The sequence below is a fragment of the Bacillus cereus group sp. MYBK14-1 genome, from assembly GCF_051916885.1.
In the GTDB taxonomy this organism is placed as follows: domain Bacteria; phylum Bacillota; class Bacilli; order Bacillales; family Bacillaceae_G; genus Bacillus_A; species Bacillus_A cereus.
Genome location: NZ_JBQAHM010000012.1, coordinates 1 through 172,698, shown reverse-complemented (window position 1 = coordinate 172,698; position 172,698 = coordinate 1). Strand labels below are relative to the sequence as shown.

Below are 172,698 nucleotides of genomic sequence, written 5' to 3'. Positions count from 1 at the left end.
CTCCCACTCATCGCTGGGTCATCTATTCAATCTAAAAAAGAAGGTTTTTTCTAACAACATTACCTTCTTCAAAAACAAAAACAGCCTTCCTCTCTTTTCCTATCTAGGGTCTTAATACACCATTCGAGCACCAATTAGGCACTGACCGCTCCCACTCATGGATGGGTCATCTATTCAAGCTAAAAAAAGAAAGGCTCTTCAGCCCTTCTTCCTCTCTACGCGTTATTCTTAATTGTCTCTAACGTCGTTTTATCTGTTGTTCTTACAAGCTTCGTAATTAATTCTTTCGCCGCTGCATAATCATCAACATGTAAAATTGAAGCATGTGTATGAATGTAGCGTGCACAAACACCAATTACTGCTGATGGGATACCAGAGTTACTTGTATGTACACGACCAGCATCTGTACCACCTTGTGAAATAAAGTATTGGTACGGAATGTTGTTTGTTTCTGCTGTATCTAAAATGAATTCGCGCATTCCTCTATGTGTTACCATCGTGCGATCGTAAATACGAAGAAGGGCACCTTTTCCTAATTGACCGAACTGCGTTTTGTCACCAGATGCATCGTTTGCTGGACTTGCATCAAGCGCATAGAAAATGTCTGGTTGAATCATATTTGCAGCGGTTTGCGCTCCGCGAAGACCTACTTCTTCTTGTACAGTAGCACCAGAATATAATGTATTTGGTAATGTTTCGTCTTTTAATTCTTTTAACAATTCGATTGCAAGACCACATCCATAACGGTTGTCCCAAGCTTTCGCCATAATTTTCTTCTCATTTGCCATCGGTGTGAATGGGCAAATCGGCACGATTTGTTGTCCTGGTTTTACACCAATTTCAATCGCATCTTCATAACTATCTGCACCTATATCAATTAACATATTTTTTATATCCATCGGTTTTGCACGTTGCGCGTCACTTAATAAATGAGGAGGAATAGAACCAACAACCCCAATAACAGGACCATTCTTCGTCATAACTTGTACACGCTGTGCTAATAAAACTTGGCTCCACCAGCCGCCTAACGTTTGAAAACGAAGCATTCCGTTTTTCGTAATTTGCGTAACCATGAAACCTACTTCATCCATATGACCTGCTACAAGAACACGCGGGCCAGTTTCGTCCCCTTTTTTCAGACCAAATACGCTACCTAAACCGTCTTGTACAATTTCATCCGCATATTTGCTTAATTCTTGTTTCATAAAACGGCGTACATCATGTTCGAAACCTGATGCACCTTGTAATTCTGTTAACGTACGAAATAATTGCAATGTCTCTTTATTCACGAAGTCCCCTTCTTTCAAACCTTAGTAGAATACCTCTTTTATTGTAACGAAATTTTCGAAATGTTTCTAGTTTCTTCTTTTTTAGCTGTATTTGCTTTATAATTATTATTGGTACACTATTTTTATTTTATAGAATTGAGGTGAATATATGAGCTGGAAAGGTTTAGTAGCAGGTCTTGGCGTTGGGTTCGCAGCTGGTTATCTCGTTGCAAACAAAGTACAAGAACAATCCCATATTTCTTCAGAAAAAGCATTGAAAATGGTGAAACAAGCATTAAGTCATAAAGGTGAAATTACTGGCTCTTGGGTACATATGGTTCCAGAGACATTTGAAAAATATGATGTCGCATATGAAGTTTATCGCGGCGGTCTTACAACAATGTTAGATGATATACAAGAACGATTTGAATTTTTAGTTGATGCTAAAACAGGTACTGTTTTAGAGGTTATAGCAGCATAAAACGGAGGGTTCCCATTAGGTGAACCTCTTATTTTTTTGAAATTGCGGGTATTGATTAAAATTATATCAGCGATTTTTTAAATATATCGACTTACCGACAAAACCCGACAATAAAAAAGAAGCTGCTCCAATAAATATGATGGAACAACCTCCTATTTTTATGCTTCTATACTCGTTTTCCGTTCTATTTTTTCTACGATATGACCTTCCTCATTCCACTTCACAGCTCGATAATATGCGTCATGGTAAAACGTAAACCATGCCTCTTTTTCAGCACCATACTTCATCCACTTTTGCTTATTTTCAATCGAGGTCATCGGATAATCATCGTATGACATTACCCATAATACATTTTGATGCGCGTGCGTCGGCAATAGGTCAGCTAAATGAAGCATCGTTTCTCCTTGGCTTTCTAAAGCAATAACTGCATGTCCATCACTATGCCCACCCGTATGTGCCATCTTGATTTCATCTGTAATTTCTATTTCTTGCTGGAACGTAACAACTTGATCTACAATTGGCTCCCAATTTTCCTTCCAATATGTATTACGTGATCTAATGTTTGGATTCCTCATTTCATTCCATTCTGTTTCACTTACGTAAACTTTCGCATTTGGAAATGCCGGTACAAGGTGATCATCTTCCCATTTTGTTAGACCAGATGCATGATCAAAATGAAGATGTGTCATCAAGACGTAGTCGATATCTTCAGGCTTTAATCCTAATTTTTCTAATGATTCATAAACCGATGATTCTTCTGTTACACCTTGATTGCGTTTCATCTTCTCATTCAACTTACCGTTTCCTATCCCGGAATCAATGAGCATATTTCCATCTTTTGTTTGCAAAAGTAACGGATCTGTTCGTAAATAAATATGATTTGTATCATTATGTTTATATTTACGTGACCAAAGTACTTTCGGCACGACTCCAAACATTGCTCCTCCATCTAAATGTGTATTCCCGCCTTTTAACCACGTTACTTTTATATCTCCAATTTGTAACTGTTCCATTACACATCCCCCTTTTTAATTAATCTTAACATAAAATTCTGATTATTTTAGGTGTAAAAAAACCTACGCATTACTGCATAGGCTCTGTACGATATTTTGCTTCAACTCGGTAAATACGATGACCTTTACTAGAGAATTTCTCTTCGTATTCAGTCATGATGTTACCTTCAAAGTCGCTGTTATGAAGATCTAAGCTTAAGTACGTTAGTAACATACCATACTCAGCCATACTCATAAGAGAATATTCAAATAAACCTTGGTTATCTGTTTTGAAATGAATTTCTCCGCCTTCTACTAACACTTCTTCGTAATTACGTAAAAATGTTTTATACGTTAAACGACGCTTCGTATGACGTTTCTTTGGCCATGGATCTGAGAAGTTTAAATAAACGCGATCAATTTCACCTTTCGCAAAGAAAACTGTTAAATCTTCAGCATCTTTATTAATTAACTTTAAGTTTGGTAATTCTTCTTCAATTAATTTATCAAGTGCATCTACAACAACACTTGTGAATTTTTCAATTCCAATATAATTAATATGTGGATTCGCTTTCGCCATATCATACATGAAGCGGCCACGACCTGTACCTACTTCAATGTGAATTGGTTGTTCGTTTCCAAATACTTCTTTCCAGCTACCAGCGCGCTCCTCTGGGTTTCCGATTACGATATGTGAATATTCATTAATTCGATCCATTGCATACGGTTTATGTCTTAAACGCATAGATGTTTCCCTCTCTTTACATAGCTATTTTAAAGGAATAATTCCTTCTTTCTTTTTTAATCAATCTACCAAACAAAAAACCAAGTACGTACGAGCACTCGGTCCGTTTCTTTCAAGTATAAGATGTACCATTTTGATAAAAACTACATACAGCATTAAACATTCCATGACGAAACAGCTTTTTCTCTTACATTTGAAGAGAAAAACAATCGAAAGGATGATCCGTTCATGCCAATTAATCAACAACATCAATTAGAAGTGCTGAAAGATATTTTAGTCAACCACCAAAGTGATTGCTGCGGGACAGTTTCAGAATGCGAGCAATTAGAGCGCCTCATTCAATCGTTACTCGCAAACGATAATATAAGTAGTGACGCTAAAACAATGCTAAACGATGTATATTCTTATAGTCAATCGGGTAAATCTTCCTCTAATTTGGACAACCATATTTCCAATAATCAAGAACAACTTACTCAGTGGATTGCTGGAATGGACAATTTTTCTTAAGTATCATTCTGAAGCAAGTAGTTGCTGTAAATATTGATGCCAATATTCAGCTTCTGCTTGCTGTTTTTTTGTTGTATGCCATTGAATAGACAAAATCGTTTGTGCTATCACATACCATCTCATACGCCTAAGCAGCGATTCATCCATTTCAATATCATAGTAACCGAGCCACTCACTCCATTCCTGGCGCGGAATGTACCAATATAATAACATACCGAGGTCTAGAGCTGGGTCAGCAATTACAGCTCCATCCCAATCAATTAAAAACAATTCATCTTCATCCGACAATAGCCAGTTGTTATGATTTACATCACAATGGCATACAACGAATTCATTGTATTCAATAGCTTTTAATGAATCCATTAAATATTGAAGGCCTTGCTGAATTGTTTCATCATCCCTTATATCTCCTCTTAAAACGAGTTGCAGTTGTTGTAATAACTCTTGTGCGTGAAGCGGCTGCTTCCCAAGTCTTTGAATCATCTGTACAAGCGCTTTAGAGGAGTGTATTTTCTTCAAAAGTTTCGCAACACGTTCTAGTTTCATATCCTCTGGCTCTAGCTTCTGTCCCGGAAGCCATTTTTGAGCAGAAATTACATCACCATTCGTTACCCTTCTTGTCCAAAGTAATTTTGGAACAATTCCTTCTGCTGACAATACCGCTAAAAAGGGCGATGTATTCCGCTTTAAAAATAACTTCTGTTGTCCGTTTTGCGCAATATATGCATCGCCCGTTACTCCACCAGCCGGTACAAGACTCCACTCTTTTCCTAATAATTGTTCCAACCATTCCATATTCATTACCCGTTAACAAATCCTTATCTTTTATAGTTATGAAAAGAAAAACCGCAACATTTCTACACATGTTGTGGATTCATATATTTTACTGTAAATGAAAAGAAAAATTAGCCTAAGCCAAAAATCCTCTATTTTATTTTACAAAACCTGTCATAGAATGACAACTTATCAAAATCGTCACCTTTGTCAATTCTACATTTATTACATTCTCATCGTCAAGTAGCGATTTGTCACATTATCGTCAATATATACGTGCTAATTGGAGCGAGCTTAAGTTCCTTTCCTCTAAATGAAGAAATTGGCTCTATTTTCGCTTCGTTTTCGTTTACTAACACATGCCACGTTGCTTCATTCGGAAGTTGCACAGTTTTAGCTTCTAAACCGCTATTAAATAAGACGATAATCTCTTTCCATGGCCCAAACGTTTCTGCATGCTCTAGGTGATATGCAAGTACTTCTGTAGATGTTTGTAAAAAAGTCATATGTTTTTTTATAAGATCTGCGCTTTGTAATCGGAATGCCCCATGCTCTTTACGAATCGCAATTAAACCTTTTATATAGTTAACGGTCTCTATCTCTTTCTCTTTTTGATCCCAATCTAATTGATTGATCTCATCATTTGCATTATAACTATTTTCATTTCCTTTCTTCGTACGATAAAACTCTTGCCCTGCGTGTAAGAAAGGGATGCCTTGTGAAAGAATAACCATTGCGCTCGCTAACAGGTGACGTTTTTTCAAAATCGTTTCTGATTCTTCATTACTGCGCACTAGTTTATCCCACATCGTCATATTATCATGACATTCTACATAGTTAATGCTTTGCGCTGGCTCTAGAAACAGCCCTGTTTCTTTCATACTTAAAAGACTTCCTGCTGCAATATACTGCAAATGATTACAGTCTACATGCCCACCAAATGCAAAACCACGCTTATTTATATGAAATGTACTCCCTTTTATCCCATCACGAAATTGATCATTAAACTGCGCGATATGTGGCATTTTCTTCGCATTATTTAACGTTGCTTTTTCCTCACGAGGAAGCGGTGTTTGCAAATCCCATCCTTCTCCTAATAACAAAGCATCTCGTTTTATGTTTCGCACTTCTTTTTCTATCATATTCATCGTATCAACATCTAAAATTCCCATTAAGTCGAATCGGAATCCATCGACATTGTATTCAGTAAGCCAATATAAAATAGACTCTACAATGAATTTCCTCATCATTTTCCGTTCAGACGCTATATCATTTCCGACTCCCGTCCCATTAGAAGGCATACCATCTTCACCATGACGAAAATAGTATCCTGGAACAAGCTTTTCAAATGATGATAGCTCTCTTTCATAAACATGATTATAGACAACATCTATAATCACCCTAATACCTTGTTCATGAAATGTTTCAATTAGTTGTTTGCACTCAACTATCCTGTTATACGGATCAGAGGGGTTTGTAGCATAATATCCTGTTGGTGCATTGTAATATAATGGATTATATCCCCAATTATAGGCGGACGAAGGATTCGCCTCATCTACACCACCGAAACAATATAAAGGTAATAGTTCAACATGTGTAACACCTAAATCTTTTATATGAGACAACCCTGTTAATGTCCCATTCCGTCCTGTTGTTCCCTCTTCCATCAATCCTTTATATGTTCCCTTTTGAATTACTCCACTATTTGGATGTATAGTCGCATCACGAATATGCAGTTCATACAATATGGCATCTGTCATTGATTGTAATGTTGGTAATCCCTCTCGTCTTGTTACATTCGTTTTTTCTAAATTGATAACAACACCATGTTTTCCATTTACCGTCACCGACTTTGCATAAGGATCCACAGCTTCGTTCCATATTAAATTAATACAAACAAGAAATGTATAGCGTGCTCCGTCTAAATCACCTTGTAATGTTTGAATCCAAACTCCGTTTTCTCCCCTGTACATTTCATGATCGGTATATTCTTTATCGCTCTTATAAATTCTTACTTTCGCAAGCCTTGCAGTTGGGGCCCATACTTTAAATGTCGTTTCTTCTTTTTGATAAACAGCACCTAAATCTGTACCTTCGTAATAATACTTTTCATCGAAACTTTTTGTTCGAATAACAGCACCTATTTGTAAATCAGTTTCTTCATTCCGTTCATCTCGTACTGTATAATACTTCCCCACATCTAGCGGCTCTTCTATAAAGCACTCATACTTCGTTGCATCTGGAAGCGCAATAGTATGAGCAATCGGTAAATCTTTCACATTACTTCCTTCTTGCAAACGAAATGTCCGACTTGTTCCATACGCATGTGGGAGCAAAATTGTAATTTTATTCATTTCATCTAAATAGGCATCAAATGGACGTTTTACTTTCAACATAAAAAAATCACCATCATTCTCAAAGTTAAAATAAAGTGAAACTTTAATGAGCGAGAAAATTTCTCCATCCTCACTTATTATTAGCCTTCACCAATTAGGCGAGATAAAATGAGCTGCAAATGATAAGGCTTTTCTTATCAACAAGACTCTATACAGTAACTCCATTCTTCTCTATAGTATATTCACCTGCATAAAAAACGTTTTCAACATTCTATTTTTGTAATTTTATTTCAGCAATCGATTTATACTTCGGGGTTTCTTTCACGTGGGATTCGTATAAAGTAATTGTATCTGCTTGAAATGATATTTCAGGCACTTCTTTTATACTTTCTAAACGAAACTTTTCTTCTCCTATCCATTTACGAGCAACGGTAATATGCGGGTGATATGGGCGTGTTTCTAGAGAAAATCCATTTTCTTCACAAATGGCATGTATTTGCTTTTGCAACTGAAACAAATCGTGATTCTCACTTACCTTCGCCCAAAAAATACGAGGCTGATCTTCCCTACCAAACGTTGAAAAACCTTGTAATGTGAACGATAGTTCTTTTGTTTCTGCAATTGTTTTTAATCCATTCTTTATTCCCTCTAATTGTTCCCCCGTTGCACTCCCTAAAAATGAAAGGGTAATATGATAGTCTTCTTTATGTACCCATGAACGAAATTGTAATTCCTCTTGCATATCCTCTTTATAGTTAGACAGCATTTCTTTTATATGATTCGGTAACGTAATTGCGACAAAATAATGCAGTTCCATGTACATCTTCTCCTTCTTTTCTATTGTTGCTTTTCTTTCTTATCTCATTCAGGTAAAAAGAAGCCGCTCTCCAAAATAGAGAGCGGACATTATTTATATATCCATTACTTCGCTAATTCATGAATTGCTTGCGCGTAAATTGCTGTTGCTTTCAATAAGTCTTCAATTTCGATATACTCATCTTTTTGATGCGCAAGTTCTTCTTTTCCAGGGAATAGCGGGCCAAATGCCACACCAGCTTTTAATGAACGAGCATAAGTACCGCCGCCGATTGCTAATAGTTCTGCTTTTTCACCTGTTTGTTCTTCATACACACGTTGTAACGTACGGATTAATACGTGATCTTTATCGACGTGATGTGGGCGAGAATTAGAATAGTCAGCCACTTCAAAACCATGCGTACCAACATATTCTTTCAACTTCACAATTGTTTCTTCAAAGTTAGTTGTAACTGGGTAACGTACGTTTAGCCCTAAGTTACCACCGTTTTCTTTCGTATAAGAAATGCGACCGACATTCACTGTTAACGGACCGCTAATTTCATCTTTGTAAGCAATAGTAGCTTTTTCACCAAAAATATCACCAGTAAATGTTTCTGTTGCAAATGTCGCAAATGCAGTTGCTTTTCCATCAAGTGAAACTGTAGTTAAGAAGTTTGCTAATAATAAACCTGCATTTTCTCCTTTTTCAGGAGTAGATCCGTGCGCTGAAATTCCTTCTATTTGCAACGTCACTGTATTTCCTTCTATAGTCGATTTCCCTATTTTTTTAGCAGTTTGTAAATACTCTTCATATGCTACTGTAAGTGCATTTACATCTTCTCCTGTGATAACTGCTTCTGCAAAATCAGGAACCATATTTAAACGGCGCCCTGAATCAAATGAAACAAGTTCATATGTACCTTTTTTCTCTTCACTACCATTTTGCACAACTTGTATATCAGAAATTCCTTTTTCTGCATTAATAATTGGAAAGTCTGCATCCGGTGCAAAACCAATTGTTGGCATTTCTTCATTTTTAAAGTAGTGATCTACACATTTCCAATTGCTTTCCTCATCTGTTCCTATAATCATACGAACACGTTTTGAAAGAGGTAAGCCTAATTCTTTCACAATTTTCATTGCATAATATGCTGCCATCGTTGGGCCTTTATCGTCAATTGCACCACGTGCAAAAATCTTTCCATCGCGAATATTCGCACTATATGCGGGAGTCGTCCAGCCATCTCCTTCTGGTACAACGTCAACGTGACAAAGAATACCTACTAATTCTTCTCCTTGTCCCATTTCAAGATGACCTGCATATCCTTCTAAATTTTTAGAAGCAAAACCTTCAGCTTCTCCTTTATGTAACATGAAAGATAGAGCTTTTTCTACACCTTCACCGAATGGTGCGCCCTCTTTCGCAGATTCTTCTTCCCATACACTTTTAATTTGTAAAAATTGTTGTGTATCACGAATTAAATCATCTTTTCGTTTTGCAACTTCTTCTGTCCAATTAATCGCTGACATCACGCATCCATCCTTCACTATATTGTTTCTTTCATCATAACAAACAGAAATCTCTTATGCCATACACGAAAACTAAATACCGAACAATTGTAATATTTCAGATATTTCTTATTAGTTTTTCTTTTGTTTTTCCAAAAAAATTTGCAGGAATTTGGCGTTTTACGTAGAATTTTATGTGTTAGTTGACTGACCATATATACAATGTCAACTACCAATATTTTTCTATATGAATATTTGTTAAATTTCTGTAAAATTTAAGTAGATTAAAGCATGAATTTTATCATGTAGAGTACAATGGTAGTAACGACCTTCTTTCCTGAATGGGGTCAAAAAAACTAGTAGAGGAGTGGTTTTCTCTTGAAACCTACAACTACTCGTATGCTAACACGCATTAAATCAATTTATATGTACATCAATGAAAACGGAACGGTAACGACGAAAGACCTTGTAGATGAGTTCGGGATCACACCGCGAACGATACAACGTGATCTAAATGTGTTGCAGTTTAATGAACTCGTGTATAGCCCTTGCCGCGGTAAGTGGACAACAACAGGAAAGAAAGTGAGAATGACCTCATAACGAAAAATAATTGTATGGTAAATAAATACATACCCCTTTCTAATAATTAGAAAGGGGTCTTTTCTGCGCCTATAAAGGTACTACTTTTCAGTATCTACTTGATATGTTTTTAACATTTCTACTTCTTCATCTGTTAGCTCTCGGTATTGTCCAAGTTCTAGTTCTTCATCTAATACTAACGGACCCATCTCTGTTCTCTTTAGGTAGACTACTTTTTTTCCTACCGCTTCAAACATACGCTTCACTTGATGGAATTTCCCTTCCGTAATCACAAGCTCAATTTCAGAAATATCATCGCTTTTCAATATTGTAAGTGCACCTGGCTTTGTTTCATAGCCATCGTCTAAAATAACACCTTTAGCAAATTCTTTTACATCCTCTTCTGTTACTACTCCTGCAACGTGTGCATAATATTTTTTCGGCACATGCTTTTTCGGAGATAATAATTGATGTGATAACTTCCCATCATTTGTTATCAATAAGAAGCCTTCCGTATCGATATCAAGTCGTCCAACTGGGAACGGATCAAAGATTGCATCTTCTAATTCTAATAAATCTATTACTGTTTCATGATTATCATCTTCCGTCGCTGAAATAACACCTTGTGGTTTATGCATCATTAAGTAAACAAATTCTTTGTATTCCACAACTTCACCGTGAATCATAACTTCTTGCTCTTCTACATTTACATGAACTTTCGCATCTTTTACTGGCGTTCCATCAATTTTCACAACGCCATCTTTCAATAATTTCTTTACTTCTTTTCTACTTCCATATCCCATATTTGCTAATAATTTATCTAATCTCACGTTTTTCACCTTCTTTATTTATCATAGAAAAGGGGACGTAATTACGCCCCTCTTGATTTCAACTTTATTTTAAATCTACTACCAAGTTTACGTTGAATTTTATCTAATGCTTCTCCACCAAATACTCTTTCAAGTACTCCTGTGCGAATTGCTAACAATCCGTAAACAAGACCGCCAATACCTGCACAAATCGCAACTGTTATAAGAGCACCAATACGGCCATCAGGCGAAATCATGAAGGATAGAATCCATTGTGATAGTTTTACAGCAACGACCATTATAAGTGTCAGTACTGCAATTTGGAATGTTCTTTTATATACAACACCGAATGAATAGTGTGCGTATTTTTTAATTTGTTGATTTGTGTACCAAACAGAAGCTAAGAAACCAACTGCTGTCGCTAGAATTGCTCCTACTGTACCGAAATAACGAATAAAGATTACGTTACATACAAATTTCAAAATAACGCCCATTATAAGCGCAATAATCGCATGCTTCTGCTGGTTAATACCTTGCAGGATTGCTGCTGTTACTGTAAATAAAGCGAATAACAACGCAACTGGTGCATACCACATTAATACTTGTCCACCTAGTGGATCTGAATCGTAAAACGCAGTATAAATTGGATATGCAAGTGAAGAAATACCGACAACTGCTGGCAATGTTAAAAACATATTTGCCTGGAATGTTTGTGTAATTTGTAATTTCAAATAGCGGTATTGTTTTTCAGTAAATGATTTTGTGATTGCTGGTACAAGCGTTAAACTAAACGCTGTTGCAAGTGATACAGGAATCATAATTAACTTATGCGTCCACATTGTGAAAATACCGAGAGCTCGCTCTGCGATATCACCTTGACCAATCGCCTGCATAATTGAGTTAAATGTCAATGTATCAATTTGTTGATATAAAGGAATTGTTAACCCAATTACAACGTAAGGAATCGCATATGCAAATAACTCTTTAAACAATTGAACGGTGCTTACTGTTGATTCTGGTACAGTTTGTTCAATTAAATATTGATCCAAATATTTTTTACGTTTTAGCCAGTACCAAATTAACACACCGAGTGCTCCAACCGCTGAAACGAACGCAGCAAATGTCGCTACTCCAACTGCTGTTGCAACTGTACCGCCAAGTACTTTAATAACGATAAAACTACCTGCTAATAAAAAGACGATACGAATAATTTGTTCAATAATTTGTGAAACGGTAGTTGGTCCCATAGACTGGTGACCTTGGAAATAACCACGAATTAAACTCGCTGCTGGTACAACAATAAGCGCGAAGCTTACAAGACGAATGATCGTCGTAACTTCTCCTACATTATTGTGTATACTTTGTTTACCAAGCATCGCTTCTGCAAACAATGGCGCCGTCATGTACAGTACTAGGAACGAAAGAACTCCTGTTACTATCATCATAACCATTCCCGAGCGGAACATTCTCCGGCTCGTTTTATAATCGCCAAGCGCATTATATTTGGAAACAAATTTTGAAACAGCAAGTGGCACACCTGCCGTTGCGATACTTAAAAAGATCGTATATGGAATGTATCCATATGTATAGAGCGTTCCGCCTTCTGTTCCTACTAATGCATGAAACGGAAAGACGTAAATCATGCCTAAGAACTTTACTAAAAATGTCCCTAGCGTAACAATAAGCGTTCCGCGCAGAAATTTCGAATCGGACATACAAAAATCCTCCTACATCTACATAAAGTGAAACTATAATTAGTTGGAGACTTCTCTCCTACTCCTTATTAGTTGAACCATTCGAGCATTTACAGGCTAACAGACTCCCTATTTACTTCTCCTAAATCTTGAGGTTTTAGTCTTATCGCCTACAAATGGCAGGATAGTGCTGAACTCTAACTTTTGTATTGTACCACAATTCTCTCATTAAGCAGTACTTCACTCTATTTTTCTTTTAAGGGAAAACATGCTATTCTTTTAGGCAGGAAATGTAGAAAATGAGGTCGATATATTATGCATTATGATGTTATTGTCATCGGCGGCGGTCCTTCTGGGCTAATGGCTGCAATTGGTGCTGCAGAAGAAGGCGCAAATGTCTTACTTCTTGATAAAGGAAATAAACTTGGGCGTAAACTTGCAATTTCTGGTGGCGGACGCTGTAACGTAACGAACCGTCTACCACTTGATGAAATTGTTAAACATATACCAGGAAACGGTCGCTTCTTATACAGCGCTTTTTCTATTTTTAATAATGAAGATATTATTACATTCTTCGAAAATCTCGGTGTTAAATTGAAAGAAGAAGACCACGGTCGCATGTTCCCTGTGTCAAACAAAGCACAATCTGTTGTAGACGCACTTTTAACACGATTAAAAGACTTAGGTGTAAAAATTCGTACAAATACGCCTGTTGAAACGATTGAATATGAAAATGGTCAAACAAAAGCAGTTATACTGCAAACAGGCGAAGTGTTAGAAACAAATCACGTCGTTATCGCTGTTGGCGGAAAATCAGTTCCTCAAACTGGATCTACTGGAGACGGATATGCTTGGGCTGAAAAAGCGGGTCATACAATCACAGAATTATTCCCAACAGAAGTACCTATCCTTTCAAACGAGCCGTTTATACGTGACCGCTCATTACAAGGTCTTGCTTTACGTGATATAAACTTAAGTGTATTAAATCCGAAAGGGAAAGCTATCATTTCTCACAAAATGGACATGCTCTTCACTCATTTCGGCCTATCTGGACCTGCTGCTCTTCGCTGTAGCCAATTCGTCGTGAAAGCACTGAAAAAGTTTAAAACGAATACAATACAAATGAGTATTGATGCATTGCCAGAGGAAAATAGTGAACAACTATTTCAGCGCATGCTGAAACAAATGAAAGAAGATCCGAAAAAAGGAATTAAAAACGTTTTAAAAGGTTATGTTCCTGAACGTTACTTCCTATTCTTATTAGAAAAAAATGAAATTGACGGCAGCGAACAAGCTGGACAAGTTTCTCACGAAAAGATTCGTGCACTTGTGAAAGACTTTAAAGAGTTTACTGTGAATGTAAATGGTACGCAGTCAATTGAAAAAGCATTCGTTACTGGCGGAGGTGTATCCGTGAAAGAAATTAATCCGAAAGAAATGTCTTCTAAATTTACGAACGGCTTATATTTCTGCGGAGAAGTTCTTGATATTCATGGTTATACTGGTGGCTATAATATTACATCAGCCCTTGTTACTGGTAGAATTGCTGGAACGACTGCTGGAGAAAACGCGAAAATGCAATATTAAAAAAAGAAACAGGGATTCCTGTTTCTTTTTTAATATTGCCATGAAATCATTATCGGCGATTTCTCAAATATATCGACTTACCGACAAGAAGCGACAAACATCTGCTCCATGTAACTTTCCATTGCTTTTTTGTTGCTTTATATACCTTAGTACCTTTATATTTTATATTGTTGAATATTTAAAAAGGGTAAGGGGAAAACAAATGAGAAAAAAAGTCATGATGTCTTTAATGTTAATGACGTTTCTTTCTGCGGTAGAAGGAACGATTGTTAGTACAGCAATCCCTCGTATAACGAGTGATTTGTCAGGCGTCGAACTTGTTAGTTGGGTATATGCAATTTATATGCTTGCAACAGCTGTTTCGACTCCAATATACGGAAAGCTCGCTGATTTATTTGGCCGTAAAAAAGTTTTACTGATCGGAGCTACAATCTTTTTAGTCGGTTCTGCACTTTGCGGAGTCGTTACATCGATGGAACAATTAATCTTCTTCCGCGCGCTTCAAGGTATCGGTGCTGGTGCTGTTATGCCAATCACAATGACGATTATTGGAGACTTATATAGCGAAGCGAAAGACCGCGCGAAAGCACAAGGTTGGATGAGTGCCGTTTGGGGTGTATCCGGTGTTATCGGACCGTTAGTAGGTGGATTTTTAGTTGATTCCCTTTCTTGGCGTTATATTTTCTTCCTAAACGTTCCATTCGGAATTATCGCTTGCTTAATGATTGCAATTTACTACAAAGAATCTATTAAACCTGCTAAGCATCATATCGATTATCTTGGTGCAACAGTCTTCTCATTAAGTACAATCGCTCTACTATATGCATTATTAACAGGTAGCAGTAAGCAAAACTGGGGAGACATGACAATTATCGGCCTATTAATCTTTGCCGCTATTTCATTTATTATTTTCTTATTCATCGAGAAGAAATCTCCGGAACCATTAATTCCGCTAGCACTTTTCTCTAACCGTACATTATCTACGATAAATATATTAACTCTTATTGCTGGCGCAATGATTATTAGTATTACAATGTACCTTCCAATTTGGAGCCAAGGTGTATTAGGGAAAAACGCTACAGAAGCTGGACTTATTTTAATGCCAATTCCTGTTATGTGGACATTTGGCGCTATTTTCTCTGGTAACTTAGTAGGCAAATTAAAAACGAAACAAATCATTTTACTTGGAGCTAGCATTTTATCAGTCGCTACGTTCTTATTATTTACACTATCAACAAATTCACCATCGTTCCTTATTTATGTAGCAGTCGGATTATTCGGCTTAGGAATGGGGCTTGTGACACCGATTTACATGGTAACAATTCAAGCAGCCGTACCAGCTCATACACGCGGAACAGCTGTTGGTTTAAACACATTTATTAATACATTTAGTCAAACGTTAGGTGCTGCAATATTCGGTACAATCTTCAATACGATGATTCACGCACGTGGTATTAAAAATCTTGATCTTGTATCTGGTGGACATGGCGGTACTACAGCAAACGTAGTAACCGAATCGCAATCTGCATTAGCATCAAGCGTACACGTCATTTATATGAGCACTTTCGTATTAGCAGTATTTACATTAATTATCGCTTGGCTCTTATTAAAGCCAGCTACACAAACAAGTGAGCAACAATAAAAAGGATGACCATTTTGGTCATCCTTTTTATTCTTCATTCTCCACAATATGTTTCAGCATGGATAATTTATTATCCCAAAAACGTTCATAATACGAGAGCCATTGTTGTAATTCTTCTAATGGTTCTGGATGCAAACGATATATCTTCTCTCTTCCGCTTTTTCTTCCACTTACTAAATTCGCTTCCGAAAGAATATGAAGGTGCTTTACAACCGCAGTACGACTCATCGGAAAATGATCCGTTATTTTGGAAATCGGTAACTCTTTGTCACTTAATAACCGTATTACTTCTCGGCGGGTTGGATCAGCAATTGCTTGAAATACATCATATTTCGCTGCTGACGAGGACACTTAGCCTTCGACAACCTTTTTCAGTTTTTCATTTACAATCGCTACCCAACCACCGCTCATTCTATCGCGAATAATAGAGCTCTTCGCATTTGCTTTCGGAAGAATTTCATCAGGATGTTTCCAGCCGCCGTGAATTAACGTAAATTCTGTTTTGTTATCTCCTAAGTCTTTCAAATCAAATGAAACAACCCAGCCATCTGTATCCCATGAGAAAGATAAATGGTTTGGTTCATCAATTTCTAATACTTTACATGGTGATGGCCCAAATGGTGATTGCACATGAAATTCATGTCCTACCTCTAATACAAAATCATTTGGCATAAACCATGACGCAATCCCTTCTGCAGTTGATACTACACTCCATACCTTTTGAATAGACGCGTTAAAAACGATTGTTTGTTTAATATCATTTAATGTATTTTGTTGTTCCATTTTCATTCTCCTTTACTCGGCGTTACAACATAACACCTTTTGGTTATACTTCGATAATATAACACCTTTTAGTTTCATGTCAACGCTAATTCTTTTACTGTTGAGAAATTCTCAACATTTTTTCAACAGGACAAACACCCTCTTAGCATTTCCTCATAATATACTCACAAAGGCAATACAAAATAAAAACTTCTTTCAACATGAAACTCCATCATTCATCTTGAAAGAAGCGCCTTACTTATATCATGCGTACTTCGTCTCTCCTCCTTCCCTCAAGGGACAATACGCGAGATATGACAAAGTCAGAAGGAATATGCCCACCATTTGAGTAGGTAGTTATTTCTCTTCTCCTCAACATTTCCTCAGGAGCGAAATGACTACCGACTCACTTTTTTCAAACAAAAATAAAAAGGGGATGAAAGCTATGTTCTATTGTATTAACTGCTCTGATATTCACCATGAAAAACATCCAAATGATAAAGTATTCAAAAACGGTTTTTATATTGATCCATTTTTAGGTGATCGTTATCACCTTGGTATGTGTAAAGATGCCCAAAACCATGAAACAGGGGAGCCTCTTTTAACGACAAAGAAATTAGGCACAACCCAATCTATTATGAACGTATTACCGACACATGTTGTCCCAACATAAAACATAAAAAAGAGCTGGGTGAGCCAGCTCTTTTTTATGCTTTATAAACGATCATTGCTGAAAAACAATAAATTTGGTTTTCATCGTCGTTAATAGAAACACCAACTTGATACTTAATATCTACAAAGTTGCTATCATCAATCTTTTTCAAAAACACATTCACAGCGTCTTCTAAGTCTTTTTCGTGACTTTCATCAAATACTTTCACACGAATCATGTTAACACCGTCCTAGATCGCAGCCCTCGGCCGCTTGATTATTGCCACGGTGCGTATCTATGATGCGATAAAACTTTCCATTCTCATATATATATCCGTCTTCTAACACATATTCTTTATCTTCAGTATAGACATAAAACTTACCTATCATAAATTTACTCGTATATAATTCCAAATAATTTTGTCTAAATTTAGCTACAACTTTATTTGTAATATCAATTTTTATTGTGCGCCCCACCTTCTCTCCCTCCTTTGCAAAGAACGGATTTAGGTATATTGTATTAGCGCTTTTACATTTTATGCTTAAAAATAAGTGGATATGCCTTCTTTCTTCACCTGTACTATTTTTCTAAAAAAATCACGATAAATAAGGTCCCCAAAAAAAAACATAAAAAAGCACTTTATCTTATTGACTCGAATATAAATATTATGTTATTATATAAAATTTGACATTTTTACATACGTATGCTATCATTAAAAGTGGTTACCACATATGGAGGTGGATGATTTGTTTCAAATTGGTGATAAAATCGTTTATCCAATGCACGGTGCAGGAATCATCGAAGCAATTGAAGAGAAAGAAATATTAGGTACTTCACGTCAATATTGTGTGATACGCATCATTAGTAAAGATATGCAAGTAATGCTTCCGATGGATCAATTAAAAAAATCAGGTATTCGTTATATCGTTGATCGAGGTACGTTAGATGATATACTTCTTGAATTTCAAAACGGGGAGTCAGACCCATCACTCTCATGGAAACAAAGATATACAATGAATATGGAAAAAATGAAAAACGGCAATTTACAAGATAGCGCAGAAGTTGTTCGGGATTTACTTCGCCGCAATAAAGAGAGAACTTTAAATGCGAGTGAAAAACAAATGCTAGATAACGCCCGAAAAATGATGATCAGTGAAGTTGCACTCGTACAAAATGTTTCTGAACATCAAGCAACAGAATTTCTTCAAGATACAATTAATCACTAAATTTAAAATAGCTGGCCGCTATTTTTTTTTGTAAAAAAAGGACGAAGAGTTTTATCTCTTCGTCCTTTTTTATTACCCACGCCCAGCTTGAAACGATGGATATAACGTCATTCCACCATCTGCAAATAGCGTAATGCCCGTTACATAACTCGCCTCTGAAGAAGCGAGCCAAGTTGCTACTGCTGCAATTTCTTCAGGGTTTCCAATATAGCCCATCGGTATCATACTTTCTACGTCAGCACGTTTTTTAGGATCAGCAAACTTTTCTGCATTAATCGGCGTATTAATTGCACCTGGTCCAATATTATTTACTCGAATACCTTTTGGCGCATATTCTAGCGCTAACGTTTCTGTCATCAGTTTAATACCACCCTTACTCGCTGCATAGTGCACAAATAGTGGCCACGGAATTTTCTCATGAACACTAGACATATTAATGACAGAACCTTTAATATCATGTTCTACAAAATATTTAATCGCTTCACGACTTCCTAAAAAAGCACCTGTTAAATTTGTATTAATTACCCTATTCCAATCTTCAAGCGGCATTTCATGCGACGGTACCGCGTTTTCTATCCCTGCATTATTAATCATAACGTCAAGCGTACCAAACTCTTTCACAGCAGATTGAATGAGATTCACAACATCTGATTCGACGGTTACATCACCTTTTACAGCAATCGCTTCGCCGCCTACCTTTTTAATTTCTTCTAACACATCATTCGCTTCTGATTCTCGTGAGCGATAATTAATAACCACTTTCGCTTTTTCCTTAGCAAACCTCACTCCCATCGCTCTTCCAAGACCAGTTGCTGATCCTGTAATAACGACAACTTTCCCTGCTAAATCACTATACATTTCCATACCTCCTTTAACTTTTGGCTATACCTAACATAATTCCGGCTGCGATAATAAAAACGATACCGACAACGATACCCGTTAATTGACGTTTCGTTTTCTTTTCCCCTAATATAAGGATCCCACCAAGCGTGGAAATAATAATTCCCATTTGCGATAGCGAGAAACTTGTTGCGACTCCAACACGCGGCTGCGAAATGAATAAAAACATATTTCCAGCTGCCCAAATTAATCCTGGAATAATATTTCGGATTGCATATTTATTAAATGGATGATGTTTAAAGGTAAGCAAAATCCCACCTAACACCATACCAACTGCTTGTGGCAACAAAGCTGACCAACCATCTACGTTAAATAGTCTAATCACTACTACGTAAACTAAATAGCCGACTGTTGAAATTAATAAAATTACGATACCTCTTTTAAAGTTTGCTGCTTGCTCTGCATTCTTTTCTTCTTCACTTTGAAGCGATGTTAAAATAACACCGATAATAATACAAACGAGCGCTAAAATCCCAAGGACGACCGATATTGTCGTGGACCATTCATGAAATACGATAACGCCAAATAAAGTCGTCGCGACTAATTGAAGTCCTGTTGAAATTGGCATCGTCCTCGAAACACCCATTAAATCAATACTTTTCAATTGATTTGCCTGACCAAGCGCCCAAAATAAACCTGACACAACTCCAACTCCGATAACGGTAGGTGTTAATACTGGCTTCATAAAAATATAAACAACAATTGAGAAAATAAGTGCTCCAAACGTTGTTCCGAGCGTTTGACTATACGGTCCCCCGCCCAGTTTTACGTTAAATAGCACAATACTTCCCCAAAATATAGCTGGTAAAATCGCTAAAAATATATCCATCACTCATTACCTTTCTTTACTAAATGCATAGGTTATCACTCTAAGTCATTAGAGTGAGCTTTTATTTTTTCTTTTTCCCGTTCACAAACTTTTTCTGCAATAGCGTCAGAAACATTCTTTTCTCGCTCCACTTTCTTTATCTTTACGTGATCTAAATGGTCTTCCAAAGTAAGCGTAACTTTATCGTTCGGGGGATTATGCGCTCCTTGAAATGTAAGAAATTGTAGCTTCACTTCATACCTAGGAACAAATTCATCTTTCTTGCCGAGACGCTTTATATTTATAACTGAAGCACATTCATATTGATCTTCTGTCACTTGTCTAATAACTGAATAGTACCTATTTGATAATGCACTCTCTAAAAGCTGTTCTCTTGATTCTTTCGCGAAAGAATCACTTGGAGAAGAGAAAAAAGACGCACATAGCATTGTCATAACTACACATATTTTTTTCATAATTCCCTCCTTGTTCTATAGATTAGTGTTCTCAAAACTGCCATAAAAAAACGACTTTCCCTATATAGGAAAGTCGTTTTAATGAATCCAATATTAACCACCGCTCACTGGTGGGATTAGTGCAACAACATCACCAGATTGGACCCTGTCATCTTCATTTGCATATTCTTCATTAATCGCAACCATAATTGGCTCTGAAACTGGTACATTATATTCGTTCGCAACAACATCTTTTAACTGTGCAACCGTAATATTTTCTTTCTCTATTTGTAATTCACTTGTCCCTGCTTCTTCTTGCAAGTGCGCAAATAACAATACTCGAATCATACTTATAGCTCCTTCCCAGGCTCTCCCGCCGGATATGGTGTTTTTTCTAATTGATCACCAATCCATGAGTCACCATCTTCCCAAAACTCCTTTTTCCAAATCGGAACAATTTGTTTTATGCGTTCCATAATATATTCGTTCGCTTCATAAGCCGCTTTACGGTGTGGTGTTGAAACAGCAACAACAACCGCTATATCAGAAATTTGCAACGTACCGATGCGATGTGTAATCGCAACGTGTGTACCTGGCCATTTCTCTTTCACTTCTAATCCGATTTTCTCTAGCATCTTTTCTGCCATCGTTTTATAAGCGACATATTCTAAGTATAATGTACGACGCCCTTTCGTAAACTCTCTAACCGTTCCAATAAATGTTGTAACAGCACCGCATTCACGTCGAATTACTTTCTTCGTTACCTCTTCAATCGAGATTTCTGTATCAATTACTTCATAATATGTATTTGTCATTTCGCACTCCTAACCGTTTGTAAAAACCAGTCTATGTACAACTCTTCTTCTGTTATATGAAATACTTTATATTCTTCTCGTATATTTACTGGGACATCATACCACGTAATAACCGCCACTATATTTTCTACTTTATGTAAAAGCTCAGCATCTTCCGCAGAACGAAGTAACACTACTTTCGGGTAGTTCTCTTTTTTATAGCCCTCTATTAAAATTGTATCCACTTTAAAAAACTCATATAAGCGAATAATTTCTTGCAAGGACCATTTCTTTCTTAGTGAAGAAAGTGAAAGTAATCCAGCACCTTCTACACTACTTACGACAGCACCAGCTTTACGGTGTCTTTCGCTATCTTTTTGCGCTACTTCTGGAAAACCTCCGTGCCCGTGATGTTTAATTGTAGCAACTTTCATTTCGCTTTCGGCTAATGCATGCACAATTTTCTCTACAAGTGTCGTTTTTCCGCTATTTTGATACCCTACTATTTGTAAGATTGAAGGGGCTTCGCCCATGGCCACTCACATCCCTCAGAGTGCTCTAACAATAATACGGATACTTTCATTCCGGTCTCAAATCCTCTCGTTCCTCCGGGTAACACGATAAAAGCATTCGCATCTGCAAGTGAAGATACCGCACTCGATTTATCTAAACCAACCGGCATCGCTTGTAACGCCCCATCCACAATTGTTACGTTCGCTCTTACGAAACGAGTAAATGGATTTGGCTTCGGAAAATCTTTTTGTAAAATAGCATCCGCTCTATATACGTGAGGTTCCTTCGCATACAAATACGTTTTTATAATTGGATGCACAAATAATTCAAAGCCTACATAACAAGCAGACGGATTTCCTGATAAACCAAAGAGTAACTTTCCATCAACTTCAGCTACTGTCGTTACACTTCCGGGCCTCATGGCTATCTTATTAAAGAGTACATTTGCCTGTAATCTTTCATAAATAGCTGGTAAGTAGTCATAATCTCCTACTGATACACCGCCTGTTGTAATTAAAATGTCGACCTCATCCATCGCTGATTGAACAGCTGTAAAACATGCATCTAACTCATCCGCGAGTTGACCATAATAACGAACTTTCCCGCCAGCTTTCATAATTTGAGCTGCGATCATATACGAGTTACTATTTCTAATTTTCCCCGGTTCTAACGGCTCATGTACTTCTAATAATTCACTTCCTGTCGTTACAATACCGACAACAGGCTGTTTTACAACTTTCACCGTGCTATATCCAAACGTTGCTAGTAAGGCCGCAACACCTGGATTAATTGCAACACCTTTCTTAACGAGAACTTGATTTTGTTTTATATCTTCTCCTTTAAACGACACATTGTCACCGTTATTAAAAGGGCGTTTTAACTTCATATATGTTTTCCCGTTCTTCTCAAACCCTTCTGTCAGCTCTAGCATTACGACTGCATTGCAATCTTCTGGAATAGCTGCTCCTGTCATAATGCGAATTGCTTCAAAAGCTCCTACTTCCTCTAAAAAAACGGAACCCGCCCCGATTTCTCCTATTACTTCAAATTCAACTGGATTCTCTTGAGTTGCTTCTTTCGTATCTTCTGCTCGAATGGCGAAACCATCGTAAGGGGAACGATCAAAATGAGGAACGTCATGATCTGAGACAACATCTTCCCCGAGAATTCTCCCGTAACTTTCCGTAATAGAAATTTCTTCTACTTCACCATGCTTCGCATATTTCATTACCCGTTCTACTGCCTCAGCAACTTGAATTGGAATTCGTTTTTCTACCATCGTTTCTCACCTCATATTTGCAATTTTTTTTATCTCGATTAAACTTTATATATTCAATAGAAATTACTTCAAGGAGGAATTCCATGTCTTCATTTACACATTTCAATGACCAAGGACGCGCAAAAATGGTTGATATAAGCGACAAAAAAGCAACCGTTCGAACAGCAATTGCGTGCTCTAGTATTGTCGTTACGAAAGAAATTTACGATAAAATCTCTCACAATGAAATTGGGAAAGGTGACGTATTAGCAGTTGCGCAAATCGCAGGCATTATGGCTGCGAAACGTACTTCTGATATTATCCCAATGTGCCACCCTTTATTATTAAAAGGTGTTGACGTTTCTTTCGATTGGAAACAATCAGAAGAACAATATCGTTTACTCATTGAAGTAAAAGTTAAAACAGAAGGTAGCACCGGTGTTGAAATGGAAGCTTTAACAGCTGCTTCCGCTACCGCTCTTACTGTGTATGATATGTGTAAAGCTGTCGATAAAGGTATGATTATCGGTGAAACGTACTTACTTGAAAAAACAGGTGGAAAAAGTGGAGATTATACGAGAAATTCATAATCCTCTCTCCGTTGAGCCTAAAGGGTTTCCTTTAGGTTCAACCTATATATCTTGCATATAAACTTTTCGCTACATTCATATCATTCGTCCCATGAATGAACGCCCTGCCATCTGTAAATAAAACAAAACGATATTCTTCTACCGGAAATGATAATAAATAAGGTGTCGCCTTTATCTCTACGCTTCTTTGTAAGCGTTTTTTAATTTCTTCTAAATTAAAATTCTTCCGCACACCCGGGCGAATTTGTACTGTATTCCGCCCACATAACACTTCTGTTTTCGTTTGTCCTTCAAATGTTAAACTCGGATATGTACGTAACCTTCCGCAAGATAAACAAGTATCTTTTTTCTGCCTATTCACTTTAAATGCCATCTGTTGATTATTCCAAAGATCAAACGATAACATCGTTTCACGAAGCGCACCAAAGTCTTCTACTAATATTTTCAGCGCTTCCGTAATTTGATACGCAACTACTAATTGTACTGCCGGTTGTATAATACCAGCTGTGTCACATGTTGCACCGCTCGCTGGATGCTCCATTAAACAGCGAAAACACGGTGTTTTCCCTGGTAAAATTGTATACGTTACTCCGTAGCTTCCGACACACCCACCATATATCCACGGAATATTATACTTTTGTGAAATATCATTAATAAGAAGACGCGTTTCAAAATTATCTGTCGCATCTAATATTAAATCTACATCATTCACTAATTCTTCCATTTCTTGCACCGTTACATCCGTCACAACCGGATTTATTTCCACCTCAGAATTAATCGCTTTTAAATGTTCTGCAGCCGCTATCGCCTTCGGTTTATACTGCTTTGCATCTTCTTCTGTATATAGTTGTTGTCTTTGTAAATTACTCCATTCTACATAATCACGGTCAGCAATCGTTACTTTTCCAACACCTGCTCTAACAATCGCTTCTGCATTTGCCGCACCGAGAGCACCAGCACCAATAATAAGCACATGCTTCTCTCTTATTTTTCTCTGTCCTTCTTCTCCAACACCAGAAAATAATATTTGTCTTGAATATCGCTCCTGCATGCGATAGCCCCCTTTCTTATCCTCCTATATAAGACATTTCGATTTTCGGACGATTTTTTGCACTTTCTTCTGTTCGTTCATCCGAATACCTATCTTTTCTATTCATCCATACATCTTGTATAACACTTAATAACTCCTCATCCGAAAGATTTCCTCTAAGAAGTTCTCTTACATCCAAACCCTCTGTCGCAAATAAGCACGTATAAAACTTTCCATCTGCCGAAATTCTCGCCCTCGTACAAGAGACACAAAATGACTCAGAAACAGATGTAATAAAACCAACTTCAACATTTGTTCCAACGTACCGATATCGCTTCGCAACTTCACCAAAGTAATGCGCTTCAGCTGGCTCAAGTGGATCCATCTTATGAATCATCTCAATCAATTCTCGTTTTGTAACGACTTGATCAAAATTCCACCCATTTGTACTACCAACATCCATAAACTCAATAAACCGAAGCGTGATTCCTTGCTCTTTAAAATACGCAGCCATCGGAAGTACTTGATGATCGTTCATCCCTTTTTTCACAACCATATTTACCTTTACTTCCAGCCCCGCCTCTTTAGCTGCTATAATTCCCTTAATTACCGGTTTCGTATTAATATTTCGACCATTAATATTCTTAAATATGTCGTCATCTATTGCATCTAAACTAACATTCACTCTATGTAATCCAGCTTCTTTTAATGCCTTCGCTTGTTTCGTTAAATGTACGGCATTTGTCGTTAACCCTATATCTATTAGCCCATCAATTTTCACAAGACGTGCAATAAGTTTTGTTAAATCTTTACGAAGTAGTGGCTCACCGCCAGTAATTCTAATTTTTCGTACACCAATGTTAACAAATAATTTTGCCAAACGCTCAATTTCATCAAAAGTTAGTAAAAACTCATCTTTCAAAAAAGCATAATCTGACCCAAATATTTCCGCTGGCATACAATATGTACATCTAAAATTGCAACGATCAATGACAGATATACGTAAATCTTGAAGTGGGCGTCCAAAAAAATCTTTAACCATCTCCTGCATCGCCACCCTCCCTTTCTGCCAAATTTCTTTCTTTTCATTCTATTATAATATATTTTCGAACTGCGATGTTTTTGCTCAAGAGAATAATGTGAAACTTTAAATAATTAGAGGGGATCCACTCCCCTGGTTAACGAGGTTTACTTACAAATACAAAGATAAAAAAACCTTGAAACATAAAAGTTTCAAGGTTTTCTGCTTATTAACTTAATCTAATAATAGTTAGGGTAGCCCCTGGCGTTGCTGTAGATAATGTAGCTACTGCAACTACTCCAAATAACTGTAAGCTAACAGCGGCTCCAGCAGGCAAGTTAGCGATTATTGTTGCACTAAATGAACCAGTAGCCACTGTCGGGGCATTTATCGTTCCCGCAAGCGGACTGCCATTTACAGTTATACGAGAACTTACAAGTAAACCTGCCGTTAAATTAATTGTATAGGCTATATAATAGTTTCCTGCATTCGCAACTGTAAATACAGTATTTCCACCACTAACGGTTATTCCTGGGCCAATATTTTGATTGTTCGGTAACGGTACGTTCGTACCCCCTAATAAAACGGAAATAGCGGTTCCTGATGTATTATTCGCAAACGCATACGTTGCAGTTGTACTAACTCCAGTCGCCCCGGTCGCCCCGGTCGCTCCAGTGGCTCCAGCTCCGGTTGGACCTGTATCTCCAGTTGGACCTTGTGAACCGGTTGCTCCTGTAGCCCCCGTTGGACCTTGGATTCCTTGCGGGCCTTGAATTCCTTGGGGACCTTGAATCCCTTGTGGACCTGTCGCTCCGGTTGCTCCTGTAGCTCCCGTTGGACCTTGAATTCCTTGCGGGCCTTGAATTCCTTGTGGGCCTTGAATTCCTTGGGGACCTGTCGCTCCGGTTGCTCCTGTAACTCCCGTTGGACCTTGTATTCCTTGCGGGCCTTGAATTCCTTGGGGACCTTGAATCCCTTGTGGACCTGTCGCTCCAGTTGCTCCTGTAGCTCCCGTTGGACCTTGAATTCCTTGCGGGCCTTGAATTCCTTGTGGGCCTTGTGGGCCGGTCGGACCTATCTCTCCTTGCGGACCTTGGATTCCCTGTGGGCCTTGTGCCCCGGTTGCCCCTGTCGCTCCTTGGATTCCTTGAGGACCTTGTGGACCTTGAATTCCTTGGGAGCCGGTTGGACCTATGTCGCCTTGTGGGCCTTGAATTCCTTGGGGACCTTGTGCTCCGGTTGCCCCCGTTACTCCTTGGATTCCTTGGGGACCTTGAATACCCTGTGGACCGGTTGGACCTATCTCTCCTTGAACACCTTGGATTCCTTGCGGGCCCTGTAAACCCGTCACTCCGGTTGCTCCCGTTGCTCCTGTTGCTCCTGTCACTCCAGTTGAGCCTGTCGCCCCGGTATCTCCTGTTACTCCTGTCGCACCTGTTGCTCCTGTCGGGCCAGGTGGTCCACCTGATGGACCTGTCACTCCTGCCGGACCTGATGGCCCCGTTGGGCCGGTCGGTCCTGCTGGTCCTCCTGACGGGCCAGTCACCCCTGTTGGACCGGTTACTCCTGTTGGACCGGTAGTTCCTTCTCCCGTCGCTCCGGTTGCCCCCGTATCTCCTGTTGCTCCCGTCGGACCTTGCACTCCTTGAATTCCTTGTGGTCCTTGCACTCCTTGTGCACCTGTTGCTCCTTGAATCCCTTGTATTCCCTGCACTCCTTGTGCGCCCATCGGACCTGTTGGACCAATCGCCCCTTGTATTCCTTGCACTCCTTGGGGCCCCTCTGGACCGGTTGCTCCTATTTCCCCTTGTATCCCTTGAATTCCAGTTGCTCCTTGTGCTCCAGTTGCTCCCGTTATCCCTTGCACACCTTGTATTCCCTGTATTCCTTGTGGACCTTGTGGGCCGGTTGCTCCTTGCACTCCTTGAATGCCTTGTATTCCCTGAGGACCCTCTGGACCCGTTGCTCCAACTGGCCCTTGAACACCTTGTATTCCTTGCGGGCCCTGCAGTCCCTCTGGGCCTTCTGGGCCGGTTGGACCTATCTCTCCTTGTATCCCTTGGATTCCAGTTGGACCTTGTGACCCAGTCGGACCTATGTCACCTTGCGGACCTTGGATTCCCTGTGGGCCTTGTGCTCCTGTTCCCCCTGTCGCTCCTTGGATTCCTTGAGAACCTTGTGGGCCTTGAATTCCTTGTGGGCCAGTTGGACCTATGTCGCCTTGTGGGCCTTGAATCCCTTGCGGACCTTGATCTCCTGTGGCCCCCGTTACTCCTTGAATTCCTTGGGGACCTTGAACACCTTGTGGCCCTGTTGGACCTATCTCTCCCTGCACACCTTGGATTCCTTGCGGACCCTGTAAACCCGTCACTCCGGTTGCTCCCGTTTCTCCTGTCGCTCCTGTCACTCCAGTTGAGCCTGTCGCCCCAGTATCTCCTGTTACTCCTGTCGCCCCGGTTGCTCCTGTCGGGCCAGGTGGTCCACCAGATGGACCAGTTACTCCCGCCGGACCTGATGGCCCCGTTGGGCCGGTCGGTCCTGCTGGTCCTCCAGACGGGCCTGTTACCCCTGTTGGACCAGTTACTCCTGTTGGGCCTGTAGTGCCTTCCCCTGTCGCCCCAGTTGCTCCCATATCTCCTGTTGCCCCCGTCGGACCTTGGATTCCTTGAATTCCTTGTGGACCTTGCACTCCTTGTGCACCCGTCGCTCCTTGAATTCCTTGTACTCCTTGCACTCCTTGTGGCCCCATCGGACCGGTTGGACCAATCGCCCCTTGAGCACCTTGCACTCCTTGTGGCCCCTCTGGACCCGTTGCTCCTATTTCCCCTTGTATCCCTTGAATTCCAGTTGCTCCTTGTACTCCTGTTGCTCCCGTTATCCCTTGCACACCTTGTATTCCCTGAATTCCTTGTGGGCCTTGTGGGCCTGTTGCTCCTACCGGTCCTTGAATGCCTTGTATCCCCTGTGGACCCTCTGGACCCGTCGCTCCAACTGGCCCTGGCACACCTTGTATTCCTTGCGGGCCCTGCAGTCCCTCTGGGCCTTCTGGACCTGTTGGTCCTATATCACCCATCGGACCTTGTATCCCTTGAACTCCCTGTGGCCCTGTTTCTCCTGATGGCCCTGGTACTCCTTGTATACCTTGTGGACCTTGATCTCCTGTGGCCCCTGTTACCCCTTGTGGCCCTATAACCCCCTGTATACCTTGTGGACCTTGATCTCCTGTTGCTCCCGTTGCCCCTTGAATACCTTGAACTCCTTGTATTCCTTGTTCACCAGTTACTCCCGTCGGACCAGGAATACCTTGAATACCCTGCGAACCTTCTGGACCTGTTGGCCCAATTGGTCCTTGAATCCCTTGGATTCCTTGCAAGCCCTGTGCTCCCGTACTTCCAGTCGGACCTGTACTTCCCGTTGCTCCTGTTACCCCTGTACTTCCTGTAGCCCCAGTATTCCCCGTTGCTCCAGTCGCACCTGTACTTCCACTCGGTCCACCACCTGGACCTGTCGCACCAGTCGGCCCCGTCGGACCAGGAGGTCCTCCAGATGGTCCAGTTATTCCAGTTGGACCTGTTATTCCAGTCGGGCCTGTTATCCCCTGACCAGTTGCTCCAGTCGCTCCGGTTGCACCTGTATTTCCACTCGGTCCTGGTGTTCCTTGTATCCCTTGTGCTCCTTGTATTCCTTGTGGACCAGTTGCACCCGGTAACCCTTGGACGCCTTGAATTCCTTGAGATCCCTCAGGTCCCGTCGCTCCAATTGGCCCCTGTAATCCCTGTATCCCTTGTATACCTTGTGCCCCAGTCGCTCCCGTTGGACCAATCGGACCTTGTAGCCCTTGCACACCCCCCGGTCCTGTCGCTCCAGTTTCTCCTTGTGGTCCTCTCAATCCTTGTGGCCCCTGCTGTCCTTCTGGTCCAGTTGCACCTATTGGACCAACTGATCCTTGTATCCCTTGCACACCTTGAGGTCCTGTCGGGCCCATCTCCCCCATCGGACCTTGTAATCCTCTTGGTCCTTGAGGTCCTGTTGGGCCTTGTGGACCGGTTGGACCAGTAATCCCTATACCTGTAAATCCAGTTGGAACAGGGGGGAAAGTAGGCCCAATAAGTTCTGGTGGAATTCTAAAATTAGAGCTTAACGAATTTTGCTTCCGATTATTATCACGATTCTTCACACTTTCACCACCTACAAACCGTCTTTTTCATAATAAATAAGCCTCTTCTTAATCTATTTACAAAAATAATTTCCAAGACTATTTTTATTTTAAATAATAAAAACTCCCTTAATTCCTTAAGGGAGTCCTGCAATTGAATCCATATTATCTGTATTAGGGACAGCTTGTGCTATACCCGATGTATTTACACTTTGCCCCATATTTGTTCCTGTTACAGTACCAGCAGGAGTGCCTCTTGTATATGTTGTCGTCACCGAATCACCTGGCTGTAAACAAAGCTTCGTCTCCGTCCCTATTACTGTAACAACATCAACCCAAGTGCACCCCATTGAACCACTATATGATTTCGAAGCAGTAAATGAAGTATCACTCAAATTATCACCGGTAAATATATTCCCAGTGTTATTCACAATAACAAATTCTTTTATATGAGCAGGCATAATTACACTCTACCTTTCCTCTATGAACCTAATGTACGTGTACTTGTTGCTAACGGCGGAAGAAACACTGATGTTCTAATGACTGCTTCTGGCTGTCTTTTCCCATTTAAAAAAACAGCCGCACTCGACCCTCCAGCACCTGCATATACTTTTGCTACAGCTAAAGGCGAGATATCATAACAGTCGCCGACATTAACAGCTCCTGTATTATTCATAATTTTTACTTTACGCAAATTAATCCCCATTTACCCCTCCTCCTTTTTATACTGTATGCAAAAGAAAAAAACTTGAAACAGACTCGTTTCAAGTTTTTAACTATTAACTATTTCGTTTCACCTTCATATTGAAGCATACCGCCAACCATATTCACTGTTTTAAATCCTTGCTCATTTAAATAATGACATACATTTTCACTGCGCATTCCTGAACGACAAATAAAGATATATTCATTCTCTTTATTAAAGAAATCTACTTTATGTGGGATATCGCCCATTTTAATATGTACAGCTTCTGGAATCTTTCCTGCCGCTACTTCTTCATCTTCTCTTACGTCTACTAAAAATAACGTTTCTCCATTTTCTAAACGCTCTTGTACCTCTTCTGTAGTAATTGTTTTAACTTCTGTCATATGTAGTTCCTCCTTATATACAATAAAACCTTTAGTTTCTTTTTCACAAACATTCTCTACCAATTTTAGCACGCAAAAGAAAGAACGCAAAGAATCGAAAAACTATTTCTCAATTTTCTCGCAAAACTTATTCTTTACAAACATAACTCTTGCATTGTATCCTCAATATACTTGTCTTATGAAAGGAGCCAATGAAAATGACACTTTCCCTTTTCATAATGGGCATCATTTTCTTAATCGCTGCAATTATTACTCTTAGTATGAAAAATACTAAAAAAATAAAATCCCCCCAAGAAATGTCATTCTTATTTCTATTGCTTAGTATCGCATTCTTCGGTATAGCAATTGCCACATATATTTTCCGTCTACAAATCATGTAAAAAAAGGTGCTTACTACAAACATTGCACCTTTTCCCCATCATTTGTCTTCTAAACAAAACTAGATACTTTCCGATTTAAAAATTCATAAACTTTCTTTTCAAATAAATGAATATCAAATGCTCCCGCCATATGCCCATTTATACTTTCTATCTCATACACTTCCGCATACTTCCCTTGTTTTTGCAAAACATCTACCATTTTATAGTTGTAACGAGACGGCTGAAGCAAATCTTGTTTACATGGAATCATAAGTACATTCGCTTCTATGTTAGAAAGAGATTCTTCTAATGAAGAAAAACCATGTGCAATATCATGCAATAAAACTGCCTTTGCAGTATACATCCATGAATTTGCATCTACTAACTCTATACTTCTATATGTCGCTTTATTTATCTCTTTTTCAAATGATGTTAGTGTAGAAAACTTTTCATAAGGTTCTATCTCTATACTATTACGAGGAAATGCCATTTCATAAAAATGCTCATCAAACGCGTTCATAAACATCATTCTATTTGCTAAATGAAGCCCCTTTATCGGCTGCTCTTCTCCATATTTTCCACCTTTCCAACTTGGATCCAGTTGAATTGCTTCAATCGCATTTTGCGCTACGTTTACTGACGTAATAATTGGATTTTGTGGGTTCGTAATAACGCCAATCATCCGCTCTACCATATGTGGATAGTGAACCGCCCATTGTTGTGCAATCATTCCCCCTGCCGACGGTCCAATTACAGCGTGTAACCTTGAAATTCCCATACCTTTTATTAACTCATATTGCATACGAGCTACATCAAGAAATGTAAAAACCGGAAAATCCATAGCATATTCTTCTCCAGTTTCTGGATTAATCGATTTCGGTCCTGTTGTAATCACATATGGATTTCTCACCTGCACATTACAAAGATTATCTGTACATATAACAAAATACTTATTTGTATCAATTGCTTTTCCAGGTCCAATGAGCCCATCCCACCAACCAGACTCCTCATCATGCACTGTATATTTTCCTGCCGCATGACTTGTTGCACTAAAATAATGACAAACCAAAATCACATTTGACCTTTCTCTATTTACCGTACCATATGTCTCGTATCCCATTTGAACAGGAATTTCCCTGCCATTTTCAAACGTAAACCCTTTTAAAACAAACTTCTCCTTTTTTACAATTTGCACAGATTCTCCCTCTTCCCGTTATAGTATGAACTGCTTACTAAAGATTTTTTTCCATGCAAACTAATCTCCTTCTTCTTTTCATAAATAAATGAATAATATACAAAATTAGCCACAAAATAGCACTATATTACAAGATTAAAGAGGGTATACACATGATTTGGAATTGGTTACGTAAGAAAAAAAAATCAAATAAACCAGAAGCAAACGAAACAGATAATCAGGAGCAGCATTCTAACAATGAAGAGGATGATAACAAAGAACAGACTAGAAGTATGAAACATAATAAAGGTAAAAATCACGAACAAAAAGATTCTTCTCAGGATAAGCAACAAAGTCCTAAACAAAAAAATTCTTCTCAGGATAAGCAACAAAGTCCTAAACAAGAGGATTCCTCTCAGGATAAGCAACAAAGTCCTAAACAAGAGGATTCCTCTCAGGATAAGCAACAAAGCGCTAAACAAGATGAACCTTCTCAGGATAAGCAACAAAACTCTAAACAGGAGGATTCCTCTCAAGATAAGCAGCAAAGTGCTAAACAAGATGACTCTTCTCAGGATAAGCAGCAAAATGCTAAACAAGATGACTCTTCTCAGGATAAGCAGCAAAGTGCTAAACAAGATGACTCTTCTCAGGATAAGCAACAAAACTCTAAACAGGAGGATTCCTCTCAGGATAAGCAACAAAGCTCTAAACAAGATGACTCTTCTCAGGATAAGCAACAAAACTCTAAACAAGATGACTCTTCTCAGGATAAGCAACAAAACTCTAAACAGGAGGATTCCTCTCAAGATAAGCAACAAAGTACTAAACAAGAGGATTCCTCTCAAGATAAACAACAAGGTGCTAAACAAGGTGATTCGTCTCAAGATAAACAACAAAACGCTAAGCAAGATGAACCTTCTCAAAGTAAGCAACAACACTCTAAAGGTAATAGTATTTATGATTTTACGAAACCAGAAAAAGACCGTATCCATTCTTTACAAAATTTAATAGAGAAGCTGAAAAAATCTAGTGATTTTGTGAATTATCATACATCCGACGATGAAACGATGCCTTATTGGATTTCTTACTATCGTCCTTCGCTTGATGGAGAGAAATTACAAAAATATTTAATGCCTACTCTTTTGGAACGACCTAATGCTTCACTAGAAGAGCTGAAAGAACATATTCCAATGAGCGGCATTACAATTACGAACGACTTACAAAAAATTGAGGATATGGTTTTAAAGGGGCATGCGATTATTCAATTGAATCAGCAAGCTCAAAAATGTATGCTTGCAAACATTGCAATTGATAATTATCGTGCACCAACCCCTCCTTTAAACGAATCAACTGTTATTGGTCCGCAAGAAGGTTTCGTAGAAGATATTGATACAAACATTAATTTAGTTCGAAAACGTCTTCCTGTTTTAGATTTACAAACAAAAGAAATGATTATCGGCGAGTTTTCCAAAACAAAAGTTGTCATGATGTATTTAGACAATCTCGCTGAAAAAGATAATGTAGATTTTCTCGAGGAATCATTACGCGCTCTTGAATATGATCAAATTAATGATAGTGCTTATATACAAGAATTGATGGGTGAAAAATCGATTTTCCCTCTCTATATCAATACAGAACGCACTGATAGAGTTACAAAAGCACTAATTGATGGAAAAATCGCTATTTTCGTTGATGGTTCTCCAAGTGTTTTACTAACACCTGTATCCTATTTCGATTTTTTCATTTCACCAGAAGACTATAACGTCTCCTGGATGTACGCTACATTTTCAAGGATTTTAAGATTAATTGCCGTTCTATTTTCAATTTGCGCTACACCGTTATACGTTGCAGTTTTAAATTATCATTATGAACTTATTCCAAGTGATTTACTTGAAACTTTAATTTTATCAAGGGCACAAGTACCATTCCCACCTTTAATTGAAGCGCTCTTTTTAGAACTTGCAATTGATTTATTAAGAGAAGCCGGCGCAAGGTTACCGATGAAAGTCGGGCAAACACTCGGTATTGTAGGCGGTATCGTAATCGGGCAAGCATCTGTACAAGCTGGGTTAACGAGTAACATTTTATTAATTATCGTTGCACTATCAGCACTCGCTTCCTTTATTACACCTATTTATAAAATGGGTAATGCCGTTCGATTACTACGCTTCCCGTTTCTCATATTTGCAGAAATAGGTGGATTGTTCGGTATTTCTCTTGGATTTATCTTTTTATTTACTCATCTATTTAGACTTACTTCCTTACGTAAGCCGTACGCTTTGTTTTACCCGACAAGGCAACAATCAGTTAAAGATTCTTGGATCCGTTTTCCATTAACAATGATTGATACAAGAGATGTGCAAGCAAGACCACAACATGTAAAAAAAGCTGCGAAAGGAATTTCAACAAAACATAGATCGGATTTTGATGATTAAGAAACGAGGTGCATTGATGAGTAAAGTTCAAGAAAAATATCAAATATCTCCTATCTTTGTTTTCTTCTTAATTCACGGTGCACAGTTTGGTGCTGGAGTTCTTGGATTCGCTCGAATTATCGCAAAAGCTGCTGGATACGACGGCTGGATGGGGGTTATAATCACAGGAATTTTCATCCATATTCTTATATGGATGATGTATGTCTTATTAAAAGAAACAAATGGGAATTTAGTTGATTTACATCGGCAAACATTTGGAAAATGGCTAGGAAATGGCATTAGCATCATCTTTATGGCTTATTTTTTAATCGTCAGTATTTCGGTCATTCGAACATACGTTGAAATTATTCAAGTATGGATGTTTCCTACCGCTTCCACCTTTATGTTAACACTCTTTTTATGCTTAGTTAGTTATTACATTATTTCTTCTGGATTTCGTGTAATTACCGGTATTTGCGTCATCTCTGTTGGTGGTACATTAGGATATTTATTTCTAAGCTTATTCGTTTTGAAATATTCACATTGGGATAATTTACTACCTATATTCACACATTCTTTTTCAGACATTTTAAAATCCGCTCAACTGTCAATCTACAGTATGACCGGTTTTGAGATTTACCTCATGGTGTATCCATTTGTGAAAAAACCTATGCAATCTCATAAATTTGCTCAATACGGGGCACTATTTTCAAATCTTCTATATTTATTTAGCACCCTTTTAGCCTTTGCATTTTTTAGTGAAAAACAATTGTTAAAAACGATATGGGCCCAACTTTCTATGACCCAAGTCATTCAATTACCATTTATAGAAAGACTCGAATATATTGCAATTTCAGGCTATGCACTCGTTATTATTTCAAGTTTCATCCTCCCTTTATGGGCGTCAATGAGAGGAACACATGAAATATTCCGTGTAAAACAAAGGGGTATTTTAATTGCTTTTATCTTTATCACTCTCATTGTTTCGCAACTTTTAACCAACAGACACGATATTAATAACTTTATTAGTAATGTATCAAAAGTTAGTTTTTGGCTCATTTATGTATACATCCCAATCCTATTTATTATTGTGTGGGTGAAAAGAAAATGGAAAAAATCAAAAGCACAAGCAAATTAATACTTATTTCTTGTATAACATTCTTCAGTCTAATTGGATGTTTACAAAAAAATATTATCGATGATGTACAACTTATTCAAGGAAGCGTTTTTGATGTCGCAAAAGATAATAAAGTAAAAGTGACATTCGTTTGTCCCATTCAGAAAAAAGGAAATAAAGTTCAAGTTTTTGAAGGCAGTGCAAATGCAGTAAAACAAGTAAAAGCAGACACATCTTTAGAGTCTTCTCAACCATTTGCTAGCGGACAAATGCGTGTCGCTCTATATACAATAAGACTTGCCAAAACAGGAATGTCTACTTCATTCGATACATTACTTCGAGATGTGAATATAGGGAACGCTTTATATGCTGCTTTATTAGATGGGAATGGTACTGAACTTTTAAAAGGCAAATATTCGACTTCATACAACGTTGCAATTTATATAAAAAAATTGCTAGAACATAACATGGAGACCGGACCTTTACCAGCGGATAATCTACATATAGGAGCATTTCGCTATTATCAAGAAGGAAAAGACTACTATATTCCCATTCTAAAGAAGCATGGTGATAAAATAAAAATTACCGGAATTGGCCTTTTTAAAAAAGATAAATATATCGGTAAAATTGCGGAAAAAGATATGTTCATATTTAAAGGACTATTAGAGAAACATAAATTAGATTCACATGAATTTAAAACAGATTCTGCGTACGTAATGATTAATAATATCCGTTCTGTTCCAACTTACGATATAAAAATTAAAAACGGAAAGCCTTCTTTTTTCATTAACATTCGTCTTGATGCACGTATTCAAGAACTATCAAAACAAATTAACTTAGAAAATAACAAGAACACAAAAAACATTGAAAAAGATGTCCAAAAACAATTAGATAAACAAGCTGCTAAGTTAATTAAGCAACTTAAATCTTTAGGCGTCGACCCTCTCGGGCTAGGTGCAAAGTATAAGCAACATTATCGCCCATTCAAATTAGAAGAATGGAGACAAATGTATAAAGATGTTCCGGTTCATATAAAATACACCGTAAATATTACAAATTCTGGTGTCATTGAATGAGAAATGATTGAACTCCTCTCTCCAGCATGATACAACGGAGAGAGGAGTGTTTTTATTATCAAATAGAGAGAGAAGATATTTATGGGGGAGCTTATGTCTAAAAAATTAGTAAAGCCTATTTTAAATGGTATTTTATTTCTCGGCGTCTTTTTATTTGCTCATACATACTTAAAAAATGTTTCCTTCACACGTTACTTGCTTGTCGTTATACCAATGTTACTGGTCGGTATTTTTGGCATCGATCTTATTTCATCCCTTTTAATAAAAAAAGAAGAATAACGAGCGAACATCTTATTTCGATAAGATGTTCTTTTCATTTCATAATCACCTTATGTTACAATAAACTTCGGCATAACGTAAGAAAGGATGAAACAACATGACAAACGAAAAAGGTTTAGATAAAGGGTACGAACTTGTCGCGAAAATGCATGAAGTATTCGGACATCCTGTGACAAATACTCCAACAAAATTAACAGAAGAACGTGCAAAAATCCGTGCGAGTTTTATGCAAGAAGAGCTAGAAGAATTTCTAGAAGCAACGACTGTTGAAGATCAATATGATGCACTGATTGACCTTATTTACTTTGCATTCGGCACGTTTGCCGAAATGGGCGTACGTCCTGATAAAGGATTCGAAATTGTAAATAACGCAAACATGGCAAAACTATTCCCTGACGGGAAACCTCGATTCCGCGAAGGTGACGGTAAAATTCTAAAACCTGAAGGCTGGCAAGCACCGGAACCACAACTTCGTGCTGAAATTGAACGTCAGCGTCAAGAAGCTGAAAAAAACTGCTAGGATTTCCTAGCAGTTTTTTATTATGTCTTTTTTTCTGGCAATCATTAATGACCCACGTGTCCCGCATGTCCTGCAGCTCCACTAATGCTAGCCGCTCCTGCTGCTGCCCCCGCTCCTCCTGCTCCAATTCCACCTGTCCAAGGAGAAGATTGTTGTTGTTGATACTGTTGGTATTGTTGGTGTTGTTGGTGTTGTTGGCCTTGGTAACCTTGATGACCATGTTGACCTTGGTGACCGTGGTGGCCTTGATGGCCGTGGTGATGTACTTGTTGTTGATGATGTCCATGATGACCGTGGTGACCTTGGTGGTGATGGTGGCCATGATGACCATGTTGACCTTGGTGGCCGTGGTGGCCATGGTGACCATGGTGATCTTGATGAATTTGATAAAGAACAGCCTGCGGATGTATATGATGGTGGCCGTGGTGATGTACTTGTTGTTGATGATGTCCATGATGACCGTGGTGACCTTGGTGGTGATGGTGGCCATGATGGCCATGGTGACCTTGGTGGTGATGATGTCCATGATGGCCATGGTGACCTTGATGATGGTGTCCATGATGACCGTCGTGGTGGCCATGTTGACCGTAAAAACCTTGTGGATAACCACCTACTCCTCCAACGAAAGATGGGAATGTAGTTGGTACGCCTACTGGTACTCCTCCCGCTGCTCCGCCTACAAATGTTGGGATTCCTGTTTGCACTCCAGCTACTGATGATGGAAATCCTCCTGTTAATGTTGGAATTCCAGTTTGCGCTCCAGCTACTGATGTGGAAAATCCTCCAGGTGTTCCACCCATCCAGCTCGGAATTCCGCCATATCCTTGTTGTCCGCCTCCCATTAACATCATTTGTTCATAACTATCCGATCCACCTCCGAAAAAGCCATGTGGTGCATTATTGTCCATCCCTTTCATTCCTTTCACCTCTTCTACTCAATTTAGCCTACCTTTTTTATCATATTTCCTATAGAAAAATAGGTGTTTGTCTGTATTGGAATTCCGCTCTTTTATTTGTACGTATTGGAATAATTGAAAACTTAGACTAGGGTGATCCAGAGATTATTTTCTACACAAAAAAGCTCAGAGTATACATACTCTGAGCTTTTATTTAGAATAAATTAATTTGCAACAACATTAACAAGTTTTCCAGGAACAACAATTACTTTACGAACTGTTTTCCCTTCAATTTGGTCTTGAATTGCTTCAAGTGCAAGTTGTTCCATTTCTTCTTTTGATGCGTCTTTACTCATTGTTAGTTTTGCACGAACTTTACCCATAACTTGAACAACAATTTCAACTTCATCTTCTACAAGTTTAGACTCATCAAATGTTGGCCAGCTTGCATATGTGATTGTTTCATTGTATCCAAGTTTGCTCCATAGCTCTTCCCCGATATGAGGTGCAACTGGTGCAATCATTTTTACGAAACCTTCTACATATTCTCTCGGAAGTGTTTCAGCTTTGTATGCATCGTTGATGAATACCATCATTTGAGAAATCGCTGTGTTGAAGCGAAGCTCTGCATAGTCTTCTGTTACTTTCTTCACTGTTTGATGGTAAGCTTTTTCAAGCTCTTTATTTGGTGCGTCAGTAATTTTCTCACTTAATTCACCGTTATCTTGAACGAATAGACGCCATACGCGGTCTAGGAAACGACGAGCTCCGTCAAGACCATTTTCAGACCAAGCAATTGAAGCATCTAATGGTCCCATGAACATTTCGTATAGACGAAGTGTATCTGCACCGTGGCTTGCTACGATATCATCAGGATTTACAACGTTACCTTTTGATTTACTCATTTTCTCGTTGTTTTCACCTAGAATCATACCTTGGTTGAATAATTGTTGGAATGGCTCTTTCGTTGGAACTACACCGATATCGTATAATACTTTATGCCAGAAACGAGCATATAGTAAGTGAAGTACGGCATGTTCTGCACCACCGATATAAATATCAACTGGAAGCCATTGTTTTACTTTTTCAGGATCTACAAGTGCTTCGCTATTGCTTGGATCGATGTAACGTAGGTAGTACCAGCAGCTACCAGCCCATTGCGGCATTGTGTTCGTTTCACGACGACCTTTTTTACCAGTCTCAGGATCAACAACATTTACCCACTCGTCAATGTTAGCAAGTGGTGATTCACCTGTACCTGAAGGACGGATGTTTTCTGTTTTCGGAAGAACTAATGGTAATTCCTCTTCTTTCACAGCTGTCATTGTACCATCTTCCCAGTGAATTACTGGAATTGGTTCACCCCAGTAACGTTGACGGCTGAATAACCAGTCACGTAGACGGTACGTTACTTTTTGATTTCCTGCGCTCGTTGCTTCAAGCCATTCAATCATTTTTGCGATTGCTTCTTCTTTATTTAATCCATCAAGGAATGCTGAGTTTACGTGTGCACCATCACCTGTGTACACTTCTTTCGTAATATCTCCGCCTTTTACAACTTCCTTCATTGGAAGATTAAATACTGATGCGAATTCATAGTCACGCTCATCGTGAGCTGGAACTGCCATTACAGCACCTGTTCCGTAAGTTGCAAGAACATAGTCAGCGATCCAGATTGGTAATTTCTCACCGTTTACTGGGTTAACTGCGTAAGCACCAGTGAATACACCAGTTTTCTCTTTCGCAAGTTCTGTACGCTCTAGGTCACTCTTCATTTTTACAGCGTTAATGTAAGCTTCTACCGCTTCTTTTTGTTCTGCTGTTGTAATTTCTGCAACAAGTGCATGTTCTGGAGCTAGTACACAGTATGTTGCACCAAATAATGTATCAGGGCGCGTTGTGAAAACTGTGAATTTCTCGTCTGTACCATCGATGTTGAAGTGTACTTCTGCACCTTCAGAACGACCGATCCAGTTACGTTGCATATCTTTTAAGCTTTCAGGCCAATCAAGCTCATCTAGATCTTCTAATAGACGATCTCCGTAAGCTGTAATTTTTAACATCCACTGTCTCATCGGACGACGCTCAACTGGATGTCCACCACGCTCACTCTTACCGTCAATGATTTCTTCGTTTGCAAGTACTGTACCAAGTGCTGGGCACCAGTTTACAGGTACTTCATCAACGTAAGCTAAGCCTTTTTCAAATAGTTTTAGGAAGATCCATTGCGTCCACTTATAGTAGTTTGGATCTGTTGTATTTACTTCACGGTCCCAATCGTAAGAGAAACCTAATGATTTAATTTGGTTACGGAACGTATTAATATTATGCTCTGTAAATTCAGCTGGGCTGTTTCCAGTATCAAGTGCATATTGCTCTGCTGGAAGACCAAATGCATCCCATCCCATTGGATGCAGAACGTTATATCCTTGCATACGCTTCATACGAGATAAAATATCTGTCGCTGTATAACCTTCTGGATGTCCTACGTGTAAGCCTGCACCTGATGGATATGGGAACATATCTAGTGCATAAAATTTTGGTTTTTCTGTCTCATCTGGCGTACGGAATGTTTTATTCTCTTCCCAGTACCCTTGCCACTTCTTCTCAATTTCTTGATGATTAAAGCTCATGAGATACCCTCCTTGAAATTCTATTTATTTTCACCGCCCAAAATACAAAAAACCTCTCATCCCTAGAAAGGGACGAGAGGTTATAGATTCCCGCGGTACCACCCTAAATTAATGTACAAATATACATTCGCTTAGATCCGTAACGTGGATTAACGGCAATTGCTACTATTAGTTTCACAACTGCAACTCAAAGGCGAGTTCATAACGAAACGTGGATTGACTTGCACCGACCGTCAACTCTCTAAACCAGCTTCTATTACTACTACTCCTTCTCACTGTTATTACACATATAAGTTAAGTGAACTATCCTTCACCTAGTATCTCTTAAGAGCTTACTTAAAGCGAGGACTTCTCGGTTAATCGTTACTCTTAATAACTAACGAATTCATCTTAAGACAGCCGAGCTATCTCCCTTGTTCTAAAGGTTGTTTTATTTAAATATATTCTAAAACATGTTACATGTTCCGTCAAACTAAACTGCAATTTTTTCTTCAACTGTTTCTTCTACTTTTACTCGTTTATCATAAATGCTCGTTGCTATAAGTGCTACTACAAGCATTACCATGATTGCTATAAACAATACTTCCATATTGTATAAATCCACAATTGCTCCGCCAACGACCGGTCCGAACATTTTCCCTACAGTCGCCGCACTATTTACGACACCTTGATAAAATCCTAATTTATCTTTTGGTGCAAGTATATTTGCAATCGTTGGAACCGCAGGCCATACAAATAACTCACCAATTGTTAATGTTACCATCGCAACGAGGAACATCGTAAATTGCTGCGCTTGACTTAACACAATGAATGACGCCGCAAAAATGAAGATTCCAATCATAATTTGCTGTTTTAAAGAACGCTTCATCCAACGAATTAGCATACTAACAAGTGGTTGCGCACAAACAATCATCGCTCCGTTTATCGTCCATAGTAAACTATAGTGACGAAGGCTAATATTCAATTCTTGCATATGTGTTGCAATCGCTCCTTGCCACTGTACGTATGTAACCCAGCATAAAGCATATGCTACACACACGATAAGAAGTGCTTTAAATCCAGGTGTAAGTGACCACCCTTTTTTCGTTTCGACTTCTTTTTGCACTCCTGGCTCTTTCTTGTCTTCCATACCGCGGAATCCAATAAAAGCAATTAAAAAGAAAACAAAGTATAAAATAAAATTCGCTAAGAAAATATAATCAAAACGATACGATGCAACTAATCCACCACATGCTGTTCCGATCGCAATACCAACATTTTGTCCAACGTACATCGCATTAAATGCCCGTCTTCCGCCTTCTGGCCAAACCGTACCAACCATCGCATACATCGATGGGAAGACCATTCCAGAACCGAAGCCGATTAACGCTAGCCATACAACATATAACGGCCAACCGTGGAAGAACACAAGACCTAAAATCGATACAAGTGTAATCACAATCCCTACTAAAGTTGATTTATAACCGCCCCATTTATCAAATAAAACACCGCCGAGCAAGTTTCCGATTACACCAGTAAGCGAATTGATCATTAATACCATTCCGGCCACAGATAAAGATTTTCCTAGGTGATCATGCAAATAAATTGTATTAAAAGGCCATAAAAAAGAAGCACCCGTGACATTAATAATCATCCCAGCTACTAATAGCCATACTTTCCTTGGCATAGTTTCCCCTCCTATTCTATTTTTTTCGTTCATATATATAACAGTAAAATTGTAGTCGTTTTTAAATAGGAAGGCAACTGATTAATAGTTGATGAAATTCAGATAATGGTTCGACGGTAAATGAAATTATACTGATTGCTTCTTGGATTATATCAGCGATTATTAAAATATATCGACTTACCGACAAAAAATGACAACAGTAACAATGTATAAAGAGGCTGCATGAACTTCATGCAGCCTCTTTATACTATCCAACTTCCTTTTCTCGCTTCGCACTTTCTTTAGCGCTCCATTTAAATATTTTATCTAATAAGGAATATATTCTCCCAGATTCTTTCGTTAACAAAGGTCCTAACGATGCTAATATTAAAACATACAAAGCTGAGAATGGTTTAATAGTTGCCATTAAGCCGCCCGCAATTCCAATATTCGCGACGATAATGGAAAATTCTCCGCGTGATACAAGTGTTAAACCGATATTCGTAGAAGCCTTATGCGATAACCCAGCTTTACGCCCCGCAACCATTCCAGCAGTAAAATTACCGATAAGAGTAATGAAAACTGCTCCTAATGCCAACCACACTGCTCCTCCAAGTGAAAATGGGTCTATACTTAAACCGAAGCTGAAAAAGAATATAGCTCCAAAGAAATCACGAAACGGAACAACGAGCTGTTCAATTCGATCACTATGCTCTGTTTCAGAAAAGACGAGCCCCAATAATAATGCTCCAATCGCCTCCGCGACATGAATCGTTTCTGAAAATCCTGCTACAAAGAACAAAATAGCGAATATTACGATAATAAAAATTTCATTGGACGAAATATCTAACATTTTATTTAAAAATCGTGTAGCTTTTCTAGCAACTACAAAGAATAGTAGCATATACCCTACTGCGATTAAAATAGATGTAAGAGCCCCTACAAGTGACGTTGCCCCTCCGAGTACTAATCCTGAAACGACTGATAAATATACGGCTAAAAAGATATCATCAAACATAATGATTCCTAAAATTAGCTCCGTCTCTTTATTACCAGATCTTCTTAAATCAACAATTACTTTCGCAACAATTGCACTCGATGAAATTGTTATGATCCCAGCAATAATTAATGTTTCTAATAAGGGGAAACCCATTATATATCCGTAAAGTAAACCTAATATAAAATTAAGCGATATATGAACAGTTCCCCCAAAAGCAATTGACTTTCCTGATTTAATTAATTTTTTAATTGAGAATTCTAAGCCTAAATAGAATAAGAGGAATATAACGCCAACACGGCCGAGGAAGGAAATAACTTCTCCGCTTTCAATAAATCTTAAATCGATAAGCCCTAAATCTGGGGCATGGGGCCCCACTAGCATACCGAGTATAATGAGAAACGGAATAATCGAGAACTTTAACTTTGCAGCGAGAATAGCTGCAAAAGCGACTAATACTAACGCAGTCCCAACTTCAAAGATTAAAGTATCCATCGATTATGAATCCCCTCCTACTGAAAGCAACTCATTAATAATTCTTTTTACTTCATGTCTTTCACCTGATAGTACGAGCATATCGCCAGCTTCAATGATAGAATCTGGGCCTGGATTAAAGAACTTCTTCATATTCTTTTTCAAAATGGCAATAATCGTTACGTTATATGTGTTTCGGACATGTAAACTACCAATTGTTTTTTGTACGACTGGTGCATTATTTTCCACCTTAAACCACTCAATTGATAATCCTTCAAAGGCCATTTCAATCGTATCTAAAGCTTGTGGTCTATATACCATTCCGCCCAATATAGCTGCAATTTGTCTCGCTTCGGAATCACGAAGAGAGACGCTTGAAATACTCTCCTCATGATCAGCATCAAAATGGTACATTTCTCTTCGGCCATCATCATGAATAACGATAACCATCTTTTCATTACCTTTTGTAATCACTTCAAACTTACATCCAATACCCGGCAGTTCACTCTCTCTAATATTCATATTTTCCGCCTCCTAATTCTTTTAGTTACGGCTTTTATAAATCGACATCAATCTCCGTTTTAAAGGTCTCATCCTTTGAAATACCTAAATACTTTAGCGTCTCTGATGGAGTCGCGTGATGAAAATGTTTTTGCAACAGCGCAATCGCTATCCCTCTTTTGTACGCATGAAATCCGAATGTTTTTCGCATTGAATTCGTTCCGATCTTACCAACAACTCCAACTGCTTCTGCAGCATTATGAATTACACGATACGCTTGTTGGCGCGTAATTGAATTTGGCGTTTTATTAGATTGAAATACGTAATTTTCTCTTTTAACGCCAATAGATTGTACGTAATCTAAAAGCGCTTCTTTTACTTTTGTATTTAAATAAATATCTTGTTTGAATTTTTCATCTTTCACAGGAAGAGTATAAAACTCTTTAACAGTCCCATCTTCATTTAATACATCTTCAAATTTCATGCTAAGTAATTCTGTAATTTTTAATCCTGTGTTAATTCCAATAACAAATAAAAGATAATCTCGCTGGGAGTGCTCTTTTAAATATTTTTTCATAGCCTCAATTTGGCTTATATCTTTTAATGCCTCTACAACTTCCATACATGTATTCTCCTCATCTTATGAACGGTAATTTTCTCATTATGTTGTCCATTTTACCTTATCATGCTATGAGATTTCCATGTGTTATCCATTATTTTCACAATATACTCAGGTGGTTCTGAAAACTTTCAATGTGGAAACTTACGATTGTATAAATACGTTGCGGTAAAAAATGTGGGGATAAAAGTTCAGCTTCTTTCTACAGATTGGATTCCTCCTTTCCTTATACAGCTACTTCTACTTTTATATTACGTTACTTACTTGCATTATATTATATATATCAGTAACATTAAAGTGTTTTTTCTGAAAATAATAAAAACCGAGCGTTTTTGCTCGGTTTTTATTATTAATCTTCTTTCGGAAGAACAATTCCTTTATACAATTGAACTGTAATGAAGTAATAAATCGCATAAATAACTACGAAAATTACGATTGGTACCCAAATACGGAAGTACGGATCGATTAAAATAAATCCGAAAATATTCATACCAACTAATACGTGAGCGATACCCACAATTGCTGGGAATAAGAATACTAAGAATAACTCTTTATAAATCGATTTCGTTAATAACTCACGGCGCACACCGATTTTACGGAGCATTTGATAACGCGTAATATCTTTTGATGCACCAGAAAGAATTTTAAACATAAGACAGCTTGCCATCATTGCTAAGAACGCAATTCCAAGGAAGAATCCCATAAACACTGTTCCGCTCGCAAAGCCGTAGAACATGTCATACATTTGATGTTTACTATTCATTTGTTCAGCTTTTACATTTTTATATTTATCTAGTTGCAACTCGTCAATTTTTTTCCATTCTTTTTCATATGTTAAGAAATCATCTACTTTTCCGATAAATGCTATACCTTCTTTACCATTTATCTCATCGTACATTTTTTGATTTACAATTTTAATTGCATGATCCTGATGTACATAGAATGGTTGGATTGTTCTGAAAGCCTCGTCCCATTCTTGTGGAAGTTCTTTCGCATTCGCATCTTTTTCATTCATTTCTCTAGCAACTGCACCTACTGGTAGTTCCTCTGAGACTTTTTTCGTTTTCACGCCATCCTTCATCGACTTCATATTTTCCATATCTCTTATTACAGGACGATTTTTCTCTAAATCCTCTTTTACATAGTAAACGTATTTATCATCGATTTTGTAACGATATTCATTTTTCTCTTTAAATGTAATACCATTTAAAATTTTCTTTTCTTCAGCCGTTGGATTATGAACTACTGAATCATAAATTTCAAATCCATCAACCATTTTTATAACGTTATTTTTAAACGCCATACCGCCTGAAATTGCACCAGCTCCGAGCGCAACTAACATTGCTACCGTCGCAAGCACCTTCGTTAAACTATTAATACGGAAATTTAATTGTGCAAATGTAAAAGCGTTAAGTCCTTTTTCACTACGCTTTTTATTACTCTTTAACTTTTTAATAAAGACCGGGAGAAGTGATCCAAACAGCATGTAAGTACCAGCTGTCGTTGTAATTAATGCAATAATGATTCCCATTTCTCTTAGTTTTTCCATGTAAATCATTGATGCATAGCCCATTCCTAATAAAATAACCGCAAGGAATGCAACTACACCTGTCATTTTTCCTTTTACTGCAACACGTTCTGTTTGTGCGTCTGCATGTACAAGTTGCAGGACAGAAATACGTGATAATTTAATACTGTTCATAATTGCCGATAATACAAATAGTGCAAAGAAGAAGATGCACGTAACAGTCATAGATGGCAGATAAAATGCTTTATAGCCTTCACCAGCAAATTCTAATTGTTTCATTAATAATTGACCGATACCTTCTGCAAGTCCTACACCAACTGCAATTCCAATTGCAAGAGACGCGGCGCCTAATACAATTGTCTCAATAAACATAAGTAATGTAACTTTATGCTTTTTTGCTCCTAACATCATATACATACCAAACTCTTTTTGACGAAGAGATAGTAAGAAAGAGTTCGCATACAAAATATAGAAGAACGTTATAATAGCTAGTAAAAATGAACCTGCTTGGAATACAAATCCAATTTGACCAATAGTAGAATTTTCCTTAAGGAAGGCCTCGTTTAACGCTAATGTTTGAAACATATAAAAAATTGAAATGGACATGACAAGACCAACAAGTAAGACGATATAATCTTTCAGCTTACTTTTTAGCCCTGACATGGAAAGTTTAAATAACATGCTCTAGAACCTCCCTTCTTACGCTTTTTGTGTGCCTAAGTCCGCAAGCACATCTAAAATTTCTTTATAAAACTCTTCACGTGTACCGCCGCGGTGAATTTCTTTATATAGCTCACCATCTTGAATGAATAAAATACGCTGACAGTAACTTGCACTGTACGGATCATGTGTAACCATCATAATAGATACGCCTTGATCTTTATTTAAGTTTGTCATCGCATCAAGTAAACTCGTTGCATTTTTAGAATCAAGCGCTCCTGTTGGCTCGTCCCCTAAAATAATTGCCGGCTCATGCACTAAAGCACGCGCTGCTGCCGAACGTTGCTTTTGCCCACCAGATACTTCAGATGGGTACTTTTGAAGTATTTCTGTAATCCCTAACATATCCGCTACTTTCTCGACTTTTGGTCCAATGTTACGTGATGGAACACCTTGCAAGGAAAGTGGAAGTGCAATGTTTTCATAAATAGATAAGTTTTCTAACAAATTAAAATCTTGGAAGATGAATCCTAATTTTTGTGAACGGAAATCAGAAAGCTCACCTTGCTTCATTTTTGTAATATCCGTACCCGCAATTTCAACAACGCCGCCCGTTGCTTTATCTAATGTTGAAATTACATTTAATAATGTCGTTTTACCAGAACCAGATGGTCCCATAATTCCAACAAACTCACCCTCTTGAATTGAGAATGACACACCTTTTAACGCGTGTGATTGGTTCTCACCTTTTTTACCGTACACTTTTTGAACGTTTTTCACGTCTACAACTGGTTTCGTCATATATATCCTCCTACGCTTGTTTTTCCATTACCTATTTTGCGCCTTTTGGAGGTGAACTGCTATTTGTTAACATTACATTTACCTTACACTTTTGTAATATAAAGAAGGTGGGCGTGTAAGTTTGGCTTTTACTACTTTGAATATTAGTGACATATCGAATCGGTAAATGAAATTATATCGGCGATTTTTCAAATATATCGGCGCAACTACAAAAGCTGAAAATAAAAATAGGCTGCTCCACAAAAGGAACAGCCCACTTCTCTCTCTATTTCTTTAAAGGTGTTACCGTCCAGTACGTAATAACACGCCAAATCCATTCTAATGGACCCATTTTAAAGATTTTCATCCAAATTACGCTAAATACAATTTGAATTGCATAAATTGCAATACATACATATAAAGTCTGCATGTAAGTTAAGTTACCTGCAAAGTTAAATACACTACCGGCAATTAAAATCATTGCCGTTTGTCCGATATAATTTGTTAAAGCCATACGACCATAGTATTTCAATGGTGCTAATAATGTTTGAACTGGTTTTAACTGAAGTAATAAAATTAATGCTCCTACATAGAAAGCTGAAATAATTGGTCCAACAGTAATACCAATTTTTAGAAACTGGCTTGCAGCATCCATTGTTCCGTCTTCATTCATCAATATCATATTTACAAATGGGCCAGCAGGCACGTGTCCATATTGATACCATACAGCTATGACACTTAAAACAAACATAATGCCTGTAAAAATAGCGACTTTCTTTATATTTTGCGAAAGATTTTCAAATACACGATATTGTCCTGCAGCAAGACCTAATAAAATTAAACCAAGTGGTAATAGTTCTTTAACACCCATTACACTAAAGGCTATTGTCAAAATAAGACCAATTACTAAGTTCACTTGTTTTTTCGCTTTATAAAACGGTAAAACGATTAATCCGCAAATTGCATATAACGTTAACGCTTCTCCAGGCTGAAACATGTAATGAATCAAACCAAAAATAAATAATGCAACTACGCGGCGGAAAAATAAAACATATCCATTTTTCCCTTTCGCAATCGCTCTTGTAATGAAGATATAGAATCCCACTCCAAATAAGAATGAGAAAATCGAGAAGAAACGACCTTCTACAAATAAGTATAGAAACCTTTGATAGCTAGCATCTACTGTATTAGGATCTGGGGTTTTAATATTAAGTAGTGCTAAAATATTTACTAAAATAATCCCTAGTAGTGCAAAGCCACGAATGTAATCTAACTCATCAATTCGCTTGTTTATAATATTGTTCCCCATAAAGCAACTCCTTGTATAAAACTTAATCCTTTCTTACTCTACTGGAGAAAGCTGCTCACAACTATCGACAAACCTTACAGGAATCTTACATTATTGTCATATAGCAAAATAAAACCAGGTCATATTGCGACCTGGTCTACTCTGATTGTTTCGATTTTTGAGGTTGTCCTTTTTTACTATTACGCTGTTTTACTTGAACAATCGGATCAAGTTCATTCGAAAACTCAGCGTTATGTCCATTTTGCGTTTTTTGTTCTGGGTTATTTTGATCTGAACGTTTCGCCATTACATTCACTCCTTATTAGTGCGGTGTAATAATCATTTGATGTTGCAATTGGCGAATTGCCATACGTGCTCTATTTAATTGCTCACGTTGCTCATCATTTGCATGTTGTTGCATCGTTTGTAAATCGTTATACGCTTGTTCTAATTGTAACTGCGCATCTGAATACTCCATCGTATTATAATGCTCTTGTCTCATACCAAGATCTAATTGTTCTTTCGCATATTCCACCGCTTGTTCCGCTTGTGTAATATAAGATTCAAGTGATTGACGCTCTGCCATAATTGTCCCTCCTTGCTTCAATTCCCCTTTAGTGTGTCCCTTCCATCTGAACCTTATGAGTATGTTATAATGGATTTTGTTTCATTTTGACTCGGCTTAGGAGGGAAAGTAATGAAGGTTCAAAACCCTTTTCCATATACAAACGACAATAAACGTTATCATACATGGAATTATCATTTACGAAATGAATTTGGTGAAAAAATCTTTAAAGTTTCATTAGATGCTGGCTTCGATTGCCCGAACCGTGACGGTACAGTTGCTTATGGCGGTTGTACATTTTGCAGTGCTGCTGGATCTGGTGACTTCGCTGGCGATCGCCGCGATGATGTTATAACGCAATATCATGAAATGAAAGAAAAAATGCGCTCAAAGTGGAAAGATGGAAAATGTATCGCTTATTTCCAGGCGTACACAAATACACATGCACCACTTGAAGTGTTAAAAGAAAAATTCGAACCGCTTCTAGCAGAAAAAGACGTTGTCGGTCTTTCTATTGCGACTCGTCCAGATTGTTTACCGGACGATGTCGTTGAATATTTAGCGGACTTAAATAAACGCACTTACCTTTGGGTTGAACTCGGACTACAAACCGTCCATGAACGTACTGCAAATCTTATTAATCGTGCTCACGATTATCCTTCTTACGTTGAAGGTGTAAATAAATTACGTAAGCACGGCATTAAAGTTTGTTCTCATATTATTAACGGCCTTCCACTTGAAGATTACGACATGATGATGGAAACAGCTCGTGAAGTAGCGAAGCTTGATGTACAAGGAATTAAAATCCACTTACTTCACTTATTAAAAGGAACGCCAATGGTGAAGCAATATGAAAAAGGACAACTCGAGTTCCTTTCTCTTGAGGATTACGTAAGTCTCGTTGTTGACCAACTTGAAATTATTCCAGAAGACGTAATTGTGCACCGCATCACAGGTGACGGTCCGCCTGATTTAATGATTGGTCCAATGTGGAGCTTAAATAAATGGGAAGTATTAAATTCCATTGATGCAGAATTTGTACGCCGCGGAAGCTGGCAAGGAAAATATGCAAATGAGGAGAAACAAAAATGAAATTAGAACGTGTATTACCGTTTGCTCGCACTCTCTTGCAAACAGCAGTAAAAGAAGGCGATTACGCTGTAGATGCAACTTTAGGAAACGGCCATGACACTTGCTTCCTAGCTGAAATCGTTGGAGATAACGGAAAAGTATTTGGATTTGATATTCAAAAAGAGGCAATCGAAAGCTCAACAACTCGTCTAAAAGAAAAAGAACTTTTCGAACGTACTGTTTTAGTTCACGATAGTCACGATACACTTCTATCCATATTACCAGAAGATGCAAAAGGAAAAGTAACAGGCGCGATTTTCAACTTAGGTTACCTTCCAGGCGGAGACAAGCATATCGTCACAAAACCGAACTCAACAATCTCGGCGATTGAGCAATTATTAGACGTAATGGCGCCTGAAGGTATCATCGTCCTTGTTATTTACCACGGACACCCAGAAGGACAAGTAGAACGCGACGCTGTACTTACATTTGCCGAAGAACTAGACCAAAAACAAGCACACGTACTGCGATATGGCTTCATTAATCAACAAAATAACCCGCCATTTATTGTGGCGATTGAGAAGCGATAAAGTGAAACTTTAATCAGTGGGGGCATCCCCACTGATTATTAGTTGAACCAATCGGGCATTTATGGGCAGTTTATCTCCCACCTAACCTCTTTGCTCCAGGCGAATTTTAAGGTGGGAGTTTTACTGCCCGTTAATGCGGGGTAATATATCAACGATTTTTCAATTATATCTATCGTAACTCGGGATATATCAACGATTTTTTCGATATATCTATCATAACTTACAATATATCAACGATTTCTCGGCTATATTGATTGTTCGACAAAACATAACAAAAAAAGACGTGCATTCATTGCACGTCTTTTTGTTATTCTCCTATATAATGGATGTAAACATTCTTAAAGGAGACGAAACAATGATCGGAATACTAGCAGGAATGGGACCAAAATCAACTGGGCCATTCGTCGATACAGTTGTAGCAAGGTGCCAAACAATATACGGAGCAAAGTATGATATGGACTTTCCTCATATGATGATCTATTCGTGCCCAACACCGTTTTACATGGATCGCCCTATTGATCACGAAGCGATGAAAAAAGCAATTATTGAAGGAGCACAAAAACTTGAAAGTACTGGCGCAAGCTTTATCGCTATGCCGTGCAATACGGCGCATCTTTATTTTGAAGAATTACAGCGTTCGCTTTCTATCCCGATGTTAAATATAGTCGATGAAACGTTACAAGCAATTCCTGAAAATACAAAAAGAGTCGCTCTTCTCGCAACGGAAGCAACTGTTCAAGCTGGGATTTACCAAGATGGGATTGCAAAACGGAATATAGAATACATTCATTATGAAAAATGGCAAACGATGATTAATCAAATTATTACGTATATTAAAAGCGGGGAAGTTGAAAAAGCTCGCAAATTATGGAGCGCGCTCGTTGTGCAGTTGAAGGATGAAGTAGATACCGTAATTATCGCATGCACCGATTTGAATGTGGTGGCGAGTGAGGATTTTGTTGATTCCTCTCAATGTCTTGCTAATGCGGTTGTTAGGATGTATCTATCAAATACAAAGAAATCTTCATAAACATAGAAAACATCCCTTTTGAAATGTGTTTTATGTTTTATGAAAATCATCCTAAAAACTTTTAACTTTCTTCACAATTCTTTCAAAGTAATCACACTTAATCTCGCTATATTAAATAAGTAGTTATTCATATAGGGAAGGTTAGGGGAACTGAAAGTATGAAAGTAAATCGTTCGCTTCATTACATTTTTTGGCGTTGGCATTTTTATGCTGGGCTTTTTATTACGCCGCTTCTTATTACTTTGTCACTGAGCGGAATTGGGTATTTATTTCGGGAGGAAGTTGAAGATTTCATCTATAAAGATTTATATTTTGGGAAGAGTGCTCAAACAGAATCTATTTCGATGTCTGATTCTATTTCCTTAACAGAGAAAAAATATCCACATTATAGCGTGGCGAAAATTAGTGAGTTTAATGGGGATTATAATACGAGACTTACAATTGCAAATGAGTATACTGGGCAACAAAAATATGTGTATTTAGATAGCAATAATCAAATTGTTGGGGATCAAAACGCAAGTGAAACATTTGCCAATATAATGAGGGAATTACATAGTTCTCTTTTAGTTGGTGGCACTGTCGTAAACTATACTGTAGAACTCGCGGCATGCTGGACAATCTTTTTAATCGTAACCGGATTGTACATGAGTATACGACAATTCAAAAACACACTATCATCCAATAAGCGAGAAAAAGCAAAAAGACGTCATTCTATTATCGGTATTATATTTACAATTCCTCTCTTTCTGCTAGTCGCATCTGGATTGCCATGGTCAGGATTTATGGGGAACCAAATTTATAAAATTGCATCGTCAAATGAATCACTCGGATATCCAAAATTGTACATGGCTCCGCCTGAATCAAAGGTAAAAGAATTGCCGTGGGCAACAAGAAAAGAAGCTCCGCCTGAATCAAATTCAAATGAACCGAAAGCAATTTCTGTCGATGAATTACAAAAAGGAATTGAAATAAAGAAGCCATATGTTATTTCACTACCAGCTGATCCGAAAGGTGTATTCACTGTTTCGAAATCGAGCGGTTCTGGTATTACAGGTATGCATGTTGCACCAAATGAAGAGATAACAGCTTACTTTGACCAATATAGCGGGGAGCTCATTTCAAAAACGGACTATCGTGATTATGGATTACTTGCACAATGGTTCACCTACGGTATCCCGCTTCATGAAGGACATTTATTCGGATGGCCAAATAAAATATTATGCTTACTAACGACATTATCTCTACTACTTCTCATTTATTACGGAATAAAAATGTGGTTAGCAAGAAAGCCGAAAGGAAAATTAGCAGCACCTCCAAAACAAAGAGATAAGAAAAGTATATTCGTTTTCTTTATCATGATGGTAATACTAGGCGCTGTCATGCCTTTATTTGGACTATCTGTTTTAGTTATTTTAGCGATTGAACTTCTTATATATGTATTTTCAAAAATACGATCATAATGAAAAAGCATTTGTACCATCGTGTACAAATGCTTTTTATTTACTGTTCTCTTTTTTTCTACCACTTATTAAAAAAACAATATCTACTATAATAATCAATGCAATGATAATTTGAGCTACATAATCCATCGTTGTAGGACCGCCGGTTTTATTCATCATCATATAACAAATGAAATGGAAAGTAGCACAAGTAATGTTACTTCAATATTGTCATATAGCTTTTGAAACAATCGCTTCATTTCCACCACCATCTTTACCATATTATAACAAAAAAACCACTCTATATGAGTGGTTTTCTTCATCACTGCGCTGTTTTCTTTCGGTACATCTTCCCGTTCCAATAGAAGAATCGTGAAGTGAGGCCTCCGTACTTTACAATGCGCCGTGCCATTTTGTGCATATTCTTTTGTGCTGATACTTTTTGATCTGATAAATAAATACCAAGTAATCCTCGGCTTATAAGGCGATGAAACTTCGCATGAGGCAAATCACCAATGCTCTTCTCTGCTTCTTCTACAAAGTGTTTCATCCGATCTAATATTGCTTGCTCGTTTTCATAATAACTACAGAAATTCAAATCTCCGCCTATACGGTCTTCTTCTTGATCAATGAAATAATCAAGTAAGATATGAAGTCCTTGTACGTAAGGGAAGTACCCTTGTCTAATTTTCGCAATATCTTCATCATGTAATTCATCATGAAATGCATATGCTACAAGACAGAAAATTCCAAGTGTAGAACCGGCACATGCTGAAAATTCAAACCAACTCATCTCAGGTAAGTTTTCTTTATGTGCTTCAAACCAAGTTTTCAGGCGCGGCTCTCTTTCTTCTAACTTCACGTGTTTATGAATTTGCAAATCACAATAATAACAAGCCAGTTCATGAAGAACAGGAGCAATTTTGTCATAGTGCTTCGTTTTCTTTAAAACATCTTGGCATGTTTCAACAAGTTCATCTAAATAACCACCATCATCTTGATCATCACGATAACGATAATAATTACCGCCGCCTTCTACTTCAGGTGATAATGCCATTAACATCGATTCATGCAGTGCGGCAAAATCATTTGGATCAAGTGATGTACTGCGATCACATAAATTATCTAAATAGTCGCTGATCGTTTGATACGCTACGATAAAACGAATACATTCTTCTCGGTGTTCATTTGCTAATAGCGCTAAAATGCCACCGCCCTCACAATGAAACGTTTTATGCTCAATACTTGCGATTGCCTGACTATGAAGCTCATCATTCGGAATATGGTAGGCACGCTCTTTCCACATCGCTAGCTCATGGTGTACAACCGGAAACACATCACGGTATACTTTCGCCATGAGCGTTATGGGATTACTCGGTACGTTCACTTCTTCCTTCATCTCCTCTATTAAATGTACAAATAATGATTTATTTGTTTGTTTTTACTATATTATTGACATGCATTTCAGTAAATGACTGAATATAACTCAAAATTTCATCACGCTCATACTCATTTAATAACTCGTGATAACAATTCGGCCATTCTTTAAAAGCCTTATCACTTATTTTAACATTATCAAACCAAGTGCGGACACGTGTTTTATCTACAAGTTTATCCTCACAAGCTTGCATTAGCAAGAGCGGAACATCTGGAAAATCATCTATTTTTTTATGAGCAATTTCGATAGACTTAATCAACTCACTATACCAACGTACTGATACTTTGCGCAAGAACAAAGAATCATTCTCCATTGCATCTCTCACCTCGTGGTTACGTGTTGACATTTCCACCGTAAGATTCGTTGCAAATTGCAATTTTGGAGCCACAACATTTAATATTTTTGAAGCAAATTGAAGCGGAGCAGAGGGTCCAGTCACTACCCCTAAACAAGGCGAACTCAAAATAATACCCTCTACATCTTCTCTCTTCGTTTCTTGCATCATACGAATGACAATAAGACCACCCATACTATGACCGAATAGAAAAATAGGTAACCTATACTTTCTTGCTTCTTTCACCCATAGTTTAACTTCCTCTATGTATTCATCAAATGAATCAATATGTCCTCTATTTCTTGAAGTCGTTCCATGTGACGGAAGATCCCCCATCACGACGTGGTAGCCGATATGATTCCACATTTCCGCAACGGCTTCGTAACGTCCGTGATATTCCATTGCGCCGTGCACAATAACAATGACAGCCTTTGCTTCCTCCGCTTCCTCCGCTTCATAATTCCACATACGGCTCTCCTCCATTTCACTCTTTCTCATAATTTGATACACTAAAACTAGTCTCTAGGAAAGGAAGACTTTACATGATATATCCTTACAAAGAAAAAAAACCGAAAATTGCGAGTAGTGCTTTTATCGCTGACTATGTTACGATTACAGGCGATGTTTACGTTGGCGAGGAATCAAGTATTTGGTTTAATACAGTCATCCGTGGTGATGTGTCACCAACGATCATTGGAGACCGAGTAAATGTACAAGACCAATGTACACTCCACCAAAGCCCTCAGTATCCTCTTATCTTAGAAGATGATGCTACAGTTGGGCATCAAGTTATTTTACATAGTTGTCATATTAAAAAAGATGCTTTAATTGGAATGGGATCCATTATATTAGATGGTGCTGAAATTGGCGAAGGAGCTTTTATCGGCGCTGGAAGCCTCGTTTCACAAGGAAAGAAAATTCCACCAAACACGTTAGCTTTCGGTCGTCCCGCGAAAGTCATTCGTGAATTAACAGCAGAAGACCGTAAAGATATGGAGCGTATTCGCACGCAATACGTTGAAAAAGGTCAATATTATAAATCATTACAGAAGTAAATTTCCGCTGCCATAAGATTGGCAGCTTTTTTTATATAAAAACTAACTTTTTCTTTACAAAACATTATTACTCCCTCAACAAAATCTTATTAAAATAAAAGCTAATATCTCCATATATATGTAAACGAGGGAGGAGAATTTTCATGAAGGTCAGTGGATTATATAAAATAGAATGTTACATTTTCAAAGGAATTAATCGCTACTTTGATCAAAAAACATTAAATATCTTTTTCAGCAATATTACTCATATCGGTGGCGCGACTTTCTCCATCGCACTCACACTTTTCTTTTTAATTTTTGCAAAAGGTACTTTACATCAGGCAGCAATTGCAACTGCTATTTCTTTAGCAATTAGCCATATTCCTGTACAAATATTAAAAAGATGGTATCCACGAAAACGTCCTTATTTAACAATTCAGGATGCAAAATATCCAGTCCATCCATTAAAAGACCACTCTTTCCCGTCTGGTCATACAACAGCCGTTTTCTCTGTCTTCATTCCATTTATTTGCTATAATCCAAGCTTACTTGCTTTCCTATTACCGTTAGCATTATGCGTCGGTATTTCACGTATTTATTTAGGACTTCACTATCCGTCAGATGTATTCGTCGGTATGTGCCTTGGCACTTGCTCTGGCATCATCTCTTTTTATCAATTCATCCCACTTTTCACATAAAGGAGTGATATGATGAGAGTCGCCATTTTTACCGATACTTTTACGCCACAAGTTAACGGGGTTGCGAAAACGTTAGAGCGATTAACACGATATTTTCAGAAAGAACAGATCGCCTATTCTGTTTTCGCCCCTCAGCATACAGCTGAAGATAATTTTGTAGCGAATGTGAATAAGATGAGAAGTATCCCGTTAACAATATTATATCCAGAATGTCGTTTTTCTTTTCCTACTCCGCGTATTAAACGGGAACTACTTTCCTTTAAACCTGACATTATTCACATTGCCACACCTTTCAACATGGGACTTTGTGGATTGTATTATGCAAAAAAGTTAAACATCCCAGTTGTCGGTTCTTATCATACTGATTTCGATGCCTATTTACGTTATTACAAAATCGAATTCCTCTCCAATATGCTTTGGAACTATTTAAAATGGTTTCATAGTCATATGCAAAAAAATTTTGTACCTTCCTTTGAAACATTACATCAATTAAAAAATAAAGGCTTCCAGACCCTCTCTATATGGGGACGTGGTGTAGATTGCACACTCTTTCATCCAGCTTACAATACAGACCTATTCCGAAAAAAATATAATATTACAGCGAAGTATGTCCTTTCCTATGTTGGACGAATTGCTCCTGAAAAAGATATTGATACGCTGCAACACCTTATCGTTAAAACAGCACATACTCGAAACGATATTCATTGGCTCATCGCAGGAGACGGTCCTCTAGCAACAAGTTTACGTGAAGCTGTTCCGAAAACAAATATCACTTTTACTGGCTATTTACAAGGCGGGGATTTAGCTGAAGCATATGCTTGTTCTAACATAATGGTGTTTCCATCAGCTACTGAAACATTCGGAAATGTCGTACTTGAATCACTCGCATGCGGTACACCTGTTATTGGTGCAAATAGTGGCGGGGTTAAAAATATTATTACAGATGGAAAAACGGGAGTTCTTTGTCCGCCTAAAAATGAAGATGCATTTCTATCATCCATTTATTTTTTATTACAAAATGAAGAAAAACTTGAGCAGATGGGAATAGAATCTTCCTCTTTTGCGAAATCAAAGAGCTGGGATGAGGTCTTTCGTGGCTTGCTTAACCAATATGAAGAAGTCCTTCAGCATAACGCATCAGAGTTGCTTGCTTAAATAGAAAAACTCCCTTCAAAAAACGAAGGGAGTTTATTACATGGTCATAAATTTTAGTTTAATAAATGATACATAAGGTTAAGCATTGTTTTATTTCTATATTAATTATATCAAAAATAAACATAACTAAACAGACTTGTAATAAAAACCCATAAAAATTAATATATGGTTATACAGTGTTTTAACTGTATAATGATTTTAAGAATTCCCCTTAAAATCAACTCACTCACATACCTTTATACAGCAATTGTTCCCCAATTCTGTATATCAAAAAAACCTTTCATTCATTTGAAAGGTCTTTTTGAGCCTGCACATATTCTTCTTTCGTATTTACATTTATAAACCAATCCGCATTCGCTTGTACATCTTCTCCAGAAACATACTTCACATTACATTGTGATAAAAGCTGCCCCATACTTCTTTTTTCTTCCTGAAGTAAAGCATAAATCTTTTCTTTCACGCGGTTATGATACGCCGCAAGTAGCGGTTGTTTTCTTCCATTAATAATAGGTACAACCGCATCATATTCATTGTTCGTTTGCTCTAGTAAAATGGTAAACCATTCATGCGACACGTTTGGTGCATCGCAAGGCATAATAGCGTACCAATCTGCTTCTATGTATTCCATTCCTGATACAATGCCGGCCAGCGGTCCATTCCCTTTATAGTGCGGAATGTCTTCTATAACAGGTACTTGTACGAATTGCTCTACTCGCTCTTTTATATCAGTATGGCTAATTACTACAATGTCTTGCAAAGTATTTCCCATCACTTTCACAATATGCTCAACAAAAGTAGTTTCCTTCCAAATTGCTAACGCTTTCGGCTCACCGAATCTACTCGACATACCACCTGCTAATACAATTCCAGCATACTTACTCATTAGCGATGCAGCTCAAATGTAATATGACCTAATTCCGGTAAAATTAATTTATTCATCGCAAGGCGAACCGCTCCGCTAGACCCTGGCATCGAGAAGACTACTTTGCGCCCAATTGTACCACCAATCGCTCTACTTAACATTGCGCTGCTTCCGATATCTTCTAAATAACTAATCATACGGAACAGCTCACCAAATCCAACAATTTCTTTATCTAATAACGCTGATACTGCTTCAATTGTGACATCGCGTTTCGTAATACCAGTACCGCCATTTGTTAATACAACATCTACATCTTCCTTATGATAACCAGCTAACACTGCTTGCTGAATACTTTCTTTATCATCTTTTACAATTTCATAAGAAGTTACTTTATGTCCCGCTTCTTTTAACAATTCATGTAATAGTTGTCCGCTCTTATCTGTTTCTTCCGTACGTGTATCGGAAATCGTCACGATCTTGCAACGCACTTCTTTTGGAGCTTGTTTTTTATGTTCAGTTACACTCATTTTTTATCTTTCCTTTCTTAAAGACTTTTCTTCATTTTATCATACATACCTTTACACAATTATGTATGAAGCCAATCATGCGCCATGATACAATATAAGTATACTAACCCACAAAAAGGAAAGTGCCCTTTCTTATACTCCTAGACTACACATCTTTAGCTACTCTTTATATTTTCTACATAATAGAATTCAATTTTAAAACTTGTACTAAAAAATAAATTGGAGGTCTACATAGTATGGAACTTTATAAAAAATTAACAACAACATTTATCCTCTTATTCATCGCTTCAATCACTGTCGGCTTTTCCTTAAAAGGCGCAATTCCATACGCTACATTAGTAAGCATTATATTCGCGACACTATTTTTACTAAGTAGTGCCTTTTGCGCAGGTAAAGCACGTCAAATGAAAGGTTGATTACATATGTTCCAGAAGAAATCAATCCTTTGTAAATCATGTGAAAAGGAAATACAAAAGGAGGACTTACATTGTTTGAATCAAACCGTATCCAGTTACGAAAGTTTTCCGAAGATGATATTCTAACATATTATAAATGGCATAATGATATAGACGTTATGAGTTCAACCACTCTCACTCTTGATAAATATTCCCTTCAAGACACAGAAAAACTTTGCCAGCAATTTATTCATTCTTCGGACTCTAAGAGCTATATCATTGAAGAAAAATCTACGCATCTTTCAATTGGTATTACTTCTTTAATTCATATTGATTCGTATAACCGAAACGCTGAATGTATTATTGATATTGGTAACAAGGGTTACTGGGGGCAAGGTTATGGGAAGGAAGCTTTCACCTTATTATTGGATTATGCATTTTTAGAATTAAATTTACATCGCCTTTCTTTACGAGTATTTTCTTTTAACGATAGAGCAATTAAATTATATAAATCACTCGGTTTTCAACATGAAGGAACTTGTAAAGAAGCTATATTCCGCAATGGCAATTGGCATGACATTGAACTCTTCGCTTTATTCCAACGTAATTATAAATAAAAAAAGCTTTGCGCTCACCGCGCAAAGCTTTTTTTCATATATTATAGACCAGCTTGCTCTTTTAAAGCTGCTGCTTTGTCTGTACGTTCCCATGATAGATCTACATCAGTACGTCCGAAGTGGCCGTAAGCTGCTGTTTGTTTGTAAATTGGGCGACGTAAGTCTAGCATTTTAATAATACCAGCTGGGCGAAGATCGAAGTTGTTACGAACTAGCTCTACTAGTACGTCTTCAGATACTTTACCAGTGCCGAATGTATCAACTGAAATTGATACTGGTTGTGCTACACCGATTGCGTATGCAAGTTGTACTTCTGCTTTTTCAGCAAGACCAGCTGCTACGATGTTTTTCGCAACATAACGAGCTGCATATGCTGCAGAACGGTCAACTTTCGTTGCATCTTTACCAGAGAATGCACCGCCACCGTGGCGAGCGTATCCACCGTAAGTATCAACGATGATTTTACGTCCTGTTAAACCAGCATCACCTTGTGGTCCACCAATTACGAAGCGGCCAGTTGGATTAATGAAGAATTTTGTTTCTCCATCCATTAATTCTGCTGGTACTACAGCTTTAATTACGTGCTCTTTTAAGTCGCGATCGATTTCTTCCCATGTAACATCTGGGTGATGTTGTGTAGAAATTACGATAGTATCAACACGTACTGGTTTACCATTTTCATCATACTCAACTGTAACTTGCGTTTTTCCATCCGGACGTAAGTATGATAATGTATCATCTTTACGTACTTCAGTTAAACGGCGAGCTAATTTGTGAGCAAGCGAGATTGGAAGTGGCATTAACTCTTGTGTTTCATTACATGCGAAACCAAACATTAAACCTTGGTCTCCTGCACCAATTGCCTCAATCTCAGCGTCAGTCATTTGACCTTCGCGTGCTTCTAGCGCTTGGTCAACACCCATAGCGATGTCAGCAGATTGCTCATCGATAGATGTTAAAACTGCACAAGTTTCTGCATCGAATCCGTATTTTGCGCGTGTGTAACCAATGCCTTGAATTGTTTCACGAACGATTTTTGGAATATCTACGTAAGTAGAAGTCGTAATTTCCCCCGCTACCAATACTAAACCAGTTGTTACAGTTGTTTCACAAGCTACACGTGCATTTGCGTCTTTTGATAAGATCGCATCTAAAATTGAATCAGAAATTTGGTCACAAATTTTATCTGGATGTCCTTCAGTTACAGACTCAGATGTGAACAGATGACGTTTTTTTGTCATGTGGTAAACCTCCCTACAGTAATTGTATATATTGTACGGAACTCATCCTTAATTTGCCACAAACTGCGACATACATTTATTCTCCCACACAAGCATACAGAAAAACCTTTCCTACTTTACATAGAGGAAAGGTTTAATTTGCTACTTGCATACTGCTTTTTGCCCTTCGCTCTTATCGTTCGAGACCTGTAGCCTCGCACAGGTTTTAGCACCTATTCACCTGTATTTACCACTACAAGTGAGGTTGCTGGGCTTCATCGGGCCTGTCCCTCCGCCAGCTCGGGATAAGAGAGTATCCGTCCCAACCTATACTAAAGAAATGATATTCATTTGTCAATTAATATTCACATTTTCCTGAAAGTTTTTCTCAATACGCCTGAAATGAAATATTAATAGGGAAATAATGCATTCACACAAACAAAAAGAAATAAATAGTATACATTATTTATATAATTGTGTTATACTATTGTTGGGGATTACGAGAAATATTTCATTAAATGAAAAGGATGGTATATAAATATGAGTACTGTGAATGTCCAAATTGGTTTACACGAATTATTGAACGGAAGCAATGCACAGATTCAACTAAGTGTTCCGCAATTAGTGGAAAAAGTATTAATGCGAAATGAAGGGAAATTAACTTCGACTGGTGCCGTTTCTGCTTCAACTGGAAAATATACAGGACGTTCTCCTAAAGATAAATTTATTGTGAAAGAAGCATCGGTTGCTGACAAAATTGCTTGGGGAGCTGTGAACCAACCGATTTCTGAAGAACATTTTAATAAATTATATACTAAAGTTTTAGAATACTTAAAAGAAAAAGAAGAGTTATTCGTCTTCAAAGGATTTGCAGGCGCTGACCGCAATTACCGCCTACCAATTCAAGTTATTAACGAATATGCATGGCACAATTTATTTGTACATCAATTATTCATTCGTCCAACTGAAGAAGAATTAACAACTCATGAATCAGAGTTCACAATTGTTTCTGCACCGAATTTCAAAGCTGATCCAGCTGTTGACGGTACAAACTCTGAAGCATTCATTATGGTTTCATTCGAAAAACGTATCGTACTAATTGGTGGTACAGAATACGCTGGAGAAATGAAAAAATCAATCTTCTCTATTATGAACTTCTTATTACCTGAACAAGATATTCTTTCTATGCATTGCTCTGCAAACGTAGGTGAAGAAGGCGACGTAGCACTATTCTTCGGTTTATCTGGAACAGGTAAAACAACATTATCTGCTGATCCAAACCGTAAACTAATCGGTGATGATGAGCACGGTTGGTCTGATAACGGTGTATTCAATATTGAAGGCGGTTGCTACGCGAAATGTGTAAACCTTTCTCACGAGAAAGAACCACAAATTTTCGATGCAATCACATTTGGATCTGTTTTAGAAAACGTTATCATTAATGACCAAACACGTATCGCCGACTACAACGATACTACTTTAACAGAAAATACTCGTGCTGCATACCCTATGCATGCGATCGACAATATCGTACTGCCAAGTGTTGCTGGACACCCAAATACAATTATTTTCTTAACTGCTGATGCATCTGGCGTATTGCCTCCAATCAGTAAGTTATCAAAAGAGCAAGCTATGTATCATTTCTTAAGTGGTTACACTAGTAAACTAGCAGGAACAGAGCGCGGCGTTACATCTCCGCAAGCAACATTCTCAACTTGCTTCGGTTCACCATTCTTACCACTTGATGCATCTCGCTATGCTGAAATGCTTGGTGAAAAAATCGAGAAACACGATGCGAAAGTATTCTTAGTAAACACTGGCTGGACTGGTGGCGAATACGGCGTTGGTAAACGTATGAACTTAGGTTACACTCGTGCAATGATTCAAGCAGCATTAAACGGTGAACTTGCGAAAACTGAAACAGCTAAACATGACATCTTCGGTCTTGAAGTTCCACTTCACGTACCAGGTGTACCTGACGAAGTGTTAATGCCTGAACAAACTTGGGCTGATAAAGCTGCTTACAAAGCAAAAGCAATCGAACTTGCAAATGAATTCAAAGCTAACTTCAAAAAGTTCGACAGCGTATCTGAAGACATTATTAACTTAGGCGGTCCAATCGCTTAAATTAAAACTTTCTGTTGGAATAACCCTTTACTCATATGAATAAGTGTCGTGTAACCGTAAAGTTTCGCGTACTCACCGACAAAACCCAATGCGGCTTAACGGTTACACACACTTACATAAAAAAGAAGCTTCCGTGAAAACGTAAGCTTCTTTCTATATCTTATATAAAGTGAAACGCTAATCTCTTCATCTGTGACCTAGATTATAAAATTACAGCTTCGAATATATACATTATATCCCTACTCACTACATCTCTCGGGTTTCACATCGTATGGGGCTAAAAAAGGCCCTGACCGCTTCTATTCGTGACTGGATCATCTATTCCATCTAAAAAGAAGTCTTTTATCTTTTTAGCTCTTTGTTAGTTCTTTCTCATCTTTCATGCTATAGTAACCTAAATTCACAACGATTAAGAAATACCCACCCATAATCCCTACTGCAAACGCCCACATAACCATGTGGTGCTCAATTTCGTACATAATAATAGCACCCAAAATGGCAGCTGCAAAACGGTTAAACATACCGAGTGTCGGTGCTTTCGTCTTCTTTACAATACTATCTCCAAGCTTCTCAATTCTTCTGCCTAAAAGCCAAACGCAATACATACTTACAATAAGCCCAATTCCAGCGCCTAAAAAGTGTGCTGAAAACGGTGTTAACATCCAACCTAGTAACAAAATACCTAGTATATAATACGATTGGATTTTAAATGATCTTAGTGACATACTAATCATGCTGTACCTCTCTTCATTCGTTCTTATCTATCCAACAAAAAATTTCTTTCAAATTCATATTCCTTACATTCATTTCATTCAAATTAAAAACAACATAAACAGTATGTTTATGTTGTTTAAATGTTTTTAGAAAATAATATTATACAAGATTTCAAACATCATATTCTCATATTTTGTGACGGTTTTTCAAACTTTTTCCGTCCATTTATGAAAAAAATGATATCAATCTATGAACATACGGATATGATGTAATAAGCACACAAATAAAGGGGGCGTCTAATGATTTATTTTTTAATGGCTCTCATTCACCTCATTATCCCTGCACTTATTGGACTTTCATTGTATTGGTACACGAAAAATCATAGCATTTTTTACGCTGTCCTCGGTGTTCTTCTTCCAGGTATTATTCTTATTACACTCTTCCGTATTCCATTTTTAAACTTAATTCCACTTATTACTGCTATCTTGTTTCTCATCTTCTTACCAAAAATAAAAAAATAGGAAAGCAGATCATAGGTGATCTGTTTTCCTATTTTGATATAGGTTCCTCTGCAATAGAATGAACTTTTACTTTCTCCGATTTCACAAACCATAGACCGACAAAAATGATAATTCCACCGATGATTTGTTGAAACGATACATATTCATTTGCCCAGACAGCTGCAAATAGAACCGCTACAAGCGGCGTTATATACATATATACCATCGTATGTGACGCCCCAATTTTTTGAACACCAACATACCACATTACTAGACCAAATACTGTTACAAAGAAAATAGAATATAGTAAAGCAAATAGTGTCATTCCGTGAGTAATGTGAAATGGCATGACAAACACATGTGGACCACTTAACAATAATAGCGGAATCGCACCCACTAATGCAGACCATGCAATAACACGTAATGCTGAATATTTTTTAATTAATGGTCCTGCTAAAACAGGATAAAGCCCCCAGCATATTGATGTAATAAGTCCAATTCCATTGCCATAAAAAGAACTAGTAAGTGAATGTCCTGCTACTAAAACTAAGGCTGCACCAACAAAGGCAGTCATAGAACCGATTAACTTTCGAGAAGAAAACTTTTCTTGTTTCAAGAAAATCGCAAATGCAGTTGTAAAAATAGGTGAAATAGAAATGAGTAAAGAGGCATTTGTAGCGGATGTATATTTGACAGTTTCCATAAATAACGTTTGATACAGTACAATACCTACAACGCTAACGATAATTAATCTAGGTATATCCGTTCGCTCCATATAAACCGACTTTTCAATACAAAAGGTAAGGAGTAACAGAAGCGGTGCCGCCGCCATCATACGAAGTGCAGTAAACTCAATTGCTGTAAATTCTAAAAGTCCATACTTCGCAATTGTATAGTTAATCCCCCAAATAATAACAACACTTAAAATTAATAACTCAATTCCCCATCTTCTCATGCGTATCCCCTCCGCAAAGAAGATTATACAGAAAATTCAATCACATGTACATTTCATTATGTGAAAAAATCTTTTTATTATATGAAACGTTTTGGTAAATGAAATTATATGGGCGATTTTTTCAATATATCGACTTATCGACAATAATAGCGACTTATAAAATAAAAAAAGTGAGTCCAAAATACATTTTGGACTCACCTTTACTATACTCGAACGTGTAATTTCATATTTGGATTATAAAACTGGCTTGGGCTCTTCAACTGAAAAGTTCCTCCACCTTCATGCCAATCAACCGTTAACTTATCGTCCATAAATACAAGCTTTGTACGATCAGCGATAAAATTCATTGTGCTTGATTCAATATCCACATCGCGCTCATCTTTCTCTGCTACAGCTACTAAATCGATGATTCCGCTCATAACACAACCGCAACCTTCATTATCATAAAATAACTTTATATATTTCGCTTCACTTGGAATCGTATCCATAATCTTTTTATATGCTGCTTCTGTTACAGTAACGTACATATGTTAATCTTCATCCTCTCTTCTCTTATCATTCATATATTGTATCACCATTTTTCTTAAAAGTTATATACAGAAAATTAAGACTAATATACAATGTATGTGATAAAGTTTCAGCAATCGAGCTTTTATGAGTAGTTCATGCAGGAGAAAGGATGTTTACTATCTGTGTTCAAACTACAACGATATCCCATGTTATTAGGTGTATTTAGTAGTTTCTTCATTTCTAGCGGAATGCTATTACAGCATGTACTTCCCTATTCTCCTTCTATTAGCTGGATTCTAGGTTTTATTTGTTTCCTATCCGCTTCTTATTTTGCTACGAAGAATACAAACAACTCATAAAGCAAGAATCATCTTAAGGAGGATTATCAAACATGCCAGCCTTAAAAAAAATAGAGCAATCACTCGATCACTTATTCCAAATTGAAAAATACGGAAAAGATAGTGCCTTTAGTCGATTTATCCCAGCCGTATATGATCCTATCAAATTTCCTTGGCAACAATTTTTCGAAGCAAATTTTGTAGATTTATTTAACGGCCTTATGATGCACGGATCTGAAAATGTAAACAAAGTATTTTTAGCTGTATTCCCTACAGATGACGTTCTTGAAACATTCATTTCACAATCCACACCCGGTGATTTACTCTTTATGCACCATCCCCTTGTAATGGAGTGCGGTGATCCGCTTGGAAGATCAGGCCGCGGTTTCATACCAATTCCTGAAAAATATTTGCAAGGAATAAAAGAAAAACAACTTTCTATATATACATGTCACGTACCAATGGATTTTCATCAAACACATGGAACGAGTATTTCAATTGCAAAAGCATTAAACGCTACTGTAGTGGACGACTTTGCATATGGAGGTCCAGAACAAGAACCAGTTGGCCTTATTTGTGAAATAGATGAAACATCAACAGAAGCACTCCAAAAACATCTAAAACAACTCTTCCAGATTCCTTACACAGACTTCGAAGGTAAACGACATGATTCCATCAAAAAAATCGCAATTATCGCTGGATGTGGCGATGTCGTATCTTTAATGAAGGAAGCAGAAGAAAAAGGTGCTGAAGCATATATTACAGGAGAAATCCATTGCCATATCGATAATGATTACGGCAGACATAAATACTCGCTCATTATGGATTATGTAAAAGAAACGAATATGTCTCTGATTGGTGTGTCACACTCTGCCTCTGAATATTTAGTGAAAGAGACATTGATGTATGATTGGTTTAAAGAGAATTTTGATGTGGATGTTATTTTACTTCCTCAGGAAAAATGGTGGCTCTAACACTACTTAATTCTCCTCCCGCTATCTTTTGAAATCTAGACACAAAAGACGATCTGCCACACAAAATTATAGAATTCATAATATATATATATTAGTTCTATTTTAAAAACTAGATTTTGAAAATATAGAAAGGAGAACATATATGTACCCACGTAATTTTTTTAGTTGCGATGGCAGACGCAACAGCGGTTCTAACGGAAATACTGGACCCACGGGGAACACCGGACCCACGGGGAACACCGGACCCACGGGGAACACCGGACCCACGGGGAACACCGGACCCACGGGGAACACCGGACCCACGGGGAACACCGGACCTACGGGTAATGCTGGACCTTCCGGAGCTGGTTTCCAAAGTACTACCACCTTTAGTCTAGCAGCGGCTCCCAACTATAAAAAAGGACAAGTTGTCACTTATACGGGCAGTGGCTATGTTGTAAAAAAAGATGCACCTCAAGGGTTTCCTAATATATCTCCAGATTATATCGTATTAGTAGAAAGTGGACCTACCGGTAGTACCGGGCCTACCGGCATCACTGGGACTACGGGGAACACCGGGCCTACCGGCATCACTGGGCCTACGGGGAACACTGGATCTACTGGCATCACTGGGACTACGGGGAACACTGGACCTACGGGGAACACTGGACCTACGGGCATTACTGGACCTACGGGATCTGCCGATAGTGCTTCAGCAAAAAGTATTGTTTTTCAAGGAACAAATGCTGGTTTTCAACGTATAGCGGGTTCTCCTGGAATTGACTCCAATGTTATTCCATATGTCACTGCTGGAGCCGGTAGTATTGTCGGCTTTTCTGCGTCTATAAATATAAATAATTTACCTGCTGCTATTTATACGATTAATATTTGCAGAAATGTCCCAACAAACCTCACAACCCCTTCTTCTAGCTACATCCTATCTACTATTACCTTAACTACTACTGACAAAATTACCGGAACTATGGTATTTTCCATTAAACCAACGGATAGCGGAGCAGGACAAATTCAAGTATTTAATCCTACTCCGGCAGTAGGTCCCGCTACTGTAACTTGGACTAGTATTACAACTGGAAACCCAGTTGCAAGAGGAGATGCTATATCCCTTTATATTACCCCTGGAATTACTGCAAGTGCTGTATATTCTATTTTTCTAATTACCGATATATAGCAATTCATTTCATAAAAAAAGACCCGAGATTCGGGTCAACAAATAGAAATATAAATGAACTACAACAAATAACAGACAAAGCCATTATATATTTTTCATAGTAAAACATCCATTATTTTCTTTTTACACTATCAATATATTATTTTTCGTTATCGTCCTCTTTTTTAGAACGTCTACCTAAGAAGAACACAAAAACATCACTTCCAAATAAGTGATGTTTTTTGTAGTTAATGCAGTGGTAACATAACTTCAACCGTCGTTCCAACCCCAACTTCACTTTCAAAACTCATTTTACCGTTGTGGTCTTTAATAATTTTTTCTGTAACTACTAAACCTAGACCAGTTCCTGTTTCTTTCGTTGTATAAAAGGCTTCATTTAACTTTGGAATTTTATCTTTCGGAATGCCGCATCCCTCATCTTTCACTTGAACGATGATTCCATCTTTTACAGTAACTTTAATCGTAATTGTTCCGCCAACTGACATTGCTTCAATTGCATTTTTGATTAAATTAAAAAAGACCTGTTTTAATCGTTTTTCATCACATGTAATTGATGGTAAGTCTTTACTGTAAATACCTTGTATGTAAACTCCTTGTTTTAAAGCTGGCTTTTCCATAACTCGAATAACATAAGAAATAATTTCTTGTATGTTATGAGTTTCTGATTCTAGTGATTTAGATTTCTCAAATCCACTAAGTTCTGTAGCAATTATATGAATCCGATCTACTTCTTGTTTCATAATATCACTATAAATTTTATCCTCTGGATGCTTGTCTGCTTGTTTATTCACAAGTTTTTTTAAGTTTGCTAAAGGTCTTCTAATCTTATAACCAATAACCGTTGCCATCTTTCCAACAGCTGCTAGTTTTTCTGTCTGTTTTATTTCTTTGTCCATCATCTCAAGCGTACGAACGTAAGACTGAACCCTTAAAAATATAATCCAACATATGATAGTAAATACGCTATATAATGCCATTGGGATTAAAACGAGAGAAGATTGAATAATGATTCCTGTAAGAGCATACTTTCCGATAAGTATCGCTGGAACTAACCAGAAATATCTTTTATTCACAAAGATTGGTGCAAACAAAATAAAAAATCCTTCTACTATATTTCCACCGTCAAATTCTGCATCGCTACCATAATAAATCATAATGTTATGGATACAATCTAATACATTATAGCCAATTAGAATAATATACTTTACCGCAAAAGCATTCTTCCATTTCATAAAGTATATTCCAATGCAAAACAATACCACCATCAAAAAGTAAAGCCATAAACCTAAACCATCTTCAAACTCTCCTACACCTTCTTGCTCTCCACCGATTAACGGTACGATAAATTCATAGGCAAGATCATATACGAAAAATATAATAAAAAATAAACTTAAAAATGCTTTCAGCGCCTTTATTTCTTCATTTTTAAATATATAGCCTTTATTCATATGGTAACTCCTAGCTTTTCTTCCACTTGGATTTCAGTATTTCCACACTTCCTTGGGAGAATGATGTCTATTCTCGTTCCAGTATCTTTTTCACTTGAAATATGCAACTCACCAAGGTGCTCGGCGACAATTCGATTCGCTACCGTCAGTCCCAGACCAATTTTATCTTGTTTCGTTGTATAAAAGGCCTCTGTAACACGGGGTAAGTTTTCTTGCTTAATACCATGACCATTATCGATCACACTGATCATTACATATTCTTTCCCTTTATTTTCTAATTGTAAATGTAATATACCACCTTGTCCCATTGCCTCTAAAGCATTTTTTATCGTATATAAAAAGACTCCTCTTATTTTTCGTTCATCACATTCAACTTCTATTGTTTTTTCTTCCACATTAGAAATAAACTGAATGTTTAATTCATCTATTTTTTCACGAAGACTTGTTATTACTTGTAATACAATTTTTCCTACATCATGTTTCTTATAAATAGAAGGTTTGCATGTAGCAACTTCCATTAACTCACTTATCATATTATTCATATTTTCTATTTCAAAAATCATACGTTTATAAATAGGATCCTCTTCATGCTTCTCTCGTTGTAATTGCGTAAATCCTTTTAATGAAGCAAGTGGATTTTTAATTTCATGTCCAACCGTCGCTGCCATTTTTCCGATTACTGCTAATTTCTGTGATTCACTAGCAATCGCAATACTTTCCTTTACAGCTGAAAGATATTGTAAAAATCGGTTTAAAATGATATATGCAGCTATTAACATAAGTGTATACATAATAAGGAACATAAATGCTTTTACTTCCTCTAATACAAATAAATAAATTAAATATTTTCCTACAATAGAGGAAAGTAAAAACACATAGAATTTTTTATTTAAAAATATAGGTACAAAGAAAATGAGAATAATTTCTATTATATTTGTCGCATCAAACGCCGCCTTATTATAAAAAACATACGAAAATATATTAGCGAGTTCTATCCCTATGTATGCAAATATCCATGCATATTTAACAAGGTTTGCCTTCTCTTTTTTCATTAAATATATATTCACGCACAGTATTGCTACTCCGCAAATAACTTGCCATATTATGTTGTATCCCTTATCCATTATTGATTTATCTTCTAATACGATTGCATAGAAAATTTGATATACAATAACAATGACATATAACACCCATAAAAGGATTTTTGCATTTCTTTCTTCTTCTTTATATGATAGAAAACTTTCTTTCACTTCAACACCCCTTCAAAATAATATCTCGAAGAATACCATTTATTATAATAAATGATTTTCATAGACAAACAAAGATAAATCGAACATTTGAGGAAAATCATGCCAACTATGCAATATCTTCATGCTATATACAAGCATAAAAAACATAAACAATAATACGTATATTATGGGAGGTGTTTTTTATGGATGGCAAAAAAAATAAAAAGACCGAACAACTCCAATCTTTTACGCACGAAAATGAAGGAAAGGAGATGACAACAAATACAGGTGTTAAAATTTCAAGCAATGAAAACTCTTTAACTGCCAGTGATCGTTTCAGAACGATTAGGTAGTGCAGGGACAGTGGGAAGTAAATGATACTTTCTTAACAGGCTCACCACTCCTTTATGATGGATTACTTCTTATCGGCGGAGAGATGGATGATCATTTTCTTAACAAAGCAAGTTCATTTGTCGTAGAATCATATAATCACTTTAAGCCGATTGGCTCCTTCCAAAACGGCTCTTCTATTATTCAATCTTTAAATATCGAAGGAAAGCCTGGTGTTCTAATAGAACAAGACCCTACGAGGCTAGCAAATGAATTTATTAAAGCTATGACAAAACAACGCTTTTGGGATAGAGCATATTCATAAAATAGGGGGACATTTATGTTTGTTACTGTCGAGAAAGATGTGCATATTTTTGTGCAAGACGTTAATCCTGGTCCAGGTAGTAAGACTGTTTTCTTCGTTCACGGATGGCCTTTAAATCATCAAATGTACCAATATCAACTCAATGTTTTACCTGAGCATGGCTTTCGCTGTATCGCCATGGATATACGAGGGAATGGACAATCTGATAAGCCATGGACTGGTTACACGTATGATCGATTAGCCGATGATATCGCAATTGTTCTGGAAGCACTTCAAGTAGAGAACGCTACATTAGTCGGTTTCTCAGTTGGTGGTGCTCTTTCTATTCGCTATATGTCTCGCTATAATGGGCGCCGCATTTCTAAGCTCGCATTAATTGACGCTGTCTCCCCCTCTTTCGTTAAAAATCAAGAGTCCCCTTACGGTGTACCGAAAGAACAAGCAGATGCTCTCATTAATCAAATGTATGCTAATTTACCAAAATTTTTAAATGATGTATCTTTATCCTTTTTTAATAGAAACTTAGGGGCTGCAACCCTTGAATGGTTTTCTTATCTCGGTATGCAGTCCGCTTCTTATGCCCTTATAAAAATTTTACAAGCAGCTGCAAATGAAGATGTAACGAAAGATTTAAATAAAATTAACGTCCCAACAAAAATCTTCCACGGCGTTCACGACCAACTAATTCCTTACAAAAGTGCTGAGCTTACGCAACAACGAATTAAAAATTCTCAGTTACATGCTCTTACAAATAGTGGTCATGGTTCACCAATCGATCAAGCGGATGAATTAAATAAAGAACTGATAAAATTTTTACATGCATAACAACTGCAATACAAGAACGAAAGTTAATATAATCGATTTTTCACAAAACATAAAATTCACATATTTCTCACAAATACACAAATAAAACGATTACATTTTCATATATACTAAATGTACAGGTAATACTCCCTAAACCCAGCTTGTCTGGTTACCCCGTTAAATACTATGAAAAAAGAACTTGTATCGTTATACAAGTTCTTTTTGTTTCTTTTATTTAAAGAGGATATCTTTACTATATTGATTTCCGACGAGTAAATCATATTGGAGCATTTTATATTGCTCTAACATTTCTTTTTGTTTCTTTGTTAAATCATTGATTACTTCTCCATTTTTATCAACTTTTAATTCATCTCTAAGTACTGGTATTTCCTTGTAAAGTTCCGATAAAAATTGATAAAATAAGGATTTATTTAATCCTGCATAATCAAAAATAAGATTAGAAAAATGAATTGGGCTTACTAAACCTAAATTATCATTTGGCATATCAAAGTTTGCATACATTAATAGCGGCGTTTGCGCCATCGCTAAACGTTCATTCGATGTTTTTTCATTCGTTATATACTCATTTTCTTTATAAAAAGATTTATTTGTTCCTAATGATGGAAGATGATCTCCAAAGAATACTAATAATGTAGGTCTATCAAAATTATCTAGTTGCTCTATTAAATATTGAAGAGCCTCATCTGAACGTCTTAATCCTTCTGTATACGTCTCTAATTCTCCCTTTGATTCTTCATTTTCTAGACCGCTAATTTCGATTAGGTTTTCACCAAATCGGCCCTCTGTAAATGGAAAATGATTTTGCATCGTAACTGCATGAATAAATGTAGGTTGTTTTTGTTTCTCTAACTCAGCAATTATCTCTTTACTCATCGCTAAATCACTAATATAATCTCCATCAATATCCACATTTTCCATCGTGTCCTCTGCATTAAACTTATCAAACCCTAACACCTTATATACATCATCACGTTTAAAGAATGTGCGACCAAATGAATGAATTGCACTTGTATAATAACCTTCTTTTTTCAACGCTGTAGGGATTGATGGAATTTCTTTCTTATTTGTAATAACCTGCTGATATGGTATAGAACCTGGCTTTAACAAACTCATTGAATAACTTGTTAATGCCTCAAATTCAACGTTCGCCGTATTCCCCCCAAATGTAGGAGAAATAGTTTGTCCACCAGGAAAGTTTTCTATATAATGATGTAAATTTGGCACAGGATCTTCACTAAAAGAAAGGTTGGTTACTTTCGTCGGATCCCAAAACGATTCACTCATTACAAAAATAATATTCGGTTTCTCTTTTTTCTTTTGGCTCCCTATATTTCCACTATATTGTTTGTTTATATCGTTTGCTATTTGAAGCATATTTTCTTTAGAATAATTTTTTGGTTTTTCCATAACTGTTGTATCTAAATTGCTAATAAACCCAAGTACAAAACCATTTGAAGCATAGTTCTCATTTTGATTCCACAAAACAAAATCTACACCTGATTTTTGAAATACTTTATTCATAAATGTATTCGCAAAATTACCATACGCATATAGAACAAAAATAGACCCTACTACTAATAAGGCTCTTATTCCTAGATGAATCTTTACATTTTGAATATACCTTCTCATATATATCCCTGCTACAATACAAGCTACGATACTTAAGATAATGACAAAAATATAACTCCAACTAAAATAGTCCATCACCATCGGTATAACAGATTGCATATGCGTAATTTGTGTAAAATCAGAAGGATATAACGGATCACCTCTGAAAATAAGCTTCAAATAATTCACAATACATAAAATGACTAACGTACAGCTCGTTAAAACTATACTTAGAAAAACCTTACCTATTAAATTATATACAAGAATATATATTGCATAAATTACTACAAAACTTAATATAAACTGCATATTATAAAAGTAAATCCAATTCATTGCCTCTATGAAACTCATATTAACTTGCATGACAATATAAAATAACACTACTGTATGAGCCAACAAAAATAATATAAAATGCACTCGTAGGAATGCTCTAAGTATAGGCATCTCTTTTTTATTGAAATGCGTAATATAAAACGTTATGCCCCATATGAAAATCATCATAACACTTAAAACAAGCTTTTGATTTAAATGATCTTTCATCATGTCTAAATTGAAAACCTTTAAAATCATAAACAGCATAGTTATTACTAATAAAGTCACCATACTACTTATAATGCTAGAAATTAATATATTTCTTTTTGGAAGATGAAAAAGTGTAGAACCATACTTCAATTCATTCCCTCGTTTCTATGTCTTAATTTCCCCCGCATCGAAAGAACTATTTCTATTAAAATAACATATATTACATATTTCGTCTGCATACTTGTTTCTATCATAAATGTATTGTCTTAATATTCCCTTAATCAACAGTTAAATTGTGGCATACAAATTACTCATTCTTGAAAAACTTAATTTCAGCATTCCACTTTATGATATAATAACTATGTTTTGGAAATCCTTAATACTATTAAAGATTTCACATAAAAATACGAAAGAATTAATAAAAAAGGAGTTGCTCATTTTTGCTTACTAAGTTTAAGAGTTTGCCTAAAGCGGTATATGTAATTTTGGCGCTTTCTTTCCTGTTGCACGTTTTTTGTTTAGTAAAACAGCCAGGATTAGATGGAGAGTTAGTCAAAGTAACATATGGTGCAAATGATGCCTTTAACTATTCGTTAACAGCTGAACAACTATTAAAACATGGTGTATTTGGTTATGTGTATTTAGAACCTAGTGAAGTTCCAGGAAAAAATGCATATATTACACCAGGTCAGCCATTACTATTAGCTGGCGCTATGATTATTTCTGATATTACATCAATTCCTTACTATTACGTAGCAACTGTTATTAACATGATCATGAACCTTTGCACAGTGCTATTAGTATTCTTAATAGGAAAAGAATTGTTCGAAAAAAACATTTATGGAATTGTTGCAAGTATTTTATATGCTATTTATCCAAGTAACTATACATACTTCCGTACATTGCTAACAGAAGTTCCATCCATATTCTTATTGGCGTTATGTGTATATGTATTTGTTCTCGCATGGAAATACAATAAAGTGAAATTCCATATATGGTTTGGAATTGTCGTTTCAATTTTACTTATGTTCCGTCCAAATCCAGCTCCAATGATGCTCATTCCTGTTCTTGTTGTGTTATTTACATATGGATTTAAAGACTCCATTCGAATCGGATTGTTATGGTTTATCGGACCTTTCTTTATTATTGGCGCATGGGTTGTTCGTAACTACTTAGCACTCAACCAATTTATTTTATTCTCAACCCAAGGTGCAGATCCACTAATTGCCGGTGCAGATCCATTTAATAAAATTGGATATGAAAATATAGTAAATGAAATGAGAGCTAAAGGCTTAGATGACAAAGGTGCATACGCAAAAGAATTAATCAAGAACGGATTTAAGACGGACTTCACTTATTGGTTCTCTTGGTTCACTGTCGGTAAAACAATTGAATTATTCAAAACAGCTCCTGCTGTAGACCAATACCGTATTCACAACTTTATGCAACTATGTCATAGAGTGTTTATCATCGGTACATTCTTGAGCAGCTTCTGCTTCATGCTAAATTCATTTAAACATAAACGCGTTATGATGCTAGTAGCAAGTTCTATTATTTACATTATCTTCTCAAACTTATTCTTAGCAATTAATCGCTATGGATTTTTCATTAATCCTCTTATGTGCTTAATTCTTGCATACGGATTAATTCACATTGTGCAGAAACTTCCATTCTTTCGCACTAACCAAGCATAATAAGAAAGAGGTCGTCCACCGTTGGACGACCTCTTTCTTATTCCCTACACTTTACACACGGCCAATTTGTCCATTCTGTAATTACACTTTAATTCCGTATGTATGTGTTTCTGTATTTGTCAAAATATCTTTCACAACACTACTCACTGTTTTATGTATAAATGCAAGTTTTTTACAACTATTACTATAACGAAAAGAACCCGCCACAAGACAGGTTCTTTTCGTTATTTTATGATAAAAGAGAAGATGATTAGCATGTGTATTATATAAAAGGAAGCAGCCATATTTTCCATACGATACATACGAGTACTGTAACTACAAAATCAAAAAAAATCTAATCTCGGGCCTTTTTTCATATTCATATGTAGCCACATATGAAACCATTTTATTTTTGTATATTTATGGATGTTTTTCTTTGCAAATTGGTAAATAAGCATTTGCATGATAAAAAATCCGGCCACAAAAATAAATAATAAGATGAGAAATCCAATCACAAAATTCCTCCTATTTTTGTAGCGTTTTTTCTACTATCCGATTTTTCAAAACCCACTCTTCAAACTGGGCACTTCCAAATTCCCAGCTAAGATCGCGAGCATGTACAGAAAAAACGTAATGACCAGCATATTCGTCCATAAATCTCCCTAACTCTACATCGTCTTTCTGAATACCGTATACTCCAAAATTAAAATACACATCCCATACGTCTTCATTCTTTCTCTTATAAGCAATCGATTCCATATCACATTCTGTCCCGAAATAATCAAGATGTAAATGTACGCTATCATCGTATTCGTACTCCATTTTATCACCCCTTATATTTGTACTTCTTTACCACCAAAAAAATTCCTGCTATCTACACTCACATATGGGCGATTACCTACATATCATGCTTGTAGAGTGACTTCTAGGAGGTGTTATATAGTGAAAAAATTAATCGCGATTTTTTGCATCATGTTACTAGCTGTTTTTACTTTTGCTGCTTGTAGTAGTAAAAAAGAAAGTACGAAAGAACAAACTCAAAACATTCGCGTCGGCGAAGTTACCCATTCTCTCTTCTATGCCCCATTATATGTTGGGGTTGAAAAAGGATTTTTTAAAGATGAAGGACTAAATATTGACCTACAAACAACAGCTGGTGGCGATAAAACGATGACCGCCCTATTATCTGGCGGAATTGATATTGCTCTCGTCGGTTCTGAAACGTCTATTTACGTTCATCAACAAGGAGCGAAAGACCCTGTCATTAACTTTGCACAGCTTACACAAACAGATGGGACATTTTTAGTTTCACGTAAAAAACTAGACTCTTTTAATTGGAATGACGTAAAAGGTGTTACATTTTTAGGACAGCGTAAAGGCGGCATGCCGCAAATGGTTGGGGAATACGTTTTAAAGAAAAATGGCATTGATCCTCGTAAAGATACGAACTTAATTCAAAATATCGAGTTTGCTAATATTGCAAATGCCTTCGCATCTGGTACTGGAGAGTTTGTCCAGCTCTTTGAACCGACTGCAAGCATATTCGAAAAAGAAGGTAAAGGTTATATCGTCGCTTCATTCGGAAATGAATCTGGTACTGTTCCTTATACAACATTCATGGCAAAAGAAAGTTTCTTAAAGAAAGATAAAGCTGCTGCTGAAAAGTTCACACGTGCGCTCTATAAAGCACAGCAATGGGTTGATACACATAGTCCAGAAGAGATTGCTGATACTGTTTCCCCGCTATTTAAAGACACTTCAAAAGACATTACAGTAAAAGTAATTGAACGGTATAAAAAGCAACATTCTTATGCGACAAATCCACTATTAGATGCAGAAGAATGGAAACAGCTCCAAACGATTATGAAAGACGCTGGTGAATTACAAAAAGAAGTCCCACATGAAGCGCTCGTCAATACAAAAATTGCCGAAAGCGTTATTAAGAAATAGAGGCGAAGTGTATGAGTTTTTTGCAAATACGTAACGTTTCTCACTGTTTTTTTGCAAAAGAGAATGCCAAACTTATTCTTGAAGATATGAGCTTACAAGTGGAAGAAGGCGAATTTATTTCTATACTCGGTCCAAGTGGTTGCGGTAAAACAACGCTCCTCTCAATCATTGCTGGACTACTTGATCCAATTGACGGTATCGTCTTTTTAGATGGTGAACCGATTACAACGAAAACATCATCTATGGGATATATGTTGCAGCAAGATTACTTATTCCCGTGGAAAACGATTGAAGAAAATATTATGCTTGGACTTCATATTCGAAGGATTTATGATGAACAAATGAAAGAACATACTTTAAACCTTTTAAAGCAAGTCGGTCTACATGGGGTAGAAGGACAATATCCTCGTGAACTATCCGGCGGTATGCGTCAACGTGCCGCTCTCGTTCGAACGTTAGCAACTGATCCGAAAATTTTATTACTAGATGAACCATTCTCCGCACTCGATTATCAAACGAAATTAAAACTAGAAGAACTCGTTTTCAACTTACTAAATAAATATAAGAAAACATCACTACTTGTTACTCACGATATTGAAGAGGCGATTGCGATGAGTGATCGTATTTATTTACTGCAAGCGAATCCTGGAAAAATCGCGAAAATCTTTATCGTCCCGGAAAGTATCCGTTCTTTATCACCGTTAGAAGCACGCCATCACTACGATTTCCCAGCCCTCTTTCAAGATATATGGAAGGAGCTGGAACGACTTGGATAATATAAAACAACTACATGAACAATTTCGAAAGAAAGAACGCAGGCGTGCTTGGATTGCTCGCTCATTACAGCTTTTACTACTTATTCTTTTCTTTGCACTATGGGAAATAGCTAGCAAAAAAGAATGGATTGATCCTTTACTCTTTAGCTCTCCTTCGAGTATTTGGGATCTCTTCTTAACGAAATGGATCGACGGTTCACTTTGGGTCCACATATGGACGACATTGCTGGAAACAGGAGTAGGCTTCATTCTCGGAACGGTACTCGGTGCTATTATTGCCACGTTTCTTTGGTGGATGCCACTTCTAGCCCGCGTACTTGATCCTTACCTCGTCGTCCTAAATGCAATGCCAAAAGTTGCACTCGGTCCAATCATCATCGTTATTTTCGGTCCAAACATTTCATCTTCTATCGCAATGGGAGTAATCATTTCCATCATCATTACCATTCTCGTTATTTACAGTGCATTTCAAGAAGTCGATTCTAACTATATAAAAGTGATGGACACATTTGGCGCAAATAAATGGCAATGTTATAAGCAAGTCGTTCTCCCTGCATCCTTTCCAGCAATTATCTCAACGTTAAAAGTAAATGTTGGTTTATCCTGGGTTGGTGTTATTTTCGGAGAACTTCTCGTTTCCAAACAAGGACTTGGCTACTTAATTAGCTACGGATTCCAAGTCTTTAACTTCACACTCGTCTTACTTAGCGTACTACTCACATGTGTTCTTGCAACTCTTATGTATGTATTTGTTGAGGCATTTGAAAAAATTCTAATTGGAAAAAGAAAAAGAAGCTGACTCAAAACAGTGCGCTATAGTCAGCTTCTTTCTTTTACCTTTTATCACACATTTTCGTTTCATTTGTAATGTTTCCATCCGCAACCGTAACTGTATGGAAACAGTCTTTCACACGTACTGTAACGACATTATCTTTTCGATCTATCACATGATAATCATTAAACTTTTCATTCAAAGCACTACGAATTTGCTCCCCTTCAAAAATCGGAAAACCGTGAGACATTACCCAAATGAGACCAGCAACAGCAAGAATCGTTTTCATACGTTTCATTACCTCCTCGAGAGTAAACTTATAGTCCCTACAACACGCGCATTATAATTGTGTCTAAATTGTGACATTTTTATACTAATTCTCTTTTGTGCCTCCAGTTCCTTCTTCTTTTTGATAAAAATACAGAATTTTCAATTTTATCAACATAAAAAAACGCAAAGAATTAAAAATTCTTCACGCTTTTCTTTAACGAAACTATATCGAAAGCATAACTCACATTAGTCTCCACTTTGTTGTTCTATCGTTTTTGAAACATCATATAATCCCGACAGCACTTCCGCTCTCATTTTTACAAGCTCAGGGAACTGATAGAAGAAAGCAATTTTCTTATATTTTAACTCTGTTCCTTCTTTCACTTTTTTTGAATCTTGTAAAATGAACGCTGTAAATGTATCTGCGATATCTTCCGTTACATTTGTTGTTCCATATAGCGATACAAAATCATCATGCTTTTCTTTATAAAATTCAATTTGTGCCTCTTCACTTTCTTCTACTTTCTTTTCTGTCCACTCTTGCTCAATTGGTTTCCAAAATTCATTATAAAATTGGTTAATATACGAAGTTTTTCTCGCACATCCATTTTTCACGAACACCGTTTTACATTTATTTCGATACGATGAAATGTCTTTCTCTTCATCAAACGCCTCTAAATACTTTCTATCCACTGGTACTTGTTTATGTCCAATCGTTAATACGTGAGCCGTTTCATGAATTAATGTTTTCATCACTTCATCTATATTCACCCCAGAATCGAGCACGTCTAAACTAAGCAACCAATCTCTCGGGTCATCTATACTTGGCATGACATGGGCAACAACGCCATCATAACCATCCGTTATTAGACCAAATTCTGTTATATTCTCACGATATTTCACTGGGACGAGAGTGCGATACATGTCCCATAAGGTTTCATGATACTCTCTATCTTGTCGCTGACTTAACAAATCATCTTTTGCTACTTCGTCATCTGCAAAAACTTTATTCAATCTCTTACGATCCAATTTCTCAAAATAAGGATCTACAATTTCATCACCATCGATATAATAAGAAGCTAAAAAGAAATAATTGTCATCCTCTTCTTTTTTCTGTTCCGCCTCTTTCATATTCACACTTTCATACTCTTCTATGTCATAATCTTCTACTTTTTCAAGTTCTGAAAGTCCCTCTATCTTTTTATATACTTTTTGTAATGTTTTATCTCCTATTTGCGTACACTCTTCTTCTGTTTTACAAATTTCTTTTTCTTTCGTAACCTCGATAGCACTATCGCATCCTGCAACTAAACTGCTTGCTATAATACAACACACTAACTTGCCATACAATTTCTTCATACAATCCCCCATTATTCCATTCTACAAAATATCATAATCATTTTTTTACGAATATGCGATAATTAATTATAAAAACTGCAAGGAGGCTTCCCATGATTCGTGCAATCTTATTCGACTTAGATGGAACACTATTAGATCGGCGCCAATCTTTAGAACAATTTATTTGTGAGCAATATAATCGCTTCGCCTCACATTTGAAGAGTATAGAGAAATCAAAGTATTGTTCTCGATTTCTTGAACTCGATAATAATGGCTATACGTGGAAGGATAAAGTATATGCTACTCTCCTTTCCGAATACAACATTACTACTTTAACGCAAGAACAACTACTACACGACTATATTACAAACTTCCAACATCATTGTATTCCTTTCAAAAACACGCATGAACTACTTCAACAATTAAAACAGCGAAACATTAAAATTGGTATTATTACAAATGGTTTTACTGAATTTCAGATGAGCAACCTTCGAGCACTACATATACATACGTATACAAACACCATTCTCGTTTCAGAAGCTGAAGGAATTAAAAAACCTCATCCTGAAATTTTCGAACGTGCTTTGCAAAGACTAGATGTGAAGGCAGAAGAATGTCTTTATGTTGGAGATCATCCAGAAAACGATGTGCTTGGTTCTGAACAAGTAGGGATTCTTGGTGTTTGGAAAAAAGATTCGTTTTGGGGTGATTTTAAGCATTCACGTATCGTAGATGATTTGTTGGAGGTGCTTTCGTTTTTAGAGGTGGAGATAAAAATACAATAATAGTAATTAAATTATATCAACAATTTTCACAATATATTGATTTACCGACAAAAAATAATAAGAGGAGGCAGTTGTTCAAAAACGCCTCCTCTTATTATTCATATACTGTAAACTGCGGTTTACTCGGATGATCTTTTACTAGCGCATCATCTGGAAACTTTGAAACTTTTTGATATACGGCAATGTCGCCGATACACCCTGCTGTTAGTAGAATTCCTAAAAATGAGAGTGGCTCCAGATTCATAGCTAATCCCAATACAATTGGCAAAATTCCAGTTGGTAAAAACGGAAGCATTAACACTTTCTTCATTTGCTTTACTGTAACCGCCTGTTTAGAATGAGCATATGCAACACCTAATTTCCAATTAACGCCCCATTTTAGTTCACTCCACGGAACACCTCCGATATAACGAAAGCCAATTAAATGTATCGCTTCATGAATACAAACGAGAACAATCATTGCGATAATAAAAAGAAACATCGTTAATAATGTAACTTCGACTTGAACCCCACCTGAAAGAAATATATGCAAATAACCAATTCCAAACGACAAAGCAATTATTATAAAAAATAAAGAAAAGTTTAATTTAACCATCGAAACAGTAACAGTCGTTTCTTTTCTTTTATCCATCTTCCCCCTCCCAAAATGTAAATATATCTTTACAAAATTGTATAATATCCCCAAAATAATGTAAAGATATGTTTACATTTATTCTTACATACAAAAAAAGAAACCGGCTACTTTACTTCGTAAAACAGCCGATTTCTTCTATATGTTTCATCGTACGCGCTAATACGTCATCGCGCATTATAAAGCTAAATTTTCTATTCGTTTTAATGTTGTCAGGAATGTCTTTTAATAAAACAGACCCTTTCGTTTCTTCGTAATGCGTATGTTCTTCTACCGCACTAATTGTTGCAAAATAAATGTTTTTAATGATTATTTTGTCTTTTCCAGATACTTTGTATTGTCCTAAGTAAGTTAAATCAGAAACTATGCCGCCGGTTTCTTCATGAACCTCTCGAACTGCCGCTTCTTCCGGTGTTTCCCCTAGTTCTACTTTACCACCTGGAAATTCAAGACCGCGACGTAAATGATGCGTTAATAACCATTGATCCCCGTACCGGCATACAACCCAAACATGCTTTGGCTCAGGAGAAAATGGATAACGTTCAAACGATAATTGTACAGTGTTGTGGTAATAATCTTTAAATTTGTACATGCCATTACTCCCCTATTGATGGTTACAAGTTTTTCCTACCACAAATTGTAGCATATTCTCGCTTTTCTGCATAATATTATCCAATTACAATCCATTGATTATTCCCATTTGTGCGACTAATTCTTTCGTCTCATGATTTCCTAAATCGTAAATCATTTTATATGCTTTTTGTAGTTGTTCATCATATCGGTCATTATTTGAATCGTGATGATACTCAACAAATGGAACGTGGGAGCGTACAAATGACCCTAAATCTTCTACATATGCTTGATCAAAGTGCTCTCTTAATTCCGTAATTTCCTCATCATTTGCGGAAATCTCAAAATTATACGTATCCGCCGTCTTCACTTGTGAAATTTGACCGTTTCCTATTGATATATAATATGTTTTTTTCGTCTCCATGTAACACCCTTCTTTCATCCTTTTATTTTCTATTGTTTTCATCAATTACAAAATTATGTAAAATAAAGAAAAGGAGGGATTTTATGTTCAAAATATTAATTATCGGTATTATCATCGTCCTAATCATCCTCGTACTCTCCGTCATGACAATTAATAAAGGCTATGCTTATAAACATTCCGTCGATAAACTAGAAGACAATCCTTATACAAAAAAGAATAAGGAGAATTCCTAATATGCTTCGTATACTTCGCATCATAGTAGCACTCACTGTGATCGTTATGTCGGCAATTGGATTATATACAGGTCAAAATAATTCTTTACCTCTTTCACAATTTCTATTAGGGGCTTTAATGTTTCTCATCGCATTTGAACAAATAAAGAAAAGGGAATCAGCAACTGGACTTATTTGTATTATTGCCGGTGCTTTCATTTGGATTGTTCTCATTATTACCTACATAAAATAGAGGAGGTCTTTTATGCTAAAAGGGGGACGGATTACTTTATCACTTATTGCCTTATCTATAGCAATCTATGGATTTTTTACTGGTAATAGAGAAATAATCCCTTATATGTTCATCTTTTTAGGAGGTATGGCCCTCACCATAAGTTTAGAGGAAATATTAAAACAGCAAACAGGAGGTAGTGTGCTCGCTCTACTAGCAGGAGCCGCTGCTTTATTTATTGGTTTCACAGAAATATTCTAGTAAATGGTCTAAAGGGGGCTATACAATGCTAACTCTAACTATATTACGGATTTTTTTAGCATTTTTCATGCTTCTCTTACTCACTCTAAGCACTTATGTCCATTTTACCGATAATTTTTCACTTCTCCCATACGTACAATTTATTCTCAGTTGTTCCTTTATTCTTCTAGGAATTAATGAGTATCCCGTATTTTTTCGTTTCTAGTCTCATATTCTTCTTTTTAATATCAAACTCTTTCGCTACATGTAGAATAAAATTTCGATCAATTTAGCATTTATAATTATTTTCTCTCAGTAACTATTTCTTTCTACTTAAGGGGGATTCCATGTTAAAAAACATTCAAATTATAATCGCCACTATCGCTCTTTCTCTCGCCCTATTTAGCTTCTTTGCAAACTTCACTATTCTTTTACCTTACGTGTTTATCCTTTTAAGTATTATGTTTATCCTTTTTGGAATTGATGAAATGAAGAAACGGGAAAAAGCAAAAGCATTTGTTTATTTTCTCGGTTCTGCCTTTGTTTTATATGTTGGAGTATCTAATATATTTTCATAAAAAAGAAGAGTATGTTCGCTCTTAGTACAATAAAAAAACTGCCCTTTCACAGGCAGTTTTCCTTTTTATCCAAACACTTTCTCAAGTTCATCTTTATCTTGGCTTAACCAGAAGTTCATTAAGCGTTGTGCTCCTTCTAAATCGTGAAGCTTCGCTTGACCACATTGTGTTTCATTTGCAGCTGGAATTTCTGTAATTTGAACCGCATCTTTTAATGTTAGTTCTAATAAATCAATAATTTCTCGTACTGTCGGTGTTCCGCTTACTACAAGATAATATCCTGTTTGGCAGCCCATCGGTGAAATATCGATAATATCAAAGTGCGGATAACGATCAATATATTTACGTAAATTAAATGCTAATAAATGTTCTAACGTATGAATAACATCTGGTTTCATTGCTTGTTTATTCGGTTGGCAGAAACGAATATCGAATTTATTTACAATACCGTCACTACCTACATTGTGAACTCCGCAATGTCTTACATAAGGTGCCTTTACAATCGTATGATCTAATTCAAAGCTTTCTACTGATGGCATACAACATCTCTCCCGCTTTTAATTTAATTCCGTTATATCCAATATGATATAACGGAAATGCACATTAGTAAAGTATTATGTACAGTCGTGCTATAATACTTTAAGAATATGCTGAAAAGGAGACCGTTATGAAACAGATTTTTATTGGGATTATACGCTTTTATCAAAAATTCATTTCTCCGATGACACCACCAACATGCCGTTTTTATCCGACTTGTTCTCATTACGGATTAGAGGCGTTTCAAAAACATGGTGCATTCAAAGGCTTTTGGCTTACTTGTAAGCGTATATTAAAATGTCACCCTTTCCACCCGGGAGGATTTGATCCTGTCCCAGATAAAAAGGATGACAAAGTAAATTCTTAATTGTCGTAACCATTTACAACTAAATCTAATTTTCCTGTATCAGGATCTATAACAAGACCGTGAACAGGTACTTCTTCCGGAAGTAATGGGTGGTTGCGAAGTACTGATACGCTATGTTCTACACTTTCTTCCACACTAGAGAAACCGCGCAAGAATTGTTCTAAATCGATTCCAGAATAACGAAGCATATCTAATTTCTCTTCTGTTATACCGCGTTCTTTCATTTTCTCAATCGTACTGCTTGCTTGAATTTTTGCCATACCACAATCATGGTGACCAACTACACAAACTTCATCAGCGCCAAGTTCGTATACAGCGACTAAAATACTACGCATAATACTTCCAAATGGATGTGAAATAACAGCGCCTGCTACCTTAATAATTTTCACATCACCGTTACGCATATTCATCGCTTTCGGTAATAGTTCAACAAGTCGTGTATCCATACAAGAAATAATTACCATCTTTTTGTTTGGAAATTTCCCCGCTACAAACTCTTCATATTTTTTCTCTTCAACAAATTTCTCATTGTACTGCAAAATCTCTTCTAATGACTTCATAGTAAGGAACCCTCTTTTCTCTCATTTACACTACATAAATAGTGTACCAAAATATGAAAAACTCAAAAAGGATATCGCTTTATAGTAAAAATAAGATATTTTCAGATAATCGACATAATTCTTTCAAAATATACACACAGCTTTGTAACAAGTTTCACATACTTTAAACGTATTTTCACTATAAACTGATTGTAGATAATGTAAAAAAGGAGTGAATATTTATTATGTCCGACGTTCTGTTACTGAGTCGTTTTCAATTTGCAATTACTATTTTTTATCACTTTTTATTTGTACCTTTGACAATCGGACTTGTTATTTTGGTGGCATGTATGGAAACTCAATACGCCCGCACATTGAATCCAACATACCGCAAAATGGCAAATTTCTGGGGTAAATTATTTACAATTAACTTCGTAATGGGGATTATAACCGGGATTACAATGGAATTCCAATTTGGAACAAACTGGTCTGAGTACTCCAAATATATGGGAGACATTTTCGGATCACCTCTCGCAATCGAAGCACTTGTTGCCTTCTTCTTAGAATCTACTTTCATGGGAATATGGTTATTCGGTAAAGACAAAATTTCACCAAAGTTCCGTGCCTTCTGCATGTGGATGGTTGCACTTGGAACAAATATTTCCGCCCTTTGGATTATTACAGCAAACGGCTTTATGCAAAACCCTGTTGGCTACGTAGTACGTAACGGCCGCGCTGAATTAAATGATTTCTGGGCACTCGTTACGAATCCATATGCTTGGAATATGTTCTTCCATACTGTAGTTGGTTGTTATATTGTTGGTGCTTTCTTCGTTATGGCAATTAGTGCCTATCACTTATTACGTAAAAATGAAGTTGAATTCTTCAAAAAATCATTTAAGTTCGGCTTAATGTTAGGCTTATTCGCCGCAACAATTACACCGTTTATGGGACATCAATCTGGTGTATCAGCAGCTAAATATCAACCCGCAAAAGGAGCTGCGATGGAAGCAGTTTGGGAAACTGGAAAAGGACAAGGCTTCTCAATTGTTCAAATTCCTGATGTAAAAAATGAGAAGAACTTTGAATTCCTTACGATTCCAAAACTCGGAAGCTTCTTCTACACAAATTCATTTGATGGCGAAATTGTTGGTTTAAAAGATATTCCGAAAGATGAACGTCCAAATGTTAACCGCGTGTATTATAGCTTCCGCTTAATGGTTGCACTCGGTATGTTCTTTATGGCATTAACTTGGTATGGCTTCTATTTAAACCGAAAAGGAAAACTAGAAAACTCAAAACGTTATTTAAAAATTACAATATGGTCTGTCTTACTTCCTTATATTGCGATTAACGCAGGATGGATTGTCGCTGAAGTAGGTCGCCAACCATGGACAGTATATAAACTAATGCGTACAGCAGAATCTGTATCGCCTATATCTGTTCCACAAATTTGGTTCTCATTAATTAGTTTAATTTTATTCTACACTTTACTTTTAATCGCAGACGTATACTTAATGCTGAAGTTCGCGAAAAAAGGACCTGCCGCATTAGAAGAACCTGCTACTGAGGGAGGTGTGGCTCATGTCTCATGATATGCTTGCAATCATCTGGTTCGGTTTATGGGGCGTGATTTGGACAGTTTACTTCATTCTTGACGGGTATGCACTTGGTAACGGAATGATTTTTCCCTTCGTTACGAAAGACCGACAAGAACGAAATCAATTACAAGAAGCAATTGGCCCGTTCTGGGGCGGTAATGAAGTATGGTTAATTACAGCTGGTGGCGCAACATTTGCTGCCTTCCCAGTCACATATGCTAATATGTTTAGTTATTTATATACACCGTTATTCTTAGTATTACTTGCACTATTTGCTCGTGCCGCTGGACTGGAATTCATGCATAAAGATGATTCACCAATTTGGCAAAAAACTTGTAAATGGGCATTTGCAATTGGCAGTTTCTTAATCGCCTTTTTATTCGGTGTTACATTTGCTAACTTGTATTACGGACTACAAATCGGAAAAAATGGCTATGAAGGAAATTTACTTAGCTTACTAAACCATTACGGTATATTAGGTGGTCTTTTCTTCACTGCTATATTTGTCGTATCCGGTGCCCTTTGGGTCATGATTAAAACGACTGGTGAAGTATCTGATCGTGCTTATAAAATCGCAAGACCGTTTTCAATGGCTGCTGCTATCATTTTAGCTATTTTCTATGTAGCGACTGCTAATCGAACAAACTTATTCCAAAACTTTACGGAATATCCGGTACTATTCATTCTTCCAGTACTTGCAATGCTAATGAGTGTACTCGCACTAATTATGGTGTACAAACATAAAATTGGCCTTGCATTCACATTCGTTTGCCTAACAATCGCAATGTTTATGACAACTGGCTTTGCAGGTATGTTCCCAAGAATGTTACCATCTCGTATTAACGATGCATACAGTACAACGTTATACAACGCAGCCGGTAGTCAATTAAACTTAAAAATTATGTTCTTCGTTGCAATGGTCATGGTACCAATCGTTATTGGATATCAGCTTTGGAGCTACAGTATATTTAAAAATAAAATTCATAAAGACTCTACTAAAGGGTATCACTAAGGTAAAAAAAGACACTTCATTTGAAGTGTCTTTTTTATACGTATGATTTTCGATAAGATGTTATATTTCTAATCTAACAACTATACTACAGAAGAATCATTAACAGCTCACAGCTAGATTGTATCATAGGGCAACTTCATCATTTTATGCAATTTTACATACTGTACTATAAAGTAAACTGTATCCCCTGATCATTCGCATCATTATCCCATACATCAGCTGTACTAATCCCACTAAACGTTTGTACTTTCATTCCTGTATTTGATGATCCCGATCCATTATAAGCCTTCGTCTTTTCAATCGGCTGTACGTTATATTTGTCACCTACATTAATTGTTCCATTGCAGTTTTCAATAATAACACCTTCCACAACTGCCGGCATTTTGTCACCCACTTTCATTTCTTTACTTTTATTTTATGAAAATCGCCTAGAAAAATAGCATGTTTCAATAAGAAAAAGCACTCAATTTGAGTGCTTTTTCTTTAAGCATAAAGACAAGTTTGGAGACAGTTGACTTCTTCAAAATTTTATTAGGGGTAATATTTTGAAAAAGAAAGCCTTTCATATGTAGGGTAACACCACTGGAATATATAGTAAATTGATAATATTTATACGGAAGATTGCTAATGTTTAGTATAGATAGTTTACACTATGTTAACAGTGTAAACTATCTATACTAATAAAAAAAGGTGCCTTCAAAAAAGACACCTTTCAAAAACAGACACTATAAAACAGAATTATTTATTGTTATACGATTGTTAGATACAAAAAGTAGAGGGAAATGTTTGTATGAAATTCTGCTTTATAAAGTCTGTCTACAACTTATATTGTAATCCTCTTCATTTGAAAAAAATATAATATGCACAATTGCATACAAAAAGAAAAAGCACTCTACTGAGTGCCTTTTCAACCATTTTACTTTTAATATATCGCTTTGAATATATTGTAACATACGTATCTATATATTTTATTGAGAAAATTCAAAATCCTTTTTCTTTCATTTTCACTTATAAAATCATGTAATATAAAAGGTATGTCAAATTCTTATACAAGTTGAGGTGTACTATATTTATGATGTATTTCGGAATTATTCCTCTTATATTATTTATTATTTTTCTTATCTCATATTTAAAAGATCCGCGAAAAATAATAAACGGCTTTTTATTTAATGCCTTTATCTGTTTTTTCCTTCTTTTTTGTGTGATTGTATCATTGAACTCAGATAGTGATGTCCTACGCTACATTATATTTTTACCTTTTTTAGCACTTCTCATTATGCTTCCTTTCGGTATTGTTGCTTTAATGTTTGGGCTATTTCTTAATGCTAGAATTTTAATGAAGCGAGAAGGACGACGGTTCACTAACTGTTTAACACTCCTTGCTGCTTTAGGGATGTTATTCTTTATGTTACTCCCTATTATAAATCCAGCAAGTTTGGTTTCATCGCATTTAGAGCCTATTTTTGCAGCTATTTCTCTTATAAGCATATATTTCTTTATACACTTATCTAACTTCTTAAGTGCATATTTTTTATACCAATTCAACAGACCAAGACGTAATCAAGATTTCATCATCGTTCTTGGTAGCGGCTTAATTAATGATAAAGTACCACCTTTACTTGCAAGCCGCATTAATAAAGCGATTGACTTCTATTGGAAACAAGCCGCTGTTAATACACCACCAACAATTATTTTTTCTGGTGGACAAGGTCCAGATGAAGGTCTTCCAGAAGCGGAAGCGATGCAAAGTTACGCTGTTGAAAAAGGAATTCCTCTTGAACATACAGTCCAGGAAAATCGCTCTGTAAACACATATCAAAATATGCTGTTCTCTAAAGAAATTATGGATTCTTTAAAACCAGAAGGTAAATATAAAAGTATTTTTACAACGAATAATTTCCACCTTTTCCGTGCTGGTATATATGCAAGACAAGCCGGTCTTAATAGCCAAGGTATTGGATCAAAAACTGCATTTTATTACTGGCCTAACGCAATGATCCGTGAATATGTTGCGATTGTCGTAATGGGACGCAAGCGCCATATGAAAATATGTGGAACTATTTTAGGTTTCGCTTTATTCGTATCAGTACTTAGTTTTATATTTTCTTAATAGCATCCCATCCTTTGAAAGGATGGGATTTCTTATACTGATTTCAAAAATATTTTAAAGATAATATGGTGATAATATTCCCTGCATACATCCATTAAAGGAGAATTTTTTCAAATTAAATGTTAAAATAAAATTTAGGTGTGAATTACGTAACAAATAAGAAACTAGTTTGAAACGAGGAAATTACATGGAGAAAATTATCAAAAACAAGCCCAATAAGCTAAGAATTGCTTCAAAAGCTTTGATGATTATTATTGGGGCATTTATCACAGCGTACGGATTAGAAGCAGTATTAATTCCAAATAACGTATCAGACGGTGGTGTAACTGGTTTAAGTATCGTTAGTTCAAGATTATTTGGATTGCCATTAGGAGCTCTAATCGCAGTTATTAACATTCCTTTCGTTTGGTTAGGGTATAAGCAAATCGGTAAAAGCTTTGCGATTTATTCTATTATCGGAATTGCTTCATTAGCAGTAGGTACCGTTGTCATGCACGGAATACCAGCTATTATTGAAGGCGATACATTATTAGTTACAGTTGTTGGTGGTATTATCATCGGTTTTGGTATGGGACTAGCATTACGTAACGGTGGGGCATTAGATGGAATCGATATGCTTGCTGTATTGCTTTCTCGTAAGTTACCATTTGGAACGAGTGACCTTATTTTATTCTTAAACATGTTCGTATTTATTTTCGTATCAACGGTATTCGGCCTGCAAGGAGCTATCCTTTCGGCAATTGCTTACTTTATCGCTTCGAAAGTGATTCATATCGTTGAAGTTGGTTTAAGTGGTTCAAAAGCATTTAAAATTATTACAAAAGAGCCTGAATTAATGGTAGAAACAATTCGCGATCGTTTAGGCCGAAGTGCAACATATAACGAAGTATACGGTGGTTATTCAAGAGAGAAGTTTAAAGAAATTTCATGTGTAATTAACCGTTTAGAAGAAAGTAAAATGAAAGAACTTATTAATGAAATCGATCCACACGCCTTTATTACAGTTTATGACGTAGCAGAAGTAAAAGGCGGTAACTTTAAGAAACGTGATATTCATTAATCGTTATGAAAAAGAGGGTGTGCCAAAATTTTGGCACACCCTCTTTTTATTATTAAGTTGCTATCGTTGTCAGTTTTTGTCGGTAAGTCGATATATTTCAATAATCGCTGATATATTTTTACTTCCTCCCTTATGCCTAAATCGTACCACATGAGAGGAATTAATTCCCATAACAAAAAAAGACCAAAAAGCAAATTCCACTTTTCGGTCTCTACACTATCTTCTCTTCGTAATTTTTCCTGAACCACCGACCCTCGTTTTCGGAGGAGATGTATTCCTTGGCGGCGTTTTAATAGATGATTTTGGCTTCACATCTGATCCGCTTGAACCGCCTGGTGTTTTTGTAATTTTACCCTTGCTTCCAGTAGAAGGTGGGGGCGTCGTATTACTTCCTTTTTCAGTAATACTTCCCTTATCACCTACTGATGGTTTCGAATCTACATTATCGCCTCGCTTAATGATAGACCCTTTCCCTTCCTTCGTAATTGGAGGTGGGGTTTTCTTTTCTTCTTTTGTAGGTGGTCTCTCTGGAATAACTGGTTTATGATTTTGTCTATCGTTATATCCTCGATAATCACCGTATGATGATTTTCGTGAACCGAATATATCGTTTAATATGCTACCCATAATATATCCTTGCAAGAAGGACGGTTGGTAATTTTGACGGACAAATTCTTTATTACTTATTTCAATTAACGTATCAGATGGTTTCTCTTTATCCTTTTGCAGGTTATAAATCTTATCAGAATAAACGAGGAACATTTGATTTTCGTCTTCTTTAGATGCTTGCTGCGGTTCTCTTTCATTAATGAGTTCCTTTGCGACTTCAGGAACTGACCGATTGGCGGCCCTATACACGTAAGATTCTTGTTTACCTTCCTTGGCAACAGATTCAAGTGGATAACGGTCTTGAATCGACTTTGTCTGCCCGCCTTGACAACCTGATAAGGCATAACCAGCAACAACAAGTAATATAACGATAGCAAGTATAGGGATCACAAACGATTTAATCATGGTAAACAATCGGTTTGACATGATTACGCCCCCTTACGTTGCTCTTATAATTTGTACATCAGCAGGAATGATTGCTTCTCCCTCATACATCATTGTGCGACCATTTTGCCATTCAATACGCAATAATTTCCGATTATCTGATTGGAATTCCCATATATACTGTTCTTCTGAAGCTGAGAATGGAGTTTTTCCCATCACAACAACACGTCCGTTATATTGTTCTTCCATATGATACTCGGTATCATCCATTTCAATTGTCGTCGGAATTTCATCAATTGAATCTAAGCGACCATCAATTGGAGTATATAATTTGTAATACGTATTTTCTCGGTCTTCAATTTTTAAATAACGAATATCTTTTCCATCTTGCAATGTCAAAACAATTTCCTTACGCGAATGCATACTCGTTTTCCCAATTAATTCATACATAACTAATGAAACTTCAATCATATCGCCAGGAGCTAACGTTAAAAGACTCTTTTCCGGCTTCGGTGGCTCTGGGCTTTTCATTATATTTTTAATTCGTTTAAATAAACTCATGATCTACCCCTCCTTTTCTCTTTATAAACAAGCACCTAAAATTAGTGCACCAACAATATGTAATGATCCGGCTAACATCGCATGTGCAACGCTACCTTCTTTCGTACCTTCTTCTAAATCAAGACCAGACATTTTCTTTAATACGAATTCGATAAACATTTCTACCACTAATAAAATAACGAAAGAAACTGCTGATGCAAGAAGTGCTTGCCATAAATCATTTGCTTTCGTTATCGATTGAGATAAAATGTACCCTTGTGCAAATAATTTCATAATAAAACGAGTTGTTACAGCTGTATTTCCATTTTTGATTTCTTTTAAATCATTGTATTTTGTAAAAATTGAATCAACCCACATAATTGCAAATAAAAGTACTGCACTCGCTCCAGTCCATACAAGCATGGCAACTACATTCATCCATGTCATTGCAAAACCTCCTCTAAAATATAATAGAAAACCGACATGAATATATTTAGACATGTCGGTTCATTTGTCTTTATTCTATATTATTTCTCATACTGCTTCATAATACGAGCTAATTCATCGTCAACAGCAGAATTTTTGCTTAAGCTTGCGAATTCATCATCTAATGACTTTTCTTTCTTATAAACTTCACCGCTTGCTTCCGCTTCAGCCTCTAATTGAAGAGCTTTCTCTTCCATACGGCTTAAACCAGCTTTTGCTGAGTTTGAATCAAATCCAGACATCGCCTGATTAATATTCTTTTGTGCTTTCGCCGCATTTACACGCGCTACAAGTGTTTCACGTTTATTTTTCAGTTCATTTAATTGCTTACGCATTTCTTCTAGCTTTAGGCGCAGGTTATCAGCAGCAGCTTTATTTTGCTCGTAGCTTGCTTTATACTCATTCATTTTTTGCTCTGCATTTTGTTTTTCTTCTAATGCACGACGCGCAAGATCTAAGTTATTAGCTTGAACAGCCGTATGAGCCTGCTCTTCACGTTTTTTCACAAGTGCTTCTTGCTCTTCAAATAATATTTTGAATTTCTTCTCAAGTGCGATTTGAGCTGCTACACTTTTCTCAGCCTCTTGTACATCGGCTTGCATATCGCGTAAATATTGATCAGTCATCTTAACTGGATCTTCCGCTTTTTCAATTAACGAATACACATTTGACATTGTTAAATCTCTTAATCGTTTAAATACAGACATCTAAATTCCTCCTATGATATACCTCATACTTCAAATTCACTACTTGGAAAACTGAAAAATCTCCCTTTACAGTAAAGAATATTCATTTTACAGCCTATGTGTTTATTATAACAAAACTAATATGTCCTTACATGTTATTTCCAAAATACATCCATTATAATATGACATTCTATATACAATATTGTATTTCTAATATATTCTCATTATCCCTCTTTGGAATTAACTTACTTTTGTGCAATTTCACTAAATTACATAAGTGTAATGTTACTGTAAGCTAACTCGATAGTTGCATTCCGATATTTCTTATACACTAATACCAGAAGCAACAAACAAGCTTCTTCACATGTAAGCACTAATACAAAAATTGTATTTACTATAAAACATATAAAAGGAGAAATCATCATGAAAAAATTAGTAGGAATCGGATTAGCAGCAGCAATTTCACTTGGAGCATTATCAGGTTGTTCTTTATTAGGAGAGAAAGCGAACGGCTTTGTACTGTACGGATCAGAAGAACAAGTTCAGCAAATTACAGATAAAAACAAAAAAGAAGTGAAAGAAAAAGACTTCTATAAAATGAAAATGACAACATTAGATGGTAAAAAAGTTCTTGTAATGGATAAGAAAACTGGTGAAGAACTAGTGAAAAAAGAGTTACTTAGCAAAGTTGATGAAAAAGACAACACGAAACCACTTGATAAATTACCAGCTGTAACAACAGAACAAGGTGTATTATTTGCAAAAGAAAAAGTAGAAAATGCTGCACTTGATGGGGCAAAATTAAAATATGAAGGCAACACAATTATCGGAAGTGGTCGTGCATATACAGATATGTATGCGATTGTCGATGACGCAACTTACAGCAATGTAAAAGGTGATGAAAAATCTGTAGGTGTATTAAAATTTGATAAAGACCCAAGTAAAGAATTTCCTGGTTACAAAGGCGTAGAAGCTTCTCAACTTGTAAAAATTAAAAAGTAAAACAAAAAAGCTTTGCGAAATTCGCAAAGCTTTTTTCTATTTATTATGAGCAATTTGCTCCATATCCGGGCTACAAGTTTGCGACTGACATGACTTATTTAAAGAACATGCCGCGCATTTTCCTTTTTTACTTCTCTTTACAAAATTAACTAACGTATATGCTGCATAACCAAAAATGATAGCTCCAATTATAATATTGACCATCATCACAATACATCTCCTTCTAGAATCCGAGTAAGGATCCAACTTGGTATATAATGAGCGTTAATACATAAGCAACTACGAGTGGATAAACGACTGAGAAAATCGTCCACTTCGCTGATCCTGTTTCACGTTTAATAACAGCTACCGTCGCTAAACACGGAACATATAATAAAATAAAGAACATAAATGCATAAGCTGATAATGCTGTATAATGTGCTCCCATTACATTTCCAAGCACATCTTCTTTAACTGCATAAATAATTGCCATTGTAGAAACGACAACTTCCTTCGCTAAAAATCCTGTTAAAAGGGATGCTGCAGCTTGCCACGTTCCGAAGCCGAGTGGTGCAAATAATGGTGCGATAAATCCACCAATCATCGCTAAGTAGCTATCTCCCATATCAACGCCGAATCCTGATGGACCTGCATAGTTTAATAACCAAATAACAACCGAACCACCAAAGATGAATGTACCAGCTTTACGAACAAATCCCTTTCCTTTCTCCCACGTGCTTAGCCATAATGTTTTTGCTTGTGGCACACGGTAAGGCGGTAATTCAATTACGAAAATAGACTTTTCCGCTTTCAAAATTGTAAGAGACATAATTTTTGTAACTAATAACGCAAGAACAATCCCTGCAACATATAAAGAAAATACAACAGTCGCCTGACTATGCGGGAAAAATACGCCCGCAAATAATGCATATACAGGTAATCGTGCTGAACAAGACATAAATGGTGTTACTAAAATGGTAAGTAAACGTTCTTTTTCCTGTTCAATCGTTCTCGCAGCCATGATACCTGGAACGTTACATCCAAAACCGATAATCATCGGAATAAAAGCTTTTCCGTTTAAGCCGAAAAACTCCATAATTCTATCCATAACAACTGCAATTCGCGCCATATACCCTGAGTCTTCTAATAATGAAATAAAAAAGAATAGTGCAAAGATTTGTGGTACGAATACTAATACAGCACCAACACCGGCAATAATACCTTCTGTAACTAGTGCTTGAATAAAATCAGAAGCTCCAATACTTGTAAGTCCAGCCGTCACCCAATCCGTAAGCTGGCCACCAAAAAACTCATCTAACATATCCGATAAAGGTGTACCAATCCACGTAAACGTAACCTGAAAAATAAAAAACATAACTGCTAAAAAGATTGGAAGTCCTAAAATTTTATGTGTAATTAATCTATCAATTTTTTCTGAAAAAGGAATTTTTCCTTCTTTCTCATGCTTCATAACATTTGTTTTTAACTTTTCAATATACGCTTCACGAGTTTTGTAAATGTGCTCTTCTAACGTACAATCAAGTCTTCCTTCTAAGCGAGATCGAATGGCTATGAGTTCCTTATAAATTGGTAATGCTTTCATTTCTTTTTCTACTACTTCGTTATTGCTTAAAAATTGAAGTGCTAACCATCTCGGATGCTCGTAATTCGCTGTCTCTAAAAGAGCAATTACTTCTCCAATTCCTTCATCCATTTGTACACCATATGAAATAAGGAATGGCTTTTTCTCTTTTTTGTCATTTTCTTTAAGAGTCGTAAGCAGTTCTTCACAGCCTTTTCCACTTCTTGCAACAACAGGAACGACTGTTACACCTAATAGCTCTGATAATTGTTTTACATCAATGACAATTCCTCTTTGCTTCGCCACATCAACCATGTTTAAACCAATTGAGACTGGCTTACCAAATTCAAGTAACTGCAACGTTAAATGCATATTTCTTTCAAACTGCGAGGAATCTACGATATTTAACATATGATTAAATTCTTCTGTTAATAGAAAGTTTGTTACAACACCTTCATCACGTGAAACTGGATTTAAATCATACACACCTGGCAAATCAATTAATGTTCCTTGTCTATCTTTTAATTTACCAATCTTCTTTTCTACTGTTACACCGCTCCAGTTTCCTACGTATTCATAAGAACCAGTAAGTGCATTAAATAATGATGTCTTCCCTGTATTCGGATTCCCTAGCAAAGCTACCTTATTCACGCTAATTCCACCTTTATCATTTTCGCGTCACAATGACGAATACTAATTAACTGTCCACGACACTCCAATGTACAAGGACCTTTGAACATCGCTTTCTGTTTCAGGCGAAGTTCGCTTCCTTCAGCAAGACCGAAAGCAGCTAGTCTACGCTTTAATAGCTGATCTAAAGACTGAATACTTTTTACTAACACTTTCTCTCCAATTTTAATATCTACTAAGCTCATAACCTTCCCCCTCAGAAGAGAATGATAATTATTTTCAAAAAAATTATACCACACCCAATTTCTCTTGTACTATACCCTTTTGCTTCATATTTATTAACATTTCGCTACAATTCTATTTCAATTATTGTCATACTGTATTCGTTTGCCATTCTCATCCATTTCGCTTACAATAAACAATAACAAATAAAGAATTTCGTTATCACTGGGGGAGCCATGCCGCTGAGAGGGAACACTTCGTTCCGACCCTTCGAACCTGTTAGTTAATGCTAACGCAGGGATTGTGCAAACGTCCGAAATACATACCTCATTTTTATTTACGTATTTCGTATCCTCCTATGATATCTATTCTTTTTTGTACAACTTGGATTTAGGGGGAGACAACATGCGTAACACCAATTTACAAGCGATGATCGAATCTGCTATTCTTGCAGCCTTCGCCATGATTATCGATATTTTACCATTATCACTTAAACTTCCAACAGGCGGTTCTATCTCATTCGCTATGATTCCTATTTTTATTATTGCTTACCGCTGGGGCTTTAAATCAGCTTTCTTAGGCGGTTTAGTTTGGGGACTATTACAAATTGTCGTGGGAGATGCTTATATTTTAACACCTGTTCAAGCATTCATTGAGTACTTCATTGCCTTTGCTTTTATCGGATTTGCTGGCTTATTCTATCGTCCAATTCAAAAAGCACTTTTAACATCCAATGAAAATAGCTTAGAACAATCAAATTTAGGTAACCGTAAAGACAAACCTTCATCAAAACAAAATCAGGGTAAGAAAGTCCTTGCTTATATTATCCTTGCTACATTTATCGGTAGCTTTGCTCGCTATTTCTGCCACTTTATTGCCGGCATTATTTTCTGGGGACAATATGCGCCGAAAGGTCAATCAGCTGTGTTATATTCATTAATCGTAAATGGAAGTACAATGCTTGGTTCTTTTATTTTATGTACCGTTTTACTTATATTTTTATTTATCACTTCACCACGCTTATTCAAGAGCATCAGTGCTTATCAAATGAATACACAAAAAAAGGGCGCTTAATGAGCGCTCTTTTTTCATATCGTAATATCAATTAAAAATACAATAAATGCGCAAAAGAAAATAAATACCATTATACTTAGCCAATTGCTATGCACGGTTCATCGACTCCTTACATAACCTCATATTCTAAACAAATTATACTGATTAAAAATAAAGATTAGGTAAAGATAATATGAAAATAATTAAAAAAAACGTAGATCATATTTTCTACGCTTTTTTCGGTAAATAGAAATAAAATAACACACCATCTTCTGTATTTCCTGCCCCATATTCAGTATCATGTAGTTCTAAAATATTCTTTGAAATAGCAAGCCCAAGCCCCGTCCCACCTTGTGAACGCTGACGAGCTGTATCCACGCGATAAAAACGATCCCAAATTTTATCTAATTGCTCTTCTTCAATATGAGTACCTTTATTTTCAATGCACACTTTTATACGATTCTTCTCATCTATTGTAGAAATAATAATATCCTCTTTATTTGGTGTATATCGTATAGCATTCGTAATGAAGTTCACGATGACTTGTTCAATCCGGCCTTGATTTGCAATCACTTCAAATGAACTTATATTTTTATGAATATGAAGTTCTTTTTTCTCTATTTCCACAGATAGATGTTCACATATACCTTCAATTACTGTATCAATATAAAACGAAGCTTTTTTCATTTTATATGTACCAGATTCAAATTTAGCTAACTCAAGCATATCCAAAATTAACGTATCCATTTTGTCTACTTCTCTCTCCATTGCCTGAAAATAATACTCTTTTTTATGTTCAGCTACCCCGTCTTTTAAAATAGAAATACAGCTTTTCATAATACTTAGCGGTGTTTTTAATTCATGTGAAACACCAGAAATGAATTCTTTTCGCGTCTTTTCTAACTTTCTTTCCTTTTCAATATCTTCTTCTAACTGTCCAATATGCGAATGGAGTTTATTTGATAGCACATTAATATTTTTCGATAAATCTCCAATTTCATCTTTCGAAGTAATCGGTATTTTTTCTGTGAAGTCTAAATGCGCTATTTTCTTTGTTGTATCATTTATTTTCAATAATGGCTTTGCAATTTGTTTTGAGTAATAGAACGAAGCTAAAAAAATAAGAACGACTACAAATGCAATGATATAGATATAATAATCTTGCACCATTTGTACAGCTTCATCTACCGGCTGTAAAGAAGCCATCGCATAAATATATGTTACCGATCCGTCTTTTTCTTTTATTGGTTTCATTAATAATTTATATTTTATATCATTCTTTTCGTAGTCCATTGTCTTTGTTGAATACTCTATTTGATTACTCTCTTTTAGTAATACATCCGTTTGAAATTCTTTTATACTATCCAAAAATAAAGTATTTTTATAAATTGGATTTACGGGGCCTTTTACATCTGGAAACTGTACTTTCGTAACACGCCCTCCTATGTAAACATCTGGTTCTGGGGCAGCTTGCTCCTGAACGGCTGGCCTCTTTTCCTTAACAACTTGTTCCCCGGTTGCTTTCTTTTTCTCCTCATATAATTTTCTCATTTTCTCATTAAATGCTTTTTCTAGCGGTTTATTAGATCCGCTTAAATTCTGTTTAGATAAAGAAAAAGAGAATGGAATAAAACTATCTTCTTTTCTCACTCCAGAAAAATAAATTTCTTGCCCTAAAAAATGCTCTGATAATTTATTATCAATCTCCTCTATATTGACGAGATTACCTAAGGGAATTTTGAATATTTGTTGTCCAAAGCTCTTTTGTTGCCTACGATCTATCGTTACTTCAAAATAAAAATCATCTGCATGTTTTAAATTCCCGTTCTTATCTAATGTCGTAATCCACGTATTATTTTCTCTTAAAAAGTCTTGCTCTAGTTTCTGAATTTCTTCTGCATTTCCTGCATGATTTAAATAGTTCTTCCCAAAGGAATTTAAATTCACTTTAATATCTTCCACTTTTCGATTCGCATAATATTGTTTAAAAAATATCGTTTGTCCAATAAATATCGTCGCTAAAATCAACATGCACAATGCTGTTGTAAGAGTAAATAATTTTAGTACAATTCCATTCCTCATACATTGCCCTCAAATTTATAACCTGTGCGTACTACAGTTGTAATGTACTTTGCTTTCTCTCCTAATTTATTTCTTAAATTACGAATATGACTATTAACCGTTCGATCATCACCAGCAAATTCATATCCCCAAATTCTTGAAATGAGTTGCTCTCGCGTTAAAACGATTCCTTGATTTTTCATGAAATACACCAATATTTCAAACTCCGTATGCGTTAAACTAACATCTGCCTCATCAACAGTAACAGTACGCGACGGAAAATGGACATGGATGCCATGAATCGATAACGTATCATCTTCGTTCTCTAAAGGTTTCTTCGATGCTTTTCTACTTTCTAATAATCGTTTCGCTCTTGCTAATAAAATTGGCGGACTATACGGCTTCGTCACATAGTCATCTGCCCCAAGTTCAAAACCGAGTAACGTATCGTCTTCATCTACGCGCGCCGTCAGCATAATAATAGGCACCTCGGACGTCTTTCGAATTCTTCGGCAAACAGACCATCCATCGAGTTCTGGCAACATAATATCTAAAATAACTAAATCAACCTCTTCTTCTTCAAATACAACTAAAGCCTCTTTCCCGTCCCTCGCTTCAAACACTACATATTGCTCACTTAAAAAATAATCTTTTAATATTTCACGTAATATGTCTTCATCTTCAACAATTAAAATATTTTTTGACATAATTTATATATCCCCCTCCCGCTTTCAGAAACTATAATTTCACTTTGAATAACTGCCAGTTAACTTCGCCTCGATAATATATCTATCTGGTGCATTCCCTATATAATTAAATGGGTAACAAGTTGTCAGTGTTAATATCGGTTCTTCTTTTTTTATAATAACAGTACGATCATCCGCATGAGTAATCCATGTCTTTTGAATTTCATATGTGTACGTTTTATTATCATACTCTAAAACAAGGGTATCCTTTTCTTTCAACTCTCCTAAATCTGTAAATACAGTATCTCGATGTCCACTTAGTACAGTATGTCCCCCTCCAGATGGAGTTGTCGTTAAATCACTAACGAACATACCCACTCCTTTTTTCAAAGTCGTATCATCCGCTCCCCAATATATAGAAAACTTCTTCTTTATTTTTGGTATGTTTAACATCGCTACCTTTTCTCCTTCTTTATGTTCTGTTTGAGAAGAAGGCACTTGAGAAGTTACAGGTGTTTCACGAGAAAGTTGAGTATCTTGTATATTTTTAAGACTCTTTATTTCTTCTGCAGTTAATTGCCCGGCAGAGCTTCTTCCTTTATACCATTCCACAGCATAATAGGATCCCATGAATAGCCCTATAGCCATCAATATGATACCGATATAATTGAGTAACTTCATTCTTCATTCCTCCATGCCAAAAATGGTAGGAGTAACCTACCATTTTTAATATATGAAATTATCCCATTCTTTATAGGAAAATATTTTATTTACGCTTTAATCTTATTGCGACGATTCAAACCAAATAATGTACCTACCGCTACAAGACATGCACTTAATCCCATCATTGCTACATTATTTGATGCTGTATTTGGTAATTTTTCACCTTGTACAACTGGCTTTACTACTTCTTTTTTAGCTACTTCATTCTTTTGCTCGACTTTTATCGCTGCTTCTTTTTTTGTCATATCATTTTTTAACTGTTCTTGCGCTATTCTCTTTTTCTCTTCTTCACTCTTTTTCTCAGCTTTTATTGCTTCCTCTTTTTTAGCCATATCATTTTTTTCTTGTACTTGGGCCGCTTGTTTTTTCTCTACTTCATTTTTTTGCTGTTCCTTAATTGCTTCTTCTTTTTTAGCTTTATCTTGTTGCACTTGCGCTTCTTCTTCCTTTGTTACTGTTCCAGTATCCGCACTCGCTACTGAAGAATATCCTACTGTTAAAAATGCCATTGCACAAATTGGTAATAGTCTCTTTTTCATCTTCATTCTCTCCTTATATTTTATTCACATCAACTCGCACCGGATGTATTACTAGAATAAGCAAGAGATATAAATATAAGATGCAGATGAAATATATTTCATTTAAAGATTTCATTGTAGAAAAAGAAAAAAACATCGTAATATGTACGATGTTTTTTCGGGTCTGTGTCTCAATATTTACATGTTACTTTCGCGTGATTTGGAAGTAGAACGGGCCGGAGCGATAACTAATTGTCTCGGCTCAGTTTTCTTGAAGTGATTTTTGACGTTACACTTACGACGTTGAACAACCCACGCTTTAATAGGGTTTGTTAAAATAATCTTTTGCTCTTCGTTAGGGGCCTCTTCTTCAAACCTACAACTCTCGCTCCATTTATTCCATTTCATTGTAAATTTAGAAGAAGAATGATCATCTTCACGATCAAACAAGTGCAAAAAATCCATTTTTCCATCTAGCATTACGGTGTTACTAGTCGCTAAAAAAGAAAAGGTCGTCCAACGTTTCTCCATGCCCTCCTACTCCTTTTTCACATATAGAGTGCCTAAAACTTAATTTACCTAAAATATGCTTGCCTTTTACCTTACACCCATAGTTTATCCAAAATGCTATTATGCAACTATCGATTTGCCTTACAACTACCTTACATTTTTGTAAGAAACAAAAAAACCTTCACTCTATATAATGAAGGTTTCTTACTTTTTATCTATATGATCTCTCATATCATCAAGTCCAGCTTCTTTTAGCTGCGACATCATACCGTGCGAAATTGCTCCTAACACTAAAGTCATTCCAATTAATGAAATACGAATCGCAGGTACATCAATTACGTAAGCCAACAGGCCAAGAACAATTGTTAAAAGTAATGCTTTTATAAATGTTACACTTGTGTACTGTTTCTTCTTCATCATATTCACCCTTTATGGAAGCGTTTTCTTAATATACTTAGTATATCATATCATCAGATGATTTTGTCGTTATCTTTGTAAAAAATTACTATCTCCTTTGACTTTTTCTATTCTATCCTTTACAGTCGAAATGTTCGCAAGTTTTACACTGTAGGAGGATTACAATGAATATTGAAATAAAAGACACTTTAATTTCTGAAGAACAATTACAAGCAAAAGTTAAAGAATTAGCACTTCAAATCGAACGTGACTTTGAAGGAGAAGAAATCGTAGTTATCGCAGTATTAAAAGGTTCATTCGTATTTGCTGCTGATTTAATTCGTCACATCAAAAACGATGTAACAATTGACTTCATTTCTGCATCTAGTTACGGAAATCAAACAGAAACGACAGGAAAAGTGAAACTACTAAAAGATATCGACGTAAACATTACTGGAAAAAACGTAATTGTTGTAGAAGATATTATCGATTCTGGTTTAACACTTCATTTCTTAAAAGACCACTTCTTTATGCATAAACCAAAGGCACTTAAGTTCTGTACATTACTTGATAAACCAGAACGCCGTAAAGTGGACTTAACAGCTGAATATGTTGGCTTCCAAATTCCAGACGAATTCATCGTTGGATACGGTATCGACTGTGCTGAGAAATATCGTAACTTACCATTTATCGCTTCAGTTGTAACGGAGTAATATAATAAAATAAGCTTCCATTAATTACTGATGGAAGTTTATTTTCTATCACGATTCGTAAAAGACAAAGGGAGAGAATAAAAATGACAAAGACAAAATTTGAAAAAGTACTCCTCATCGTAAATCCGAAAGCTGGTCAAGGTGACTTACATACAAATTTAACAAAAATCGTACCACCTCTTGCCGCAGCTTTTCCTGATCTACATATCCTTCATACGAAAAAACAAGGTGATGCAACAAAATATTGCCAAGAGTTTGCTAGTAAAGTAGATTTAATTATCGTCTTTGGTGGTGATGGAACAGTATTTGAATGCACAAATGGCTTAGCACCTCTCGAAACTAGACCTACACTTGCAATCATTCCAGGTGGAACTTGCAATGACTTCTCTCGCACACTTGGTGTTCCGCAAAACATTGCAGAAGCAGCAAAACTTATCACAAAGGAACACGTAAAACCAGTTGACGTTGCAAAAGCAAATGAACAACATTTCTTAAACTTCTGGGGGATTGGTCTCGTATCTGAAGTATCAAACAATATCGATGCAGAAGAAAAAGCAAAGCTTGGTAAAATCGGTTACTATTTAAGCACAATTCGAACTGTAAAAAATGCTGAAACATTCCCGGTAAAAATTACTTATGACGGACAAGTATATGAAGACGAAGCTGTCCTTGTCATGGTTGGAAATGGTGAATATCTTGGTGGTATTCCATCCTTTATTCCGAACGTAAAATGTGATGACGGAACACTTGATATTTTCGTAGTCAAATCAACAGGTATTCAAGCATTTAAAGATTACATCGGAAAGAAACTATTCGAGGATTCAAATGAAAATGACATCTTCCACGTAAAAGCAAAATCCATTCATATTGAAACGAAAGAAGAAAAAGAAGTAGATACAGATGGAGAAAGTTCGCTTCATACACCTTGTCACATTGAATTATTACCAGGACACTTTACGATGATTTATAATCCTGCGGTTGTGTAAAGAAAAAAACGAGTGCTAGCACTCGTTTTTTCTCTTCTAATCTAGCTATGTCTTTGAATCATTTCTTGTATTTCTTTAACTCTCTCTAAAGTAATTCCATTTCTTTGTTCGATTGCTAAAGGATGCTCGGTTGGCTCTAATTCAACATACGGTGCCGTTCCAACTTCTCTTATATGTACATTTGTTTTTAAATTTAATGTTTCTGGATAAACTGGTATTTCTACAGATAACCAACCAAAATAAGGATCACTATTTTCTCGGCCTCTCTCATCCCACTTTTCTAATACTTCATCATAACTTTCTTTACTAAGTGATACCCACACAGTCCATATGAAATTTTCGTGGTAATCAATGATAGGAATCTCTAAACAACCTCTAATAAAGTAATGCTCATCGTTCATTACGCAAAGTTCTGATGTTAAATGGAAGCGTTCCTCTCTTTCATGGGGCGCTACCTCGTAATAATAATATGGTGCTTCACTTCCGTAGCATAGAGGTAGTGCAAAACGATGCATTTGTACTTTTTCTCCGGATTTTCTTCTTCTTTTCATTTATTATTCTTTCTCCTATCCTTTTCAGTCACAATCAAACGCTACCCAATTTCTCCAATGCGTGTTAGAATCCTTCTTCACAATAATACGTGGATCTTTCTTCTCTATTGCAGCGGCTACTGATTGGAAGAATTCATTTTCACTTACTTTTTCGTCTTCAACATGTTTCCATTCTTCCGTTTCATACGCTAGTTCCCAATTACCTTCTAAACCGAACTCTTCTAAAATCTCTTCTTTACTCCACCATAATAATGTTCTAACTTCTTCATTAGTAGCAAGCATACGCATAAAGTATGTTGGATAATGCTCTGTCGTTTGTACTTCTATTCCATTATTTATATAATCCTCTTCTGTAAATTCATATTCAAAATGCTGCTCACGAATTTTTAAACTGCCGTTATAAATATTCGGTATAAATTCACCTTCATCATCAAACAACTCATAATCGCCATTATTTAATTGTAAAATGCAATCATCACCCATTGAATGAGTAATTCTATCGCCATATACTTGAATATCATTACATACACCTAATGAACCTACACCCACAATTTGAAACACCATTAGCCAATCCTTAGTATCTTTCAAGAAAAGAGAGAATTTCACTTGTGAAATATCCATATATTCATTATCAAAGGCAGGAAATTCATAGTTACTTTGCTTTTTATCTAATAGTTTTAAAATATCTTTTTGCATATGTATCATCTTCACCCCGATATAAACAAAAATATTTTTTTAATTTCACTAGAGTATAACATAACCATACTTACCTGTGACATTCTAATAAAACTACTAAAAAATAGAAGAATGGCTTGTTTGCATACTCTAGTTCTTTTTATGTACAATGAAGGAAAGAAGTACCTTCATATAAGGGAGAGGACAAACTTTGTTCAACCAACAGTTAGTTAATTTACGCATTGATTTTGCATTTAAACAATTGTTTGGTACGAATGGTAGCGAAGATATTCTAATTGCATTTTTAAATGCTATGTTACAAGAGTCTTTAGAGTCGCCCATTGCTTCTCTACAACTAGAAGATCCACATTTACACAGGGAATATGAAGAGGATAAGTTATCTATTTTAGACATTTCAGCGACATTAGACACAGGAACAAAAGTTAATGTAGAAATACAACTCAATAATAATCACGATATGGTTAAACGCAGTTTATATTATTGGGGAAGGCTATACACATCTCAACTACAAAAAGGGATGCCCTACAGTGCACTTCACAAAACCATCACCATAAACTTACTAAACTTCGCAATGTTTTCGGAACACCCAGCCTTCCATACAACGAGCGTATTATGGAATACACAACAAAAAAAAATCCTGAGTGAAGACATAGAAATCCACATTATAGAAATTCCAAAGTTAACTGAACAATGGCATGAAGAAAAAGTAAATCCGTGGAAAGATCCATTTGTTCGTTGGCTTTTATTGCTTTCAGCAAATGAGGATGAGCACTTAACTAAACTATTGGAGGATATTGCTATGAACCAAGACCCTATTTTACAAAAAGCAATAAATAAATGGGAACGTATGAGTCAGGATTCTTCTTTCCGACAAGCCTATGACGCAAGGGAGAAAGTTTTAATGGATGAAGCAGCAAAATTCGCCCATGCAGAGACAGAAGGAATAAAAAGAGGAATGGAACAAGGAATTAAAAAAGGACTTGAAAAAGGACTTGAAAAAGGCATTGAACAAGGTCGAAAAGAAGGAGTTCAACAGGGAAAAATTCAAATGATTAAAAATATGTATGATCTTGGTATACCACTTGAAACGATTGCTAAGGCAAGTAAATTAAGTTTGCATGAGATTGAGTATATTTTAGGACATAAATAGTGATAAAAAAAGAGCTTGAATAGTTTCAAGCTCCTTTTTATCAACTCTCCTCAATATCATCCAATTGAGTCTTATAACATTCATCACACTCTGGTCTCGTAGGAAGAATCCCTCTTTCATCAGGTAATAAAACCCTCAAAACTTCTCGATCCATCTCTACGAAAGACTTCATAATAATGGGATATCCTTCAATAATATTTGTATACTCAATCCCTTGTTCAAACTTTTTTCCGCTCTTTATTTCTTCTATTATGGAACAAAAAACACTATGCGCGACTTCAGGATCCATATTTAATGTTATTTGTAAATCTTGATGATTAAGGTTCTCTCTTAGACCATTCGTATGATAATTAGCATGGATGCCATCAATATCTTCTGCTAATATGCTATGCATGTACCATCCATACTCTTGTAGCATATTTTCTTCCCATTCATCTGCATCCTCTTCTAAATCTTCATCAAACAAATCCGAATCATACCACACGTCCTCGTAATCTCCAGCAATTAAAAATCTCCAACCAGGTGGTAACCCTAAATACTTCTTTATTTCAGGTGCCCATTCATCAATATGTTGAACGTGTAAAGGAAGAAAGAAATCTTCCTCTGTCCCCATTTCTTCACCAGCCCAAATGTACCAACCTGTCGTTCCGTTTTCTATAGGCATTCGTAACCCATTAATCGGAAAAATACCATCTTTCACATTTTGCGCTATTCCTAATTTCAAGTCATTCGGAGATTCTACATACTCCGCTTTATATTTATCACATATACTCTTCTGTTCTTTTATGTATTTTTCCATCCTTTTAGCACACTCCCCAATTTTTGAAAGATAGATTTCTTTGCCGAAGCACTCTCTAACTTCCATACCCCACACGGATTATAAAATGGATCCTCTTGTTCATAACGTTTATCTATATAATGAGATAAACGATACACTGGAGCATCTTCTGTGAAACTAATTGTATCTCCATCTTTCAAATTAGGTTTTTCCAATATATTATGTAGGTTAAAATCATTTAATAAATCTACAGCTACTTCCGGATCTATCCCTCCGTCTAAAACAACGTCTGGTAGATTAAATGCTTGCATTCCACATGAATAGTAACCGTCCTCTTCATCTCCAACTAAAGTTACAAGGTGCGAATACATCGGGAATATTTCCTTATTCTCTGCAAGCTCTTGCCATTCTTCTTTCGAATAAGCCACACCTGCTGTTTCAACTTTTAAAGCAAGTCCACCTGCATTTAAAAGTTCCATTCCTACATCAATTACTTCTTGTAATCTCTCTGTATCGTCAACTTTTGCAATAACATACACTGTATAAGTATGCTTCTCCAACTCCTGAAGCAATTCTTCATCAAAACGCTCCCCACCTGCATAGAAGAAAGCCTCTCTCAAAGAAGGGTCTTGTTCATATATATCAATTTCAAAGCCAATCTCTTTCTCCTTATGGTGCATAACATTTCCCGCTAATATATAGCTACTTTTACTCACAACTTCTTGTATTAATTCTGTTCTATCTTTCCATAAACCAGGTACTCCAATAACGATTTGTGTCTCCATCATATTCACTCCAATTCTCACCTATTTCCAATCTATTCTTTCAATCTTCCAAACTAAATTAGCTGGGATATCTTTCTCTAAAAAGGTTAACACCCATACAGTTTTCCCTTTATTATTTATCAACATCACTTTATGGTTTAACTTCCAAGCCACTTCACTAACATAATCAAACATCTTATACATATCTTCTTCTCTAATAAGCTTTTCCTTTTTGATTAACCGCCTCGTTCTATACTCTCTTATTTCTAAGTACACGTCAGCATAAACCACTTCATGCTGACATGTTATACTACATACGTATTTTTTATTCGGACTACTCTTTTTTATATATACGAACTCGTTTCTATAATTCAATTCTAGTATCTTATTCTTCACTTTTTCTAACTCTTCTATATCCCAATCATATTTCACAGCTAAATGCTTCATTTCCACATGAACGATTTGAAGGGCTAATTCTTTTTTCTCTCTATCTGATAAATATGGAAAAGCCTTCACACTCTCATACTCCACAAAAACATTCATATATTCAGGGAAAATTCTATATTTCTTCTCCCACTCATCGAGTAATGAAATATCATCCACACAATGAATCAAAATCCCTTTCTCATAATCCATTCTTAACTTTGGCATATGTCGACAATATAAAGAAGTAATACTGCTCGTCTCTTTACCAAAAGAGATGTCTTCATCGTAGTTGCTTGTAGATGTTAACTGTAATGCCTCTATGTTTCTGGTATGCTCTTTTACTTTTAGAAAACTCAATTGTATATCTCTTATAACCGGCATTTGCTCTCTCCTCTTCGCAATACAACTATGAAATATCTTTGTTAATACGCCTTAATCAATTTCAAGCCAACCCATTCCCATAGAAAGAAATAACAACAGTCCGATTACAAAAAAGAGACCTCCAGTTAAAAAATAGAACGGCACTCCATGCAATGGATCACTAAATAACTCTATCAAATTTCCAGCTACTACTTTCCATTTCTCTTTCTTTGAATTTTTTTCTTTTAATTCTTTTATAAATCGATAATTACTTATACTAATCAAAATAATTCCTATTAATAGGCATCCTACTATGATTAAAATCTCCAAATATAGCACTCCATATGTACATCTATATTTATTTTCGTTTACATACTATTGTTATTCATATTCCATTTTAGCTAATAAACAAACGAAAGAGAACTAGGTGGATTAATGTTTACTTAAAAAGAAAAAGTCCGAAACCATATAAAGTGATTTCGGACTTTTTCTTTTTAAAATATTAAATTACATTTCGAACAAAAAGGAGCTGAATTTCCTCTTCTAATTTTCGTATCACATTTTGGACAATATACATATCGTTCCTCTACCTTTTGTCGTTCTATCATGTGTAAGGATACTATTTTCATACTGCACATAATTCCAATTAAGATAAGGCTAAAAATGAGTAGCACAACGCTCTTCCTTCCTTAACTACTTACCTATATTTTACCATTAAATAAAGATAATTTTATACTTATAATCCTATCTTACCCTTCATACCGGCAGGAACTTTCTTTACTTCTATTTACTCATCAGTGTGATTCTTTTTTGTCTATATAAATAAAGAATACCTGTAACTATAAAAACAATCACGCCAAAATACACGCCATATTCTATCGCGATCGCTACAATCCTTTCAATATGTTGTCCAAATAAAGAACCGAGCACAAAATAAACGAGTGTCCAAACAAATCCTGTCGTATAGGAATACAAAGCATATATCCGAAATGACATGTTATTCATCCCAACTAAATACGGTACGATATGTCTTACAACTGGTATGAAATAGCTTGTAACTAACGCGTACTGTCCGTATTTATCAACCATTTCTTGTGATTTCATCAAATACTTCGCTTTTTTCTTTTTCATTAATTTATGGAGTACCTTCGTTCCAAAAACCTTCCCTAATATATATCCTAAAGAAAGCCCTGATACAACACCTAAATATGTTAATACGAATGAAGGAAAAACACTTAATATACCTACTGAAGATACGAAACCACCACTCATAACAATCATTTCATCTGGAATTGGCATACCGATAATCCCTAACCATAAACAGAAAAATAAAGCCCAATAACCGTATTGTTCAATATAAGATAATAATTCATGTAATTCCATTATGCATATGCTCTCCTTAGTTCTTTTTTGCAACTAAAGACGTAGGCTGGCGGGAAATTGAGCCATACTTTTTCTAGTGTAATTTCAGGGAAGAAATGCTGTATAAACCCTTTTTTCACAAGTGAATATTGAAATGTAATGAACTCACCATTCTCATGTATCGCTTCCATCGCATTATTTAAAATGCGCTTTGAAACTTCTTCTGGTAAAGAAGTGAAAGGCAACCCTGATAAAACGTAATCAATGCATTCTATATTGAGCTCCTCCATATACTTCTTTATATTTTCAGCTGAACCGTGTACAACAATGACATTCTGCTCATCTTTAAACTTTCTTTTTAATTCTTTGAAAAATACTTCATTAATTTCAATAAGAAGAAATATCGTTTCCTTCTTTTTTCTCTTCATAATCTCTTTCGTAAAAACCCCTGTGCCAGGCCCTAACTCTACAATACATTTCGCTTTATTAAAATCAATTACATCGACCATTTTCTTTGCTAATATTTTTGAACTTGGCGCAATTGCACCAGTATGTTTTGGATGCTTTATAAATTCATGTAAAAATGTAATGAGCTGCATGTAAACCTCTCCTCATTCGTTCGATAGTTTTTAACTTGTGTCTAAGTATAACTATCGTTTCTTAATAAAAATTGAGGAAGTTTCTTAAGATTTTATGAAGAATAAAAAAAACAGCTATCGCGTGTAGCGATAGCTGCCCCTTATTACTTCGCACTCACGATCTTATAATAAGAACGAACCGTTAAGAAGTAATATCCAATATAGATGACACCGTATACTCCAATACTAATGAGAAGCGGAATCATAATTTCAAATGGTAATATGTTCCCTAAACCTTTTAATGCAAACAAGCTGTGCAGGATTCCGATTACTAACGGAATCGCAAAGATAAAGCTTACTTGTTTTGCAATAGCTTTTTTCATTTCTTGTTTTGTGACCCCTATTTTGTGAAGTACAACATAACGCTCACGATCAGCATTTGCTTCTGTTAATTGTTTAAAGTAAATGATAGAACCTGTTGCTAGTAAGAATACAAGTCCTAAGAACATTCCGATGAACATCATTAATCCTGTTCCTTCAAGCCCCATATGGAAACCAGTGTAGAAATCTCTAAATGATGGCACCATTTCTGATTCACCAGCTGGCATCACTTTTGTTAATTTTTCTGTTAACACTTTACTATCTTTTTCATCTTTTACATCAATATTTTTTACAACGCGTGTTCCAAATGCTTGCTTCGCTTGTTCATACATTTCATCTGAAACGACAACAACTAATTCACCTAAATTTGTAATCGCAATGTCATTTGCACCTTGGATTTTTAATTGCTTCGTTTCGTTTCCAATTTGGAATACTGCTTTGTTTCCTTTATATTGTGGACTAAACTCATGCCCTTCCATATACGAACTATCATATATAAATGCTTCATCAGCAGCTACATTCACTGTTTCTGCGTCAATTTTCTTAGCAAGTTTATTGAATTCCGACTGAGACATTAACTGATATTTCTCTGAAATCGTGTAATTCATATTCAGAATGAACTCAACTTTGTCTCCTTCAAACTTCCCTTTTACAGGAACTGTCTCAATTTCAAATTGATCTTTGATCGGGTGATCTTTCTTCTCTTCTGCAAAAATTGTATTTACTTTCTTATCAAGCGCTGCATCTTTTTTCTCGTAAGAATAACTGTATGGCATAGATGCTTTTGATTGCGTAAATGTGTTGTAATACATCGTAACAGACGTACCAACCGCCGTTAATGTTACCGCGCTTAAAATAGAAATTGTCGCAAGTGATTTTGCATTTCCTTTAATACGATATAGTAGCTGTGACGTCGTTACCATATTCATACCGTTATAAAACGATGATTTATTCGTTCTTGCACGTTTCAATACGAATACTGTAAAGAACATAAATAGTAAGTACGTACCTAATACTGTCGCTAGTAAAATATAAAGTGCAACTGCCATAAAGTCTGCATATTTAACTGCCTTCATGAACATTAATGCTAAGAAATAACCTGAACCGATTAAGACAACTGAAATTAATGCCATAATGACAGACCCTTTTGGCATTGTTTCTCCTTCACGTTCTGCGCGGAAAAGTTCAATTAACTTAAAGCGATAAATTAAACGATATCCTTGAAGTGATGTATATAAAATAATCACAAAGAAAATAATTGCTGTATCAATAATAGCAGCCATCGGTACTTCAAAATGAACATTTAAATTTAATCCCATCATATTTACTAATAACTCAAGGAATAATTTCGAAAGGACACTACCAATCGCAATCCCGATTACTAATGACATTAATCCCATTAACATATTTTCATAAAAGAGCATTTTACCAATTTGTCTTTTACGAATACCTAATAACGAATATAAGCCAACTTCTTTTTTACGTTTACGTGTAAAGAATCCGTTCGAATATATAATGAACACTGCTACGAAAATGATAAGCATCACACTGGAAACTTGGAACGCTCCGCTAATCTTTTTAGAAGCTTCTGCTGCTTTTTCCATTTGTGAATTATATTGCAGTGCTTTAAATGTAAAATAAATAACGATACTAAAAATCATAGATGCGAAATATACAAAGTAGTCTTTAAAGTTCCGCTGTATGTTGCGGAGGGCAATGCTAGATAAGGTCATCAGCCATACCTCCAGAAATAGAAGACATTACGTCAACAATTTTTTGGAAGAACTGTTTACGCGTCGATTCACCGCGGTGCAATTCTTTATATAGTTCACCATCTTTAATGAAAATAACTCGTTTACAATAACTTGCTGCAAATGCATCATGCGTTACCATTAAAATTGTTGAGTTATCATATTCATTTAATGACTTCATACTTTCAAGTAAATCTGTTGCAGATTTAGAATCAAGCGCTCCAGTTGGCTCATCCCCGAAAATCATACTTGGATTCGTAACGATTGCACGTGATGCTGCGCAGCGCTGCTTCTGTCCACCAGATACTTGATATGGGAACTGACTTAAAATATGATCAATGCCAAATTTCTTTGAGATTTCAAGAACGCGGCGATCAATCTCACTCGCTTTCACCTTTGATAACGCAAGTGGTAAAGCAATATTCTCTTTCACTGTTAACGTATCTAATAAGTTATAATCTTGGAAAATGAAGCCTAAATGATCGCGGCGGAATAATGCTAACTTATCATCATTCATTTTCACAATATCTTTTCCATCAATTAAAATTTCACCGTTCGTCGCATTATCAATTGTAGAAAGAACATTTAGTAAAGTCGTCTTACCAGAACCAGAAGGTCCCATAATTCCAACGAACTCACCTTCTTTTACTTGTAAGTTAATACCTTTTAACGCTGCAAATTTATTACCACCCGTGTCATATACTTTTTCAATATTTTTTGCTTCTAATACTGTTTTCATCTCGACATCCCTCATTTCTTCTATTCTCTATTTTCAACTATATACACTCTCTACTCTTGCCACTATCGATGTTTCTTACACAAACATGACAGTTATGTAAGGCACATAAGTAAAGAAATCAAAAAGTTAACGTAATGAATTAAAGTACTTTGTTACTATAACATTGGGATATCATACCATCCATTCATTCTCCTTACAGGAACATTACAATTTTGTAAGGTAAAAAATGCACCTACAAAGTTGTGCACGAAATGTCGGATGGAGCTATTTCGTTCCTGCTATTCTATGTATAGAGGAGGTCATAATATGGATTCACTTAAAAATATGAATGCTGCAATGCGCTATATTGAAGATAACCTTACGAATGAAATTGATTTTAAAGAAGTTGCGAGGCTAGCTCTTTGTTCTGAGTATCACTTTAAAAGAATGTTTTCGTTTTTAGCAGGTATATCACTATCTGATTATATTCGCTGTAGACGTCTTACTCTCGCTGCCTTTGAACTAAAAAACAGCAATGTAAAAGTCATTGATATCGCTATAAAATATGGATACAACTCACCAGATTCATTCGCTCGTGCATTTCAAAACTTGCACGGTATAACACCTTCAGAAGCCCGAAATAGTAGCCATTCTTTGAAGGCTTATTCACCAATGACCTTCCAATTATCCATTCAAGGAGGAAATGAAATGAATTATCGAATTGAAGAAAAAGAGCCATTTCGAATTATAGGTATTACAAAACGAGTACCAATCGTTTTTAATGGTGTAAATGAAGAAATTGCTTCTATGTGGAAAAGTTTAAATCCAGAGTCCATTGAAATGTTAAAGTCACTTTCAAACATGGAACCGAATGGAATTATTAGTGCTTCTACTAACTTTTCTGAAGGAAGAATGGAGGAAAAAGGCGAACTCGATCACTACATTGGAGTAGCCACAACAAAGGATTGTCCAGAGCAATTCGCGCAACTTGAAGTCGCAGCTTCAACATGGGCTATATTTGAAGCTGTCGGTCTATTTCCTGATGCATTACAAAATGTGTGGGGGCGTATTTATTCTGAATGGTTCCCTTCTTCGAACTATGAACTAGCGGAAGGACCGGAAGTATTGTGGAATGAACAGAAAGACATATCTTCTCCAAACTTTAAAAGTGAAATTTGGATACCGGTTTTGAAGAAGTGATAAAAAAACAAAGCTGCTCTTCCCTAAAAGGAAAAGCAGCTTTATTTACATTTTCAACTCTTCTTTATAAATACTATATGACTTTATTGTTGATACGATAATACATATTAATATGATTCCAATCCCCATAAAAATATTAAATGGATCTGGAAGCAAAGCCCCGGCATATATACAAAGTGAACCTATTACAAATACCCTCGAAGCAAATCTATGTGTTTTTCTCCAAACTACAGGATTTTCTAATGTCCAGTCCATTCGAATGCCTACTAACCCGTTCGGCTTCGTTTGTTGCATGTAATTACCTAGTACAAGAAACAATGTTCCAAGTCCAAAATTAAATGCAATTGAGCCCGATGCAATATAATTAGACGCTGCTAATAGTGCAAATATGTTACATCCAAATCCGATAAAGAGAATGGCATAATTAATCGCTGAAAGAACTTTGGATTGCTGTGTAGACTTATCTTTTATGAATCCAAAAACTAGCCATATCATATAGAGCACTACCATACTACCTATCGAGAATGAACTTGCTTCTATTTTAGAAAAATATCCATCTACTACTCCTGCTGCATTATAATGGCGTGGAATTTGTTCTGGTAAATATGGCCATACAATATACCATCCAATTGCAATGCCAATAATTAAACTCCATGGTACTACGTGTCTTTTCATCCTCTCTCCCCCATAATTTTTTATTAGGCCCCTATTTCTTTTTTATAAGCAATATATGAATATCCCATCGTTAATCCTACTGCACCAATAATAATTCCAACCATTACGAAAGATTTCCACGCCACTGGTGCAAAAACACTTAAAATCATAATGATCCCCAATGCAACAAACACCTTTCCGCTAAAACGGTGCGTTTTTCTCCATACTTCTTCGTTACTTAATGTCCACGGTGTTTTTATACCTACAAAGTAGTTTGGTTTACATTGTGGTAAATAGTTTCCGATGACTATAAATAAAATACCCACTAATAATTCCGGCACGCGATTAATGAATAAATTGTATCCTAATCCACTTGTAATAATATCTATATTCCCTACAAATAGTAGCAGTAGTATCCCGTTATTCATCATCATAAAAGCTTTAGAAAACTTCTCGTAGTTCGCTTTCTTTGGATCAATCTTTGGTAACACGTTTAGAAAAATATATAAAACAATCATAATTCCAACCATAGAAAGCATTCCATACAATTTAGAAGAATATCCATCTACTTTACCGCCGCTCCAATGCGTTGCAATTGTATCCGGTAAATGTGGCCAAGCAAACGCCCAAGCTAAACAAGTTATAACAATTAATAAGATTGCAAAAAGATGCTTTTTCATTTCCCCTCTTCCCCCTTATTCGTAAATGTAAACACCCAAGTCAATAAATCTTGAAAGACCGTTGTGTTTAAAGAGTACATAACGAATTGCCCTTTCTTTTCATCTTGAATAAGTTCAGCATTTTTAAGTGCATTTAAGTGGTGTGAAATACTTGGTTTTGTCATATTGAAATGTTCAGCAATCTCACCAGCGGTTAGATCGCCTTCTTTTAATAAGTCTAAAATTTTTCGCCTTGTTGGATCTGCTAATGCTTTGAATGCTTGATTCAATGTCTTTCTTCCTTTCGATAATTAGACATTTAGATATTTATCTAAATATTAAACCAATTACCGTTATTTGTCAATTTCATCCAGCGCCCTTTTTACTTTTCTCACTTTTAACCTATACTGTTTACTAGCTTATCTTTCAACATAATGAAAAGACTTGAAACACATGATACACTATAGCTACAATTGTTTTTTTGAGGAGGAATATACATATGTATAAAATTTTAATCGTTGAAGACGATCCAAATATTTCATCATTACTGCAATCTCACATTCAGAAGTACGGTTATGAGGCTGTGGTAGCGGAGAATTTCGATGATATTATGGAATCGTTTAACGCAGTGAAACCACATCTTGTTTTACTTGATGTAAACTTACCGAAATTCGATGGTTTCTACTGGTGCCGTCAAATTCGTCATGAATCTACTTGTCCAATTATTTTCATTTCAGCGCGTGCTGGTGAGATGGAACAAATTATGGCAATTGAAAGCGGTGCGGATGATTACATTACAAAACCATTCCACTACGACGTTGTAATGGCAAAAATTAAAGGACAATTACGCCGTATTTACGGTGATTATGCACCAAATATTTCTGAACGTATCGTTGAAGTAGAAGGTTTAAAACTATTCCCTGAACGTCCAGAAATTCATTTTGGATCTGAACAAGTTCTTTTAACGAAGAAAGAGGCAATTTTAGCAGAAATGTTATTATCTAAATTCCCTCGTACAGCGAGCCGTGAAGATTTATTAGCTGCGCTTTGGGATGACGAAAGTTTCGTTGAGGAAAATACATTAAACGTAAACATTACACGTCTTCGTAAAAAGTTTAATGAGCTTGGCATTGAGAACTCTATTGAAACAGTACGTGGACTTGGATATCGCTTTAACGCAACTTGGAGTGAATAAGCATGAAGCTATTTTTACGTGATCATTTTGCATTTTTTCTACTGTACGTATTAAACTTCGGTATCATTTTCGTTCTTTATGATGCAGTAGACGGATTTCAAAATAATAAATTTTACTTCGTCGTTTTAAGCCTATACTTATTTATTTGTTTCCTCGCTTATCGTTACGTTCGCAATCGTAGAATGTACCATAGATTAAGTGAGCAACCAGAAAAAATGGAAGATGCGTTTATTGAAAGAGCAACTGCTCCGATGCCTCACGGTGTCAATGAACTCGTACGTACGCAGTACCGTTTATTCCAAAAAGAACTACAATCGTATGAAGTAAAACAACAAGAACATCAATTATTCATTAACCATTGGGTACATCAAATGAAGACACCTGTTTCTGTTATGCAGCTTATGGTGCTAGAAATGGAAGACGAGCATTTAATTCCAAAGTTTAAAAAAGAATTAGAGCGTCTAAACCAAGGGCTTGATATGGCTTTATACATGGCTAGGTTAAATAACTTCCATGAAGATTTCCATGTCGAGACGATTTCATTAAAAGATACGGTAACAAAAAATATTAACGGATTAAAAGAACTATTCATTCGTAATGGTGTCTTCCCTGTTTTAGAAGTCCATTCTGATTTAAAAGTTGCTTCTGATGCGAAATGGCTAAAATTTATCATCTATCAGTTAATGACAAATGCTGTTCGTTACTCTGGGGAACGCGGAAAGAAAGTATTCTTATCTGCTTACCGAAACGGAAAAGATATTATTTTAGAAGTTCGCGATGAAGGTGTTGGTATTCCGCAAGAAGATATTCGAAGAGTATTTGAACCATTTTACACTGGGAAAAACGGTCGCGCGTTCGGAGAATCTACTGGTATGGGACTTTATATTGTAAGTAAAATTTGTGATTATTTAGGTCACTCTGTCAAACTAGATTCTGAAGTTGGTAAAGGAACGACGATTAAAATCATCTTCCACAACGCTGCAAATAATCAAGCAGAACATACAGAGAAGGTGACCGAAGCATGATCGTAACATATGCAAGCAAAATGTATGAGAACTCACTCTCATACATTTTTTGCAATACAACTACTTCTATATCTTCTAGCCGGAGGTATAATCTATGACATTTTGGCAATTTGCATTTAAAAACGTCACGCGCAACTCAAGAGCTTATTTTGCTTACTTTGTAAGTAGCTCCTTTTCCATTGCTGTGTTCTTTTCGTTTGCTGTTTACTTATTCCATCCGAAATTACAAAACTTTGACATGACCTCTGAAATTTCAGGATTAATGATATTTTCAGAAGTAGTAATTGTATTTTTCTCTTTCTTCTTTTTACTATATTCCATTGGTACTTTTTTAAAAGTTAGAAAAAAACAATTTGGTATTTTGACCATTTTAGGAATATCGAGAAAACAATTACATCGTCTTATTTTTATGGAGAATATGTTAATCGGGATTTTATCTATCTTTTTCGGCATGCAGTTTGGAGTTGTTTTTTCTCAATTTTTCTTATTAGTAACAGCCAAACTTACCCATGTTCCAGGAATATATTTATACGGGCCTACTAACGCGTTTATTTTAACAACCATTGTTTTCCTTAGTCTTTTTATCATTGTATCTGCATTCACACCAATGCTTATTCGTACAAAAAAAGTAGTACACCTTTTAAAAACAAATGGTGGAAAACAAAAAGAAAGAAAACCATCCATACTTGTTTCATTATTTGGTGCGATTTGTTTATTTGGTGGTTATGCGTTAGCTGGAAATCCTAAATATTTCGTATCAGTAAGCCCGCAAATCGGTGTTATATATATGGTTTCAATTATTTTCGTTATCCCAACGCTTGTTACAATTGGAACATATTTCTTCTTTTCACAAATTAGTTTCTTACTTATTTATATTTTAAAGAAAAGAAGGAAGTTTTATATGAAACGGATTAATATGCTTTGGATTTCGGATTTAGCGAGCCGTATTCGAACGAATATTAATATGCTGTTTATTGTAGCGATGCTATCTACAATTGCTTTCACAATGATTACGTTTCTATATGGATTCGGGAAATTTATTAAGCTAGAGGTGAATAGAACTTCTCCTTTTCCAATTTCTTATTTTTCTTATGATGCGAACCCTTTTGTTACAGAGCATTTAAATTGGCTTGAGCAACAATTACAAAAAGAGCATTTCCCCTATCAAAAAATAAAAGCTGATATATATGAAACACCACTAAAAGAAGATAAAGATATAGCTATTTATAATGACGTATACGCAATTAAGCAAAGTGACTATAACAAACTTGCAGATTCTTTACGAATGAAACAACTATTTATGGATGATAACGAAGCATATGTGCTAACAGGGACATCTTATAACACCATATTCAACGAATTTGAGCAAAGCTACAAAAGAGATTACATTACACTCTCTAGTACAAATACGAAATTACGAGTGAAAGGCTATGAGCATGTGAATGCAATTCCATCTGGCTTTTCATATCAAACGATAGTTTTGCCTGATGTTATCGTAAATAACTTACCTAGCACCGTAAAGCATATATCAGCATACAATTACAAAATTCAAAACTGGGAACAGACATATGAAATTGCTGATAATTTTATAGAAAAAGTGCAAAAAGATCGAAATAAATCCCAGTATGAAGGACCTCTTATTCGTTCCTTTGAATCAGCAGGATCATTATACAAAATAACATCAGGCAGTGCTGCATTTTTCCTAATTGGGACCTTTTTAGGAGTTATTTTCTTCATTGGAGCTGGTAGCGTTCTTTACTTTAGAATGTATACGGATTTGACGAACGAACAAGAGAAATATATAACGATTTCTAAAATCGGTGTAACAGATACAGAGATGAAACGATCTGCAACCATTCAACTTAGTATTCTATTTTTCATTCCGTACATTATGGCATCCATTCATACAATGTTTGCAACAAAAATGCTACAAGATGTAATTGGTTTATCTCTGTTCAAAGAGGTTTCAGCCGTTCTTATTATTTTTGGATTCGTTGAAATCGTATTTTTCATATTCATTCGTTCACTTTATATGCAAAAATTATCACAATACACGAGTGGACAAAATATTTAAAACAAACTTGATGAAAAGAGCATTTCTTATGCTCTTCTCATCTTCACCCTATCAGGAGGTTCAGGTGAATGACATTTTGGCAGTTTGCATTTAAAAACGTGACGCGGAACGCCAGAGCTTATTTCGCCTATTTTGTAAGCAGTGCGTTCTCCATCGCAATCTTTTTCTCATTTGCAGTTTATTTATTTCATCCTAAATTGCATATGACAGACGTGAATTATTCTCTGAACATATTAATGACAATTTCAGAAGTTGTCATTGTGTTCTTTTCATTTTTCTTTTTACTGTATTCAATCGGGACCTTTTTAAAAGTACGAAAAAAACAGTTCGGGATTTTAACAGTACTTGGCATATCTCAAAAACAATTAAAGCGACTCATATTTATAGAAAATATGTTAATTGGTGCTCTTTCTATATTTTTTGGCATTCAACTTGGAGTTGTCTTTTCACAGTTCTTTTTATTAGTTACCGCCAAAATTACACACGTACCTGGTTTATATTTATATCCGCCTACAAGTGCTATCGTTTTAACTATCATCATCTTTCTTGGGCTCTTCATTCTCGTATCATCTTTTACACCGATGCTCATTCGTACGAGAAAAGCCGTACGTCTTTTAAAAGAAGGAACACAACAAAAAGAAAGAAAAGCATCCGTGCTCATCTCTCTATTTGGTGCGACGTGTTTAATATGTGGATATGCGTTAGCCGCAAATCCGTTGTATTTTATGTCGCTAGGTGACATCATTGGGCTTTTATACGCCGTCTCTAGTATATTTGTCATCCCATCGCTTATTGCAGCTGGAACATACTTTTTCTTTTCACAAATTAGTTTTTTACTTATTCGTATTTTAAAAACGCGAAGAACGTTTTATATGAAACGAATTAATATGCTTTGGATTTCGGATTTAGCAGCGCGCATTCGGACAAACATTAACATGCTCTTTATTGTAGCGATGCTATCAACACTCGCTTTTACAATGATTACATTCTTATACGGTTTTGGGAAATTTACAAAGTTTGATGCAATTAGACAAAACCCTTTCCCGTTTACGTATTTATCGCATACTGAAAATACATTAGCTGATGAACATTTAAACTGGTTAGAGCAGAAATTTAATGAAGGGCACTTTACTTATACAAAATTTAAAACGGATATATATGAGGTATCTTCAGCTGAAGATAACACGCAGCTCTATTACGCAATTAAACAAAGTGACTATAATGTACTTGCTAAAGCATTAAATTTGGAAAAACTTACGGTAAATAAGAATGAATCTTATATTCTTATGAAAGACTTAGATGATCAAGTTATTGGAACACTTCACAATGAAGAAAAGAAAAATACTCTTACACTTACTCAAAACAATTTACAACTACAAGTGAAAGAATATAAAAGTTATAGCCCATTCCCAAACAGCTTAATATACCAATTACTCATACTATCTGATGAAACTGTAGAAGCCTTATCCACAGTTTCCAAACAAATGAGTGTATATAACTTCAAAGTTACAGATTGGGAAAAAGCACATAATATCGGTTCATCGTTTATAACAAAAATCCATAACGATAATGTAGCAATTCAAGCAGAGCACCCACCTTTCCATGCAAGTGAAGCGAGCGATTCTCTATATAAGAAAAAACTAAATGTTGCCTCATTCTTCTTAATTGGTACTTTCTTAGGTGTTATTTTCTTTATCGGTGCTGGTAGTGTTCTTTACTTCCGAATGTATACAGATTTAACAAATGAGCAAGAAAAATATATAACGATTACGAAAATTGGCTTAACTGAGACTGAAATGAAACGTTCAGCGACAATTCAGCTTGCGATTCTTTTCTTCGTGCCTTACATTATGGCATCAATCCATACGATGTTTGCGACAAAGATGCTACAAGAAATATTACATCTCTCGTTCTTCGCTGAAATTACAGTCGTACTGTTGATTTTTGGAACAGTTGAAATTTTATTTTTCCTTTTAATTCGTTCCTTTTATATGCAAAAATTATCACAACACATTAAGTTTTAAAAAGTAGAAAGGTGATTACTATGGAAGAAGTATTACACATAAAAAACGTCTCAAAAGTATATGAGGGAAAAGTCCCTCATACTGCTTTAAAAAATATAAATTTACACGTGGATAAAGGGGAATTCGTTGCCATTATGGGACCATCTGGTAGCGGAAAATCTACATTTTTAAACGTTATCTCTACAATCGATTCTCCGACTTCAGGTGATGTCGTGATTAACGGAAAAAAACCGCACACATTTCGTAGAGAGAAGTTAGCTATTTTCCGTCGCCAAGAGTTAGGATTTGTTTTCCAAAACTTTAACTTACTAGATACACTAACAATCGGTGAAAATATCGTACTACCTTTAACATTAGATAATGTTCCATTAAAAGAAATGGATGAAAAGCTTGATAACATTTCAAAAAAGCTTGGAATTGATCATATTTTGGACAAGCGTATTTTTGAAGTTTCTGGGGGACAAGCACAGCGTACCGCAGTAGCACGTGCTGTTATTCATCATCCTTCACTTCTACTTGCCGATGAACCGACAGGAAACTTAGATTCAAAAGCGGCAATTGACGTAATGGAGCTATTTACGAAATTAAATAAAGAAGAAGATGCAACGATTTTAATGGTTACGCACGATCCGTTTGCAGCAAGTTATTGTAACCGTGTTATTTTCATTAAAGATGGAGAGCTTTACAATGAACTACACCGCGGATTGTACCGTGAGAAATTTTATCAAGAAATATTAGATGTTTTAGCATTATTAGGAGGAAGACGTGGATGACATTTTGGCAATTCGCATTTAAAAATGTCTCACGTAATTCGAAAGCATATTTCGCCTACTTTGTAAGTAGTGCGTTTTCTATCATGGTTTTCTTTTCATTTACTGTATACGCGTATCACCCGCGGTTACAAAGTGTACAAAGTGTACAAAGTTTCCAAGAACGTGATCCTCTAATGAACTTAGCTAGTACAGCACAGCTTGTGATTGTTATGTTCTCGTTCTTCTTTCTCTTATATTCAATTGGAACATTTTTAAATGTACGGAAGCAGCAATTCGGGATACTCACCATTCTCGGTATCTCACAGAGACAATTAAAGAGACTGTTATTTACTGAAAATATGATAATCGGGATATTGTCTATCTTTATCGGCATTCAAGGTGGACTTGTATTTTCTAACTTTTTCTTATTAGTCACTTCGAAATTAACAAACGCGAAAGGTCTCTATTTATATTGGCCAATAGAAGCGATTATCGTTACAACCGTAACGTTTATCATCTTATTTTTAATCGTTTCTACATTTACACCAATGTTTATTCGTACTCGAAAAACAACGAAGCTTATTAAGGGCGTTAACAAAGAGAAGAGCGAAAAAAAACCATCTATACTGATTTCACTATTTGCTTTAACTTGTTTAGGACTATGCTATTATATTGCTGGTTATCCGCAAGGCTACATAACGGAAAAAAATGCACAAAATGGATCTGTATTCTTAATTATGCTATCTATTTTACCGCTTGTAGTAGTTGGGACGTATTTATTTTTTTCACAAACATTTCTTCTCTTTATCTATATTTTAAAGAAACGAAGAAAGTTTTATTTAAAACAAATAAATATGTTATGGATTTCAGATTTAGTTTCTCGTACACGCAGTAATATTAATGTACTCTTTATTGTTTCTATGCTATCTGCACTTGCATTTACAATTATTATCGGGTTATTTGCTGCAAACAATAATACGAAAGCACCCATACTAGAACGATATCCAATACCATTCACCTATACATCAGAAGGTGTTAATGCATTTGAACAAAAGCATATTACTACGATTGAAACTGAACTTACAAATGCTAATTTTCAATATGACAAATATAAATTTACCGTTTTAAAAGATACAGCTTCAAAAGAATCAATTGCCATTATGAAAATGAGTGATTATAACGCAATAGCACAGCAATTAAACAGATCAAAAATCACTCTCGATTCTTCACAAGTTTATAATATTTCTCGCTATTCACCAGTGTTATTAAATCTCGTGTCTAACCCATTTGCGAAGCAGAACACGATTACACTTGGCTCTAATAAAAAGGAATTTCAAATTAAAGGTTTTATTAATAGAGGAATTGAGCCTCCCTTTGCATTACCTCACTTAATTGTGATGCAAGATGAAGTAATTGAAAATATGATTCCTCATATTGAAACAATTACAGTCTATAACTACTTCGTGGAAAATTGGGAAAATGCAATTGTCCCAACAAAAAATATATTAAAAAGCTTAAATCATGATGCAGAAACCTTGTATGAAGCACATAAAAATGAAGAAGATTTCATTAAACCATTTTATATTTATACAGCTACGGATGAACTCGTTCATAGTAAAGGAAATGCAGTCGCTCAATTCTTTATTTGGGCATTTCTCGGCTTTATTTTCTTTATCGGAGCAGCTAGTGTTTTATATTTCCGTATGTATAATGACTTAACAACTGAAAGACAAAAATATATTACGATTACAAAGCTTGGCTTAACTGAATCAGAAATGTTTCGCTCTGCAACGATTCAATTAGGAATTTTATTTTTCGTTCCTTATATCGTTGCTGGTGTTCACACATTATTTGCGGTTAAGTTTTTACAAAGCATGTTTTCTTTCTCCTTATTAAAAGAGACATGTATCGTACTCACCTTTTTCGGGATTATCGAGATCATTTTCTTCTTCTTAATCCGTTCTCTTTACATTAATAAATTATCACAGCATATAAAAATATGAATAAAATAGCCTTGTGCAATATGCACAAGGCTATTTTCAATAGTTTTTAATAATTAGCAGCAATATCCGCCGTAGCCGCCAGCATAACCGCCATAACCACCATAGCCACAACCGCCGCCTCCGCCGAAGCAGCTAGCACCGATGATAATTAATAAAATAAACAATACAATTAGAAGCGCAAAACCGCCTCCGCAACCATGTCTGCGGTTACAATCATCATGTCTGTGTTCACACTTTTCGCTCATTACCCTATTCCTCCTTTAGTATCATTCATAACAAGTTCACCTTGCTCTAAATGAGGGGATTCCATTTATATTATGTTTTCAGGGCGAATAGGAAGCTTGGCTTACCTAAAAACGGGCTTGTTTTAGGAATTGGGCTTTATTAAAAAGCGAATGAGCCTTATCCAGATGTAAGCATAAAACATTTGACATACTCTTAATTTCTTACTAATATTTAATTGAACGACCAATCAATTTTTTGATTATACATTCAAATTATATAAATTAGGAGTTGAATAGCGTGACTGATTCTTTTATTGCAGAGGCTAGGCGTGAACAAATTATTCTTGCATGTATTGATACATTAGAAGAGGTTGGATATAACAACTTAAGCTTAACGAAGGTGGCAAAAAAGGCTAAGATTAGTACCGGACTTATTTCTTATCATTTTAATGATAAGCTTTACCTTATGAATCGCACATTACAATTTTTAGTTGCCAAGCAACATGAATTTATTAGTAATCGAGTGCTATTAGCTCAATCTGAAATAAATAAACTAGAGGCTTTTATTGAAGCGCATTTGGCTTATCAAGAAACTCATTACAAAAATAATATTGCCTTAATTGAGATTGTCTTTAATGCAAGAAATGAAGAGAACGTTCCTTATTACAGAATCGAAGACGACGAAGAGGAGGATGCCCTTAGAACGATGTTATTAGATATTTTGAAGACTGGTCAACAAAATGGCGTGTTTTCCGATTCTTTCCAAACCGACACATTAGCTTCATTTATTTTAGGAGCAATCGAAGAAAGAATGCTGAAGGCAAATTCATCTATATCCATAGAAAATTACTCAGATGAGCTCATAAAAATGGTGAAGAAACTCACTGTTTAAAACATGCCTTGATTAAAAAAATATATATGAAAGGATGAACTACACATGAAAAAGGCATCTGTCATTGGATTAGGTTTTTTAGAAAAATTACTTGCTATAGTAAGTCCAATCCTTTTAGGCGTTATTGGATATTTTTCACCTAAATTAATAGAGATTATAAAAAAGATTCCTCTCTTTTCTGATTCAAAAATTATAGAACTTTTAAATTTTATTAATCCCTTCTGGCTTCCTATTATCCTCATGCTAATTGGTGTTATTGCAGGAATTTTATTTTCTTTAATTATTTATAGTGAAGCTTTAAAAATGAACATTACTTCGGAAAGCATTCACGTGAATAAGGACGATCAAAAGAAACAAATCACCAGATTAAATGTAAAAGCCGTTTTTGTAGATAAGCGTCAAGTGGTTATCATTGATCAAGAAGACCGAGAATGGTTACGTGAAACATCTGACATTACCCCAAGCAAAATTAAAGATACTTTCTTAATGCACGGCTTCCCCTGGGTGGAACAAGATCCTTATAAACATGAGTATAGCTTATGGAAATTAGAGGATGAGCGATTTAATAAAAGCATAAATACTATTTTGTATGAAAGACGCAATGCCCTTCGAGAAGGAAACTCTAAAAAAAAGAAGCATTTACGCAAAGATTTGAATGAGCTAGGAGTCTTTGTCAAAGACGATGGAGAAGATCAGTATGTCCGTTCCATTAAGTAATAGAAAGCACAAAAAACGAATAAAACCTACAGAGAAATTACATTTCCTCTGTAGGTTTTATTCGTTTAAATCTGATCTCCTCTCCTAAAGAAACATATTCAACAAAAGAGCAAAACCAAATGCAATAAATGATAACAATGTCTCGAGTACCGTCCACGTTTTAAACGTTTCCTTCACCGTCAAACCTAAATACTCTTTTACAAGCCAGAACCCTGCATCATTTACGTGAGAAAACATTAATGAACCTGCACCGGTTGCAATAACGAGAAGCTCTAAATTCACACCAGACATGTGCTGAATAACTGGTGAAACAATCCCTGCTGCTGTCGTTAATGCTACTGTAGCTGAACCTGTTGCAATTCGAATTAAACCAGCTACCATGAAAGCTAATACGATTGGTGATAACGAAATATGTTCTGCCATTTGTGCAATAGCTGTTCCAACGCCGCTTTCAATTAATATTTGTTTAAATCCACCGCCTGCACCAATTATTAAAATAATAGAACCGACAGGCAATAAACTTTCATCTGTTAATTTTTTAATCATCTTTTTATTAATACCTTGTTTGATACCAAGTAAATAAAATGCTGCGAAACATGAAATAAGTAAGGCGATTACTGGACTTCCTATAAACACGAAAAATTCAGTCAATTTTTTCGGTAATGAAATATATGGTGCAACTACTGATAAAATCATCAATACAACTGGTAGTAAAATAATAAAGAATGAAACTTTACGACTTGGCAAATCAGTTGAGACAGTCGTAACCCGAATAAGCTCTGGTTCATTTTCAGGTATCACCCTTTTATGTACCCACTTTGCAAATATCGGTCCTGCGATAATGGCTGTTGGTAACGCGATAATTAATGAATATAAAAGTACCTTTCCTAAGTTCGCGTTATAAATACCGATTGCTGTCATCGCCCCTGGATGCGGAGGCACGAGCCCGTGAACAATAGATAATCCTGCAATGACAGGTAACGCAATTAATAATATATTTTGCTTCGTCGTTTTTCGAATGGAAATAACAAGTGGTAATAAAATGACGATCCCCACTTCAAAAAACACTGGAATCCCTATAACAAATCCTGCAAATAACATAGCCCAAGGTAGTTTCTTTACACCGAAAAATCGAATAAAGAAATCTGCCACTTGCATGCCGGCCCCTGAATCGGACATCATTTTCCCTAAAATTGTTCCGAGAGCTAAAATACCAACTAAATGCCCTAGTACACTACCAACACCAGTTTCATAGGCAGTCACTATTTTCGTTAAGTTCAGTCCAGACATGATAGCTAAAAACAAACTCGCAACTGTTAAACTAATAAATGCATGCCATTTCCACCATGATACCCCTAAAATAACAATCGCAATTGCAAGTAACGTGACGATTAATAAGTATATATCCATCTCCCATTCTCCTTACTTTATAAAAAAAGAGGGAAAATCCCCTCTTTTTTATACGTCATAATTCACTACATAATGCTGCATTTCTGTATTGTAGTAGCCTTCGCTATATTCAATTACTTCGCCAACTTCATCGTAAGAATAACGCATGCGTTTTAATAGCGCTGTCCCCTCTTTTTCACCTAGCGCTTCTGCAACGAAACTAGGCGCGAGTCCAACAGCGAATTCATCTCTGAAGTTTTCTAAATGAATACCTCGGTCTTCAACTAAATCATAAAGCGATTGCAAGTCAAAATCCGATAAATCTGAACTTGCCATTCCTGCTGAGAAATAGTGCGTATAATGAATGTACGGTGCATCATTTAACGTATATAAACGTTCAATACGAAAACTCTCCTTACCGAATAATCGAAATGGCACTGTTCCTTCTTCATTCTGCACAATTTCTGCTTTTAGCAATTTCTTCTGTACTTTATATCCTTCTTCCACTAACACTTCAGTAAATTTCTTACCCTTTGACAGTTTTGTCGCAGAAGTATTGCGGATGACTTTCGTTCCTTTACCGCTTTTCTTTTCCAAATATCCTTCTTGAGCGAGTTCTTTAATCGCATTTCGCACTGTAATTTTACTCACTTTGAACTCTTCTTCTAACTGCGGTTCGGAAGGGATATTCGTATGAATTGCATATACACCATGCAATATTCGATCACGAATAATATTTTTTATTTGCAAATATAATGGTCCTTTTTTTCTCGTTACGTTCACCGTTACACCCACTACCTTTCTACATCACCTACTGATGCCGTCATTGCCCGAAGTATATCCTTCTCTGATGACATTGGCGTATCACCGACGATTGTATGTGCTAGCATTCCAGCTGCTGACGCAAATGAAACAGCTTTCTCTGGTGCGAACTCCTTTATCTCGCCATGAATAATTCCGCTCGTATAAGCATCTCCAGCACCTATTCTATCATATACAGAAAACGTAAGTGTTTTTGCAAAAGTGAACGTTCCATCTTTACATATAAACCCGCGAAGCGAATGTGTATTATCACTGTTAATAGAGCGATGAGTACCAGCGATTGTAGCGATATGATACATTTCAGCTACCTTTGGAATAAGATCAACAAGTTGCGCCTCTCGCTCTGTCTCTTCTGTTTTCATTCCAAGAACAAACATTCCATCTTTTTCATTCATCATAACGATATCAGCAAGTCCTAGCATTTCTTCATAATGCGGTTTTGCCTGTTCATATCCGTCTTCTCCCCAAAGTGATGGACGATAATTACAATCAAAAACGACGGTTCCTCCGTTTTCTTTAACTGCTCTCGCTAAAGACTTCATATGATGGCGCACCGTATCATTCATCGCAAGTGTAATACCGCAAAAATGAACGATATCAATTTCCTTAGCAATTTCTTCAAATTGGTATATCTCTTCAGACGCCGTATTGAAGCTACTTTCTAGTCGATTCGAATACGTAACGCGGCTTGCACGTGCACCGAATCCATTTTCTAAAAAATACATACCTACATATTTACCACCTCTTGAAACAAGAGAAGTTTGAATTCCTAACTTTTGAATGTAAGATACAGCTGCATCTCCAACCGAATTTTCCGGTAAAGTTGAAATAAGAAGCCCTTCATGCCCTAAGTGAGAAAGTGCCGCTACAACGTTCACACCTGTACCTGAAAATGAGTAATTTAACGTGTTAGCTTGCGACAACAATTCATATCCAGGTACTTGCAGGCGCATCATTACTTCGCCGAACGCTGCAATTTTCTTACGCATATTGATCAACTAGCTTCTTCACGACTGCTAATAATTCACGCACATCTTCTACTTTCGTGTTACCAGTTTCTTTATCAATAATAGAAGAGTACACGTGCGGGATAACTTGCTCTACATTTGCCTCAAGCGCAATACGTACAATTGTTTCGAAGTTTTCTTTATCAATTCCGCCTGTTGGCTCTAATGCGAATCCTTCTTCCGCACAAGCTTTCGCAACTGCGCGATATTCTTCTTCATGGGCTAGCCCTTTCATCGGGAAGTACTTCAATGAATTTCCGCCCATATCACGTACAAGTGCAATCGCTGTTTTAATTGGAACGATTGCTTTTTCTTCTCCAGCCGCACTAATTGGGCCAGTAGAAATATTTACGTAACCTACTTTTCCTGTTGGCGATACTAAACTATTAATCCAGCTATCTTTTTCGCCAAGATTTGCACGTGTCGCTCCAACTGAAGGAAACACTTGGTTAATATGGCTACCAGGATAATGCTTCGCAATTTCAGCCACAACTGCCGCTTGCCGATTATCTCCTGCGCCTAGTCCGATTGATACAGCGTCATCAATTTCTTTTCCATATGCTTTCATAGCTGTAACAGCTTCTTCTACTATTGGATAGTCTTTTGATAACACTCCCACTACTACATAACCTTCTGCTGCTTCAAAAATATCTTTCGCATTTTCTATATTGTTTGCCAATACATTTAATGCTACGCGGCCTTTATAAAAACGTTTTTGAATGTTTGTCATTTTAGTTTCCCCCTACAATTTCTCTCATTTTTTCTTCAATTACATGTATGTCATCACCTTGAAGTGGACGTGGATCGATATCAAAGAACCCTTGTCTTACTCCGTAATCACGTGTGTAAATTGCAATTTCCCCGTCGCGTAATGCAGCCACAACGTCTTTTGCCGATTTATTTAACTCTTTTTCGTTAATATGAATACGTGCTCTAAAGATTGCTCTTCCAGCTTCATCTTGAACGATCGTTACATTTACACCATTTAATTCTTTTAGCGGCATAAGTACTTGTAGCAATTCTTTTTCTTGCTCGCTCTTATCTTCTTTTACTCCGTACTCATCAAGTGCTTGAAGTAAACCAAAAGTTGTTTCTTTCCCAACTTTCATGCTTCTTCCGATACAATGTAATTGCACTTTCAGCCATTCAATATACTTTCTTTTACCGCCCACAATACCAGAAGTAGGTCCTTCAATTGCCTTTGAACCGCTATAAATAGCAAGATCTGAATACTTCACATATTTTTGAATGTCTTCTTCAGCTGCTGCATCCACGATAAGCGGTACTTTATTTCGCTGCGCAACTTCCCATGCTTCTTCAACAGAAATCATATTTTTTTGCACTGCATGATGTGATTTCACATACAGAATCGCTGCTGTATTTTCACCAATTGCATCTTCAATATGTTCTGCTTTCCCTTCATTTGCATAGCCAACTTCTACAAGTTTACCGCCGCCTAAGTAAATCATCGTTTCAACAGGAGCACCGTATTGAACGTTATGACCTTTTAACATAATCACTTCGTTTTTCGCGATTACTTCTTGATGAAGTCTTTCACTTTTACGGCGATTTCCTTCTGTAACGATACCAGCGATAGAAAGCGCAATTCCGCTCGATGCTGAATTCACAACGACCGCTGCCTCTGAATCTAGAATTCTCGCAATATGGTCTCCTGCTTTATCTACTAAATCAGCAATTTCCACATAATTTTGTCCACCATGTTTCATCGCATCCATTACCGTATCTGTAGGAGCAGATACACCTAAAATACTCATTCTACCGCTCGCATTAATTACTCTTTTTAATCCGTACTTAGCATTCAATGAATGACCCATTAATTACAACCCCTTTCGTATCAATCCTTCTTTCAGCAATGCGCTGATCCCCTTCTGAATCAATTAACGTAACCTTCTCATCTTTAACCGTAAATAAAGTTAAGTTTGCAATATCTCCTTCTTGAATACGGCCAAGCTCTGGTTTCTTAAGCCACTCTGCCGCATTTTTCGTAACCGCATCAATCACTTCTTCTAGCGGATAACCTAAGTAAAGGAATTTCGAAAGAACATGAGCCATACTATACACTGGACCGTGTATACGGTTCTTTCGGTAAATATCTGTACTAATTGTATGAAAGGCAATACCATGACGCTTCGCTGCTTCTGCTACTTTAAAAGAAAAACTAGCATTACCGTGACCAACATCTAAATGTACGCCGCGATTCACTGCATCTAGTAACACAGGTAGCGGTTTGCCTTCTTCATCAAATAAATTATTTTCTTTCCCGTTTAAGTAATGTGTAATAACATCATCTTTTTCTAAAAGAGGTACAACTTCCTCAATGCGAGGAGGCGCTGAACCGATATGTACCATAATCGGTAATGATGTTTCACGGGATAAAGAGCGCGCTACATGCAGCGGTTCAATTCCACTATCACAAACGACGCTTTTACTCATTCTCGCCTTTAACCCAACGATTACATCTTTATACTTTTCTACTGCTTCTATCACTTTCTCTTTATCTATCCATTCCATATTGGATAATTCATCAATTCGTTTCAAACCGATGCGAGAAATATTTAAAAAGGCAAATAAATTTGTCTTTGCCTGTTCTCTACTTTTTACTAAATCTGCAATGCGATCAGCTCCGCAGCTACCCGCATCAACAATTGTCGTTACCCCTTGCTTAACGCCAATTTCATCCACTTCATCGCCATACGGATCAAACTCTGGAAAAGCATGAACGTGTAAATCAATCCAGCCACTCGATACGTAAGTACCAGAGCAATCAAGAACCTTTCCACCCTCACCAGCACCAGCTTTCGTCACCTGTGCGATTTTATTATTTTCAATTACAATGTCAATCTCTTCCCCGTTCACACGTTTCACATTACGTAGTACGAATCGTTCTGTCATTGTACTTCCACCCTTTTCTATAAGAAGCCATAAGAATACGCTTACATTAAAGTTTCATTTTTATATCTCTTTCACACGTTTAGCGTAACACAAAAAAAGGGAGAAGTAAATATAACGTTATAATGTTTAAGCGCCGATAATGGAGGCCATTAGCATTTCGTAAATTTTATATGTTAAGACATTTCTCCGTCATAAATAAAAAACCAAAAAGCACTTAAATTGATAGGCTTTTTGGTGATAGATAAATTTATAAAATGAAACTTTAATCAGTGTGGATTAGCCTTCACCAACTTTTGAGGTGGAAGCCTTACTGCCCGCCAATAGCGGGCTAGAACTAAACAATTGAATTATTAATTAACCAATCAGTAAATAATTTATTTCCTTCACACTCATCTAGATCTTTTGTACGAACATGGAGAATTTCATATCCATATTTATCATAGAATGGATACTTAGAAAATTGATGAATTGATAAATCATCATAGAAAGAAATATCAAAATATACTACCCATAAATTTTCATTACATACTTTATAAGCTACAGCCTCATATGTAAAAACCTCTTCTATATCCCTGTAATAAAATAAATGCATATGAATCGAATCTTCAAAGTTATATTTTTTCATAGATATAAGCTCCTTAGACATTATCTAAAATATTTATGTGCACCGACATTAGGAGGACTATGATAATGTAAAATAGGACCTTTTCCATCAATATAATGATAATCTATGGCAAAAACTCGGTTACCAGTAGCTTTAGAACGTACTTGTATTATCATTCCACCCTTAGCTGCTTCTAAAATATATTGCTTCGGAGAATTGAGTGCCTTTTGTACATATGGACGCGCAACCGTCCAGGCTTTATCCGCAGCAGTTCTACCTACTTTTGAAACTAATACTCTTAATGCACCAAGAACAATAGCCGGCAATATTTCCTGCTTAACAACCAATTCGCCAGTAAAAGGATTTTTTTCAACAACAGATTCAACCCTTAGTTTACTTACTTCCTCCTCTAGTTGTAAAAAAACAGGGTCATTTACTAAAAAATCATACTCTTTTTCAAAATTTTCAAAATCGAAGTCAGAAGTATCAACCTTTGATAAATCAATGCCTAGATTAATTTCAGGGATATACTCCGTTACAATACCATCATCTTCCGTTTCAATACTTGCATCAGCAATTGATGGTAAAGTAAAGCTCAGCAATAATGCAGCAGAAATCATCCCCTTGATAAATTTCTTTTTCATCTACCATTCTCCCTCCTAAATATATAACAGCAGAAAACAATAAAAATACACTTTTATTATCTCGCAATTCAAATAGTAAAACATTCAGAAGAATTAAACTAGTCTATTAATAACCATCAATATTTGTTACTATTAATTTGCATAAAATAATTATTTAATGACATTTAAAATAAATCTCATAACTAATTCATTCGGTGCAAATATAGAGCAATTTATATAATTAATAATTCCTTTTCGTTCCTATTTCAAGCAAACGCCTTTATCAACTGCTTAAAAAGAATGTTCTTAAATCTCATCGATATAAGAAGGTGACCATTTTTATAATCCGATATTGTGTATAAAACAACGATAAAGCATAGACAAGTACCTAATAAAAAAATCGCACTTTAATAAACTTTTTTAGCACTCCTACTTTTACTTGCTAGTTTAAAAACAACTATATTTCGTATCCATTGATTTATTTCGCTAGCTTGATAGGCATATGACCGGGGCCAATCATGAAAAAAAGCTATCTACTTCAGATAGCTTTTTCTCTATTCCTGAACCGTCACAATAACCCCATCCATATTGTTCCCGGAAATTTCATACTGCTTGTTTGCTGGAACGTTCACTTTCATATTCTCAGAAACTTTATAATAAGAAACAGTATATTTCTTACCTTCGACTTCAGTTGAAATCTCTTTTTCCTCTTTTAAAAACCCTAAATATTCCTCTAGTGTGAAATTCTTTTTTTGCATAATTGCGCTATGAGGTAAGCCTACATAACGTATATGCCATGGCTCATATTGAATGCCTGTAATGTTACTTTTATTTTTCGGATAACGTAATACAAAGCCATGCTTCCATACGTTCTCTTCAATCCATTTTCCTTCAGGCGCTTTCTCCATTTTCTTTTGAGTAGACCCAATGTCCAGTGATAATCCTAAGTTATGTTCACTGTATCCTGCTGGAAGTGCATAATCAGATCCCATTTTTTCATATAGCTGTTTTTGCTCTTGGAAATCTCTATAGCCACTACTAATCAAAAAATGGTTAACACTTTCTTTTCCAGCCGCATCGACAACGTTCAAAAACTTTTTCACAACATCCTTTGATAAACGAAGATTTCTATCAAATATTACATAGCCTCTCACTAATTCACTATTATGATTTACATTTATAATATCAGACCTAATACTATCTTTTTTTACTGGGTAATCCCTGTTAACTAATAATAAATCGCCCTTATAAATTTGTTCCTTCGTAATCTCTTTCCCATCGGTGTTTGCCGCCTTTACTAGCTCATCTTTCCCGACAATTTTAACGTCGATTTCCTTTTGAAATAACGGTGATATATAAACGCCTACACATACTGTGCATACTATAAAAAAAGAAATAAATACCCACTTTTTCATTTCTAGTTCCTCCTTAACGTAACTTACGTATAGAATAGAAAAAACTATTAAAATAAAAAGTGGGGTAAAGTTTAAATTTTTATTAAATTGTTACATTCTCGTCTTTTGGCAATCGTACTTCAAATATCGTTCTAACTACATTGCTCTCAGCAGAAATCGTACCGTTATGTTGCTCGACAATATTTTTCGCAATAAATAGTCCAAGGCCTGTCCCGCCACGGTTCTCAGTTCTTGCTTTATCACCTGTATAGAACATATCAAAAAGATACGGTAAATCTTCTTCCGGGATGCTATCTCCGTAATTCGTAATTTGTACGACAACTTCTCCATTATCAACATACCCATTCATATCAACAAATTGTCCATCATAGCCGTAACGAACGGCATTTGTTAACAAGTTTTCAAATACTCTAGCTAACAATTTTCCATCACCGTGCATCGGTAAATGAGGAGCCACATTCAATCTAGCTTCTAAATGATGTTTTTCTAATAACGGATACAATTCCTCCTCTAACTGTATAAGCAACTCACTTATATCAATCGGCTTTTTATCCAGCTTTAGCATGCCATAATTCATACGTGTAATTTCAAATAGCTCATCAATTAAACTTTCCAGTCTTTGCGATTTTGTATATGCAATTGTGGAGAAATGTTTAATTTGTTCTTTTGTTAAATTTTCATCTTTAAGAATTAAATCTAAATATCCTAACACGGATGTTAATGGTGTTCTTAAATCATGAGCTAAATTCACAACAAGCTGATCTTTACTACTTTCAGCAAAGTCTCCTCTTTCAACAGCTTCTTTTAACTTTTCACTTGCAACATTTATTTCACGCGCGATATTTCCAAACTCATCATTTGATGAAACTTGAACTTTATTCGTAAAGTTACCGTTCGCAAGATGATGAATCCCATTAGAAATTTCATCAAAGTATTTTAAATACGGTTTTGTCAAAAAGAAGAAAAAGATAATAGATAACGGAATAAAGAAAATTAAAAAGAAATTAATGTCTCCAAATTCCCTTACCATTGACCTAAATTGTGCTAAAGGCTCTTCGTAGCGAACCATCGTTTTATAATACAGCTGCAATCCTTTATAAATTATATAAGTTACAGTTGCTGCAAGTACCATACTTAACGCAAATAAGGCAATCATTTTAAATCGAAAACTTTTCATCATATTAGCCATTAAAAGTATAACCTACTCCCCACACTGTTTTTATTAATTTATCCTTTCTTTTATCTTCTCCAAGTTTCTTCCGCAACGTACGAATATGTACCATTACTGTATTTCCACCTTCATAATAATCGTCTGCCCATACGTGCTGAAAAATATTTTCTACATTGTACACTTTCTTCGGATGACTCGCTAATAAATATAAAATATCAAACTCTTTCGGCGTTAATTCAATTTGCTCACCATATACATCAACCGTCCTACGCTCGGGATTAATTACGACTCCGCCTATTTCTAAAGCAGATTTACTCTCCGCTACTTTCGGTTGATTTAACGTAAAAAACCTACGCAGTTGTGCATTTACACGTGCAACTAATTCAATCGGTGTGAAAGGCTTCGTCATATAATCATCCGCGCCTAGTACAAGACCTGTCACCTTATCAAAGTCCGAAGTTTTCGCGCTTAAAAAAATAATCGGCATATGATGTTTCGTGCGAATTTGACGCGTCACCTCATACCCATCCATTTTCGGCATCATAATATCTAAAATTACCAAGTCGATTGGCTGCGTTTCAATAATATGAATTGCCTCTTCTCCATCAGCTGCTTTCACGACGTGGTACCCTTCTTTTTCTAAATGTATCTCAATTAAATCAGCAATTTCTGCCTCATCATCCGCTATTAAAATTGAAATGCGCTTCATTTTACTCCCCCTTTTTCATTCCATTTTTATACGCTCGATTGTAAACTAGTCTATCCAATTTGTACAATACAAAAAGGCTACTCGTTAGAGTAACCTTGGTAAATAAAATTATATCAGCGATTTTCCAATTATATCGACCGTAACTCAAATTATATCAGCAATTATTGAAATATATCGACTTACCGACAATGAACGACAAAATCCTCTCGCTATTTGCGGGCATCCTAATGAAACTTCCATTTACCGCTCAAACACAATCCGCTGCTTCGTAATTTCTTCCAATCTTCCGCGATCTACTTCATACTCAGCATCAACGCTTTGCGGCACCATCACTTTCCCGCCCTCAAGCATCACTTCCGGCCAAATAATATCCTGCTCCCAATGTCTACTAGAAGCAGATATATCTCCTGGAATCGTAAAGTTAGGCAATGACGCAAGAGCAACATTTTGCGCTCGTGAAATCCCCATCTCTACCATACCACCGCACCAAACGGGTACGTTATGTTCCATACAATAATTATGGATTTGGATTGATTCTGTTAATCCGCCCACTCGCCCTGGTTTAATGTTCACAATTTGGCAGCTGCCAAGCGTAATCGCAACGCGTGCATCTTCTAAACTATGAATACTTTCATCTAAACAAATCGGCGTTTCAATTTTCTTTTGCAATTCCGCGTGATCAAGAAAATCGTAATCCGCTAACGGTTGTTCAATCATCATTAATTGGAATTCATCTAGTCGTTTCAGCCTCTCCGTATCCCCTAATGTATATGCTGAGTTTGCATCAGCCATTAACGGGATACCTGGGAACTCTTTACGAATCTCTTTCAATAATTCGTAATCATGCTCTGGCTTTATTTTCACTTTAAAGCGCTCGTATCCTTCTTCTGCGTACTTCTCGATTTGTTTTAACATAACCGGAATTGTATTGATCCCAATTACAACGCCGACTTCAATTTCAGACTTCGTTCCGCCAAGCAATGTCGCTAACGATTTCTTTTGACGCTTCGCATATAAATCCCAAACAGCCCCCTCTATTCCGGCTTTTGCCATTCGGTTTCTTTTTATATGTTGAAATAGACCCGGTACCTCATTCGGATGAGAAATTTCAGCCTTTAATAAATCAGGTATTAAAAAGTCTTGCAGTACATGCAGCGCTGTCTTCACCGTTTCTTCCGTATACCACGGTTCAGAGAATGCAACGACTTCCCCAAATCCGATGTACCCGTCCTTATCCTCTAATTCAATAACGATACTCTCACGCTTTTCGTAAGTCCCGTAGCTTGCAGCAAACGGGATTACGAGTGGCATTTCCGTTATATACAGTGTCGCTTTTTTTATTTCCACCTACATCTCCTCCACTAATTGTCTTAACTCTCGTCTTAACAATTTTTTCGAAGCGTTACGTGGTAATTCCTTTAAGAAACATGCTTTCTTCGGCACTTTATATTTCGCTAACTTCTCCTCGCAAAAATGAAGAATTTCTTCTTCTGTTACCGCCCCGCTTTTCACAACAAAAGCAGCTGGTACTTGTCCCCATTTATCGTCAGCCATGCCGACAACGCCAGCTTCCGCTACTGCCGGATGGGAGAGTAACACTTCTTCAATTTGAGCTGGATATATATTCTCTCCGCCAGAAATAATTAAATCACTGCGGCGATCTAATACGTATAAAAACCCTTCTTCGTCTAAATAACCGAGGTCGCCAGTATGAAGCCATCCGTTTTGAATAGTCTCTCGCGTCGCATCTTCACGGTTAAAGTAACCGCCTGTTACGTTCGGTCCTTTTACTACAATCTCACCTTCCGCAAATGGTGGCACTACTACGCCATCTTTTTCAATACGAAGTTGGCACTGAAATAGTGGTTTTCCAGCTGATCCTACTTTCGTTAACATATAATCTGCGGATAACGTACAAATTTGCGAAGATGTTTCTGTCATACCGTACGTTTGATATACAGGAATTCCTTTTTCTACACATGCTTCTAATAGTGGTTTTGGCGCTGGTCCTCCGCCAAGTAATATGCATCGTAAAGAAGATGGATATGTCTCTGCCCCAAGTCGCTCTAATAAATCAGTTAACATTTTAGAAACGACAGAAATAATTGTTACTCCTCTCGTTTGAAGTGCTTTATGAATAAAATCAGCATCATATTTCGGAACAAGTAAAATACGCATGCCATACATAATGTTTTTCATTAAAAGAGATAGCCCGCCAACATGGAACATCGGCATGCAGGCTAACCAACAATCATCATCACGAAGTCCTAAATTAAGCGACGAACCGACTGCGCTTGCCCAATGATTGCCGTACGTTAAAATAACGCCTTTCGGTTTGCCTGTCGTCCCAGACGTATAAATAATTGTCATCGCTTCTTCTAAAGAAAACTCTTCTTGTATAGAGGCTTCCTCTTTTGGTCCATTCATCACTTCGGCTAATGAATAAACAGGAACATCTTTAGCATCAAAATCTTGATCCGTTACTAAACAAACAACTTCAGCATCATCCATTTGCCAAAGTAGCTCTTCTCTTGAAAGACGCGTATTTAAAAGCACAGCTACTGCACCTACATAAGATAGGGCGTGAATAACTGTAATCATCTCCATACCATTTTTCATCAGAACAGCCACCTTTTGCCCTCGCTCCACTCCAACATGCGTGAGGTGTTCACAAACAGATACTACTTTTTCATGCAGCTCCATAAAAGTAACTTTCTCTTCCTCTATTTCAATTGCAGTGCGATCTGGTGTTAAAAATGCACGTTGCATTAACCAATTTGGCATCGTCTCCATCATTCATTCTCCTTTCATGAAAGAAAGAGACTTGATATGATATCAAGTCTCTTAGTTGTTTTGTTTCCGGTTTGGTCTTATCCAGCTACAGCGGCTAGAACAGTCGGTCGTTTCACGCCTTCCTACGCCCTCTTGTTCTAAGCAAGCCGCTTCCGCTTTTGGTTTGATCAAGGGAAACGAGGGAATTGACCGAAGTCCGGACTGCGTTTTTCTTTGAATGCGTCACGACCTTCTTTTGCTTCGTCAGTTGTGTAGTACAATAACGTTGCATCTCCAGCTAGTTGTTGAATACCAGCTAGACCGTCTGTGTCTGCGTTGAATGCAGCTTTTAGGAAACGAAGTGCCATTGGGCTGTTTGCTAAAATTTCTTGTGCCCATTGTACTGTTTCTGCTTCAAGCTCTTCTAATGGTACTACAGTGTTTACTAAGCCCATATCAAGTGCTTCTTGAGCGTTGTATTGACGGCATAGGTACCAAATTTCGCGAGCTTTCTTGTGGCCTACCATACGAGCTAAGTAACCAGCTCCGTATCCACCGTCAAAGCTTCCTACTTTAGGACCTGTTTGTCCGAATACAGCGTTGTCTGCAGCGATTGTTAAGTCACATACGATATGAAGTACGTGTCCACCACCGATTGCATAACCTGCTACCATTGCGATAACTGGTTTAGGAATTGCGCGAATTAGACGTTGTAAGTCTAATACGTTTAAACGAGGGATTTGGTCGTCACCTACATATCCACCATGACCGCGAACTTTTTGGTCGCCGCCAGAACAGAATGCACGTCCACCTTCACCTGTTAAAATGATAACGCCAACATTTGCATCATCACGAGCTTGTGCAAAAGCGTCGATTAACTCCATTACCGTTTTAGGACGGAATGCGTTATGTACTTCAGGGCGGTTAATCGAAATCTTTGCGATACCATTGTATGTTGAATAAATAATATCTTCGTAATTGCCTTCTTTTACCCATTCAATAGCCATTACAACTACCTCCTTGTATATTTCTGATCTCCTCTATAAGTGTAACTTCATTCTTAACTGAAAAAAGCATCACTGCATAGTTTTTAGAAATCCCTTTACTATTGTATCAAACTTTTCCGGTTGTTCCACATGAATTGCATGGCCAGCACCATCAATTTTGACAAATTTCGCGTCAGAGATGCATTTTTCAATATTTTTTAATATACGAAAGAACTTTTCATCATACTCTCCGTTCATTAAAAGAACAGGTATTTTTAAGTTTTTCAGCTCATCCCACCATGAAGGCTGAGCCCCCGTTCCCATGCCGCGCAAGCTATTTGCAAGTCCTTTTGGATTGTTAGCAAGTCGTTCTTTTCGCACCGCTTCTTGTACGTTTTTTGCTAAACGTTTTTGCGTTTCAAAAAGCGGAATATTTTCCCACATAGATACAAAACTTTCTATGTCTTCTCGCTCAATTTTATCGGCAAGTCGATCATCTTTTTCACGACGTTCTTTTCTATCTGCTTCGTTTTCGAGCCCAGCTGTACAATTTTCTAATAAAAGAGAGTGTACATAATCTGGATATAGACATGCCATCGTAATCGCCAGTCTTCCTCCCATTGAGTAGCCAAGTATATGTGCTTTTTCAATATGAAGGTAATCTAGTAGTTCTTTCATTTGCAATGCCACATTTCGGATGTCATAATGCACAACATTTTCAGGACTCTCAGTCTTTCCGTGTCCAACAAGATCCACTACAATAACTTGAAACTGCTCACTCCATGAAGAGATAAAAGAACGCCACGTTTCCATGCTTCCCGTAAAACCATGAAGAAGTAGAAGTGGTTCCCCGCTTCCGACTACTTCATATTCATACGATACACCTTGCAGCGTTACGTTCATTTTGATTCACCTTGCAACGATGTAGTAATTACGTCCTGTGTTTTTGCCCATAACGTACGGTGCAATGTTAAGTTTTCATCACGATTCGTACAAATTTCCACAACGTGTAAACCTTCTGTCGTCGTTCCTTTTCGAACTTCTTCTCGGAATTGCTCCCAACCATTTACACGGCTAAATGAACCGCCGTACATTTTGACAACATGCTCATAATCAAGTCCAATTGGTGTTCCAAATAATGATTCAAAATGTTCCTTTTTCTCATACTGTGGTAAGAATGAGAAAATACCCCCACCATCATTATTTACAACGACAATTGTTATATTTAATTCATGTAATTTCGCTGCTAACAGTCCATTTAAATCGTGATAAAATGATAAATCACCAATTACTAATACAAGTGGGTCGCAAATAACGCTTGCTCCTAGAGCTGTCGAAATGATTCCATCAATACCATTTACACCACGGTTTGCCATCACATGGATGTTTTTATCCGATGTGAAGAAGAATGAGTCTGTATCACGAATTGGCATACTATTGCTCGCAAATAACGTTGCGTCTTCTGGTAATACGCGCACAATATCTGTAATAACCTTTCCTTCAAATGCAGTTTCATATGTTTCCATTTCACGAAGTGTTTCCTTCGTTTTTTCGTTTATATGTTGCCACATTAGGGACCAATCATTCTTTTTCATAACTGGCATTTTTTCTATTAATGTCTTGCAGAATTCAATGTCACTTGCTTGCACAACTTCTGTCGCAACAAGAGCTGGATCTCTCCATTGTCCTGATTCATCGACAACGATATGAACTGCTTTCGTTTGTTTTTTTATGAACTGCGTTAATGATTTAGAAACAGGCATACCACCAAAGCGAATTAAAACGTCCGGTTTCCATGTTTCTTTTAACTGTTCATTTCGTAAAAATGTATCATAACAGTCAATTACCATCGTTTTATCGTGGTGTCCGCTACGAATATTAGAAAGTGGGTCTGCTAATATAGGATAGCCAGTTTTTTCAGCTAGTTGCGTTGCAAACATTGCAATTTCTGCATGACTATCATCTCCACAAATAATAAGCCCCTTTTCCATATGTGAAAGGCGCCCTACAAGAGAATCTACATATTCACTCGGCATCGTCACGTTTCCTTGCTGAACTACTCCTGTATATTCACTACGTCCTTTATCCCATAAGCTTTCTAGTGAGAAATCAGGGATAAGTGGCTCGCGAACTGGAAAATTAAGATGAACAGGACCCTGCGGCGCTAAACAAGCATTTGCTACTATACGCTGCGTCGTCATACGAGCGTAATGATACATCGCTTCACTTGCTTCTGGCAGTGCCATCTCTGTAAATTGTTTCACAAAAGTACCGTATAAATTAAATTGATTCATTGCTTGTGGTGCACCCACATCTCTTAATTCATGCGGTCTATCCGCTGTTAAGACGATAAGTGGGACCCTTGAATGAAAAGCTTCACATACAGCTGGATAATAGTTCGCTGCTGCTGTTCCTGACGTACATAATAATGCTACTGGGCGTTTTTTTGCTTTCGCAATACCGAGCGCGAAAAATCCTGCTGATCTTTCATCCACATGTAAATATGTGTTCATTCCTTCGTGTTGTTCCATTAGTAAAGCAATCGGCGTTGACCGTGAGCCTGGACTAATGACAACATCACATACATCTAGACGCGTCAGTTCATCCACGAACGCGCCTAAATAATATGATAATGCTTCTATATGATTGTTCATTTCATTAATTCCTCCAAAGCACCAAGCATCGGTCTAAACTTCAAACTTGTTTCTTCATATTCAAGCTGCGGGATTGAATCAATTACAATACCACAACCGGCAAATAAGGATGCTTTCTCGCCGTTTAATAATCCGCAGCGCAGCGCAACCGCAAATTCACCATTTCCTTCATCATCTATCCAGCCAATCGGTGCACCATACAACCCTCTGTCTAACAATTCAACATCACGGATCAGTTTCATCGCTTCCAAACGAGGTGTCCCGCCAAGAGCTGGTGTTGGATGTAATTCTTCTACCATTGTTAAAAGGCTCGCATCGCCTTTTGCTTCTACAGGCGTATATAAGTGAATTAAGTTTTTCGTTGTTAATAAACCTGGGCTTTCCGGAATATTAACGTATTCGCAATGTTCATTTAGTACCAAGCGGATCATGTTAACAACATACCCATGTTCAGCTAAATTCTTTTCATCATGAAGAAGCGCATTACTATTTCGCTTACTTTCTTCTATAGAATGACCATGACCGATTGAACCCGCAAGACACATCGATGTAAATCTCTCATCTTCTTTGCGAATTAATCTCTCAGGCGTCGCTCCTAAGAAGCATGCTCCTTTATAATCAAAAGAAAATACGTAACAATCCGGTTGACCAATGCGAAGTGCTTCTAAAACAAGAGCAGAATCAATCGAATGATTCATCTCTACTTTTAGTTCCCTCGCCAATACAACCTTCTGCACGTTACCCTGCTTCATCTCATCTTGTACTTTTTCAATTGCTTTCATCCAGCCTTTCGGATCCACTTCTACTTTAGAAATAACAGTCAATTTCGATCCGTTTAGCGCACATTTACTCTCTCTCAAAATTTTCTCTTCTAAAGAAATCATTTCGTTATAAAGATTTTCTGCACAATCTGTTGCTGAAACAAATGTATTCATCGTTAACCATGCTTTTTCATTTTTTACAGTTAATAAAAATGCTGGTAGTGAAAATGTCGTATCTTTAAACTCTTTCCATAGGTCCGTTTTCTCTTTTTCTGGATCAAAGGAAAAACCACCAAATAAAAGCGGACCCGTTCCAAATTCATATTCATCTCTTTGGACAAATGCATTCTCTTTTACTTTCTCCCACTCGTCGCGAGCGGTTTGAAAGCGCTTATGAGAAGAATTTGCTATAGTGAAAACAGAGCCAATTCCTGCAAATATTACATGCTGAGCCGGGTCTGCAAAATAACATCTATTTTCGAATGAAATCCTTTTTCCTGCTGCATAGAACAGAAGCGGATCCACCCAGTCTATTTGTTTTACAAAACTAACCAATGTTTTTTCGTTAGTTGCACGCTTGATAGCTGCAATAAGAACTTCTTGCAAGCCTTTTTGTTTCGTTTGAATCACAATTGTCTCCCCCTATGGGCGAAAAATAGTCATAATTACGCTTGATTTTAAGATACACCTCAAACGAAAGGCCTGTCAACGTTTAGCATTTCTGAGAAATTCACCTTCTCTTCCTAGAAAATAAACGTTGACACTAAATGATGCTTTTTCTACACTTAGTTGTGTACAATATGTGACCAAAGGAGGATTCAACATGGAAATGAACGTCAAAACGAATTCCTCTCCTACGGCGCCAAAGCCAAGTAAGCAAACAGGCTGGCGCATCTGGTGGAGTTTACTACGTCCCCATACATTAACAGCCGCTTTCGTACCTGTTTTCATCGGAACAGCATATTCGATGCAGGTCGGAGGTATAAATCAAATACATCTTCCTCTTTTCCTTATGATGCTTCTTGCTTGTCTTCTCATTCAAGCAGCAACAAACATGTTTAATGAATACTTTGATTATAAAAGAGGACTCGATCACGAAGGTTCAGTTGGTATCGGCGGCGCTATCGTTCGCGATGGCATTCAGCCAAAAACAGTGCTTAACTTAGCATTTGGATTTTTCGGCATCGCAATACTATTAGGTGTTTATATTTGTATAAATTCTAGCTGGTGGCTTGCTGCAATCGGTCTTGTTTGTATGGCCGTTGCTTACCTTTATACAGGTGGCCCACTTCCAATTGCATATACACCATTTGGAGAGTTGACAGCCGGATTATTTATGGGTGTCATTATTATTGGGATTTCATTCTTTATTCAAACTGGAACGGTAACATCAGAAGTCATTTTACTATCTATTCCAAGCTCCATTTTAATTGGTGCCATTTTACTAGCCAATAATATTCGTGACTTGGATGGCGATAAAGAAAACGGTCGTAAAACGTTAGCAATTCTCGTTGGACGCGAGCGAGCGGTTGGTGTACTTGCTTCGATGTTCATCGTTTCCTACATTTGGACAATTGCTTTAATTATCGTGGGCATCGTATCACCATGGATGCTTATCGTATTTTTAAGTGCGCCGAAAGCATTTAAAGCGACGAAAGGCTTTATCGGCAAAAGCATTCCGATGGAAATGGTACCTGCGATGATTGCAACAGCAAAAACAAATACAATCTTCGGTTTCCTAATGGGAATCGGATTATTACTTGGATACTTTCTATAAAAGGAGCTGCTTATGCGGCTCCTTTTTCATATCTAAAATTCATCTCATAATTCCTACTCTCAACGCTCATACTATGTAAAGAAACTGAATTGTAGGAAGGTGGACGACTATGTTAACTCCACAACAAGTAGGTCAATTTAAATCCATTTTAGAAAAACAAAAACAAGAACTAGAGCAAACGATACAAACTCATGAAAATACAGATCGTGCTTCTGAACGTGACTCAGTAGGAGAACTGTCTAGCTATGACAACCATCCAGGTGATATGGCTACAGAGCTATATGAACGGGAAAAAGACTTCGGGCTTATTGAACTTTGGCATAAACAGCTTGAGGACACGAAACATGCCTTGCAAAAAATAGAAGCGGGTACGTACGGCATTTGCGAAGTGTCTGGCGAAGAGATTCCATTTGAAAGATTGGAAGCAATGCCGACTGCTACAACATGCATCCAGCACGCGACAAATAAGTTAAATATGAATACACGACCAGTTGAAGAAGAAGTGTTGTCTCCTTCTTTCCACAAGCATGATGAGGACAATTCTGTTGAGTACGATGCGGAAGATGCGTGGCAAGATGTCGCAAATTACGGAACATCTGAAACGCCGTCTGATTTAGAAAGACAAGATTCAAAAAACTATAATGGCATGTATGTAAATAGTGAAGAAAACGTAGGCTATGTGGAGGATTTTGAAAACTTTATCGGTACGGATATGTACGGGAAAAACCCACAGGTTTTCGCTACAGAAGAGCATGAAGAATATGAACAAATGCTTGATGATTTTGAAGAACGTACCTTCAAAGGTGAATTATCTTCAAATGAATCTAGTTCCAAAGAATAAAAAAAAGCATTCCGAAAATCGGAATGCTTTTTATCGCTAGCTAATTAGTTTTTTGTAACGTTAGCAGCTTGTGGTCCACGGTTACCTTCAACGATTTCGAAAGAAACTTCTTGACCTTCTTCTAAAGTTTTGAATCCGTCACCTTGGATAGCTGAGAAGTGAACGAATACATCGTCTCCACCTTCAACTTCGATGAAACCGAAACCTTTTTCGCTGTTGAACCATTTAACTTTACCTGTTTGCATGTCATGTACCTCCTAAATAAAAATGAAACTATGAATCCACATGAAAAGGTGGATATAAAGGACATGAATGTATAACAAGCTTACAGCCTTTAATTCAACGTGCTTTATTTCCGTACCACATTATGTAGCTCAATAGTGATTTCACTATATCACGCTATATCCAAAACGTCAAATGAGAACACTTTCATTCCACCATTTTTTTATAATTTTAATATAATGTTGAATTTCCATATTCATATATTATCCAGCCATTTGCGGACAGCTTGATTAGCGGGAGCTGATAATCAGTTTTGGTTGGTTCCACTTTATTTGAAAATTAACAAAACTAAAGTATTCTAATCCTACTAAATTCTGTACAATATAAGTATCTATTACATACGAGGTGAAAAAAATGAGAGCACATGAAATTGAGTATAAGTTATATGGCGATGATATGCAGTTTGTTGAAATTGAGTTAGATCCAGAAGAAAGCGTGATCGCAGAAGCTGGTGCAATGATGATGATGGAAGATTACATAGAAATGGAAACAATCTTTGGTGATGGTTCTGGCCCATCTGGAGGTTTATTCGGAAAATTAATGGGCGCTGGTAAACGTCTCGTTACAGGCGAAAGTATGTTTATGACTGTATTTACAAATACAGGTCACGGCAAACGCCACGTCTCATTTGCTGCTCCTTATCCTGGTAAAATTATTCCTGTAGATTTAACAGAATATCAAGGAAAAGTAGTTTGTCAAAAAGATGCCTTTCTTTGTGCCGCAAAAGGTGTTTCTATCGGAATTGAATTTACGAAAAAAATAGGAACTGGTTTCTTCGGTGGTGAAGGTTTCATCATGCAGAAACTTGAAGGTGACGGCCTTGCTTTCATGCACGCAGGTGGAACTGTATATAAACGTGAATTAAAACCTGGTGAGAAACTTCGCATTGATACAGGTTGTCTCGTTGCCATGACAAAAGATATTAACTATGATATCGAATTCGTTGGTAAAGTAAAAACAGCTCTATTTGGCGGCGAGGGTTTATTCTTCGCAACATTAGAAGGTCCTGGAACAGTTTGGATTCAGTCCTTAACACTTAGCCGATTAGCAGCACGCCTTACAAGCCCAGCAGCGCAAAGTACTGGCGAAGGTAGTGTATTAGGTGGACTTGGTCGTTTATTAGATGGGAAAGAGTAAAAAGGGCCCTTATGTAGGCATGGCCATCAACTAATAAAATAATAAACTTAAAACACCCTTGCTTGCAGTAATGCAGTGAAAGGGTGTTTTAAGTTACGTCTACAAACGAGAAAAAGCAGTTAAAATAAAGTAATAGGGTTTACTTCAGGAAAATAAGGTATATTATATTTGTTGAATAGATTCTCTTTAGAGACAAGAAAAGTAGGTGAACAAAGTGGGAAAATATCAATTGGATTCCAAAAGTCAGGTAGCTGTGGCAAAGTTCCATGAAAAACAGAAACCTGCCAAATTTGATAAAAAGCAGAAACTTGAACAATTACGTGCGGAGTATTTGAAAAAAAAGCAAAAACAAACAGATAAATAATATGTTTCGTTTCCCGAAATTTTCGGTATATAGTGCGAACAAACACAAGTAAATAGGTAATCATCGTTCAAATATATACAGGCTATTTTTTCAAACCTCTTACAAGCCCAGCATTATAAAGTACTGGTGAAAGTAGTATATTAGGTGGCCTTGTTCACCTTTTAGATGGAAAAGAGTAAAAAATGCCTCCAATGCAAAAAAACATCGGAGGCATTTCTCTAAAGTTTATGACTATGGCACTTTATTTTTACTGCGGAGGGCTATACATACCATTTCGAATCATATAATACTCCATCGCTTCATTAAGCCATGTCTCTTCTTCTTCCTTGTAAGGAGATGGCATCATATTATTATATTGTTCTTCTACATTCTCTAATTTACCTAAAGAATACATTGTCTCTTCACCAACATACTTAAGAGTCGCCTTCATATGTTCATCAACCAATTTTTGCACTTCTGAATCCTCAATTTGTCTTCCAAATAACCTTTTCACTTCTTTTGCTAAACGCACAAACTCTTTATCAAGTGCTATGCGCTCTTCTTCCGACTTATTATATAATCCATCAGCCAAGTCTTTTGATACATATCCTTCAAGCCATAAACGTTGTTCGTTTTCTTTTTGAATGCTGTTAATTAGACTCATTAATATGTCACTATCCAACTCTTCATCTTCCTCAAGACATACCATTGTTCGTTCAAGCGCCTTTATCGAAACTTCAATGTGTCTTCTCTTTTCTTCAAAGGCTTTTCTTTGTTGTTCCAACGTTTCTTTTAAATTTACATTCAAACTTGGCATTTTCAGCATAACGCGTATTTCTTCTAAACTATATCCTAATACTTTAAGACTCACTATTTTCTGTAGCTCTAATATATCTTTTCCTTTGTACAAACGGTGACCAGAGCTAACATTCTTTTCAGGTTTAAGTAGTCCAATTTCATCGTAATATTGTAGTGTCCGTATTGATGTGCCTGTTCTCTTTGAAAACTCACCAATTGAACAGCCTTCCTTTTTGCTCATCTTACACTCCTCCTAACAATATGTTTACAAAAATCATACTCCCTCACGTAGCTGTAGGTTCAAGCACTTTTTCCAAAAGAATGAATCAAGTTCCTCACTGCATATATTAAACTATACTTTTTCTTAAGGAGGGCTTCCTTAATGCGTACTCCTTTATCCTTTGATAAAGACACTGCCATACTGTTAGCTTCTTGTTGTGAGTTAACGTATGAACAATATAAACAAAATGGCATTTTCGAAATACCAGATGGTTTTCAATATGTACAAGGGTTTCAAGGAAAGGCCATTCAAACAACAGAATGGTTCGGATTTATATTAGAATCTGAGGATACAATTATTGTTGCCTTCAGAGGCACTCAAACAGACCCCGATTGGATTATTGATTCTCTCGTCAATCAAAAACCTTATCCTTATGCTTTAAATGGTGGAAATGTCCATAACGGCTTTCTCTCTATTTATGAGTCTTGTCGTGATTCTATTATGGATATGCTCGTATCATTGCCAGCACATAAAAAACTGCTAGCTACTGGGCATAGTCTAGGTGGTGCGCTTGCCACATTACACATATTAGATGCACGTATAAATACCGCCTTCGCACAGTATGGACTTTATACATTCGCTTCTCCAAAAGTAGGAGATATCGCTTTTCGAAATTATTATAAACTACAAGTAGCTAGTAGCTTTCGTTTCGTCAACTTGTTCGATGTCGTTCCACTTCTCCCTCCCCGAAACATAAATTTTAATGATCATGATTGGGAGTATGCACACGTCCATCACAATATGACATTTACAAAAAACACAAAATCCATTACAAATAATCATTCCATTACAACATACAAAACATGTCTGACTTCTCATTTTTAACCAGTAAACAATTGGAAATAAAATATTCGTATACTATAATAATGTATGAAGTTATTTTTGGATGAGGGGACCTTACATGTTAAAATTTATCTTCGCACTTTTTCTTATTGTAATTTTTACGGTTACAGGTTTCTTTACATTTTCATACTTTGCGACAGGAGAGTATGATGGGGCAGGTATCATATATACCACTGTTCCATTTCTTTCTTAAGCAAAATAAATAAAACGAGCTTAATTTTATTAAGCTCGTTTTATTTATTAATATCCATTTCGGTTGGTAAATCGATAATATATCTCCCAATATAGCAACCTCTTTAAAACTGTTTAACTGCATTACCGATACCCCAAATTTCATTACTGTACTGCAAAATCGTTCGATCGCTCGCAAAATGACCAGACTGTGCAATATTTAAAATCGACATTTCTAGCCACTTCGTTCGGTTCTCATAAGCTCTACCGACAGCCTCTTGTCTTTCAGCATATGGACCAAAATCTCGCAGAACGAAATATTCATCGTTTTGAATAACGAGAGAATCGTAAATCGCTTCAAATTCAGCTCCCGATTGTGCAAAGAAACCATTTGTTAATTGATCAACTACTTTTTTAATGTGCCTATTGTGGTGATAATAATCACTTGCACGATACCCACCATTTTGATAGTAATGAAGAACCTCTTCGGCTGTTAAACCGAAAATAAAACAGTTATCCTCACCGACCCGGTCTTTTATTTCAACGTTAGCACCGTCTAGCGTTCCGAGTGTAATCGCACCATTCATCATAAATTTCATATTACCTGTTCCCGATGCTTCTTTACTCGCCGTTGAAATTTGTTCACTTACATCCGCTGCTGGGAATATATCTTCAGCTAAAGAAACTCGATAGTTTTCTAGAAAGATAACTTTCATATATTGACTGACATACGGGTCATTATTTACTTTTCTTGCGAGTTCATTTATTAATTTAATAATTTTTTTCGCGTAATAATAGCCAGGTGATGCTTTCGCTCCAAAAATAAAAGTACGCGGATAAAATGTAAAACTAGCATCCTCTTTCAAACGGTTATACAAATATAAAATATGAAGAACATTTAATAATTGTCGTTTATAAGCATGTAATCTTTTCACTTGCACATCAAAAATAGAATTTGGATCAATGGTAATCCCCATTGTATTATGAATACGCTCCGCTAAAATCTCTTTACGCTCTTGTTTTACCTCTGCAAATTTCTCTTGGAAACTCGCATCATATTGAACTAATTGTAGCTCTTGAAGCTTAATCGGTTCTTTCTTCCACTCCGTTCCAATCGCCTCTGAAATGAGATTTGTTAACTGTGGATTTGCTTTCATAAGCCAGCGCCTATGAGCAATTCCATTCGTCTTATTATTAAACTTATCTGGATAAAATTCATAAAACAATCGCATTTCCCGCTGCTTTAATATTTCCGTATGAATTTTTGCTACACCGTTTACGCTATGGCTACCGACAATCGCTAAATGAGCCATTTTCACAAGGTCATGTGCAATAATCGCCATTGCTTCAATACGATCCCACTCATACGGATACTGTTCCCACAGTTCATGACAGAAACGTTCATTAATCTCTTCAATAATCATATAAATTCTCGGTAATAACGGTTTAAAAATGTGAATTGGCCACTTTTCGAGCGCTTCTGATAACGTCGTATGATTCGTATAAGAAATCGTCTGCGTCGTTATGTGCCAAGCTTCTTCCCATGCTAACTTTTCTTCGTCTAGTAAAATACGCATCAGTTCCGGAATTGCTAAAACCGGATGTGTATCGTTAATGTGGATCGCAATTTTTTCATGTAGTTGACGAAGGTCACCATATCTTTCTCTATGCATTCGAACAATATTTTGCAAACTTGCTGATACGAGGAAATACTGTTGTTTTAAACGAAGTATTTTTCCCTCATCATGCGTATCATCTGGATATAAAAACTCCGATACAGCCTCTGTTTCACGCTTATATTTCAAAATATCTTTGCAGTTTTGCGGGAAAGGAACTGGTTCAGCATTCCAAAGTCTAAGTGTATTTACAGTACTCGTCTCATAGCCAACTACCGGCACATCATATGGCACGGCCATAATGACTTCTGCATTTGTATGCCTAAACTCTAAACGCCCGTCAATTTCTAGCGGTTCAACACTGCCGAAATAACTTACTTCTACAGCTTGATCATGCCTTCTTACTTCCCATACGTTTTCATGAAGAAGCCACTGTTCTGGAAATTCAACTTGATAACCATCAACAATTTTCTGATCAAACAAACCATGTTTATAACGAATTCCACAGCCGTGTCCTGGCAAGTTTAAAGATGCAAGTGAATCGAGAAAACAGGCTGCTAAGCGTCCAAGCCCACCATTACCAAGGCCTGCATCTGCTTCCACTTCTTCTAACTCTTGTAACGAAATCCCTAGTTCAGATAACCCCTGCTCGCATACATCTCGAATACCTAAATTCAAGATGTTACTTCCAAGCAAACGTCCAAGCAAAAACTCAATAGACAAGTAATACATTTGCTTTTGCTCTCCGGATCGATAACTCTCGTTCGTTGCAATCCATTGACTATTCATATACTCACGTACCATATGGCCGAGTGTATTATATTGATCACGAGTTGTAGAATCTTTAAAACTTTTACCATACATCGTCTCTAACTTTTCTAGAAAAGTTGATTTAAAACTTTCAACATGAGTAAACATTTTTTCACCACCTACATGTTATTCCATGAGACTTTTATACAATTCCTTATAAGCAAGAGCCGATTGCTCCCAGCTATAATCTTCAGTCATCGCTTGTTTTACAAGCTGCTCCCACACTGGTTTATCATGATAGAATTCAATTGCACGATGAATCGTATGCAGCATGTCATGTGCATTAAAATTCGTGAAACTGAAACCATTTCCTTCGCCTGTTTCTTCATCATAAGAATGTACCGTGTCGTTTAACCCACCTGTTTCTCTTACAATTGGAATTGTACCGTATGCTAATGCGATAAGTTGTCCAAGTCCACACGGTTCAAACAGCGATGGCATTAAAAACAAATCGCTTCCCGCATACACTTGGTGAGCTAATTCTTCATTAAATCCGATATAAACTTTTACCTTCTCCGGATACTCATATGCCATCCACTCAAAGAATTGCTCATATTCCGAATCACCTGAACCTAAAATAATACATTGTACATCTTCTTCCATTATTTCGCGGAATACAGTACGTACTAAATCAAGACCTTTTTGCTTCGTTAATCTCGTTACCATTGAAATAATTGGTGTATCCTCTTTTTCTGGCAAACCAAAATAACGCTGCAAGGCGCGTTTATTTTCACTCTTTTCATATAATGACTCTGCATCATACTGGGCCTTAATATAGGAATCCGTTTCTGGATTATATACGCTCGTATCAATACCATTTACAATGCCGCTAAGCTTATCATTATATTTTCGCAGTAATCCATCTAACTTCTCACCGAAAAATTCATATTGAATTTCTTCTTTATACGTCGGGCTCACCGCTGTAATTTGATCCGAAGCAATAATACCGCCTTTCATAAAGTTTACGTTTCCATAAAACTCTAGCTGCTCACTATGAAAATATTCATCACCAAGCTCTAACAAGTCGTACATCACTTCAGGAGGAAATACACCTTGGAACTGCAAGTTATGAATCGTATATACCGTTTTAATACGCTCATATAACGGGTTATCTTGATACTTTTCACGAAGTAAGAAATTAACCATAGCCGTATGCCAATCATGGCTATGAAGAACATCCACTTCAAAATCAAGGTGCGGAATACACTCTAACACCGCTTTTGAGAAATAAGAAAAACGCTCTCCGTCATCATAATGACCATACAGAGAATCTCTCTTAAAATAATATTCATTATCTATTAAGTAATACGTAATTCCGTCTTGCTCACCTTTTAAAATTCCACAATATTGATTTCTCCACCCAAGAGGGACGTTAATTACTTTATGTAACGTACATCCATCTCTTAACTTTTGCGGAATGAGACTATAATTCGGAAGTATAATACGAACGTCCACTCCTAATTTTTTTAGCTCTTTTGGGAGCGCACCCGCTACATCAGCTAATCCTCCCGATTTCACAAACGGTACACATTCTGATACTGCAAATAAAATATTCACTTGTTGTCCCACTGCGCGAAAAGTTTTTATTACTCCTCTTGCAGCTTCCTCCCTTCGAGTTTTCATTTAAATTAAAACTTTAATCAGTGGAGGAAAAAGCCCCCACTGATTCTTTAGGAATAACTATTAATCGTACTGTTTTGTACGCTTCCTTTTTCTACAACATACGGCTCATCGGCGCTTCCTTTTAATACGACACCGTCGCCAATTTTCACGTCTTTATCAATAATAACACCGTCTATTATACAGTTATCTCCAATTTGGCTCTTTTGCATAATAATACTGTTACGAATAATTGAACCTTTTCCAATTTTAACCGAACGGGAAACAACACTGTTTTCGACTTCCCCTTCAATAATACTGCCATTTGCAATCATTGTATTTTTCACGACTGCACCCTTTAAATAACGAGTTGGTGGCTCATCTTTTACTTTCGTAAAGATCGGTGCTTCTTTCTTAAATAATTGCTTCCAAATAGCAGGTTGCAAAATTTCTAAGCTATGTTTATAGTAACTTTCAATCGAGTCAATAATTGCTACATATCCAGTATGTTCATATGTAGCAATGTGTAATGATTTCCCGCGCTTTTCTCTCACTACATCAAATAAACTGTATTGTTCCACACCTTTATATGACTCAAATAAGTCTAACAATAATTGTTTCTTTAACACGTATGTTTGAAGCGAAACCCCTTCATGGCAAACTTCTGTAATATCAGCTGCCGTATGTATATGTCGCTCTAACACCGCTTGAAAATTTAATGCTGTTACGAGATGGCTATTCGTAATAACAACGTACTCTTCTCTGCTTCTTAGAAAATAATCAATATGTCTTCTAAAGTGTGCAAAAGACCCAAATTCATCTTGGTCACATTGGCAGTTTGGCGGGAATAAAAATAGTCCGTCTCGTTTTCTATCTAAATCCCACTGTTTTCCTGAACCAACATGGTCCATTAACGAACGATTTTTATGGCTTGTAAAAACTGCCACACTATGAATACTAGAATTCACCATATTTGAAAGCATGAAATCAATGAGTCGGTAACGGCCCCCAAACGGTAACGCCGCTAGTGAACGATGCCCTGTTACTTTCTTTAAGGAAGGAAAACTTCCCGTTGCATTAATAATTCCTAACATTTTTTCTCCCATTCATTTCATCCCCCTTTTCTATTTCCCTTCAGCAATTAATACTACATCGTCAACATTCTTTTCTGGACGAATGATTGTTCCATCTTCGATAACCATTTCTGATCCAACAATCGCTCTTTCAATCACAACATTTTTACCAATCTTAGCCCCTGGCATAACGACAGAATCAATCACCATACTTCCTTCTTCCACCGTCACTCCTTGGAATAACACAGAATGCTTCACGTCCCCTTCAATGACGCATCCTTCGTTAATAAGCGATTCTTCTACTTTCGCCTTTTCAGCAATATATTGAGGCGGTTCGTTTGGATTGACAGAGTAAATACGCCAATTACGATCGTTTAAATTCAGTGATGTTTCATCGCGAAGCAAATCCATATTCGCTTCCCATAAGCTCTTCACCGTTCCAACATCTTTCCAATATCCTTCAAACGGATACGCCATTAACTTCTTCCCTTCATCCAATAAAAGCGGAAGTACGTCTTTTCCGAAATCGTTACTAGATTCAGGGTTTCTTGCATCCATCTCTAAATACTCTTTCAAAATTGACCAATTAAAAATATAGATTCCCATTGATGCAAGATTACTTCTTGGAAATTGTGGTTTCTCTTCAAACTCAACAATCTCCATTTCTTCATTTGTATTCATAATGCCAAAGCGACTCGCTTCATCCCAAGGTACTTCAATAACAGAAATGGATACGTCCGATTCTTTCTCAATATGGTAATCTAGCATCTTACTGTAATCCATTTTATAAATATGGTCGCCTGATAAAATAAGAACATACTCTGGTTCATATTGACTTAAATAGTTTAAGTTTTGATAAATGGCACTTGCCGTACCTGTGTACCACTTCACACCTGAAGACTCCGCATAAGGAGGTAATACTGTGACTCCACCGCTTACTCGGTCTAAATCCCATGCATTGCCGATTCCGATATAATTATGAAGTTCTAGTGGTTGATATTGCGTTAAAATCCCAACCGTTTCAATACCAGAATTTGCGCAGTTACTTAGCGTAAAATCAATAATGCGATATTTACCACCAAATGGAACAGCTGGCTTGGCTAAATTTTTTGTTAATGCACTTAATCGACTACCTTTTCCCCCTGCTAGTAACATTGCTACGCACTTTTGTTTTTGAGCCATCTTGTTTTTTGCTCCCCTTTCTCGTCTTCACTGGTCGTAATATGGATACGCCAAATGGTGGAATTGTAATCTCTACATGTGCTGCTTGATTATGGTACGGTTCTAGAATCGTCTTAAGACGTTTCTTATTCACTTGCCCCGAACCGCCATATTGCTGTGCATCACTGTTTAAAATCTCGTTATAATACTCGAAATCTGGTACACCTACTTTATAGTTTTCATATGTAGCTTTCGTAAAATTACATACGATAACTAACGCATCCTCTTGTTTATCCCCTTGGCGGATAAACGAGAAAATACTTTGCTCGTTATTATTAGCATCAATCCACTGAAAACCTTCAGGCGAATGATCAAGCTGCCAAAGTGGTTTTGAGCGCTTATACAATGCTATGAGCTCTTTAAAGTAATCATGCATATAACGATGCATTTCAAAATCATGTAAATTCCAATCTAAATCTTCAAGGTCTTTCCACTCATCAAACTGTCCGAATTCCCCTCCCATGAAAAGTAATTTCTTTCCTGGGTGAGTAAAGAAATATCCATATAATAAACGAAGCTGAGCAAACTTATCCCAGTAATCACCTGGCATTTTATTTAATAACGACTTTTTCCCATGAACGACTTCATCATGAGAAAGCGGTAATATGAAGTTTTCAGAGTACGCATATAGCAAAGAAAACGTCATTTTCTCATGAATGTGTTTCCTATATTCAGGCGCACACTCCATATATTTCAGCACGTCATTCATCCAGCCCATGTTCCATTTGTAATTGAATCCAAGCCCACCTTCATACGTTGGAGTTGTTACAAGTGGCCAAGCTGTTGAATCTTCTGCCGTCATAAGAAAATCTTCATCCTCTGCAAACACTGCTTCATTTAACTCTCTTAAAAATGAAACAGCATGCTCATTACTTTGCTCTTGTCCTTCTTTATTCCAGTACAACATGTTCGCAACTGCATCTACTCTGAAACCATCAATATGGAAATATCTCATCCAAAATAACGCATTTGAAATTAAGAAATTACGTACCTCTCTCTTTCCTAAATCAAAATTGACAGTTCCCCATACTGGATTTTCTTGTACATCTTTATCTTTATATTCATAGGTCGGTGTGCCATCAAACAAATATAAACCGTGAGCATCTTTACAAAAATGCCCCGGCACCCAATCTAAAATGACACCGATTCCATATTTATGACATTCGTCGACAAAATACATTAAATCATGCGGTGTACCAAATCTACTCGTCGCTGCATAATATCCCGTTCCTTGATATCCCCAAGAACGATCATATGGATGCTCAACAAGCGGCATAATTTCAATATGTGTAAATTGATGTTCCACCACATATGGAATGAGTTCTTCTACCATTTCCCTGTAAGAATACAGTGTTCCATCTTCTTTCTTTTTCCAAGAACCAAAATGCAATTCATAAACTGTCATCGCTTCTTTATAAATCGATTTTTTCTTTTTCTTACGAGTCCAGTTTTTATCATTCCATTCATATCCCTTTATATCAAAAACTACAGATGCCGTATTCGGTCTTACTTCTGCATATACAGCATACGGATCTGCCTTTAAAATGACGTCACCAGCCAACGTTTCAATCGCATATTTATATATTTCTCCTTCTTCAATATGCGGTATAAACAAGGACCAAATGCCTTCTTCTGTCACTTGTAGCATTTTATGTTGCTCATAATCCCACTCATTAAAATCTCCAACAACACTCATTGCTTTCGCATGAGGAGCCCACACTGTAAATCGTACCCCTTGAATCTCACCTTCCGTCACAACATGTGCGCCAAAGATGTTATAACTTTCATAGTACTTTTCTGTATGAAACTCATCTCGTTTCACTTCTTCACAATTTATTACACTCAATATGCTCACCTCACTTAGATGACAGAATTTTTTATACTTTAACTATTTCTGCGAAAAACTGCAATATCCTTGTTAATTTATAAAAAACATTCGTTTTTTTCTTAAAAATGTTAGTTTTCCTTCACATTTCCGTGTAAAATATCGAATTTTGACGAATATTCATTGAAAACGCTTTATTATTTTTCTATATTTTTACCAATTATTTTTTCTCAACCTTTATTTTATTATGTTTATCCTATTTTTCATGCTATTTTCCACTTAAAATCAAAACAAAATAATCTGTCATAAAAAAATGTTTCTCAATATTTTTTGTCACAATTTTATTGAAATGCGAAATTCATAAGCATATACTTGTTTTCAATAAAGAACATCGATCTTTCGTAACTACAATTCATAGCGGACTACTATGTTTACTTGTTTATCCTTGTTGCGAACGGTTGCTATACAAATTTAACTAGGAGGCTTTCTTATGTCATTAAAACAAAAAGTAGGAATGGGAATTATCACCGCTTCACTTGGCTTATCCCTTACATTCGGCGGTGTATTCGCCTATTTCAGTGATTCAGAAACATCAAGTAACTCATTTCAAGCTGGAACACTAGATCTTTCTATTAATCCAAGTGTAATCGTTAATGTGAAAGATTTAAAACCAGGTGATTTTATTGAAAGGAACTTCAAGCTTGAAAATAAAGGTACATTGGATATCGCAAAAGTAGCACTTGAAACATCATATGAAGTTACAGATGCAAAGCAAAATAATGACGGTGAAGATTTAGGTGATCACATTATCGTCAAGTTTCTAGTAAATGATGGACAGCCATCTAATTCAAACGATGATCATGAGATTTTGTGGGAAACAAAACTATCACAATTAAAAACTATGAAACCTGAAGATGTCGCTACGTCTCTAGAACGTCATAACTTAATAGATGGTATTAAATCTGGTGAAACAGATTACTTACACGTCCTCTTCTCATTTGAAGATAACGACCGAGATCAAAATAAATTTCAAGGTGATTCCCTGCAGCTAAACTGGACATTCCATACTGAGCAAACAGCTGGCGTGGAGAAATAATTTTTAAAAATATAAATTACCGGAGGCCTATAAATGAAAAAGAAAAATCGTTTTGTTACCGGAATTGTAACAGCTGGCGTTTTGTTTTCAACTGCTATTCCGTTCAATGTACTTGCTGAAAGTCCTATTAACCAAATTGAAGCTTCAAATGCTCATTCTATATTATCTAAGCTTTCTAAAGAACAACGCCTAGCATTACAAACGGTAGATGCCAACCCTGGTTTTACAATTTCACCAGATATTAATACGAGTAGTTCTGAGCCTGTAAATATCATCGTAGAATTTCAAACTGCTCCAGTAAAGATTAATGAATTAAAACAAAAAGAAAAAGGATTACAGTCTGCTCCTGAAAATATAAAAGCACGTATTGATCAAGAACATGAAGAATTCGAAAAAGGACTAAAACGTCTTTATCAATTCAGCCCATCAGTAAAATCAGGAAACTTCCAGTCTGTACAAATTAAACGTTCTTATAAGCATGCGATAAATGGTGTTGCGATGACATTACCAGCAAATACAGTTGAAGAGTTGTTACGGATTGGCGTTGTAAAACGCATTTGGAAAGATTACGAAGTGAAATTAAATTTACCAAAACAAGCTGAGCAAAAAGCGCCTCAAAAACTAACAGATAGCATCCCGCAAATTGGAGTAGATAAGTTACATAGTGAGGGCATTACCGGAAAAGGAATTAAAGTTGGTGTATTAGATACAGGTATTGATTACAATCATCCTGACTTAAAAGACGTATATAAAGGCTATCGCGCGAAACCTGGTGAGGACTCTAGCAAAGTAGCCCCAAACTCAGTAAAGGGTTGGGACTTTATTAATAACGATGCAGATCCAATGGAAACTACTTATTCAGAATGGCAACAATCTGGTGCTCCTGAATTTGATAGCCGTGGTTCTTCCTTCTACACAGCCCACGGCACTCACGTAGCAGGTATCGTTTCTGCACAAAAGAAGAACCAATCTGATTCAGCAGTAAAAGGTGTTGCACCTGGCATTGAACTGTATAACTATCGTGTACTCGGCCCATACGGAAGTGGAGATAGTTCAGGTATTATCGCTGCAATTGATAAATCTATTTCTGACGGTATGAATGTTATTAACTTATCGTTAGGTGATGATAGCAACAATCCACTCGATCCAACATCTATCGCTGTTAATAATGCAATGCTTTCAGGCGTTGTTACAGTCGTTGCTGCTGGTAACTCTGGACCAAATCCATCAACACTCGGATCACCAGGTGCTTCGCCATTTGCAATTACGGTTGGAGCAAGTGATAGCTCTATTTCCTTACCGAAACTATCAGGTCATGCGGGACAATTACAATTCCCTAACTTAATTTTGTTCGGCAAAAACTTCACTGATAAAATAGAAGATTTCAAGGGACAAACTTTACCTATTGAATCTGTAGGAATTGGTACGCCTGACGAGTTTAGTAAAAAAGATGTAAAAGGGAAAATCGCTCTCGTTGCACGCGGTACATTGTCATTTGATGAAAAGATTGCTAACGCAAAACAAGCAGGTGCAAAGGCCGTTATTATTTATAACAATGTGGATGGAGAGATTCCTTTCTACGTTGGTGAAAGTACAAAATACATTCCAGCATTCCGCCTAACGAAAGAAGATGGTGAAAAACTAAAAGCTCAAATTGAACAAGGTAGCACCTCCTTAACTCTCGATGAAATTAATTACATTCAAACAGAAGGCGATCATCTTGCAGACTTTAGCTCACGCGGTCCTGTTACAGCAAATGATGATATTAAACCTGATATTACAGCGCCTGGTGTCGCTATCCTTTCAACAGTTCCTGAATATATTAACGACCCGCAAGAGGGTGAAAACTACGCTGTTTCCTATGAGCGTATGCAAGGAACATCTATGGCTTCTCCTCATATCGCTGGCGTTGCTGCTCTAATTTTACAAGAACACCCAGACTACTCTCCGTTCGATGTAAAAGCGTCTCTTATGAACACAGCTAATGATTTAAAAGAAAAATATTCCGTATATGAAGTTGGAGCTGGGCGAGTAGATGCTTACAACGCCGTTCGTACAGAAATAAGCTTTAAAGTATTAGATACGACACAAACTGTTGTAAATGATGAAGTAATTGAAGTACCCGAAGAAACTGGATCTATTGCATTCGGTAAGTTTTATCAAAAAGACGGTGAAGCTCTTGAACAAAAACGAAATATAAAAGTAACTAATCATAATAAACAAGAGAAAAAAGAATTTAAAACAGAAATTTCTTATACACCAGCATCATCTACTATTAACGATGCTGTCGCAAACGGTGTAAAAATCTCTGCTCCAGAAACAATTACTCTTGATGCTGGCAAAACAGGTGAAATTGAAGCAAAAATTAATGTTCCAGCCGGTGTAAAACAAGGCCGATATGAAGGATATATTCATATTACAAATACGAAAAATAAAGAAGAAACGTATCAAATTCCGTTCTCTATTCGTGTATCAGAGCCTGGTATTGAAAATGCAATACTATCAAGAAAAGCAATTTCAACTGATACATCTAAATTCAATCCATACGGTGAATCGTATGTTCACGGAGCATTCCAATTAAACAGCGAACTTGAAACGTTAGATCTTATCGTAAAAGATTCCAAAACAAATAAAGCTCTTGGCTTCATTGGAACATTAAACACGAGTGGCCTAAAAACTGATTTGTATTACTACTTAGATTCATTCTTTAATGGAAAAGTGTATCCTTTTACAAATGATCCTGCAAAACCAATCGGTGATGAGAAAATCAACTTACCAGAAGGAGACTATACAATTGAGTTTGTCGGTTATGATAAGGCTGGGAAAGCACGTGTAAAAGGTGATTATGTTGTAATTGATAATACACCACCAGAAGTGAAATTAACTGGATTAAAACCTGGTATTTACGAGTTAAATGAAGAAAATTATACAGTAGAAGATGGCAAAAAAGCACTATGGATTAAAGGAAATGTATACGATTCAAACGTTGATTACTTAAAAGGAAAAGGATTAAACATTACGCAAGAAGCGAATGGCGTTATGTACTATGACTATTCTCCATACTTGCATAAGTTTTTACCGATTAATGCAAATGGCGACTTTAAAGTTGGCATTACACCTGACTCCTTCAGAACGGAAGGTCCAATGAACACAGGCGTATATATTTTCGATTATGCAACTGCAGGTCCTGACTATCCAAACGGTGTAAATAACTACTGGTTTATCCCGCAAGGTGCTCAATATGCAAAAACTAGTTACGATAAAAAAGAATTATATAAAAATGACGAGTTCACAGTAACACTAAACGCGAAACACGTAAAACAATTTGTTGCTGGGCAATTTAATGTAAACTTCCTAGAGAAGAACTTCAAATTTGCAAATGCGAAATTGAATCCTGCTTTTGAAAAGCTACTTTCCCAAAAAGGGGTAACCGCAAAAGTAAATGAACCGAAACTAGAGGCAGGCTCTGTTACAGTTGGCGGAGCTATCGATGACAAAAATTTTGCTGGATTAGATGGTGATTTCCCGTTCATTGATGTAACTTTCAAAGTAGAAAATGATGAGTTTTATGAAGCAAACGCTCAATTAGAATCACCAATTTTTGTTTACTGGAAACAAGGTGAATCAGAACCAAATAGAATGCGTGTACTTCAAGATCAAACATTCTCAGTTATGTCCTTAAACTCATTAGTAGAAGGAAATATTAAACCTGGTGCATTCTTAAATGAACGTGGATATTTAGATGAAAAGTTAGATTATACAAAGCTTGGCGTAAAAGTATATGCGACTGATTCTTACCGTCATAAGTTTGAAGGCTCACTAGATAAATACGGATACTTCAAATTAAATGGACTTCCTGTTAATAAACGCGACTACAACTTATATGTAGAAGTACCAGGGCATTTAACAAGCCGCCTAACTACGAAACTAGGTACTGAAAAAGACGGCAAGCTACTTGGCCAATATTATTATGCACGCCTTGATGAAAACCTTGCAGGTGATGTAAATGGCGATAAAGTAATTGATATAAAAGATGCTGAAATTATCGCTAGCAACTATAGTAAAAAAGGACTATCTGTGAAAGACGGCGACCTTAACAAAGATGGTATTGTCGACGAAAAAGATATTCGCTTCGTTGAAAAGAACTTCTTGAAAAAAGGTCCAGATGCATCTAAATCACAAACACCTGTTGAAAAATCAAAAAGCGGTACACTGGCAGATATTTTAAAGAAATTAGGATTAACGCCTAAAAAATAATAATAAAGAGCACTCTACTTAAAGTAGGGTGCTCTTTTCTATAAACGACCCTGATCCAGCAAAAGGGGTATATTGGGGATATACAAGGGAAACCGGAAAAGGAATTTATATTAAATTATATGAATTCAGAGGTAGGAAGCAGTGTCCCGCCCCTGAATGATTTAGCAATTATTATAGTACTGGTGCCATTGTTTCTTTTAATACTTTTACAGAATGAGCGAACTTCGCTTTTTCTTCTTCATTTAACTCAAGCTCTACGATTTCACGTACACCTTCGCGGTTAATTACAGCTGGAACACCTACGTAAGCATCTTTCTCACCGTATTGGCCTTCAAGGTATGCAGATACAGTTAATACGCTGTTCTCGTTGTTTAAGATTGCTTTAGTTACACGAAGTAGTGACATACCGATTCCGTAGTAAGTTGCACCTTTACGCTCGATGATATGGTAAGCTGCATCACGTACATTTTCGAAGATTTTATCTAAGTCTTCTTGTTTGTACTGTTCGTTGTTAGCTAAGATTGTTTCTAGTTTTTGTACACCGATAGTAGCGTGGCTCCATACTGGAAGTTCAGTATCACCGTGTTCACCAACGATGTAAGCATGAACGTTACGTGGATCTACATCTAAGTAGTCACCTAACATGTAACGGAAACGAGCAGAGTCTAAAGTAGTACCAGAACCAATTACGCGCTCTTTTGGTAAACCAGATTCTTTCCAAGTTACGTAAGTTAAAATGTCAACTGGGTTAGTTGCGATTAAGAAGATTCCATCGAATCCGCTATCCATAATACCGCGAACGATTTGTTTAAAGATCTTTGTATTTTTCTCAACTAAGTCTAAACGAGTTTCACCTGGCTTTTGTGGTAATCCAGCAGTGATAACTACTAAATCTGCATCTTTACAATCTGCATAGCTACCGCTCCAAACTTTTGTTGGTGATGGAGAGAATGGTACCGCATGGCTTAAGTCCATTGCTTCCCCTTCTGCTTTTGCTTCATTAACATCTACTAATACGAATTCTTCAGCTACACCTTGGTTGATCATTGAGTAAGCGTAACTACAACCTACAGCTCCTGTTCCTACTAATACTACACGATTGATACCTTTTTTCATGGTAATTTCCCCTCTCTATTGTTCACATATATTTTTTTATGATTGTTTAAGTAATTAATTAAAATACTAATTTAATGTTGTTTAACTTCTTTACATTCATATTGTAGCACGTATTATTGTGAAAAAGTTCACAAATTATGACCTATTTGTGAACTTTTTCACATAGAGTGTAAAGTTATTGGAATAGGTGTGGAATCCATTTCAATGGAGGCGTTTTCTTTAGATTGTGAAAGGGATTTTCTTGTGGTTTTTGTCGGTAAGTGAAATTATATCAGCGATTTTTGCAATATATCGACTTACCGACAATACTGACAACATAAAAAAGCTGTCTTCAGTAGATCACAGCTATTGAGAGAAAGCAGCTTCTTCTATATATTATTTATTTTCCACAGTAGCTCCCAGATGCATTTTCATCGGTTTCTCCAAGTGTAGGAGGCTACAGCCATACAGCTGGGGTAAAAGTTCAAGTTGAAGTTAATTCCTTCATATTCATACAGGTCCAAATAATTAACATGATTGTATTTACGGCTCTCTATGTACCCAACTGCAACAGCGAATACTTCATATTTCTTCTATTGCATAAAAAAGCAGACTATCCAAAGTCCATTTTTATACAACAAAAAAGAGATAGCAGATTATGCTATCTCTTTTAGTATGACCCGTACGGGATTCGAACCCGTGTTACCGCCGTGAAAGGGCGGTGTCTTAACCACTTGACCAACGGGCCAGTTCTGGCAGAGAAGAAGGGATTCGAACCCTCGCACCGCGTTCGCGATCTACTCCCTTAGCAGGGGAGCCCCTTGAGCCACTTGGGTACTTCTCTATAAATATGGCTCCGCAGGTAGGACTCGAACCTACGACCGATCGGTTAACAGCCGATAGCTCTACCACTGAGCTACTGCGGAACAATTATGGTGGGCCTAAATGGACTCGAACCATCGACCTCACGCTTATCAGGCGTGCGCTCTAACCAGCTGAGCTATAGGCCCATAATTGAAAAGCGGGTGAAGAGAATCGAACTCTCGACCAGAGCTTGGAAGGCTCTTGTTTTACCACTAAACTACACCCGCATTAAATTGTAAATGGTGAGCCATGAAGGACTCGAACCTTCGACCCTCTGATTAAAAGTCAGATGCTCTACCAACTGAGCTAATGGCTCATTTTGAAAGTGGTGCCGACTAGAGGACTTGAACCCCCAACCTACTGATTACAAGTCAGTTGCTCTACCAATTGAGCTAAGTCGGCTTGCGACTTCAAAATGGTGGCTCGGGACGGAATCGAACCGCCGACACGAGGATTTTCAGTCCTCTGCTCTACCGACTGAGCTACCGAGCCTTTATGTAAAAATGGCGGTCCCGACCGGGGTCGAACCGGCGATCTCCTGCGTGACAGGCAGGCATGTTAACCACTACACCACGGGACCATTTGGTTGCGGGGACAGGATTTGAACCTGCGACCTTCGGGTTATGAGCCCGACGAGCTACCGTGCTGCTCCACCCCGCGATGATAAAATATTTACCTTAGAAAAAATGGAGGAGGTAGAGGGATTCGAACCCCCGCGCGACTCTCGCCGCCTGTCGGTTTTCAAGACCGATCCCTTCAGCCGAACTTGGGTATACCTCCGAGATATATACGTCTAATGGTGGACCTTGTAGGACTCGAACCTACGACCGGACGGTTATGAGCCGTCTGCTCTAACCAGCTGAGCTAAAGGTCCTTTATGGTAGCGGCGGAGGGGATCGAACCCCCGACCTCACGGGTATGAACCGTACGCTCTAGCCAGCTGAGCTACACCGCCATAAATGATATTAATATAAGTGGAGCCTAGCGGGATCGAACCGCTGACCTCCTGCGTGCAAGGCAGGCGCTCTCCCAGCTGAGCTAAGGCCCCATGTTTTTTAGGAATATCGGGAAGACAGGATTTGAACCTGCGACCCCCTGGTCCCAAACCAGGTGCTCTACCAAGCTGAGCCACTTCCCGTTAATAAAAGCGCGCCCGAGAGGAGTCGAACCCCTAACCTCTTGATCCGTAGTCAAACGCTCTATCCAATTGAGCTACGGGCGCATATGGTGCCGAGGGCGGGGGTCGAACCCGCACGGTGGTCACCCACCGCAGGATTTTAAGTCCTGTGCGTCTGCCTGTTCCGCCACCCCGGCATGTCATATTGAAAATTGGAGCGGAAGACGGGATTCGAACCCGCGACCCCAACCTTGGCAAGGTTGTATTCTACCACTGAACTACTTCCGCAAGACATGTATGAGTTATTTAATTAAAAGTGCGGGTGAAGGGAGTCGAACCCCCACGCCAAAGGCGCCAGATCCTAAGTCTGGTGCGTCTGCCAATTCCGCCACACCCGCATATTAATTTATTTAAGAAAAATGGGGCGACTGATGGGAATCGAACCCACGAATGCCGGAGCCACAATCCGGTGCGTTAACCACTTCGCCACAACCGCCATGATTTCTGGTGCCGACTAGAGGACTTGAACCCCCAACCTACTGATTACAAGTCAGTTGCTCTACCAATTGAGCTAAGTCGGCTAAATGGTGGAGGATGACGGGATCGAACCGCCGACCCCCTGCTTGTAAGGCAGGTGCTCTCCCAGCTGAGCTAATCCTCCGGATTGCCTGGCAACGTCCTACTCTCACAGGGACAAGGTCCCAACTACCATCGGCGCTAGAGAGCTTAACTTCCGTGTTCGGTATGGGAACGGGTGTGGCCTCTCTGCCATCATTACCAGACTGTATTCATTTAAGACAAGAATCATTGTAACTCATTTAACTTTTAAAGTCAACAAGTTTTTTATATTCTTTCAAAACTAGATAACATTGCTACATATTATATGGTTAAGTCCTCGATCTATTAGTATTCGTCAGCTCCACATGTCACCATGCTTCCACCTCGAACCTATCAACCTGATCAT

General features: G+C 36.7%; 175 protein-coding genes, 22 tRNA genes, 1 rRNA gene, 5 pseudogenes, 2 riboswitches and 1 other annotated feature. Of the genes and pseudogenes, 66 read left to right on the top strand and 137 right to left on the bottom strand.

Features of this window, described 5'->3' with window-relative positions; all coding sequences use genetic code 11:
• Positions 1 to 215 precede the first annotated feature (215 nt).
• Positions 216 to 1,289, bottom strand: a complete 1,074-nt coding sequence (locus tag ACTFR3_RS24700; protein WP_001031517.1) for a M42 family metallopeptidase — start codon at positions 1,287 to 1,289, stop codon at positions 216 to 218.
• Between the two features lie 148 nt (positions 1,290 to 1,437).
• Between ACTFR3_RS24700 and ACTFR3_RS24695 the strand changes: the two genes are divergently transcribed.
• Positions 1,438 to 1,749, top strand: a complete 312-nt coding sequence (locus tag ACTFR3_RS24695) for a PepSY domain-containing protein (RefSeq protein WP_000118541.1) — start codon at positions 1,438 to 1,440, stop codon at positions 1,747 to 1,749.
• 158 nt (positions 1,750 to 1,907) lie between these two features.
• On the opposite strand, the gene ACTFR3_RS24690 is transcribed toward ACTFR3_RS24695, so the two are convergent.
• Positions 1,908 to 2,762, bottom strand: coding sequence for a YtnP family quorum-quenching lactonase (locus tag ACTFR3_RS24690; protein WP_000436848.1), 855 nt, complete (start codon positions 2,760 to 2,762; stop codon positions 1,908 to 1,910).
• Positions 2,763 to 2,832: 70 nt separating this feature from the next.
• The gene (trmB, locus tag ACTFR3_RS24685) at positions 2,833 to 3,486 is read right to left on the bottom strand and encodes a tRNA (guanosine(46)-N7)-methyltransferase TrmB (protein ID WP_001239385.1); all 654 of its coding nucleotides are present in this window, start codon (positions 3,484 to 3,486) and stop codon (positions 2,833 to 2,835) included.
• A 228-nt stretch (positions 3,487 to 3,714) separates the two neighbouring features.
• Between trmB and ACTFR3_RS24680 the strand changes: the two genes are divergently transcribed.
• On the top strand, positions 3,715 to 3,993 hold the full coding sequence (locus ACTFR3_RS24680) for a YtzH-like family protein (protein ID WP_001122235.1): 279 nt from the start codon (positions 3,715 to 3,717) through the stop codon (positions 3,991 to 3,993).
• Positions 3,994 to 3,996: 3 nt separating this feature from the next.
• Here the strand turns inward: ACTFR3_RS24680 and ACTFR3_RS24675 are convergent, their stop codons facing one another.
• The 4 genes from ACTFR3_RS24675 to pepV form a co-directional block, all read right to left on the bottom strand.
• The gene (locus tag ACTFR3_RS24675) at positions 3,997 to 4,794 is read right to left on the bottom strand and encodes a phosphotransferase family protein (RefSeq protein ID WP_001986674.1); all 798 of its coding nucleotides are present in this window, start codon (positions 4,792 to 4,794) and stop codon (positions 3,997 to 3,999) included.
• 227 nt (positions 4,795 to 5,021) lie between these two features.
• Complete coding sequence (gene pulA, locus ACTFR3_RS24670; RefSeq protein WP_074553501.1) at positions 5,022 to 7,163, bottom strand: type I pullulanase; 2,142 nt, start codon at positions 7,161 to 7,163, stop codon at positions 5,022 to 5,024.
• A 211-nt stretch (positions 7,164 to 7,374) separates the two neighbouring features.
• Positions 7,375 to 7,920 carry an RNA 2',3'-cyclic phosphodiesterase gene (thpR, locus tag ACTFR3_RS24665; RefSeq protein WP_000418986.1) on the bottom strand — a complete coding sequence of 182 codons (546 nt, stop codon included), beginning with the start codon at positions 7,918 to 7,920 and terminating at the stop codon, positions 7,375 to 7,377.
• Between the two features lie 104 nt (positions 7,921 to 8,024).
• A complete protein-coding gene (pepV, locus tag ACTFR3_RS24660) occupies positions 8,025 to 9,431 on the bottom strand; it encodes a dipeptidase PepV (RefSeq protein WP_017656274.1) in 1,407 nt (468 codons plus the stop codon).
• Between the two features lie 357 nt (positions 9,432 to 9,788).
• Here pepV and ACTFR3_RS24655 point away from each other — a divergent pair, with 357 nt between their 5' ends.
• Positions 9,789 to 10,010: a DeoR family transcriptional regulator gene (locus ACTFR3_RS24655; protein WP_000805512.1), complete on the top strand. Its 222-nt coding sequence runs from the start codon at positions 9,789 to 9,791 to the stop codon at positions 10,008 to 10,010.
• Positions 10,011 to 10,090: 80 nt separating this feature from the next.
• Here the strand turns inward: ACTFR3_RS24655 and ACTFR3_RS24650 are convergent, their stop codons facing one another.
• Together ACTFR3_RS24650 and ACTFR3_RS24645 are read right to left on the bottom strand one after the other, a co-directional pair.
• Positions 10,091 to 10,819, bottom strand: a complete 729-nt coding sequence (locus ACTFR3_RS24650; protein ID WP_001234947.1) for a pseudouridine synthase — start codon at positions 10,817 to 10,819, stop codon at positions 10,091 to 10,093.
• A 41-nt stretch (positions 10,820 to 10,860) separates the two neighbouring features.
• Positions 10,861 to 12,513, bottom strand: a complete 1,653-nt coding sequence (locus ACTFR3_RS24645) for a putative polysaccharide biosynthesis protein (RefSeq protein ID WP_001284028.1) — start codon at positions 12,511 to 12,513, stop codon at positions 10,861 to 10,863.
• Positions 12,514 to 12,807: 294 nt separating this feature from the next.
• Here ACTFR3_RS24645 and ACTFR3_RS24640 point away from each other — a divergent pair, with 294 nt between their 5' ends.
• Positions 12,808 to 14,079, top strand: coding sequence for an NAD(P)/FAD-dependent oxidoreductase (locus ACTFR3_RS24640; RefSeq protein ID WP_000558859.1), 1,272 nt, complete (start codon positions 12,808 to 12,810; stop codon positions 14,077 to 14,079).
• Positions 14,080 to 14,281: 202 nt separating this feature from the next.
• The gene (locus ACTFR3_RS24635; protein ID WP_001228021.1) at positions 14,282 to 15,721 is read left to right on the top strand and encodes an MDR family MFS transporter; all 1,440 of its coding nucleotides are present in this window, start codon (positions 14,282 to 14,284) and stop codon (positions 15,719 to 15,721) included.
• Positions 15,722 to 15,748: 27 nt separating this feature from the next.
• Here the strand turns inward: ACTFR3_RS24635 and ACTFR3_RS24630 are convergent, their stop codons facing one another.
• Complete coding sequence (locus ACTFR3_RS24630; RefSeq protein WP_000098837.1) at positions 15,749 to 16,072, bottom strand: ArsR/SmtB family transcription factor; 324 nt, start codon at positions 16,070 to 16,072, stop codon at positions 15,749 to 15,751.
• On the bottom strand, positions 16,073 to 16,504 hold the full coding sequence (locus tag ACTFR3_RS24625) for an SRPBCC family protein (RefSeq protein WP_000437765.1): 432 nt from the start codon (positions 16,502 to 16,504) through the stop codon (positions 16,073 to 16,075).
• A 424-nt stretch (positions 16,505 to 16,928) separates the two neighbouring features.
• Here ACTFR3_RS24625 and ACTFR3_RS24620 point away from each other — a divergent pair, with 424 nt between their 5' ends.
• Entirely contained in the window at positions 16,929 to 17,156 is a 228-nt protein-coding gene (locus ACTFR3_RS24620; RefSeq protein ID WP_000498989.1) for a DUF3973 domain-containing protein, read from the top strand.
• A gap of 34 nt (positions 17,157 to 17,190) precedes the next feature.
• Here ACTFR3_RS24620 and ACTFR3_RS24615 read toward each other — a convergent pair whose 3' ends face one another.
• Both ACTFR3_RS24615 and ACTFR3_RS24610 read right to left on the bottom strand, forming a co-directional pair.
• Positions 17,191 to 17,373, bottom strand: coding sequence for a sporulation protein Cse60 (locus ACTFR3_RS24615; RefSeq protein ID WP_000621751.1), 183 nt, complete (start codon positions 17,371 to 17,373; stop codon positions 17,191 to 17,193).
• 1 nt (position 17,374) lies between these two features.
• Positions 17,375 to 17,611 (bottom strand): DUF2553 family protein, encoded by a 237-nt coding sequence (locus ACTFR3_RS24610; RefSeq protein WP_000533806.1) that lies wholly within the window; start codon positions 17,609 to 17,611, stop codon positions 17,375 to 17,377.
• Positions 17,612 to 17,866: 255 nt separating this feature from the next.
• On the opposite strand from ACTFR3_RS24610, the gene ACTFR3_RS24605 reads away from it, so the two are divergent.
• On the top strand, positions 17,867 to 18,361 hold the full coding sequence (locus tag ACTFR3_RS24605; protein WP_000451443.1) for a CarD family transcriptional regulator: 495 nt from the start codon (positions 17,867 to 17,869) through the stop codon (positions 18,359 to 18,361).
• Between the two features lie 72 nt (positions 18,362 to 18,433).
• Here ACTFR3_RS24605 and ACTFR3_RS24600 read toward each other — a convergent pair whose 3' ends face one another.
• From ACTFR3_RS24600 to moeA, 7 genes are all read right to left on the bottom strand, one after another.
• Positions 18,434 to 19,219, bottom strand: coding sequence for a glucose 1-dehydrogenase (locus ACTFR3_RS24600; RefSeq protein WP_000286674.1), 786 nt, complete (start codon positions 19,217 to 19,219; stop codon positions 18,434 to 18,436).
• A gap of 13 nt (positions 19,220 to 19,232) precedes the next feature.
• On the bottom strand, positions 19,233 to 20,090 hold the full coding sequence (gene glcU, locus ACTFR3_RS24595; RefSeq protein WP_000350861.1) for a glucose uptake protein GlcU: 858 nt from the start codon (positions 20,088 to 20,090) through the stop codon (positions 19,233 to 19,235).
• A 35-nt stretch (positions 20,091 to 20,125) separates the two neighbouring features.
• A complete protein-coding gene (locus ACTFR3_RS24590) occupies positions 20,126 to 20,545 on the bottom strand; it encodes a DUF3888 domain-containing protein (protein ID WP_000717684.1) in 420 nt (139 codons plus the stop codon).
• 93 nt (positions 20,546 to 20,638) lie between these two features.
• Positions 20,639 to 20,872 (bottom strand): molybdopterin converting factor subunit 1, encoded by a 234-nt coding sequence (gene moaD / locus ACTFR3_RS24585; protein ID WP_000621778.1) that lies wholly within the window; start codon positions 20,870 to 20,872, stop codon positions 20,639 to 20,641.
• Between the two features lie 2 nt (positions 20,873 to 20,874).
• Positions 20,875 to 21,339, bottom strand: a complete 465-nt coding sequence (gene moaE, locus ACTFR3_RS24580; protein ID WP_000185942.1) for a molybdopterin synthase catalytic subunit MoaE — start codon at positions 21,337 to 21,339, stop codon at positions 20,875 to 20,877.
• Positions 21,336 to 21,851 carry a molybdopterin-guanine dinucleotide biosynthesis protein B gene (gene mobB, locus ACTFR3_RS24575; protein ID WP_000503325.1) on the bottom strand — a complete coding sequence of 172 codons (516 nt, stop codon included), beginning with the start codon at positions 21,849 to 21,851 and terminating at the stop codon, positions 21,336 to 21,338. The genes moaE and mobB overlap by 4 nt, the downstream gene beginning before the upstream one ends.
• Positions 21,821 to 23,110, bottom strand: a complete 1,290-nt coding sequence (moeA, locus tag ACTFR3_RS24570; RefSeq protein ID WP_000229690.1) for a molybdopterin molybdotransferase MoeA — start codon at positions 23,108 to 23,110, stop codon at positions 21,821 to 21,823. Before moeA ends, mobB begins: the two co-directional genes overlap by 31 nt.
• Positions 23,111 to 23,193: 83 nt before the next feature.
• On the opposite strand from moeA, the gene moaC reads away from it, so the two are divergent.
• Entirely contained in the window at positions 23,194 to 23,679 is a 486-nt protein-coding gene (gene moaC, locus ACTFR3_RS24565) for a cyclic pyranopterin monophosphate synthase MoaC (RefSeq protein ID WP_000094146.1), read from the top strand.
• Between the two features lie 37 nt (positions 23,680 to 23,716).
• On the opposite strand, the gene ACTFR3_RS24560 is transcribed toward moaC, so the two are convergent.
• The 6 genes from ACTFR3_RS24560 to ACTFR3_RS24535 all read right to left on the bottom strand — a co-directional run bounded on the left by ACTFR3_RS24560 (position 23,717) and on the right by ACTFR3_RS24535 (position 30,975).
• The gene (locus ACTFR3_RS24560) at positions 23,717 to 24,730 is read right to left on the bottom strand and encodes a molybdopterin-synthase adenylyltransferase MoeB (protein ID WP_440044881.1); all 1,014 of its coding nucleotides are present in this window, start codon (positions 24,728 to 24,730) and stop codon (positions 23,717 to 23,719) included.
• A 16-nt stretch (positions 24,731 to 24,746) separates the two neighbouring features.
• Positions 24,747 to 25,760, bottom strand: coding sequence for a GTP 3',8-cyclase MoaA (gene moaA / locus ACTFR3_RS24555; RefSeq protein ID WP_001157119.1), 1,014 nt, complete (start codon positions 25,758 to 25,760; stop codon positions 24,747 to 24,749).
• 199 nt (positions 25,761 to 25,959) lie between these two features.
• A complete protein-coding gene (locus ACTFR3_RS24550; RefSeq protein WP_440044879.1) occupies positions 25,960 to 29,907 on the bottom strand; it encodes a BclA-related collagen-like exosporium protein in 3,948 nt (1,315 codons plus the stop codon).
• A 116-nt stretch (positions 29,908 to 30,023) separates the two neighbouring features.
• Positions 30,024 to 30,347: a hypothetical protein gene (locus ACTFR3_RS24545; protein ID WP_001110858.1), complete on the bottom strand. Its 324-nt coding sequence runs from the start codon at positions 30,345 to 30,347 to the stop codon at positions 30,024 to 30,026.
• 20 nt (positions 30,348 to 30,367) lie between these two features.
• Entirely contained in the window at positions 30,368 to 30,592 is a 225-nt protein-coding gene (locus tag ACTFR3_RS24540; RefSeq protein WP_000512470.1) for a spore germination protein, read from the bottom strand.
• A 77-nt stretch (positions 30,593 to 30,669) separates the two neighbouring features.
• The gene (locus tag ACTFR3_RS24535; RefSeq protein WP_000141207.1) at positions 30,670 to 30,975 is read right to left on the bottom strand and encodes a rhodanese-like domain-containing protein; all 306 of its coding nucleotides are present in this window, start codon (positions 30,973 to 30,975) and stop codon (positions 30,670 to 30,672) included.
• 197 nt (positions 30,976 to 31,172) lie between these two features.
• Here ACTFR3_RS24535 and ACTFR3_RS24530 point away from each other — a divergent pair, with 197 nt between their 5' ends.
• Positions 31,173 to 31,355 (top strand): hypothetical protein, encoded by a 183-nt coding sequence (locus ACTFR3_RS24530; protein WP_000175905.1) that lies wholly within the window; start codon positions 31,173 to 31,175, stop codon positions 31,353 to 31,355.
• Between the two features lie 49 nt (positions 31,356 to 31,404).
• On the opposite strand, the gene ACTFR3_RS24525 is transcribed toward ACTFR3_RS24530, so the two are convergent.
• Complete coding sequence (locus tag ACTFR3_RS24525) at positions 31,405 to 32,529, bottom strand: alpha/beta fold hydrolase (protein ID WP_440044878.1); 1,125 nt, start codon at positions 32,527 to 32,529, stop codon at positions 31,405 to 31,407.
• A gap of 152 nt (positions 32,530 to 32,681) precedes the next feature.
• Between ACTFR3_RS24525 and ACTFR3_RS24520 the strand changes: the two genes are divergently transcribed.
• The 5 genes from ACTFR3_RS24520 to ACTFR3_RS24500 all read left to right on the top strand — a co-directional run bounded on the left by ACTFR3_RS24520 (position 32,682) and on the right by ACTFR3_RS24500 (position 37,917).
• Complete coding sequence (locus ACTFR3_RS24520) at positions 32,682 to 34,946, top strand: spore germination protein (protein ID WP_440044876.1); 2,265 nt, start codon at positions 32,682 to 32,684, stop codon at positions 34,944 to 34,946.
• A 16-nt stretch (positions 34,947 to 34,962) separates the two neighbouring features.
• Positions 34,963 to 36,063, top strand: coding sequence for a spore germination protein (locus tag ACTFR3_RS24515; protein WP_000049051.1), 1,101 nt, complete (start codon positions 34,963 to 34,965; stop codon positions 36,061 to 36,063).
• Positions 36,033 to 37,118, top strand: a complete 1,086-nt coding sequence (gene gerHC, locus ACTFR3_RS24510) for a spore germination protein GerHC (RefSeq protein ID WP_000411388.1) — start codon at positions 36,033 to 36,035, stop codon at positions 37,116 to 37,118. Before ACTFR3_RS24515 ends, gerHC begins: the two co-directional genes overlap by 31 nt.
• Positions 37,119 to 37,211: 93 nt before the next feature.
• Positions 37,212 to 37,397, top strand: coding sequence for a hypothetical protein (locus tag ACTFR3_RS24505; RefSeq protein WP_000038781.1), 186 nt, complete (start codon positions 37,212 to 37,214; stop codon positions 37,395 to 37,397).
• Between the two features lie 97 nt (positions 37,398 to 37,494).
• Entirely contained in the window at positions 37,495 to 37,917 is a 423-nt protein-coding gene (locus tag ACTFR3_RS24500) for a hypothetical protein (RefSeq protein WP_000180554.1), read from the top strand.
• Between the two features lie 44 nt (positions 37,918 to 37,961).
• Here the strand turns inward: ACTFR3_RS24500 and ACTFR3_RS24495 are convergent, their stop codons facing one another.
• The 11 genes from ACTFR3_RS24495 to ACTFR3_RS24445 all read right to left on the bottom strand — a co-directional run bounded on the left by ACTFR3_RS24495 (position 37,962) and on the right by ACTFR3_RS24445 (position 50,524).
• Positions 37,962 to 38,834 (bottom strand): hypothetical protein, encoded by an 873-nt coding sequence (locus tag ACTFR3_RS24495; protein ID WP_440044875.1) that lies wholly within the window; start codon positions 38,832 to 38,834, stop codon positions 37,962 to 37,964.
• Positions 38,835 to 39,037: 203 nt separating this feature from the next.
• A complete protein-coding gene (gene leuS, locus ACTFR3_RS24490) occupies positions 39,038 to 41,446 on the bottom strand; it encodes a leucine--tRNA ligase (protein WP_440044874.1) in 2,409 nt (802 codons plus the stop codon).
• 65 nt (positions 41,447 to 41,511) lie between these two features.
• Positions 41,512 to 41,731, bottom strand: a binding site (T-box leader).
• Positions 41,732 to 41,918: 187 nt separating this feature from the next.
• On the bottom strand, positions 41,919 to 43,112 hold the full coding sequence (locus tag ACTFR3_RS24485) for an MDR family MFS transporter (protein ID WP_001137561.1): 1,194 nt from the start codon (positions 43,110 to 43,112) through the stop codon (positions 41,919 to 41,921).
• A 247-nt stretch (positions 43,113 to 43,359) separates the two neighbouring features.
• A complete protein-coding gene (locus ACTFR3_RS24480) occupies positions 43,360 to 44,583 on the bottom strand; it encodes a cation:proton antiporter (RefSeq protein ID WP_000380179.1) in 1,224 nt (407 codons plus the stop codon).
• A gap of 3 nt (positions 44,584 to 44,586) precedes the next feature.
• On the bottom strand, positions 44,587 to 45,084 hold the full coding sequence (locus ACTFR3_RS24475; protein WP_001026053.1) for a cation:proton antiporter regulatory subunit: 498 nt from the start codon (positions 45,082 to 45,084) through the stop codon (positions 44,587 to 44,589).
• Positions 45,085 to 45,118: 34 nt separating this feature from the next.
• Positions 45,119 to 45,685: a tyrosine-type recombinase/integrase gene (locus ACTFR3_RS24470; RefSeq protein ID WP_000454210.1), complete on the bottom strand. Its 567-nt coding sequence runs from the start codon at positions 45,683 to 45,685 to the stop codon at positions 45,119 to 45,121.
• A gap of 346 nt (positions 45,686 to 46,031) precedes the next feature.
• Positions 46,032 to 47,891 (bottom strand): FtsX-like permease family protein, encoded by a 1,860-nt coding sequence (locus tag ACTFR3_RS24465; protein ID WP_000897745.1) that lies wholly within the window; start codon positions 47,889 to 47,891, stop codon positions 46,032 to 46,034.
• Positions 47,892 to 47,909: 18 nt separating this feature from the next.
• Positions 47,910 to 48,671, bottom strand: coding sequence for an ABC transporter ATP-binding protein (locus ACTFR3_RS24460; protein WP_000165844.1), 762 nt, complete (start codon positions 48,669 to 48,671; stop codon positions 47,910 to 47,912).
• Between the two features lie 265 nt (positions 48,672 to 48,936).
• A complete protein-coding gene (locus ACTFR3_RS24455) occupies positions 48,937 to 49,959 on the bottom strand; it encodes a DUF418 domain-containing protein (protein ID WP_000527695.1) in 1,023 nt (340 codons plus the stop codon).
• 136 nt (positions 49,960 to 50,095) lie between these two features.
• Positions 50,096 to 50,245, bottom strand: coding sequence for a hypothetical protein (locus ACTFR3_RS24450; RefSeq protein ID WP_001129340.1), 150 nt, complete (start codon positions 50,243 to 50,245; stop codon positions 50,096 to 50,098).
• A gap of 15 nt (positions 50,246 to 50,260) precedes the next feature.
• Complete coding sequence (locus ACTFR3_RS24445) at positions 50,261 to 50,524, bottom strand: YtzC family protein (protein WP_000840865.1); 264 nt, start codon at positions 50,522 to 50,524, stop codon at positions 50,261 to 50,263.
• Between the two features lie 111 nt (positions 50,525 to 50,635).
• Between ACTFR3_RS24445 and ACTFR3_RS24440 the strand changes: the two genes are divergently transcribed.
• From ACTFR3_RS24440 to ACTFR3_RS24425, 4 genes are all read left to right on the top strand, one after another.
• The gene (locus ACTFR3_RS24440; protein WP_000868029.1) at positions 50,636 to 51,595 is read left to right on the top strand and encodes a TIGR01212 family radical SAM protein; all 960 of its coding nucleotides are present in this window, start codon (positions 50,636 to 50,638) and stop codon (positions 51,593 to 51,595) included.
• Positions 51,592 to 52,164, top strand: coding sequence for a class I SAM-dependent methyltransferase (locus ACTFR3_RS24435; RefSeq protein ID WP_440044873.1), 573 nt, complete (start codon positions 51,592 to 51,594; stop codon positions 52,162 to 52,164). Before ACTFR3_RS24440 ends, ACTFR3_RS24435 begins: the two co-directional genes overlap by 4 nt.
• Positions 52,165 to 52,519: 355 nt before the next feature.
• Positions 52,520 to 53,194 carry an aspartate/glutamate racemase family protein gene (locus tag ACTFR3_RS24430; RefSeq protein ID WP_440044872.1) on the top strand — a complete coding sequence of 225 codons (675 nt, stop codon included), beginning with the start codon at positions 52,520 to 52,522 and terminating at the stop codon, positions 53,192 to 53,194.
• Between the two features lie 158 nt (positions 53,195 to 53,352).
• Positions 53,353 to 54,654 (top strand): PepSY-associated TM helix domain-containing protein, encoded by a 1,302-nt coding sequence (locus ACTFR3_RS24425; protein ID WP_000867829.1) that lies wholly within the window; start codon positions 53,353 to 53,355, stop codon positions 54,652 to 54,654.
• A 36-nt stretch (positions 54,655 to 54,690) separates the two neighbouring features.
• On the opposite strand, the pseudogene ACTFR3_RS24420 reads toward ACTFR3_RS24425, so the two are convergent.
• From ACTFR3_RS24420 to ACTFR3_RS24410, 3 genes and pseudogenes are all read right to left on the bottom strand, one after another.
• Positions 54,691 to 54,893 (bottom strand): annotated as a pseudogene (locus ACTFR3_RS24420) (hypothetical protein).
• Between the two features lie 62 nt (positions 54,894 to 54,955).
• Positions 54,956 to 56,020, bottom strand: coding sequence for a tetraprenyl-beta-curcumene synthase family protein (locus ACTFR3_RS24415; RefSeq protein WP_001102464.1), 1,065 nt, complete (start codon positions 56,018 to 56,020; stop codon positions 54,956 to 54,958).
• 40 nt (positions 56,021 to 56,060) lie between these two features.
• Positions 56,061 to 56,873, bottom strand: a complete 813-nt coding sequence (locus ACTFR3_RS24410; protein WP_000267402.1) for an alpha/beta hydrolase — start codon at positions 56,871 to 56,873, stop codon at positions 56,061 to 56,063.
• A 74-nt stretch (positions 56,874 to 56,947) separates the two neighbouring features.
• Here ACTFR3_RS24410 and ACTFR3_RS24405 point away from each other — a divergent pair, with 74 nt between their 5' ends.
• The 3 genes from ACTFR3_RS24405 (at position 56,948) to ACTFR3_RS24395 (ending at position 59,292) form a co-directional block, all read left to right on the top strand.
• Entirely contained in the window at positions 56,948 to 57,460 is a 513-nt protein-coding gene (locus ACTFR3_RS24405; RefSeq protein WP_440044871.1) for a gamma carbonic anhydrase, read from the top strand.
• Between the two features lie 143 nt (positions 57,461 to 57,603).
• The gene (locus ACTFR3_RS24400) at positions 57,604 to 58,137 is read left to right on the top strand and encodes a phosphatase PAP2 family protein (RefSeq protein ID WP_000868582.1); all 534 of its coding nucleotides are present in this window, start codon (positions 57,604 to 57,606) and stop codon (positions 58,135 to 58,137) included.
• A 12-nt stretch (positions 58,138 to 58,149) separates the two neighbouring features.
• Positions 58,150 to 59,292 carry a glycosyltransferase family 4 protein gene (locus tag ACTFR3_RS24395; protein ID WP_001261642.1) on the top strand — a complete coding sequence of 381 codons (1,143 nt, stop codon included), beginning with the start codon at positions 58,150 to 58,152 and terminating at the stop codon, positions 59,290 to 59,292.
• A gap of 280 nt (positions 59,293 to 59,572) precedes the next feature.
• Here the strand turns inward: ACTFR3_RS24395 and ACTFR3_RS24390 are convergent, their stop codons facing one another.
• Positions 59,573 to 60,175, bottom strand: coding sequence for a molybdenum cofactor guanylyltransferase (locus ACTFR3_RS24390; RefSeq protein WP_000049593.1), 603 nt, complete (start codon positions 60,173 to 60,175; stop codon positions 59,573 to 59,575).
• A complete protein-coding gene (locus tag ACTFR3_RS24385; protein WP_017656641.1) occupies positions 60,175 to 60,681 on the bottom strand; it encodes a MogA/MoaB family molybdenum cofactor biosynthesis protein in 507 nt (168 codons plus the stop codon). The genes ACTFR3_RS24390 and ACTFR3_RS24385 overlap by 1 nt, the downstream gene beginning before the upstream one ends.
• 236 nt (positions 60,682 to 60,917) lie before the next feature.
• Between ACTFR3_RS24385 and ACTFR3_RS24380 the strand changes: the two genes are divergently transcribed.
• Both ACTFR3_RS24380 and ACTFR3_RS24375 read left to right on the top strand, forming a co-directional pair.
• Positions 60,918 to 61,097, top strand: coding sequence for a hypothetical protein (locus ACTFR3_RS24380; protein ID WP_000424797.1), 180 nt, complete (start codon positions 60,918 to 60,920; stop codon positions 61,095 to 61,097).
• 71 nt (positions 61,098 to 61,168) lie between these two features.
• Positions 61,169 to 61,693 carry a GNAT family N-acetyltransferase gene (locus ACTFR3_RS24375; protein WP_017656642.1) on the top strand — a complete coding sequence of 175 codons (525 nt, stop codon included), beginning with the start codon at positions 61,169 to 61,171 and terminating at the stop codon, positions 61,691 to 61,693.
• 41 nt (positions 61,694 to 61,734) lie between these two features.
• Here the strand turns inward: ACTFR3_RS24375 and metK are convergent, their stop codons facing one another.
• Positions 61,735 to 62,934 (bottom strand): methionine adenosyltransferase, encoded by a 1,200-nt coding sequence (metK, locus tag ACTFR3_RS24370; protein ID WP_000163123.1) that lies wholly within the window; start codon positions 62,932 to 62,934, stop codon positions 61,735 to 61,737.
• A gap of 169 nt (positions 62,935 to 63,103) precedes the next feature.
• Positions 63,104 to 63,225, bottom strand: a riboswitch (SAM riboswitch).
• A 228-nt stretch (positions 63,226 to 63,453) separates the two neighbouring features.
• On the opposite strand from metK, the gene pckA reads away from it, so the two are divergent.
• A complete protein-coding gene (gene pckA, locus ACTFR3_RS24365; protein WP_000108802.1) occupies positions 63,454 to 65,040 on the top strand; it encodes a phosphoenolpyruvate carboxykinase (ATP) in 1,587 nt (528 codons plus the stop codon).
• A 350-nt stretch (positions 65,041 to 65,390) separates the two neighbouring features.
• Here pckA and ACTFR3_RS24360 read toward each other — a convergent pair whose 3' ends face one another.
• Positions 65,391 to 65,774: an ATP synthase subunit I gene (locus ACTFR3_RS24360; RefSeq protein ID WP_000624926.1), complete on the bottom strand. Its 384-nt coding sequence runs from the start codon at positions 65,772 to 65,774 to the stop codon at positions 65,391 to 65,393.
• Between the two features lie 279 nt (positions 65,775 to 66,053).
• On the opposite strand from ACTFR3_RS24360, the gene ACTFR3_RS24355 reads away from it, so the two are divergent.
• A complete protein-coding gene (locus ACTFR3_RS24355; protein WP_000639042.1) occupies positions 66,054 to 66,275 on the top strand; it encodes a hypothetical protein in 222 nt (73 codons plus the stop codon).
• A gap of 28 nt (positions 66,276 to 66,303) precedes the next feature.
• Here ACTFR3_RS24355 and ACTFR3_RS24350 read toward each other — a convergent pair whose 3' ends face one another.
• On the bottom strand, positions 66,304 to 67,209 hold the full coding sequence (locus ACTFR3_RS24350) for a DMT family transporter (protein ID WP_078385775.1): 906 nt from the start codon (positions 67,207 to 67,209) through the stop codon (positions 66,304 to 66,306).
• A 203-nt stretch (positions 67,210 to 67,412) separates the two neighbouring features.
• Positions 67,413 to 67,736, bottom strand: coding sequence for an iron-sulfur cluster biosynthesis family protein (locus ACTFR3_RS24345; protein ID WP_000289570.1), 324 nt, complete (start codon positions 67,734 to 67,736; stop codon positions 67,413 to 67,415).
• A gap of 374 nt (positions 67,737 to 68,110) precedes the next feature.
• On the opposite strand from ACTFR3_RS24345, the gene ACTFR3_RS24340 reads away from it, so the two are divergent.
• Both ACTFR3_RS24340 and ACTFR3_RS24335 read left to right on the top strand, forming a co-directional pair.
• A complete protein-coding gene (locus tag ACTFR3_RS24340; RefSeq protein ID WP_001111122.1) occupies positions 68,111 to 69,031 on the top strand; it encodes a Nif3-like dinuclear metal center hexameric protein in 921 nt (306 codons plus the stop codon).
• Positions 69,032 to 69,173: 142 nt separating this feature from the next.
• Entirely contained in the window at positions 69,174 to 70,199 is a 1,026-nt protein-coding gene (locus ACTFR3_RS24335; protein ID WP_440044870.1) for a collagen-like triple helix repeat-containing protein, read from the top strand.
• 227 nt (positions 70,200 to 70,426) lie between these two features.
• On the opposite strand, the gene ACTFR3_RS24330 is transcribed toward ACTFR3_RS24335, so the two are convergent.
• On the bottom strand, positions 70,427 to 71,647 hold the full coding sequence (locus ACTFR3_RS24330; protein WP_001032629.1) for an ATP-binding protein: 1,221 nt from the start codon (positions 71,645 to 71,647) through the stop codon (positions 70,427 to 70,429).
• Positions 71,644 to 72,897 carry an ATP-binding protein gene (locus tag ACTFR3_RS24325; protein WP_000664890.1) on the bottom strand — a complete coding sequence of 418 codons (1,254 nt, stop codon included), beginning with the start codon at positions 72,895 to 72,897 and terminating at the stop codon, positions 71,644 to 71,646. The genes ACTFR3_RS24330 and ACTFR3_RS24325 overlap by 4 nt, the downstream gene beginning before the upstream one ends.
• Before the next feature lie 303 nt (positions 72,898 to 73,200).
• Here ACTFR3_RS24325 and ACTFR3_RS24320 point away from each other — a divergent pair.
• Positions 73,201 to 73,531: pseudogene (locus tag ACTFR3_RS24320) on the top strand (catalase); the annotation flags it as partial.
• Positions 73,532 to 73,546: 15 nt separating this feature from the next.
• Positions 73,547 to 74,356 (top strand): alpha/beta fold hydrolase, encoded by an 810-nt coding sequence (locus ACTFR3_RS24315; RefSeq protein WP_000498278.1) that lies wholly within the window; start codon positions 73,547 to 73,549, stop codon positions 74,354 to 74,356.
• Between the two features lie 210 nt (positions 74,357 to 74,566).
• Here the strand turns inward: ACTFR3_RS24315 and ACTFR3_RS24310 are convergent, their stop codons facing one another.
• The gene (locus ACTFR3_RS24310; RefSeq protein WP_211477847.1) at positions 74,567 to 76,636 is read right to left on the bottom strand and encodes an LTA synthase family protein; all 2,070 of its coding nucleotides are present in this window, start codon (positions 76,634 to 76,636) and stop codon (positions 74,567 to 74,569) included.
• Between the two features lie 290 nt (positions 76,637 to 76,926).
• Between ACTFR3_RS24310 and ACTFR3_RS24305 the strand changes: the two genes are divergently transcribed.
• A complete protein-coding gene (locus ACTFR3_RS24305; RefSeq protein ID WP_000956221.1) occupies positions 76,927 to 78,180 on the top strand; it encodes a glycosyltransferase family 39 protein in 1,254 nt (417 codons plus the stop codon).
• A gap of 81 nt (positions 78,181 to 78,261) precedes the next feature.
• Here ACTFR3_RS24305 and ACTFR3_RS24300 read toward each other — a convergent pair.
• From ACTFR3_RS24300 to ACTFR3_RS24290, 3 genes and pseudogenes are all read right to left on the bottom strand, one after another.
• Positions 78,262 to 78,333: pseudogene (locus ACTFR3_RS24300) on the bottom strand (DUF2196 domain-containing protein); the annotation flags it as partial.
• Positions 78,334 to 78,442: 109 nt separating this feature from the next.
• A pseudogene (locus ACTFR3_RS24295) lies at positions 78,443 to 78,674 on the bottom strand (hypothetical protein).
• 10 nt (positions 78,675 to 78,684) lie between these two features.
• Positions 78,685 to 78,981, bottom strand: coding sequence for a DUF3986 family protein (locus tag ACTFR3_RS24290; protein ID WP_000455579.1), 297 nt, complete (start codon positions 78,979 to 78,981; stop codon positions 78,685 to 78,687).
• A gap of 120 nt (positions 78,982 to 79,101) precedes the next feature.
• Between ACTFR3_RS24290 and ACTFR3_RS24285 the strand changes: the two genes are divergently transcribed.
• Genes ACTFR3_RS24285 through ACTFR3_RS24275 form a run of 3 tightly spaced genes read left to right on the top strand, consistent with a single transcriptional unit; the run spans position 79,102 to position 81,684 of the window.
• On the top strand, positions 79,102 to 80,109 hold the full coding sequence (locus tag ACTFR3_RS24285) for an ABC transporter substrate-binding protein (RefSeq protein ID WP_440044869.1): 1,008 nt from the start codon (positions 79,102 to 79,104) through the stop codon (positions 80,107 to 80,109).
• 11 nt (positions 80,110 to 80,120) lie between these two features.
• The gene (locus ACTFR3_RS24280) at positions 80,121 to 80,885 is read left to right on the top strand and encodes an ABC transporter ATP-binding protein (protein ID WP_000009033.1); all 765 of its coding nucleotides are present in this window, start codon (positions 80,121 to 80,123) and stop codon (positions 80,883 to 80,885) included.
• Positions 80,878 to 81,684: an ABC transporter permease gene (locus ACTFR3_RS24275; RefSeq protein ID WP_000368771.1), complete on the top strand. Its 807-nt coding sequence runs from the start codon at positions 80,878 to 80,880 to the stop codon at positions 81,682 to 81,684. The genes ACTFR3_RS24280 and ACTFR3_RS24275 overlap by 8 nt, the downstream gene beginning before the upstream one ends.
• Before the next feature lie 34 nt (positions 81,685 to 81,718).
• On the opposite strand, the gene ACTFR3_RS24270 is transcribed toward ACTFR3_RS24275, so the two are convergent.
• Positions 81,719 to 81,946, bottom strand: a complete 228-nt coding sequence (locus ACTFR3_RS24270; protein WP_000849112.1) for a hypothetical protein — start codon at positions 81,944 to 81,946, stop codon at positions 81,719 to 81,721.
• 227 nt (positions 81,947 to 82,173) lie between these two features.
• On the bottom strand, positions 82,174 to 83,286 hold the full coding sequence (locus ACTFR3_RS24265; protein WP_440044868.1) for a recombinase family protein: 1,113 nt from the start codon (positions 83,284 to 83,286) through the stop codon (positions 82,174 to 82,176).
• 92 nt (positions 83,287 to 83,378) lie between these two features.
• Between ACTFR3_RS24265 and ACTFR3_RS24260 the strand changes: the two genes are divergently transcribed.
• The gene (locus tag ACTFR3_RS24260) at positions 83,379 to 84,050 is read left to right on the top strand and encodes an HAD family hydrolase (RefSeq protein WP_000617252.1); all 672 of its coding nucleotides are present in this window, start codon (positions 83,379 to 83,381) and stop codon (positions 84,048 to 84,050) included.
• A gap of 94 nt (positions 84,051 to 84,144) precedes the next feature.
• Here ACTFR3_RS24260 and ACTFR3_RS24255 read toward each other — a convergent pair whose 3' ends face one another.
• The 3 genes from ACTFR3_RS24255 to ACTFR3_RS24245 form a co-directional block, all read right to left on the bottom strand.
• Complete coding sequence (locus tag ACTFR3_RS24255) at positions 84,145 to 84,681, bottom strand: DUF3267 domain-containing protein (RefSeq protein WP_000361288.1); 537 nt, start codon at positions 84,679 to 84,681, stop codon at positions 84,145 to 84,147.
• Between the two features lie 112 nt (positions 84,682 to 84,793).
• Positions 84,794 to 85,273, bottom strand: a complete 480-nt coding sequence (mutTA, locus tag ACTFR3_RS24250; protein ID WP_000276385.1) for an antimutator 8-oxo-(dGTP/GTP)ase — start codon at positions 85,271 to 85,273, stop codon at positions 84,794 to 84,796.
• An 84-nt stretch (positions 85,274 to 85,357) separates the two neighbouring features.
• A complete protein-coding gene (locus tag ACTFR3_RS24245) occupies positions 85,358 to 85,675 on the bottom strand; it encodes a hypothetical protein (protein ID WP_000448409.1) in 318 nt (105 codons plus the stop codon).
• Between the two features lie 83 nt (positions 85,676 to 85,758).
• On the opposite strand from ACTFR3_RS24245, the gene ytzI reads away from it, so the two are divergent.
• The 4 genes from ytzI to ACTFR3_RS24225 all read left to right on the top strand — a co-directional run bounded on the left by ytzI (position 85,759) and on the right by ACTFR3_RS24225 (position 86,937).
• Positions 85,759 to 85,908: a YtzI protein gene (gene ytzI, locus ACTFR3_RS24240; RefSeq protein WP_000472794.1), complete on the top strand. Its 150-nt coding sequence runs from the start codon at positions 85,759 to 85,761 to the stop codon at positions 85,906 to 85,908.
• Between the two features lies 1 nt (position 85,909).
• On the top strand, positions 85,910 to 86,140 hold the full coding sequence (locus ACTFR3_RS24235; RefSeq protein ID WP_000944458.1) for a DUF3953 domain-containing protein: 231 nt from the start codon (positions 85,910 to 85,912) through the stop codon (positions 86,138 to 86,140).
• 12 nt (positions 86,141 to 86,152) lie between these two features.
• A complete protein-coding gene (locus tag ACTFR3_RS24230; protein WP_000911650.1) occupies positions 86,153 to 86,380 on the top strand; it encodes a DUF3953 domain-containing protein in 228 nt (75 codons plus the stop codon).
• A gap of 326 nt (positions 86,381 to 86,706) precedes the next feature.
• Complete coding sequence (locus tag ACTFR3_RS24225) at positions 86,707 to 86,937, top strand: YczI family protein (RefSeq protein WP_000916668.1); 231 nt, start codon at positions 86,707 to 86,709, stop codon at positions 86,935 to 86,937.
• Between the two features lie 65 nt (positions 86,938 to 87,002).
• On the opposite strand, the gene luxS is transcribed toward ACTFR3_RS24225, so the two are convergent.
• Positions 87,003 to 87,476: an S-ribosylhomocysteine lyase LuxS gene (gene luxS, locus ACTFR3_RS24220; protein ID WP_001141371.1), complete on the bottom strand. Its 474-nt coding sequence runs from the start codon at positions 87,474 to 87,476 to the stop codon at positions 87,003 to 87,005.
• Between the two features lie 128 nt (positions 87,477 to 87,604).
• On the opposite strand from luxS, the gene yidD reads away from it, so the two are divergent.
• Positions 87,605 to 87,841 carry a membrane protein insertion efficiency factor YidD gene (gene yidD, locus ACTFR3_RS24215; RefSeq protein ID WP_000809330.1) on the top strand — a complete coding sequence of 79 codons (237 nt, stop codon included), beginning with the start codon at positions 87,605 to 87,607 and terminating at the stop codon, positions 87,839 to 87,841.
• On the opposite strand, the gene ACTFR3_RS24210 is transcribed toward yidD, so the two are convergent.
• Complete coding sequence (locus ACTFR3_RS24210; RefSeq protein ID WP_000838159.1) at positions 87,838 to 88,401, bottom strand: beta-class carbonic anhydrase; 564 nt, start codon at positions 88,399 to 88,401, stop codon at positions 87,838 to 87,840. The genes yidD and ACTFR3_RS24210 overlap by 4 nt on opposite strands.
• A 224-nt stretch (positions 88,402 to 88,625) precedes the next feature.
• On the opposite strand from ACTFR3_RS24210, the gene cydA reads away from it, so the two are divergent.
• Together cydA and cydB are read left to right on the top strand one after the other, a co-directional pair.
• On the top strand, positions 88,626 to 89,975 hold the full coding sequence (cydA, locus tag ACTFR3_RS24205) for a cytochrome ubiquinol oxidase subunit I (RefSeq protein WP_440044867.1): 1,350 nt from the start codon (positions 88,626 to 88,628) through the stop codon (positions 89,973 to 89,975).
• Positions 89,965 to 90,993: a cytochrome d ubiquinol oxidase subunit II gene (gene cydB, locus ACTFR3_RS24200; RefSeq protein ID WP_440044866.1), complete on the top strand. Its 1,029-nt coding sequence runs from the start codon at positions 89,965 to 89,967 to the stop codon at positions 90,991 to 90,993. Before cydA ends, cydB begins: the two co-directional genes overlap by 11 nt.
• Before the next feature lie 166 nt (positions 90,994 to 91,159).
• Here cydB and ACTFR3_RS24195 read toward each other — a convergent pair whose 3' ends face one another.
• A complete protein-coding gene (locus ACTFR3_RS24195; RefSeq protein ID WP_002001299.1) occupies positions 91,160 to 91,393 on the bottom strand; it encodes a spore germination protein in 234 nt (77 codons plus the stop codon).
• 672 nt (positions 91,394 to 92,065) lie between these two features.
• On the opposite strand from ACTFR3_RS24195, the gene ACTFR3_RS24190 reads away from it, so the two are divergent.
• Both ACTFR3_RS24190 and ACTFR3_RS24185 read left to right on the top strand, forming a co-directional pair.
• Positions 92,066 to 93,103: a YdcF family protein gene (locus ACTFR3_RS24190; protein ID WP_000990094.1), complete on the top strand. Its 1,038-nt coding sequence runs from the start codon at positions 92,066 to 92,068 to the stop codon at positions 93,101 to 93,103.
• A 187-nt stretch (positions 93,104 to 93,290) separates the two neighbouring features.
• Positions 93,291 to 94,163: a YitT family protein gene (locus tag ACTFR3_RS24185; protein WP_000411246.1), complete on the top strand. Its 873-nt coding sequence runs from the start codon at positions 93,291 to 93,293 to the stop codon at positions 94,161 to 94,163.
• A 216-nt stretch (positions 94,164 to 94,379) separates the two neighbouring features.
• Here the strand turns inward: ACTFR3_RS24185 and ACTFR3_RS24180 are convergent, their stop codons facing one another.
• The 4 genes from ACTFR3_RS24180 to ACTFR3_RS24165 form a co-directional block, all read right to left on the bottom strand.
• The gene (locus tag ACTFR3_RS24180; RefSeq protein ID WP_000071199.1) at positions 94,380 to 95,198 is read right to left on the bottom strand and encodes a DUF4247 domain-containing protein; all 819 of its coding nucleotides are present in this window, start codon (positions 95,196 to 95,198) and stop codon (positions 94,380 to 94,382) included.
• Positions 95,199 to 95,210: 12 nt separating this feature from the next.
• Positions 95,211 to 95,717, bottom strand: coding sequence for a DUF4178 domain-containing protein (locus tag ACTFR3_RS24175; RefSeq protein WP_000051745.1), 507 nt, complete (start codon positions 95,715 to 95,717; stop codon positions 95,211 to 95,213).
• 21 nt (positions 95,718 to 95,738) lie between these two features.
• On the bottom strand, positions 95,739 to 96,143 hold the full coding sequence (locus ACTFR3_RS24170; protein ID WP_000220087.1) for a DUF350 domain-containing protein: 405 nt from the start codon (positions 96,141 to 96,143) through the stop codon (positions 95,739 to 95,741).
• An 80-nt stretch (positions 96,144 to 96,223) separates the two neighbouring features.
• Entirely contained in the window at positions 96,224 to 96,889 is a 666-nt protein-coding gene (locus tag ACTFR3_RS24165; RefSeq protein WP_000110291.1) for a PspA/IM30 family protein, read from the bottom strand.
• Positions 96,890 to 97,291: 402 nt separating this feature from the next.
• On the opposite strand from ACTFR3_RS24165, the gene ACTFR3_RS24160 reads away from it, so the two are divergent.
• Positions 97,292 to 97,870 (top strand): lipoprotein BA_5634 family protein, encoded by a 579-nt coding sequence (locus ACTFR3_RS24160; RefSeq protein ID WP_000737501.1) that lies wholly within the window; start codon positions 97,292 to 97,294, stop codon positions 97,868 to 97,870.
• Positions 97,871 to 97,906: 36 nt separating this feature from the next.
• Here ACTFR3_RS24160 and ACTFR3_RS24155 read toward each other — a convergent pair whose 3' ends face one another.
• The 3 genes from ACTFR3_RS24155 to ACTFR3_RS24145 are packed head-to-tail and all read right to left on the bottom strand — an operon-like array spanning position 97,907 to position 100,306.
• The gene (locus tag ACTFR3_RS24155) at positions 97,907 to 98,077 is read right to left on the bottom strand and encodes a FeoB-associated Cys-rich membrane protein (RefSeq protein WP_000989598.1); all 171 of its coding nucleotides are present in this window, start codon (positions 98,075 to 98,077) and stop codon (positions 97,907 to 97,909) included.
• A gap of 16 nt (positions 98,078 to 98,093) precedes the next feature.
• Positions 98,094 to 100,082 carry a ferrous iron transport protein B gene (feoB, locus tag ACTFR3_RS24150; RefSeq protein ID WP_001044799.1) on the bottom strand — a complete coding sequence of 663 codons (1,989 nt, stop codon included), beginning with the start codon at positions 100,080 to 100,082 and terminating at the stop codon, positions 98,094 to 98,096.
• Positions 100,079 to 100,306, bottom strand: a complete 228-nt coding sequence (locus ACTFR3_RS24145; protein ID WP_000060512.1) for a FeoA family protein — start codon at positions 100,304 to 100,306, stop codon at positions 100,079 to 100,081. Before ACTFR3_RS24145 ends, feoB begins: the two co-directional genes overlap by 4 nt.
• 194 nt (positions 100,307 to 100,500) lie before the next feature.
• Positions 100,501 to 100,602, top strand: a riboswitch (TPP riboswitch).
• A gap of 86 nt (positions 100,603 to 100,688) precedes the next feature.
• On the opposite strand from ACTFR3_RS24145, the gene thiT reads away from it, so the two are divergent.
• Entirely contained in the window at positions 100,689 to 101,357 is a 669-nt protein-coding gene (gene thiT / locus ACTFR3_RS24140; protein ID WP_001246588.1) for an energy-coupled thiamine transporter ThiT, read from the top strand.
• A 207-nt stretch (positions 101,358 to 101,564) separates the two neighbouring features.
• On the opposite strand, the gene ACTFR3_RS24135 is transcribed toward thiT, so the two are convergent.
• The 6 genes from ACTFR3_RS24135 to ACTFR3_RS24110 all read right to left on the bottom strand — a co-directional run bounded on the left by ACTFR3_RS24135 (position 101,565) and on the right by ACTFR3_RS24110 (position 106,254).
• Positions 101,565 to 103,418 carry a sensor histidine kinase gene (locus ACTFR3_RS24135; RefSeq protein WP_440044865.1) on the bottom strand — a complete coding sequence of 618 codons (1,854 nt, stop codon included), beginning with the start codon at positions 103,416 to 103,418 and terminating at the stop codon, positions 101,565 to 101,567.
• Complete coding sequence (locus tag ACTFR3_RS24130; protein ID WP_000041848.1) at positions 103,415 to 104,104, bottom strand: response regulator transcription factor; 690 nt, start codon at positions 104,102 to 104,104, stop codon at positions 103,415 to 103,417. Before ACTFR3_RS24130 ends, ACTFR3_RS24135 begins: the two co-directional genes overlap by 4 nt.
• A 39-nt stretch (positions 104,105 to 104,143) precedes the next feature.
• Positions 104,144 to 104,764, bottom strand: coding sequence for a class D sortase (locus ACTFR3_RS24125; RefSeq protein WP_000771595.1), 621 nt, complete (start codon positions 104,762 to 104,764; stop codon positions 104,144 to 104,146).
• A gap of 89 nt (positions 104,765 to 104,853) precedes the next feature.
• The gene (locus ACTFR3_RS24120) at positions 104,854 to 105,345 is read right to left on the bottom strand and encodes an LPXTG cell wall anchor domain-containing protein (RefSeq protein WP_000746700.1); all 492 of its coding nucleotides are present in this window, start codon (positions 105,343 to 105,345) and stop codon (positions 104,854 to 104,856) included.
• A gap of 177 nt (positions 105,346 to 105,522) precedes the next feature.
• Positions 105,523 to 105,855, bottom strand: coding sequence for a hypothetical protein (locus tag ACTFR3_RS24115; RefSeq protein ID WP_000415613.1), 333 nt, complete (start codon positions 105,853 to 105,855; stop codon positions 105,523 to 105,525).
• A 183-nt stretch (positions 105,856 to 106,038) separates the two neighbouring features.
• Positions 106,039 to 106,254, bottom strand: coding sequence for a hypothetical protein (locus ACTFR3_RS24110; RefSeq protein ID WP_002001286.1), 216 nt, complete (start codon positions 106,252 to 106,254; stop codon positions 106,039 to 106,041).
• Between the two features lie 161 nt (positions 106,255 to 106,415).
• On the opposite strand from ACTFR3_RS24110, the gene hpt reads away from it, so the two are divergent.
• The gene (gene hpt / locus ACTFR3_RS24105; protein WP_001019295.1) at positions 106,416 to 106,943 is read left to right on the top strand and encodes a hypoxanthine phosphoribosyltransferase; all 528 of its coding nucleotides are present in this window, start codon (positions 106,416 to 106,418) and stop codon (positions 106,941 to 106,943) included.
• A gap of 83 nt (positions 106,944 to 107,026) precedes the next feature.
• Positions 107,027 to 107,929: a diacylglycerol/lipid kinase family protein gene (locus ACTFR3_RS24100; RefSeq protein WP_000167902.1), complete on the top strand. Its 903-nt coding sequence runs from the start codon at positions 107,027 to 107,029 to the stop codon at positions 107,927 to 107,929.
• Positions 107,930 to 107,970: 41 nt separating this feature from the next.
• On the opposite strand, the gene ACTFR3_RS24095 is transcribed toward ACTFR3_RS24100, so the two are convergent.
• Positions 107,971 to 108,480 carry a DUF2199 domain-containing protein gene (locus tag ACTFR3_RS24095; protein WP_098584460.1) on the bottom strand — a complete coding sequence of 170 codons (510 nt, stop codon included), beginning with the start codon at positions 108,478 to 108,480 and terminating at the stop codon, positions 107,971 to 107,973.
• Positions 108,481 to 108,504: 24 nt separating this feature from the next.
• Positions 108,505 to 109,176 carry a DUF7003 family protein gene (locus ACTFR3_RS24090; RefSeq protein WP_440044864.1) on the bottom strand — a complete coding sequence of 224 codons (672 nt, stop codon included), beginning with the start codon at positions 109,174 to 109,176 and terminating at the stop codon, positions 108,505 to 108,507.
• Positions 109,177 to 109,366: 190 nt separating this feature from the next.
• Between ACTFR3_RS24090 and ACTFR3_RS24085 the strand changes: the two genes are divergently transcribed.
• Positions 109,367 to 110,326 carry an Rpn family recombination-promoting nuclease/putative transposase gene (locus ACTFR3_RS24085; RefSeq protein ID WP_440044863.1) on the top strand — a complete coding sequence of 320 codons (960 nt, stop codon included), beginning with the start codon at positions 109,367 to 109,369 and terminating at the stop codon, positions 110,324 to 110,326.
• A gap of 40 nt (positions 110,327 to 110,366) precedes the next feature.
• Here ACTFR3_RS24085 and ACTFR3_RS24080 read toward each other — a convergent pair whose 3' ends face one another.
• The 9 genes from ACTFR3_RS24080 to ACTFR3_RS24040 form a co-directional block, all read right to left on the bottom strand.
• Complete coding sequence (locus ACTFR3_RS24080; RefSeq protein WP_440044862.1) at positions 110,367 to 111,125, bottom strand: DUF4262 domain-containing protein; 759 nt, start codon at positions 111,123 to 111,125, stop codon at positions 110,367 to 110,369.
• Entirely contained in the window at positions 111,110 to 111,889 is a 780-nt protein-coding gene (locus tag ACTFR3_RS24075; RefSeq protein ID WP_060851630.1) for a DUF4261 domain-containing protein, read from the bottom strand. The genes ACTFR3_RS24080 and ACTFR3_RS24075 overlap by 16 nt, the downstream gene beginning before the upstream one ends.
• A 21-nt stretch (positions 111,890 to 111,910) precedes the next feature.
• Entirely contained in the window at positions 111,911 to 112,675 is a 765-nt protein-coding gene (locus ACTFR3_RS24070; RefSeq protein ID WP_001144122.1) for a hypothetical protein, read from the bottom strand.
• A gap of 51 nt (positions 112,676 to 112,726) precedes the next feature.
• A complete protein-coding gene (locus ACTFR3_RS24065) occupies positions 112,727 to 112,984 on the bottom strand; it encodes a hypothetical protein (RefSeq protein ID WP_000404320.1) in 258 nt (85 codons plus the stop codon).
• A 164-nt stretch (positions 112,985 to 113,148) separates the two neighbouring features.
• Positions 113,149 to 113,328 carry a hypothetical protein gene (locus tag ACTFR3_RS24060; protein ID WP_001986677.1) on the bottom strand — a complete coding sequence of 60 codons (180 nt, stop codon included), beginning with the start codon at positions 113,326 to 113,328 and terminating at the stop codon, positions 113,149 to 113,151.
• A 109-nt stretch (positions 113,329 to 113,437) separates the two neighbouring features.
• Positions 113,438 to 114,037, bottom strand: coding sequence for a DedA family protein (locus ACTFR3_RS24055; protein ID WP_000418936.1), 600 nt, complete (start codon positions 114,035 to 114,037; stop codon positions 113,438 to 113,440).
• On the bottom strand, positions 114,037 to 114,615 hold the full coding sequence (locus ACTFR3_RS24050) for a class I SAM-dependent methyltransferase (RefSeq protein ID WP_001176064.1): 579 nt from the start codon (positions 114,613 to 114,615) through the stop codon (positions 114,037 to 114,039). The genes ACTFR3_RS24055 and ACTFR3_RS24050 overlap by 1 nt, the downstream gene beginning before the upstream one ends.
• Before the next feature lie 143 nt (positions 114,616 to 114,758).
• Entirely contained in the window at positions 114,759 to 116,708 is a 1,950-nt protein-coding gene (locus tag ACTFR3_RS24045) for an ABC transporter permease (RefSeq protein WP_000176165.1), read from the bottom strand.
• On the bottom strand, positions 116,695 to 117,465 hold the full coding sequence (locus ACTFR3_RS24040; protein WP_000859655.1) for an ABC transporter ATP-binding protein: 771 nt from the start codon (positions 117,463 to 117,465) through the stop codon (positions 116,695 to 116,697). Before ACTFR3_RS24040 ends, ACTFR3_RS24045 begins: the two co-directional genes overlap by 14 nt.
• 306 nt (positions 117,466 to 117,771) lie before the next feature.
• On the opposite strand from ACTFR3_RS24040, the gene ACTFR3_RS24035 reads away from it, so the two are divergent.
• Positions 117,772 to 118,644: an AraC family transcriptional regulator gene (locus ACTFR3_RS24035; RefSeq protein WP_136363684.1), complete on the top strand. Its 873-nt coding sequence runs from the start codon at positions 117,772 to 117,774 to the stop codon at positions 118,642 to 118,644.
• 45 nt (positions 118,645 to 118,689) lie between these two features.
• On the opposite strand, the gene ACTFR3_RS24030 is transcribed toward ACTFR3_RS24035, so the two are convergent.
• From ACTFR3_RS24030 to ACTFR3_RS24020, 3 genes are read right to left on the bottom strand one after another with little or no spacing between them, the layout of a single operon-like run.
• Positions 118,690 to 119,319 (bottom strand): SdpI family protein, encoded by a 630-nt coding sequence (locus ACTFR3_RS24030; RefSeq protein ID WP_000820683.1) that lies wholly within the window; start codon positions 119,317 to 119,319, stop codon positions 118,690 to 118,692.
• A gap of 23 nt (positions 119,320 to 119,342) precedes the next feature.
• On the bottom strand, positions 119,343 to 119,978 hold the full coding sequence (locus tag ACTFR3_RS24025; protein WP_000716355.1) for an SdpI family protein: 636 nt from the start codon (positions 119,976 to 119,978) through the stop codon (positions 119,343 to 119,345).
• Complete coding sequence (locus ACTFR3_RS24020) at positions 119,975 to 120,247, bottom strand: autorepressor SdpR family transcription factor (protein ID WP_001070523.1); 273 nt, start codon at positions 120,245 to 120,247, stop codon at positions 119,975 to 119,977. The genes ACTFR3_RS24025 and ACTFR3_RS24020 overlap by 4 nt, the downstream gene beginning before the upstream one ends.
• 209 nt (positions 120,248 to 120,456) lie before the next feature.
• On the opposite strand from ACTFR3_RS24020, the gene ACTFR3_RS24015 reads away from it, so the two are divergent.
• The 6 genes from ACTFR3_RS24015 to ACTFR3_RS23990 all read left to right on the top strand — a co-directional run bounded on the left by ACTFR3_RS24015 (position 120,457) and on the right by ACTFR3_RS23990 (position 129,030).
• Positions 120,457 to 121,152 (top strand): response regulator transcription factor, encoded by a 696-nt coding sequence (locus ACTFR3_RS24015; RefSeq protein ID WP_000276738.1) that lies wholly within the window; start codon positions 120,457 to 120,459, stop codon positions 121,150 to 121,152.
• 2 nt (positions 121,153 to 121,154) lie between these two features.
• Positions 121,155 to 122,177: a sensor histidine kinase gene (locus ACTFR3_RS24010; protein WP_000765341.1), complete on the top strand. Its 1,023-nt coding sequence runs from the start codon at positions 121,155 to 121,157 to the stop codon at positions 122,175 to 122,177.
• A 94-nt stretch (positions 122,178 to 122,271) separates the two neighbouring features.
• The gene (locus tag ACTFR3_RS24005; protein ID WP_440044860.1) at positions 122,272 to 124,251 is read left to right on the top strand and encodes an FtsX-like permease family protein; all 1,980 of its coding nucleotides are present in this window, start codon (positions 122,272 to 122,274) and stop codon (positions 124,249 to 124,251) included.
• A gap of 68 nt (positions 124,252 to 124,319) precedes the next feature.
• Positions 124,320 to 126,275: an FtsX-like permease family protein gene (locus ACTFR3_RS24000; RefSeq protein WP_259593153.1), complete on the top strand. Its 1,956-nt coding sequence runs from the start codon at positions 124,320 to 124,322 to the stop codon at positions 126,273 to 126,275.
• Between the two features lie 20 nt (positions 126,276 to 126,295).
• A complete protein-coding gene (locus ACTFR3_RS23995; protein ID WP_000393250.1) occupies positions 126,296 to 127,048 on the top strand; it encodes an ABC transporter ATP-binding protein in 753 nt (250 codons plus the stop codon).
• Entirely contained in the window at positions 127,045 to 129,030 is a 1,986-nt protein-coding gene (locus ACTFR3_RS23990; protein WP_259593152.1) for an FtsX-like permease family protein, read from the top strand. Before ACTFR3_RS23995 ends, ACTFR3_RS23990 begins: the two co-directional genes overlap by 4 nt.
• Before the next feature lie 53 nt (positions 129,031 to 129,083).
• On the opposite strand, the gene ACTFR3_RS23985 is transcribed toward ACTFR3_RS23990, so the two are convergent.
• Positions 129,084 to 129,275, bottom strand: a complete 192-nt coding sequence (locus ACTFR3_RS23985; protein ID WP_001290392.1) for a YjcZ family sporulation protein — start codon at positions 129,273 to 129,275, stop codon at positions 129,084 to 129,086.
• A gap of 277 nt (positions 129,276 to 129,552) precedes the next feature.
• Here ACTFR3_RS23985 and ACTFR3_RS23980 point away from each other — a divergent pair, with 277 nt between their 5' ends.
• Positions 129,553 to 130,146, top strand: coding sequence for a TetR/AcrR family transcriptional regulator (locus tag ACTFR3_RS23980; RefSeq protein ID WP_000132248.1), 594 nt, complete (start codon positions 129,553 to 129,555; stop codon positions 130,144 to 130,146).
• A 45-nt stretch (positions 130,147 to 130,191) separates the two neighbouring features.
• Complete coding sequence (locus ACTFR3_RS23975) at positions 130,192 to 130,863, top strand: YqeB family protein (RefSeq protein WP_000710354.1); 672 nt, start codon at positions 130,192 to 130,194, stop codon at positions 130,861 to 130,863.
• 84 nt (positions 130,864 to 130,947) lie between these two features.
• On the opposite strand, the gene gntP is transcribed toward ACTFR3_RS23975, so the two are convergent.
• The 8 genes from gntP to ACTFR3_RS23935 form a co-directional block, all read right to left on the bottom strand.
• Positions 130,948 to 132,273: a gluconate permease GntP gene (gntP, locus tag ACTFR3_RS23970; RefSeq protein WP_000356166.1), complete on the bottom strand. Its 1,326-nt coding sequence runs from the start codon at positions 132,271 to 132,273 to the stop codon at positions 130,948 to 130,950.
• 48 nt (positions 132,274 to 132,321) lie between these two features.
• The gene (locus ACTFR3_RS23965; protein ID WP_000539278.1) at positions 132,322 to 133,047 is read right to left on the bottom strand and encodes a GntR family transcriptional regulator; all 726 of its coding nucleotides are present in this window, start codon (positions 133,045 to 133,047) and stop codon (positions 132,322 to 132,324) included.
• A complete protein-coding gene (locus ACTFR3_RS23960) occupies positions 133,047 to 134,063 on the bottom strand; it encodes a sugar kinase (protein ID WP_440044859.1) in 1,017 nt (338 codons plus the stop codon). The genes ACTFR3_RS23965 and ACTFR3_RS23960 overlap by 1 nt, the downstream gene beginning before the upstream one ends.
• Positions 134,056 to 134,811: a 2-dehydro-3-deoxy-phosphogluconate aldolase gene (dagF, locus tag ACTFR3_RS23955; protein WP_144469272.1), complete on the bottom strand. Its 756-nt coding sequence runs from the start codon at positions 134,809 to 134,811 to the stop codon at positions 134,056 to 134,058. Before dagF ends, ACTFR3_RS23960 begins: the two co-directional genes overlap by 8 nt.
• Position 134,812: 1 nt before the next feature.
• A complete protein-coding gene (locus ACTFR3_RS23950) occupies positions 134,813 to 135,916 on the bottom strand; it encodes a DgaE family pyridoxal phosphate-dependent ammonia lyase (protein WP_000510099.1) in 1,104 nt (367 codons plus the stop codon).
• Positions 135,894 to 136,994 (bottom strand): amidohydrolase/deacetylase family metallohydrolase, encoded by a 1,101-nt coding sequence (locus ACTFR3_RS23945; RefSeq protein ID WP_000139930.1) that lies wholly within the window; start codon positions 136,992 to 136,994, stop codon positions 135,894 to 135,896. The genes ACTFR3_RS23950 and ACTFR3_RS23945 overlap by 23 nt, the downstream gene beginning before the upstream one ends.
• A gap of 334 nt (positions 136,995 to 137,328) precedes the next feature.
• A complete protein-coding gene (locus ACTFR3_RS23940; RefSeq protein WP_440044858.1) occupies positions 137,329 to 137,619 on the bottom strand; it encodes a DUF3986 family protein in 291 nt (96 codons plus the stop codon).
• Positions 137,620 to 137,639: 20 nt separating this feature from the next.
• A complete protein-coding gene (locus ACTFR3_RS23935; RefSeq protein ID WP_440044857.1) occupies positions 137,640 to 138,242 on the bottom strand; it encodes a hypothetical protein in 603 nt (200 codons plus the stop codon).
• Positions 138,243 to 138,440: 198 nt separating this feature from the next.
• Here ACTFR3_RS23935 and ACTFR3_RS23930 point away from each other — a divergent pair.
• Positions 138,441 to 138,632 (top strand): annotated as a pseudogene (locus ACTFR3_RS23930) (hypothetical protein); the annotation flags it as partial.
• A gap of 143 nt (positions 138,633 to 138,775) precedes the next feature.
• Here ACTFR3_RS23930 and ACTFR3_RS23925 read toward each other — a convergent pair.
• The 9 genes from ACTFR3_RS23925 to ACTFR3_RS23885 form a co-directional block, all read right to left on the bottom strand.
• Positions 138,776 to 139,636 (bottom strand): D-Ala-D-Ala carboxypeptidase VanY, encoded by an 861-nt coding sequence (locus tag ACTFR3_RS23925; protein WP_000759407.1) that lies wholly within the window; start codon positions 139,634 to 139,636, stop codon positions 138,776 to 138,778.
• An 82-nt stretch (positions 139,637 to 139,718) separates the two neighbouring features.
• The gene (locus tag ACTFR3_RS23920; RefSeq protein ID WP_074047392.1) at positions 139,719 to 140,825 is read right to left on the bottom strand and encodes a sensor histidine kinase; all 1,107 of its coding nucleotides are present in this window, start codon (positions 140,823 to 140,825) and stop codon (positions 139,719 to 139,721) included.
• Positions 140,818 to 141,516, bottom strand: a complete 699-nt coding sequence (locus tag ACTFR3_RS23915; protein ID WP_000822487.1) for a response regulator transcription factor — start codon at positions 141,514 to 141,516, stop codon at positions 140,818 to 140,820. The genes ACTFR3_RS23920 and ACTFR3_RS23915 overlap by 8 nt, the downstream gene beginning before the upstream one ends.
• A gap of 240 nt (positions 141,517 to 141,756) precedes the next feature.
• Positions 141,757 to 142,863, bottom strand: a complete 1,107-nt coding sequence (gene menC, locus ACTFR3_RS23910) for an o-succinylbenzoate synthase (RefSeq protein WP_000403301.1) — start codon at positions 142,861 to 142,863, stop codon at positions 141,757 to 141,759.
• Positions 142,864 to 144,309, bottom strand: coding sequence for an o-succinylbenzoate--CoA ligase (locus ACTFR3_RS23905; RefSeq protein WP_000449571.1), 1,446 nt, complete (start codon positions 144,307 to 144,309; stop codon positions 142,864 to 142,866).
• A 167-nt stretch (positions 144,310 to 144,476) separates the two neighbouring features.
• Positions 144,477 to 145,295, bottom strand: a complete 819-nt coding sequence (menB, locus tag ACTFR3_RS23900) for a 1,4-dihydroxy-2-naphthoyl-CoA synthase (protein ID WP_000963881.1) — start codon at positions 145,293 to 145,295, stop codon at positions 144,477 to 144,479.
• Between the two features lie 69 nt (positions 145,296 to 145,364).
• Complete coding sequence (gene menH, locus ACTFR3_RS23895) at positions 145,365 to 146,177, bottom strand: 2-succinyl-6-hydroxy-2,4-cyclohexadiene-1-carboxylate synthase (RefSeq protein ID WP_088362130.1); 813 nt, start codon at positions 146,175 to 146,177, stop codon at positions 145,365 to 145,367.
• Complete coding sequence (gene menD, locus ACTFR3_RS23890) at positions 146,174 to 147,928, bottom strand: 2-succinyl-5-enolpyruvyl-6-hydroxy-3-cyclohexene-1-carboxylic-acid synthase (RefSeq protein WP_440044856.1); 1,755 nt, start codon at positions 147,926 to 147,928, stop codon at positions 146,174 to 146,176. The genes menH and menD overlap by 4 nt, the downstream gene beginning before the upstream one ends.
• Complete coding sequence (locus tag ACTFR3_RS23885; RefSeq protein WP_440044855.1) at positions 147,925 to 149,319, bottom strand: isochorismate synthase; 1,395 nt, start codon at positions 149,317 to 149,319, stop codon at positions 147,925 to 147,927. Before ACTFR3_RS23885 ends, menD begins: the two co-directional genes overlap by 4 nt.
• Positions 149,320 to 149,512: 193 nt before the next feature.
• Between ACTFR3_RS23885 and ACTFR3_RS23880 the strand changes: the two genes are divergently transcribed.
• Together ACTFR3_RS23880 and ACTFR3_RS23875 are read left to right on the top strand one after the other, a co-directional pair.
• On the top strand, positions 149,513 to 150,466 hold the full coding sequence (locus ACTFR3_RS23880; RefSeq protein ID WP_000425766.1) for a 1,4-dihydroxy-2-naphthoate polyprenyltransferase: 954 nt from the start codon (positions 149,513 to 149,515) through the stop codon (positions 150,464 to 150,466).
• A 109-nt stretch (positions 150,467 to 150,575) separates the two neighbouring features.
• The gene (locus tag ACTFR3_RS23875) at positions 150,576 to 151,307 is read left to right on the top strand and encodes a yteA family sporulation protein (RefSeq protein WP_000957396.1); all 732 of its coding nucleotides are present in this window, start codon (positions 150,576 to 150,578) and stop codon (positions 151,305 to 151,307) included.
• 44 nt (positions 151,308 to 151,351) lie between these two features.
• Here ACTFR3_RS23875 and cspD read toward each other — a convergent pair whose 3' ends face one another.
• A complete protein-coding gene (gene cspD / locus ACTFR3_RS23870) occupies positions 151,352 to 151,552 on the bottom strand; it encodes a cold-shock protein CspD (protein ID WP_001193054.1) in 201 nt (66 codons plus the stop codon).
• A gap of 391 nt (positions 151,553 to 151,943) precedes the next feature.
• Here cspD and ACTFR3_RS23865 point away from each other — a divergent pair, with 391 nt between their 5' ends.
• Together ACTFR3_RS23865 and ACTFR3_RS23860 are read left to right on the top strand one after the other, a co-directional pair.
• A complete protein-coding gene (locus tag ACTFR3_RS23865; RefSeq protein ID WP_025709976.1) occupies positions 151,944 to 152,726 on the top strand; it encodes a TIGR00266 family protein in 783 nt (260 codons plus the stop codon).
• A 214-nt stretch (positions 152,727 to 152,940) separates the two neighbouring features.
• Entirely contained in the window at positions 152,941 to 153,090 is a 150-nt protein-coding gene (locus ACTFR3_RS23860) for a hypothetical protein (RefSeq protein WP_000521637.1), read from the top strand.
• Between the two features lie 247 nt (positions 153,091 to 153,337).
• On the opposite strand, the gene ACTFR3_RS23855 is transcribed toward ACTFR3_RS23860, so the two are convergent.
• Positions 153,338 to 154,108, bottom strand: a complete 771-nt coding sequence (locus tag ACTFR3_RS23855; protein WP_000037216.1) for a MerR family transcriptional regulator — start codon at positions 154,106 to 154,108, stop codon at positions 153,338 to 153,340.
• Positions 154,109 to 154,249: 141 nt separating this feature from the next.
• Between ACTFR3_RS23855 and ACTFR3_RS23850 the strand changes: the two genes are divergently transcribed.
• The gene (locus tag ACTFR3_RS23850; protein WP_001260111.1) at positions 154,250 to 154,972 is read left to right on the top strand and encodes a lipase family protein; all 723 of its coding nucleotides are present in this window, start codon (positions 154,250 to 154,252) and stop codon (positions 154,970 to 154,972) included.
• 76 nt (positions 154,973 to 155,048) lie between these two features.
• A complete protein-coding gene (locus tag ACTFR3_RS23845; RefSeq protein ID WP_000911075.1) occupies positions 155,049 to 155,183 on the top strand; it encodes a hypothetical protein in 135 nt (44 codons plus the stop codon).
• A 103-nt stretch (positions 155,184 to 155,286) separates the two neighbouring features.
• Here ACTFR3_RS23845 and glgP read toward each other — a convergent pair whose 3' ends face one another.
• The 5 genes from glgP to glgB form a co-directional block, all read right to left on the bottom strand.
• Positions 155,287 to 157,695 carry a glycogen phosphorylase gene (gene glgP, locus ACTFR3_RS23840; RefSeq protein WP_000494099.1) on the bottom strand — a complete coding sequence of 803 codons (2,409 nt, stop codon included), beginning with the start codon at positions 157,693 to 157,695 and terminating at the stop codon, positions 155,287 to 155,289.
• 18 nt (positions 157,696 to 157,713) lie between these two features.
• Positions 157,714 to 159,144: a glycogen synthase GlgA gene (glgA, locus tag ACTFR3_RS23835; protein WP_023901191.1), complete on the bottom strand. Its 1,431-nt coding sequence runs from the start codon at positions 159,142 to 159,144 to the stop codon at positions 157,714 to 157,716.
• 113 nt (positions 159,145 to 159,257) lie between these two features.
• Complete coding sequence (glgD, locus tag ACTFR3_RS23830) at positions 159,258 to 160,292, bottom strand: glucose-1-phosphate adenylyltransferase subunit GlgD (RefSeq protein ID WP_000504168.1); 1,035 nt, start codon at positions 160,290 to 160,292, stop codon at positions 159,258 to 159,260.
• A gap of 18 nt (positions 160,293 to 160,310) precedes the next feature.
• Positions 160,311 to 161,441 carry a glucose-1-phosphate adenylyltransferase gene (glgC, locus tag ACTFR3_RS23825; protein ID WP_000057619.1) on the bottom strand — a complete coding sequence of 377 codons (1,131 nt, stop codon included), beginning with the start codon at positions 161,439 to 161,441 and terminating at the stop codon, positions 160,311 to 160,313.
• Positions 161,389 to 163,326: a 1,4-alpha-glucan branching protein GlgB gene (gene glgB / locus ACTFR3_RS23820; RefSeq protein WP_017656851.1), complete on the bottom strand. Its 1,938-nt coding sequence runs from the start codon at positions 163,324 to 163,326 to the stop codon at positions 161,389 to 161,391. The genes glgC and glgB overlap by 53 nt, the downstream gene beginning before the upstream one ends.
• A gap of 469 nt (positions 163,327 to 163,795) precedes the next feature.
• Between glgB and ACTFR3_RS23815 the strand changes: the two genes are divergently transcribed.
• Positions 163,796 to 164,401, top strand: a complete 606-nt coding sequence (locus ACTFR3_RS23815) for a TasA family protein (protein ID WP_440044853.1) — start codon at positions 163,796 to 163,798, stop codon at positions 164,399 to 164,401.
• A gap of 33 nt (positions 164,402 to 164,434) precedes the next feature.
• Positions 164,435 to 168,658 carry a S8 family serine peptidase gene (locus tag ACTFR3_RS23810; RefSeq protein ID WP_440044852.1) on the top strand — a complete coding sequence of 1,408 codons (4,224 nt, stop codon included), beginning with the start codon at positions 164,435 to 164,437 and terminating at the stop codon, positions 168,656 to 168,658.
• 171 nt (positions 168,659 to 168,829) lie between these two features.
• Here the strand turns inward: ACTFR3_RS23810 and ACTFR3_RS23805 are convergent, their stop codons facing one another.
• From ACTFR3_RS23805 to rrf, 24 genes are all read right to left on the bottom strand, one after another.
• The gene (locus tag ACTFR3_RS23805) at positions 168,830 to 169,774 is read right to left on the bottom strand and encodes an L-lactate dehydrogenase (RefSeq protein ID WP_000715339.1); all 945 of its coding nucleotides are present in this window, start codon (positions 169,772 to 169,774) and stop codon (positions 168,830 to 168,832) included.
• Positions 169,775 to 170,429: 655 nt separating this feature from the next.
• Positions 170,430 to 170,501: transfer RNA gene (locus ACTFR3_RS23800), tRNA-Glu, on the bottom strand.
• Between the two features lie 5 nt (positions 170,502 to 170,506).
• A tRNA-Ser gene (locus tag ACTFR3_RS23795) sits at positions 170,507 to 170,597 on the bottom strand.
• A 7-nt stretch (positions 170,598 to 170,604) separates the two neighbouring features.
• A tRNA-Asn gene (locus tag ACTFR3_RS23790) sits at positions 170,605 to 170,679 on the bottom strand.
• 7 nt (positions 170,680 to 170,686) lie between these two features.
• A tRNA-Ile gene (locus tag ACTFR3_RS23785) sits at positions 170,687 to 170,763 on the bottom strand.
• Between the two features lie 10 nt (positions 170,764 to 170,773).
• Positions 170,774 to 170,844, bottom strand: a tRNA-Gly gene (locus tag ACTFR3_RS23780).
• 13 nt (positions 170,845 to 170,857) lie between these two features.
• A tRNA-Lys gene (locus ACTFR3_RS23775) sits at positions 170,858 to 170,933 on the bottom strand.
• A 10-nt stretch (positions 170,934 to 170,943) separates the two neighbouring features.
• Positions 170,944 to 171,019 (bottom strand) — tRNA-Thr (locus tag ACTFR3_RS23770).
• A 14-nt stretch (positions 171,020 to 171,033) separates the two neighbouring features.
• Positions 171,034 to 171,109 (bottom strand) — tRNA-Phe (locus ACTFR3_RS23765).
• Positions 171,110 to 171,121: 12 nt separating this feature from the next.
• Positions 171,122 to 171,197, bottom strand: a tRNA-Asp gene (locus ACTFR3_RS23760).
• Positions 171,198 to 171,200: 3 nt separating this feature from the next.
• A tRNA-Met gene (locus ACTFR3_RS23755) sits at positions 171,201 to 171,277 on the bottom strand.
• Between the two features lie 27 nt (positions 171,278 to 171,304).
• Positions 171,305 to 171,397, bottom strand: a tRNA-Ser gene (locus ACTFR3_RS23750).
• A 17-nt stretch (positions 171,398 to 171,414) separates the two neighbouring features.
• Positions 171,415 to 171,491 (bottom strand) — tRNA-Ile (locus ACTFR3_RS23745).
• 4 nt (positions 171,492 to 171,495) lie between these two features.
• Positions 171,496 to 171,572 (bottom strand) — tRNA-Met (locus tag ACTFR3_RS23740).
• Positions 171,573 to 171,592: 20 nt separating this feature from the next.
• A tRNA-Ala gene (locus ACTFR3_RS23735) sits at positions 171,593 to 171,665 on the bottom strand.
• Positions 171,666 to 171,681: 16 nt separating this feature from the next.
• A tRNA-Pro gene (locus ACTFR3_RS23730) sits at positions 171,682 to 171,755 on the bottom strand.
• Positions 171,756 to 171,765: 10 nt separating this feature from the next.
• A tRNA-Arg gene (locus tag ACTFR3_RS23725) sits at positions 171,766 to 171,839 on the bottom strand.
• A 3-nt stretch (positions 171,840 to 171,842) separates the two neighbouring features.
• A tRNA-Leu gene (locus ACTFR3_RS23720) sits at positions 171,843 to 171,931 on the bottom strand.
• A gap of 16 nt (positions 171,932 to 171,947) precedes the next feature.
• Positions 171,948 to 172,022: transfer RNA gene (locus ACTFR3_RS23715), tRNA-Gly, on the bottom strand.
• 29 nt (positions 172,023 to 172,051) lie between these two features.
• Positions 172,052 to 172,132 (bottom strand) — tRNA-Leu (locus ACTFR3_RS23710).
• Positions 172,133 to 172,154: 22 nt separating this feature from the next.
• A tRNA-His gene (locus ACTFR3_RS23705) sits at positions 172,155 to 172,230 on the bottom strand.
• A 9-nt stretch (positions 172,231 to 172,239) separates the two neighbouring features.
• Positions 172,240 to 172,315, bottom strand: a tRNA-Thr gene (locus ACTFR3_RS23700).
• A 4-nt stretch (positions 172,316 to 172,319) separates the two neighbouring features.
• A tRNA-Val gene (locus tag ACTFR3_RS23695) sits at positions 172,320 to 172,395 on the bottom strand.
• Between the two features lie 5 nt (positions 172,396 to 172,400).
• A 5S ribosomal RNA gene (gene rrf / locus ACTFR3_RS23690) occupies positions 172,401 to 172,516 on the bottom strand.
• Positions 172,517 to 172,698: the final 182 nt, after the last annotated feature.

What these genes read in the sequence shown, in the direction of transcription:
- ACTFR3_RS23985 (WP_001290392.1), bottom strand. Translation starts at nt 129,275, where the DNA reads ATGAGCGAAAAGTGTGAACACAGACATGATGATTGTAACCGCAGACAT.
- mutTA (WP_000276385.1), bottom strand. Translation starts at nt 85,273, where the DNA reads ATGTACAAATTTAAAGATTATTACCACAACACTGTACAATTATCGTTT.
- ACTFR3_RS24405 (WP_440044871.1), top strand. Translation starts at nt 56,948, where the DNA reads ATGATATATCCTTACAAAGAAAAAAAACCGAAAATTGCGAGTAGTGCT.
- ACTFR3_RS24080 (WP_440044862.1), bottom strand. Translation starts at nt 111,125, where the DNA reads ATGGAAAAATACATAAAAGAACAGAAGAGTATATGTGATAAATATAAA.
- ACTFR3_RS24625 (WP_000437765.1), bottom strand. Translation starts at nt 16,504, where the DNA reads ATGGAACAACAAAATACATTAAATGATATTAAACAAACAATCGTTTTT.
- glgP (WP_000494099.1), bottom strand. Translation starts at nt 157,695, where the DNA reads ATGTTTACTCATGTTGAAAGTTTTAAATCAACTTTTCTAGAAAAGTTA.
- ACTFR3_RS24450 (WP_001129340.1), bottom strand. Translation starts at nt 50,245, where the DNA reads ATGGCGAAACGTTCAGATCAAAATAACCCAGAACAAAAAACGCAAAAT.
- ACTFR3_RS23945 (WP_000139930.1), bottom strand. Translation starts at nt 136,994, where the DNA reads ATGACAGAACGATTCGTACTACGTAATGTGAAACGTGTGAACGGGGAA.
- ACTFR3_RS24115 (WP_000415613.1), bottom strand. Translation starts at nt 105,855, where the DNA reads ATGGAGAAACGTTGGACGACCTTTTCTTTTTTAGCGACTAGTAACACC.
- ACTFR3_RS24330 (WP_001032629.1), bottom strand. Translation starts at nt 71,647, where the DNA reads ATGAATAAAGGCTATATATTTAAAAATGAAGAAATAAAGGCGCTGAAA.
- ACTFR3_RS24015 (WP_000276738.1), top strand. Translation starts at nt 120,457, where the DNA reads ATGTATAAAATTTTAATCGTTGAAGACGATCCAAATATTTCATCATTA.
- ACTFR3_RS24095 (WP_098584460.1), bottom strand. Translation starts at nt 108,480, where the DNA reads ATGAAAAGAAGAAGAAAATCCGGAGAAAAAGTACAAATGCATCGTTTT.
- ACTFR3_RS23805 (WP_000715339.1), bottom strand. Translation starts at nt 169,774, where the DNA reads ATGAAAAAAGGTATCAATCGTGTAGTATTAGTAGGAACAGGAGCTGTA.
- ACTFR3_RS24225 (WP_000916668.1), top strand. Translation starts at nt 86,707, where the DNA reads ATGTTAAAAAACATTCAAATTATAATCGCCACTATCGCTCTTTCTCTC.
- thpR (WP_000418986.1), bottom strand. Translation starts at nt 7,920, where the DNA reads ATGGAACTGCATTATTTTGTCGCAATTACGTTACCGAATCATATAAAA.
- ACTFR3_RS23875 (WP_000957396.1), top strand. Translation starts at nt 150,576, where the DNA reads ATGTTAACTCCACAACAAGTAGGTCAATTTAAATCCATTTTAGAAAAA.
- ACTFR3_RS24265 (WP_440044868.1), bottom strand. Translation starts at nt 83,286, where the DNA reads ATGAAGAAATTGTATGGCAAGTTAGTGTGTTGTATTATAGCAAGCAGT.
- ACTFR3_RS24680 (WP_001122235.1), top strand. Translation starts at nt 3,715, where the DNA reads ATGCCAATTAATCAACAACATCAATTAGAAGTGCTGAAAGATATTTTA.
- dagF (WP_144469272.1), bottom strand. Translation starts at nt 134,811, where the DNA reads ATGACAAACATTCAAAAACGTTTTTATAAAGGCCGCGTAGCATTAAAT.
- ACTFR3_RS24605 (WP_000451443.1), top strand. Translation starts at nt 17,867, where the DNA reads ATGGAGGTGGATGATTTGTTTCAAATTGGTGATAAAATCGTTTATCCA.
- ACTFR3_RS23865 (WP_025709976.1), top strand. Translation starts at nt 151,944, where the DNA reads ATGAGAGCACATGAAATTGAGTATAAGTTATATGGCGATGATATGCAG.
- ACTFR3_RS24030 (WP_000820683.1), bottom strand. Translation starts at nt 119,319, where the DNA reads ATGAAAAGACACGTAGTACCATGGAGTTTAATTATTGGCATTGCAATT.
- mobB (WP_000503325.1), bottom strand. Translation starts at nt 21,851, where the DNA reads ATGGGCGAAGCCCCTTCAATCTTACAAATAGTAGGGTATCAAAATAGC.
- ACTFR3_RS24290 (WP_000455579.1), bottom strand. Translation starts at nt 78,981, where the DNA reads ATGGAGTACGAATACGATGATAGCGTACATTTACATCTTGATTATTTC.
- ACTFR3_RS24385 (WP_017656641.1), bottom strand. Translation starts at nt 60,681, where the DNA reads ATGAGTGTAACTGAACATAAAAAACAAGCTCCAAAAGAAGTGCGTTGC.
- ACTFR3_RS24440 (WP_000868029.1), top strand. Translation starts at nt 50,636, where the DNA reads ATGAAGGTTCAAAACCCTTTTCCATATACAAACGACAATAAACGTTAT.
- ACTFR3_RS24160 (WP_000737501.1), top strand. Translation starts at nt 97,292, where the DNA reads ATGAAAAAATTAGTAGGAATCGGATTAGCAGCAGCAATTTCACTTGGA.
- ACTFR3_RS24645 (WP_001284028.1), bottom strand. Translation starts at nt 12,513, where the DNA reads ATGTCCGATTCGAAATTTCTGCGCGGAACGCTTATTGTTACGCTAGGG.
- pepV (WP_017656274.1), bottom strand. Translation starts at nt 9,431, where the DNA reads ATGTCAGCGATTAATTGGACAGAAGAAGTTGCAAAACGAAAAGATGAT.
- ACTFR3_RS24545 (WP_001110858.1), bottom strand. Translation starts at nt 30,347, where the DNA reads ATGCCTGCTCATATAAAAGAATTTGTTATTGTGAATAACACTGGGAAT.
- ACTFR3_RS23915 (WP_000822487.1), bottom strand. Translation starts at nt 141,516, where the DNA reads ATGAAGCGCATTTCAATTTTAATAGCGGATGATGAGGCAGAAATTGCT.
- ACTFR3_RS24345 (WP_000289570.1), bottom strand. Translation starts at nt 67,736, where the DNA reads ATGTACGTTACTGTAACAGAAGCAGCATATAAAAAGATTATGGATACG.
- ACTFR3_RS24000 (WP_259593153.1), top strand. Translation starts at nt 124,320, where the DNA reads ATGACATTTTGGCAGTTTGCATTTAAAAACGTGACGCGGAACGCCAGA.
- pulA (WP_074553501.1), bottom strand. Translation starts at nt 7,163, where the DNA reads ATGTTGAAAGTAAAACGTCCATTTGATGCCTATTTAGATGAAATGAAT.
- ACTFR3_RS23850 (WP_001260111.1), top strand. Translation starts at nt 154,250, where the DNA reads ATGCGTACTCCTTTATCCTTTGATAAAGACACTGCCATACTGTTAGCT.
- ACTFR3_RS23845 (WP_000911075.1), top strand. Translation starts at nt 155,049, where the DNA reads ATGTTAAAATTTATCTTCGCACTTTTTCTTATTGTAATTTTTACGGTT.
- luxS (WP_001141371.1), bottom strand. Translation starts at nt 87,476, where the DNA reads ATGCCATCAGTAGAAAGCTTTGAATTAGATCATACGATTGTAAAGGCA.
- ACTFR3_RS24090 (WP_440044864.1), bottom strand. Translation starts at nt 109,176, where the DNA reads ATGCAAAAAGATATTTTAAAACTATTAGATAAAAAGCAAAGTAACTAT.
- ACTFR3_RS23940 (WP_440044858.1), bottom strand. Translation starts at nt 137,619, where the DNA reads ATGAAAAAATATAACTTTGAAGATTCGATTCATATGCATTTATTTTAT.
- ACTFR3_RS24690 (WP_000436848.1), bottom strand. Translation starts at nt 2,762, where the DNA reads ATGGAACAGTTACAAATTGGAGATATAAAAGTAACGTGGTTAAAAGGC.
- menH (WP_088362130.1), bottom strand. Translation starts at nt 146,177, where the DNA reads ATGAACGTAACGCTGCAAGGTGTATCGTATGAATATGAAGTAGTCGGA.
- ACTFR3_RS24460 (WP_000165844.1), bottom strand. Translation starts at nt 48,671, where the DNA reads ATGACGAAACCAGTTGTAGACGTGAAAAACGTTCAAAAAGTGTACGGT.
- pckA (WP_000108802.1), top strand. Translation starts at nt 63,454, where the DNA reads ATGAGTACTGTGAATGTCCAAATTGGTTTACACGAATTATTGAACGGA.
- ACTFR3_RS24035 (WP_136363684.1), top strand. Translation starts at nt 117,772, where the DNA reads ATGGATTCACTTAAAAATATGAATGCTGCAATGCGCTATATTGAAGAT.
- ACTFR3_RS24425 (WP_000867829.1), top strand. Translation starts at nt 53,353, where the DNA reads ATGAAAGTAAATCGTTCGCTTCATTACATTTTTTGGCGTTGGCATTTT.
- moaD (WP_000621778.1), bottom strand. Translation starts at nt 20,872, where the DNA reads ATGATTCGAGTATTGTTATTTGCGCACTTGCAAGAAGAAGCAGGGACA.
- ACTFR3_RS24435 (WP_440044873.1), top strand. Translation starts at nt 51,592, where the DNA reads ATGAAATTAGAACGTGTATTACCGTTTGCTCGCACTCTCTTGCAAACA.
- ACTFR3_RS24635 (WP_001228021.1), top strand. Translation starts at nt 14,282, where the DNA reads ATGAGAAAAAAAGTCATGATGTCTTTAATGTTAATGACGTTTCTTTCT.
- gntP (WP_000356166.1), bottom strand. Translation starts at nt 132,273, where the DNA reads ATGGATATATACTTATTAATCGTCACGTTACTTGCAATTGCGATTGTT.
- ACTFR3_RS24125 (WP_000771595.1), bottom strand. Translation starts at nt 104,764, where the DNA reads ATGAAGTTACTCAATTATATCGGTATCATATTGATGGCTATAGGGCTA.
- ACTFR3_RS24500 (WP_000180554.1), top strand. Translation starts at nt 37,495, where the DNA reads ATGACAAACGAAAAAGGTTTAGATAAAGGGTACGAACTTGTCGCGAAA.
- ACTFR3_RS24155 (WP_000989598.1), bottom strand. Translation starts at nt 98,077, where the DNA reads ATGATGGTCAATATTATAATTGGAGCTATCATTTTTGGTTATGCAGCA.
- ACTFR3_RS24455 (WP_000527695.1), bottom strand. Translation starts at nt 49,959, where the DNA reads ATGGGGAACAATATTATAAACAAGCGAATTGATGAGTTAGATTACATT.
- ACTFR3_RS24075 (WP_060851630.1), bottom strand. Translation starts at nt 111,889, where the DNA reads ATGGAGACACAAATCGTTATTGGAGTACCTGGTTTATGGAAAGATAGA.
- ACTFR3_RS24390 (WP_000049593.1), bottom strand. Translation starts at nt 60,175, where the DNA reads ATGAGTAAGTATGCTGGAATTGTATTAGCAGGTGGTATGTCGAGTAGA.
- ACTFR3_RS24445 (WP_000840865.1), bottom strand. Translation starts at nt 50,524, where the DNA reads ATGGCAGAGCGTCAATCACTTGAATCTTATATTACACAAGCGGAACAA.
- ACTFR3_RS24695 (WP_000118541.1), top strand. Translation starts at nt 1,438, where the DNA reads ATGAGCTGGAAAGGTTTAGTAGCAGGTCTTGGCGTTGGGTTCGCAGCT.
- ACTFR3_RS24055 (WP_000418936.1), bottom strand. Translation starts at nt 114,037, where the DNA reads ATGGAATTACATGAATTATTATCTTATATTGAACAATACGGTTATTGG.
- ACTFR3_RS23815 (WP_440044853.1), top strand. Translation starts at nt 163,796, where the DNA reads ATGTCATTAAAACAAAAAGTAGGAATGGGAATTATCACCGCTTCACTT.
- ACTFR3_RS24480 (WP_000380179.1), bottom strand. Translation starts at nt 44,583, where the DNA reads ATGGATACTTTAATCTTTGAAGTTGGGACTGCGTTAGTATTAGTCGCT.
- glgC (WP_000057619.1), bottom strand. Translation starts at nt 161,441, where the DNA reads ATGGCTCAAAAACAAAAGTGCGTAGCAATGTTACTAGCAGGGGGAAAA.
- thiT (WP_001246588.1), top strand. Translation starts at nt 100,689, where the DNA reads ATGCGTAACACCAATTTACAAGCGATGATCGAATCTGCTATTCTTGCA.
- ACTFR3_RS24280 (WP_000009033.1), top strand. Translation starts at nt 80,121, where the DNA reads ATGAGTTTTTTGCAAATACGTAACGTTTCTCACTGTTTTTTTGCAAAA.
- moaA (WP_001157119.1), bottom strand. Translation starts at nt 25,760, where the DNA reads ATGCAGGAGATGGTTAAAGATTTTTTTGGACGCCCACTTCAAGATTTA.
- trmB (WP_001239385.1), bottom strand. Translation starts at nt 3,486, where the DNA reads ATGCGTTTAAGACATAAACCGTATGCAATGGATCGAATTAATGAATAT.
- ACTFR3_RS24315 (WP_000498278.1), top strand. Translation starts at nt 73,547, where the DNA reads ATGTTTGTTACTGTCGAGAAAGATGTGCATATTTTTGTGCAAGACGTT.
- ACTFR3_RS24070 (WP_001144122.1), bottom strand. Translation starts at nt 112,675, where the DNA reads ATGCCGGTTATAAGAGATATACAATTGAGTTTTCTAAAAGTAAAAGAG.
- ACTFR3_RS23975 (WP_000710354.1), top strand. Translation starts at nt 130,192, where the DNA reads ATGAAAAAGGCATCTGTCATTGGATTAGGTTTTTTAGAAAAATTACTT.
- moaC (WP_000094146.1), top strand. Translation starts at nt 23,194, where the DNA reads ATGTCTTCATTTACACATTTCAATGACCAAGGACGCGCAAAAATGGTT.
- ACTFR3_RS24515 (WP_000049051.1), top strand. Translation starts at nt 34,963, where the DNA reads ATGAGTAAAGTTCAAGAAAAATATCAAATATCTCCTATCTTTGTTTTC.
- moaE (WP_000185942.1), bottom strand. Translation starts at nt 21,339, where the DNA reads ATGACAAATACATATTATGAAGTAATTGATACAGAAATCTCGATTGAA.
- ACTFR3_RS24185 (WP_000411246.1), top strand. Translation starts at nt 93,291, where the DNA reads ATGGAGAAAATTATCAAAAACAAGCCCAATAAGCTAAGAATTGCTTCA.
- gerHC (WP_000411388.1), top strand. Translation starts at nt 36,033, where the DNA reads ATGGAAAAAATCAAAAGCACAAGCAAATTAATACTTATTTCTTGTATA.
- ACTFR3_RS24640 (WP_000558859.1), top strand. Translation starts at nt 12,808, where the DNA reads ATGCATTATGATGTTATTGTCATCGGCGGCGGTCCTTCTGGGCTAATG.
- metK (WP_000163123.1), bottom strand. Translation starts at nt 62,934, where the DNA reads ATGACAAAAAAACGTCATCTGTTCACATCTGAGTCTGTAACTGAAGGA.
- ACTFR3_RS24530 (WP_000175905.1), top strand. Translation starts at nt 31,173, where the DNA reads ATGACACTTTCCCTTTTCATAATGGGCATCATTTTCTTAATCGCTGCA.
- ACTFR3_RS24045 (WP_000176165.1), bottom strand. Translation starts at nt 116,708, where the DNA reads ATGACCTTATCTAGCATTGCCCTCCGCAACATACAGCGGAACTTTAAA.
- ACTFR3_RS24135 (WP_440044865.1), bottom strand. Translation starts at nt 103,418, where the DNA reads ATGAGGAATGGAATTGTACTAAAATTATTTACTCTTACAACAGCATTG.
- ACTFR3_RS23920 (WP_074047392.1), bottom strand. Translation starts at nt 140,825, where the DNA reads ATGGCTAATATGATGAAAAGTTTTCGATTTAAAATGATTGCCTTATTT.
- ACTFR3_RS24175 (WP_000051745.1), bottom strand. Translation starts at nt 95,717, where the DNA reads ATGAGTTTATTTAAACGAATTAAAAATATAATGAAAAGCCCAGAGCCA.
- ACTFR3_RS23990 (WP_259593152.1), top strand. Translation starts at nt 127,045, where the DNA reads ATGACATTTTGGCAATTCGCATTTAAAAATGTCTCACGTAATTCGAAA.
- ACTFR3_RS24010 (WP_000765341.1), top strand. Translation starts at nt 121,155, where the DNA reads ATGAAGCTATTTTTACGTGATCATTTTGCATTTTTTCTACTGTACGTA.
- leuS (WP_440044874.1), bottom strand. Translation starts at nt 41,446, where the DNA reads ATGAGCTTTAATCATCAAGAAATTGAGAAGAAGTGGCAAGGGTACTGG.
- ACTFR3_RS24600 (WP_000286674.1), bottom strand. Translation starts at nt 19,219, where the DNA reads ATGTATAGTGATTTAGCAGGGAAAGTTGTCGTTATTACAGGATCAGCA.
- ACTFR3_RS24245 (WP_000448409.1), bottom strand. Translation starts at nt 85,675, where the DNA reads ATGGAGACGAAAAAAACATATTATATATCAATAGGAAACGGTCAAATT.
- ACTFR3_RS24040 (WP_000859655.1), bottom strand. Translation starts at nt 117,465, where the DNA reads ATGAAAACAGTATTAGAAGCAAAAAATATTGAAAAAGTATATGACACG.
- ACTFR3_RS24120 (WP_000746700.1), bottom strand. Translation starts at nt 105,345, where the DNA reads ATGAAAAAGAGACTATTACCAATTTGTGCAATGGCATTTTTAACAGTA.
- ACTFR3_RS24195 (WP_002001299.1), bottom strand. Translation starts at nt 91,393, where the DNA reads ATGAAAGTGGGTGACAAAATGCCGGCAGTTGTGGAAGGTGTTATTATT.
- ACTFR3_RS24355 (WP_000639042.1), top strand. Translation starts at nt 66,054, where the DNA reads ATGATTTATTTTTTAATGGCTCTCATTCACCTCATTATCCCTGCACTT.
- cydA (WP_440044867.1), top strand. Translation starts at nt 88,626, where the DNA reads ATGTCCGACGTTCTGTTACTGAGTCGTTTTCAATTTGCAATTACTATT.
- ACTFR3_RS23880 (WP_000425766.1), top strand. Translation starts at nt 149,513, where the DNA reads ATGGAAATGAACGTCAAAACGAATTCCTCTCCTACGGCGCCAAAGCCA.
- ACTFR3_RS23855 (WP_000037216.1), bottom strand. Translation starts at nt 154,108, where the DNA reads ATGAGCAAAAAGGAAGGCTGTTCAATTGGTGAGTTTTCAAAGAGAACA.
- ACTFR3_RS24615 (WP_000621751.1), bottom strand. Translation starts at nt 17,373, where the DNA reads ATGATTCGTGTGAAAGTATTTGATGAAAGTCACGAAAAAGACTTAGAA.
- ACTFR3_RS24410 (WP_000267402.1), bottom strand. Translation starts at nt 56,873, where the DNA reads ATGTGGAATTATGAAGCGGAGGAAGCGGAGGAAGCAAAGGCTGTCATT.
- ACTFR3_RS24470 (WP_000454210.1), bottom strand. Translation starts at nt 45,685, where the DNA reads ATGGAAGTTGTAGAGGCATTAAAAGATATAAGCCAAATTGAGGCTATG.
- ACTFR3_RS24255 (WP_000361288.1), bottom strand. Translation starts at nt 84,681, where the DNA reads ATGGATAAAAGAAAAGAAACGACTGTTACTGTTTCGATGGTTAAATTA.
- ACTFR3_RS24540 (WP_000512470.1), bottom strand. Translation starts at nt 30,592, where the DNA reads ATGGGGATTAATTTGCGTAAAGTAAAAATTATGAATAATACAGGAGCT.
- ACTFR3_RS24475 (WP_001026053.1), bottom strand. Translation starts at nt 45,084, where the DNA reads ATGAATATTAGAGAGAGTGAACTGCCGGGTATTGGATGTAAGTTTGAA.
- ACTFR3_RS24675 (WP_001986674.1), bottom strand. Translation starts at nt 4,794, where the DNA reads ATGAATATGGAATGGTTGGAACAATTATTAGGAAAAGAGTGGAGTCTT.
- menD (WP_440044856.1), bottom strand. Translation starts at nt 147,928, where the DNA reads ATGAACAATCATATAGAAGCATTATCATATTATTTAGGCGCGTTCGTG.
- ACTFR3_RS24335 (WP_440044870.1), top strand. Translation starts at nt 69,174, where the DNA reads ATGTACCCACGTAATTTTTTTAGTTGCGATGGCAGACGCAACAGCGGT.
- ACTFR3_RS24620 (WP_000498989.1), top strand. Translation starts at nt 16,929, where the DNA reads ATGTTCTATTGTATTAACTGCTCTGATATTCACCATGAAAAACATCCA.
- moeA (WP_000229690.1), bottom strand. Translation starts at nt 23,110, where the DNA reads ATGGTAGAAAAACGAATTCCAATTCAAGTTGCTGAGGCAGTAGAACGG.
- ACTFR3_RS23935 (WP_440044857.1), bottom strand. Translation starts at nt 138,242, where the DNA reads ATGAAAAAGAAATTTATCAAGGGGATGATTTCTGCTGCATTATTGCTG.
- menB (WP_000963881.1), bottom strand. Translation starts at nt 145,295, where the DNA reads ATGGCTATTGAATGGGTAAAAGAAGGCAATTACGAAGATATTATTTAT.
- ACTFR3_RS23810 (WP_440044852.1), top strand. Translation starts at nt 164,435, where the DNA reads ATGAAAAAGAAAAATCGTTTTGTTACCGGAATTGTAACAGCTGGCGTT.
- yidD (WP_000809330.1), top strand. Translation starts at nt 87,605, where the DNA reads ATGAAACAGATTTTTATTGGGATTATACGCTTTTATCAAAAATTCATT.
- ACTFR3_RS24535 (WP_000141207.1), bottom strand. Translation starts at nt 30,975, where the DNA reads ATGACAGAAGTTAAAACAATTACTACAGAAGAGGTACAAGAGCGTTTA.
- ACTFR3_RS24235 (WP_000944458.1), top strand. Translation starts at nt 85,910, where the DNA reads ATGCTTCGTATACTTCGCATCATAGTAGCACTCACTGTGATCGTTATG.
- ACTFR3_RS23905 (WP_000449571.1), bottom strand. Translation starts at nt 144,309, where the DNA reads ATGGAGACGATGCCAAATTGGTTAATGCAACGTGCATTTTTAACACCA.
- ACTFR3_RS24350 (WP_078385775.1), bottom strand. Translation starts at nt 67,209, where the DNA reads ATGAGAAGATGGGGAATTGAGTTATTAATTTTAAGTGTTGTTATTATT.
- ACTFR3_RS24430 (WP_440044872.1), top strand. Translation starts at nt 52,520, where the DNA reads ATGATCGGAATACTAGCAGGAATGGGACCAAAATCAACTGGGCCATTC.
- ACTFR3_RS23995 (WP_000393250.1), top strand. Translation starts at nt 126,296, where the DNA reads ATGGAAGAAGTATTACACATAAAAAACGTCTCAAAAGTATATGAGGGA.
- ACTFR3_RS24100 (WP_000167902.1), top strand. Translation starts at nt 107,027, where the DNA reads ATGACAAAGACAAAATTTGAAAAAGTACTCCTCATCGTAAATCCGAAA.
- ACTFR3_RS24025 (WP_000716355.1), bottom strand. Translation starts at nt 119,978, where the DNA reads ATGAAAAAGCATCTTTTTGCAATCTTATTAATTGTTATAACTTGTTTA.
- ACTFR3_RS24170 (WP_000220087.1), bottom strand. Translation starts at nt 96,143, where the DNA reads ATGACATGGATGAATGTAGTTGCCATGCTTGTATGGACTGGAGCGAGT.
- ACTFR3_RS24230 (WP_000911650.1), top strand. Translation starts at nt 86,153, where the DNA reads ATGCTAAAAGGGGGACGGATTACTTTATCACTTATTGCCTTATCTATA.
- ACTFR3_RS24005 (WP_440044860.1), top strand. Translation starts at nt 122,272, where the DNA reads ATGACATTTTGGCAATTTGCATTTAAAAACGTCACGCGCAACTCAAGA.
- ACTFR3_RS24495 (WP_440044875.1), bottom strand. Translation starts at nt 38,834, where the DNA reads ATGAAAGGGATGGACAATAATGCACCACATGGCTTTTTCGGAGGTGGA.
- ACTFR3_RS24110 (WP_002001286.1), bottom strand. Translation starts at nt 106,254, where the DNA reads ATGATGAAGAAGAAACAGTACACAAGTGTAACATTTATAAAAGCATTA.
- ACTFR3_RS24050 (WP_001176064.1), bottom strand. Translation starts at nt 114,615, where the DNA reads ATGCAGCTCATTACATTTTTACATGAATTTATAAAGCATCCAAAACAT.
- cspD (WP_001193054.1), bottom strand. Translation starts at nt 151,552, where the DNA reads ATGCAAACAGGTAAAGTTAAATGGTTCAACAGCGAAAAAGGTTTCGGT.
- ACTFR3_RS23960 (WP_440044859.1), bottom strand. Translation starts at nt 134,063, where the DNA reads ATGCGTAAGAAAATTGCAGCGTTCGGCGAAGTAATGATGCGCCTGCAA.
- ACTFR3_RS24380 (WP_000424797.1), top strand. Translation starts at nt 60,918, where the DNA reads ATGGAACTTTATAAAAAATTAACAACAACATTTATCCTCTTATTCATC.
- ACTFR3_RS24210 (WP_000838159.1), bottom strand. Translation starts at nt 88,401, where the DNA reads ATGAAGTCATTAGAAGAGATTTTGCAGTACAATGAGAAATTTGTTGAA.
- ytzI (WP_000472794.1), top strand. Translation starts at nt 85,759, where the DNA reads ATGTTCAAAATATTAATTATCGGTATTATCATCGTCCTAATCATCCTC.
- ACTFR3_RS24130 (WP_000041848.1), bottom strand. Translation starts at nt 104,104, where the DNA reads ATGTCAAAAAATATTTTAATTGTTGAAGATGAAGACATATTACGTGAA.
- ACTFR3_RS24180 (WP_000071199.1), bottom strand. Translation starts at nt 95,198, where the DNA reads ATGTCAAACCGATTGTTTACCATGATTAAATCGTTTGTGATCCCTATA.
- ACTFR3_RS24190 (WP_000990094.1), top strand. Translation starts at nt 92,066, where the DNA reads ATGATGTATTTCGGAATTATTCCTCTTATATTATTTATTATTTTTCTT.
- ACTFR3_RS24400 (WP_000868582.1), top strand. Translation starts at nt 57,604, where the DNA reads ATGAAGGTCAGTGGATTATATAAAATAGAATGTTACATTTTCAAAGGA.
- ACTFR3_RS24270 (WP_000849112.1), bottom strand. Translation starts at nt 81,946, where the DNA reads ATGAAAACGATTCTTGCTGTTGCTGGTCTCATTTGGGTAATGTCTCAC.
- hpt (WP_001019295.1), top strand. Translation starts at nt 106,416, where the DNA reads ATGAATATTGAAATAAAAGACACTTTAATTTCTGAAGAACAATTACAA.
- cydB (WP_440044866.1), top strand. Translation starts at nt 89,965, where the DNA reads ATGTCTCATGATATGCTTGCAATCATCTGGTTCGGTTTATGGGGCGTG.
- glgD (WP_000504168.1), bottom strand. Translation starts at nt 160,292, where the DNA reads ATGGGAGAAAAAATGTTAGGAATTATTAATGCAACGGGAAGTTTTCCT.
- ACTFR3_RS24260 (WP_000617252.1), top strand. Translation starts at nt 83,379, where the DNA reads ATGATTCGTGCAATCTTATTCGACTTAGATGGAACACTATTAGATCGG.
- ACTFR3_RS24520 (WP_440044876.1), top strand. Translation starts at nt 32,682, where the DNA reads ATGATTTGGAATTGGTTACGTAAGAAAAAAAAATCAAATAAACCAGAA.
- ACTFR3_RS24165 (WP_000110291.1), bottom strand. Translation starts at nt 96,889, where the DNA reads ATGTCTGTATTTAAACGATTAAGAGATTTAACAATGTCAAATGTGTAT.
- ACTFR3_RS24505 (WP_000038781.1), top strand. Translation starts at nt 37,212, where the DNA reads ATGTCTAAAAAATTAGTAAAGCCTATTTTAAATGGTATTTTATTTCTC.
- ACTFR3_RS24560 (WP_440044881.1), bottom strand. Translation starts at nt 24,730, where the DNA reads ATGCAGGAGCGATATTCAAGACAAATATTATTTTCTGGTGTTGGAGAA.
- ACTFR3_RS24590 (WP_000717684.1), bottom strand. Translation starts at nt 20,545, where the DNA reads ATGAAAAAAATATGTGTAGTTATGACAATGCTATGTGCGTCTTTTTTC.
- ACTFR3_RS24485 (WP_001137561.1), bottom strand. Translation starts at nt 43,112, where the DNA reads ATGCCAAGGAAAGTATGGCTATTAGTAGCTGGGATGATTATTAATGTC.
- ACTFR3_RS24340 (WP_001111122.1), top strand. Translation starts at nt 68,111, where the DNA reads ATGCCAGCCTTAAAAAAAATAGAGCAATCACTCGATCACTTATTCCAA.
- ACTFR3_RS24465 (WP_000897745.1), bottom strand. Translation starts at nt 47,891, where the DNA reads ATGTTATTTAAACTTTCCATGTCAGGGCTAAAAAGTAAGCTGAAAGAT.
- ACTFR3_RS24145 (WP_000060512.1), bottom strand. Translation starts at nt 100,306, where the DNA reads ATGAGCTTAGTAGATATTAAAATTGGAGAGAAAGTGTTAGTAAAAAGT.
- ACTFR3_RS23950 (WP_000510099.1), bottom strand. Translation starts at nt 135,916, where the DNA reads ATGGGTCATTCATTGAATGCTAAGTACGGATTAAAAAGAGTAATTAAT.
- ACTFR3_RS24395 (WP_001261642.1), top strand. Translation starts at nt 58,150, where the DNA reads ATGAGAGTCGCCATTTTTACCGATACTTTTACGCCACAAGTTAACGGG.
- ACTFR3_RS23925 (WP_000759407.1), bottom strand. Translation starts at nt 139,636, where the DNA reads ATGAAAAAGTGGGTATTTATTTCTTTTTTTATAGTATGCACAGTATGT.
- ACTFR3_RS24360 (WP_000624926.1), bottom strand. Translation starts at nt 65,774, where the DNA reads ATGATTAGTATGTCACTAAGATCATTTAAAATCCAATCGTATTATATA.
- glcU (WP_000350861.1), bottom strand. Translation starts at nt 20,090, where the DNA reads ATGGATATATTTTTAGCGATTTTACCAGCTATATTTTGGGGAAGTATT.